Here is a 218655-nt window from a genome sequence, read left to right on the forward strand (position 1 = left end):
CCGCTGCCGTTCGGAAGGTCCGCTTGTCGGCGGGTATCGGTCTCGACCGAACCCCTAGGTCGCGGAGTTGACGTAGAGCTTCACCGCGCCGCCGACGTCGACGAAGTTGCCGCCTGCGCGCATCCAGGCCAGGAAGCCCACCTGGCCCAGCTTGGCGTAGGCGCTGTCGGTGAAGCGGAACATCTGCACGTCCATGACGTCGCGGATCGTGTAGAAACTGAAGTCACCGTAGGCGATGGACTTGGCGTTGGCGGCCATCACCGCGATGTCGTTGTTGATGGTGATCGCATCGCCCAGCAGGCGGTCGGGCGTGGCGCCAACCGGGTTGTCGTAGCCGGGAACGAAGATCGGTCGACCGGCGGTGTCCTTGATCTTGCGGATCACCCGGACCGACAGGTCATTCATCATCCAGCTGCACCGGCCGAGGTCACGATAGGCCACGTCCACCGAATGCTGCAGATCGACCAGGTCGTCATAGATGACCGAGGTGGTCTGGCCGGTGATGCCGGTCTTGCCCGTGGTGGCCGCGGTGATGAGGCCCGTCGGCTGGGCCGTGCCGGTGCCTACGGTGAAGTGGGTGTTGGTGATCCGGCCCAGGCGCGTGACCATCCGGTCGCGGACAAAGGCTTCGACGTCGACGCTGGAATCCTGCAGCAGCTCGAACGGGACCGCGATGATCTTGGAGGAGTATTTGTAAACCGGCAGCGACTTGGTGCCGAACACCGGGTCGGCGGCGGTGGCCGTGGTGTTTTCGGCGATGATCTCGCCCACCTCGGAAGTGCCGTCCGAGGTCGGGAAGTTCATCGGATTGCCCTGGTCGGTCTGGATGACCGAGGCCACCCGGCGCATGCCCCCGAAGAACTTGAGCGCGTCCAGCACCGTCTTGGCCACCTCGGTGGCGACCGTGAAGCCACCCTCGGTGGTGGTGGTGGTCGACATGGTGTTGCGGATGACCGCGTAGTCCTCGGCGCTGAGGCCCTTGTCACCGCCCTTCAGCCACTTGGCGAAGATCCGCGAGGCGTCGGACTTGCCGTCGTGGGCCTGGCGTTCGGCCGCGATGATCACACCTTCGCTCATCGCCTGGTCGGCGACGCGCTTGTTGGCCTCGTTGATGCGACCGATCTGGGCGTCGAGACCGTCGATCTGCGCCATGGTCTGGTCATAGACCGGCTGATCGACGTCAGCGTCCCAGGTGGGCTTGCCCACCAGGTCGTGCAGGGATTTTGCTTTCGCCGCGCGCTGTTCGCGGAGCGCCTGAATGCTGTGCATCCGGTTTTCCTTTGTTCGAGAATAGGCCGGCGGGATGCCGGACGTTGTCTGCGGGCGCGGGCGCCTAGGCAGTGGGGGCGAGCAACCGGGCTGCCAGTTGCCGGCGACGGTGCGCGATGGGGTCGGGCGCCGGGGCCGGCGTCTGCCGGGCGTCCAGCTGGAGGACGATCTGAGCGGCGATGCGCGCCACGTCGGCGTCGGCAAGGCTTGGGTCGAAAGCCGTGTTCGGGGCGTGGCTGTAGGCGCTGAGGTCCCAACGGGCTTCGACCCCAGCTTCCGGCCTAGCAGCGCGTAGATCGGCGGCGATCTCGTCAGCTAGGCCCATGGCAATGGCTTGCGCCGGCGTGAACCAAGTCTCCGCCGCCATCAGGGCCGCGAACTCCTGCGCCGGCCTGCCGGATTTGGCGGCGTAGTCGTCGGCGATCGTCAGGTCGATCTTGGCCAGCAGATCGGCCGTCTGGCGAAAATCACCGGCGTTCCCCAGGCCGATGGTCCAGGCCTGGTGGATCATCAGCATCGAGCCCGGCGCCATGACGCAGCGTGCCGGCGTGACGGCCAGCAGCGAGGCGGCCGAGGCCGCAACCCCATCCACATGGGCGGTGACCTCGCCCGGATACTCGCGCATCGCCTGGGCCATGGCGCGACCGGCGAAGACGTCGCCGCCGGGTGAATTGATCCGCACCGAAACCGGGCCGGTCATGGCGCGAAGCGCGCGGGTGAAGGCCTCTGGCGAGACCCCGCCGAACCACTCGGCGTCGGCGTCGGAGCCGACGATGACGTCGTAGACGAACAGGGAGTTGGCTTCGGCGCGGAACTGGCCGCGCCGGGCGTTGGCCTTAAAGAGGTTGAGCAGGTTCGGACGCATGGGCGACCCCCGTATTGAGCGTGCCGTGAATGGGCGTGCGGCGAAGCCCGAGGCGCTCGCGGGCTTCCTCAGGCGTGATGAAGCCGGGCTCACCGGCGCGGCCGATGGCGGCGCGGAAGCCGTCGATCAGCGACTTGAAGTCGGCCCGTTCAAGGTCAGAGGTATCGAAGGCCACGACCCGACGTGCCGTTCGGAACAGCTTGCGGTTCAGTTCGTGGGTGATCTTGTTGAGGTGGCGGCGAAGGCAGTAGCGGACAAAGCCGATCCCCATGGCCTCGACCCCGGACCCCCAGCTGGTGGTCTTCTCGTTATGACCGATCATGAAGGGCGGGACGCCGTAGATCCGGGCGATCTCCTCGATCTGGAACTGGCGCGTGGCCAGGAGCTGCATGTCGTCGGCCGGCAGGCTGATGGTCTGAACCTTCAAGCCTGAGGTCAGCACCATCGGGCGATGCGCCTGGGCGGTGCCCGCGTGGCGCTCGGTGACCTGGTCGCGCAGCCGCTCCACCGTCTCCGGCGACAGCACCTGGTCGGTTTGAAGGGCGAAGTCGGGGCGGGCGGAATTGGCGAAGAAGCGCGCGGAATAATCCTGGGTGGCCAGCGCGACAGCCCCGGTCATCCGTAGAGCGCCGCGCAGAGGCGACAGGCTGCGCAGGCCATCGAAGCCGAAGCCCGGAATATGCAGCACGTCGTCCTGGTCGAGGATCACTCGATCCCCGCGAAAGGCGCTCAGAACGTTCGGGTCGGGCTCGACCGAGTAGATCAGCCGCACCCCGTCGGTGACCACGGTCACTCGACCCGGATGCAGCGGTTCCATGCCGACCATGGCGCCGGCCGGGTTGCGCAGGATGCGGGCAAAGCCGTCGCCCGGCAGCAGCAGAGACTGGACCAGGAACTCCCAGCCAGACGGCGCGGCCCAGCGGGGCGTCATCTGTTCATTCAGCATCCACCAGATGTCGTCGGAGGGCAGCGGCGCCAGTTCGCCGTCGTCGGCGCGGCTGAAGACGTTGATCGGCAGGGTGGCGATGGCGCCGGCGATCAGGTTCACGCAGGCATAGATCGCCGAGACGGTGAGCACGGTCTGTTCGGTGGGCAGTTGCAGGCCAGAGCCATAGCCCGCCAGGTCATTGAACATCGAGGAGCCGCGCACGATGCTAGGCAGGCTTGCAGATCCGCCGGCGTTGCTGATCGGCTTGGCCTCCGGCGCGGCGGGTCGACGCCCGGTGAGGATGTCCAGGATCGAGCGGCTCACAGCAGGATGATTTCCGGCTCAGCCATGGTCGGCGCTCCCCCCATCGCCGCCCCCACCGCCATGCACAGCGCCACGGCTGCATCGATCTTGTTGGTGGCCCTCTGTTTGGAGAGCCAATAATTGTCCCAGCGGTCGGTCTCGATGACCGCCGACATGATCGCCGAGATCAGCACCGGGCTGCGCTGCAGCCGGATACGACCCTCCAGCATCATCTCTTCGAGTTGGCGCACCGAGCCTGGCATCCAAAGGCCCTGAGGCTCGCGGGTTCCGCTTTCGGCGGCCTGTTTCATGGCCTGCGTGGGCTTGCCGCGCTTGGTGCCGCCCTGCGGATGTTCGACGAACGCCAGATTGAGCCCGACCTCGGCGATGTCTTCTTCGAACCGGCGAAAGGCGTAGCGGTCGTAGGCGACCATCTGGACGTCGTAGTCGCGGTCGTATTCGGCGAGCGCCTGGGCGACGTGCCGGAAATTGATGTTCTCGCCCTGCGGTGCGTGCAGGAAACCGTCGCGCACCCAGACCGGATAGGGCTGCTTGTCGCGTAGCGCCCGGGCCGCCAGCGTGTCGCCCGGCGTCCAGGCCTCGATCCAGGCGTCAAAGCAGGGCTTTCCGTCACGCTCGCCGGTCTTCTGTACGGCGGCCAGCGCGGTGATGTCGCGGTTCTGGCTAAGGTCGAGCCCCAGCCACACTTTGGCGCCCAGCTGCGGGGTGACCTCGCCGAGCAGCGGCTCGAGTGTCGCCCGGGTCATCCAGGCGGTCTCGGCGTCGGTCCAGACGCAGAAGTGAAGCCGCAGGATGCCGTTCAGCTGGCCCGGAATGGACCGGGCTTGGGCCACCACCTCAGTGAGGTATTGCGCCGTGATGGTCACGCCCAGCAGCGGGTTGGCCTTGATCCAGCAGCCTGGGTCATTCAGCGGATCATCGCCGTCGTCCAGTGCGCAGACGTAGGAGAAGCTCGTGTCGTCCAGGACCTCGCCCAGATAGGTGGGGTCGGTCAGGGCGTCGATATTGCCGGCGGCCACCTTGACCGCGTGCTCGTGCTCCTCCCAGGCGACCGAGTTCCGGTCCGAGCCAGAGTTGGTGATCATGAACAGCAGCGGCTCGCGCCGAAACTTAAAGCCCCGCTCCAGCACCTCGATGATCGAGCGGTCCGGCAGCTCGTGGATCTCGTCGGCCAGCACGAAATAGGGCCGCGGGCCCGAGCCGGTCTTGCCCGTATCGCGTGACACCGGCCGGAAGAACGAGCCCGACCCATGGTGGGCGATGTTGAACTCGCGCCCGGGGCCACCGGAGAACTCCAGCCGTTTGGCCAGCGCCGGCGACTGGCGCACCATCTTCACCGCGTCGGAAAAGAGGATGCCGGCCTGTTCGCGCTTGGCGGCTGCGGCATAGATCTGGGCTCCGGCTTCACCCGCGGCGGTCATGCCAAAGAGGCCGATGCCGCCGGCGACCGGTGATTTGCCGTTGCCCTTACCCTGCTCGATATAGGCCCGGCGAAACCGACGCCGTCCGTCGGCACGCTTCCATCCAAACAGCGAGCCAATGATGAAGGCCTGGCTGGGTTCCAGATGGAACGGCTGGCCCTCGAACTGGCCCTCGGAGAGTTTGAGCACCTCTTCGAAGAAGCCGAAGGCGTGGGCCGCAGCGTCGGGATCAAACCAGATGCCGTCTGTGCGTTTCAGGTCGTCCAGATGTCGGCGGCAGGCGTTGCGGACATGGGGCCCGGCGATGATCTCACCGGCGACCACGGCCTTGGCATAGGCGCCGGTGCGATCAGCCGAAGAAGCGGTCGGCGGGGTCGGCGTCTTGCGCGCCCGCCTCGGTTTCAATCCGGGTTCTGGCACTGGGCGTCATCCCGAATTCCGCGGCGTAGCGCATCATGTCTGAGGCGGCCTTGTTGGCGGTGCCCACGAGCGGGTTCTGGATGGCGTTGCCGTTGGAGGTCTTGATCATCAGACCTCCGGTCAGCTGGTCCATCTGCGCCATCTTGGCGATCGCCCGCTCGGCCTGGACCCAGCGGCCATAGGCCTGGGCGTAGGCGGCCAGCGCAGCGCGATCGACCTCGGAGAGAAGGCCGATCCTGTGCAGCCAGCCAGCGACCCGGTTCCATTCCTCCAGGCCGTCGGCGCTCAGGTGCGGCGGCGGATCGGGCAGCGCCGGGGCAATCCTGGCCTCTTTGCGATTAAGCGGCCGCTTGCCGCGGTTGCCCTCGATCAGTTTCAGGTGGGTCGGCTTCGGCTTGGTCCCGGGTTTCATCGGTCATTTCCTGGCCTCGTCCAGCGGCGATCTCGGCAAAGCCGCGCCCATCGCCCTCGAGCGTGGCGGCCTTGCCGGTGAAGTCCTGCCAGCGCTGGACGATGACGTCGGCGTATTTGGGGTCGAGCTCCATCAGCCGGCAGCGCCGGCCCTGCTGCTCGCAGGCGATCAGGGTCGAGCCCGAGCCGCCGAAAAGATCGACCACCAAGGCGCCGCGAGCCGAGGAGTTCAGCAGGGCGCGTTCGATCAGCTGGACCGGCTTGGTGGTGGGGTGAAGATCCGAAACCCGCGGCCGGGCGATGTTCCAGATGTCCGACTGCTTGCGGTCGGGCACATGCATGATGCGCGGGCCGTCCTCGTTCCAGCCGTACCAGAGCGGCTCGTACTGGGTGTGGTAGTCCTTGCGGGAGAGGACCAGCGCGTCCTTCACCCAGATGATGGTCGAGGACCAGTGGAACTTGGCCTCGCGCAGGCCCTTGTCGACGGCGGGCCATTCCTGGGCGCTCATGACGACATAGGCCAGCGCGCCGGGCTTGGTGACGGCGTAGAACGAGGCGCAGAAGCCGGCCACGAACTGGGCCCAGTCGGCGTCGTCCATATGGTCGTTGAGAATCTTTCGGGGCTTGTAGCCCTGGGCGTTGCCGGCTTTGACGGCGCCGTAGTTCACGTTCCAGGGCGGGTCGGTGAACAGAAGGTCCCCGCGCTCGCCGGCCATCAGCTTGTCGACGTCGCTCTGGACGGTGCTGTCGCCGCAGCACAGGCGATGGTCGCCCATCACCCACACGTCGCCCGATACCGACACCGGAACCAGGGGCACATCAGGCACCGTGTCCGGGTCGGTCAGACCCTCGCTGCTCTGCGCCAGAAGTCCGGCCAGCTCGTCGTCGGAAAAGCCGGTCAGGCCCAGGTCAAAGTCGAAGGCCTGCAGATCGGCCAGCTCGACGCGGAGCAGGTCAGCGTCCCAGCCGGCGTTGAGCGCAAGCTTGTTGTCGGCCAGCACATAGGCGCGCTTCTGCGCCTCGCTCCAGCCGGTCGCGACCATCACCGGGATCTCGGCCAGGCCCAGCTTGCGGGCCGCCAGCACCCGACCGTGACCGGCGATCAGGCCGCCGTCCTCGTCGATCAGAACCGGAACCGTCCAGCCCCATTCTCGGATCGAGGCGGCGATCTGGGCGACCTGTTCTTCGCTGTGGGTTCTGGCGTTTCGGGCATAGGGGACGAGGGCCGAGACGCTTCTGCGCTCTACCTGATCGGCGGGCCATTGTGTCATTTGACCCCCGGTCGCTAACTCGCGGTCGTGAAAGGTTTCGATCCCGCGCGGTTTCCCTCGCTAGGCAAGTGAACTTACGAACCCCCCCTGGGGTTCGGTCACCGGCTGGGCCAGCCGTCGAGACTGGTCGAAACCGTCCTGCGAAGCCCGAACTGCTCGGCCGTGCGGTCCTGGTGGCAGTCAGCGCAGAGACAGCGGATGTTGCTGTCCTCGTCGCTGCCACCCTTGGTGAGTGGCACGATGTGGTCGGGTACGGTGGCCTCCCGTATTCGACCGTTCGCAGCACAATCCCGGCAGAGTGGTTCGGTTCGTAGTCGTCTCAGGCGTTGGATGACCGCAGCGCGTCCGCGCAAACGTATCGCCATCATCAGGTCCCGAAACGAACAACGCCCGAAAGCCGATTGGTTCCGGGCGCAGTTCTCAAGTCTCTATTTCGGAAGGTTTACAGGGTTCGTCTACTGTCGTCAATGCGGAAGACACAGAAAGTGCAATAATATCAGTTTGTTAAGCGCCTTGCCTAGCGAGGAAAACTGATCACAAACCGTCGGTTCTGATGTGGAACAGCTTGCGCAGTGCTTCAAGACCCTGGACCAGATTGCCGGTGTCCGCAGGCGGCCAGCCCGATGCGTCCTCGTCGCCGATGACAACGCGGTGCACCAGATCGATGGGCGCACGACCAGCACCGCAGCCGGGCGCGCAAACACAGGACCGGAGCATCAGCTGGACGCTGGCGGCCTGCCTGCGCACCTTCTCGACAAGCTCGGGATCATGCTCCTTGTCCCCTCCACCGAAGATGCCCTCGTTGACCAGCAGGGCCATCACCGAGCGTGGCTGGTCTATGGGCAGCCCCATGATCGCCCGGTAGCGGCCCATGGTGGCGGCATAGACCTGGCCGGCGGAATACTGGTCGGCGGTGATCAGGCCGCGGAAGGCCAGCCGTCCCAGCGCCGAGCCCAGCCGTTCATCACGGGCCTGCCGGGCTGTCACCCCATATTGCCGACGCCGGGCTTCCACCACCGTGGCCAGGACGTCGGCCTGGGTTTCGCCGGTGGAGGGCCTGGCCAGCTTTCCACATGGGTGGCGTTTGCCGGGTTTGCGTTTGCGTCCACGCGCCATGGGGCTACCTCCCGGCCGTGGGTGAGGCGCCGTAGAGCTTTTCGCCGATCTGGCGGATGAACTCCTTCTCGGCCCAGTTCAGCCGCTGGTCGCAAGCCGAGACGGCCAGGAGGCCCATCTCGCGCCAGCCTTCGCGTTTGACCTGCTCGGGGTCGCGACGCTTGCCGCCATAGCCGCGGGGATGCCAGTTCATCGCACACCTCCGCCGGTCTCGATGGCCCAGAGCAGGATGGCGACGGCGTCGGCCTCGTTGTCGTCGGCCGGTGAGAAACCGCGCGCCTGGACCGCGGCGATCACGGCGGCCTTGTCGGCATTGCCGCGGCCGGTGGCGAAGGCCTTGATGGTTCCGACGGGGACGCCCTGGTAGGCGACGCCGTGTTCCTCGCACCAGGCGGTCAGCTGGCCCAAGAGGCCGCCATAGACGTGCGCGGCGTCGGTCCCGACGTGACGCCGGACCTCCTCGAAATAGACCGCGCTGATCGGGCCGGCGTCGACCTGCAGCTGCTCAAGCCAACGCCTGAAGCGCAGATAGCGCATGCCGCCACCGTCGAACCGGGAGGATTTGAGCGACAGGCAGCCGCTGGTGGTGGCGCCCATCGACCGCAGGGCCCAGCCGGTCGTGGTGCCGAGGTCGAGGGCGAGGATGACCCCGCAAGAGGGTATGACGGATATGACGGGTTGCTGGTTATCACCGTTAGAAGCGCGCGCGTATGCGCGTGTAACGCCTATAAGGGGACTACCCGTCATATCCGTCATTGACGGTGAGCCACTGTGCATTTTTCAGAACTCCATCGGGTCGGTTGAGGTCGGCGCCTGGCGTAGTGCCAAGCCTCGGAAACCTCGGGCGGTCATGGTGTTGGCGCGCGCAAACCCCCGCGCTGTCAGGGTTTCGGAGAAGCGCTTGTTGGAGCCGGCATATTCGCCATTGGCCTCGGTCCAGCTCTTCCAGCTGGCGTAGAGTGCGCCCGACGTCTCCTTGCAGTTCGGGCCGAGGGTGCAGCGTTCATCGAGCCACCGGCCGACCGCGTCCTCGGCGTCGAAATACTCCTCGGTCGCAGCCAGCACGGATGCCGGCGGCTGGAGACCGATGCGCTGCCACTCCAGACAGCCCTCAAGCGCCCAGCCCAGGATGCCATCGCGCTCGGCCAGCAAACGGTCAGGCAGGTGCTTGTCGCGCCTGGCGGCCGGGATGGTGACGGTGAACGGGATCATGTGCAGACGACGGCGCATGGCCTCGTCGACGTTGCGGATCGATGGCTTGTGGTTGCCGACCACCAGCAGCTTGAACTGCGGGGTGAACTCGAAGAAGTCCTGGCGCATGAACCGGGCGGTGATCTTGTCGCCGCCGGTGAGCGCCTTGAGCTTGCTCTCGGCCCAGCGACTGCCTTGTTCGGTTTCGATGGCCGTGACCACGCGTGCGCCGCGCAGGCCCGCCATATCGGTCGGGTGGCGATCCCCATGGCTGGCCATGAACATGTCCATCGCCGCCACCGTGGCGTAGTCGCCCATCAAGGCTGTCAGGGTGTTGGCGAAGACCGACTTGCCGTTGGCGCCGGTGCCATAGAGGAAGAACAGCGCGTGCTCGCTGGTCACCCCGGTCAGGCAATAGCCCGCCATGCGCTGCAGATAGAGTTGAAGCTCGCTATCGCCGCCGGTGACCGTGGCCAGGAATTCCCGCCAGACCGGACATTCGCCTTGCGGGGACGCTGCGGTGATCTTGGTCATGTAGGACTGGCGATCATGGGCGCCGCCCTGGGCGGTATGCAGATCCACGACGCCGGCCGGCGTGTTGAGCGCCCAGGGATCGCGGTCCCAGACCTCGGTCGTCTCGGCATGGCGCCGGTCGGCGCGGGCGATGCGCTCGACGGCAGCGATTGTCGAAGCCGATGACAGCCTGGTCTTGAGTTGGATGCTGGGCGCCTTGCGCGCCGCAGCGCGGCAGACCTTGCGCGAGAGGTCATAGGCTTTGAGGGTGTCTTCCCGCACCCAGACTCTGCCGGTCCAGGTCAGCCACTGACCCCAGGCGGCGACATAGCGCCAGTCCTGCGCATGTTGGTGGGTGAAGATCTCGGCCAGGGCGTCCTCGGTCAGCTCGACAGGGGCCGTCTCGTCACCCTCGCTAGTGTTCTGCTGATCGGGCTCAGGGATGGCCCACTTGGCCCGGGCCCCGCGCATGGCCTTGGCCATCTCGCGCGCAGTGTCGTCGACGCTGTGGCCGTTCAGGGTGAGGCCAGCGGCCAGACCGATGATCTCGGCATCGGTGCGGCCCAACGCCACCATGTGGGCGACCAGCCGGACCATGTGGTTGTGCCACTGATCGCCGCGGCGGATTGCGGCGATGAGATCGGCTACCCCAATGCGGCCGGTGTCGATGGCGCGAGCGCCAGGCGCTGAATCGCGGTCAGGTGGATCGCCTCGGGCAACCGGGTCAGGGAAGGCCGAGGCCATCGCCTCGAACGAATAGGGGCCGCGCCTGTCGTCCCCGACGAAGGTGCGCAGGGTGGTCAGCTCGGTGCGGTAGCCACGCCGGGCCTTATGGGGGGCGGGATAGTTGACCGTGCCGGCCAGCCGCATGATCCGGGAGGGATTGATGACGGCGTCGCCGCCCAGGTGCGCGGCGATGGCGCGCTGACGGGCCGTCCAGGCCGGCAGGTTGGCGCAGGGTTCTTCCAGTCGCCAGTAGAAGTGGGGTCGCGACTCCGGCACCGCGCCGGTCATCACCAGCATGGAATAGCGAAGCGGCACGTGGGCGCGGGCGGCGGCGACCGCAGCGGGGTCGTCCAGGTCGGCGAAGTGCCACCAGGCCAGCGCTACGTCGGTGTCTGAGCCATGGCCTGATTGATCGGTGTCGGGTTTGCGAGGATTGACGCCCACATAGACGTTGTGGCCGCGGGCGTTCTGGTCAGCGGCGTAGCTGGCAGCCGCGTCGATCTGGTCCAGACCGAACCAGGCATTTTGATTGATAGCGGCCCGTTTGAGCGCCGGGTCGATCGGCCCGTGACGAATCTCGATCAGCCCGCCCTGCCCATCAGCCAGCACCGGAGCAAACAGCGCCAGGAGATGGGCTGCGATCACCGTGAGGTTTGGCTGAATCAAGGGCTGGACCACGCTCGTCATGCTTTCAGGGCTTTCGTGGAGGGGGCTTGCGCGTGCGCATCAGAACTCGACACCGGCGTGAGCAGGCGCAGGCGCCGGCGGCGGCGCCTGGATCTAGACCTGAACCTGGACGGGGGCTTGGACCGGAGCCTGAATAGGCCGCGGCGCACTTGACCACCGGAAGTTTGCCCTGCGAGGCTTCGGGGGCCGCGAGCCAGGCGTCGTAGAGGTCATTAGCCGGCCTCTACGCGGGCCTTGGGTCGGTAGGTGACCATGAAGGTCCGGACCCGGCCTTCGGTGTCGGGCCACAGCCTGCGGCCGGCGCGAAGCTGGCGGATCAGCTTCCAGTCATTGACGGCCAAGCGCCCGAAGGCGCTCTCGCTCAGCTGGTTGATGCGGACAAAGGCGTCGATCTCGTCGAGGAAGGGGATGTGTACCATGTGTCGAACATTACGGGAACGATCCCCGAGGTCAATGTGTGACACCGTTATCCATGCATATTGCGGGAAGTCTCCCGCAGTGCTATAGCTAGCCTATGACCGACAAGCCCTTGTTCGATCCCGCCCGCCTGCGTGCCCTCCTGGAGGAGGCCACCGGCCCCGACACCAAGTGGTCGGCCAGGTCGCTGTCCCTGGCTTCGACCGGCGGCCGTAGCCCCAATGTGGTGCGCGACATCATGCGCGGCAAAAGCGTCAACCCGACCCTGGACACCATCCTTGGCCTGGCCAGGGCGCTGGGCAAGGACATCTCGGAGTTTGTCCCGTCCGGAGCGTTAGGAGCGTCCACCCCCCGCGCGAGCGTGTCAGATCGGCTGAAGGTGGTGGGCGCAGTCGCCGCCGGCATCTGGCGCGAGCAGACAGACTGGGCCGAGGAGGATACCTACGAGATCGAGGTAGGCCCCAATCCGATCGCCGGCGGGGAGCGGTTCGCCCTGCGCATGGAGGGGTATTCCATGGACCAGATCATCCCGCCCGGATCTGACCTGGAATGTCTGCGGGTGACCTTCGGCGTGGTCACGCCGCAGCCCGGCGACATCGTCATCGTCCAGCGCAACCGTCACGACCTGCAGGAGCTGACCTGCAAGCGCCTCGAGTTTGATGGCCACAACTGGGTGCTCCGCGCCGAATCGACCCGGCCCGAGTTCCAGGACCCCATCGTCATCGGCCGGCCTGACGATGGTCATTTCGGCGATGATGAGACTGCGGTGATCGCGATCGTACTGCGCTCGCACCAGACGCTCTACAAGCGCCGGCGTTGATTGCGGGTAGCTTCCCGCACTAATAGTCCCGCATTTGCATTGACCGGGGACGGGTCCCGCTCTAACTTCACCTGAGATGATCCGGGCGCAGGTCGCCTGTTCATGACACCTCAGGACCCCCACCATGCGCACCGCCGCCGCTGCTGGCTTCAACGCGATTCCGGCCTATCAGCTGACCCGGGCCGAGCGGATCAGCGAGCTGGGACGTATCCTGGCGGTGGGCGCTTTGCGCCTGCGCGACAAGTCCAGTTCTCTATCTGCACACCGTGGAGAGAGTTGTCTCGACTACCGTTCCGACCAGAGCGGTTGTGACGCTCCCATCCACGGGAGATTGCAATGACCGAGACCCTACTGGTGCGCATCGCCGGCCTCAAATCCGCTGCCACCGCCGACCTGAAATCCCAATGGCGCGAGCTCTTTGGCAAGGAGCCGCCACCCTATAACCGCAACTACCTGCAGAGCCGCTTAGCCTACCGTATCCAGGAGCTGAGCCTGGGGGGCCTGAAGCCCCAGACCATCGCCCGGCTCGAGGCCCTGGGTGAGGCGCTGGACGGCGGCAAGCCGGAGAAGCGCAAGATCCCGGCAGCCAGCCGGCTGATCACCGGCACCCAGCTGATCCGCGAGTACCAGGGCGTGCCCCACACCGTGATCGTGCGCGACACCGACTTCGTCTACGAGGGGCGCCCCTACAAATCCCTCTCCGCCATCGCGCGCGCGATCACCGGCACGCGGTGGAACGGGCTGATGTTCTTTGGCCTCAAGCGCAAGGGTGACGCATGAGCCGCGCGCCGATTACGCCGCCTCTCAAGCGCCGGACCCGCTGCGCCGTCTACACCCGCAAGAGCTCCGAAGAGGGGCTGGACATGGAGTTCAACAGCCTCGACGCCCAACGGGAGTCCTGCGAGGCCTACGTGGCCAGCCAGCGGCAGGAAGGCTGGGTGCTGGTCCCGGACTACTATGACGACGGCGGGTTCTCCGGCGGCACGCTGGAGCGGCCGGCGCTGAAGCGGCTCCTGGCCGATATCGAGGCCGGGCTGGTCGACGTGGTGGTGGTCTACAAGATCGACCGCCTGTCGCGATCCCTGATGGACTTCTCCCGGCTGGTGGAGGTGTTCGACCGCCAGAACGTGACGTTCGTCTCCATCACCCAGTCGTTCAACACCACCACCTCGATGGGCCGCCTGACGCTCAACATTCTGCTGTCGTTCGCCCAGTTCGAGCGCGAGGTCACCGGCGAGCGCATCCGCGACAAGATCGCCGCATCGCGCCGCAGGGGCATCTGGATGGGCGGTCACACCCCGATGGGTTACGACGTCAAGGACCGCAAACTGATCATCAATGCAGGCGAAGCGGCCGTGGTGCGCGGCCTGTTCGAGCGGTTCGTGCAGCTGGGCTCGGTCGTCGAGCTGGTCCGCGACGCCACCGCCCACGGGCTCTGCAGCAAGAGCGGCCGGCCGATCGACAAGGGCCTGATCTACAAACTGTTCCGCAACCGGGTCTACCGGGGTGAGGCCGTCCACAAGGGGACCAGCTACCCCGGCGAGCACAAGGCGATCATCGACGAGGCGCTCTGGGACAAGGTCCACTCGATCATTGCGATCAGTCCCCGCACCCGAGCGAAAAACAGCCGCCGCACGACGCCGGCGCTGCTCAAGGGGCTAGTGTTTGGCCCGGACGGCCGGGCCATGTCGCCGTCCCACACCCGCAAGTCTGGGCGGCTCTACCGCTATTACGTCAGCCAGACCGTCATCAACCACGGGGCTGGCTCCAGCTCGATCGCCCGCGTCCCCGCCGGCGAGATCGAGGCCGCGGTGATCGAGCAGGTGCGTCACATGCTGCGCGCGCCGGAGGTGATCGTCGCGGCATGGCGCGAGGGTCATCGCCATGAAGACGACCTGACCGAGCAGGAGATGCGCGAGGCCCTGGTCCAGCTTGATCCCCTCTGGGAGGAGCTGTTCCCCGGTGAGCAGGCCCGCGTGATCCAGCTGCTGGTCGATCGGGTCGACATCCACCCGGACGAGGTGGCGATCCGCCTGCGCAATGACGGGCTCTCATCCCTGGCCGGCGAGCTCGCCAGCATCAGCACAGCCGAAAGGATCGCTGCATGAGCGCCACCGACACCTTCACGATCCGCATCCCCATGCAAATCCGCAAACGCGGTGGCCGCAAGCTGATCCTCGCCCCCGATGGCGGACCACCGATCTGGGCCGCTCCCAGGCCGCGGGTCGACAACACCATGATCAAGGTCATCGCCCGGGCGTTCCGGTGGCGAAAGCTGATCGAGACCGGGGTCCATGCCTCCATTGAGGAGGTTGCCGCAGCAGAGCGGATCAACGCGTCTTATGTGGGCCGCGTGCTGCGGCTGACGTTGCTTGCGCCGGAAATCATCGAGGCGGTCCTTGAAGGACGCCAGCCGGCAGGGATGACCATGGCGGGGCTGCTGACGCCGTTTCCGCTGATATGGGCGGAGCAGCGGGCAATGCTCGAGCCGTCGCGGGCACAGCCGCCAGCGCCTATAGGGTAGCCATGGGTATTCGGCGCTTCATCAGTGGTGTTGTTTTCGGCCTGACCGTTCTCTCAGCCACGTCGAGCCCGGCGGCGGCGCCGATCGTCGGCATAGCCAGTGTCATCGACGGCGACACCATCGAAATCCACGGCGTCCGTATACGTCTCCACGGCGTTGATGCGCCCGAAAGCCGCCAGCTTTGCACTCGTCCGACAGGCGAACGGTGGCGGTGCGGCCAGCAGGCATCCCTGGCCTTGTCGGATCAGATCGGGCGATCGACCGTGTCCTGCGATCCTCGCGACACCGATCGCTACGGGCGGACCGTCGCTGTCTGCAGTTCCCGCGGCGTGGATCTGAATGGCTGGCTGGTCACCCAGGGCTGGGCAGTCGCCTATCTGCGCTATTCGCGGGACTACGTCCGCGCCGGGGACCAGGCACGGGCGGCCAGTCGTGGCGTCTGGTCGGGACAGTTCGACATGCCTTGGGAGTGGCGGGCGGCCCGCCGCTCAGCTGCTACTGGATAGACCTGACACCTGGCGCCAGATGAGCGTCCGCAAGCGGACTCTTCCAAAGGCAGAGATGGGGGGTTTGCGGACATTGGCCGACGGACCACCGCCGCTGAGCCACACCATGCCGTCGCGCACGTCGATCCGTTGTTGACGGCGCAAGGAACCAGCGGTCGGAAACCTTTTCCGTGAGGGGCATCGAACGCCGTGGCCGAGAGCCCACCTTCTCGATGTCCGAGAGGAGTCCGACCGATCAGCGCCATGATTCGTAGCCCGCGCCTTTTTGGTGCAGGGTGAAGATTGACCTGTCCCGAGGCAGCCGCACTGTGGCAACGAAGTCAGCTAGAGCGCTCAATGCCCCCACGTCGTGGGTCGCACGCAAGACTCTCTCTCTGAAGATCGCCGCGTTCGAGTACGTTCCTGAATGAACCGAGCTACGCCGAAGCTCCGTATCTACGCTGAGCGTCTCATCGCTAACGAGATGAGCCAAAATGCGTCCTCCAAATCAAACCCCACGGCGGCCTTTGTCGTCATAGAAAAGTTGGGCCCGCAATTCGGCGCACTTATGGGCGCCGCCGGCTTTCGTGCCCTACTTTCGCGCGCGCTCGTGCTGGCCACCGCGGAGGTCGCTTGGCTCAGCGATCTGAAAGTCAAGGTAGATGGCTTGATCGAGGGACTGAACGAACTTAAGGCCCAAGCGAACCCGGAAGAGATCGCTGACGGCGGGATCGTTCTGCTCGCCCGGCTGCTGGGGCTGCTAGTGACTCTCATTGGCGAAGATTTGACGCTGCATCTGTTGGACAACGGCAACGACTTACAGTTGGCCCCGGAAGGTTGAAATGGCAAAAAAACCTAGCCCCGCGGCTAACCACAAACTGATGAAAAATGCCGCAAGCAAACCGGCAGGGGTCACGATCCGCAAACTGCCGACCGGCGTTCGCGGCCTCGACGACATCCTGGGCGGAGGCATCCCGGAATTTTCGTTCAACGTCATCGCCGGCATGCCCGGTTCCGGCAAGACCACGATGGCGCACCAGATCCTTTTCGCCAACGCGACGGAGGAAAAGCCCGCCCTCTTTTTCACCGTCCTCGGTGAGCCCGCGATCAAAATGTTGCGCTACCAGCAACAATTTTCCTTCTTCGATGGATCCAAGTTGGGCAAGGCCGTCCGCTTCATCAATCTGAGCGATCTGGTGCTGCATGACGATTTGGACGCTGTCCTTGCTGAAATTATCAAGCAGGTCACGGCAATTGGTCCGGGCGTCGTGGTGGTGGATTCTTTTCGCACCGTGATGCGTAAAACGCTGGCCGGTGCCGGCGAAATGGCGATGCAATCGTTCATTCAGCAGCTCACCCAGTTTCTAACTAGCTGGGAAGCCACGACATTTCTGGTGGGCGAGTTTGGCGAGGAGGAAACCCGCGGGAATCCACTGTTCACCATCGCTGACGGCCTCTTCTGGCTTTCGCAGAAGGTGGAAAGAAATTCCGTGGTGCGAAAACTGCAGATCGTGAAAGTTCGCGGGTCGGGTTCGGTGCCGGGATTGCACACCGTCCGCATCAACGACGACGGGTTGCAAGCCTTCTCGCGCACGCTGGGATTCATCCCCAAAAGTGGGAAGCCGGCCAAGCCCCGGCGGCTTTCCATGGGCATTCCTGATCTGGACAAGATGATGGGCGGGGGCGTTCTCGAAGGCGACAGCCTGCTCATCGCCGGGCCTTCGGGGACGGGCAAGACGGCGCTGGCCACCCAATTCATCGCCGCGGGGCTGCGCAATGGCGAACCGGGGATCATGGCGATCTTCGAAGAAAGACCGAAAGGCTACACCGATCGCGCCGACGGCTTTGGTTTGAATTTGAAGACGCCGCTGGAGAAGGGAAAGCTGGAAATCATCTACCTTCGTCCGCTCGACCTCTCGGTGGATGAAACCATGCAGGAGATCCTCGACGCCGTCGAAAGGGTCGGCGCGAAACGTCTGGTGATCGATTCACTGGTCAGTCTTGAGATGGCGCTGGCGCCCGGGTTCCGCGAGGACTTTCGCGAGTCGCTCTATCGGTTGATCGTGGCGCTGACGGGGGCCGGGGTCACGATCCTCAGCACCGTCGAAGTGGAGGATTCGTTTACCGGGTTCTCCTTCAGCCACTACACGATCTCGTTCCTGACCGATGACATTATCAGGATGCGGTATGTGGAAATTGATGGCCAGCTCCGGAAGGTCATGGTCGTGATCAAGATGCGCGGCGGCAATCACAGCAAGGACATCCGCGAATATGTCATCACCGACAAGGGCGTGGTTGTGATCCAGCCGCGATCCACGGATTACGACGGACTGACCACCGGAATTCCCACGCGGACCGGCCCGAGCCCGGCGCAAAAAGCAGAACCCCCTCCGGAGCCGAAGGCTAAGAAATAGAGGAAGCTTGGCCGGAGTAACTCGAGGTCCCCGGGCGATAGTCCGGCTCCGCTCCACATTTGTGGTATAGGTATCAGGAGACGAGCACCTCGTCGGGCTGATGACCTAAATGACTGAAGCCACGCAGCTCCATAAAAATATGGTCGCGATGAACGAGGCTCTGATCCTCAGTTCGCTGCGCCAGCAAGAACTCGTCGGCATCACAGAGGAGTTGAACGCCAAACTCCGGCGCGAAATCACCGAGCGCCAAGCAGCACAGGAAACCCTCCGCGCGAGCGAGGCGAGATTCCGGATGCTCTTCGAGTTCATCGACGAGGGCTTCTGCACCCTCGAAAAGCTCGATACCCGCCCCGGCGAGCCCAGCGACTTCCGCTACCTCTCCGCCAATGCCGGTTTTGAGCGACAAACCGGCGTCGGCGACGTCGTCGGCAAGACCATTCGCGAAGCGTTTCCGGAAGAGCCCGAGGCATGGTTCGACATCTATGACGCGGTCGTGGCGACGGGAGAGCCGATCCGTTTCGAGCGTGATCTGGTATCGCAGGGGCGGACGCTGGAGTTGTTTGCGTTTCGCTTCGAGGACGAAGCCGTCCTGAAAGTCGGTGTGATCTTCCTCGACGTGAGCCTGCGCAAATTTCATGAGGAACAGCAGGAGTTGCTCCTCAAGGAGATGGATCACAGGGTCAAGAATCTGTTCGCCATCGTCGGGGGAATGGTGACGCTGAGCGCCAGGTCGGCGACCACGCCGAAGGAACTGGCCGCGACCGTCCAAGGCCGACTCGGTGCGCTTGCCAGCGCCCACCAGTTGATCAGGCCGGGGCGTTCAGGGGCCCAGGCCACCAAGCGGGAAACCACCTTGGGCGAATTGATCCGAAAGGTTCTGTCGCCTTATGCCGAGCTGGCAGAAACCCGCGACAGCGCACGCACCGAAATCGAGGGGCCGGAGATTGCGGTCGGCGCTGAGGCTGCCACCAACATCGCGCTCTTCGTGCATGAGCTCGCGACGAACGCGGCCAAATACGGCGCCCTCTCGGTCCCTGGCGGGCGCGTCCACATTTCTTGGACAGTCGCGCAGGGCCGCTTCGCCCTGTCGTGGAGAGAAATCGGAGGACCCACCATCACGGCCCCACCCCAGCGGGAAGGGTTCGGCAGCGAATTGGCCCGCAGAAGCGTCAGTGGCCAACTTGCCGGAGACCTCGTTTTCCACTGGAATCCCGACGGGCTGGTGGTCCTTCTTTCAGCGGAAACGGAACGCTTGGCGCTTTGAGGACTTACCAAGGTTCGACATTCCCCAACATCGCGCCGGGGCATCCTCATTGCTGAACCAAGTATCAGTCCTCGTGGTCGAGGATCAGCCGTTCATCGCCTTAGACCTGGCGCTCGCCGTGGGGGACGTCGGCGGCAACGCCGTCGGTCCGGCCGCCAGTTGTAAGGAAGCCCTGGCCTTCCTTGCGACCGGGATCGTGGACGCCGCGATCCTGGACGTAAATCTCGTGGATGGGGACTCTTCGGCCGTAATGGAGGTCCTCGTGGGCCTCAACGTCCCCTTCATAGTCCACACGGCGGTTGATCTCCCGTCCGGCCTGGCAGCGCGTTTTTCAGATCTGGTCGTCCGGATCAAGCCTTGCCCGGCGGCGAGCCTGGTCGCGCAACTTGAGCTTCTACTCGCCGAGCATGCGCTCGCCCGTGCCGTCAGCCGACCGCCGGACTCAAGAGTCTGAATTTACTCTATAGTTGGTTAATGGCTCGCCTGCGGTTCGTTCTGGGTTTGTCTCGAGTGGCGGTGCTTTCGCAAACCTGCCGCGGCGACCGTCTCGAAGCATACTGAAATTACTGAAGTTTTCGTCGCCGTACCAAATCGCCACGGTGCGGAGGTCTGGAGAATATCAGCCCGTTCAGAGAGAAATCCGGCCACTTCCCGGGAAGCGCAGTGCGGAGCCAGTTTAGGGAAACCCTGTAATACAACGGGATTTTCCGGCCTCGCCCAAGGCGCAGAGAGATTTGTGGCGAGAGGCGTTGGCGGAGAGGGTGGGATTCGAACCCACGGTACCGGTAAAGGTACGCCGCATTTCGAGTGCGGTGCTTTCGACCACTCAGCCACCTCTCCGGAGCCGTCTGGAGGCTCCTTGAAAAGGGGCCCGCCGAGCGAGGGCGGAACCTACTCATAGCGCCCCGGCGGCGCAAGCCCGTCCGGCGCCGGAGTTTTCAGTCTTCGAAGGCCAGCACCACGACGCCGTCCGGGTCGGCGTGCAGGACGTCGCCGGGCAGGAAGACCACACCTCCGAAGGCGACGGGCGTATCCACCACCCCGTCGCCGCGCTTGACGCTGCGGATCGGCACCGAGCCGAGGGCCTTGATGCCGATATCCAGGGTTTCGAGGATGGGGGTGTCGCGCACCGCGCCATAGACGACGATCCCGGCCCAGCCGTTCTTCACCCCGCCGGCGGCCAGCATGTCGCCCACCAGGGCCATGGCCAGCGACCCGCCGCCGTCCACCACCAGGACGCAGCCCTCGCCGGGCTCGGCCAGGGTGGCCTTCACCAGGGAATTGTCCTCCCGGCAGCGGACCGTGCGGATGGGGCCGGAGAAGGCCTTGCGGCCGCCGTAGTCGCGGAACTGGACGAGGCAGACCTCGACCTCGTCCTCATGGTCGTCGCAGAGGTCGGCGACGCTTTTCGCGGGCTTCTGGGCGGGATTGTTCATGCGGTCAACGCGACCCCTTTGTAGTCGTCGCGAAGCTCGCGCTTCAGCACCTTGCCGATGTGGCTGCGGGGGAGGCTGTTCACCAGGATCAGATCGGCCAGGCGCTGGGTCTTGCCCAGGCGGCCGTTGACCCAGGCCTTCAGCTCGTCGGCGGTGACCTTGGCGGCGGGCTTGAGCGCGATGAAGGCCACCGGGGTCTCGCCCCAGCGGTCGGAATTGACCCCCACCACGGCGGCCTCCAGCACGTCGGGGTGCTGGATGATCTCGGCCTCCAGGTCAGACGGATAGATGTTGAAACCGCCGGAGATGATCATGTCCTTCTTGCGGTCCATGAGCGTCAGGAAGCCGTCGGCGTCGAACACGCCGACATCGCCGGTGCGGATGTAGCGAAGGCCCTCGGGACTGTGCCACTCGGCCTCCGAGGTCTTGCCCGGCTGGTTGTGGTAGCCGACCATCATGGCGCCCGAGCGGCCCACGACCTCGCCGATCTTGCCCTGCGGCACCTCCTTGAGGTCCTCGTCGATCAGGCGGATGTCGTGGCCGGGGATGGGGCGGCCGACGGTGTGCAGCTTGTCGGGGAATTCGTGGGCCAGCAGCATGCAGGAGCCGCCACCCTCGGTCATGCCGTAGAACTCCACCAGGCCGCCGGGCCAGCGCTTCAGCACGTCGGCCTTCAGGGCCGCGGCGAAGGGGGCGCTGGTGGAGAACTTGGTGACGTAGCTGGTCAGGTCGTAGCTGTCGAAGTCCGGCCGCTCCATCAGGCGGCGGTACTGCACCGGCACCAGCATGGCGTGGGTGGCGCGGTATTGCTGGGACAGTTTCAGGAACTGCTCGGCGTCGAACTTGGGCATCAGCACCACCGTGCCGCCGTTGGAGACGGTGGGCAGGAACGAGACCAGGGTGGTGTTGGAATAGAGCGGCGTGGAGACCATGGTCACCGCGGCCTCGGTATAGGCGCCGCGGCGGATCTGGCCCCAGCGCATGGCGTGCGGCTGGACGATGCCCTTGGGTGTGCCGGTGGTCCCCGACGAATAGATGATGTTGAAGGCCTGGTTGGGGGTGACGGTGACCGGCCTGGGCTTGGAGCCCTCGGGGGCGAGCCACTGCTGCAGCGGGATCCCCGCGTCGGAGCCGTCCAGCGAGACCCGCTGGGCCGTGATCTGATCGGCGACGCCGGCCAGCGCGTCGGACACGCCCTTGTCGAGGAAGAAGACCTTGGCCCCGCAATCCTTGAGCATGACCACCAGGCTCTCGGCCGTGGAGGAGGGCGCGAGCGGCGCGACGGCGGCGCCGGCCTTCAGGATGCCGAAGAAGGTGGCGCCATATTCCACCGAGCTGGTGGCGCAGACAGCGGCGACGCCTTGGTTCTCCACGCCCTCACGCTGCAGGGCCGCGGCCATGCGGTCCATGAAGCTGTCGAGCTGGCCGTAGGTCATGGTGGATTTGGCATCTACCAGGGCGTGCTTGGCCGGGCGTTCCTTGGCCTGCTCGCCGATCACCTCGACCAGCGTCCCGAAATCCTGGCTCAGCACTTGTTCGACGGACATCGACGGCTCCCTACCAAATGTTCAAATTTTATCGCGCCGTCATAGCCACAGGGGGCCGGCTTCGACAATCGAATATGGCGCTTGCCGAAACGATCTTCCGCGAGGGAAACTGATGACCGACCCCGCAGCATAGGCAGGGCGCCTCACCCGAAATTCAATCGGGCCGATTTCATTTGGGACGACACATATTATGGCCGACGAGATGATTTCCCTCGGCGCGAAGCTGAAGGCCTTCGCGCAATCCCAACCCGACGCCCCGGCGGTGACCTGTGGCGACACCACCCTTTCCTATGGCGAATTCCACAAGCTCACCAACCGCGCCGCCCGCGGCCTGCTGGCCTATGGGGTCAAGCACGGCGACCTGGTGACCCTGGGCCTGCCCAACTCCACCGACTTCGCCGTGGCCTGCTGGGCCATGTGGAAGATCGGCGCGACCCCGCAGCCGGTGGCCTTCCGTCTGCCCCAGGCCGAGCTGGAGGCCATCATGGAGCTGGCCAAGACCCCGGTGGTGATCGCCGAGTTTGAGGCCAAGATCGATCGGCCGCTGCTGAAGGTCGCCGACCTGCTGGCCAAGTCCGACGACGACAGCGACCTGCCCGACGCCACCTCGCCGGTCTCCAAGGCCCCCACCTCCGGCGGCTCCACCGGTCGACCCAAGCTGATCCTGGCGGGCCAGCCCGGGGTGACGACGAAGGAGACGCCGGCCGTCGGCGGCTGGCAGCTGACCTCGGCGTCCATCGCCGTCCTGCCGGCGCCGCTCTACCACAACGCCGGCTTCGGCATGATGATGAGCGTGCTGAACCTGGGCGCGCACCTGATCGTCCTGCCGCGCTTTGATCCCGAAGGCACGCTGGCGGAGATCGAGAAGCGCCGCGCCACCTGGATCTACATGGTCCCCACCATGATGAACCGCATCTGGCATCTGCCGGAGGAGGTCCGCACCAAGTACGATCTCTCCTCCCTGAAGACCCTCTGGCACCTGGCGGCGCCCTGCCCGCCCTGGCTGAAGGAGGCCTTCATCCTGTGGCTGGGCGGCGAGGTGATCCAGGAGCTCTATGCCGGCACCGAGGCCCAGGCCTCCACTGTCATCTCCGGGACCGAGTGGCTGGAGCACCGGGGTTCGGTGGGCAAGGTGCGGATGGGCGAGATGGTCGCCTTTGACGACGACGGCAATCCGCTGCCGCCCCGCGAGATCGGCGAGATCTACATGCGCCGGCCCGAAGGCATGGCGCCCAGCTACAAGTACCTGGGCGCGACCGCCAAGGTGCTGCCCGGCGGCTGGGAGAGCCTGGGGGACATCGGCTGGTTCGACGAGGACGGCTATCTCTACCTGGCCGACCGCCGCACCGACATGATCCTGGTGGGGGGCTCCAACGTCTATCCCGCCGAGATCGAGGCGGCCCTGGAGGAGCATGACAGCGTCCAGTCCGTCGCCGTGATCGGCATCCCCGACGACGACCTGGGCGCCAAGATTCACGCCATCGTCCAGACCCGGGGCGTGGGCGACGAGACGGCCCTGCGCGAGCACCTGAAGACCAAGCTCGTCACCTATAAACAGCCGCGCACCTACGAGTTCGTGGACGAGCCCCTGCGCGACGACGCCGGCAAGGTGCGCCGCACGGCGCTCCGCGACGCCCGCATCGCCAAGCTGAAGGAAGGCCAGCCGGCCTGACGCTCTCTCCGCTCCTCCCCCGCCGGGGTCGAGGAGGAGACCGCACTTCCGCTTCCCGGCGCGCCGGGCTAAGCCAACCGCAATTCATTAAGAGACGAATTTCTAGGAAGGGGATCGATGAGTATTAAGGGCAAGGCCTACATCATGGGGGCCTATGAGCACCCCACCCGGGACGCTCCCGACAAGTCGACGCCGCAGCTGCACGCCGAGTGCGCCAAGGGCGCCCTGGCTGACGCGGGTCTGACCAAGGACGATATCGACGGCTACTTCTGCGCCGGCGACGCGCCGGGCTTCGGCGCCATGTCCATGGTCGATTACATGGGCCTGAAGAACGTCCGCCACATGGACTCCACCGAAACCGGCGGCTCATCCTACCTGCTCCACGTCGGTCACGCCGCCCAGGCGATCGCGGCGGGCAAGTGCACCGTGGCGCTGATCACCCTGGCCGGCCGTCCCCGCCAGAACAAGTTCTTCCCCGGCGGCGGTGGTCGCCCCGGCCAGCTGTCTGACGGTCCGCCCGAGGCCGGCTTCGAAAACATCTACGGCGGCTCGACCCACAACACCTACGGCATGTGCGCCATGCGCCACATGTACGAGTACGGCACCACCAGCGAGCAGCTGGCCTGGATCAAGGTGGCCGCCAGCCATCACGCCCAGTGGAACGAGCACGCCTTCCTGAAGGACGTGGTCACCGTCGAGCAGGTGGTGAACTCGCGCATGATCTCCGATCCGCTGCACCTGCTGGACTGCTGCGTCGTCACCGACGGCGGCGGCGCCCTGATCGTCACCAGCCCGGAAGTCGCCAAGAGCCTGAAGCGGCCCCTGGTGAAGGTGATCGGCGCCGGCGAATCCCCCAAGGGTCCGCGCGGCGGCAAGGACCTGGACCTCACCCATTCGGGCGCCCTGTGGTCGGGACCCATCGCCTTCGGCGAGGCTGGCGTCACCCCACAGGACATGAAGTACGCCTCGATCTACGACAGCTTCACCATCACGGTGCTGATGCAGCTTGAGGACCTCGGCTTCTGCAAGAAGGGCGAGGGCGGCAAGTTCGTCTCCGACGGCAACCTGATCTCCGGCGTCGGCAAGCTGCCCTTCAACACCGACGGCGGCGGGCTCTGCAACAACCACCCCACCAACCGCGGCGGCATCACCAAGGTGATCGAGGCGGTGCGCCAGCTGCGCGGCGAGGCCCATCCCAAGGTGCAGGTTCCCAACTGCGACCTCGCGCTCGCCCACGGCACGGGCGGATCGCTGGGCACCCGCCACGGCGCGGGCACCGTCATCATGGAACGGGAGGCGTAAGATGAGCGAAGCCCAAGACAAGCCGGCCGAGGGCCGCAAGATCCCGGCCCCGGCCGTGACCATCGAGAGCAAGCCCTTCTGGGACGCGGCCGAACAGGGCAAGTTCCTGATCAAGCGCTGCAACGCCTGTGGCGAACCCCACTGGTATCCGCGCGCGCTCTGCCCCTTCTGCTTCTCCGACGACACCGTCTGGGAAGAGAGTCCCGGGGAAGGGGTGATCTACACCTACTCCACCATGCACCGCTCGCCGACCGGCCCCTACGCCATCGGCTACGTCACCCTCAACGAGGGCCCGGCGGTGTTGACCAACTTCGTGGACTGCGACCTGACCAAGCTGGCCATCGGCCAGAAGGTGAAGGTGAAGTTCCAGGCCACCGAGGGCGGCCCGCCCGTCCCGGTGTTCTCACCGGTCTAAGCGCGACGACCGGAGGGGTTCGCCCCGCCGGTCAGTCCGCCTTCAGCCCCATCTCGGCGGTCACCTCAGCGGTGTCTTCGCCGAGCCTTGGCGCGTGGCGGCGGATGTTGGACGGCGAGCCTGTGAACCTCACCGGCGGCTTCATGGCGTTGTAGGGCCCCGAATGCGGGTGGTCGTAGCGCTCGAAAAAGCCGACGGCCTTCAGGTGCGGATCGTCGGGCAGATCGTCCAGGCGCGCGGTCTTGACGATGGGGATCGACAGTGGCTTGAGCAGGTCCAGCCACTCCTGGGTGGTCTTGGTCTGGGTGACCTCGCCCACCAGACCGTACAGCTCGCCGATGTGCTTGGCGCGCGTGGCGTAGTCGGAGAAGCGCGCGTCCTTGCCAAAGGTCTCGGCCATGCCCGCCGCGGCGAAGAACTGGTCCCACTGCTTGTCGGTATAGGGCAGTAGGCCGATGTAGCCGTCCTTGGTCTGGTAGGGTTTGCGGTTGGGATTGGCCACCCGCTGATAGGCCCACTGGCCGGTGGGCGGCTCAAAGGTGTGGTCGTAGAGGTGCTCCACCAGGGTGAAGCTGGTGACGCATTCCAGCATCGGCACCTCGATGAACTGACCCTGGCCGGTGCGTTCCTTGTGCAGCAGGCCCGCCGTGATCGCCTGACACATGAACAGGCCCGAGACCTTGTCGGCCACCAGGGTGGGCAGGATGCGCGGGGTGGGATTGCCGTCGGTGCGCGGCAGCAGGTCGGCCAGACCCGAGGCCGACTGGATCAAGTCATCATAGGCCGGCTCCCCGGCATAGGGACCGTCCGAGCCGTAGCCCGAGGCGTGGACATAGACCACGTCGGGCCGCAGGGCCTTCACGTCCTCATAGGCCAGGCCCAGGCGTTTGAGCCCCTCGTAGCGCACCGAGACCGCGAACACGTCGCAGCTCTTGATCAGCGCCTCCAGCAACGGCCGCGAGGCCGGGTCGCGCATGTCCATCAGCACCGAGCGCTTGTTGCGGTTGATGGTCAGGAAGATGGGTCCGAGATCGCGCGGCGTGCCCTCCGGCACGTGGCCGGCCCAGCGCATGATGTCGCCGCCGTCGCCGCGGCCCGAGCCCGGGTCCTCCAGCTTGATGACCTCGGCGCCCTGATCCCCCAGCATCTGGGTGGCGTAGGCGCCGAACACCACGCTGGTCAGGTCCAGGATGCGGATGCCCGCGAGCGGCCCGGTGGCCTTGTCCGCAAGTTGCTTGGTGTCGGTCACGTCGAAGCTCCCCGTCGTTTCTTGGGTCCTGGAAGATCATTGAAGCCGGGGTCGGCGCAAGAGGTCACGCCGGGGCACGGGGTCTGATGAATTGCGCGCTTGCCGTCCGGCGCGGCAACCCGGCTAATTCGGAGCAAGGCCGGATCAACGGGCGTCGAGGACGGACCATGGACTTCGAACTTTCCGAAGAGCACCGGATGCTCAAGGATCTGGCGCAGAAGTTCGTCCGCGACGAGCTGATGCCGCTGGAGCCCCGGGTCCTGGAGCGCGAGGCGCAGGGCAAGGGCGTGGGCCTGACCACGGAGGAGCGCGAGAAGATCGACGTGGTCTCCAAGCGCCTGGGCCTCTGGGGCCTGGACGCGCCGGAGGATGTCGGCGGGTCTGATTTGCCCCAGGTGGCCCTGGTGGCGGTGAACGAGGCCCTGGGCTCGACGGTGACGCCCTACACCCTGCCGCCGGACAGCCCGAACCTGCGGATGCTGATGGCCACGGTGACCGAGCGCCAGCGGGAGGCCTATCTCGCCCCCTATGTGCGCGGCGAAACCATCAGCGCCATCGGCATCTCCGAGCCCGGCGCCGGCGCCGACCCCGCGGGCATGATCACCAAGGCCGTCCGCGACGGCGACGACTGGATCATCGACGGAAGAAAGATCTGGACGAGCCGGGCCGCCGAGGCCGACTTCACCATCGTCATGGCGGTGACCGACAGGGAAAAGGGCGCGCGGGGCGGGATGAGCGCCTTCCTCGTGGACGGCGACAATCCGGGTTTCAAAGTGCTGCGCAAGATCCCGATGATCGGCGGGGCCATGACCTATGAGGTGATCCTGGAGAACTGCCGGGTGCCGGGCTGGAAGCTGCTGGGGACCGAGGGCCAGGGGTTCGCGCCCATGCAGGTGCGGCTGGGGACGCGGCGGATGGAGATGGCCGCCTGGTGCATCGGCCTGGCGCAACGGGCCCTGGACATGATGTGCGCGTACGCGCCGCAGCGGGTGACCTTCGGCCAGCCGCTGTCGGACCGCCAGGCGGTGCAGTGGTGGGCGGCCGACGCGGCCATCAAGATCCACGCCGCCCGGCTGATGACCTATGACTGCGCGGCCAAGCTCGACCAGGGCCGCGACGTGCGCAACGAGATCTCGATGATCAAGGTGTTCGCCACCGAGATGGCCTGGGAGGTGATCGACAACGCCATGCAGTGCTTCGGCGCCATGGGCATGACCAAGGAAATGCCCTTGCAGCTTATGGCCTCGCTGGTACGCAACATGCGGATCTATGACGGCCCCTCCGAAGTCCACCGCATGGTGGTCGCGCGCAACCTGATGGGAACGAGACGATGAGCAGCTACGACCACCTGAAGGTCACCCATGACGGCCACGTGGCGACGGTGGAGATCGACCGGCCGCCCTTCAACCACGTCTCCGTGGAGTTGATGAAGGACCTGGCCGACGCCCTGGAGACCCTCGACGGCGACGGCAAGACCCGGGTGGTGGTGCTGTGCTCGGCGGGCAAGGCCTTCTGCGCCGGCGCCGACCTGGTGGCCAGCGACGGGATCGCGGGTTCGGGCATGGGCGGCATCGGCAGCCTCTATGACCAGGCCGTGCGGCTCTATTCCATCGAGACTCCGATCGTGGTGGCCGTGCAGGGCGCGGCCGTCGGCGCGGGCCTGGGCCTGGCCCTGGTGGGCGACTTCCGGGTGGCGGCGCCCGAGGCGCGGTTCACGGCCAACTTCGTCAAGCTGGGCTTCCATCCGGGCTTTGGCCTGACCCACACCCTACCGCGGCTGATCGGCCAGCATCGCGCCAACCTGATGTTCCTGACCGGACGCCGGGTGAAACCGGAGGACGCCCTGGCCTGGGGCCTGGTGGACGAGATCGCGCCGCTCTCCGACCTGCGCGCCGCAGCCTCGCGCCTGGCCCAGGAGATCGCCGAGAACGCGCCGCTGGCCGTGGTCGCCACCCGCAAGACCCTGCGCGCCGACCTGGCCGCCGCCGTGCGGGCCCAGACGATGCACGAGCACGAGCAGCAGACCCTCCTGCGGGCCACCGACGACTATGCCGAGGGCGTGAAGGCGGTCTCCGAGCGTCGGGTCGGCCATTTCACCGGCCACTAGAGGGATGGCCCACCCGCTGGACCGCCCGGTCTGGAGCACGCTGAGCACCCGCCAGCGGGCCCTGGCCCTGGGCGACGACCGGGCCCTGCGCTTCGAGCCGCGCTACAACGTGTTCGGGGCGTCGGCCGACGGGTCGGCCGAGAACCTCGAGGCCTTGGCCGAGCTGATCCCGGCGGACGGCGCGTTGTGGGTGGTGGAGGCTGAGCCCTTCACGCCGCCGCCGGGCGTGGTGGTCGTGAAGGCCGCCGTCTGCGCCCAGATGGTGGCCGAGGCGCCCAAGCCGGGCGACCCGGACTTCGCCTATGAGGATCTGACGGAGGCGGACGCGCCGGCGATGCTGGCGCTCGCCACCCTCACTGAGCCCGGCCCGTTCTTCGAGGCGACTCACCGGCTGGGCGCCTTTGTCGGGATCAAACAGGACGGGCGGCTGGTGGCCATGGCCGGCGAGCGGATGCGGCCCCAGGGTTTCACCGAGGTCAGCGGGGTCTGCACCCATCCCGACCATCGCGGGCGGGGCTATGCCGGGCGGTTGATGCAGGTGGTGGCCGGGCGCATCGTGGCGCGCGGCGAGACGCCCTTCCTGCATTCCTACGCCAGCAATCTGGGCGCGATCAGCCTGTATGAGTCGCTAGGGTTCGCCATCCGCCGCGAGGTGACCGCGACGGTGCTGGCGAAAGTCTAGATCGCCCTGCGGCTGTCCCAATCGATCTGCTGAGCCGAGATCGGCGCGGCGGCGTGGGTGCGGGAATAGGCGCTGGCGACACTGCCGGCCCCGGCCAGCATATAGGTCGCAAAGCCCACGAAGAACGCGAACGCCGCCAGCCAAACGAAGGGTCGGACCAGGTCGAACGGGTTGGGCTCGGTTCGGGGGAGCGACATGGGGCAGGGTCCCTTGGTCTTCGAATACGCCTGACACGGGAACGACCGATCGCCGCGAAGGTTGCGACGCTCTGTGCACAGACTCTCATGATTCGCGTATGTGGCGAGTGGACGGACTGTCGCATAGGCGACTTAGGTGCGGGCGGCTTGTGGCTGGGGCCCATAGGCTCTAGCTGGCGAGATCTGTTTCAAGGGGCCGCATGACACTCTCCCGCCGCCTGCGCCGCCTGTGGCTCGACGTCCATCTGTGGATCGGGGTCGGCCTGCTGGGGGTCATCATCCCGCTGGGGCTGTCGGGGTCGATCCTGGTCTGGCACGACGCCCTGGACCGGACTTTGCTGGCGAAACGCTACGCGGTCAGCGGCCCCGCCGGCGCCTTGCCGCCCCAGGCCTATGCCGACGCCGCCCAGGCCGCCTTCGGCGACGCCGCCCAGCTGATCCAGATCCGATTGCCCTACAAGGCCGGCGACCCCGTTGTGGCGGTGGGCCGCATCCCCGGTCCGCCCGGCCCGGACGGCCGCCCGCGCAGCCTGAACGCGTGGATCGACCCGCCCACCGGCCGGGTGCTGGACCGGGCCGAGGTGGCGAAAGATTTCAGCATGGCCCTGCACCGGCTGCACGGCACGCTGTTCATCCCCAGCGTCGGCCGCAAGGTGGTGGGCTGGCTGGGTGGGGCGCTGTTGGTCTCCTGCGCCACCGGCCTTTGGCTCTGGTGGCCGCGCCACGGGGCGTTGGGCCAGGCCCTGCACTGGCGGCGGGGGCCCTCGACCCTGTTCAATCTGCATCATCTGGTGGGGTTCTGGATCTGCCTGCCCCTGGCGGTGGTGTCCCTGACCGGGGTCTACATCGCCTTCCCCCAGACCAGCCGCGCCCTGTTCGGCGTTCCCCAACCCCCGGCCGGCCCGCGCGGCGGGCCCAATCGGTCGGCGGCGCCCCTGGCTCATCCCAACCTCACCTTGCCCGACGCCGTCGCCAGCGCCCAGGCCGCCGCACCGGGCGCGAGCCTGGCGGTGATCAACCTTCCCACCCAAGGCGCGGACCCGGCCTGGAAGATCCAGCTGAGCCGGCCCGGGGCAGGGGAGCCGGTCACGGTCGCGGTGAACGATACGACCGGCGCCGCCCAGGCTGAGCGGGCCAGCCCCAGCGCCGCTGGCGGCGGTCCTGATCCGCTGTCGGCTTGGATGCGTCGGGTCCACGACGGCGCCGACATGGGGATCGTCTGGCAGACCCTGCTGGTCCTGGCGGGCCTGGCCCCGACCCTGCTGTGTCTGACCGGCCTGATCATGTGGCTGCGCCGCCGCGCGCGCCGGCGGGCGATCATGCGAGGCGCCACCGCCTAAGGCCGCCGATCCCCCCTTGCCTCCCGCGCCGATGACCGTGAGGCTTAGGCAAAAGGGGAAACGCACATGACCTGGCAGGCCATCGACTATGACACCCGCGGCCACGTGGGGATCGTCACCCTCAACCGCCCCGAGAAACTGAACGCCATCAGCGGCGACCTGCGGGCCGACGTCCACGCCGCCTTCGCCCTGGCCCAGGAGGACGACAACATCCGCGCGGTGATCCTCACCGGGGCCGGCCGCGGCTTCTGTTCCGGCGCCGACCTCACCGGCCAGGTCCCGCCGCCTGAGGCCAGCCAGAACGCCCGCCTCGACGAGATGAGCTGGGTAGGGCGCTGGGCCAAGCTGTTCCACGACTTCGATAAGCCGCTGATCGGCGCCATCAACGGGGTCTGCGCGGGGGCCGGCATGAGCGCGGCCCTCGGTTGCGACGTCCGCATCGGCTCCGAGCACGCCCGCTTCAAGACCACCTTCGTGGAGCGCAGCCTGTCGCCCGATAGCGGCATGAGCTGGCTGCTGCCGCGCATCGTGGGCTACGCAGACGCCGCCGACCTGATCCTGACCAGCCGCATGGTCCTGGCCGACGAGGCCAAGTCCCTGGGCCTGCTCAACCGCCTTGTGGCCCACGATGACCTGCTGGACGCGGCCCTGGCCTATGCGCAGGAGATCACCCGCTGGCCACCGCTGGCGGTGCGCACCGCCAAGAAGGTGCTGCAGACCAACTTCGAAAGCGACCTCGACACCGCCCTGAAATACGAGTCCGTCGGCCTCTCCTTCGCCCGCCGCGCCACCAACGATGTGAAGGAATCGCGGGCTTCGTTCCTGGAGAAGCGCAAAGGCGTCTACACAGGGACCTGACTTGGCGTCATAAGGCCCCCATCACATTCAAGGGGAAACGCCATGGCTCAGGACAGCGCCGCCAAGACCTTCGACTGGGAAGATCCCCTGGACATGAAGTCCCGGCTCTCCGAGGAGGAGACCATGGTCTGGGACGCGGCCCGGTCCTACGCCCGCGAGAAACTGCTGCCCCGGGTGGTCTCGGCCTATGCCGAGGAGCGGTTCGATCGCGAGATCATGACCGAGATGGGGGCGCTCGGCTTCCTCGGCCCGACGCTTCCCGAGGAATACGGCGGCGCCGGCGTGAACCACGTGGCCTATGGCCTGATCGCCCGCGAGATCGAGGCCATCGACTCTGGCTACCGCTCGGCCATGAGCGTGCAGTCGTCCCTGGTCATGTACCCGATCTACGCCTTCGGGTCGGAAGAGCAGAAGCGCAAGTATCTGCCTGGCATGGCCAAGGGCGAGATCATCGGCTGTTTCGGCCTCACCGAGGCTGACGGCGGCTCCGACCCCGCCTCCATGCGCACCGTGGCCCGCAAGGCGCCCGGCGGCTACACCCTGAATGGGTCGAAGATGTGGATCAGCAATTCGCCGATCTGCGACGTCGCCCTGGTCTGGGCCAAGCTGGACGGGGTGATCCGCGGCTTCCTGGTGGACCGCGGCTCGGAAGGCTTCACCACGCCGAAGATCCTCAACAAGCTCAGCCTGCGCGCCTCTATCACCGGCGAGATCGCGCTCGCCGACGTCTTCGTGCCGGAAGACCAGATGCTGCCAGGCGTCTCTGGCCTGCGCGGGCCGTTCTCCTGCCTGAATAAGGCGCGCTACGGCATCTCGTGGGGGGCCATGGGCGCCGCCGAGTTCTGCCTGCACGCCAGCCGCGACTATACCAAGAGCCGCAGCGTGTTCGGCAAGCCGCTGGCCGCCCGCCAGCTGGTGCAGAAGAAGCTGGCCGACATGCAGACCGAGATCGCGCTGGGCTTCGAGGGCTCCCTCGCCCTCGGCCGCCTGCTCGACCAGGGCGCGTGGGTGCCGGAAGCCATCAGCCTGATGAAGCGCAACAACTGCGGTAAGGCGCTGGCCATCGCCCGCGAGGCCCGCGACATCCACGGCGGCAACGGGATTTCCGGCGAGTACCATGTGATGCGGCATGCCGCGAACCTGGAGACCGTCAACACCTATGAAGGCGCCCACGACGTCCACGCCCTGATTCTCGGCCGGGCGATCACCGGCGAGAACGCCTTCTAGCTCCACAAGAAAAAGGCCCAGGGCGGGGATCCGCTCTGGGCCAGTTTGCGTCCGGGGAGGACACCGCCTTCGCGGATCTTAGGACTCCAGCTCCTTGACCTCGCCGGAGCCGGAGACGTTCTTTTCGAGCTTCAGGGGCCGGGTCGTCAGCTCGACCTCGCCCGATCCCGAGACATCCAGCCTGGCGCTGGAGCGCGGCGCGATCGAGGCCTGGGCCGCGCCCGACAGGGTGACCTCGGCGCTATCGGCGTCGAGACCGGCCAGATCGACCTCGCCGGCCCCGGTCATGTCCAGCTTCAGCAGACGGGTCTTGCCGCGGCCGGTGACCTTGGACATGCCGGTGGTGCTGATCTCCAGGCTGTCCTGGTCGTAGCCCTCCAGGGTCAGGCGATCGATGCCGGTCAACTCGAAGCGGGTGACCTTCGGCGCGGTCATGACGATCTTCAGCCGCTGGCCTTCATTGCTCACCGTGTCGGTGAGACGGCCGCCCGACAGGGTGAGCGTATCCAGGGCGCGCTTAGGACCCGTGACGGTCAGCTTGCCGGGACCCTCGGACCCTTGCGTGAAGGTGACGTCGGCGGGGACATCGAGAACCAGGGTGGTGGCGCCGTCCCAGGCGATCTCCTTGGTGGCCGAGGCCCATTCGGGATCGCCCTTGTGGCGGTTGCGCCAGTCGCTGTGACGCTTGCCGTGGTCGTCCCAGCCGATGTTCCAGTCGTGGTTCGACCAGTGGTCCCAGCCTTGGGCTGCAACGTCGCGGCTACCGAGGGCCACGGCGCCGCCCAGGGTGACGACGCAGGTGAGGAAGCCGACCACGGCGATGATGACAAGAAGGCGGATCATGTCAGGGGCCTTCAAACTTGAGGTTCAATGGCCGGCTTCAGCAGCCGGTAGTGGAGGCGCCCGTACCAGACGAGCAGGTTCACGAAGCCGACGGTGACCAGGCACAGCACGGCGCCCAGGGACACCGAGCCCGCCATCAGGCCTATGCCCGCCAGCATGGCCGCGGCCACCCCGCCCGGCGGATCGAGGAACGGACCGGCGGCGAAGACGAAGCCGCCTGAGCCGAACACCGCGATCACCGCCACGAACAGGCCCAGCAGGGTCCCGGCGATGGAGAGCACGATGGGCAGCAGGATCAGCAGGTCGATGGCGCCGAGGCCGAGCACCGCGAACACCGCCGAGGCGGCCGCCGACGGATTGCGCTCGGACTCCCAGCGCTTCAGCCCGGCCTCGGCGCGCAGTTCGCGGGCCAGGCGGCCGGGATCGCCGAGGGCCGCGGCCACTTCGGCGTCGGTGCGGCCGGCGGCCTCGCCCTCGGCGAAGTGGGCCTCATAGTCGGCGACGATGTCGGTGATGGCGTGGGCGGGCAGGCCGCTGAGGCCGGCCTTCAGCCGGGCAAGGAACGCCTGGCGGGTCATTGGGCCTCTCCCAGGATGACGTTGATGGCCTTGGAGAACGAGCCCCAGGCCTGCTTCTGACCGGCGAAGCTGGTCTTCCCAGCCTCGGTCAGGCGATAATATTTGCGCGGCGGGCCCGAGGAGGACTCTACCAGATAGGTGTCCACCAGGCCGTCGGCCTGCATCCGCCGCATCAGCGGATAGATGGTGCCTTCCCCCATATCGATCCCTTCGGCCAACCGGCTGGCGATCTCGTAGGCGTAGTTGTCGCCCCGGGAGAGGAGCGCGAGCACGCACATCTCGAGCACCCCTTTCTTCAGTTGAACTTCCACGGCTTCCACGCGGCCTGCCTCCTAAACCTGCGATCGAACATCGCAAGGTACTGCTTCATACAAGGTAGTGAGCGACGCACGATAGTGAATTCTCTGTAAGCTTCGCAGACGGGCATCGCTGCAACTTTGGCTGGCAAAAACGGTTCTTTCGAACGTTGCGTTTACGCTTCGGGGCTAAGAATTCGCCCCGAACTGGGGGATTTTCCATGCCGGAAGAGCGTGCGACCAACACGCCGACGGAGCACGGGCCGATGATCGAGTGGCTGTTCGCCAACAGCCAGGAACTCATGCTCGTCATCGGTCCTGATGCGCGCTTCAAGCTGGTGAACCCGGCCTGGACGACGGCCACCGGCTGGGCCAGCGACGAGATCGTCGGCAAGTACGCCGCCGAGTTCATCCACCCCGACGACCTCCCCGACTTCGGAAAACTGGCCGAGCGCCTGTTCGAAACCCGCACCGGCCAGAACGTCGCCCGCATGCGCATGAAGGACGGCGCCTATCGCTGGTTCGAGGGCCGCAGCCAGCTCACCGACGACGGCCACATCATCGGCGTCTTGCGCGACGTCACCCGCGAGCGGGAACGCGAGGCGGAACTTGAGGATGCGCGGCGCACCCGCCTGCTGCTATCGGAATCGGCCGGCGTCGGAACCTGGACCTTTGAGCCTCTGACCGGACGCATAGACTGGTCAGACGACATCCGCGCCATCACCGGCTATGGCCCCGAGGAGGTGGTCACCATCGCCGATTTCGAGGCCATCCTGCATCCCGACGAACGGGAGGCGGTCCGCACGGCCTTCAACCGGGGCGTTCTTCAAGGGGAGCCTCAGACCTTTGAACAGCGGATGCGGAACAAGGACGGCCGCTGGTCCACCTGGCGCACCACCTTCCATTGTGTCGCCCGCCGACGGGGCTATTTCGCGCTCAAGGGCATGTCCCAGGACATCACCGAACTGGCCGCGGCCCGCGACGTGGCCCTGGCCGCCGAGCGCCAGATTCGCCAGCTCATCGAGGACGCCCCCTTCGCGGTGGCCATGTTCGACCGCGACCTGCGCTACCTGATGATCTCCAACCGCTGGCGGCACGCCTTCAGCCTGGTCCACCGCGACCATGTGGGCCTGCGGCTGGAGGACGTCTTCCCCACGATCCCCAAGAAGTTCCTGGCCGCCCAGCGCCGGGCGCTGAAGGGTGAGGTGGTCTCCAGCAAGGAAGACCGCTTCACCGACAGTCAGGGTGGCAAGCACTGGGTGCGCTGGGAGGCGAGGCCCTGGATGAACGCCGCCGGCGAGATCGGCGGCATGCTGGTCTATGTGGACGATATCTCGGCGGTGGCCAGCGCACGGCGCGAGGCCCAGACCAATGCCAGGCGCCTGAAGGTGGCGCTGAGCGCCGCCGACGCCGGGGTCTACGAGATCGACCACGTCAATAAGACCTTCTGGGCCAGCCCGGAGTTCAAGAAGCTGATCGGCCGCTCCTCGCGCAGCTACCGCGACGCCCTGAAGCTGAACTTCCCCAAGTTCCACGCCGACGACATGGCCGGCGTCCGCCAGGCCTTCCTCGACATCAACGGCGAGACGCGCAAGTCCGGCGAGGCCTTCGAGGCCCGCATCATGACCCCGTCGGGCGAGGCCCGCTGGATGCGGGTCTTCCACCACCTGAAGCGCGACTCCAAGGGCCGCTGGCTCAAGGGTGTCGGCCTGGTGCATGACTTCGACCAGCGCAAGCGTCAGGAACTGGCCCTCATCGAGGCCCAGGAGGCCGCCCAGGCCGGCGCCGAGGCCAAGGCCGCCTTCCTGGCCAATATGAGCCATGAGATCCGCACGCCCATGAACGGGGTGATGGGGGTCCTGCACCTGTTGAAGACCGAGAGCCTCACCGAAGATGGCCGGGCCATGCTGGAGGAGGCGCTCTCCTGCGGCCAGATGCTGGCCGAGCTGCTCAACGACGTCATCGACTTCTCCAAGATCGAGGCCGGCGCCCTGGTGCTTGCCGAGGAGTCCATCGATCCCGCCGCCCTGGTCCAGGGGGTCACCCGCCTGCTGCGGCCCCAGGCCGAGGCCAAGGGGCTGGAGCTGAAGCTGGAGGGCATGGCCGACATCGGCTGGGTCCGCACCGATCCGGTCCGCCTGCGCCAGGCCCTATTCAACCTGGTGGGCAATGCGGTGAAGTTCACGCTGGAGGGACAGGTCACGGTCCGCGCCGCCCTGCATGAGACCAGCGCCGGCCGCGTGCTGCGCTTCGAGATCGCTGACACCGGTGTCGGCATTCCGGCGGACGCTCAGGCGCGCATCTTCCAACGCTTCGACCAGGGCGACGCCTCCACCACCCGCAAGTTCGGGGGGTCGGGCCTAGGCCTGGCCATCACCCAGAAGCTCGCCGAGATGATGGGCGGCGCCGTGGGCTTCACCTCCGTCGAGGGCCAGGGTTCGGTCTTCTGGCTGGAGGTCTGCGCCCCCAGCGCGCAGGCCGTGGTCGCGGTCGTCGACACCGGAGAGCCGGTGCTGGAAGGGCTGCGCATCCTGGTGGTGGAGGACAATTCCACCAATCGCATGATCGCCACCAAGCTGCTGGAGAACCTGGGCGCCAGCGTCGAGACCGCCGCCGACGGCCTGCTGGGCGTCGAGGCCGCGGCCCGCGGCGGCTTTGATCTGATCCTGATGGACGTCCAGATGCCCGGCATCGACGGTCTGGAGGCCTGCCGCCGCATCCGCGCCCTGGGCGGCGTGGTGGCCGCGACTCCCATCGTTGCGCTCACCGCCAACGTGCTGTCCCACCAGCACCAGTCCTATCTGGAAGCCGGCATGGACGGCGTGGTCGGCAAGCCGATCTCGCCCACCGCCCTCCTCACCGAGATCGCGCGACTGAGCGGGCCTTCCGCCGAGCTTGAGGCAGAGGCGGTAGCCTAGATTAAATCCGCTCATCCCGGCGAAGGCCGGGACCCAGATTCATCTCCGGCGCCCCGACCTGATCTACCCGTCCATTTGCGTTCCGCCCCGGAGCCTGGCGGGCTTCACCTGTGTCCCGGCCTTCGCCGGGATGAGCCGGTAGAGGTGGTTGCCCTTCCACCCCCGCCCAAGCCAATGCTAGACCTTGCCCCACAAAGAGCTCGGGGGAGAGACGCGTGGCTGAAGCGGTAGAACCGGCGAAGGAAGCTTCGCTGCGGACGGTGGTGGCGGCCTCGGCGGCGGGGACCACCTTCGAGTGGTACGACTTCTTCGTCTTCGGCAGCCTGACCCAGGTCATCTCCAAGACCTTCTTCTCGGGCCTCCCCGAGACCGCCGGCTACATCGCCGCGCTCGCCCTGTTCGGCGCGGGCTTCGCCTTCCGACCCCTGGGCGCGCTCGTCTTCGGCCGCATCGGCGACCGGGTGGGTCGCAAGGGCGCCTTCCTGTTCACCGTCGTGCTGATGGGCGGGGCCACCGTGGCCATCGGCCTGCTGCCCTCCTACGCCCAGGCGGGCCTCCTGGCCCCGGCCCTGCTGGTGCTGATGCGTATCCTGCAGGGCTTCGCGCTCGGCGGGGAATACGGCGGCGCGGCCATCTATGTGGCCGAGCACGCGCCTCCGGGCGCGCGGGGCCGCTCCACCAGCTGGGTGCAGACCTCGGCCGCCTTCGGCCTGTTCGCCGCCCTGCTGGTGATCCTGGCCACCCGCATCGTGGTGGGCCGCGTCGCCGGACCCGAGGCCTTCGACGCCTGGGGCTGGCGCATCCCGTTCCTGTTCTCGGCAGGCCTGCTGGCGGTCTCCATCTTCATGCGCCTGAAGCTTTCGGAGAGCCCGGCCTTCGCCAAGATGAAAGAAGAGGGCGAGATCGCCAAGGCCCCCTTCACCGAGGCCTTCGGCACCTGGAAGAACCTGAAGATCGTGCTGCTGGCCCTGGTGGCCATCATGTTCGCCCAGGGCGCCGTCTGGTACACGGCCTTCTTCTACACCCAGACCTTCATGGACAAATTCCTGAAGGTCCCGGCCGAGACCATCAACCTGCTGATGATGGCCGCCACCGCGGTCAGCGCCATCTTCTACGTCGTCTTCGGCTGGCTGTCGGACAAGGTGGGCCGCAAGCCGGTGATGCTGTTTGGCATGACCCTGATGCTGATCGCCTACTTCCCCGGCTTCCACATGCTGGCCAAGACCGCCAACCCGGCGCTCGCCGAAGCCGAGGCCCGCACCCCCATCGTGGTGGTGGCCGACCCCGCCGAATGCTCCCTGCAGTTCGACCCCGTGGGCAAGGCCGCCTTCACCTCCTCCTGCGACATCGCCAAGAGCACGCTGGCCAATGCGGGGGTCTCCTACAACAACGAGAAGGGCGCTCCCGGCGCCAAGGCCCAGGTGAAGATCGGCGAGACCGTCATCGAATCGGGCTCCATCGCCGGCCTGAGCAAGGACGCCGCCAAGGCCGCGAAGACGGAAATCGAAGGCCGCATCAAGGGCGGGCTTACCGCCGCCGGCTATCCCGCCAAGGCGGATCCCGCGCGGATGAACCTGCCCGGCGTGTTCGGGGTGCTGATGGTCTTCGTCATCGCCGCCACCGCCCTGTTTGGGCCCATCGCCGCGACCCTGGTGGAGCTATTCCCCACCCGCATCCGCTATACCGCCATGTCCCTGCCCTACCATATCGGCACCGGCTGGGTCGGGGGCTTCGTGCCCTTCACCGCCTTCGCCATCGTGGCGGCGGTGGGCAACATCTATTCGGGCCTCTGGTATCCCTTCGCCTTCACGGCGATCTCGGTGGTCACCTGCCTGCTGTTCCTGCCCGAGACCAACAAGCGGTCCCTGCACGACTAGAGCGGGATGAGGAAAACTGGGAACCGGTTTTCCGCCCGCATCCCGCTCCAACCGGGAATGAGCCCGTCAGGCGGTCAGCACGCTGACCGCCTGAGCGAACTCCGGCGATTTCATTCCGGCCAGCGCCTGCGCCAACCGCGCCTTGCCGTAGGCGACCTGGCCTTCCCAGCCGTCCAGGAGGAAGGTCCCGGCGCCGATGCCCTGGTGGATCTCGGCGAGCGACGGCCCCTCCAGCCCGCCGGACGCCTGTTCCCCAGGCCGCATACGCGCCACGGCGGTCAGCATGATCAGGCCGTAGAATAGGTGGTTCACCTGCCGCATCACGGCGTGCCGCGCCCGCTGCCGGGCGTCCGGCGCCTGGCCGAAATAGGTGCGCAGCAGCAGGTCTTCCTGCGCCGTATCGTGGGTGATGAAGTTGGCCAGGGTCGCCAGGTCCACGTGACGGTCGGCCAGGAACGAACTTTCCCAATCGATGAACCACAGGCGGCGCCCATCATAGAGGATGTTGCGCGGGTTCAGGTCGTTGTGGCTGGAAACCAGGTCCGCCGGATCGGTGCGATAGACCGCCCGCACCGCGCCGTAGCGGTCCAGCAGTTCCGAAATCGCCTCAGGCGCCAGCAGGCCGGTCGCCTGGAACCCGGCCCACACCGCGTCCATGCCGTCCATATAGTCCACCAGCGGCGGGAAGGCCGGCGCCTGGTGCAGGGCGCGGATGGCTTGGGCGGCCTCGACGATCAGGTCCTCCCGCGTGCCCGCATAGTCCAGCGCCCAGGACTGCTCAGGGATGAACTCCATGATCGCCACCCCGGTGGTCGGATCGGCGTAGCGGACGCGGGGCGCCAGGCAGGCTTTCGCGGCGATGGCCATGCACCGATACCAGCGATCAGGGTCCTTGAAGCTGTCCCGCTGTGTCTCGACCCGCAGCAGATAGGCGATGGCGCCTACCCGGATCCGATAGGTCAGGGCGCCGGAGAGCCCGCCGCTGATGGTGGCGATGCTGTCCATCTCCGCCGTGCCGAAGGTCGCCAGCAGGGCGCGCTCGACGTCGGGGCGTTTGGCGTGGGGAATGGGCATGGGGCAGCTCCAGGTAAGCCCCATCTTTTACCCGGATATAATACGAAGTCAATATTACCCGGATAAATACCTAGAGCGCGCCCCGCGACGTCCGCGTCGCCAGCCTTCCCACCAGGTCGGAGACCAGCACCGCGCCCACGGCGATGGCCGCGGCCACCAAGCACAGCATTCCGGCCCGGGCTTCGTCCCCAGGCGACTGGGTGGCGCCATAGATGGCGGCCGGCAGGGTCAGGGTCTCGCCGGGGATGGCGGCGACAAAGGTGATGGTCGCGCCGAACTCGCCGAGCGCCTTGGCGAACCCTAGGATCGCGCCCGCCGCCACGCCCGGCAGGGCCAGGGGCAGGGTGATGCGGAAGAACCGCACCAGGGGCGGGGCGCCCAGCGTGCGGGCCACCTCGTCGACCTCCTTGTCCAGGGCCTCGATGGCCAGCCGCATGGGCCGCACCATCAGCGGGAAGGCCATGATCCCGGCAGCCAGGGCTGCGCCTGTCCAGTCGAAGGCGAAGACGATCCCCACCTTCTCCAGAGCTTCGCCGATCAGGCCCCGGCGTCCAAACAGCAGCAGCAGGCCATAGCCCGTCGCCACCGGCGGCAGCACCAGCGGCAGGGTCACCAGCACGTCCAGCAGCACCCGGACCGCGAAACGGCCCCGCGCCTGGGCCAGCGCCGTGGCCAGGGCAAGCGGAAGGCCAAGGGCGGTGGCGGCCAGGGCCACCTTCAGGGACAGCTGGATCGCCGCCCAGTCGTCAGGGGTCAGCGCCATCACGAGGCGGACGCCAGGACCTCGACGGACACCCCCGCGGCGGCCAGAAACCGGACCTCTTCCGCAGGCGGCGCCTGGACCACCACCCGGACCACCCGGCGGCCGGAACGGGCCAGGTCGATCATCGCCTCAGGGGTGGCCTCATCCGGCGTCATCCGCTCGGCGTCGCGCCGCGCCATCGCCAGGATGTCGGGGTCGGCCCCCGGATCGGCGGCGATCACGTCGGCAGCGGCGAGCGCCCGGCTGGCGCGCAGGGTTAGCAGGTCAGCAGGCCCGCGCCCGGCCACGAACTGCACCTTGCCCGCCGCCTTTGGGCCCTGGGCGATGGCGGCCCGAAACAGGCTCTGGGCCTTCTCCATGTCGCCGCCCTGGGCGGCCTCGGCGACCGCGCCCGACAGGGTTTCGCGCAGGAAGGCGCGCCGGGCGTGCAGCTCGGGAAACCTGGCGCGCACATCGTCCTGGAAATTCCGGAACAGGGCCGCGACCCGGCCCGTGCCCTCCGGCACCCGCTGCTCAATGTCGTTGCGCAGCATGGTGGCCAGCATGGGCGAGGCGCCGCCAGTGCCGATGGCCGCCACCACCTCGCCACGGTCGATCACCGCGGGCGTGGTGAAGTCGCATAGCTCGGGACGGTCGGTGACATTGACGAGGGTGCGGGCGGCGCGGGCCGCCGCCGCCGCGCCCTTGGCGAAGGCCTCGTCCTCGCCGTCGATGAACACCAGCAGGGCGCCGGAATAGCTGCCGGTCAGGAAGGCGTCAGGGCCCTCCACCCGCACCAGCGTCGCCGGCGACGAGGCCAGCAGGCGCAGCTTGTTCAGCGCGCCCTCACCGGAGCCGGCCACGACGATCCTGGCGCCGGCCAGCGGGAAATAGGCGGGAAAGGCGTCCACCCTAGCCGGTTCTGCAGTTCCGGTAGGGCCCTGCCGCTGCGCCGTCGAGGTCGGCGCTCGACCCCTTGGTGGTGAGCGTCACGCCGCCGGCCGAGAAGATCGGGTCGCCATGCTTCTTCTTCACCTGGCGCAGGGTGGTGGTCTGACCGCCGGCGGTGACCCGCACGATCCGGCCGTCCAGGGCGTAGGAGGCCACGAACCGCTTCCCGGCCCCGCAGGCATAGGTCATGGGCGCGTCACTGGCGTCCTCCGGCGCGACGGTGGCGCAGCCCGCCAGGATCAAACCGGCGGCCAGCGCGATCCAGGGGGCCAGTCTCATTTCAGCCCCCTCAGATAGGCCACCACCGCGGCGCGGTCAGCGGGGGCGGCGACGCCGCTGGGCATCTTCGTCCCGGGCGCGAACTTGGCGGGCGCGGTAAGGTAGGCGTCGAGATTGGCGTCGGTCCAGGTGGCGCCGGCCTTGGCGGTCAGGCCGGCGGAATATTTGAAGTCGCCCAGGCTGGCGATCTTGCGGCCGGCTACTCCGGCCAGGCTGGGCCCCATGGGCGAGCTCTTGGCGGCATGGCAGGTCTTGCACTGGAACTGGAAGGTCTTGGCGCCATCGGCGGCCAGGGCGGGAGACCCCGTCAGCAGCCCGGCGATGGCGAGAATGGCGAGAACACGGCGTGTCATGAAACCCCTCCGGAGACGTCGTCGATCTACCTAGCGCGTCGCGGCCCCGCCCGCCACGACGGCGACATTTACCGCGGCGACTAAACGACGTTAAGATGCGGCTTGGATCTCATTCGGGGACGGGACAGACCCATGGCCATGACACTCGACGTGAACGGCAAGCCATTGGCGGTGAAGGCCGCGCCTGACACGCCCCTGCTGTGGGTGCTGCGCGACGAGCTGGGCCTGACGGGTTCGAAGTTCGGCTGCGGCGTGGCCCAATGCGGCGCCTGCACGGTGCTGGCCGATGGCCAGCCGATCCGCTCCTGCTCCATGCCCATCGAGGGTCTGGCCGGGGTGAAGATCACCACCATCGAGAGCCTGGGCGGGAACTCACCCCTGCAGCAGGCCTGGGTGAAGCACGACGTGCCGCAATGCGGCTATTGCCAGTCGGGGCAGTTGATGAGCGCCACGGCCCTGCTGGCCGCCAAGCCGAACCCCAGCGACGCCGACATCGACGCGGCCATGGACGGCAACATCTGCCGCTGCGGGACCTATCAGCGGATCCGCGCGGCCATCAAGGACGCCGCGGGCATGGCGGTCGCCGCCCCCGTCCCGGCCACCGTCGCGGCGCCCGCCGCCCCGGCCAAGAGCTAGGAGCCGCGCACCATGAACAAGATCCTTTCCCCCCGCGAAACCTCCGGCGCCACCCGGCGCGATCTCGTGGTCGGCGCGACCCTGGTGGGCGGCGCCCTGCTGGTGGGCTGCTCTCCCGGCGACCTGCTCAGCGTCGGCGCCAAGGAAGATTTCGGCGCCTTCGGGCCCTTCATCAAGATCGGCGCCGACGGCGCGGTGACGGTGATCTCCAAGCACATCGAGTTCGGCCAGGGCAACCACGCGGGCCTGGCGGCCATCGTCGCCGAGGAACTGGACGCCGACTGGTCCAAGGTAACGGTCGAGCAGGCGCCCGCCATCGCCAAGGTCTACGCCAATACCGGCATGGGCGTGCAGGGCACCGGCGGCTCCTCGGCCATCTCCAATTCCTGGAACCAGCTGCGCCAGGCCGGCGCCGGCGCCAAGGCGATGTTCGTCGAGGCCGCCGCCAACAAATGGAACGCGCCCGCCGGCGAGATCACCGTCAAGGACAGCGTGGTCAGCCACGCCAAGACCGGCAAGTCGGCCACCTTCGCGCAGCTCCTGCCCGAGGCCGGCAAGGTCACCCCGCCCAAGGCGCCGGTGCTGAAGGATCCCAAGACCTTCACCCTGATCGGCACCGACCGCGTGCGCCGCAAGGACGCCCAGGCCAAGAGCGACGGCACCGCCCGCTTCACCCAGGACGTCCACCTGCCCGACATGCTGACCGCCATGGTGGCGCATGCCCCGCGCTATGGCGCCAAGGTGGCCAGCTTCGACGCCGCCGACGCCAAGAAGGTGCCGGGCGTCGTGGAGGTCTACCAGATCCCCACCGGCGTCGCGGTCGTCGCCGACAACACCTGGGCCGCCCGCAAGGGGCGCGAGGCCCTGAAGGTGACCTGGGACGAAAGCGGCGCCGAGAAGGCCAGCTCCGAGACCATGGCCGCGAACTATCGCCAGTGGGCGGCCGGCAAGGGCAAGCTGCCGGAGAAGACCGAGTGGGCCGCCTTCGAGACCAAGGGCGACGCCGCCAAGAAGGTCCAGGGCACGATCTTCGAGACCACCTACGACTTCCCCTATCTCGCCCATGCGGCCATGGAGCCGATGAACTGCGTGGCCCAGGTCGGGGTCGGCAAGGCCAAGCTGACCTTCGGCTCGCAGATCCCCACGGTGGACCAGCTCAACACCGCCAAGATCGTCGGCATGCTGCCGGGCGCGGTGGAGATTGAGACCCTGTTCGCCGGCGGCTCCTTCGGCCGTCGCGCCAACTTCCAGTCGGACTACGTCGCCGAGTGTGTCGAGATCGCCAAGAAGGTCGGCAAGATGCGGCCGGTGAAGCTGGTCTGGACCCGCGAGGACGACATGGCGGCGGGCTATTTCCGCCCCCTGACCCACCACGCCCTGAAGATCACCCTGGACAAGGATGGCTATCCGGTCGCCTGGCGCCACCGCGTGGTGACCCAGACCCTGATGAAGGGTTCGCCGATCCCGTCCAAGGGCATCGACGAGACCACGGTCGAGGGCGCCAAGGGTTCGCCCTATCTGAAGGCCACCCCGGTGGTGGACGCCCAGGTGCTGATGCCCGATGTGGGCGTGCCGGTGCTGTGGTGGCGTTCGGTGGGGGCGACCCACACCGCCTTCGTCATGGAGCACACCATCGACCAGCTGGCCCGCAAGGCCGGCAAGGACCCGGTGGCCTATCGCCGGACCCTCTATGAGAAGGCCGGGGCCACCCGCCATCTGGCGGTGCTGAACCTCGCCGCCGAGAAGGCCGGATGGGACAAGCCCGCAACCGCCGGCTGGTCGCGCGGCGTCGCCGTGCACGAGAGCTTCGGCACCCTCGTCGCTCAGGTGGCCGAGGTGAAGCTGGTGGATGGCCAGCCCAAGGTCGGCCGCGTGGTCACCGCCGTCGACTGCGGCACGGCCATCTCCCCCGACCAGATCGCCGCGCAGATGGAAGGCGGCATCTGCTATGGCCTGTCGGCGGCGCTGTTCGGCAAGGTGACCCTGAAGGACGGGGTGGTCGAGCAGACCAACTTCGACACCTACCGGGTGCTGCGCAACTCCGAAGCCCCGACGGTGGAGACCTATATCGTCCCCTCCGGCAACGCGCCTTCCGGCACCGGCGAACCCGGCACCCCGGTCATCGCCCCCGCCGTCGCCAACGCCCTGCTGGCCCTCAACGGCCAGGCGACGACGAGCCTGCCCTTCGTGAAGGCCTAGCCGCCGATCAGGTCGTCCAGATCACGGGCGCCGTGGAGGATTCTCAGGATCTCCACGGCGTCTGGCTCGACCCGATAAAAGATTAGATAGTCACCGACGGCCCAGGCTCTGACACCGGGCAAGAGATCCTCTCGCAACGGCGCCATCTCGGGAAACTCGGCCAGCCGGCCTTCCGCCGCCTCAAGTTTCAGAATCACCCGCTCGGCGGCGGCCGGACTGTCTGCCGCGATGTAAATCCAGATATCGACAAGGTCGGCTTCCGCGCGACGCGTTCGCCGGACTTCCCAGCTCAAGAGAACTTTCTCTCTGCGAGAATGCGCCGCCCTTCGGCTGAAATTTCCTCCACGGTACGTCTTCCGGGCGCAATGCCGCTATCGATGCCTTCTTGGATAAGCTTCCGCAGTTCCGATAACTTGGCGGCACGGCGCTCGCGCTTGTCGGTCCAATCCCTCAGTGCTTCGCGGATCACCTCGCTGGAGGACGCGTAGTCGCCCGTCCGAACGGCGACCCGAACCTGCTCGGCCAGTTCACCCGTCAGAGCGATAGACAGCTTTTCGACCTTGGACATGGCAAATCTCCTTGGCGAAGAAATACTACTTCTTCGCACCAACGTCGAGATCGGACGGCTTGTCGACATCGAACAACACGCCGTCGTCGGGGGCCTGAACCAGCACGAGCTCGTCGCCCAAGCCCTGCAGCACGGCCCGCGCGCCGGCGTCGCCCTGGAGGGTGAGTAGTTGCGGAATCAGGGCCGCACCGATCACCGCCGGGTGGCCGCGCTTGCCGCCGAACGACGCCGCGGCGGCCGGCGCGCCGTCACGCACGGCCTGGGCCAAGGGCGCCAGCACCGAGACCGGGATGCGCGGCATATCGCCCAGGAAGACGAACACGCCTTGCGTATCCGCCGGCAGGGCGGCGGCGCCATGGCGCAAGGAGGCGCCCATGCCCTCGGCGTGGTCCACGGCATGGACGATCCTCAGGCGCTCGTAGCAGCCGGCCTGCCGCGCATAGGCCGTCACCGCCGCGCCGACCCGGCTGGGGTCGGAGCCGGTCACCACGGTCACGCCGCGCACCGGGGCCGCGAAGGCCGCGCGCAGGGCGCCGTCCAGCAGAACCCCCTCGCCATAGGGGGCCAGCAGCTTGCCGCCGCCGAACCGCGTTCCGGCGCCCGCCGCCAGGACGATCGCCTCGAATCCGCCCACCCCTGTCACGCGCCGTGGTTCCCCTCTATGTTAGGCTCCGCATGACGCCCTATGACGACGCCCCTTCGCAAGTGACTTCGCGCCCGGCCCTGATCGACGGGTTCGGTCGGACCGTGACCTATCTGCGGGTCTCGGTCACCGACCGCTGCGACCTGCGCTGCGTCTACTGCATGGCCGAGCACATGACCTTCCTGCCCAAGGCGGAGGTCCTGACCCTCGAGGAGCTCGACCGTCTCGCCACCGGCTTCATCAAGCTCGGCGTCCGCAAGCTGCGCATCACCGGCGGCGAGCCCCTGGTGCGCAAGGGCGTCATGGGGCTGATCGAGAACCTGTCGCGGCACCTGAAATCGGGCGCCCTGGACGAGCTGACCCTGACCACCAACGGCACCCGCCTGACCGAGTTCGCCAGCGACCTGGCGAAGTTCGGCGTCCGCCGGATCAATGTCTCCATGGACACCCTCAAGCCCGACCTGTTCCGCAAGCTGACCCGGGGCGGGGACCTGGCCAAGGTCATCGCCGGGATCGACTCGGCGCTCGCCGCCGGGATCGCTGTGAAGGTCAACGCCGTGGCGCTGAAGGACGACAACGCCGCCGAGCTTCCTGACCTGATCGCCTGGGCCCACGCCCGTGGCGCCGACATGACCCTGATCGAGGCCATGCCGCTGGGGGAAATCGAGGTGGACCGCACCGATCAGTTCCTGTCGCTGAAGGACGTGCGCCGGGAGCTGGAAAGCTTCTGGACCCTCACCGACTCAGACCACGTCACCGGCGGCCCGGCCCGCTACGTCACCGTCGAGGAAACCGGCGGCCGCCTGGGCTTCATCACCCCGCTCAGCCACAATTTCTGCGAGGCCTGCAACCGCGTGCGGCTGACCTGCACCGGCACCCTGCACACCTGCCTGGGGCGAGAAGACGCCAGCGACCTGCGCGCGGTGATCCGTGGCGGCGCCGACGAGGCGGGCCTGGAGGACGCCATCCGCCTGGCCGTGGACGCCAAGCCGGAGGGCCACGACTTCCAGATCGTCCGAGCCTCCGCCCCCGCCGTCGCCCGGCACATGTCCACCACGGGGGGCTAGAGCATGTCAGGCGCAAGTGGAAACCGGTTCGCCGCCCGGACATGCTCTAGATTCAAAGAGATCGGCCCTCTTCATCCGATCAGGTTGATTCAACCTGATCCGGAGAGGGTCTAGCGTGGCCAAGGTCCTGCTGTTCGGACGCCTGAGCGATATCGCCGGCTGGCGTGAGCGCACCCTGGATCCCCTGCCGGCGTCGCTGGCCGCCCTGCGCGCCCAGCTCTGCGCGGAGGACGAGGGTCTGGCCGAGGCGCTGTCGGCCCCCGGCGTCCAGGTGGCGCTCGACCAAGCCATCGTGCGCGGCGACGCGGCCCTCACCGCCCGCTCCGAGGTGGCCTTTCTGCCGGCCATGAGCGGCGGATGATCGCGCTGACCGACCAGCCTTTCGACCCCGGCGCCCTGCTGACCGCATTCTGCAAGAACCGCAGCGAGACCGGCGCCGTGGCCACCTTCACCGGCCTGGCCCGCGCCGAACAGGGCGCCACCACCACCCTGGAGCTGGAGGCCTATCCGGGCTTCACGGAGGCCGAGATCGGCCGTATCGCCGACGGCGCCCGCGAGCGGTTCAAGCTGGACGACTTTTCCATCACCCATCGCGTCGGGAAGATCGTGCCCGGCGAGGCCATCGTCTTCGTGGCCACGGCGGCGGGCCATCGCCGGGCGGCCTTCGAGGCCTGCGATTTCCTGATGGACTACTTGAAGAGCCGGGCCCCCTTCTGGAAGAAGGAGACCGGTCCCGACGGCCAGGCCCGCTGGATCGAGCCTAAGGCCCAGGACCACGCCGACATCGCCCGCTGGGAGGAACCCACCCCATGAACGCCCCTGTCCTGGTCCCCGGCGGCCGCATCGACGAGAAGCTGCAGATCGTCCCGGTGCGTATCGCGGTCCTGACCGTCTCTGACACCCGCGACGAGGAGAGCGACACCTCCGGCCATGTGCTGGCCGAGCGCATCACCGGCGCCGGCCACGAGCTGGCGGCCAAGGAGATCGTCAAGGACGACGTCGACCAGATCCGGATGCAGATAAAGGCCTGGGTCGCCTCGGGGACCGTGGACGCGATCATCACCACCGGCGGCACCGGCATCACCGGCCGCGACGTGACGCCCGAAGCCGTCGAGCCGCTGTTCGACAAGAAGATCGACGGCTTCTCGGTGGTCTTTCACCTGGTGAGCTACCAGTCGGTGGGCCTGTCGACCCTGCAGAGCCGCGCCACCGCCGGCCTGATCGGCGGGGTCTTCGTCTTCTGCCTGCCCGGCTCCAACGGGGCGGTGAAGGACGGCTGGGACAAGGTCATCTCCGCCCAGCTCGACAGCCGCCATGGCCCCTGCAACATGGTCGAGCTGATGCCGCGCCTGCTCGAGAAATGAGCCGCCTGACCCACATCGACGAGACTGGCCGCGCCAATATGGTCGACGTCTCGGCCAAGGCGGTGACGGCCCGCGAGGCCATCGCCGAGGGGTTCGTGCGGATGTCGCCCGAGACCCTGGCCCTGGCGCTGTCCGGCGACGCCAAGAAGGGCGATGTGCGCGCCACGGCCGAGATCGCCGGCATCATGGCGGCCAAGAAGACGTCGGACCTGATCCCGCTCTGCCATCCCCTGGCGCTCTCCAAGGTCGAGGTCCGCGTCGAGCCCGGCAAAGGCGGCCTGGCGGTCACCGCCCGGGTCCGCACCACCGGCCAGACCGGGGTGGAGATGGAGGCGCTCACCGCCGTCTCCGTCGCCTGCCTCACCGTCTATGACATGCTGAAGGCCGCCGATAAGGCCATGACCATCGAGGCCGTGCGCCTGAGGTCGAAGACCGGCGGCAAGTCCGGCGACTGGAAGCGCCCGTGAAGCTGATGACCGTCGAGGCGGCGCGCGCCGCCATGGTGGGCGAGGCGACCGCCCTGCCGGCCGAGAGCGTCCCGCTACAGACCGCCAACGGCCGCGTGCTGGCCGAAGATGTCGCCGCCGTCCGCGCCCAGCCCCCCTTCACCAACTCCGCCATGGACGGCTGGGCCGTCCGCGCCACCGATACGCCGGGCGCCTTGACCGTCGTCGGTGAGAGCGCGGCGGGCCATGGCTACGAGGGTGTGCTGTCCGCTGGCCAGGCGACCCGCATCTTCACCGGCGCGGCCCTGCCCGACGGCGCCGACAGTGTGGTGATCCAGGAGAACGCGACGCGGGACGGTGACCAGGTTACGGTCCCCGCCGCGGCGCCCGGCGACAATATCCGTGAGGCGGGCAAGGACTTCCGGGCCGGTGACATCCTGCTGACCCACGGGACCCGCATCGACCCCTGGCGGCTGTCGCTGGCCGCCTCCGCTGGCCGCGCCGAAGTCTCGGTTCACCGCAAACCCCGCATCGCCATCCTGTCCACCGGCGAGGAAATCGTCGAGGCGCCCGCCACGCCGGGGCCGTTTCAGATCTACGACTCTGGCGCGCCGGCGCTGAAGGTGATGTGCGAGGCCTGGGGCGCGGAGGCCAGCAAGCTGAGCGGCATCCGCGACCAGCTCGATGCGGTGATCGCAGCCATGCGCGGCGCCGACGCCGACCTGATCGTCACGGTGGGCGGCGCCTCGGTGGGCGACCACGACCTGGTGCGCAGCGCCGCCGAGTCCCTGGGGATCGCGTACCGCGTCGAGAGCGTGGCGGTGCGGCCGGGCAAACCGACCTTCTTCGGCGTCCTGGCCGACGGCCGCCGGCTGCTAGGCCTGCCGGGCAACCCGGCCTCGGCCTTCGTCTGCGCCGAGCTGTTCCTCAAGCCGCTGATCGCCGCCTGGACCGGCGCGCCCCCCGCCCCCCGCATGGCCACGGCCCGCCTGGCAGAGCCGCTGTCGGCCAACGGCGCCCGCGAGCACTGGATGCGCGCCAAGCTGACCTACGCCGACGGCGGCCTAGTCGCCCAGCCCTACCGCGACCAGGACTCGTCCCTGGTCACGGTGTTCGCCGCCGCCGACGCCCTGCTCAAGCGCCCGATGAGCGCCCCTGCCTCGGCGGCAGGCGACCTCGTCGAGGTGCTGCTGCTGGACCGGGCGGGGTGAGAGGCTAGAGGATGAACTGTGAGCTTCCCGCAGGCGGGCCATAGGTCGTGAACCTCAGCGCAGCGTCAGCAACACTGTCGCCGTTGACATCGAATTGGACCACGTAGCCCCCCCAGGTGGCGTCCCATAGCTGGATGGCCTCACCGGCGTGACCCGTGAAGCCTGCCCCAGCCGCCAGGAGCTGGAAGGCCTGGTTTCCAGCAAGCGTCGTGTCGGCGTCGATGGCCGAGACGTCGATGATCGGATGCCACTCGGCACCATAGATCACGTCGGCCTGATCGCCATTGCCGAGTTCCGCCAGCGTCCTGAACACGAAGTGGTCGGCGCCCCCAAAGCTCAGCAGCGTGTTGGTCGCGTCGCTGGCGTAAATGGTGTCGGCACCTTCGGTCCCATATACATCTTCCACCGAAGACAGGGTCAGGGTGTGGCCAGCGCCGATTTGCTGCGACCCGGTTGCCGCGAGATCAAGGGTCACCCCGGCCCCGAGATTGGGGCCGCCGCCGAAGAAGACAAGGGCGTCCTTCCCCTCACCTCCCACGAACAGAATGTTCGATGAGCTCTGGTCGCCGATGGTGATGTAGTCGTCGCCTGCGCCGCCCTCCAGAGTGTCCGCGCCGCCGGCTCCCGCATCGAGGTGGTCGCGACCACCGCCCCCCACGAGATAGTTGCTGCCGCCATCCCCGGTGATGTCGTCGTCGAAGTCCGTTCCGCGCACATTTTCGATCGACGACAACAGGTCGTAGGTCCCGCCCGACCCGGAGATTGCATATGCGGTGGTGAGGTTGACATAGATGGCCTCTACGCCGCCCTGGTAGGTGACCGTGTCCAGGCCGGCGCCGCCATCCAGCAGGTTTCGGCCCAGGCCGGAGGCGAGCAGGTCGTCGCCGTCACCGCCGAAAATCGTGTCGTTGTCGCCACCGCCAGACAGGAAGTTGTTCGAGGCGTCGCCGGTGATGTTGTCCGAATAGGCGCTGCCGATGACGTTCTCGATCGAGATCAGGCTATCGTGGCCGTGACCTTCGGCGGTCTGGGTCGCCAGAGACACAGTTACACCGCCGACAACGCCGTCATCGAAACTGACGGTGTCGATGCCGGCGCCGCCTGCGATGTTGTCGTCGCCCGCGCCGGCGAGGATGAGATCGTTCCCGGCGTCGCCATCGACATAGTCCGCGCCCCCACCGGCCACGATCGTGTCCGCGCCCGCCCCGCCGAACAGGTAGTTGTCCACGTCGTTGCCGACGATGCTGTCGGCGTCGCCGCTGCCGTAGACGCTCTCGATCGAGATCAGGTTGTCATGGCCGTGGCCGTCGGCGGTCTGGGTAAGGAGCGAGACCACGACGCCGCCGGCGACGCCGTCGTCGAAGCTGACCGTGTCGTCGTTCGCGCCGCCGTCGATGGTGTCGTCACCCGCGCCGCCGGCCAGGAAGTCGTCGCCGGCACGACCGACGAGACTGTCATTACCCGAGCCGCCGAAGATGTAGTTGGCGCCGGAGGTCCCGCTGAGGGTGTCGGCATAGGCCGAGCCGTGGACGTATTCGATGGAGACCAGCTGGTCGGTCCCGGCGCCCAGGGTGTTCTGAGCGGTGGTCAGGGCCAGGTCGACCTTCACGGCGGAGCTGGCGTTCTCGTAGCCGGCCCAGTCATTGCCCGTGCCGCCGTCGATCCGGTCATTGCCGAGGTCGCCCATCAGGTAGTCGTCGTTGGCGCCGCCCGAGAGGGTGTCATTGCCGTCACCGCCGGTCAGGACGTCTTCGCCGCCGAGACCGGAGAGCGAGTCGTCGCCGCCCAGGCCGTACAAAGTGTCGGCGCCCGCGCCGCCCGTGAGCTTGTCCTTGCCGGACCCACCGTTGAGAAACATCGACCCCTCCCACACCGGCCTGACCGCCGAGTGCCGCAACCTAGGGGTGGAGCGCAGGGCGCCAATCGCGCGCAACCTGGGGGCGTCAGGTTAAGCTTAAGGCGCCCCTCGGAGAGGGCGTTTCCGTTAAGACTTAAGGGATTCCACCTCGTCCCAGGTCAGGGTCCGCCCCGGATAGGCCACCGCCGCGAAGGGCCAGTCGGTCTGCAACCAGGATTTGAGGACCTGATAGAGGGGTTGGTCGAGATGGGGGTGGCTGCTGCGGGCCCAACAGAAGGCCTCGGCGTCGTAGCCGGTCAGGTCCGTGGGATTGATGTAGACGCAGCCCAGGCAGATCGACTTGTCGTAGGACATCACCGTGTAGGCGAACGACCGGCGGACCTTGAACTCCTTGTGGTGCCAGCCGAGGTCGATGAGGTCGTCCTCGAAGCTCAGTCCCTCCGGCCAACGGGTCTGGCGCGAAAAGATGCTCTGCAGCTGCGCCACGCTGGTCATCACCGCGTCGTAGTCCTTCACCACGTCGGTGATCAGCAGGGGCCGCAGGACGAAGTCCGGGGTCTCCAGACGCAGCGGCACGACGAAGTCAGGCGGGACGAGGTGTTTCATACGCTCTGCATGCGGTTCGACGACGGATGCGCCAAGAGGTCCGATCCGTGATCGACCGTCTACGACGAAAGGCGCCTCGAAATCAGGCGTCGGCCTTGTCGCGCTTGGACACCGGCTCGCGCGGCGTCTCCGGCGTGCGCGCATGGCGCAGGGCCATGATCTCGCCGATCACCGAGACGGCGACCTCCCAGGGCGCCTTGCCGCCGATGTCGAGGCCGATGGGAGCGTGGACGCGCAGCAGGACACTCTCGGGCACGCCCGCCGCACGCAGGGGCGCCAGGCGCTCGGGCAGGCGCTTGCGCGCGCCCAGCAGGCCGACATAACCCGCCTGGGACGGCAGGGCGGCGGCCAGCGCCGTGCGGTCGGTCTCAAGATTGTGGGTGGCGATGGCGATGGCGGTCCAGGCGTCGGTCCCGATGGCGGCCAGGGCCATCGCCGGCTCGGAGCGCAGATAGGCGACGCCCGTGATGGGCGGTCCCGCCTCCGGGCCCTTGGGACGGACGAGCGTGGCCTCAAATCCGCTCTGGGCGCCCAGTTGGACGATGGCGAGCGCCGTGGGGTCGGAGCCGAACACCACCAGACGCGGGGTCGGGTCGTAGGGACGGGCGATGGCGCCCTCCCAGGCGGTTTCGGTTCCGGGCTCCACGCAGAGCCGCTTGACCCCGTCGCTGATCCAGACGGCGGGCCGCCGCTCGGCCTGGGCGGCCAGCAGTTCAGCCAGCGCCGGATCGCCGGCCGGAACCCGCTCCAGGAAGATTTCGATGCGCGCGCCGCACAGCAGCTGGATGTCCGGCCAGGGGCTGCCCTCGCCATAGACCAGGCGCCGGGGCGCTCCGTCCTCAAGGCAGGAGGCGGCATGGTCGGCGATATCGCTTTCCACACAGCCGCCTGAAAAATAACCAGAGACGATCGCCTCGGCGAACACCATCTGGGTTCCCACCGGCCGCGGGCCTCCGCCCTCCACCGCCACCAGGGTGGCGAGCGCAAGCGGTTGATTTCGTTGCGCGGCTTCCCGCAAAGCGGGGCGCACATCCTCGGCCATGCCGAACAATGGCCACTCGGGCAGGGGTTCTCTCATCCCGGTCAGCTTAACCCCCGTGAAAGGTTCCAGACACCGCTTCTTTAGGCCTTGCCCCGTAAATGGTGACTCTTAAGTCTCGCAACCAGCGTTGTTCATGACGTCTCCGCTTTCCAAGCTCGGTCTCGGTTCCGCCCAGTTCGCCCTCGAACAGGCGAGTCTGCGTGGCCGCCCGCCTCAGGCCGAGGTGCGCGATATCCTGGACATCGCCGCGCGCACCGGACTGGCCTGTTTCGACGTCGCCGGCTGGTCTCCCCAGGTGGAGAGCGTGCTGGGGGACATCATGCCCCGGCCCAACCCCTTCAAGGTCTCGATCTCCACGGTCCGCCCCGATCGCGGCCCCGACTTCGTGGAGGCCGAGGTCCACGCGTCCCTGCGCCGCCTGGGCGTGGACCATGTCGACGCCATCCTGGTGCCCTCGGCCACAGACCTGTTCGGCCCCCACGGCCTGGCCCTCTGGGACCGGCTGAAGGCGCTGAAGGACCAGGGCGTGACCCGCAAGATCGGCGTCTCAGTCTTCGCCTCCGACGATCCGCTGGGCGTGGCCCGCCGGTTCCGTCCTGACATCATCCAGGCCCCGGCCTCCCTGCTCGACCAGCGCCTGCTGATCGACGGGACGCTTGCGGCCCTCACCGGCATCGGCATCGAGGTGCACCTGCGCTCGATCTTCCTGTCGGGCTTGCTGTTCCTGCCCGCCGACCGGGCCCCCAACCACCTGAAGGAAGCCGCCAGCCGGATTTCCCGGGCCCGCCGGCTGATCGCCGAGGGCCGGTCCGATCCGCTGCAGGCGGCCCTTGGCTTCGCCCTGTCCCGTCCCGAAGCTGCCGCCGTCCTGGTGGGCGTCACCACCGCGGCCGAGCTGAACGCGGTGATCGCCGCGGCTTCCAGCCCGCCGCCCGACCTCGACTGGGACGACATGGCGATCGACGATCCGGTCGCCCTCGACCCCCGCGCCTGGGCCGCCGCTTAGAGAGCAGCCCCCGCGCAAGGCTCAAAAGGAGCCCGCGCCCCATGATCCTCGCAATCCTTCAAGCCCGGATGACCTCGCCCCGACTGCCCGGCAAGGCCATGGCGCCCCTGCGCGGCGAGCCGATGATTCTGCGCCAGGTGGAGCGCATCCGTCAGGCCCGCTGCCTGTCCAAGCTGATCGTCGCCACCAGCGACGAGGCGGTGGACGATCCGATGGCCAGCTTCCTGGTCGCCCGAGGCCAGACCGTGTTCCGCGGCGCCTCGGAGAACCTCACCCGCCGGTTCATGCGCTGCGTCGAAGCCGCCGGCCCCGTCAGCCATGTGGTGCGCATCAAGGGCGACTCACCCTTCGTCGACCCCGGCGTCATCGACGAGACCATCCGCCTGGCGCTCGCCACCGGCGTGGCCTACGCGTCGAACCGCGTGCAACGGACCTTTCCCATGGGGCTGGAGGTCGAGGTGGTCACCGCCCAGGCGCTCACCCGCACCGCCGCCGAGGCCGATGAGGCCACCGCCGCCGGAACCTCGCCGCTCGCCCAGATTCGTAGCCAACCTGAACGCTACCCCCAGGCCCATTGCATGGCGCGGCGCGACTGGTCGGCCCTCGACTGGCGGGTGAAGACCCCCGCCGATCTGGCCTTCGCCAACGGCGTTTACGGCGCTCTCCACGCCGACGACCCGGCCTTCGGGCTGGAGGATGTGCTGGGGGTTCTGCAAGGCCGCCAGGACCTGGCCCGCTGGGCGGCGTGATCTAATTCCGCCGCCCGCGACGCGGTGAGGCTCCAAAGCGAACCACAAACCTCACGAACAAGGCGGCGTCGCCCCTCGAGTGTCATCCCGGTCTCTGCGCAAGCAGAAGGCCGGGGTGAGCGGATGATTTTCAATCATCATCCATGTCGCCGAGCATCTCGGCCTTGGTGGCTTCCCACATGGCGCGGCCCTCGTTGAGGGAGGCCTTGATGGTGGCCACGTCGACGGGGGAATAGGCCTCCTGGTGCACGCCGAGCGCCACCAGATAGGCGGTGACGAAGTCTCGGTAGTCGACCCAGGTCTTGCCGGCCAGCTCCATCGGCCAGGCCAGCAGACTCTCATCGGCGCCCTGCCACCCCTCGGTCAGCCGGGTGGCGGCCACCTCGTAGGGAAAGGGATCGCCCAGGGTCTCGAGGCCGAAATTGGTGACGATCCACTGGCGGCCGCGCCAGATGATCTCACTGGCGCGATCGCCGATTTCTTCTTTCAACATGGCAGGGAGATGAGCCCTTTGCGCGGCGCCCGCAAGGCTTAGGGCTTGCGGGGCGACCCGGTCTGGACGATGAGGCGCCCATGAACGCACTGCGCATCTGGACCGACGGCGTCTGCACCGACAGCCGGGGCTTTGGCGGCTGGGCCTATGTCCGGCTCTGGGCCGGCGAGGCCCGGGGTGTGGCCGGTGGCGAGCGCCAGGCGACGACGCCGCGCATGGAGCTGACCGCCGTGCTCCGGGCGCTCACCGATCTCACCGATGTCCCCGTGCCCACCCCGATCACCCTGCACTCCGACAGCACCGTCCTGATGGGCGGGGCGGGCCAGTTGGCGGCCTGGCGGACCAGCAGCTGGATCGACGCCAAGGGCGAGCCGGTGGCCGAGCGGGACCTCTGGGAGCAGATCGCCGCCGTCACCCTGGTTCGGCCTGTCACCTTCGTGCGGGTGAGCGCGACACCGTCCGACAAGCGTCCCGAGGGTTTCGTCGCCGCCTGGTCGGATTTCGCGCGCGACAAGTGCAAGGCCGCCGGCGCCTTCACCTGGGCGATCCCCAGGCCCAATATGGCGAAATTCCCAGCCTCCTGACGCAGCCATTGCCGAGCTTGCGCGTTTAGGGCGCTTGAGGGGGAGCTTGAGCTTGTTGGTCAGTCGTTGGCGCCGCGCATGAGTGCGCGTGATCTTCCCGGAACCGAGTGGCCCAGGGGCGGCGGCGAGACCGGCGCCCTGATCCGCGCGTTCGACTGGAGCGCCACCAGCCTGGGCGCCATTTCCGGCTGGCCCCAGAGCCTGAAGACCGCCACCGACATCCTGCTGCAGTCCCCGGTCCCCATCGTCATGCTGTGGGGCGTCGACGGGGTGATGATCTACAACGACGCCTATTCGGTGTTCGCTGGCGGACGCCATCCGGCCCTGCTGGGCTCCCGCGTGCTGGAGGGCTGGCCCGAGGTGGCCGAGTTCAACGCCAACGTCATGAAGGTGGGCCTGGCCGGCGGCACGCTCGCCTACCGCAAGACCAGCCTGGTCCTGCACCGCCACGGCGCGCCGGAGGAGGTGTTCCTCGATCTCGACTACAGCCCGGTGCTGGACGAAAGCGGCGCGCCCGCCGGGGTGCTGGCCATCGTCTTCGACATCACCGAGCGGGTGCGGGCCGACGAGCGGCTGCAGATCGCCCAGCGCGCCGGCCGGGTGGGCGCCTTTGAATGGTATCCGGAAACCGGCCGCCTCGACGTCTCCGACGAATACCGCCGCATCTGGGGTTTCGGCCCCGACGTGGAAGTCAACCAGGACCTGCTCGTCAGCCTGGTGGAGGTCCAGGATCGGGGCGTGACCGGACCCGCGCGCCTGGCCAGCGGCGGCAATCCGCTGGAATACGCGGAGTACCGGATCACCCGGCCTGACACCGGCGAAGTCCGCTGGCTGGGGCGACGCGGCGAGGTGCTCCCCGCCGAGGAAAACGCGCCGCCGCGCTATATCGGCGTCAGCTTCGATATCACCGACATGAAGGCCGCCGAGGCTGCCCTGCGCGACAGCGATGAGCGGTTCCGCACCCTCACAGAGACCATGCCGGGCTTCGCCTGGAGCGCCCACCCCACCGGCGCCCTCGACTACGCGACCCAGCAATGGCTGAGCTATTCGGGTCTCAGTCTGGAGCAGACGGTGGCCGACGGCTGGCTGAACGCCATCCATCCCGAAGATCTGGAGCGGGTGGCGGGCGTCTGGACCGCCTGCGTGGCCTCCGGCGATCCCTACAATATCGAGTTCCGCCTGCGCCGGCATGACGGGACCTATCGCTGGTTCCTGGTGCGCGGCCTGCCGGTGCGCGACGAGGCCGGCGCCATCAGCCGCTGGGTCGGGGCCGCAGCCGAGGTCGAGGAGATCGTCGAGGCCCGCGAGGTCCAGGCCAGCCACCAGCAGGCCCTGGAGGAGGAGGTCGAGACCCGCACCCGCGAGCGCGACCGCATCTGGAACGTCAGCCGAGACCTGCTTCTGGTCACCGACAATTCGGGTGTCGTGCTGAGCGCCAACCCCGCCTGGACCGCCAGCCTGGGCTGGTCGGAGGCTGACCTCGCCGGTCGCACGACCGAGTGGCTGCAGCATCCCGACGACCGCGCCCGCAGTCAGGCTGAGACCGCGACCATCGCCGAGGGCCAGCCGACGCAGCGGTTCGAGAACCGTTTCCAACACAAGGCCGGCGACTATCGCTGGCTGTCCTGGACCGCGGTTTCCGATGAGGGCCTGATCTACTGCGTCGCCCGCGACGTCACCGCCGACAAGGAGGGGGAGGCCCGTCTGCGGGAGGCCGAGGACGCCCTGCGTCAGGCCCAGAAGATGGAGGCGGTGGGCCAGCTCACCGGCGGCATCGCCCATGACTTCAACAACCTGCTCACCGGCATCATCGGCTCCCTGGACCTGATCCAGCGACGCATCGACGACGGCCGCTTCGCCGACATCAACCGGTTCATGGACGCGGCCACCACCTCGGCCGGCCGCGCCGCGGCCCTGACCCACCGCCTGCTGGCCTTCGCACGCCGCCAGTCGCTGGACCCCAAGGCGGTGGACGTCAACAGCCTGGTGGACTCCATGGGCGACCTGCTGCGCCGCACCCTGGGGGAACAGGTGGAGCTGGCCATCGCGCTGGCGCCCGACGCCTGGCCGGCCTTTGGCGATGCGGGCCAGCTGGAGAACGCGGTCCTCAACCTGGCCATCAACGCCCGCGACGCCATGCCCTCCGGCGGCAAGCTGACCATCGAGACCGCCAACACCCACCTGGATATCGGCTACGCCTCTCGCCATGAGGACCTGAAGCCCGGCGACTATACGGTGCTGTCGGTCAGCGACACCGGTGTTGGCATGACCGCCGAGGTGATCGCCAAGGCCTTCGACCCCTTTTTCACCACCAAGCCCATCGGCCAGGGCACGGGCCTGGGTCTGTCGATGATCTACGGCTTCGCCCGGCAGTCCGGCGGCCATGCCCGAATCTATAGCGAGGTCGGCCAGGGCTCCACTGTGCGGCTCTACCTGCCGCGCTTCATCGGCGAGGCGCAGGTCGATGATGAGAACCAGCTCCGCCCTGATTTGCCACGCGGCGCAGGGGAAACCGTCCTGGTGGTGGAGGACGATGCGGCGGTCCGGCTGCTGGTGGTGGAGGTGCTGTCAGAGCTCGGCTACGCGGCCATCGAGGCCCATGACGGCCAGGCCGCCCTGCCGATCCTGCAGTCGAACCAGCGGATCGACCTGCTGGTCTCTGATGTCGGGCTGCCGGGGCTGAACGGCCGCCAGGTGGCCGAGATCGGCCGCCAGCACCGGCCGGACCTCAAGGTGCTGTTCGTCACCGGCTATGCCGAGAACGCCGCCATCCGCTCGGGCTTCCTCGACGCCGAGATGGAGATGATCACCAAGCCCTTCGCCCTGGACCAGCTCGCCGCCAAGATCCGCGAGATGATCGAGCGCTGAGGCGTCTCAGTCTCTATCGCGTCTGGGAGCCCGGATCGGTGAAGAAGAACAGGGCCAGGGCCATGGCCGCCGCCGCATCGCGGTCGGGTGAGCCCTGGACCGGCAGATAGACCGTCCCCTTGAAGGGTGTGCGGACCATGCCCCCCACCTCCTGGTCGTCCTTCAGGATCACGTAGGACGGGGTGGCGCCGCCGCCTAGCGGCATGGACCCGGGCATCTTCCGGGTCTTGGCCCGCAGGGTGACGCCGCCATAGCGGATCTCGGCGGCCCGCTGCGGCTGATAGAGTTTGTCCAGGAACTTGCCGTCGCTCAGCACCAGGGCGAAGGAGGCGTCCGAGGGCCCGCCCACGAAGTTGCAGACATAGGCCAGGTCGTTGCGCTTGAAGTCGATCCAGCCCATGCCCAGACGGTTCTGGCCGCCCTCGCAGGTCACGGTCATCGGGGCCTTCAGGCGCGGCGAGGTGATGGTGAAGTTGGTCTTGGCGTAGTCGCTGGAGAACATGCCCAGCGCCCGGGTCTGCGAGTTCATCGCCTTGACCTGCCCGGAGTACTCCCCGAGCTGGTAGCCGTAGCCCAGCAGCAGACCCTTCACGCGCTTGGGCTGCAGGCTGAGTTTCTCGGTATTGGCCATGTCCTGGCCCAGGGCGGCGGGCGCCGCGCCCACCAGGAGCGCCGCCGCCAGAATGCTTGAAACCACCGTCTTCATGGTCGCCACTCCCCGTTGTGGAGCGCCACCCTAGGACAACGGGCTTGGCCTTGGAAGACTCAGGGCGGGGAGACGAGGACCTGGTCGGTATAGGTCTCCACCACCAGGCTGAAGGGACGGCCATTGGGGGTGGAGAGGACGGCCCGGTGCCGCAGCACCTCCGGGGGTATAATTACCGCGCCGGGTTGAGTCATGGTCCCGTCGCCGAGCAACACTTCCGACGACAGGGTCCGGCGGTGGAACTTCAACGGCCGCACCACCACGCCGAACGGAGTCTGGGTCTGTTCAAGAGCGGTGTTCATGGCAGCAGTCAGACGGCCGGGCACGTACCAGTTGTCGGCTTCCGACAGCACCTTGTCGCCGCAGAGCAACTCGACCCGGCGATAGGCCACCCGGGTTTGCGCGAAGACCCCCAGGGCCCGGCGTTCGGCCTTGCCCGCCGCCTTGTCTGCACCCCGAATCCGCCGCGCCACGATCTTGGCCCCGCCGCCGGGCCCGTGGCTGTCGCACCAGAGCTGGAGGGTGGCCGTGGCGCTGTCGCGGCTGAGCAGGTCGGTGTTGAGCCTCTCAACCTGGGCCATCACCGACGTGGAGCCGCCGGAGGCGCCGGAAATCTCGCGCGCCGTGGCGGGGGTGGCGAGGAGCAGGACGGCGATCAGCAGAACACGCATGATCCTCGTCTCGCATTCTCAAGCCCGTGCCGTCCAGCTAGCTTGCGGCCCATGGCCAAGACCAGTCCCGCGACCCTGGCGCTCGGCAAGGCCGGCGTCGTCTTCACCCTGCACACCTATGACTATGACCCCGACGCCGGTCGTGTCGGTCTGCAGGCCGCGCAGAGCCTGGGGGCCGATCCGGCCCGGGTGCTGAAGACCCTGATGGCCCAGGTGGACGGCAGGCCGGTCTGCGCGGTGCTGGCGTCGGACCAGGAGGTGGCCATGAAGAAGCTGGCCGCCGTGTTCGGCGGCAAGGCCGCGGCGATGATGAAACCGGCCGACGCCGAGCGGATGACCGGCTACCGGGTCGGCGGGGTCAGCCCGTTTGGCCAGAAGCGGCTGGTCCCCACGGTGGTGGACGAGGCGGCGCTGCTGCAGGACCAGGTCTTCGTCAATGGCGGCCAGCGGGGCCTGCAGGCGCAGATGGCTCCGGCGGATCTGGTGGCCGCGCTGGACGCCAAGGTGGCCGAGATCACTTAGCGAAGGGGCGCTGGACTTCGCTCCGCGCCGTGTAAGCTGCTCCTCCCGGTCCCTCCCCCCAAAAGGCCCGAATGTCCGCCGCCCAGTCCAAGGCCAACGTCTCCCTGGTGATCGAGACGATGTACGCCATCGCCGCCGATCCCGAGCGTTGGGAAGAGGTGATCGAGGCCCTGGACGTGCCGGCCCAGGACGACGAGGCGCCGCAGGGCACAGAGGGCGTCACTAGCCTGGTCCGGGCCGCGACTGGTGGAGGCGACCGGGCTGATGTCGGGGTGATCGTGGTCTCGGGCGCCGGCGGGGCGGTGGCCTGCAACCCGGCCGGTGAGAGCCTGTTCCAGCACCGGCTGGGGCGGATCGAGGCGCGCGGCCTGTCGTTCCTCAATCCCTCCAACCACGAGGCCCTGACCCAGGCCCGCAAGCGCCTGCGCGAGACCCGCGGCCGCCAGGTGATCGTCAAGTTCCTCGACGAGTCGGATGAGGGCCCGCACTTCGCCTATGTGACCCCGGCCGCCGCCCTCCCGCCGGGCCTGGCCGCCACCCTGCCGCAGCCCTCGCCGCGCGGGGAGGGGGATATCGCCATCGTCTTCCCGGCGCTGGAGACCACCGACCGTCTGTGGGCCAGCGTTCGCGAGAGCTTCGGCCTGACGGCGGCCGAGACCCGGCTGGCCGCCCGGCTGAAGGATGGGCTGAGCCTCAAGGAGGCCGCCGATGATATGGCCGTCAGCCTCAACACCGTGCGCAACCAGCTGCGCGCCATCTTCGAGAAGATGGGCCTGAACCGGCAGAGCGAGCTGGTCCGGGCGCTCACCCAGCTCGGCGCGCTGGCCCAGGCCTTCGAAGACCCGGCCGGCGGGGCGCGGCGGTTCTCGCCGACCATCATCGCCACCGAGCGCGCGGCCGCCGAGACCGCCCCGCCGGTGCAGCTGTTCAAGCTGGCCGATGGCCGCCGCCTGGCCTGGCGCGACTATGGCGACCCCGGCGGGCGGCCGGTGCTGGTGATCACCCAGGACCTCGCCTCCAGCCTGTTGCCGCGTGGGACCAATGCGCTCGCCCGCGACATGGGCCTGCGGATGATCGCCACCGAGCGGGCGGGCGCCGGGCGGTCCGATCCGCATCCGGACTTCACCTTCGCCAATGTCGCCGCCGACTCCGTGGCCCTGATCCGGCACTTAGGCATCGACGGCCTGCAGATCACCACCAACACCGACGGGGCGGCCTACGCCTTGGAGGCGGCGATGCAGCTGGGGGACTCGGTCAGCCGCATCCTGCTGGCCTCGGGCCGGCCGCCGGGATTGCAGGCCGAGCGGGAGCGCGACCAGGGCCATACGCTGACCCTGTTCTGGCGGCGCATCTACCGGAACCCCTGGCTGTCGGACATGATCTTCGAGATGATGCAGCTCAGCCTCAGCCGGGCGCAGTTCGAGCGCTACGCCAAGGCGGCGGCCTCGGCGCCGGGGGACGGCGCCTATCTGAAATCCCACCCCGAACTGCTGGACTTCATCATCGACTATACGCGGGAGTCGGTCGCCGTGACCGCCCGCGGCGCCGCCGAGGCGATCCGCTGCGCCGCCCGGTCGGTAGCCCCCGACCTCTCCGATCTGGCGGCGCCCATCACCCTTTGGCACGGCGACGAAGATCCGATGAACGGAGTGGAGGAGGTCCAGGCCTGGCTGGGAGACCACGTGGAAACGACCCGCATCTTCCCCGGCATCGGCCGCTTCCTGGCGCACAAGCACTGGGCCGAGGCCATGGCCTGGCTGGCGCGGGGCTAGACCCTGGGCTTGAGCGTGAGCTGGACCAGGCCGAACAACAGCGGGATCAGGACCCACGCGAACTGAGCCGGCCGTAGGCCGCCAAGCTGCAAGGCGATCAGGCCTGCACCGAAGGCGAGGCCGGGCGTCGCCGCCCGTGCCACGCGATACAGCCTCTGGCGGGGGCTCATCCCGCCCGTCAGCCGTCCGCCGCCGCGCGATATGACCAGGACAAGGGCGACGTTGGCCACCGAGGCGGCGATCAGCACCCAACTGTAGAGCGACCAGGCCAAGGCGCCGAACCGCGCCTCGGCCAGCATCGCGGTGACGAAGGGCAGCAGGCAGATGGGGAAGAGGAAGGCCAGGTTCGCGAAGGCCGCTGGCCAGTCGAACTGGCGCAGCGGCCGCAGGGTGTTCATCTGGGCGGCCCAGAAGATTGAGATCACCACGAAGGTCATGGCGAAGGCGACGAAGTTGGGGGTCATGGCCATCAGGCCCGCCCTCAGTTCGGCGGCCGTGTGGGCCTCGGGCGGCCGCAGTTCCAGCACGAGGATCGTCAGGACGATGGCGAACACCGCGTCGGAGAAGAACAGCAGCCGTTCCAGCAAGGGCTGATCTTGGGACTCGACCTTGACCGCCGGCTTGGTGGCCGTCCTGTGCGCGGCCTTCGCCGCCGCCCGTCGTGAAGTCGCCATGTCCGCCCCCGTTCCGGAAAACAGTGGTAGCTCGCCGCCCGCGCGAGTGTCGAGAGCGGCCAAGCGCACCGCCCAGCTCCTGGGGTCACGACAGAGCGGTTTGACAGGTAATATTACACATGTAATCTCAACCTCGGCGAAACCGTCGGGGAGGTCGAGCGATGGGACAGGATCTGGTTTCGGTCTTTGCGGATGCGGCCCTGCCGCAGAAGGTGGTGCTGGTCGTCCTGATCCTTGCGATCCTCGCGGCGCTGCTCCTCGCGGCGACCCGGCGCGGCGGCGGATCGCGATTCATCTCCGACCTGCGCGTCGCCGGCCCCGCTGTGGGGCTGCTGGTGGCGGCGCTGAACGGGTTCCACATGGCCCAGACGATCCTGCGGCTCCCGTCCTCACCAACCGCCAGGGATCTCGCGCCGGCGCTTATGGAGATGGCCGTCCTCGTAGGCCTCGGCGCCTTGGCCGGACTGGTGGCTGTGGCCCTGAGGCGCGCGCCTCGCTAGGCTCTCCCGAAATTGGGAGACGTTCATGTCCAGGTCCATCGCGGCGTTGCTGTCGCTTGCGCTGCTGTCGCTCACCGCCGCCGCCGCGCCGCCGGAGACCAAGTTCTCGCCGGAGATCGCCCACTTCGCAGAGCTGGATGCGGCCACCCCGCCCAAGCCCTGCGGCTTCCTGTTCATCGGCTCCTCCAGCGTGCGGTTCTGGAAGACGCTCGACCAGGACATGGCGCCCTACCCGGTGATCAACCGGGGCTTCGGCGGCTCGCAGATCGCCGATGTGACCCTCTATTTCGACCAGGTGGTGGCACCCTATCATCCGCGCGCGATCTTCTTTTACGCTGGCGACAATGACATCAACGCCGGTCGCACGCCGGCCCAGGCCACGGCCGACTTCCAGGCCTTCCTGGACCTGAAGGACAAGCGGCTGGGCAAGACCAAGGTCTATTTCATCGCCCTGAAGCCCTCGAAGCTGCGCTGGGACCAGTTCGGCAAGCAAGGCGAGGCCAACGCCGCCATCAAGTCCCTCGCCGCCAAGCGCGTCGACCTCGACTATGTCGACGTGGTCCCGACCATGCTGGAAGGCGGTGTCCCCAAGGACATCTTCGTCGGCGACGGCCTGCACATGACGCCCGCCGGCTACGTGCTGTGGACCCAGGTCGTCCGCCCGGTGGTGGAGCACGAGGCCAAGACGGGGCGCGCCTGCAAGGGGTAGCGCAGAGAGGGACTAGGCGCCGGGCGTCATGGGGTTATCGTCGTTCACATGACCGCCCGACAGAGGCGGCGCGGAGGAGGCCCCCGATGAAGTTCACCTGGTTCAACCTGATGCCGTGGCCCTATCTGCCGGACGATTTCCGGGAGAAGAACCGATCCGTCTGGGTCGATATCGACCAGAAGCTGTTCGATCCCGCGCGTAGCCATGAGGTCTACAACACCTATATGGACCTGCTGGAATACGCCGACACCCTGGGGTTCGACGGCGTCGGCGTGAACGAGCACCACCAGAACGGCTACGGCATCATGCCCAGCCCCAACATCATCGCCGCGGGCCTGGCGCGCCGCACCAAGGACGCGGCCATCGTTGTCCTGGGCAACTCCATCGCGCTCTACAATCCGCCGATCCGCGTGGCCGAGGAGTTCGCCATGCTGGACTGCATCTCCGGCGGGCGTCTGGTGGCGGGGTTCCCGGTGGGGACCTCGATGGACACCAACTACTGCTACGGCCAGATCCCGTCGCTGACGCGCGAGAAGTACCAGGAGGCCCATGACCTGATCATCAAGGCCTGGACCACGCGCGAGCCCTTCGCCTGGAACGGCCGCTACAACAAGCTGCGACACGTCAACATCTGGCCGCGCCCGATTCAGGACGCGCCCCACCCGCCGGTCCATATCCCCGGCGGCGGCTCGGTGGAGACCTACGACTTCTGCATCGACAACACCTACTCGTACTCCTACCTCAGCTTCTCCGGCTATCTGCGCGCCCAGGCCCTGATGGACGGCTACTGGCGCCGCATCGACGAGCGCGGGGTGGACAAGAGCCCCTACCGCGCCGGCTTTGCGCAGACCATTCTGGTGGCGGATACGGATGAAGAGGCCGAGCGGCTCTATTCCGAGCACGTCAGCTACTTCTACAATCGCTGCCTGCACGTCTATCCGGGCTTCGCCGACGCGCCGGGCTACCGGACCATCAAGACCATCCAGACCGGCGCCCTGTCCCAGTACGCCCCGCCGCGCGGCGGCTACACCCAGCTGACCTGGAAGGAACTGACCGAGCAGGGCCACGTGATCGCCGGCAGCCCTGAGACCGTCCGTCAGCGGATGGAGGAGCTGATCAAGGGGCTCAACGTCGGCAACATCTTCTGCCTGATGCACGTGGGGAACATGCCCGCCGACAAGTGCATGTATTCCACCAAGCTGTTCGCCGAGAAGGTGATGCCCAAGCTGCGCAACATGTTCCCCGACTGGGACGACGACAACCGCTTCTGGACCAGCCCACTGGCCAAGCGCGTCACCTCGGGCAGTCTGCCGAAGGAGGCGCCCACCAGCGCCGAACTCGCCAAGACCTACGCGTGAACGGAGGGGCGATCATGGAACTCAAGACTGTCCAAACCCAGCACGTCCCGGTCCGATACCTGGAGGGCGGCTCAGGCCCCGACCTCGTCTTCCTGCATGGCGCGGGGGGCGTCACCGCCGAGGATCCGTTCCTGGGCGCCTTGGCCGCCAAGCACCACGTCTACGCCCCGCTGATCCCCGGCTATGGCGACAGCGAGGAGTGCGGCGAGATTCGCGACATGCTGGACTTCACCCAGCACACCTGGGACGTCGTCGAGGCGCTGGGGCTCAAGGATCCGATCCTCGTCGGTCACTCCATGGGCGGCATGATCGCCGCCGAGATGGCTGCGGCCCAGCCCAACGATGTCACCCGCCTGGCGCTGATCTGCCCCGCCGGCCTTTGGAACGACGACCATCCCGCGGCTGACATGTTCTCCCTGATGCCCTACGAGATGCCGCAGTATCTGTTCCACGATGCGGCGGCCGGGGCGGCGATCCTGACGGCGGGGCGCAATGTCGAGGACCCCAACTTCCTGCAGACCTATCTGGTGACCAACGCCCGCCAACTGGGCATGGCCGGCCGCATCCTGTTCCCGATCCCCGAGCGGGGAATCTCGCAGCGCATGTACCGGATCAAGGCCAAGACCGTCGTGGTCTGGGGCGACTCTGACCGCATGATCCCGCCCTTCTACGCCCACGGATTCAAGAAGGGCATCAAGGGTGCGGAACTGGTCTCCATTCCCGAGGCCGGCCACATGGTGATCGTGGAGAAGACCGCCCAGGTGGTCGAGGCGATCGGGCGGCTGGGCTGAGCGCTGGCAAGTTCGGAGGGGGAAGGCGCGTGAGACATCTGCTGCCGCTGGCCGGCATCTTGCTGCTTGCCGCCTGCGCCAAGCCGGCCGGGCCGCCCACCGACTATGCCAGCCTTAAGCCCGCCGATGCGCGCCTGGCCACCCTCTATGACGGCTCCTGCAAGGCCTGCCACACCAACCCGGCGGCGGGCGCCCCGCTCACCCACGACCCCCGCGCCTGGGCGCCGCGCTGGCATCAGGGTCAGGACGTGCTGCTGGATCACGTGGTCCAGGGCTACCGCGCCATGCCGGCCGGAGGCCAGTGCGCCGCCTGCACGCCCGACGACTTCAGGGCCCTGATCGCCTTCATCGCCGGCCACGAGGGAGACAAACCATGATCAGCCGCCGCAAGGCTCTGGTGGCGGGCGCCGCTGGTGTCGTGGTGGCGGGTGGCGGTGGTGTCGCCCTGGCCGTCCGCGAGAAGCCCGAGCCCGTCTCCCCCGCCAGCGTCGATCCGCAGGGCAAGCTGCTCTGGCGCAACTGGTCTGGGATCGAGAGCGCCTACCCGGCGGTGCGCAGCGCACCGAAGTCCGAGGCCGAAGTCGCCCAGGTCCTCAAGACCACAGCCGCCCCAATTCGTCCGGTCGGCGCCGGCCACTCCTTCACCGGTCTGGTGCCCACCTCCGGCACGCTGATGACCCTGGACCAGGTGGCCGGGATCGACCGCTGGGAGGGTGACGAGGCCGTGGTCTGGACGGGCACGCGCCTGGGGGCGCTCGGCCCCGCCCTGGCGGCCAAGGGCCGGGCCATGCCCAACCTGCCCGACATCAACAAGCAGTCCCTGGGCGGCGCCATCGGCACCGGCACCCACGGCACGGGAACCGGCTTCAAGGCCATCCACGGCGACATCACCGCCCTGCGGCTGGCCACGGTCGGCGGCGAGGTGCTCGAGTGCGACGCGGGCCGCAACGCCGACGTCTTCAATGCGGCCCGCGTGTCGCTGGGCGCGCTCGGCGTCATCACCCAGGTGCGGCTGAAGACCTCGGCCAATACCCGCCTGCACCGCCACGTCTGGATCGAGCCGCTGGCCGAGACGATCGCAAGGTGCGAGGCGCGCTGGGCCAAGCATCGCAACTACGAGTTCTACGCCGTCCCGTTCACAGACCTGGCGGCCAACATCACCCACGACGAGACCAACCTGCCGGCTACCCCGCGCACGGCGTCGAGCGACGACGCCTTCCTCGGAGCGCTGAAGCAACTTCGCAACCTGCTGGGGTTCTCCACCCCGCTGCGCAAGGCCGCAGCCAAGGCGCTCTTGGGCGCCACCAAGCCGGAGGAGGCCATCGACGAAGGATGGAAGCTGCTCTCCACCGAGCGGCCCGTCCGCTTCAACGAGATGGAGTTCCATCTGCCGCCGGAGAACCAGATGGCGGCGTTGAAGGACGTCGTCGCGGCGATCGAGACGTACCGCAAGGACGTCTTCTTTCCCATCGAACTGCGCCGCATCGCCGCCGACGACGCCTGGCTGTCGCCCTTCAATCGGGGGCCGCGCGGCTCGGTGGCCGTCCACTGCTACTATAAGGACGACTATAGGTTCCTGTTCGAGCTGATCCAGCCGATCTTCCTGGCCCACGGTGGCCGGCCCCACTGGGGCAAGCTGCACAGCCTCAAGGCGGCGCAGCTTTCCAAACTCTATCCGGACTGGGACGCCTTCCAGACCGTGCGGCGCCGCCTGGACCCGAAGGGGAAGATGCTGAACCCCTACCTGCGGGAGCTGTTCGGGGCCTGACAACCCCGCTCATCCCGGCGAAGGCCGGGACCCAGTTAAATCTGCGGCTTTCACGATTTTTGGCGCAAATCCGCGCCCTATGACCTGGGTCCCGGCCTTCGCCGAGATGAGCGGATTTGGGAACGCTAGGCCTTCACCAACGCTCCGTCCCCGCTCAGCGCCAGCTTGTGGAACCGCTCGCCCATCAGCCGGTAGCCCTCGGTATTGGGATGCAGGTCGTCAGGCAACAGGGCTAAGTCGGCGGGGCCGAACAACTCCAGACCGTCGAGATAGCGGATGGCGGTGTCGCCGGTCTTGATCCGGGCGGCCACCACGGTATGCAGAAGTTGGCGCATCCGCTGCAGGCTGGGCCCGTCGCCGGCGGTCTCGCGGGGCGGCGACCAGATCGGCGAAACGATCAGCAGCGGCGTGGTGGGATGCTTCTCGCGGATGATCGAGATCATGGCGTGGGCGTTGTCGAGGAAGTTGCGCTCTTTCAACTGGCCGTCGGTGTGGACGTTGATCCCCAGCTTCAGGACGATGGCGTCGGCCCGCTGGTCGCGGATGATCCGCGCCGCCTGGCCGCTGAGCAGGCAGGAGCCGGCCCAGCCCAGGTTGAGGTGATCGAGGTTGGCCAGCCGGCTGGCCACGGCGGGCCAGTTGGCGGTGGCGCCCTCGGCCTCCATGCCGTGGCTGATGGAGCTGCCGTGGAACAGCACGCGAGGCCGGCCGTCCGGGACCGCCTTGAGCGTCGCGCCGTCGTCCAGCTCCAGGCCGGTGATCGCCACGGTAGCCGCCTGGGGCAGGTAGAGCTCGATGGTCTTCTCGCCGTCCGGCAGACTGTCGAAGCTGATCGTCAGGGCCGCGTCCCCGGTCAGGCCGCCCTGGGGGTTCATCTCCGCGCCGCCCTCGCCCCAGCCGCGCGCGACGAGATGGCCGTCCACATAGAGATCGTAGGCGCCGCGCCGCTCGCCGTCATTGGGCAGGGCCAGCAGGTGCTGGGTGGCGGTCAGCTTCACGGTGGTGCTGTCGGTGGAGAACCGCAGGCGACACCCCGTCGCGCAGGATCCCACCCACTGGGTGAAGGCGTCATAGAAGGGCAGCTCCGCCACCGGCAGCCGCATCGGCTGGATCGAACCCGGACGCCGCCGGATATCGATCTGGCCGTCCAGCAAGGTTTCGATCTTTTCGAGGGGGACGGCTTGCATGGAGCGCTCCTGATTGTTGGCGCCATCTTGCTGGCGCGGGCCTGCGGAGCCAACGAAAAAGGGCCGCCCTCGCGGACAGCCCTTCGTCGAACTTGGTTGTCGTCGAGCTCTTAGAAGATTTCAAAGAGCCCTTCGGCGCCCGGTCTCTTAGAAGATTTCAAAGAGCCCTGCGGCGCCCATGCCGCCGCCGACGCACATGGTGACGACGCCGTACTTGTAACCGCGGCGCTTGCCCTCATGCAGGATGTGGCCGGTCGCGCGCGCGCCGGTCATGCCGTAGGGGTGGCCGATGGAGATGGCGCCGCCGCTGATGTTGTACTTGGCGGGGTCGATGCCGAGCTTGTCGCGGCAATAGACGACCTGGCTGCCGAACGCTTCGTTCAGCTCCCACATGTCGATGTCGTCGATGGTCAGGCCGTTACGTTCCAGCAGCTTGGGGATCGCGAAGACCGGGCCGATGCCCATTTCTTCCGGGCCGCAGCCGGCCACGGCCATGCCACGATAGGCGCCCAGCGGGGTCAGGCCGAGACGCTCGGCTTCTTTCCGTTCCATGAGCACCACGGCGGCGGCGCCGTCGGAGAGCTGCGACGCGTTGCCGGCGGTGACGAACTTGCCCTCTTTCACGATCTGGCCGCCCTTGAAGACGGGGCTGAGCTTCTGCAGGTCGGCCAGGGTGGTCTGCGGGCGGTTGCCCTCGTCCTGGGTCAGGCGGACTTCCTTTTCGGAGAACTCACCGGTCTCCTTGTTCTGAACCATCATCGTCGAGGTCAGCGGCGCGATCTCGGCGTCGAACCGGCCGTCGGCCTGGGCCTGGGCGGTGCGCTGCTGCGACTGATAGGCGTACTCGTCCTGCGCTTCGCGCGAGATGTTGTAGCGCTCGGCGACGATCTCGGCGGTCTCGATCATCGAGGTGTGGATTTCCGGAACGTGCTCGTTCAGCCAGGCGTCGCTGGTGCGGTAGCGGTTCATCTTGTCGTTCTGAACCAGGCTGATGCTTTCCAGCCCGCCGCCGATGGCGACAGTGGCGCCGTCGTTGAGGATGTACTTGGCGGCCGTGGCGATGCCCATCAGGCCCGAGGAGCACTGGCGGTCCAGGGTCATGCCCGAGACGGTGTTGGGAAGGCCGGCGCGCAGGGCGGCCTGGCGGGCGATGTTGTTGCCGGTGGAGCCCTGCTGGAGGGCCGCGCCCATCACCACGTCGTCGACGGTGGCCGGGTCGATGCCGGCGCGCTTGACGGCTTCGGCGATCACGTGGCCGCCCAGTTCGGCGCCAGAGGTGTTGTTGAACGCGCCGCGATAGGCCTTGCCGATCGGGGTGCGGGCGGTGGAGACGATGACGGCTTCACGCATGAATTTTGAGTCCTTGGTTTGTAGGCAGTTCAAATAAGGCCCTGGGCGGTGGGGCACAACACCCCGCCCGCCGAGGTATTTACAGGTCGGAGAACTTCTTGCCCTCGGCCACCAGCTTTTCCAGCAGCGGCGAGGGCTTGAAGGCGTCGCCCATGGTGGCCTGGAATTCCTGCATCTTGGCCAGCACCTTGGCCGGGCCGACCTGGTCGCCGTACCACATCGGGCCGCCGCGATAGACCGGCCAGCCGTAGCCGTTCTGCCAGACCACATCGATGTCCGAAGACCGGATGGCCTTCTTCTCTTCGAGGATCTTCACGCCCTCGTTGATCATCGGGAAGATGCAGCGTTCCAGGATTTCCTCGTCGCTGATCTTGCGCGGGTTGGCGCCCGACTTGACGATGAAATCGTGGATCACCTTCTCGGTGAAGGGGCTCGGCTTGGCGACGCGATTCTCGTCGTAGTCGTAGTAGCCGGCGCCGGTCTTCTGGCCACGGCGGTCGGCTTCGCAGAGCACGTCGCGGATGCTCTCGCCGTGGGACTTCTCCTTCACCCAGCCGATGTCCAGGCCGGCCAGATCGCTCATGGCGAAGGGGCCCATGGGGAAGCCGAAGTCGAACAGAACCCGGTCGATGTCCCAGGGCATGGCCCCTTCCATCACCAGCTTCTGGGCTTCGCGCTGGCGCTGGCCCAGGATGCGGTTGCCGACGAAGCCGGGGCAGACGCCGACCAGGACGGCGGTCTTGCCGATCTGCTTGGCCAGCTTCATCGAGGTGGCGATGACGCTGTCGGAGGTATGGTCGGCGCGGACGATCTCCAGCAGCTTCATGACATTGGCCGGCGAGAAGAAGTGCAGGCCGATGACGCTCTCGGGACGCTTGGTCACCGAGGCGATCTCGTCGATGTTCAGGCCCGAGGTGTTGGTGGCCAGGATCGCGCCGGGTTTGCAGATGGCGTCCAACTTGGCGAAGATGTCCTTCTTGATGTCCATCCGCTCGAACACCGCCTCGATCACCAGGTCGACGTCGCCGAACGAGTCTTCCATCGACAGCGAGCCGGTGATGAGCGCGCAGCGCTCCTCGACCTGGGCGGCCGTGATGCCGCCGCGCGAGGCGGTGCGCTCATAGTTCTTGCGGATGATGCCGAGACCCTTGTCCAGGGGTTCCTGCTTCTGCTCGACGATCACCACCGCGATGCCGGCGTTGGCGAAGTTCATGGCGATGCCGCCGCCCATGGTGCCGGCGCCGATCACGCCGACCTTCTTGATGGGGATCAGCGGGGTGTCGTCGGCGATGCCGGGGATCTTCTGAGCCTGGCGCTCGGCGAAGAAGGTGTAGCGCTGGGCGGCCGACTGGCTGCCGCTCATCAGTTCCAGGAATAGCTTGCGCTCCACGGCCAGCCCCTCCTCGAAGGGCAGGTTCACCGCCGCCTCGATGGTCTGGATGTTGTATTCCGGGGCCAGGAAGCCGCGGAACTTGCGCGCATTGGCCTTGCGGAAATCGGCGAAGATCTCGGGCTTGCCGCGGGCGGCCTCGACCTTGGTGTTCTGGTCGCGGATCTTGGTGAGGGGGCGGTTCTCGGCGACCACCTTGCGGGCGAAGGCGATGGCGCCTTCACGAAGCTTGCCTTCCTCCACCAGTTCGTCGGTCAGGCCGCCGGCCAGGGCCTCCTTGGCGGGCACGTGGCGGCCGGTTGTCATCATTTCCAGGGCGCGCTCGGGACCCACCACGCGGGGCAGGCGCTGGGTGCCGCCGGCGCCCGGCAGCAGGCCGAGGTTCACTTCGGGAAGGCCAAACTTGGCTGACGGGACCGCCACGCGGTAGTGCGCGCAGAGCGCGACCTCCAGGCCGCCCCCCAGCACGGTGCCGTGGATCGCGGCCACCACCGGCTTGGGCGAGCCCTCCATCATGTCCTGCACGTCGGGCAGGCCGGGGCCGGCCATGGCGCCGCCGAACTCGGTGATGTCGGCGCCGGCGATGAAGGTGCGGCCCTCGCAGATCAGCACGATGGACTTGGCGGCCGGATCGGCGATGGCGGCCTTGAAGCCTTCGAACAGGCCTTCGCGCACCGCGGCCGACAGGGCGTTCACCGGCGGCGAGTTCAGGGTGAGGACGGCGACGTCGCCGTCCAGCGTGAGGTCGGTCACGGCGTTGATGGCGGTCATGGGCGCATCCTCGATCTGGCGTTTCAAGACCGCCTCTAGGCTGGGCGGTTAGGGATTCAAACGGTTGTTACAGGCCCGTCGCGTGGCGCGCGAGTCAAATGTGCGTAGGGTTTTCGCGGCGGAAACCTCGGTTTAAGACCAAGCCTCAACGCTCAAAAAGGGAAGCGCCCGATGGCTCTGGATCTGTTCTCACTGAAGGGCCGCGTGGCTCTCGTCACCGGCGGTTCGCGCGGTATCGGCAAGATGATCGCCGCCGGCTTCATCGAGCAGGGGGCCAAGGTCTATATCTCCTCGCGCAAGCCCGGCGCCTGCGACGAGACCGCCGCGGAGCTGGGCCCCAACTGCATCTCCCTGCCGCAGGACGTTTCCACGGTGGAGGGCTGCCAGGCGCTGGCCAAGCGGTTCGCCGAGCATGAGAGCAAGCTCGACATCCTGGTGAACAACGCCGGGGCAGCCTGGGGCGCGCCCTTCGATGAGTTCCCGGAGAGCGGCTGGGACAAGGTGATGAATCTGAACCTGAAGTCGCCCTTCTTCCTGACCCAGGCCCTGCACGGCGCGCTGAAGGCCGCCGCCAGCCACGAACAGCCGGCCAAGGTGATCAACATCTGCTCGATCGACGGCATCCGCCTCAATCCGCAGGAGACCTATTCCTACCATGCGTCGAAGTCGGGCCTGATCTACCTGACCCGCCGGATGGCCGCGACGCTGATCGAGGACTCCATCAACGTCACCGGCATCGCGCCCGGCGCCTTTGCGTCCGAGATGAACCGGGTGGCCCGCGATGAGGGCGACATTATCGCCAAGCGCATCCCCTCGCGTCGCATCGGCCGCGACGAGGACATGGCCGCGGCCGCCATCTACCTGGCAAGCCGCGCCGGCGACTACGTCGTGGGCGAGACCATCGCCGTGGACGGCGGCGTGGCGCTCGCCACCCTCGGCGGGCTGTAAGAAAGCAGGCCGTTCCTCGCCTAGAGCCTGATCCGCTGAGGTGGAATCGCTTCGCGATTCCGCCGATGCGGTGAATCAGGCTCCAGATTTAAGCGAGAGCATGATTCACGCTTCAGCCGGGACCGCGACGCGGTCCCGTCTAAAACGATCATGCTCTAGGCGGGGAACGGCCTCGTCCCTGCCGTTTTTGCGCTAAGACTGGAGCCCCCAGTCGCAGCAACGGCGCGCCTTGACCGATCCTGAGATTCTTCCCCTGGCCGCCGACAAGGCGACGCGGCGCACCTGGCGCACCGTCCTGGTGCTCACGGCGCTGGTCGTCCTGCTGGTCATGTCGCTGCTCTATGCCGGGCGCCGGGTTATCGCCCGCGAGGCCCTGACGGGATGGCTGCGTTCGCAGGGTGTCGAGTCGGAGGTCACCTTCTCCACCTTCGGACCCGGCGGCTTCACTGGGACCCTGCGGATCGGGCCCGCCACAAAACCTGACCTCATCGCCCAGGTCGCCGAGGTGCGCTACGGCCTCACCGGCTGGTGGGCCGGCAAGCCCTTCGGCGCCACCGTGACCTCGGTGCGGCTGGTGCGGCCGGTGATCAAGGGGCGCTGGACGGACGGCCGCCTGAGCCTTGGCGAACTCGACCCGCTGATCGCGAGCCTGCGCAAGCGGCCGCCGCGCTCCGACGCCCGCCAGCCCAGGATCGTGGTGGAGGACGCTCGGCTGCGGCTGGACACCGACTATGGGCCTCTGCTGGCCCGCGCCAGCGCCCAACTGGACAACGGCCGTCTGCTGCGGCTGGACGCCACCTTCGCCCCGGCCGAACTAAAGGCCGCCGACCGCTCCGCGCGCCTGGGCCCCGGCGAACTGCATCTGGTGACCGTGGGCGACCAGGTGGCCTCGGCCCTGGACACCACGGTCCGCGAGCTGAAGCTGGGACAGATCGCGGTCCAGGAGGCAAGGATCCGGCTGACCGCGCGGACCGCCTATCCGGACCTCAAGCAGAAGCGCGGCGACGGCGCCCTGACCCAGGTTCTGAAGATCGACGCCCGCTCCGCGGCCTATGGGACCAACCGCCTGCAGGACGCCAGCCTGGAGGCCACCTTCAACGGCCAGTCCGCCGGCTGGATCGACACCCTGGCGGTCACCGGCGACGGGACCGCCGTGCTGGGCGCGGCCCGCGCCGACCTCGCCGGCGCCCGGGTTCGCGGCCTGCGGATGACCGCCAAGGTCGGCGGCCTGAACTGGACGCGGCGCGGCGGCGACCGGGTGGCGGCGAGCCTGGCCACCCGGGTCAGCGCCGAGGCCCTGACGACGGACAAGCTCGTCCTGACCCGGCTCACCGGCGCCCTGTGGGGCTCAGCGGTGCTGGCGGCCAAGGGCGGCGACCTGGCCCTGGCCGGGACCGTGGCGACGAACGGCGACTGGTCGGGCCTCGGCGCGGCCACGGCCGGCGACGCCCCGGAGATCGCAGCCCTCAAGCGCGCCGCTCGCAGCTTTGACGCGCAGACGCGGGGGCTCTCCGTCACGGCGGGGGAGGGCGGGCTGAAGCTGGCCCTGACCTCTGCCCTCACCGTGCGCCCCATCGCCGGAGGCCTGGCGACGATTCAGGCCCAGGGCTCTGCGCCTATCTACGCCAATGGCGGCGGCGCCCTGCATCTGGCGGTCAGCGGCGGCGGTCTGCCCCAGGCCGACCTTGCCGTGGACCGCTACCGGTTCAATGCGGGCGGCCTCACGGCTCAGACCCGCATCAAGGTCAAGACCGGCATAGGTCCCGTGCGCGACGGCGCGATCGCCGCCGACGGCCAGTTGCGGGTGGCCAATGGGGCGATCGCCTTCACCGCCAGCCATTGCGCCCCGGTCTCCGGCCGCCTCGAACTGGGCGCCAACAGCGTGGAGGCCGTCGAGACCCAGCTCTGCCCCACGGGCGCGCCGCTGTTCACCCTGGCCAAGGGCGACTGGCATATTCGTGCCGACGCCAAGGCGCTGTCGGCCAAGGTCCCGTTCCTGCAGGCGGCGATCAGTCAGGGCGCGGGCCGCCTCGACCTGGGCGCTATCAAGGGCCGCCTGGCCGGGACCCTGGCGCTCACCAGCGGCACGGTGGCCGACACCGGCGCCGACCTGCGCTTCAACCCCGTCCAGGCCACCGCGCAGGCCCGGGTGAGCGGCGATGTGTGGAGGGCTGACATCACCGTCGCCGACCCCGCCGGCCGCGCGCTCGGCAAGGGCGATCTCAGCCACGATGGTGCGACCGGGATGGGCGCGCTCACCTTCGACACCGGTGTCCTGAGCTTCGCCGAGAACGGCCTGCAGCCCGCGGCCCTCTCACCCCGGGCCGCCCTGGTGGGATCGCCGGCTGTCGGCAAGGCGCGCTTCGGCGGCCAAGTGGCCTGGACCAAGGCCGGCTCTACCAGCGGCGGCGTGCTGGAGGTTCCCAGCCTCGACTTCACCAGTCCCGCAGGCAAGGTCCAGGGCCTGGCCGGGACGGTGACGTTCACGAGCCTCGCGCCCCTCACCACCGCTCCCGGCCAGACCCTGACCGCCAAGCGCATTGAGGCCCTGGCCGGCCTGACCGACAGCCGGGTGACCTTCGGGATCGCCGACGAGGCGGTGAACGTCGCGGGCCTTGAGATGGCGCTCGGCGGCGGCCAGGTGCATCTGGCGCCCTTCAGCCTGCCCTTCGCCAGCGGCCAGTCCTGGAAGGGCGTGGTCAGTTTCGAGGACGTCCAGCTCTCGGACCTGGTGGAGGCCTCGCCCTTCGCCGATCGCATGGACCTGACGGCCAAGGCCAGCGGGACCATCCCCTTCACGGTCACGCCGGACGGGGTGCGGATCGCGGCTGGCGAACTGCACGCCACGGGACCGGGCCGCCTCTCCATCCGTCGCGACGCCCTGACCGGCGTGGCCGCCGACGGCGCGGTCGTCGCGCCCACCCTGGGAGCCAAGACCCCGCCGCCCACCACCGACACCTTTACCGACTTCGCCTACCAGGCCATGGAGAACCTGGCCTTCCAGAGCCTGGACGCCACCATCAACAGCCTGCCCCGGGGCCGGCTCGGCATGCTGTTCCACATCAAGGGCGAGAACGCCCCGCCGACCCACCAGGAGATCTGGCTGACCCCGCAGGAGATCATCACCCGCAGCTTCCTCACCAAGAAGCTGCCCCTGCCGTCGGGCACCAAGGTCGACCTGACCCTGGACTCGTCGCTCAACCTCGATCAACTGCTGGGCGACTTCGCCGAATACCAGAAACTTCGCGGTTCAGACGCCGTTCAGCCGAACCCTGCGAAACCCAAACCATGAGGTCCGCCCAATGAAGCCCGCCAGATCCCTCGCCGCCGTTGCGGTCGCCGTCGCCGGCTTTGGTTTCGGCGCCTGTGCGACCGTGCATGTCGATGTGAAGCCGATCACCATCTACGCCAAGCTCGACGCCGACGTCCGCCTGCGGCTGGACGACGACGTCAAGGCGCTGATCAAGCAGAACCCGGACCTGTTCTAAGGGGCCATGACCATGAACTTGCAGAAATTCCTGATCCCCGTCGCCGCCATCGTCGGCACGCTCGTCGCCGGGTCGGCGCTGGCGTCCACCGCCAAGGTGACGGTCGACGCCGCCAAGGCCGCCGGTGTGGTGGGTGAGCAGAACGACGGCTATCTGGGCTTCGTGAAGGGCGCGGGCGACCCGGCCGTGGAGGCCGCCGTCGCCGAGATCAACGCCGGCCGCGCCCAGCTCTACCGCGGTGTCGCCGCAAAGAACGGGGTCACGCCGGAAGCCGCGGGCGCGGCGACCTACAAGAGCGTGGTCCAGCTCAAGCTTCAGCCCGGCGAGTACTATCAGACCTCTGACGGAGCCTGGGTCCGGAAGTAGCAGCTCCCTCTTCCCAACCACGCGTTGCGCGGGGTGACGTTTAGGGAAACTTGTCGCTTTGCGCAGCGATGGACGCTCCGATAGACAGGGACGTTCGCGGAGTGGCCAGGATCGGCCCCGCGAAGGTCGGAGGGGAGATGGCTGAACGAAACGTCGCCCGGTCGACGGACCGCTTCGAGAAGAAGCGCGACGCCATCCTCGACGCCTCGACGGTCATCCTCAACACCCAGGGGGTGAAGGGCCTGACCCTCGGCGTCGCCGCCGCGGCCGTGGGGCTCTCCACCACCAGCGTCACCTATTATTTCAAGCGCAAGGACGACCTGGCCGCCGCCTGCCTGATGCGTGGGATCGACTGGCTGACCCAGGCCGCTGAGACGGCCTTGGCGGAGAAGACCCCCACCGAGCGCCTGCGCAAGCTGCTGGAGCTCTATCTGGAGCGGGTCCGCCAGGGGGCCATCGGGGCTGCGCCGCCCCTGCCGGTGTTGTCGGACATCCGGGCGCTGAACAATCCGCGCCGCGCCGAGGTGTTCGACGCCTTCATGAAGCTGTTCCGCAAGGTGCGGAACCTGTTCGACACCCCGGAGCTGGCCTGGCTGGGCCGGGGCCGCCGCACGGCGCGCACCCATATGCTGCTGGAGCAGCTGTTCTGGGCCGGCGCCTGGCTGCCCAAGTACGACGCCGAGGACTATGACCGCATCTGCGACCGCATGTTCGACATCCTCACGGGCGGCCTGGCCGTGGCGGGCGCGGAGTGGGCCCCGGCCCCCGCGCCGCTCGCTGAACTGGCGGCGCCCCAAAGCGGCGAGCTGGGGCTGGAGACCTTCCTGCTGGCGGCCACGCGGCTGATCAACAGCCGGGGCTACAAGGGCGCCTCGGTGGACAAGATCTCCGCCGAGCTGAACGTCACCAAGGGCAGCTTCTACCACCACCACGACGCCAAGGATGACCTGGTGGTGGCCTGTTTCGACCGTACCTTCGAGGTGATGCGCCGGGTGCAGCGCCTGGCCATGGGCCTGCCGGGCGACCAGTGGTCCAAGCTCTCCAGCGCAGCGGCCGCGCTCGCCGAATATCAGCTCTCCGAATACGGCCCGCTGCTGCGCACCTCGGCGCTCTCGGCCCTGCCAGAGGCCATGCGCGATGAGCAGGTGGCCCACTCCAATCGGGTCTCCGACCGCTTCGCCTCGATGATCTCCGACGGCATCGCCGAGGGGTCGATCCGGCCGGTTGATCCTTTCATCGCCGCCCAGATGCTCAACGCCACCCTAAACGCCGGGGCCGAGCTGGCCTTCTGGGTGCCGGGCGTAACCCAGAAGGCCGCCCCCTCGGTCTTCGCCCGGCCGATGCTGATGGGTATCTTTGCTCGCTAGCTGAGCGTGATAGCCGGAAGTGGCTGCCGGTTCCGGCGCCCGTCACGCGACAAACAAAGACTCTAGAGCCTGATCCGTTGAGGTGGAATCGCTTCGCGATTCCGCCGATGTGGTGAATCAGGCTCCAGATTTAAGCGAGAGCATGATTCACGCTTCAGCCGGGACCGCGACGCGGTTCCGTCTAAAACGATCAGGCTCTAGGACAGCTTGCCGGTTTGCGACGCCGGCTCGCCCTCGTTCACCAGGTCTGCCGCCGCCGCCAGCTGGCGCAGGGATTCGGCGTGGCTCTCGCGGGTGATGCGATAGCCGCTCATGAAGGTCACGCAGAGGCCGTAGAGCACGATCAGCACCGGCACATAGATCATCCCCAGCCGGGCGATGACCGCGGGGTCGACCTCGCCGGGCTTGGCGCCCTGCGGGAAGGCCGCAGCCTTCAGCAGCATGGCCGAGGTGAAGATGCCGATGCCGGTCACCGCCTTGGCCACGAAGGCCGAGGCGGCGAAGAACAGGCCCTCGGACCGGCGGCCGGTCTTGAGTTCGCTATCCTCCACCACGTCGGCGATCATCGAGGAGGTCAGGATGTTGGCGGTGATGGTGGCGCCGGTGGAGACCACGTTCTGCAGGAAGATGATCGGGAAGAGCAGGGCGCTGCCGTTCTCGGGGAACAGACCCATCAGCCTCAGGACGATCGGGGTGCAGCCTACCGCGACGCCGATCAGCAGCAGGGTCATGGCCGAGCGCTTCTTGCCGAACTTCTGCGAGAACATCGGCGCCGCGGCGAAGGCGAACAGGGCCGCCGTCAGGCTGGCGAAGGTGAAGAGCGCGATCTGGGCTGAGCTGAACTCCCAGAAGAAGGTCGTGAAATAGAGGCTGATGGAGAGCGTCAGGCCGCCGGCCATGGCCCCGAACAGGTTGGCCACCAGGATGCGCAGGAACGAGCGGTGGGACAGGGTGCCCACCATTTCGCGCGCCAGGGTCGGCAGGTTGAGCTTGCGGTGCGGGGCCTCGCGCAGGAACGGGATCTGGCCGTGGGTGCCCACCGCCGAGATCAGTATGGCGCCGAGCATCAGCAGGGCCGCGGCGACGCCGTAGTGGGCGTAGCCCTCGACATTCAGCTGGCCGACCTTGTGCGCGGCGTCGGGCGTCAGGAAGACCTTCAGGGCGGCGAAGTACATCACCAGGCCGCCGATCCAGCCGAACAGGAAGCGGTAGCTGAGCAGCTTGGTGCGCTCGTCGTAGCCGGTGGTCAGCTCGGCGGCCAAGGCCGAGGAGGGGATCTCGTAGCAGGTGATGAAGCTGCGGATCAGGATCGCCGTGCCGATCAGATAGAAGAACAGGCCCTGGTGATCCAGCGACTTGGGTGGGCTCCAGAGCAGCAGGTAGGAGACCGCCACCGGGATGGCGGCGGCGTACATGAAGGGATGCCGGCGACCCCACTTTGAGCGGAAGTTGTCCGAGGCCTGGCCGACGATGGGGTCCAGGAAGGCGTCGACGAACAGGGCGACCATGATCGCCAGGCCCACCGTCTCGGCTGGAAGGCCCATGACCTGATTGTAGAAGATCAGCAGGAAGTAGGAGAAGCCGTTGTCCTTCACCCCAAAGGCGACGGACCCGAAGCCGTAGAACAGCTTGGTGGGCAGGCTCAACTGGCGGCCGGTTTGAGCTTCTGGTATGACTTGCGTCACTGTGTTTCCCCCGGCTTTCGTTTTCTTTTGCAAACCTAGCCCGCTTTCCGCGCGCCGTCTTGGCCGTCAGCCGCCGCCGGCGCCGTCGACGACCGGATGGGCGTCCTCGATACGGGCCCGCTCAGCCAGGGCGGCGGCTTCCTGCAGGGTGGCGACGTTGGAAGCGTGCAGGTCCTCGTCGATCTTGTAGGGCAGCAGGACGGCGATGGAGAGCAGGCTCATGCCGGTGTTGATCGGCAGGAAGATCAGCGCCAGACGACGCATGATCTCCGGATCCACCGTGCCGGCCGCCGCATGGGTGGGGAAGGCCACCACGGTCAGCAGCACACCCGACAGGAAGACCCCGATACCGCCGGTGAACTTCGGCAGCAAGCCATTGGCGGCCAGCAGCAGGCCCTCCGAGCGCACGCCGGTCTTCACCGCGGCGTCCTCCACCACGTCGGCGATCATCGAGGAGATGATGATGAAGCCGGAGATGGCGAGCGTGGTGGCGATGAAATAGTCCACCAGCAGCAGGGTCAGGACCATGCCGGTGTCGGTGGGCGCCAGGTTCAGCAACTTCAGGGACAGTGGCACGGCCGAGGTGAAGACCGAGACCGTGAACAGGCCGATCATCGCCCGCTTCTTGCCCCAGATCCGCGCGGCGGGGCCGGCCACCATCACGCCGGACACCGAGGCCAGGACGCCGGCCATGGAGATGTAGGAGATCGAGGCGGCGCTGACCCCCCAGAGTTCGATGTAGAAATACTGGCTGAGCGCGCCCGACAGGCCGCCGGCGACGCCGGAGCAGAGGCCCGAGATCATCACCACGACGAGGGACCGGTTGCTGATGGTGCCGAGGATCTCCTTGGCCACCTGGCTGAGCGGGACCTTACGGACCGGTGGCTGGTAGAGGTCCTTGATGTGCCGGTGGGTGCCGAACGCCGAGACCAGGATGGAGACCGCCATCACACAGGCCGCCAGGATGCCGAAGTCGGCGTAGCCTTGCTTGTTGAGGATGCCGCCCGCCGCCGGCGACAGGAAGACCTGGTACAGAACCACGTTCATTCCCAGCCCCCCCACGACCCCGAAGAAGAAGCGGTAGCTGAACAGGCTGGTACGCTGGTGGTAGTCGCTGGTCAGCTCGGGGGCGAGGGCCGAGGAGGGGATCTCGTAGAGGCTGACGCACAGGCGCAGCAGCACCAGCATGCCGATCACGAAGATCCCCGTCGTGGTGACGGGCCAGGTGGAGGGCGAATTCCAGAAGGCGATGCAGGCCACCGCGATCAAAGGCGCCGAGGCGTACATCAGCGGATGGCGCCGGCCCCACTTGGTGCGCAGCTTGTCGGACCACTGGCCGATGGCCGGATCGATCACCGCGTCCAGCATCAGGGTCAGCATGATCGCCGTCCCCACCCAGATGGCGGGCAGGCCGATGACCCGGTTCAGATAGGGCTGCAGCAGAGTGGCCGAGAGACCCAGGACCGAGACGCCGACGGCGATTGAGCCGACCCCATAGGAGAGCTTGGTGGAGACGCTGAGTTTCGGCGGGGCTGGTGGCTGCGATGGGTCTTGCGACAAGGGCGACTCGTGAGCTGAGGGCGCGGGTCCTGCCGCAAGGGAATCCAACGGGCTTGGCTGTCTGACTCTAGCTTCCTGGGGCGATCCGACCCTCGGCTCCGGACTGGGCGGCCAGGACGGCGGCGTCCTTGAGTTTCTCCAGGTTGGACTCATGGACCGCCTTGTCGATCTTGAAGGCGAACAGGCAGAGGATGGCGACTCCAAACATCAGGGCCGCAGTCGGCAGGTAGATCATGGCCAGCTCCCGGAGGATCGCCGGATCGACTTCCCCGCGCTTGGCGTTTGTCGGGAAGTTCACGAAAGCCAGCAGGCTGCCGGAGATCAGCACCCCCATCCCCGAGACGATCTTCTTGAACAGGTTGTCGGCCGAGAACAGCAGGCCCTCGGAGCGGCGACCCGTCTTGACCTCCGAGTCCTCCACCACGTCGGCGATCATCGAGGATAGCAGCACCCCGGTGATGGTCGCCATGGTGGTGCTGAACAACGTCTCGATCGTCAGGAAGCGGAACATGTTTTCCGACCCCGGGGCGGGCGCCAGGTGCATCAAGGACAGGGTCAACGGCATCACGCTGGTGGTCAGGGCGCCGATGAACATCGCGATGGCGGCGTGTTTCTTACCGAGCCAGGCGCCGGCGCGGGGCGCGAGCGCCACACCGGCAAGACTGGCGACAACGCCGACCGCGGTCAGGATCGAGAGCTGCGTCTGGCTAAGGAGGAAGAAGTAGAGAGCGAAATAGATATCCAGGGCGTTCTTCAGCCCAAAGGCGATGGCGATGAACATCCCGGCCACCGTAGCCACCAGGAAAGAGTGGTTGTTGAGGGTGCTGGCGACCTCCCGCGCCATCTGCCCAAGCGCGATTTTGCGGACCGGGGGCTGCCGCAGATAGGGGATCTGTTTGAAGGTCCCGGTGGTGGAGATCAGGATGACGAAGAAGATGACGGTGGAGGCGAACAGCGAATAGCCGAAATAGCCGGCGCGTTCGGTGATGCCGCCGCTGCCGTCGGGGTTCTCCTTCATGAACACCTGGTAGACCAGCAGGGTCATGCCCAGTCCGCCGAACACGCCGAACATCCCGCGCAGGGCGATCAGGGTCGTGCGCCCGTTGTAGTCCTCGGACAGTTCAGGGGCGAGGGCGGAGGACGGCAGTTCGAAGAAGGTGTCGAACAGCCGGATCACCAGCAGGCAGGCCAGCATATAGGCGAACAGCTCCCCCTGACTCCAGCCCGAGGGGGGGTTCCAGATGAGGAAGAAGGCCAGGCTCACCGGCAGGGCGGCGGCATACATGAAGGGGTGGCGGCGGCCCCAGGGCGATCGGAAATTGTCGGAGATCTGGCCCACCAGCGGGTCGCAGAATGCGTCGAAGATCAGGGCGATGAAGATGGCTGTGGAGACCATCTGGGGCGGCAGGCCCACCACCTGATTGTAGAAGATCAGCAGGAAGGTCGAGAGTCCCCGCGCCTTGATGGCGTTGGCCACGGAACCAAGGCCGTAAAGTAGCTTTGTGCTCAATCCGACCGGGGGCCGCGCCCCCCCCGGAAGGCCCTGCGCCTTAGGCGCAGCAGAGCCGAGATCCACCATGTTCCCCCCCGCCGCTGGCGACGCCGCGGCCTGTTATCACCTTGTTGGAATGAACCGTGCGGGAGGCCCGCCATGCCGTCAACGGCTTTGATCTTTCAGGTCCGACACAATGTAAGCCTTTACCCGCCAAGGGGTTGACGGGAATCTTCCCGCCGCTTGTGCGACGTCTGCAGCCCCGTCGGCGGCCCGTCAGTCTTCGAAGAACGGGTTTGCGCCCACGCGGGGCGCGGGTCATGCTTCGCGGCGGGGATCGCTGATCCGGCCCTTGGGGAAGAGCACATGGACCGCCTTAAAAACAAGATCGCCGTCATCACCGGCGGCTGCTCCGGCATCGGCCTGGGGACGGTGGAGCTGTTCGTGCGCGAGGGCGCCAAGGTCATGGTGGGCGACATCAACGACGCGGCGGGCGCGGCGTTGACAGCCCGGTTCGAGGGACAGGTCGCCTACCGTCACTGCGACGTGATGCAGGAGAGCCAGATCGAGGGCCTTATGGCCGCCTGCGCCGAGACCTTCGGCGGCCTGGATATCCTGTTCAACAACGCCGGAGCCGGGGGCTCGCCCGCGCGGCTGGAGGACATGACCGGCGAGGCCTGGGACCTCAGCCAGAACCTGCTGTTGCGCTCGGTGGCGCTGGGCATGCGCTACGCCCTGCCGCACATGAAGGCCCGCGGCGGCGGGGCCATCGTCAACACCGCCTCCATCGCCGGCACCCAGGCCGGGGCCGGGCCCATCGCCTATTCGGTGGCCAAGGCCGGCGTCATCCACCTGACCAAGGTGGCTGCCGCCGAACTGGCCCGCGACGGGGTGCGGGTCAACGCCATCTGTCCCGGTCTGATCCTCACCAACATCTTCACCCCCAGCAGCGTGATCCCGGCCGGCATGGCCACCATGATCAAGCAGGGCATGGCCCAGACCGCCCCGGACGCCCAGCCCATCGCCAAGCCGGGCCTGCCGGAGGACATCGCCAACGCCGCCCTGTTCTTCGCCAGCGATGAGAGCGCCTTCGTCACAGGTGTCAGCATGTTGGTGGACGGCGGCATGCACGTCGGGCCGCGCAACGCCTGGGACCCGGCCCTGCGCGCGGAGCGAATGGCCCAGATGGAGGCCCGCCGCGCGGCGTTCGAGGCCGCCGAGGCCGAGGACGCTCAGCAGGGGTAGCTATGCATCCTCCTCTCCCACAAGTGGGAGAGGAGGTGACGCGGCTACGCCGTCAGCATCACCTTGCCGACGTGGGCCCCGCCTTCGAGGTGGGCGTGGGCCTTGCCGGCCTCGGCGAGCGGGAAAACAGCGTCGATCTGTGGCTTGAGCTTGCCGGCCTCGACCCAGGGCCAGACGGTGGCCTCGACGGCCGCCGCCAGCCGGGCCTTTTCGTCGGAGCTGCGGGGCCGCAGGGTGGAGCCGGTGACGGTGGCCCGCTTCATCATCAACTTGCCGATGGGCAGGGGGACCTCGCCGCCGCCCAGGCTGGCGATAAACACGATGCGGCCGCCGGTCTTCAGCGCGTCCAGGCCCTTGGCGAAATAGTCGCCGCCGACCATGTCGAGGATGACGTCGACGCCGCCCTCGCGCTTGGCGACCTCGGCGAAGTCTTCAGCTGTGGTGTCCACCACCACGTCGGCGCCCAGAGCCTTGGCCTGGGCGGCCTTGTCCGCGCCGCGGGCCGTGGCGATCACCTTGGCGCCGGCGGCCTTGGCCATCTGGATCGCCGTGGTGCCGATGCCCGAGGTCGCGCCATGCACCATGAAGGTCTCGCCGGCCTTAAGACTTCCGTGCTCGAACACATTGGCGAAGACGGTGAACACCGTTTCCGGCAGGGCCGCGGCCTCCAGCAGGGACAGGCCCTTGGGGATGGGCAGGGCGTGGCGGGCGTCGGCCACCGCATATTCGGCATAGCCGCCGCCGCCCAGCAGGGCGGTGACCTGGTCGCCGGCCTGCCAGCGGCCCGCGCCGGTGACCACCTCGCCGGAGACCTCCAGGCCCATGGTGTCGGGAGAGCCGGGCGGAGGCGGATAGAAGCCCATGCGCTGAATCAGGTCGGGGCGGTTGACCCCGGCGTGGGCCACCTTGATCAGGATCTGTCCGGGACCGGCCTCCGGGCGGGGAATCTGCACCGCCTTCATGTCGGCCGCGGAGCCCTTGCCGCCCTCGACAGCGATCGCGGTCATGTCCGTCTGGCTCATCTCTGGCCTCCCTGGTCTTGCGTACGGGTGTCGTTGGGGGTTCAGATAGGCGCAGAAACAGAACCGGCAAAGGGAGGTTCTCCATGGAGGAACCCGCAGAGGTTCGGATCGGCCGTGGCCAACGGCTGACGGAAGCGGTCCGCGAGGACCTGGAGCTCTACGGCGTCGCCGAGCTCGAGGAGCGTATCGAGATGCTGCAGGCTGAGATCGCCCGCTGCCAGGCGCAGATTGAGAAGAAGAAGGCGGGCCGGCAAGCCGCCGATGCTCTGTTCGGATCGCCTCCCGATTAGGGGGCGGTTAGGGCCTGGTTAGGCATAAGGGAGCGTATCTGTCGCACACGGGGCGGGTTTGGCACGGCGGTTGCAGCAGCTAGGACCAAACGGCGCATCTGGGCGCGGACGAATTTAAGTCGGGGACTTTGTGGTCATGAGCGATGGAAACCTGCCGGCGGCAGCCTGGCGCGCGGACGTCATCCAGGATTTCGCGCGTTCCGAGCTGTTCGACCGCACCTTCCAGGAGGGCATGGACCTCGTCGAGGAGACCGCCGGCTATCTGGACGGCTCCGGGCGTCAGGAATCCAAGCTGCTCTCCCGCAACGCGGCGCTGGCCTATGCCGCCGAGAGCATGCGGCTCACCACCCGGCTGATGCAGGTGGCCTCCTGGCTGCTGGTGCAGCGGGCCGTGCGTGAGGGCGATATGCCCCCGGAAGGCGCCTGCGACGAACGCTATCGCCTAGGGGCCGAGGATGTCTGCCGTCCGGGCCACGACACCGCCGAGGACCTGCCCAGCGGCCTGCTGCTGCTGCTGGACCGCTCCGAGCGCCTCTATGAGCGGGTGCGCCACCTGGACCGCCGCATGTACATCGAAGACACCGACGTCGAGACGCCGAACCCGGTGCAGTCCCAATTCGACCGCCTGCGGACCGCCTTCGGGGGCTAACACCCGAGGCGGCGACGCCAGACATTCAGACAGCAAAAAACGCCGCGTGATCCACGCGGCGTTTTTCTTGGTCGCAATGCGCGCGGCCCGAAGGCCGCAGGCGACTACTTGCGGGTGAAGGCGCCGAACTTGGCGTTGAAGCGCGAGACGCGGCCGCCACGGTCCAGCAGCTGCTGATTGCCGCCGGTCCAGGCCGGGTGCGTCTTCGGATCGATGTCCAGATTGAGGGTCGCGCCCTCTTTCCCGTAGGTGGAGCGCGTCTGGTAGGTGGTGCCGTCGACCATCACCACATTGATGAAGTGGTAGTCGGGGTGGGTGTCTTGTTTCATCGCGCGGGCATCCGACGTAAAGGAGCGGCCATAGAATAATCGCTCCGCCGAGACCGGCGGATCGAACCGAGCCGCGCCTATACAGGAAAAGGCGGGGCGAGAGCAAGGGCGCGGGTTTTCATGAGTGATTTTGGGTCTGAGCCGGCTGTCGAGGGCCGACCGACCGTGGGTGCGTCTCTCGCCCAGGATATCTCCGACGCCGCCGCGCAGCGCGCCAAGAGCCGCAACATCAAGCCGCTGGCCGCGCTGACACCTTTCCTGAAGGCCCACCTTGGCGATGTCGGCCTGGCCGGGGTGTTCCTGGTCACGGCGGCCGCCTCCACCTTGGGACTGTCGGGCGCCGTCCGCCTGCTGGTGGACCACCTGACCAAGGCCCGCACCAACGCCGCATCCGTGGACCAGTGGTTCTGGCTGCTGGGGGTGGTGGCCGTGGCCTTGGCCGTCTCCTCGGCCCTGCGCTACTTCTTCGTCACCAAGCTGGGGGAGCGGATCGTGGCGGATCTGCGCAAGGCGACCTACGCCCATATCCTCACCCTCGACCCCGCCTTCTTCCTGCATATGCGCACCGGCGAGGTGCTGTCGCGCCTGACCACCGACATCCAGATCGTCGAGAGCCTGATCGGGACCTCGATCTCGGTGGCCCTGCGCAATGTGCTGATGCTGATCGGCGCCCTGATCCTGATGGTCGTCGTCAGTCCGCACCTGACCGGCATGGTGGTGGTGCTGATCCCGGTGGTTCTGGCGCCGCTGTTCCTGTTCGGACGCAAGGTGCGCCAGCTGACCGCCTCCACCCAGGACCAGTTCGCCCAGGCCGTCGGCCATGCCGGCGAGACCCTGGACGCGCTGGAGACCGTCCAGGCCTTCGGGCGCGAGGCCGCCGGGGCCAAGGTGTTCGGCGGGGCCGTGGAGGCTTCCTTCCAGACCTCGCTGCGCCGCATGACGGCGCGGGCGGGCATGATCGCCGCCGTGATCACCCTGGTGTTCGGTGGGGTGGTGGGGATTTTCTGGTTCGGCGTCCATGCGGGCCTGCGGGGCGAGATGAGCTGGGGCGCGCTCTTCCAGTTCGCCTTCCTGTCGGTTATGGCGGCGGGCTCGGTGGGGGCGCTCGGCGAGACCTGGGGCGACGTCCAGAAGGCCGCGGGCGCCATGGAGCGGATCACCGACCTGTTGGCCGCCCGGCCGGGGATCGCCGCGCCTGCCGTGCCCAAGCACCTGCCGGCGCCGGCGCGCGGCGAGATCGAGTTCTCCAACATTACGTTCGCCTATCCCGGCCGCGCCGACCTCCCGGCCCTTCAGGGCTTCGACCTCCGGGTGGCCCCCGGTGAGCGGGTGGCCCTGGTGGGTCCCTCCGGCGCGGGGAAGAGCACCGTCTTCCGCCTGCTGCTGCGCTTCTATGATCCCCAGTTCGGCTCGGTGAAGGTGGACGGCGTCGACGTCCGCGAGGCTGATCCCGCCGAGGTCCGCGCCCGCATGGCCCTGGTGGCCCAGGACTCGCCGCTGTTCTCCGGCTCGGCCCTGGAGAACATCCGCTTCGGCAATGCGACCGCCGATCTGGACACGGTCCGCGCCGCGGCCCGTGCGGCCCAGGCGCAGGACTTCCTCGACGCCCTGCCCCAGGGTTTCGACACCCCACTCGGGGAACGGGCCCGCAGCCTGTCGGGCGGTCAGCGGCAGCGTCTGGCCATTGCGCGGGCCCTGATCCGCGAAACCCCCATCCTGCTGCTGGACGAGGCCACCAGCGCGCTCGACGCCGAGAACGAGCGCCTGGTCCAGAAGGCCCTGGAAGAGGCCATGGTGGGCCACACGACGCTGGTCATCGCCCACCGCCTGGCCACGGTGCTGAAGGCCGACCGCATCATCGTCATGGACAAGGGCCGTGTGGTCGAACAGGGCAGCCACCACGAGCTGATCAGCAAGAGCGGCCTCTATGCGCGCCTGGCGTCCCTGCAGTTCGGGGACGCGGCGGCCTAGCCCCGCGCCTTCACAGCCAACCCCGGGAAGTCGCTGAACAGGCCGTCGATGCCGGTGGCGAACAGGGCCTTGTAGACGGCCTCGACGTCGCCGTGGGCGGCGGGGTCGGTTCCGCGCCACAGCTTTTCCGGCAGGAAGCGGTTCTCGGCGCGCACGGTCCAGGGGTGGACCGCCAGGCCCGCGGCATGGGCGTCGGCCACCAGGCTGGTGGCGGGGCCAAGGGCGCCCTCGACGGTGGGGATCACCAGCGACCAGTCGGGGCCCACGCCGTCGGCATAGGTCGCCATCTCCTTGAGGCCCGCCGCCGTCACCAGCGCCTTGGCGTCGCCCCCCACCAGCCGCACGCGGCGCGCCGAGGACAGCTTGGCGAAGGTCTTCAGCGGTGCGGTCTCGAAGCACTGGACGAAGACCGGGGCGCTGCGGCTGTTCAGGCCGTTGGCCTTCAGAGCGTCGGCCAGGCGCGGCTCGATGACCAGGCCCAGGCCCGCCAGATAGGTCGGGTGCTTCATCTCGGGATAGACGCCGATGGTTCGGCCCACCCGCTTGGATTCCGATTTCGCCAGGTCCATCACTTCCTGGAAGGTGGCGATGGCCTCGCGGCCGTCGAAGGCGGCGCTGATGGGACGCAGGGCCGGGAGGCGCTCGCGGGCCCGCAGGGTCTTCAGTTCGGCCAGGGTGAAGTCCTCGGCGAACCAGCCCTCCACGCCCTCGCCGTCGACGACCTTGGTGGCCTTGCGCGCGGCGAACTCAGGCCGCGACGCCACGTCGGTGGTCCCGGCGATCTCATTCTCGTGGCGGACCACCAGCACGCCGTCCTTGGTGAGCACCAGGTCGGGTTCGATGAAGTCGGCCCCCTCGTCCACCGCCAGGCGATAGGCCGCAGGCGTGTGCTCGGGCCGCTCGCCGCTGGCGCCGCGATGGGCGATGATCAGGGGGCGTTTGGCGCCGGCCGCCCACACAGGGGTGGCGGAAAGCGCGGCGGCGGCGGCGGCGAACGTCCGGCGAGTCAGGGTCATGACTCCGATCTAACCGGCGCCTGTGACGGTTACGTCAAGCCGCCGCGCGAAGCCGCTGCTGGATCAGCGGATGCAGTTCCAGGTTCGAGGCGCAGATGCTGCCGGCGGTCAGCATGTCCTCGCCGCCGTCGGCGGTGGTCACCTTGCCGCCGGCTTCGCTCACCAGCAACAGGCCCGCCGCCAGGTCCCAGGGCTTCAGGTCGCGCTCCCAGTAGCCGTCGAAGCGGCCCGCCGCCACGAAGGCCAGGTCCAGGGCCGCCGCGCCGAACCGGCGCACACCGGCCACCCGCTGGCTGATCTGGTGCAGTTCCTTCAGGAAGGTGGCGTGCTGGCCGTGGCCCAGGAAGGGGATGCCGGTGGCCAGAACGCTCTCGTTGAGGTGCTGGCGGGCGGCGACGCGCAGGCGCTTGTCGTTGACGAAGCAGCCCTTGCCCTTTTCGGCCCAGAACAGCTCGTTGGTGATGGGGTTGTAGGTCACCGCCGCCACGATCGCGCCCTCGCGCTGCAGGGCGATGTTGATGGCGAAGTGGGGGATGGCATGCAGGAAGTTGGTGGTGCCGTCCAGCGGGTCGACGATCCAGGTGTGGGTCTTGTCGGTGCCCTCGATCAGGCCGCGTTCCTCGCCGAGGAAGCTGTATCCGGGGCGGGCCTTGGACAGCATCTCGAAGATGGTCTGCTCGGCCTTGAGGTCGGCGGCGGAGACGAAGTCGGCGGCCCCCTTCTTGGAGACCTGCAGCTCCAGCAGTTCGCCGAAGTCGCGGTTGAGGCCACGGGCCGCCTTGCGGGCGGCGTCGGACATGACCTTCAGGAGGGCGGTTTGGGTGGACATCAGTCGGCCCTGCGCAGGTATTCGCCGGTCTCGGTGGAGACCAGGACGCGTTCGCCGGCCTCCATATAGGGCGGGATCAGGATGCGCATGCCGTTGTCCGCCTTGGCCGGCTTATAGGAGGAGGACGCCGTCTGGTTCTTCACCACGGCGTCGGCCTCGACGATGACGAGCACCACATGCTCAGGCAGGGCGATGCTGATGGGGCGCTCCTCGAACAGCTGCAGCTTCACGACCATGCCGTCCTGCAGGAAACGGACCTGGTCGTCGCCAACGAAGTCCTTGGCCAGCTCGATCTGCTCGTAGGTCTCCTGGTCCATGAAGACCAGCATGTCGCCCTGTTCGTAGAGGAAGGAATACTCCTTCTGATCGAGGTGGATCTGCTCGACCGTGTCGGAGGTCCGGAAGCGCTCGTTGAGCTTGCGGCCGTCCTCGATGTTCTTCAGCTCGCACTGGGCGAAGGCGCCGCCCTTGCCGGGCTTGACGTGCACGACCTTCACGGCCACCCACAGTCCCCCGTCATGCTGCAGGATATTTCCCGGCTTGATCGAGACGGCGTTGATTTTGGACATGGGGTTCTTTGCGAAATTTGAGGCGCGGAACCTAGTGGGAGCGGGGCTTTAAGGCAAGGAAAGGCCTCAAACCCGCTCCGCCAGTCCGAGGGCGATCTGGTCGTTGATCGCCTTTACGGCGGCGGCCGCGCCTTCCGGGTGGGCCCAGACCCCGGCCGAGACCGCCAGGAAGTCGGCGCCGGCGGCGGCCAGGCTGCGCGCGGTCTCCGCTGTGATGCCGCCGATGGCGACGCAAGGGACCTCCATCACCTCCTGCCAGATCGACAGGATCTCGGGCTCGGCGCGGGTGGCTGCGTCCTTGGTGGTGGTGGGGAAGAAGGCGCCGAAGGCCACATAGTCGGCCCCGGCCTCGGCGGCCTCCATGGCCAGGTGGCGGCTGTCGTGACAGGTCACCCCGATCATGGCGTCGAGGCCCATGATCTTGCGCGCCTGCGCCATGGGCATGTCGTCCTGGCCCACATGTACCCCGTCGCACTTCAGCTTGGCGGCCAGCACCGGATCGTCGTTGAGGATCACCGCCGCGCCCCGCGACTGGATGATGGGCGACAGGGCATCCACCGCCGCGGCGATGATGTCTTCCGGCTGGTCCTTCAGCCGGATCTGCACCGCGGCCACGTCCCCGGCGTCCATGGCGGCGGCCAAGATCCGCCCAAAGGCGGCCAGGTCGTCGATGCGGGGCGGGGTGATCAGGTAGAGGCGGCAGGACGGGGTCATGGCCCGCTTTTAGCCCATCCGTCGCTGGGGTCTAATAGCTCGGCAGCAGGGCCTTCATCCCATAGGCGACGATCGCCACGACGAGCGTGCTGGCCAACGCGATGCCCGCGAACCAAGCCAAGCGCTTCCAGACCGGGGCCAGCGGCGCGTCGGGTTCGGGCGGGGGTTCAATGATAGCCGGCATCGGCGGTGACCTTGCCGCGGAAGATCCAGTAGACCCAGATCGAATAGGCCAGGATCGCCGGCAGCACGAAGGCGGTCACCCACAGCATGAAGCCCAGCGCGTTCTCGGCGTTGGCCGCCTGGCGGAAGGTCATCCCGTAGGGGACGATGTTGGGGAAGAAGCCGGCTGCGAGGCCTGCGTAGCCCGACAGGAAGACCAGCAGCGCCCCGGCGAAAGGCAAGCCGTGCGCCTTCCGCATCAGGCCTGCGGCCACAATGGCCAGGCCCGCCAGGCCCAGCAGCGGGATGGGGCTGAGCGGCAGGAAGGTCGAGAGATCGAAGGCCTGCCCGGTGAAGCCCCAGCGCACGGCGATCTTCGGGTGCACGAGCAGGGTCGCCAGGCTGACCGCCGCCAGTAGGGCGGCCACCACAGGCCCGGCGATCCAGGCCCAGCGGCGGGCCTTGCCGTGCAGTTCGGTCTCGGTCCGCCAGACCAGCCAGGTGGCGCCCAGAAGCGCGTAACCGGCCACGATCCCGGCCGCCACCAGCACCGTATAGGGCGTCAACCAGTCCCAGGGCCCGCCGGCGAAGGCGTTATTCTTCATGGTCACGCCCTGGATGAAGCCCCCCAGCACGAACCCCTGGGCCACCGCCGCGGTGATCGAACCGCCGGCGAAGGCCGCCGTCCAGAAGGCGCGGCCCCGCACCCGTCCCCGGGCCCTGAACTCAAAGGCCACGCCCCGCATCACCAGGCCCAGCAGCATCAGCATGATCGGGCCATAGAGGGCGGGCAGGACCACTGCATAGGCCTTGGGGAAGGCGGCGAACAGGCCGCCGCCGCCCATGACCAGCCAGGTCTCGTTGCCGTCCCAGATGGGGGCGATCGAGTCGACCATCACGTCGCGCTCGGCCTCGCTGGCGAAGGGGAACAGGATGCCGACCCCCAGGTCGAAGCCGTCCAGCATCACGTAGAGCAGCACCGCCGTGGCGATGATTCCGGCCCAGATCAGCGGCAGGTCGAGGGTCATCCTGGGTCCTCCGGCATGGCGGCCAGGGCCGAGCCCGGGGCGCGGTCGTCGTCCACCGGCTCAAGCGATCCAGCCAACGGCCCTTCGCCCATCAGCCGCAGGATGTAGAGCACGCCGACGCTGAAGATGATGGCGTAGACGGTCAGGAAGCCCAGCAGGGACAGCGACACCTGCCCGGCCTGAAGCGGCGAGGCGGCGTCTGCGGTGCGCAGGACGCCGTAGATCACCCAGGGCTGGCGGCCCACCTCGGCCACCATCCAGCCGGCGATCACCGCCACGAAGCCGGCCGGGCCCATGGCGACGGCGGCCCTCAGATAGAGCCGTGATCGCTCGGGCGCGGACTTCCAGGTGAGCCAGGCGCCCCAGAACCCCAGACCGATCATGGCCACGCCAAGGCCCACCATCACCCGGAAGGCCCAGAAGACCAGGGCGACGGGCGGACGGTCACGGGGTTCGAAGGATTTCAGGCCCCGAATCTCAGCCTTAGTGCTGCCGCCGGTGATCAAGCTGCCCAGCTTGGGCACGGAGATTTCCCATCGATTGCCGGCGATCTCGCGGTCGGGCCAGGCGGCGATGTGGAAGGGCTGTTCGGCCCGGGTATCCCAGAAGGCCTCGATGGCCGCCAGCTTGGCCGGCTGCAGCTGCCCCACGCTCTTGCCCGAGATGTCGCCCACCAGCAGCTGAAGCGGGGCGACGATGGCGAACATGCCGATGGCCATCCGCAGGCTCATCTTCGATTCCGGCTCCTCGGCGTCCTTCAGCAGCCGCCAGGCCGAGGCCGCCCCGATCACCAAAGCGGTGGTGAGATAGGCCGCCAGCGTCATGTGGGCGAAGCGGGCGGGGAAGCTGGGGGAGAACACCACCTTGAACCAGTCCACCGCGATCAGGTCGCCATTGGGCAGGGTCGTGAACCCGGTCGGGTGTTGCATCCAGCTGTTGGCCGAAACGATCCAGAAAGCCGAAATCAGGGTACCGATGGCCACAAGAACGGTGGCGGTGAAGTGCAGGGTGGGTCCCACCTTCTTCCAGCCGAACAGCATGATGCCGAGGAAGCTGGCCTCCAGGAAGAAGGCTGTCAGCACCTCGAAGGCCAGCAGCGGACCGATCACCGGGGCGGCGACGGCCGAGAAGACGCTCCAGTTGGCGCCGATCTCGTAGCTCAGCACCACGCCGGTCACGACGCCCATGCCGAAGGAGATGGCGAAGATCTTCAGCCAGAACAGGTAGAGGGTCTTGAACACCTCGTTCTTGGTGACCAGCCACATCCCCTCCAGCACCGCCAGATAGCTGGCCAGCCCAATGGTGAAGCTTGGGAAGATGATGTGGAATGCGATCGTGAAGGCGAACTGCAGCCGCGACAGCAAGAGAGCGTCGACGTCCATGGCGTTCGGGACCTCTTCAGTCTCCGATCACTTGGGTTGATCGGGGTGGCACTCTCATCCCACGGAACGTGTGACGCCAAGCGCTGGTATGAGCGACAAACCGTCGCGGTCCTACAGGCGACTTGGCCGACTTGTTGCTAATGAGTTGCAACGGCGTTCTCATTTGCTACATATGACTCGTAGGTCGGAGGGAAGTCCCCTTGTACGTCTGTAACTGTAACGGCATCCGTGAGCGCGACGTCCGCGCCGCGATAGACGGCGGCGCCCAGCGTCCGGCCGAAATCTTCCGTGCCTGCGGGTCCAAGCCCCAGTGCGCGCGCTGCGTCTGCGACATGAAGAAGATGGTCGAGGAGCAGGGCGAGGCCCTGCGCTACGCGGCCGAATAGCCCGTTTTCAGCCCCGCGAATGCGAGGCTGAATCACTTGCAAACATAGACTTTGACAGCTTCCGCCCGGGGCGTGAGGTTGCGCGCCGGAACGGTGAAGGACGGAGGCTCACATGCAGGGCGACAAGGCGATCATCCAACTGCTCAACGCGGTCCTGACCAATGAGCTGACGGCGGTGAACCAGTACTTCCTGCATGCGCGGATGTACCAGAACTGGGGTCTCGCGAAGCTGGGCGAGATCACCTACCAAGAATCGATCGGCGAGATGAAGCACGCCGACAAGCTGATCAAGCGCATCCTGTTCCTGGACGGCCTGCCCAACCTGCAGGACCTGCACAAGCTGCGGATCGGCGAGACGGCGCCGGAATGCATGACGTCGGACCTCGCCGTCGAGGTGGGCGGCCGCGCCGACCAGATCCGCGGCATCAAGCTGTGCGAGGAGTCCGCCGACTACGTCACCCGCCAGATCCTGCGCGAGATCCTCACCGACACGGAGGAACACATCGACTTCCTGGAAACCCAGCTCAGCCTGGTCCGTCAGCTGGGCGAGCAGAACTACCTGCAGAGCGCCATGGGCGAGATGTCCGGCGGCGAGGGCCACTGACACTCTCGGCCCGGCTCCACGGATCGGCCAAGCCGCGCGGGATCGACTCCCGTCCAATAGGAGCTAGGCTTCCAGCCTGAAGCTTCGGGGGGAGGGCGGCATGTCTCAAGACAAGACGCGCGGCGGCAACGGCATGGTGATCGCCGGCGCCTCTGTGGGCACGGTCTTCGAATGGTACGACTTTTATCTGTACGGCTCGCTGGCGGGCTTTATCACCCAGCACTTCTTCTCCGGGGTGAACGAGACCACGGGCTATATCTTCGCCCTGCTGGCCTTCGCCGCGGGGTTCGCGGTGCGCCCCTTCGGGGCCCTGGTGTTCGGTCGCCTGGGCGATCTCTGGGGCCGCAAGAACACCTTCCTGGTCACCATGCTGCTGATGGGGCTTTCGACCTTCGCGGTCGGCCTGTTGCCCGGCTATGACCAGATTGGCGTCGCCGCCCCCGTAGCCCTGATCGTCATGCGCCTGATCCAGGGCCTGGCGCTCGGCGGCGAGTACGGCGGCGCGGCCACCTACGTCGCCGAACATGCGCCTCCCGGCAAGCGCGGCCTCTATACCAGCTGGATCCAGACCACCGCGACGCTCGGCCTGTTCCTCAGCCTTGTGGTCATCCTGGTGGTGCGCACGATGCTGGGGGAGGAGGTCTTCAAGGCCTGGGCCTGGCGTATCCCCTTCCTGGTCTCGGCCCTGCTGCTGGTCGCCTCCCTGTGGATCCGCCTGCGGCTGAACGAGAGCCCGGTCTTCCAGAAGATGGTCGACGAGGGGACCACGTCGAAGAAGCCGCTCACCGAGGCCTTTGGCCAGTGGAGCAACCTGAAGCTGGTGCTGCTGGCGCTCGGCGGCCTCACCGCCGGCCAGGCGGTGGTCTGGTACACCGGCCAGTTCTACGCCCTGTTCTTCCTGGAGAAGATGCTGAAGCTGGACGGGGCGCTGGCCAACACCCTGGTGGCCATCGCCCTGATCCTGGGTGTGCCCTTCTTCGTGGTGTTCGGCTGGCTGTCGGACAAGGTCGGCCGCAAGCCGATCATCCTGCTGGGCTGCCTGCTGGCGGCGCTCACCTATTTCCCGATCTTCAAGGCGATCACCGCGCAAGCCAACCCGGCGCTCGCCGCCGCGACCGCCACCAACCCGGTGACCGTGATCGCCGATCCCGCCGACTGCGCCTTCCAGTTCGACCCCGTGGGCAAGAAAGCCTTCACCTCCTCCTGCGACGTGGCCAAGGGGGCGCTGGCGACGGCGGGCGTGACCTACACCAATCAGGCGGCTCCCGCCGGGACCCTGGCCGTCGTGAAGATCGGCGCCGTCGAGGTGTCCGGCATGGACGGGACCAAGCTTGCCAAGGCCGACTTCGCCGCCGCCAAGACCGCCTGGACCAAGGCGCTGGGCGCGGACCTCGCCAAGGCCGGCTATCCGGCCAAGGCCGACTCAGCCCTGGTCCACAAGCCCGCCGTGGTGGGCTTGCTGTTCCTGCTGATGTTCTACGTGACCATGGTCTATGGGCCCATCGCCGCGGCCCTGGTGGAGATGTTCCCGGCGCGGATCCGCTACACCTCGATGTCGCTGCCCTATCACATCGGCAACGGCTGGTTCGGCGGCTTCCTGCCCACCACCGCCTTCGCCATGGTCGCGGCCACCGGCAATATCTATTACGGCCTCTGGTACCCTATCGTCATCGCCGCGGTGACCGTGGTGGTGGGCGTGTTCTTCGTGAAGGAAATGCGCGGCGCCAATATCGATGCGTGACTACGAAAAGGCCGCCGCTCAGCTGAGCGGCGGCCTCGTCGTGACGACTGATCGGACGGTCTATTCGGCGGCTTGGCGCGTGACGCCGAGCTTCGGGGCCAGTTCGCCGGAGGCGTAGCGCTTGGCCATGTCCGAGAGCGGGATCGCCTTGATGCTGGAGGCGTGGCCGGCCGTGCCAAACTCCTCGAAGCGCTGGACGCAGACCTTGCGCATGGCTTCCTTGGCGGGCTTCAGGTAGCCGCGCGGGTCGAACTCGCCGGGCTTCTCGACGAACACCTTGCGGATCGCCGCGGTGATGGCCATCCGGTTGTCGGTGTCGATGTTGATCTTGCGCACGCCATGCTTGATGCCGCGCTGGATCTCTTCCACCGGCACGCCCCAGGTCTGGGGCATCTCGCCGCCGTACTGGTTGATCAGGTCCTGCAGATCCTGCGGCACCGACGAGGAGCCGTGCATCACCAGGTGGGTGTTGGGCAGGCGGCGGTGGATTTCCTCGATCACGCCCATGGCCAGGACGTCGCCGTCCGGCTTGCGGGTGAACTTGTAGGCGCCGTGGCTGGTGCCCATGGCGATGGCCAGGGCGTCGACCTCGGTGGCCTTCACGAACGCGACGGCCTGGTCCGGATCGGTCAGCAGCTGGTCATGGCCCAGCTTGCCCTCGAAGCCGTGGCCGTCTTCCTTCTCGCCCATGCCGGTCTCAAGGCTGCCCAGCACGCCGAGCTCGCCCTCGACCGAGGCGCCGACCCAGTGGGCCATGTCCACCACGTTGCGGGTGACCTTGACGTTGTAGTCGTAGTCGGCGGGCGACTTGCCGTCGGCCATCAGCGAGCCGTCCATCATCACCGAGGTGAAGCCGTACTGGATCGCCGTGGCGCAGGTGGCCTCGTTGTTCCCGTGGTCCTGGTGCATGCAGATCGGGATGTGCGGGTACAGTTCCGCCATGGCGTCGATCAGGTGCTTGAGCACGATGTCGTTGGCATAGGAGCGGGCGCCGCGCGACGCCTGCATGATCACCGGCGAGTCGGTGGCCTCCGCGGCCTCCATGATCGCCAGGGCCTGTTCCATATTGTTGATATTGAACGCGGGCACGCCGTAGCCTTGCTCGGCCGCGTGATCCAGCAGTTGTCTCAGTGTGACCCGGGCCATGTGTCCCCGTGCTCCCTCAAAATCGTCAGTCTAGTTGGCGAGAGCCGCCACGCCGGGCAGTTCCTTGCCTTCCATCCATTCAAGAAACGCGCCGCCCGCGGTCGACACGAAAGTAAAATCGTCCGCGCAGCCGGCGACATTCAGAGCCGCGACTGTATCACCACCACCGGCCACCGCCACAAGCTTGCCGCTCTTGGCCAAGGCGGCGGCGTGACGGGCCGCGCTCACCGTGCCCTTGTCGAAGGGCGGTATCTCGAAGACCCCCAGGGGGCCGTTCCAGATCAGGGTCTTGGAGTTGTCCATGGCCCGGCACAGCCGTTCAACAGTCTCGGGCCCGGCGTCCAGGATGCGTTCGTGCTCGTCCACCTCGCCCAGGCCGCGCACCCGGGCCGCGGCGCCGGGGGCCAGGGTCTCGGCGACCACGATGTCCAGCGGCAGGAAGAGCTTGCAGTTGTTCTGCCCGGCCAGACGGATGATGTCGCGCGCGGTCTCGGCTAGGTCTTTCTCGCAATAGGACAGACCCACATCGTGGCCTTGCGCGTAGAGGAAGGTGTTGGCCATGCCGCCACCGATCGCCAGCTTGTCCAGCCGGGTGACCAGGTTGCGCAGCAGATCCAGCTTGCTGGAGACCTTGGAGCCGCCGACGATGCCCATGACCGGCCGCTCGGGATGGCCGAGCGCCTTGTCCAGGGCGGTGAGCTCCAGCCGCATCTGCTCGCCCGCATAGGCCGGCAGCAGGTGGGCCAGGGCCGCCGTGGAGGCGTGCGCCCGGTGGGCGGCGGAGAAGGCGTCGTTCACATAGAGATCGCCGTTAGCGGCCAGCGCCTTGGCGAACTCCGGGTCGTTGGCTTCCTCGCCCGCATGAAAGCGGACGTTTTCCAGCAGCAGGACGTCGCCGTCCTTCATGGCCGCGATGGCCGAGGCCGCCGCCGGGCCCACGCAGTCGGGACCGAAGGCGACGGGCGCTCCCAGCACCTTGGCGAGCGCCGGCGCGATGGGCTCCAGGCTCATGGCCGGGACCACCTTGCCCTTGGGCCGGTCGAAGTGGGCCAGCAGGATCACCTTTGCCCCGCCGGCCCGCAGCGTCTCGATCGTCGGGACCGCGGCGCGCAGGCGGGTGTTGTCCGACACCTCGCCCTCGTGCATCGGCACATTGAAGTCCACACGAACCAGGGCGCGTCGGCCCTTCAGGTCGGCGTCGTCGAGGGTTCGGAATGCCACGGTCTGATCCCTAGATCAGCTTCGCCATGGCGAGCGCGGTGTCGCTCATGCGGGTCGAGAAGCCCCACTCGTTGTCGTACCAGCTCAGCACGCGGCAGAGCCCGCCGTCGACGATCTGGGTCTGGGGCAGGGCCACCGTCGAAGACGCTGGGGCGTGGTTGAAGTCGATGGAGACCAGCGGGTCCTTGGTCACCGCCAGCACGCCCTTGAGCGCGCCGTTCGCGGCGGCTTCGAAGGCGGCGTTGATGGCCTCGACCGTGGTGGTGCGGGTGGGCACGAAGGTCAGGTCCACCACCGAGACGTTGGGGGTCGGCACGCGGATCGAGGAGCCGTCCAGCTTGCCCTTCAGGGCCGGGATCACCAGGCCCAGAGCCTTGGCGGCGCCGGTCGAGGTGGGGATCATCGACATGGCCGCGGCCCGCGCGCGGTACAGGTCGGAGTGCATCGTATCCAGGGTCGGCTGGTCGCCGGTGTAGGAGTGGATGGTGGTCATGTAGCCACGCTCGATGCCGCACAGCTCCTGCAGCACGTGGGCGACCGGCGCCAGGCAGTTGGTGGTGCAGGACGCGTTGGAGACCACCAGGTCGGCGGCGGTCAGGGTGTCGTGGTTGACGCCATAGACGATGGTCTTGTCGGCGTCGGTGCAGGGGGCCGAGACCAGGACGCGCTTGGCGCCGGCGGTCAGGTGGGCGGCGGCTTTTTCCTTGGTGGTGAAGATGCCGGTGCACTCGAACGCGATGTCGACGTTCAGGGCGGCGTGCGGCAGGTCCTTGGGATCACGGATCGCCGTGACCTTGATCTTGCCCAGGCCGACGTCGATCCAGTCCTCGCCGGTGGTCACCACACCGGGGAAGCGGCCGTGCACGCTGTCGTAGCGCAGCAGGTGGGCGTTGGTCTCGACAGGACCCAGGTCATTGATCGCCACGACCTCGATGTCCGTGCGGCCATGTTCGACGATCGAGCGCAGGATGTTCCTGCCGATGCGGCCGAACCCATTGATGGCGACGCGGACGGTCATGGAGATCTCCTCTAGAGCTGAGCTTATACTTGGATTTGGGGGCGGTTTTTCGGGCTGGAGGGCGCTAAGTCAACCCCTGGACCGATCAAGTCTTGCCGCAAAGTGTGTCGACCCGCTGATTCCGCGACGTCATCGCCCGGTCTTTGGCCGAAAGCTTGGCAATACGGCCTAATAATATGACTTTATAGCCGGAAGCCTCAGCCGAGGACGATCGAGACCCGATCGGCGGCGAGCTTGGCGTTGGCGCGCGCCAGGTCGGTATCGGCGGCCCGCGCCAGGGCCACGCCCATGCGGCGGCGCTCGAAGGCCTCGGGCTTGCCAAACAGCCTCAGATCCGCGCCGGGAACCTCCAGGGCGTGGGCCACGCCCTCGAAGGCCACCCCCTTGGCCTTGACCCCGCCATAGATCACCGCGCTGGCGCCCGGCTCGCGCAGGGTGACATCGACGGGCAGGCCGAGGATGGCGCGGGCATGCAGGGCGAACTCGCTCTGCACCTGGGTGGCCAGCGTCACCAGGCCGGTGTCGTGGGGCCGGGGGCTGACCTCGGAGAACCACACCTCGTCGCCCCTCACGAACAGCTCGACCCCGAACAGGCCCAGGCCGCCGAGTGATCCCGTCACGGTGGCGGCGATGTCGCGGGCGCGGTCCAGGGCGGCAGGGCTCATCGCCTGGGGCTGCCAGCTCTCCACATAGTCGCCCTTCACCTGCCGGTGTCCGATAGGGTCGCAGAAGGCGGTCTCGATGGTTCCTTCGGGGCCACGGTAGCGGACGGTGAGCTGGGTGATCTCGAAGTCGAAGTCCACGCGGCCCTCGACGATCACCCGGGGCTGCTCCACCCGGCCGCCCTCCAGGGCGTATTTCCAGGCCGCCGCGATCTGGTCGGGGCGCTCGACATAGGACTGGCCCTTGCCCGACGAGCTCATCACCGGCTTGACGAAGCAGGGGAAGCCCGTGACGCCCTCAGCCGCGGCGGCCAGCTCGACCTCCGTCGAGGCGAAGGCGTAGGCGCTGGTGGGCAGGCCAAGCTCCTCGGCGGCCAGCCGGCGGATGCCTTCGCGGTTCATGGTCAGCTGGGCGGCGCGCGCCGTGGGAATGACGGTGGCCAATCCTTCAGCCTCGATCCGCACCAGTTCGTCGGTGGCGATGGCCTCGATCTCCGGCACGATCAGGTGCGGACGCTCCAGCTCGACGAGCGCGCGCAGAGCCGCCGCATCGGTCATGGCGATCACGTGGGACCGGTGCGCCACCTGCATGGCCGGCGCATCGGCGTAGCGGTCCACCCCGATCACCTCGCAGCCTAGCCGCTGCAGCTCGATCGCCACCTCCTTGCCCAGTTCCCCGCAGCCGAGCAGCATCACCTTGACGGCGGAGGGCGAAAGCGGCGTGCCGAGGCGCATGGTGATGATCCCTAGAGCTTGGACTTCGCCGCCGCCGCGACGGCCTCGGCGGTGATGCCGAATTCCTTGTAGAGGCGGTCGGCCGGGGCGCTGGCGCCGAAGCCCTGCATGCCGACGAACACCCCGTCCTCGCCGATGAACCGCTCCCAGCCGAAGCTGGCGGCGGCCTCGACGGCGACGCGGACGGTGGTCTTGGCCAAGACGCTCTCGCGATAGGCGGCGGGCTGGGCGGCGAACAGTTCCCAGCAGGGGGTGGAGACCACGCGGGTGGCGATCCCCTCGGCCTGCAGCAACTCACGCGCCGCCATGGCCACGCCGACCTCGGTGCCGGAGGAGAAGATCGTCACCTGGGCCGCGCCGTCGGCGGCCGCCAGCTCATAGGCGCCCTTGGCCGACAGGTTCTCGGACGACGCCACGGTGCGCGCCGCCGGGGTCTTCTGCCGCGACAGGGCCATCAGGGACGGGCCGTCCTTGCGGGCGACAGCGAGTTTCCAGCACTCGGCGGTCTCCACCAGATCTGCGGGGCGGAACACGTTCAGGCCCGGCATGGCGCGCAGGGCGGCCAGGTGCTCGATCGGCTGGTGGGTGGGACCATCCTCGCCGACCCCGATCGAGTCGTGGGTCATCACGTGGATCACCCGGGCGCCCATGATCGCCCCCAGACGGATCGCCGGGCGGCTGTAGTCGGAGAACACCATGAAGGTGCCGGCATAGGGGATGACCCCGCCGTGCAGGGCCATGCCGTTCATCGCCGCGGCCATGCCGAACTCGCGGATGCCGAAATTGATGTAGCGGCCCTCATAGGCGGGCGCGTCGAAGGCCAGTGTGCCCTTCACCAGGGTGTTGTTGGAGCCGGTGAGGTCGGCCGAGCCGCCCACCATCTCCGGGATGTTGGGGAAGAGCGCGGTGAGCGCCGCGCCGGAGTGCTGGCGGGTGGCCGCGCCCGGCTTGGTCTGAACCGCCTCGGCGATCAGGGCGTCGATCTTTTCGAAGGCGTCGGCGGGCAGGTCCCCCTTCACCGCGCGGGTGAAGTCGTCGCGGTAGTTGGAGGCGGCCAGCGTCTGTTCCCACTTGCGGCGCTGTTTGCCGCCGCGGCGGCCGGCGGCGCGCCAGGGCTTGTAGACGTCCTCGGGCACCACGAAGGGCTCGTGGGCCCAGCCCAGCTTCTCGCGGGTGGCGGCCACCTCGGCCTTGCCCAGCGCATTGCCGTGGGTGGCGTGGCTGCCCTCCAGGGTGCCCGCGCCCTTGCCGATCTTGGTGGCGCAGGCGATCAGGCTGGGCTTGTCCTGCTTGATCGCCCAGGCCATGGCCCGGCGGATCTGGCCCATGTCGTGGCCGTCGATGGACTTCACCGCCCAGCCGGCGGCCTTGAAGCGGGCCACCTGGTCAGTGGCGTCCGACAAGGAGACGTCGCCGTCGATGGTGATGGAATTGTTGTCCCACAGCACGGTCAGCTTCGCGAGCTTCAGGCGGCCGGCGATGCCGATGGCCTCATGGCTGACGCCCTCCATGAGGTCTCCGTCGCCGCATTCGACCCAGGTGCGGTGATCCACCAGGTCCTCGCCGAAGCGCGCGGCCATGCGGCGCTCGGCGATGGCCATGCCGACAGCGGTGGCCAGGCCCTGGCCCAGGGGTCCGGTGGTGGTCTCGACGCCAGGCGTGTGGCCCACTTCCGGGTGGCCCGGGGTCTTGGAGCCCCACTGGCGCAGGTTGCGCAGCTCGTCCATGCTGACCGCCTTGAAGCCCGACAGGTGCAGGAGGCTGTAGAGCAGCATCGATCCGTGCCCGCCCGACAGCACGAAACGGTCGCGGTCGGCCCAGTCGGGCTTGGTGGCGTCGTACTTCAGGAACTTGGTCCAGAGCACCGTGGCCACGTCGGCCATGCCCATGGGCATGCCGGGGTGACCGTTGGAGGCCTGTTCGACGGCGTCCATGGAAAGGACGCGGATCGCGTCGGCCATGGTCTGGAGCGGTGCGGGCATGGAGCTTCCGGTGAGTCTGAACGGGAATTGCGGGCGGGGTCGCACGCACGCAACATCGGGTCAAGGAACGTGACGGGTTCCGGCGTGAGCCTACCCCGGTCTATAGATTAACAGTCACACCTTCGGAGCGTCGAATGAACCGGGAGTCTGCGGGCGATAGCGCCCTCGACCAGGCCGCCAAGCGGCTGGATCGCGCGGTCGCCCAGCTGGAACAGCGCTTGGCCGCGCGCGCGCCGCAGGCCGGCGAGGAGCCGGGCGGCCTGTTCGACCAGGACCGGGCCAAGCTCGCCGACGAACTGGACAAGGCCCGCGCCCGTGAGCGCGCCCTGGAGGACGCCGGGGCCGAGGCGTCTGCGGCCTTGGGCCGCGCCATCGCCGAGATCCAGGCGGCGCTGGCCGACCACGACGGACCCATCCCCGCCGAAGAAAACGAAGAGGTCTAGGCCATGGCCCAGATGATCATCGAGGTGAACGGCCGCCCCTATACCGTCGGCTGCGAGGACGGCCAGGAACAGCACCTGATCGAACTGGCCCGCATCTTCGACCGCCAGGTCCGCCAGGTCTCCCAGGACATGGGCCAGCTGGGCGACACCCGCCTCTTCCTGATGGGCGCCCTGCTGCTGGCCGACGAGCTCTCCGACGCCAAGGCGAGACTGGGCGCGGTCCAGGCCGAACTCGCCCGCATGCAGTCGGATCAGGCCCGCATCGAGGTCCGCGCGACGCTCGCCCTCGACAACGCCGCCAAGCGCATCGAGAAGCTGGCGGCGGAGTAACGGCGCCGCTCATCCCACTTTTTGGTCGTCATGGCCGGGACAAGCCCGGGGATGACGATTGCTAGTTTTCTACCGCCGCCCGAACAGACGCTCGATGTCGGCCAGTTTCAGTTCCACATAGGTGGGCCGCCCGTGGTTGCACTGGCCCGAGTGGGGGGTGGCCTCCATCTGGCGGAGCAGGGCGTTCATCTCGGGCGCCGACAGCCGCCGTCCCGCCCGCACCGAGCCATGGCAGGCCATGGTGGAGCAGACCTCCTCCAGCCGTTCCTTGAGGGCTAGGGCCTGGCCGTTCTCCGACAGATCGTCGGCGATGTCGCGCACCAGGCCGGCGACATCGGTCTCCCCCAGCAGGGCCGGGGTCTCGCGCACCAGCACCGCACCGGGACCGAAGGCCTCGACGGAGAGGCCGAGCGCCAGCAGCTCGTCAGCCTTGGCGATCACGCGCTCGGCCTCGGCGGGATCCAGCTCCACCACCTCGGGCAGCAGCAGGGCCTGGCGGGACACCCCGCCGCCCGCCATCTCCACCTTCATCCGTTCATAGACCAGCCGCTCATGGGCGGCGTGCTGGTCGACGATCACCACGCCGTCGCGGGTCTGGGCGACGATATAGGTCTCGTGCACCTGGGCCCGGGCGGCGCCCAGCGGGAAGTCGACGGGATCGAACACCACCGAAGCGGCGGGCGCCTCGTGCAGGCCGGGGCCGGGGGTGTAGCTGCTGGGCTCGTATTGCGTTTCTGACCGGGCGGAGACCTCTGTCAGGCCGGGGATCGCCTGGGCGGCGGCCTGCGCCCAGCCGCCCATTTGCCAGGCCGAGAAGCCCTGGGCCGAGGGTTGCGGGACGTAGCCGGGCCGGAAGCCGCTCAGCGCCTCGCTGGCCACCGAGGTCGAGGCCCTGTGCCCGGCGCCGGCCAGCACGTGGCGCAGGCCCGAGACGATCAGGCCGCGCACCATGGCGGGGTCGCGGAACCGCACCTCGGCCTTGGCGGGATGGACGTTGACGTCCACCTGGCTGGGATCGAGCTCCAGATAGAGCGCCACCAGCGGATGGCGGTCGCGGGCCAGGAAGTCGGCATAGGCGCCGCGCAGGGCGCCCTGCAGCAGGCGGTCGCGTACCGGGCGGCCGTTGACGAACAGGTACTGGTGGGCCGAGTTGCCGCGATTGTAGGTGGGCAGGCCGGCGAACCCCGACAGCCGGATATTGTCGCGCTCCTGGTCGATGGCCAGCGCATTGTCCTGGAACTCACGCCCCATGATCGAGGCCAGCCGAGCCAGGCGGCCGTCGGGCCCGCGGCTCTCGGCGGGCAGGCGCAGGGTGCGGCGGCCATCCAGGTCGAGCGCGAAGCTGACCGCCTCATGGGCCATGGCCTGGCGCTTGATCTCCTCGGCGATGGCCATGGCCTCCGAGCGCTCGGACTTCATGAATTTCAGCCGCGCCGGGGTGGCGTAGAACAGGTCGCGCACCTCCACCCGCGCGCCGTGCGGGCCCGGGAAGCCGGATGGCGAGACCGCCCCCATGGCGCCGCCCTCGACGAGGATGGAGTGGGCGTCGGTCTCGCCCCTCGCCCGCGAGGAGATCGACAGTCTCGCCACCGAGCCGATGGAGGGCAGGGCCTCGCCCCGGAAGCCCAGGGTGTGGATGTGCAGCAGGTCATAGTCCCCGGCATCGTCGGGGCTGAGCTTGGAGGTGGCGTGGCGCTCGACGGCCAGCGGCAGCTGGTCGGCCGCCAGCCCATTGCCGTCGTCGGCCACCAGGATTCGCGTCAGGCCGCCACCGTCGGCCTGGACCTCGACGCTCGTGGCGCCGGCGTCCAGGGCGTTCTCCACCAGTTCCTTGACCGCGCTGGCAGGCCGCTCCACCACCTCGCCGGCGGCGATGCGGTTCACGGTCTCGGGCGGCAGGCGGCGGATGGTCATGGTGAAGCCTAGATCCTCAAGCCCGATATATAGGGCGATTCCAGGGAGACGCCGCAGATGAGGTTCGCACGCGCGCTGGCACTCGCGGCCGTCCTGCTGGCCGCGCCCGCCACGGCCCAGACCCCCGACCCCGATGCGGTCCTGGTGGAGGAGCTGGTGGTGACCGCCCGGCTGCCGGGCCCGGCCTGGTGGCGGGTCTCCGACGCCGACAGCGTGGTCTATGTCCTGGGCGCGCCCTCGGTCATGCCCAAGTCCCTGGCCTGGGACCAGAGCGTGCTGACCCGGCGGCTGGAGGGCGCAAACCGGGTGATCCTGCCCTTCAACCAGGTGAGCGTCAGCCTGCTCACCGCGCCCGGCGCCGCCATCAACCTGCTGCGCCTGAGGTCGAAAACGCCCTACGAGGCCACCCTGGCGCCGGCGCTCAAGGCCCGGTTCGTGGCGGTGCGCACCCGCAGCGGCAAGCCGCCTGAGCGCTACGCGACGAAGAACGGCCTCGCCGCCGGCCTGATCCTGGTGGACGACTACCGCCAGGCCAGCCAGCTCACCGCCGCCGACCCGGCCAAGACCATCCGCCGCCTGGCCAAGGCGCGGAAGATCAAGACCGAGGAGAAGAGCTACGACGTGGGCGGCTTGCTGGGCCAGGTGGTCCGCACGCCGCCGGCCGCGCAGCTGGCCTGCCTGGACGACGCCCTGGATGAGGCCGAGGCCGGCCCCTCAGCCGCCCGCCGCGCCGCCCAGGCCTGGGCCGACGGCGATGTGCGCGGCGCGCTGGCCGCCGAGCGCGGCTTCGAGAAGTGCCTGGCCTCGGCCCCGGGCGCGCTGGCCCTCGACCGCCGCTTCAAGGCCGATCAGGCCGCGGCCATCGCCAAGGCGCTCAAGACCCCTGGCCACGCCATCGTCGTGGTCCCCCTGCGCCCGCTGCTGGCCCAGGGCGGTGTGCTGGATCAGCTGCAATCGCAGGGGTTCGAGGTGAAGACGCCTGGAGAAGACTAGGCTGCTTGATCTCGCTCAACGCCAGGCAGGCCCTTGCGCGTCAGCCTGCGGGCAAACCGCGCCTGGGAGATAACGTGTGGCCGATTCAAGACACATCGCCGGTCTGGCAGGGCCCACCCTGGTGGCCATGACCACTTCAGAAGCCCTCAACCTGGACATCTGGGCCGGGGTCAGCCCCACCCTGGTCTATCTGAACGGCTTGATGCTGTTCGTTGCCGGCGTGGCGATCATACGCACCCACAATGTCTGGACGCGCGGCTGGCCGGTGCTCGTGACCCTGCTGGGCTGGGGAGCCCTGACCGTCGGGTTGTTACGCATGTTCGCACCGCGCGCGCCGCAGCTTGCGCCGAGCGGATCGACCTACGCGGTCATCGGGTTGTTGTTCCTGGTGGGCGGCGTCCTGACCTTCCAGGGCTACCGCCGACCGGGGCCTAGAGACCGGGCAGCTTGATCCGGGTGCTCCGCTCACGCGCGATGATCACCGGCTTGTCGCCGGTGACTTCGCGGATCTTGGCGGCTTCGGAGGCTGGGTCGATCGGCGCGGCGACATTGTCGCCGGCCGCCGCGGTCGCCGCGGCGTTGGCCTTGCCGTCCTTCCAGAACATCACCTTGTCGGCGAAGCTCTTTTCCTTGTGGGCCAGATCGCCGCCCTCGTCGTCGACGACGTAGCGGATCAGCGGGTCGGCCTTGTCGGCGCCGGCCTTGGCCACCAGCATCTTCTCGCCGTCGGAGCGGGCCTCGGCGTCGCGGCGGCCCAGCAGGGCGGTGCGCGCGGCGCTCTCGGGCTGCAGTTCCTGCGGACGGGGTTCACCCGGGGCCGGCGGACGCAGCGAATAGTCGGGCGGCACCACCAGGGGGGCCTTGGAGACCACGCGGAACTCGTCGGGAGTCACCTTGGTCATGCCCAGCGCCTTGCGGGACGAGGCGCAGCCGGTGAGACCCACCATCCCGATCAGGGCGGTCGCGACGATCACTCGGTTCAAGCTCATGAACTTATAGGCTCCGATTGGCCGCCCCCGGCCGGAATGGGATAGTCAGATACCGTAAACGGCGAGCAGCGCCAACGCGCTTTCAGGCCGCAGCTTCCTTGCGGGTGGAATCGAGCAAAAGGAAGACCACGCCGATGGTGATGGCCGAGTCGGCCACGTTGAACACCCAGGGGAAGAAGCCCAGGCGCTGGAAGTCGAGGAAATCCACCACCGCCCCGAAGCGGATGCGGTCGATGGCGTTGCCGATGGCCCCGCCCATCACCAGGCCCAGGCCCAGGGCCATGGGCCGGCGGATCGCCGTCCGCGCCCAGCCGGCCAACAGGATGGCCACCACCAGCGAGAAGCCGGTGAGCGCCCAGCGCACGATGTCATGGTCGGCCCGGAACAGGCCAAAGCTGACCCCCTGGTTCCAGACCAGGGTCAGGCTGAAGGGCCCGGCGACCGGCACGCTTGAGCCCGCCTGGGTTCCCAGCAGGCCGAGGACGGCATGCTTGGAGATCTGGTCGATGACGATGACGGCGAGCGCCAGCAGATAGGCGCTCCAGCCATATTTGGAGATGGCTTTCATGATCAGGCCCTTTCAGCGTCCCAGGCGGCGACGGCCTCGGCGTCCCGCAGCGATAGTTCCGGATAGCGGGGATCAGAGCCCACCTCAGGCAGGATGCGCCACGAGCGGGCGCACTTCTTGCCGTCGGCCTTGATCGGTTCAACCGCCACGCCTGGGGTCTCGGCCAGGCGGAACGCGCTGGCGGGACCTTCGCCCGCGACCAGCGTCGCCTGGCTGGTGCGGAACAGCTCGGCCGCGTCCAGGCCCTTGAAGGCGGCCAGCAGCTCGGGATCGGCGATGTGAACCACGGGGGCGGCTTCCAGCGCCGCGCCCATCCGCTTCTCGCGGCGTTCCACTTCCAGGGCCCCGGTGACCACCGAGGTCACAGACTGGATTTTAGCCCAGCGTTCGGCTTCTGCGGGATTGGCCCAGGCGGCCGGGGTTTCCGGGAACACCCGCAGACAGTTGGAGGGGGCGTCCGGGAACCGGGTCGTCCAGGCCTCTTCCATGGTGAAGGGGATCAGGGGCGACAGCCACACCGTCAGCCGCTCGAACACCGCGTCCATCACCGTGCGCGCGGCCCGGCGGCGCAGCGCGGACGGCTGGTCGCAATACAGCGCGTCGCGGCGGATATCGAAGAACAGCTGCGACAGCTCCACCTGGCAGAACTCGGTGATCGGCCGGCTGACGTCCTGGAACAGGTAGCCGTCGTAGGCGGCTCGCACCTGGCCATCCAGCTCGTGCAGCCGGTGCAGGATGAAGCGCTCCAGCGGCGGCATGTCCTCCAGCGCCACCCGCTCGCTCGCCTCGAAGCCGGCCAGGGCGCCCAGCAGGTAGCGGACGGTGTTGCGCAGCTTGCGATAGGCGTCGGTGGTGGTGGCCAGGATGGTCTTGCCGATCCGGCTGTCGTCGGAATAGTCGATCATCGAAGCCCACAGCCGGATGATCTCGGCCCCGGACTCGCGGATCACCACCTCGGGGTCGACGGTGTTGCCCTTGGACTTGCTCATCTTCTCGCCGTTCTCGTCCATGGTGAACCCATGGGTGAGGATGGCGTCGTAGGGCGCGCGGCCCCGCGTGCCGGAGCTTTCCAGCAGCGAGGACTGGAACCAGCCGCGGTGCTGATCGGAGCCCTCGAGATAGAGGTCGGCGGGCCAGCGGGTGTGCGCGCGGTTCTCCAGGGTGAAGGCGTGGGTCGAGCCAGAGTCGAACCAGACGTCGAGGATGTCCTCGACCTTTTCGAAGCGCTCGGGATCGTGCTCGCCCAGGAAGTCGCTCACCGGCCGGGTGAACCAGGCGTCGGCGCCCTCGGCGGCGATCAGGTCGACGATGCGCTTGTTGAGGTCGGCGTCCACCAGCGGCTGGTTCGTTTCCTTGTCGACGAACATGGCGAGCGGCGCGCCCCAGGCGCGCTGGCGGCTGATCAGCCAGTCGGGACGGCTCTCCACCATGGCGCGGATGCGGTTCTTGCCGCCGGCCGGATAGAAGGTGGTGGCTTCGATGGCGTTCAGCGCGGTCTCGCGCAGGGTCTTGCCGTCGTGGACCTTGTCCTCGATGGGCTCGTCCATGCGGATGAACCACTGCGGGGTGTTGCGGTAGATCACCGGCGCCTTGGAGCGCCAGGAGTGCGGATAGGAGTGCTCCACCCGGCCGCGGGCCAGCAGGCGTCCGGCCTCGATCAGCTTTTCCTGCACCGCGCCGTTGGCGGGACCGAACTTGCCGACCTTCTTGCCCTCGGTCTCCAGCACCTTGAGGCCGGCGAACAGGGCCACGTGGTCGTAATAGGCGCCGTCCGGATCGACGGTCTCGGGGATCTCCCGATGGCCGTGGGCCAGCCAGACCAGGTAGTCGTCGGCGCCATGGCCCGGCGCGGTATGGACAAAGCCGGTGCCGGCGTCGTCGGTCACGTGGTCGCCGTCCAGCAGCGGCACGGCGAACTGATAGTAGCTATCCAACCCGGCCAGCGGATGCTCGGCGGTCACGCCCTGCGGGTCGAAGGTCTCGATCCGGCGGGTCTTGGCGATCTTGGCGGTCTTGAAGACATCATCGGCCAGCTTGTCGGCCACGATCAGCTTGTCGCCGGCCTTGGCCCAGGGCTCGAACTCCAGCCCCTCTTCCATGGCTTCCACCAGGTAGACGCCATAGGCGATGTCGTTGTTGTAGCTGATCGCCCGGTTGGCCGGGATGGTCCAGGGCGTGGTCGTCCAGATGACGATGCTGGCCCCGCGGGCGGCCTCGCTGCCCTCGACGACGGGGAACTTCACCCAGATGGTGGGCGAGTTGACGTCGGCATATTCCACCTCGGCGTCGGCCAGGGCGGTGCGCTCGACGGGGCTCCACATCACCGGCTTGGAGCCACGATAGAGCTGGCCCGAGGTGACGAACTTGTGGAACTCCGCGACAATGGCCGCCTCGGACGAATAGTCCATGGTGGCGTAGCGGTTTTCCCAGTCGCCGACGACGCCCAGGCGCTTGAAGCCCTCGCGCTGCACGTCGATCCACTTGGCGGCGTATTCGCGGCAGCGTTCGCGGAACTCGGCCTTGGAGACCTCGTCCTTGCGGCGGCCCTGGCCGCGCAGCTCTTCCTCGATCTTCCACTCGATGGGCAGGCCGTGGCAGTCCCAGCCGGGCACGTAGTCAACGTCGAAGCCCATCGCGAAACGCGAGCGGACCACGAAGTCCTTCAGGGTCTTCTGCAGGGCGTGCCCGATGTGGATCGCGCCATTGGCGTAGGGCGGGCCGTCGTGCAGTACGAACAGGGGCGCGCCGGCCGCCTGCCGTTCGGCGCGGATGGTGTTGTAGAGATCGAGCTTGGCCCAGCGGGCCAGAATCTCGGGCTCCTTGACCGGCAGGCCCGCCCGCATCGGGAACGGGGTGTCGGGGAGGAAGACGGTTTCGCGATAGTCGCGCGCGGGCTTGTCAGCGTCGTCGGCCATGGGGCTTTCCAGCGGAGTTCGGAACGAGTGTGCGGGTGATCCCGGCGCGCGCTGGAGCTTCGTCCGGCGGCGTCACGCCGGGCGGGTAATTCGCGACAATGTCCGAACCAAGGTCATAGCGGGCGGAGATAGCAGAGGCCCGCGCGTGGGGCGAGCCCTTTGCGCTCTACAGCTCCGGCAGCAGCAGGGTGCGGGCCCGCGCCGCGTCGGCGTGGATCTGGGCGACCATGGGGTCGAGGCCGTCGAACTTGGCCTCGTCGCGCAAGAAGGCCACCAGGTCGGTCTCGATCACCTGGTCGTAGATGTCCTCGTCGAAGTCGAACAGCCAGACCTCCAGGCGCGGCGCGATCTCCCCGTCGATGGTGGGGTTCACGCCGATATTGGCGACGCCGGCGATCTCGCGGCCGTCGGGCAGGCGGGTTCGGGTGGCGTAGACGCCGAAGCGGGGCAGCACATAGTCCCTCAGGTCCACATTGGCGGTGGGGAAGCCCAGGGTGCGGCCCAGCTGGCGGCCATGCTCCACCATGCCCTCGATGGCGAAGGGCCGGCCCAGGACCCGCGCGGCGATCTCGGGATGGCCGTCCCGCAGGGCTTCACGCACGGCGGTGGAGGAGAACTTTGCGTTCCCCTCGCCCACGGCCTCGGCCACCGAGACGCCGAATCCCAGCTCGACGCCGTAGCGGGCCATAGACTCGGGGCTGCCGGTGCGACCCTTGCCGAAGGAGATGTCGAAGCCCACGGCCACGTCGCGGACGCCCAGGCCCTCGTGCAGCACCTCAACAGCGAACTCGCGGTCGGCCATCTCCGCGAGCCCGGGGTTGAACGGCAGGACGTAAAAGATGTCGACGCCGAGATCGGCCAGCGCCCTGGCCTGCTGGTCGGGCTGCATCAGCCGGAAGGAGGGCGCCTCGGGCTGGAAGATGCGGCGCGGATGCGGCTCGAAGCTGACCACCCCCAGCGGCGCCTTGAGCTCGCCGGCGGCCTTGGCGGCCAGCGCGATCACCTGCTGGTGGCCGCGGTGCACGCCGTCGAAATTGCCGAGCGCCACGGCCGCGCCACGGTCGCTGTCGGCCAGGCCCTTCCAGTCGTGAACAATACGCATGGAGGTCAGGCGCCCTTCCGCGGGACCATGATCACCGCCTCGCCGTCCACCACGGTCTTGCCGTCCACCTGGCAGACGGTGGCCAGCGTCGCGTGGCCGCGCTTGTCGTCCAGGGCCTGGACCGTCACCCGCGTCACCACGGGATCGCCGAGCTTCACCGGCCGGCGGAAGCGCATGGACTGCGAGAGATAGATGGCGCCGGGGCCCGGCAGCTTGGTGCCGATCACCGCGGAAATGTAGGCGCCCGACAGCATGCCGTGGGCGATGCGGGTCTGGAAAGTGGTCGTCCTCGCATAGGCCTCGTCCAGGTGGACGGGGTTGGTGTCGCCGGAAACGGCGGCGAAGGCCTCCACGTCATTGGCGGTGACGACCTTGGTGGTCTCGGCGCTCTGGCCGACACTCAGATCTTCGAAGAACAGTCCCTGCACGCGCGCATCCCCTGGCCGTTGCGCTTCTTAGCGGCCTTGCGCCCACAAGCGAAGCCCTGGACGAGATCGGACCTGACGGCCAAGCTGGCAAGGACTGATCGGGAGACCCGCGATGAAATACTTGGCCCTCGCCCTGGCGCTGGCCGCCTGCTCGCCCCAGGCGCCAAAAGCTCCTGCGACTCCCGCTGTCGCGGCTGCGAAGGCGCCTGCGGCCGCGTCGCTCGGAACCATCCCCGAGACGACCGTCATGACCTTCGTCGGGAGCCTGCCCTGCGCCGACTGTCCCGGCATCCGCACCGAGCTGACCCTGACCCGCGACGCGCCCTATTCCGGAGACGGCAAGTACAGTCTGGTGGAGACCTATATCGACCGCGGCCCGCCGATCACCACCACGGGCATCTGGGGCACCCTGCGCGGCGACGCCTCCGACGAGGACGCCACCGTCTACGAGCTCAACCCGGAAAAGGCGGAAGGCGAACGTCGCCACTTCCGCCGCGAGGGCGATATGGCGCTGAAGGTTCTCGGCGGCGACATGAAACCCTTGCCGGACGCCCTGCCCAGCACGCTGAAGCGGGTGAAGTAGGGGCCGCTACCAGACCAGGTCCGCGATCGCGTAGGTGGCCGCCAGGCCGTCGGCGGCCAGCAGGTCCTCCACCGCTTTCGCGTTCAGGCCATCCGCGCCGATGGTCTCGGCCCCGTGGATGCCGCTGGCGACAAACAGCACGTCCAGGCCCTGGTCGTTGGCGCCCTTCACGTCGGTGGGCAAACCATCGCCGATGCAGAGCACCCGGCTCCGATCCACCGGCCGCCCCAGCAGCCGTTCGGCCTCCACCAGGCACAGTTCGTAGATCGGGGCATAGGGCTTGCCGGCCATCAGCACCTTGCCCCCCAGCTGGGCGTAGAGCTGGGCCAGCGCCCCGCCGCAATAGATCAGCCGGTCACCCCTCTGCACGACGATGTCGGGATTGGCGCAGGTCATCACCAGGCCGCGCTTGGCGCAGGCCTCGAAGCGTTCCTGATAATCGCCGGGCCCCTCCACCTCGTCGTCATAGGGACCGGTCACCGAGATGAAGGCGGCCTTGTCATAGTCGGCATAGTCCAGGCCCAGCCCCTCATAGAGCGGGGCGTCGCGGTCGGGGCCGACCCGCCACGCGGGGCCGGGGGCCAGCTCGCTCAGCAGCACCCGGGTGGCGTCGCCCGACGTGACGAAGGCCTGCCAGGCGGCGCGTTGCACCCCCAGCTCGTCGAGCTGCGGAATCACCGAGTGGGAGGGCCGGGGTGAGTTGGAGATCAGCACCACCGGCTTGGTCTCACCCCATTGGGCCAGGGCCCCGCAGGCGGCGGGGAAGCTCTCCCGGCCATTGTGGATCACTCCCCAGACGTCGGAGAGGATCACGTCATAGCGGTCGGCGAGGTCGGAGAGTCCGGAGATCAGCGCGGTCATGCGCCGGGCGGTACCGGCCCCCGCTCAGTTGGTCAATGCCGGCCGCCGGCGCGCCGGCGCATGTTGGTGCGCAGGAATTCAGCGGGGGGATCGGTCTCGGCCAGGATGGCGTCCTTGATCGGGCGCGGCTCCCCGAACAGGTGGCCCTGGCCGTAGGCGATGTCGAGCTCGAGGATGTCGACGATCTGGCGCTCTTCCTCGACCTTCTCGGCGATGATCTCGACGCCGTAACGGCGGGTGAGGCTGGCGAAGTCCTGCGCCGCCAGGTCGGGCATCGACTTCAGCACCAGGCCCTCGTCGGTATCCACCAGCTGGCCCAGCAGGAACTGGGCGCCGATCTTCAGGAACTTCACGTCCGAGCGGGCCAGGTCCTGGAAGTCGAGATCCAGGTCCACGACCTTGTCCAGGCTGAACCGGAAGCCGAGGTCGGCCAGCTTGCCCATGTTGCGGGCCTCCACCGCGCCGCGCGCGTCAAAGGCGGCCTGGCCCAGTTCGAAGATTAGGGCGCCGGCCAGGTCGCGGTTGGCGGCCAGGAGGTCGAGGAACTGCGGGAAGAAGCTCTCGTCGGCCAGGCTGGAGGTGGAGATGTTGCAGAAGATGCCGATCTTCTTGTCGGTCTTCGCCAGCCTGCGCACGATCTGCACGCAGCGGAACAGCAGCAGGTTGTCGATGGAGGTGACCAGGCCCTCGGGCTCGGCCACGGCCAGGTATTCGGCGGGCATCATCACCCGGCCGGTCTCGTCGCGCAGGCGCGAGAAGCTTTCGTAGAACACCGTCCGGCGCTGCGGCAGGCCCACGACCGGCTGCAGGTAGAGATCGACGCGGTTCTCGGCCAGCGCCTCGCGGATGGTCTCCAGCAGGGCGGCCGACTGACGGTGCTGCGGGGCGTGGCGGGCGCTGAGCGGCGGCGCCTGGACCATGCGTTCTTCCAGCCGCTGGCCCATCCGCTGGACCAGGTCCTCCAGCATGTGGACCTCGCCCGTCAGTTCCTCGGAGCGGCGGGCGGCGTCATCGGTGACGGTCTCGACGACCTGAACAACACGGGCGTCCATGCGCTCCATCTGGTCGATCAGGATGCGCTGGGCTTCGCGGATGTTCTCCAGCTCCCGGCGCAGGGCGGCGTTCTCCAGGCTGTGCATGATCAGGCCGTGGAAGGTGTAGCAAAGGGCGAATCCGGCGGCGAGCATGGAGAGGCCAGCCGCCCAGCCTCCCCCGTTACGCCACATGAGGAGGGCGAAGATCAGAGCAACACAGAGATAGGCGCCCGAAAGCAGCGCCAATGTGAGCCGTCGCATGGTCCCGCCCGAGCCTTTTCCCGTCAAACCTACGTTCGACGGGACAAAAAAGGCTCGCCCCAAGAGTTAGAGCGCGTCGGACGGGTTAACCGGACCCCACTTAACCCTGACGCGCTCTGCCGAATCGCTTTCGAGTATCCGATGCGCCGCCGGTGCAAGTCGAACAGATTAACGATTGCGCGAGCGCCCAGCGCTAATTGGACGCGGCGACCCGGCCCAGGACCATGTCGGCCGCCTTCTCAGCGATCATGATGGTGGGCGCATTGGTGTTGCCCGAGACCAGGCGCGGCATCACCGAGGCGTCGACGACCCGCAGGCCGTCCACGCCGCGCACGCGCAGCTGGGCGTCCACCACCGCCATGGGGCCATAGCCCATCTGGCAGGTCCCCACCGGGTGATAGATGGTCGAGCCGGCCATGCGGGCATAGCCGAGCAGGGCCTCGTCATTGTTGAAGTCCGGGCCCGGCAGCATCTCGTGGTCGATATAGGGGGCCAGAGCCGGCTGGGCGGCGATCTTGCGCGCCCACTTCAGCCCGGCCACCGCCACCTCCTGGTCCAGGGGATCGGAGAGGTAGTTGGGCGCGATGGCGGGATAGACGGTGGGGTCGCCCGACTTGATGTGGATCGTGCCGCGGCTCTCGGGCCGCACCTGGCAGGGCGCGATGGTCAGGCCCGGGGCGCCGTCCAGCTCCATCTTGCCGCTCATCGCCTTTTCCAGGTTCTGGGAGGCCGGCAGGATGTGGAACTGGATGTCCGGCCCTGAGAGATCGGGCCGAGACTTGCAGAAAGCCGCGACGTGCGCGGCCGACAGGGTCAGAAGCCCCTTGCGCTGGAAGGCGTATTTCAGGATTTCGCCCAGGAAGCGCGGGCCCTTGGTCAGTTCGTTGACCGAGATCGTGCCGGGTTTCAGCCGGTAGGTGACCCCCATCACATAGTGGTCCTGCAGGTTCTCGCCGACACCGGGGAGGTCGGCGATCACCTCGATCCCGTGGTCGCGCAGCAGTTCGCCGGGACCGACCCCCGACAGCTGCAGCAGTTGCGGCGAGTTGATCGCCCCGCCGGCCAGGATCACCTCGCGCCGGGCCTTGGCGATCTTGCGCACGCCATCCTGGAGATACTCGACCCCGACGGCCTTCTTGCCCTCGAAGATCACCTTGGTGGTGAGGGCGCGGGTCTCGACCTTCAGGTTCGCGCGGCCCATGGCCGGGTGCAGATAGGCCACCGCAGCGGAGTGGCGCTGCCCGTTCTTGACGGTCAGCTGGTAGTAGCTGACCCCCTCCTGGTTCTCGCCGTTGACGTCCTCATTGCGCGGGATGCCGGCTTCGACACAGGCCTCCACCACGGCGTCGGACACCGCGTGCTTGGTGGTGACGTCGGAGACGTTGAGCGGCCCGCCCACGGCGTGGTGTTCGTTGGCTCCGCGTTCCTGGTGCTGCGAGCGCTTGAAATAGGGGGCGACGTCGTCCCAGCCCCAGCCTTCGCAGCCCAGCTGGCGCCAGCCATCATAATCGGCCTGCTGGCCCCGGATGTAGAGCAGGCCGTTGATGGAGGACGAGCCCCCCAGGACCTTGCCGCGCGGCCAAGTGTGCACCCGCCCGCCGGTGCCCGGATCGGGCTCGGTGGGATAGAGCCAGTTGACCTTCGGATCCTTCAGCGTCTGGGCGTAGCCCACCGGCACGTGAATCATCACGTTGGACATGAACTGGCTGGGTTCCCTGGTGGGCCGGTCGTCGCCGCCGGCCTCCAGCAGCAGCACGGTGTTGCCGGCGTCCGCACTCAGGCGGTTGGCCAGCACGCACCCGGCCGAGCCCGCGCCGACGATGATGTAGTCCGCGGTGGGGGTGTCGGACATCGGGGCGCTCCTGCCTGATTGGTTTCAGGCCCCGTTGTGTCGATTCGAAGCGCCGCCGTAAACAGGAGCCAGTGATCAAATGCGCCCTTCTCCCCTTGCGGGAGAAGGTGGCCGGTCAGCGACCGGTCGGATGAGGGGTCGTGATCCGCTCACCCCTTGATCGTCATGGCCGGGCTTGTCCCGGCCACCCATGATCTCCGTGGTGCATCAATACTCCACGACGCCGGCCGCGTCCTCTGCGGCCAGGCGGAGATCATGGGTCCCCGGGACAAGCCCGGGGATGACGGATGATTATTTGTACAGGTTTTTCGACCCCTCATCCGACCCTGCTCCGCAGGGCCACCTTCTCCCGCAAGGGGAGAAGGAAACCAGAGAGCGGCTCTACCGCGTCGGGACCGGCACGTCGCCGCGGTAGTCGTAGAAGCCGCGGTCGGTCTTGCGGCCGAGCCAGCCGGCCTCGACGTATTTCACCAGCAGCGGGCAGGGGCGGTACTTGGAGTCGGCCAGGCCCTCGTACAGGACGTTCATGATCGACAGCACCGTATCCAGACCGATGAAGTCGCCCAGTTCCAGCGGGCCCATCGGGTGGTTGGCGCCCAGCTTCAGGGCGGTATCGATGGCGTCTACCGTGCCGACGCCCTCATACAGGGTGTAGATCGCCTCGTTGATCATCGGCACCAGCACGCGGTTGACGATGAAGGCCGGGAAGTCCTCGGCGTTGGCGGTGGTCTTGCCCAGCGACTTGGCGAAGTTGACGGCGGTTTCGTAGGTGGGCGCGTCGGTGGCGATGCCGCGGATGATCTCCACGAGGTTCATCAGCGGCACGGGGTTCATGAAGTGCAGGCCGATGAACCGGCCGGGCCGGTCCGACGCCGCGCCCAGGCGGGTGATGGAGATGGACGAAGTGTTCGACGCCAAAAGGGTGTCGGGGCCGAGGTGCGGGGTGAGCGCCTTGAAGATCGACTTCTTGACCTCCTCGTTCTCGGTGGCCGCCTCGATCGCGAGGTCGGCGCCGCCGATGGTCTGGAGCTCCGGGGCGGACTTGATGCGGGCGATGCCGGCGTCCATCGCGTCTTGGGTGATGATGCCGCGCGACACCTGGCGGGTCATGTTCTTGCGGATCTGGGCCAGGCCCGTCTCGATGCGCTCGGCGCTCACATCGTGCAGCAGCACGTCATAGCCGCCCAGGGCGACCACGTGGGCGATGCCCGAACCCATCTGACCAGCGCCGATAACGCCGACCGACTTGATATCCACCATGCCGACTAAGCCTCGATCATGCGGGGCGCTATCCCCTCCGCTTGTGACGGGTTTCTAACATGCCGATGTGCGGCGCCGCCAAGGTTTTTGCTGCGGCGCAGCGCGAGCAGGGCGTCCGACTGTGGCCGTTACGTCGCGATTTGGCCTAACGAAAAGGGGCGGCCCCTCGCGGAGCCGCCCCTCAATCATTCAGCGATGTCGGCTGCCGGTTACTTCCCGGCGGCGGTCAGCGCGTCCATCAGTTCCGGCACGGCGGTCTTGTAGTCCGCCACCAGGCCGAAATCGGCGACCTGGAAGATCGGGGCGTCGGCGTCCTTGTTGATCGCGACGATGATCTTGGAGTCCTTCATGCCGGCGAGGTGCTGGATGGCGCCGGAGATGCCGATGGCGACATACAGTTCCGGAGCCACGACCTTGCCGGTCTGACCGACCTGGTAGTCGTTGGGGGCGTAGCCCGCATCGACGGCCGCGCGGGAGGCGCCGATGGCGGCCCCGAGCTTGTCGGCCAGAGGGTCGATGACCCGCTGGAATTCCTCGGCAGAGCCCATGGCACGACCGCCGGAGACGACGATCTTGGCGCCGGCGAGTTCGGGACGGGCCGACTTCACCAGTTGCTGGTCGATGAACTTGGTCTTGGGCGCGCCGTCGCCGGCGCCGATGCTCTCGACCGAGGCCGAGCCGCCTTCACCGGCCGCCGTGAAGGCGGTGGCGCGGACGGTGATCACCTTCTTGGCGTCGGAAGACTGAACGGTCTCCAGCGCGTTGCCGGCATAGATCGGCCGCACGAAGGTGGAGCCGTCGACGACTTCGACGATTTCCGAGATCTGGGCGACGTCCAGCTTGGCCGCGATGCGGGGGCTGATGTTCTTGCCCTGCGAGGTGGCCGGCGTAAGGACGGCGTCGTAGCCGCTCATCAGGGGAACCACGACCGCGGTGACGGCCTCTGCCAGGCCCTGGCCCAGCGAGTCGCTTTCGGCCAGCAGCACCTTGCGGACGCCGGCGATCTTGCCGGCGGCCTCGGCGACGGCCTTTGCGCCGGACCCGGCCACCAGGATATCGACATCGGACGACAGCGCGAGCGCCGCAGTCACGGTCTTGTGGGTGCTGTCCTTCAGGGACGCATTGTCATGATCGGCGATAACGAGAACGGCCATTAGAGCACCCCGGCGGTCTTGAGGTTGGTGACCAGGTCGGCGGCGCTTTCCACCTTGATGCCGCCGCCGCGCTTCGGCGGTTCGGTGACCTTAATGACCTTGAGGCGCGGGGCGGTGTCGACGCCGAGCGAGGCGGCGTCCTTCACGTCCAGCGGCTTCTTCTTGGCCTTCATGATGTTGGGCAGCGAGGCGTAGCGCGGCTCATTGAGACGCAGGTCGGCGGTGATGATCGCCGGCAGGGTCACGTCGAGGGTCTGGATGCCGCCGTCGACTTCACGGCCCACCTTGGCGTCGCCCGCGTTCAGCTCGATGGAGTTGGCGAAGGTCGCCTGCGGCCAGTCGAGCAGGGCCGCCAGCATCTGGCCGGTGGCGTTGTTGTCGCCGTCGATGGCCTGCTTGCCCATGATCACCACGTCGGGGCTCTCTTCGCCAATGATGGCGGCGAGCAGCTTGGCGACGGCCAGGGGCTCAGGATCCTGGTCGGTCTGGATCAGGATCGCGCGGTCGGCGCCCATGGCCAGAGCCGTGCGCAGGGTTTCCTGCGCCTGGATCGGACCGATGGACACGGCCACCACTTCCGTGGCGACGCCCTTTTCCTTCTGGCGAACGGCCTCTTCGACCGCGATCTCGCAGAAGGGGTTCATGGACATCTTCACATTGGCAAGGTCCACACCGGATTGGTCAGACTTGACCCGGGCCTTGACGTTGTAGTCGATCACCCGCTTTACGGGGACGAGCACCTTCATGGCTTCGCTAACGCCTCAAATTGCTAAAAATTGAACGGTTGGGGCATAACGGTTCCGACGCGCAATGCAAGCCGAGGCCCGCCACACAGCGCCGCAATTTTGACGGGGCGGCCCGATAGGCCGTCCTAAACCCCTGCCAAGACGAAGATCATGAACCGAACGATCAAACGCCTGATGCTGATTTTCGTGAGCGCCTTCGCCCTCTCGGTGGTGGCGGTGGTGGTCTATCAGGTGGGCTGGGTGATCCCGGGCCAGGCCTGCGAGAGCAAGGGAGACTGGTGGGACTGGCGCGGCCGGACCTGCGCCCACCCGGTGCTGATCTCCGACATCACCGGCCGGGTGATCAACAACGACGACCAACGCAAGGCTGCCAGGGAAAACGCCGCCAACGCCAAGGCGGCCGCCGTCAAATAATCCGCTCATCCCGGCGAAGGCCGGGACCCAGATACATCAGTGGCTTTCAGGATTCCTGGCCCAGGTCGTGACCTACGACCTGGATCCCGGCCGTCGCCGGGACGAGCGGAGAGGTTAACGCGTTGCGCCGGAGACCCAGAGCACGTCGGCGCGGCCCTGGTCATTGGCGTGGCGCGCGGCGACGAACAGCAGGTCCGACAGCCGGTTGAGATAGCGGAAGGCGGGGCCTGAGACCTCCTCCCCAGATTCCATCAGCGACACGGCGATCCGCTCGGCTCGCCGGGCCACCGTGCGCGCCTGGTGCAGCGCCGCCGCCGCCGGAGTCCCGCCCGGCAGGACGAAGGAGGTCAGGGGCGACAGATGGTCATTGAGCGCGTCGATCTCGCTCTCGATGCGCGCCACCTGGCTGTCGAGGATGCGCAGCTTCTGGCCTGGCGCCTCATCAGGCGCGGCGGGCGTCGAAAGGTCGGCGCCAAGGTCGAACAGCTCGTTCTGCAGGCGCGCCAGGATCGCGTCGAGCTCGCCGACCGTATGCAGGCGGGCCAGGCCGATACAGGCGTTGGTCTCGTCCACCGCCCCATAGGTCTCCACCCGCAGCGAGGCCTTGCTGACCGTGGCGCCGGTGGCCAGCCGGGTCGAACCCTTGTCGCCGGTGCGGGTGTAGATCTTGTTGAGGGTGACCACGGCTAGCCCCGGTGCCGCCACCAGACGGCGGTGACCAGCAGGGCCACGGCGATCGCCTGCAGCAGCACCCGCAGGCGCATCAGCTTGTTCGAATAGGACCGGCCGAAGTCGCCGCCCTTGAACAGGGCATAGAGGCCGATGAAGAGGGTGATCACCACCGACAGCAGGGCCAGCGGGATGAGGATGTCGAATGCGCGTTCCATCGCCGCAATCTAGGTCGGCTCGCGCGTCAAAACCACCCGGCGAATCACGGCCTGAAACGTGGTTACACGAGCGCGCTCACTGATTGAGGATATGTCGCCGAGTCGGATTTCCGACCTGCAACGATGCGATTTCCCCTAAGACGGGCGCGTGCGACGCTGCGTCACACCGTGTCGCCGCAACCTATGAGCTAGATGCAGCGTCAGTACCCGTATCGCGGAACGAGTTAGCTGAACTTGATCAAAATCGACCCTTTCGTTTGGACGCGCCGCGGCGAACGGGTTAGAGAACAAAGAAATGCCGTGTGGCCCAATCGGGCCCATGGCTTGGGCGCCTCCCCGCGTCCGGATTCTGAAGTTGTAGTGCGAGCTGATGCCGATCGGCGCGGCGTGGTTTCAAGCGGGTTCACCCCCGTGCGGGCCCGCGGCGGTCTGCGTGGTCAGTTCGAACAGTTTGCGTACGGTTTGAACAACACGCGAAGGCGGCCCTCCCCCGGCTGAACGCACATCATGAAACACGACACCGTCCCCCTCCACGGCGCCCAGGAAGCGGAAATCCGCGTCCCCACCCGACGCGCCCTGGCCAAGCAGCAGACCCGCGCCAAGGTGCTGGCCGCTGCGCGCCGCCTGTTCTCGGAAGAGGGCTATGAAGGCGCCACCATCCGCGACATCGCCGCCGCGGCGGGCATGTCCACCGGGGCGGTGTTCGCCAACTTCGCCGACAAGTCGGACCTGTTCCGCGAGATCATGCTGGTCGATATGGCCAGTCTGGCCGAGGTGATGCGCGAAGCCGCCCATCGCGGCCGCACCGTCGACGATTGCCTGCTGAAGGCCTTCTGCGCCGGCTACGCCTTCTACAAGAGCCAGCTGCCGCTGGCCCGGGCGGCCTTCTCGATCTCCTGGACCCCGGACCAGGGGCCTGAGCTTCGCAACATGGCCCCGGTCCTGGCCCTGCACGATCTGATCACCGAGCAGCTGCTGGCCGGTGTCGAACGCGGCGAACTCAGCCAGGAGGCGGAGGTCAAGCTGCGCACCCAGATGCTGTTCGACTGCTATCTCGCCAACTACCCCGAGGCGATCTTCCTGGGCTGGAGCATCGATGCGCTGCAGGCCAAGGCGAAGGACCAGATCCGCGTAATTCTGGCCGGCGCCCGCCGGGGTTGACCCAGTTCGGGTGCGACGTACTGTCGCACCCGGTTGAGGGAAGCGTCACGGCGCGGGGTTTCACCCTAACCATGGGTCAAGCCGCGCGTTTACGACGTGGTCTCGAGGGGGAAACCATTTGAGCGTCAGACAGTCTCAGAAGGAGGCCACGCGGAAACGTGTGCTCGACTCGGCACGCGATCTCTTCGAGACGCGCGGCTACGAAGAGACCACCGTCCGCGAGATCGCCCGTGTCGCCGAGGTCTCGGTGGGCAGCGTCTTCACCACCTTCTCCTCCAAAGGCGACATCCTCAGCCAGGTCATGGCTGACCGGCTGGACGCCCTCTATGCCGAGCTCGACCGCGTGGTGCCCCATCTGCGCGGCTCCACCGCCGACCGGCTGCGGTCGATGTTCGCGATCCACTACGCCTTCGAGACCCGCCGCACGAAGCTGTTCCTGGCCCATATCGCGGCGGCCTATGACTGGACCCTGGAGCCGGCGTCGCGGCCCTTCGGCCGCAATCCGCACCTCAAGCAGGTGGTCAGGGACTGCCTGTCCGAGGGAGTCAGCCGCGGCGATGTCGATCCGTCCGTCGATCTGGACATCGCCGTCGACACCCTGATGGCCTCCTATGCCTGGACCTACCGGCTGGCGGCCTGGAACGACAGCGACGCTGAGGCGATGAGCGCGGTCTTCGACAAGCACATCGGCTTGATCTGCCAGGGCTTCGCCCCGCGGCCGTGAACCCCGGCTAGTTGGCCCCTTCCAGCAGCCGCCGGGCGATCACCTGGGCCTGGATCTCGCCGGCCCCCTCGAAGATGTTGAGGATGCGGGCGTCAGCCAGCAGGCGGCTCACCGGCTGCTCCACCGCAAACCCCGTCCCGCCGTGGATCTGCACCGCATTGTCGGCCGCCGCCCAGGCGACGCGGGCGGCCACCAATTTCGCCATGCCGGCCTCCAGATCGCAGCGCCGCCCCTCGTCCTTGGCCCGGGCGGCGAACCAGGCCAGCCGCCGGGCGCCCAGCAGCTCGGCCGCCATCATGGCCAGCTTGTTGGCTACCCGCGGGAAGTCGGAAATCGGCTGCCCGAACTGCTTGCGGGCGAGCGCGTAGTCCAGGGCGATGTCGAGGGCGGCTTGCCCGACCCCGATGGCGCGGGCGGCGGTCTGGATGCGGGCGCTCTCGAAGGTGGCCATCAACTGCGAGAAGCCCTGGCCCTCCACACCCCCCAGCAGGTTGGCGTGCGGAACCGCAAAGCCGTCGAAGGCCAGCTCGTATTCCTTCATGCCGCGGTAGCCGATCACCCCGATCTCGCCGCCGCTCATGCCCGGCGCCGGGAAGGGCTCGGCAGAGGTGCCGCGCGGCTTTTCCGCCAGCAGCATGGAGAGGCCCCGATGGTCCTTCGACGTGGGGTTGGTGCGCACCAGCAGGGTCATCAGGTCGGCGCGCGCCGCGTGGGTGATCCAGGTCTTGGCGCCGCTGACGCGCCAGGTGTCGCCGTCCCGCACGGCCCGCGTGCGCAGCGACCCCAGGTCCGACCCCGACTCCGGCTCGGTGAAGACCGCCGTGGGGATGATCGCGCCAGAGGCGATGCCGGGCAGCAGGCGGGCCTTCTGATCCTCGGTTCCGTGGGCCAGCAGCAGTTCGGCGGCGATCTCTGAGCGGGTGCCCAGCGATCCGGCCCCGATCCAGCCCCGCGACAGGGCTTCGGACACCACGCACATGGCGATCTTGCCCAGGCCCGAACCGCCGAACGCCTCCGGCGCCGTCAGTCCGAACACGCCCAGGTCCGCCAGCTCGCCCAGCAGCTCGATGGGGATCAGTTCGTCCCGCAGGTGCCAGCCGTGGGCGAAGGGACTGATTTTCTCACGTGCAAACGCCTGGAACTGGTCGCGAACCATCTCCAGCGTGGCGTCCAGGCCGCTGGCCTCCAGGGACGGCCGGCCCCGCGCCGTCTCCAGAAGTTCCACGATCCGGCTCTTCACCGCCTGGCCGGCGCCCGGCCGCAGGCGGTCGATCACCGGCCGCAGCCGGTCGTCCAGCAGGCCGAGGTCGGTCAGGCGGAACATCTCGCCCTGGTTCATGGGAATGCCGCCCGCCAGCTGGCTCAGATATTCGAAGGCCAGCAGCTGGGCGGGCAGGGCCTCGGCCTCGCCGAAGGAGGCCCCCAGGTCGCGGGCCCAGGCCTGCGTCTGGCGCAGGGTCTGCGCATAGGCCGCCGCCCAGGCCAGACCGTGGGCCACGTGCTGCTCGCGGTCCAGGGCGCCCCGGTCCAGCCTCCCGTCGCGGGTCACGCGGGCGGAGACGGCCGCCTTGGCCTCATTGACGACCGCCTCGGCGGCGTCGGCGGAATCGGTCAGCAGGTCGGTGAGGTCGGGCAGGATCAATGCGCTCATCGGGTGACTATAGGCGCCGGCCGCTGGGTGAGCCTATACGTCGTAAAAGCATTTCAGGAGCGCACCATGATCGTCGTCCACCACCTCAACGACTCGCGCTCGCAGCGCATCCTCTGGCTGCTGGAGGAGCTGAAGCTTCCCTACGAGATCAAGCACTACGCCCGCGACGCCACCACTCGCCTGGCCCCGGCCGAGCTGAAGGCCGTCCATCCGCTCGGCAAGTCCCCGGTGATCACCGACGGCGACATGACCGTCATCGAGAGCGGCGCGATCATCGACTACATCATCCGCCGCCACGCCGGCGGACGGCTGCAGCCCGATCCCTCGACCCCCGCCTACGACTATTACCAGCAGTGGATGCACTATTCCGAGGGGTCGGCCATGCTGCCCCTGATGCTGTTTATGTATGTCGGCCGCCTGGGCGAGGCCGGCGCGCCGCTGCACCCGCGCCTGGAGAGCGAGATCGCCAACCACCTGGGCTATGTCGATCAAGCCCTGGCCGGCAAGGACTGGATCATGGGCTCGGAGTTCTCCGGCGCCGACGTCCAGATGAGCTTCGTCGGCGAGGTCACCGGCGCCTTCGGACGCCTGGCCACCTATCCCAACATCGCCGCCTGGCTGGAACGCTTCCAGTCGCGGGAAGCCTACAAGACGGCCCTCGAAAAGGGCGGCCCCTACAACATGGGCCCCCGCGCCAAGGCGTAGCTAGCTCGGATAGTCGAGTTCTCCATCCAGGAAGTCGAAGACCGCCGCCTTGGTCAGCGCGTGGGGGATGGCGGAGAAGTGGTCGCAGCCGGGGACGGTGATGCCGTGGGCGTGGGGGAAGACAGCCGCCAGCTCGGCGGGGTCGCCGGCCCCGGTGTCGCCCTGGCCCGCCACCACCAGCACTGGCATGGGCAGCATCGACATGGCGTCGCGGTCGAAGGCCGGGTTCTGGGCGCCGGTCATGGCGGCCAGCGCCTGGCGGTCCTCCCCCTGCTCATCGGCGAAGTGGCGAAAGCTCTTCAGCATCGGCTCCTTGATGCTCTCCGGGTCCTCGGCCAGCATGGCTTCGGCCATCGGATTGCCGCCGGGCAGGGCGCGCTCGCCGATCAGGGTCCCGCCGACGCCGCCCAGCATCAGGTTCGAGATGCGCTCGGGCGCCTTCAACGCCGTGGCCAGGGCGGTGCGCGAGCCCATGGAATAGCCGAAGAGGTCCACCCGGTTCAGTCCCAGGTGATCCAGCAGGGCGATGACGTCGCCGGCCATCTTGTCGCGCGTATAGGCCTGCGCCTCGTGCGGCTTGGCGCTTTCGCCATGGCCGCGCTGGTCGAGCGCGATGCACCGGATGCGGCGGCGGTCAAAGGCCGTGTACCAGCCGGTGCGCTTCCAGCCTTCATTCCGGTTGGACGAGAACCCATGGACCAGGAGGATGGTCCGCTCACCGCCACCGGGCGGGACATTGTCGTCATAGGCCAGGGTCAGGCCGTCGGAGGTGAAGGTCGGCATGGAGCGTTTCCGTGTTCAGCGCGGCTCTGCGGCCGTGTCGTCTTCATCTTGGCCTAGGGAGCCTGCCCGATCCACTCCCAGTGCCAGGGCTCGAAGGGATAGTTCACGAAGCCGAACTTGCCTGCATTGGCCAGCAGCCAGCGATAGGTGGGGGTATTGGTCATGAACAGGCGGTTGGGATCGGCGCTGGAGTCCGGCTTGAACCCGGGCGCCTCCCCCACATAGAGGTCCAGCGCCAGACCCGTGCGGTGCGGCGAGCAGGTGGCCCGTACGACGCCGTCGCAATTGCCGTCCGTCACGCATCGCGCCGCATCGGCGTCCGGATCGCGGAAGCCGGAGAAGAGGGTCAGGTTCCGACTGTCGGCGGCGATGGCTGGCACGCGCTTGGCCGCGGCGGCCATCCGCCGATAGGCGTCCAGGGCGCCCGGCCGCAGGGGGATGGTCTTGCCGCCATAGCTCTCGGCCGGGGCGGCGATGGTCAGGGTCGTGGGATCGGGGGCCGGTGGACAGAACCCGTGCTGATTGACCATCACGAAGGGCCGGCGTTCCTGCCAGACTCCCTTGAAGATATTGAAGGTGTCGGCGTCCATCTCGCCGGTGCCCTTCAGGCGGAAGCGCTTCTGGAATCCGGCCAGCAGCTGCGAGAACCGTGAGGTGTCGGGCGCGCAGAGCGTCCCCAGCTCTCGCTGGATCAACGGCGCATAGGTCTCCCAGCCGATCTCGTCACGCCGGAAAGGCGCCCAGGCCAGGCTTCTCAGGGACGAGGCGTTGATCCGCGCCGGGGCCTCAAAGGCCGCCACCGTGCAGGCCGAGGACGAGGTCTGGGCGCACGCCGCCGCGCCGCCCAGCGTCATCAGTCCAGCCAGGATTGCGCCCGCCGCCCGCCGGAACCGCCGCCAGCTTGAGGGCTTCCTCGTCATGACGCCCATTTTGCGCGGCTTAAGGCGAAGGTCCACTGATGAACTGGTCTGCATCGATCCTTGTCCTCACCGTTGCGCTCGCCGCCTGTTCCGAGCCGCCTCCGGGCGGAAAAGCGGCGCCGGCTCCCGCAGCCAACGCGCAAGCCGCGCCGGCGCTGCAAGATATCGCCACCCAGCCGCTCGCCGTCCCCGCGCTCGTCACCGGGTCGGCGTCCGAACAGGGCAAGGCCATCGACGCGGCCGTCCTGCCCGCCGCCACCGTGAAGGAGGTCGCGGCCCTCAAGCCCGCCCTGGTCCGCGCCCAGGTGCTGCTGGACCGCGCCCACTTCTCGCCCGGAGTCATTGACGGCGCCAAGGGCGAGAACCTGCGCCAGGCGCTGGCCGCCTTCCAGACCGCCAAGAACCTCACAGCCTCGGGTGAGCTGGACGAGGCGACCTGGACCGCGCTCACCGCCGGAGCCACGCCGGTCACCCAGGACTATGTCGTCACCGCCGACGACGTGAAGGGCCCCTTCGTCGCCATCCCCGCCAAGAGCGAGGACCAGGCCAAGCTCGACCACCTGGGCTATGCCTCGGCCTCGGAGATGTTCGCCGAGCGCTTCCATATGGACGAGAAGCTGCTGAAGGCCCTGAACCCGGACGCCGATTTCGCCGTCGCGGGGACCACCATCGTCGTTGTGGCGCCCGGCGCCGACAAGCTGGACGCCGCCGTCACCCGCATAGAGGTCGACAAGGCCGAGCGCGAGGTACGCGCCTACGGCGAGGGCAATGTGCTGCTGGCGGTCTATCCGGCCTCGGTGGGCTCCACCGAGCGCCCTGCGCCGTCGGGGGAGTGGGCGGTGAATACCGTCGCCCCCAACCCCACCTGGATCTACGACCCCAAGCGCCTGACCTTCGGCGACGGCAAGAAGGGCAAGTTCACCATCGCGGCGGGCCCCAACAACCCGGTGGGTTCGATGTGGATCGACCTCACCAAGGACACCTACGGCATCCACGGCGGCCCCGATCCGAACCATATCGGCAAGACCGCCAGCCACGGCTGCGTTCGCCTGACCAACTGGGACGCCAACGAATTGGGCGCCGCCGTCAAAAAGGGCGCGGTGGTGGTGTTTGTCGGTTCTGAAACCAAGGCGGGCAAAACCGCAGCCTGATCAACAAGCTGCAGCCATTTTAACCGCTCAGTCAGAAACCAGGGTTACTCAAAGGGTACCCATAATGGGTGTGACGAAGAGTCTCGGAGCGGAAATGTCAGGGCAAGCGGCGAAGACCGTGATCGCGACGATGAACCGGATCGACCGGGCGACGAAGCGCACCCTGCGGGAACGCGAGCGCAAGGAGCGCCCGGCCGCCCGCGCCAAGAAGCCCGACACCACCGCGGCCAACGCGGCCAAGTACGAAAAGCTGGTCGAGAATCTCACTCGCGCCCACTGCATCAAATATGTCCGCAAGGACTGGACGACGATCGCCTCATTGGGGCTCGTGGAGCCCGCGCCGCGCACCCACACCAAGGAACAGATCGCCCGCAAGAAGCTGGCCCGCTACGAGCCGGGCCTGATTGACGCCCTGTTTGGTTTGGGCGCGGATCGGCGCCGGGCCCTGGCCGAGGCGGTGCTGTCAGCCGCCAAGGAGGACGCCGACCTCTACAATCGCGGCAAGCGCGCCGCCGAGGCGCACAATCTCGACGTCAACCTGGCCTCCAGTGTGCTGGCCATGGACCTCGGCGCCATCGAGCAGACCCTGCGGATCAATCTCGACCTGGAGGCCATCACCCCGGCCCTGGAAGGCTTCGCCATCACCATGCCGGCGACCGGTCGGATCATCGTCTATCTGGACGCGCTCGAGCTGGACGCCATTCCCGACGAGGCGATCATCGCCGTCGACAACGAGCGGGCGGGCTACGCGGCCCTGCCGTTCTCCAACATTCAGGAGATGCACATCTCCAACGTCTGCTCCATCTCCCTGCGCATCGGGACCGAGGTGCTCTCGGTGGTGGGCGGCGAGGCTGTCGAGGTGGTGACCCGCGTGCACCTGCCCGGCCGCACGGGCGAGTACGAACAGCATCCGGTCCTCTATGTCCGCCTGCCCCACGCGGCCTTGTCGCGCATGGACCTGACCCGTCTGGAGCCGGTTTCCTGCATCACCGCCCTGGGCGGCCGCCTGGACTGGGACGGCTCGCGCGGCTTCGCCCCTATCCGCATCGACGACCTGCGCCTCACCGACCCCACCGCCGCCGAGGCCTCACGCAAGGTGGCTTGATTTGGGTCCTTCTCCCCTTGCGGGGTCGAGAGCGGCGCTTCGCCAAATCGTTGGCGAAACGCATAGCCGGGCTTGAGTAGCCCGGCTCGCTCTCGACCCCGCAAGGGGAGAAGGATCAGAGCGTGGGCGCCGGCGCGGGCGCTGACTCGTCCGCCGGTTCGTCGGGCTCATTTGACACAGCGGGATCGGGCGCGGGCGCTGGCGCCGCTGTGGGCGTCGGCTCGGGCGGCGGGGGCAGGGGCGCAGGTACGGGTTCCGGAGCCGGTGGCGGGCTCGGTGCGGGTGCGGGCTCCGGCGCAGGTAGGGCCGGCGGAGGTTCAGGCACGGGCGGTGGCGGCGGCGGGGGTGTCGGCTCGGGCGTCGGCGCTGGCGGTACGGGCGCGGGCTCAGGCGCCGGAGGAACGGGCGGTGGCGCAGGAGGCGCAGGCGGCGGCGCGGGCGCGGCCAACGTCGGATCGGGCTTCAGCACCAGCACCGCGATCCAGGCGATGGGCCGGCCGGTGGTGATTGGTCCGCCGGCGAGCGCCCGCTCGGTCTTGGTGACCGTATCGCCGACATTGCCGCCGATGGAGTGGACCACGTGCTTGGGCGCCAGGGCCACCTGGCTGACGATGTCGCAGTGGCTCTCGTAGGCATATGCGCCTTTGCTGGCCGAGGCGTTCTCCACCCCGGCCAGCACCTGCGGGAAGGACCGCACCGGGCTGGCGTTGCGCGAATAGCAGATCACATCGCCGACCCGCGGGGCGATCCAGCTGGGGTCGCAGGGCAGGTAGGCGTAGGCGCTGCGGCGGTAGCCATAGGCGTCGACGGCGGCCTGGATGTAGCCGGCGTGGGCGGCGGCCGTGCGGAACTGGTCGTTGGTCAGCCCCGCCCGCTTCATCACCGAGGAGACGAACACCGCCGACCAGGGCAGGGATGAGGTGGACGACCGCTTGATCGCGCCCGCGATGGCCCGCGCCGAGGGGGTGCCGACCCCGAACTTGGCGGTGGCGGCGTCGATATTGGACTTGCTGTTGGCCTTCAGGATCTGCGGGGCGCCGCCGCTGATCACCACTTCATACGGGAAGGTCAGCATGTTGTCGTAGCCGGTGAAGGCCCAGAACTGCCAAACGGCGTCCCAGGACAGCGAACCGGCCAGGGCGCCGTCCCCCTGCTTCTCGATCACCGCGTCGGCGGCGGTCTCCTTGACCCGGCCATAGCCGAACTTGGCCCACTGGTCGGTGGCCACCCGGGCGATCTCGGTCCCGATCGGCGGTGGTGCGCGGGTGGCGGCCGAGAGGCAGGCGGCCTTGAGCTCGGTGCGGTCGATGACGTAGCCCGCCGCGTGGGCGGGCGGGGGCGCGGCCACCACGCCGGTGGCCAGCGCGCCGGCGATCAGCAGGGCCCTCATGGCTGGCCTCCCGGGCAACCGGGCAGGAAGACCACATCGCAGGGCGGAGAATAGGCCTCCTCGGTCAGGCCGACGTCTGAGGCCTTCAGTCGGCTGTTCTTGACCCAGGAGGTGCGCTCGGTGTCGTCCAGGCCCTCCTGGCCCAGGGCATCGACGAAATAGACCGCGTCGCGGCCGATCTGGTAGCTGCGCGCGCCCGGCGAGGAGAAGGGCGTCACATTGGCGATCAGCCGGCGGGCCTGCCAGTTGGTCATCTGGCCGGCGCGCACCGTGGCCGCCAGGTCGGCGATCTGCGCTTCGGTCAGGGGCGGATAGTCCAGCGACCGGTCCAGGAAATAGGCGAAGTCCATCCTGGTGGGCGTGAGACCCGCTCGCGCATAGAGGTCGTAGTGGCGGGCGATGCGGCGGCCCAGATAGCCGTTCGGCCCCAGGAAATAGCCGTCATAGCCGGCGCGGATCTCCGGGTGACCCGCCAGCTTGGCGAAGATGATGCGGAAGTTCTCGCGGCGCTCGGAATCGTCGAACACCGGCTTGAGGATGGCCGCGGCGACCGCGCACCAGCTGGGATCGGACTGAGCGATCAGCTGGTCAAGCAGCGGGCCTTCCTCGGCGAAGGCTTCGCGCACCATCGGCCCTGTTGTGGGGTTGGCGGCCAGGACGGCCAGCACCCGCTGGAAGGTGCAGCCATGGCCCGCCGTGGCCTTGTAAGGCCCCCAGCTGAAGATCGAGTCCGGGTCGGCGCTGGTGAAACCCGAGCCCCGGTCCCAGTCCCAGAGCGTGCGGTCATAGTCCGGCGTCAGGGGCGCGGCGCCAAAGGCGATCACCTTGGCCCGGTCCAGGGGCGAGGGCAGGGGCTGACGACCCATGATCTTGGTCCACAGCTTCTCGTCGGCGGCCCCGACAGGTGTGGTCTTCTCGAACCAGCGTTTGTGGCAGCTCCGCAGAGCGGCGAACGCGTCGGCCGAGGCCTTGTCCAGCCGGTTGGGCGACATCTGCAGTGGGGCGGCGACGGCGGGGTCGACCTTCTTGCACCTCTCCAGCTCGCTGGCGACGGCGGTGGAAAGCGGACTGATGAAGCCCCAGTTCGAATCCGTCAGCCGCCAGGTGCGGGCCTGGGCGCTGAGGTTCACATAGGCCGGGGCACGGATCAGCACGCCGGCGGCGGCCGGCAGGGCGCAGGCCAGCCAGACGCTCAGTCCGATGATCAGATGTCTGGAACGGCGCCACGCCATCTCACGCACCCCCTAAGGTAGAGCGTCGCGCGCGAACCCGGTTACGTCAACGCTTCAGCTTCGCCATTTCAGGACGGCGGCCTCGACGGGATTGCGGAATGGACGGCCCTCCTTGCGGCTGGCGGTCCATTCGCGCTTGAGCTGCTGGTACCACTTGGCCTGGCGGTCGGCGTCGTCGATCCACAGTAGCGAGGGGTCGTAGCGCAGGCCCTCGTTCTGCAGGTTCACCATGTCGCCGTCCTGGCGCAGGAAGATCCGCGCGCCCCAGGCCACGAAGGGCTTGAGGAAGACGAAGGCCGGATGGTCGGACCAGACGATCTGGGTGATCTTGGTCTGGGTTTCGTTCACAGGCGTCAGGCAGGTGAGCGACAACACCTGACGCTTGCCGACGGTGACGTGCTCCCAACGCAGGCCGGGGATGCGGAAGGTGATCTCGGTCAGCGGCTCGCCGCCCAGAATGGCGTAGGCGCGGCTGTTCTTCGAGGGCTCGTGGCGGACCATCGCGAAGCCGGCCTCGCGAGGCTCGAATTTCTTGGCCTTGTCGTGCTGGCTCTTGGCCGAACGCCACCACCACTGCTGGTGCACATAGGGCCCGTGGGCCGGGTCCATCAGCCCCACCACCGCGTGGTCGATATGGGCGTCGAACACCATGCGGTCGACGAGCTTGGGCGCGCCGCCGACCACGCCGTCGAAGACCGGCGGCAGTTCGCTGGGCTCGCCGTCGAAGCGGGGATCTGAACTCACCCAGACGAAGACCAGGCCCTGGCTCTCGGCGGCCGGGTAGTGGCGCACCCGGACGCGGGAGGTATCCATCGCCTGCTCGGCCACCAGGGAGGGGATGGCGGTGCAGGCCCCGTCCGCTCCGAACCGCCAGCCGTGATAGGGGCAGGCCACCACCTCGCGGCCGTCGGCTTCCGTGGTGAGAACCCCCGCCGACAGCGGCGCGGCGCGGTGCGGACAGATGTCGCGCATCGCATGCACCACGCCCTTGCGGTCGCGATAGATCAGGACCGGTTCGCCCAGCAGTTCGTAGCGTTGCAGCTTGCCCGGCTTCAGGTCGCTGGAGAGCGCCGCGAAATACCAGATATCGCCCAGGAACCCGCGCCCGAACTTGGCGTCGCCGGCAGCGGGGGCTTTCGCGGTCTTGGTGTCACCGTCGGCCATGGGGTCCTTGTAGCGCTTCAGGGCCGCCGGATGAAGGCCACGCCGTACGGACCTAGCTCGGCCCGTCCGGCCGCCGCCTTGGCCTGGATCAAACCGGGCAGGCCGACCGGTTCGCCTACCAGCCCGGCCTGCGCGAAGACGGCGGGCTCAGGGCCCATGTTGAACAGGCAGAGCACCTGCTCAGCCCCTTCCGTCCGCGTGAAAGCCAGCACCTGGCCTTCCGCCGGCAGCATCTCGATCTCGCCCCGGGTCAAAGCAGGCGAGGCCTTGCGCAGGGCGATCAAGGCCTTGGAGAAGGCGAGGATGGAGTTGCGGTCCGCCGCCTGGGCCGCCACGGTCAGGTCGCGGTGCTCGGGCGCGGACGGCAGCCAGGGCTTGGCGCTGGAGAAGCCGAGGTTCTCGCCGGGCGCCCAGGGCATCGGCGTGCGCGAGCCGTCCCGGCCCTTGGAGATCGGCCAATAGAGGTCGCCCACAGGGTCGCGGATCTCGATCCGCGTCAGACTCTGGGCCTGCGGCAAACCCAGCTCCTCGCCCTGGTAGAGCAGGGTGGTGCCCTTCAGGCTGAGCAGCAGGGCCAGCATCAGCCGTGCGATGGCCTCGCCGCCCCCGAACCGGGTGGCGGTGCGCATGATGTCGTGGTTGCAGAACGAGATGCAGGGCCAGTGCCCCGGATGCCGCGCCAGGGTCTCGAAATGGTCGCGGAAGATTTGGGGGTTCAGCTTGCGGGCGTGCAGCAGCACGAAGGTATAGGCCGAGTGCAGCCCGTCCTCCGGCGTACAATAGGCGCCGCAGCGCTCCTCCTCCTCAGAGAACTCCCCGAACACGAAGCGGTCGCTGTGGCCGTCCACGCGGGTGCGGATCTCGTCCAGCAGGGGGATGTTTTCCGGCAGGTTGCTATCGTTCAGGTGGACCTGCATCTCGCTGGCGTGGGCCCAGTGGTGGCGGGTCCGCTGGGCCGCAGGCACCGCCGGGTTGTCGGTCAGGGCGTCGTCGTGCAGGAAGGTGCCGGCCACATCCAGGCGGAAGCCGTCGATCCCCTTGGCCAGCCAGAAGTCCAGCACGCTGATGGCGGCCTCCTTGGCGTCGGGATTGCGCCAGTTCAGCTTGGGCTGCTGCCTGAGGAACTTGTGGTGATAGTGCTGCCGGCGCGCCGGCTGGTAGGCCCAGGCCGGGCCGCCGAACACCGACAGCCAGTTGTTGGGCGCCGTGCCGTCGTCGGCCGGTTCGGCCCAGACGTACCAGCTCGCCTTCTCCCCATCGGGCCCGCCGTCGCGGCTGGCCGCGAACCAGGCGTGCTCGTCGGAGGTGTGGGACAGCACCTCGTCCAGCATCACCTTCAGGCCGCGCCCGTGGGCGGCGTCGATGAGGGCCTCCAGGTCGGCCATCGAGCCGTAGTCGGGATGCACGCCCTCGAAGTCGGAGACGTCATAGCCCCAGTCGCGGTTGGGCGAGGGGTGGACCGGGGAGAGCCAGATGGCGTCGACGCCCAGGTCCTTGATGTAGTCCAGCTTGGCCGCGACGCCCTTAAGGTCGCCATGTCCGTCGCCATCGCTATCGAAGAAGCTCCGCACATAGATGTGGTAGACGACCGCGCCCTTCCACCAGGGCGCGGCCGACATCTTAGGCCTCGTCCGCGCGGCTGATGATGCGCGAGACGATGCCGTATTCCTTGGCCTTCTCCGCGCCCATCCAGAAGTTCCGGATCGTGTCCTTGACCACCTTGTCGTAGGGCTGGCCGGTCTCGCGCGCGATCATGCGGTTGACCCGCTCGCGCATCTTCACGATCTCCTCGGCCTCGATCTCGATGTCCGAGGCCTGGCCGCGCACCCCGCCCGAGGGCTGGTGCAGCAGGAAGCGGGTGTTGGGCAGGCACAGCCGGTTTTCCTTGGGCGCGCCCAGATAGATGTGGGCGCCGGCGCTGGCGACCCAGCCGGTGCCGATCATCTTCACCTTGGGACCGCAGAAGGTGATCATGTCGTGGATGGTGTCGCCGCTCTCGACGTGGCCGCCGGGGGAATTGACGATCACCCGGATGTCGGCGTCGCTGTCGTTGGACAGGGCCAGCAGCTGGGCGGTCACCCGCTCGGCCAGCCGCATGTCGATCTCACCGAAGATCAGCACGGTGCGGGATTTGTAGAGCCCGTTCTGCACCGGGCCCGCCGTCATCGGCATGTCGGGCTTGCGGGCGCCGTCTTCGCCCTCTTCGTCGTCGTCCAACCGCCAATTGCGCATTCGAAAGTCTCCAGGTCTCAAGTTGGACGGAACGTGCGTTGCGCCGCAGCGGATCGCAAGGTGTGCAGGGTTAAGATCGGCTGTTTTATTGGGGCAAACGGCTGGACGCGTCGTCGCGCCTACCGCGCCGTCGTGGCGATCAGCCGGGCGTAGAACTGTACGCACTGCTCCAGGTTGGCCAGCGACAGGTGCTCGTTGGTGCCGTGGATCATGGTGGTGTCGGCCAGGGAGAAGGTCACCGGCTGGAAGCGGTAGACGTCCTGGGACACCCCGGCCAGGTAGCGGCTGTCGGTCCCGGCGGTCACCAGGCCCGGCGCGACGGGCGCCTTGGCGAGATCCCCCGCCACCGCGGCGATGGTCTTCCAGCCCAGCGAGGTCGTGGACGAGACCGGCGACGGCTCGTCCGGCGTCTTCGCCCAGGTGAGGTCCACGGGCAGGTCGCCGACCGCCGCCTTGGCCTTGGCCATCACCCCCGCCGAAGTGTCGCCCGGCGCGATGCGGTAGTTGATCCAGGCCGTGGCGTCCTGCGGCAGGACGTTCTCCTTGGGGCTGCCCTTCAGCATGGTCGGCGCGATGGTAGTGTGCAGCAGGGCCGCGCCTGCAGGGGTCGCCGCGGCCTGTTTCACGATCAGGGGCGAGAACAGCCAGCTGTTGGCCACCGCCATGCGGATCGGCAGGGGACCGCTGGGCGCCAGGCTGGTGAGCATGGCGGCGCCCGGGCCGGCGAACCTCATCGCGAAGGGCTGCTCGGCGATGGCGGTCACCGCCTTGGCCAGCGTCACCACCCCGCCACCGTCCGCGGGCGGCGCCGAGGAGTGGCCGCCCGGCGCGCGGGCCGTCACCTTCAGGGTGCCGTAGCCCTTCTCGGCCACCCCGATCAGCGCCACCGGTCCGCCGGTGATGGGATTGTCGGAGATCACTGCCTGGCCCTCGTCCAGCACGAACTGCGCGCGAATCCCCTTGGCCTTCATCCAGGCCGCCGCGGCCCGCGCGCCCTCGCCGCGCACCTCCTCGTCGTGGCTGGAGACGATCATCACCGTGCGGCGGGGCACAAAGCCCTGCTTGGCCAGGATCTCGGCGCCCTCGAACAGGGTCACCAGCGAGCCCTTGTCGTCCACCGCGCCCCGGCCCCAGACCGCGCCGTCGGCGATCTCGCCGCCAAAGGGCGGATGCTTCCAGTCGGCCTCTGTGCCCGGCGTCACCGGCACCACGTCCTGGTGGGCCATCAGCACGATGGGGGCCAGGGACGGATCGGACCCCTTCCAGGTGTAGATCAGGGTGTGGCCATCCACGACTTCGCGGCCCATGGCGGCGTGGGCGGCGGGATAGGTGGCCTGCAGCCAGGCGTGCAGCCGGTCCCATTCCGCCAACTGGTTGTCGGCCTTGTCCTGGTGGCTGACCGTCTGAATCTGAATGGCCTGCGATAGGTGCAGAGCGGCTGACGCCCGGTCCACCTTCACCGCCGGCGCCAGCTTGATGGTCCCCAGGTCAGCCGCCGCCGGCGCTTTGAAGGTCGCGGTCCGCACCGCCACCACAGCCACCAGCAGGACCACGGCCCCGCCCAAGCCCAGGCCGATCTTCGCCAACCTTTTCATCATCCCGCCCCCAAGTGATCCCTGAGCCTAGGCTGTTCTCGCAAGGCGTGGAAAGGGCTGTGCTAGGCTATTGCCGCGCGCTTCGAGGAAACCATGACCAAGCTTCGCCGTTAGTCACCCCATGGCCTACCGCGCGCCCCGCCACCCCCACATCGAGAAACACGCCCGCCACCAGACCCTGCTGGCCCGCATCGTCGGCCTGTTCCTGATCTGGGCGATCGTCGGCGTCATGGCCCTGCTGGCCGAGCGCACCATCCCCGCCCAGCACCTGCCGTGGAAGACGCTCAGCGTCATCGACCCCATCGGCGTGGCCACCAAGGCCAAGGCTGCCCGCACCGGCGAAGACCCCGCCGCCTGCCGCGCGGTTCTTACCCAGGGCGGCATGACCTTCAAGGAGGTGCAGGAGGTCTCCGCCGACGGCATGTGCCAGGTGCGCGACGCGGTCCGTTTCACCGGCGGCATGGCCCCGCTGAAGCCCAGCGACGTCTCCATGACCTGCAAGGAGGCGCTCGCCGTCTCCATCTGGGAGCGCCAGGTGGTGCAGCCCGCCGCCTTCGAGGTGCTGGGGGAGGCCGTTGTGGCCATCGACAACTACGGCTCCTACGCCTGCCGCCGCATCTATGGCCAGGCCGAGGGCCCGATCAGCGAGCACGCCAGCGCCAACGCCCTCGATGTGGCGGGCTTCAAGCTGGCCAATGGCGAGACCGTCAGCGTGCTGAGGGACTGGAACGATCCGGGTCCGAAGGGGCGGTTCCTGCACCGCGTCCGCGACGACGGCTGCCGCGTCTTCATCACCGTGCTGTCCCCCGACTACAACGCCGCCCACGCCAACCATCTGCATCTGGACATGGGCGGCGGGGCGCTCTGCCGCTAGTTTTCCGCCCGCGGAACAAACGCAGAATTAACACAAAATTCACCATGGTTAACAGATGGAACCGAGCGTGAACGAACCGAGTCCGAATCGGAGTCGTTGAGCCCGCGCCCTCTCCCCCCGGCGGGCCTTCCGCCGCCCAGCGCGCGTGTTTCGACTCTACATCGCCGGCCAAGGGACTAACGTCCTCCCAGAACCGCCACCTAGAGCGGTCAGGGAGGATGCCTGTGAGTGAGACCCATGGGGTGGCGGCCGTGGCCGATCCGCCAGTGATCGCGAGCGTGGGGGGCGACGCGCCGCTGACCCGGGGCGGGATCGCCTGGTCGGTGTTCGAGGGGGCGCGGAACCCCTATGTGGTGCTGATCACCATCTATGTCTTCATGCCCTATGTGTCGTCGACCATGGTGGGGGACCCGGTCCGTGGGCAGCAGATCATCTCGTCCTGGAGCCAGTATGCCGGCTGGATCGTGATGGCCACGGCGCCGTTCCTGGGCGCCTCCATCGATAAGCTGGGGCGGCGCAAAGGCTGGCTGGCCCTGGTGGTGATGACCATGGTCCCAGCGATCTTCGCCATGTGGTGGGGCAAGCCGGACGGGTCGGGCCTGTCGGTCACCGCGATCATGGCGCTGTCGCTGCTGATCGGGGTGCTGTTTTCCTATTCCGAGGTGCTGCACAACTCGTTGCTGGTCCGGGCGGCCGGGTTGGAGAGTGCGCACAAGGCCTCGGGGTTAGCCCTGGCGCTCGGCAACCTGGGCTCGGTGAGCGCGCTGATCTTCTGCGCCTGGGCGTTCGCCTTGCCGGGCCATGTCGCCTGGTCCTTCGTGCCGGCCAAGCCGCTGTTCGGCCTCGACATCGTCATGCACGAGCACGAGCGGATCGTCGCGCCCATCGCCGCGGTGATGTTCGCCATCGGCGCCATCCCGCTCTTCCTGTTTACGCCCGACGCCCCGCACAGCCAGGTCCCCGCCCTGAAGGCGTTTTCCAGCGGAGCGTCCGAGCTCTGGCGGATGATCAAGGCGATGAAGGGCTACCGGGAGGCGGCGATCTATCTGGCCTCGCGGATGTTCTACTACGACGGCATGACCGCGCTGCTGATCTACTTCGGCATCTATTCGGCCGGGGTGATGAAGTGGGGGGCGCTGGAACTGCTGATGCTGGGGATCATCCTCAGCGTGCTGGCGGTGATCGGCGGCTTTGTGGGGCGCTGGCTCGACGCCGGCGTCGGCCCAAAGCGGGCGGTGCAGATCGAGATCGGCATGGCGCTGGCCGGCATCATCGCCCTGCTGGGGATGACGCCGGAGAAGATCCTCTATCTCTGGAGCTATGATCCCACGACCCACGCGCGGCTTTGGGAGGGGATGTTCGGGACCTGGCCGGAGGTGGTCTACATCCTGATCGGCTTCTCCAACGCCATCTTCGTCACCGCGCAATATGCGTCCAGCCGCACCCTGCTGACGCGGCTGACGCCGCCGGAGCAGACCGGCACCTTCTTCGGGGTCTATGCGCTGTCGGGCACGGCGACGGTGTGGCTGGGGTCGTTCCTGGTGAACCTGGGGACCCAGGTGTTCAAGACCCAGCAGGGGGGCTTCGCGGCCATCGCACTGCTGTTGCTGGTGGGCTTCGTGGGGCTGCTGTTCGTGAAGGGCGGGGATCGGCGGGTGGTGTAGGTTTCGACGGCCCCCTCACCCTACCCTCTCCCCCGCCTAGGGGGAGAGGAAGTGGTGGCTGGAGATTCGCCGATGATTTTCTCCTCTCCCCGCTGGGGGAGAGGGTAGGGTGAGGGGGTCGCTCCGCCGCGGGGCGCTCGAAATTCCAGAAGCGAGGGCGCCAAGCTCACCGACTCCTTTCCTTCGATCCTCCAGGCGGGTAAGGCCCGCCCCATGCGCGTCGCAGCCCAGCTTCGGACGTCCTGGCGCGAGCCGCTCCAGGTCCTGTCGGCCTTCGCGGGCGAGCCGTGGGCCGTGGGCTTTCTCTCGGGCGGCCGGGGGCCTCGGGCCCGTTGGTCCTATCTGGCGCGGCGGCCCGACGCGGTCCTCACCCTAGGCGCGGACGATCGGCGCGATCCCTTCAAGATGCTGGCCGAGATGCTGGGTCCGCCCGGTGAGACCGCCCGCGACGGGCCGCCGTTCCAGGGTGGGCTCGCGGGGCTGGCGTCCTATGAGCTGGGCGACCGGGTCGAGGTCCTGGGCCTAGCCCGCAGTTCCGACTGGCCCGACCTGGCCGTGGGGCTCTATTCCAGCGTCCTGGCCTTCGACCACCAGGAGCGCCAGGTGATCGCCGTCGGGCGCGGCTATGACGAGGCCGACAGCGAGCAGGCGGCCTTCGAGGCGATGAGCTGGCTGCAGGACCTGGCGCGGCCTGCGATGCGGGGGCCGCTGACGCAGGGGCTGACGGCGTCGGACGCTCCGGCCTACGAGGCCGCCGTCGCGCAGGTGGTGGCCCGCATCCATGCCGGGGAAATCTTCCAGGCCAATATCGCCCGGAGCTGGACCGGACGGCTGACGCCGGGCGCGACCCCCTTCGACCTGCTGGCCCGGCTGGCGGGGCAGAGCGCGGCGCCCTTCGCGGCCTACCAGCGGCTGGCGGGTCGGGCGGTGGTGAGCAATTCCCCCGAACGCTTTCTCCAGGTGGACGCGGCCGGCGACGCCGAGACCCGGCCGATCAAGGGCACAAGACCCCGAGGCGTGGACGCGCGAGCCGACGCAGCCCTATCTGCGGAACTGGCCGGCAGTCTGAAGGACCGGGCCGAGAACCTGATGATCGTGGACCTGATGCGTAACGACCTGGCGCGGGTCTGCGCGCCCGGCAGCGTCAAGGTCCCCGAGCTGTTTTCGGTGGAGAGCTTCACCAATGTCCATCATCTGGTCTCCACGGTGCGCGGGCGGCTGGCGGCGGGGAATAGCGCCATCGACCTCTTGAAGGCCGCTTTCCCGCCGGGCTCGATTACGGGTGCGCCCAAGGTTCAGGCCATGAAACTCATCGCCCAACTTGAGAGCCCGCGCGGACCCTATTGCGGTTCGCTGTTCTGGGCCGGCGCCGACGGGGCCTTCGATTCCAGCGTGCTGATCCGAACCGCCGCCTGCGTGCAGGACGAGGCCGGCTGGCGCATCGAGGCCCGCGCCGGGGCCGGTATCGTCGCCGACAGCGATCCCCGCGCCGAACGGATCGAGACCGAAGACAAGATCGCCGCCTTGCTGCGGGCGCTGGAGGGTGCGCCATGACCCCGCTGGACACCATCCCGCTGGACGACCGGGGCCTGCTGCTGGGGGACGGGCTGTTCGAGACCGTGCTCGCGCGGTCGGGCGAGCTGGTGGCGCTGGCGGCGCATCTGGATCGGATGGTGGCGGGCTGTGTGGTGCTGGGCCTGCCGGCGCCGGATCGTGGCGAGGCCGAGCGGCTGATGCGCCGCGCCCTGGTCGAGGCGGGCCTGGAGACCGCGCGAGCCGCCGTGCGACTGACCTACACCGCCGGCTCGGGCGGGCGCGGGCTGGATCGGCCTGCCGAGGCGGCGCCCCGACTGTTTTGCACGGCGGCGGCCTCGAGCGTTCCGGCGACGCCGGCGCGGCTGATGATCAGTTCGGTTCGGCGCAACGAGGGGTCGCCCGCCTCGCGGCTGAAGACCCTGTCCTATCTCGACAATGTGCTGGCGCGGCGGGAGGCCAGCCTGGCCGGCGCCGACGAGGCGGTGATGCTGAACGGGGCCGGACAGGTCGCCTGCGCGGCGGCGGCCAACCTGTTCTGGGTGCGCGGCGGCGAGGTGTTCACGCCGGCCCTGACCTGCGGAGTGCTGGACGGGATCGTGCGGCGCCAGGTGATGACGGCGGTGTCGGTGAGCGAGGTCGCGGTGGGCGTGGAGGCCCTGGCCGGCGCCGAGGCGATCTTCCTCACCAACAGCCTGATCGGCGTGCGCGAGGTGGCGAGCCTGGACGGGCGGTCGCTGGCGGGGTCCGCGCGGGTGGCGGAGATCGCCGCGCTGATCGGCTAGCTCGTGCTCCAGGTCACCTGGGCGGTCTTGCGGGGCTTGAGGTAGTATTTCTGAGTAAAGGTAAGCGCGTTGGGCAGGGCCTTCTTGGTGGTGGAGTTGTAGATGTAGCTGCTCTCCGAGAGGATCACGCTCTCGTTGTTGGCGATCAGGTTGGCCGGCACGCTGGCGATGGTGGTGATCGGGGTCATGGAGCCAGAGGTCTTCGACCAGACCACCGTCAGGTTGCCGCCGGCGTCCTTGCGGATGCTGGACACGCGCATGGACAGGCCGCTGGTGGGGAAGGGGGCGATGATGGCCTTTCCCACATTGAAGACGTCGGTCATCTCGGTGGTGTTGATGCTGGTGTCCTGGGCCACCAGGTCGCCGATGGCCGAGGCCACGTGGCTGGCCCGGCGGTCGGCCATCATGCCCTGGGTCAGCTCGGCCAGGCCGTAGTACATGAAGATCATCACCGGGGCGACGAAGGCGAACTCCACCGCCGCGGCTCCGCGGCGGTCCTTGATCAGATGTCTCAGGTGCATTTCGCGCCCACCGGGGTGGCTGTGGAATAGGGTTCGTTGCGGAAGGTGGCGACCGTGGAGATCAGCCGCTTGTTGGAGCTGGTCCCCATGTTCACCAGCGCCTTGTCGAGCAGCGGGGTGAAGACGTCCCACTCGTAATAGGTGCGCACCAGGACGATGTCGCCGGGCGCGCCGGTGGAGAAGCAGGTGGCCGCCGCCGCCGCGGGGGTCCAGGCGGTTCCTGCGGTCGCGCTGTTGCTGCTGGCGGTGTTGAAGTCGGCGAAGGTCTGCACCGCCACGGTGAGCTTGGTCAGGCAGGGGGTGGCCAGCCAGGCCATGCGGTTGCAGACCAGCGTCTTGAAGTCACCCTTGGCGCTGGACCCGCTGGTCTGGAAGCCGCCGGTGCGGATCTGGCGCGCGGCGTTGTCGGTGGCGTTCTGCAGGGTCACCGAGACCATGAACACCAGGCCCAGCTCGATGATGCCGAACATCATCACGCAGAAGGGCAGGGCGATGATGGCGAACTCGATCGCCGTGGTCCCGCGCCGGGCGGCGGCGAACCGCAGCAGCAGGTTCTGAAAGCGAAGGGCGCGGCGGCTCATGACATCCTCAGAGGTCTTCGAGCACCATCATAGCCAAGTCTGCTGAATCGGAGGTTTAGACCGCCGCGATCGGTGCGGGCGGCCTACTGGCCGGCGGGGGTAGCCGCGCGGCGGGCCTCGGCGGCGCGGGCGGCGTAGGCGGCGAACGGCCCGGCATAGCGGGCGTATTCGCTGTCGAGCTCGCCGGGCATGGGGGTGCGCTCGCACCGGGGCGTGCAGGCGTAGTTGGAGACATTGGCCGTCTGGGCCCCGGCGCTGGGGCCGCGATAGAGCGAGACGCGGTTCACGTCGGGGGCGCTGACGACGATCTGGCTGTTGGCGATGGTGCGGCCGCGGCTGTCGATGACCATCAGATTGGTGACGCCGTAGCTGCGCCCCTGGATCACCGCGGTGCGGCTGTCGACGACGTTGATGTCGGCGATGGCCGGGTTGCCGACCATCACGTCACGGGCTCCGGCTGGCAGGCTGATGCGGACGCCCTGGTCGATCACCGCCGAAATCGTCGCCGCGCCGGCGGCGGAAACCTGGGCCGCGAGGGCCAGGACGGCGAGGGCGGCGGCGAGAAGCGGGCGGCGCATGCTGGGGGTCTCAAAAAAATCCGTCCCTGAACCTCGCCCCGAATGGTCAAGAAAGGTTGAAGAAAAGACCGACTCACGCGCGCGCGAGAATCATTATGCAAAAACCCCGATTCTGGCCCGAATCCGGGTCCATGGTTAACCGGTCTTCACAGTAAACGAAAGTAAACCATAGAAAGTTCTTCTCGAATACTTCCGTGTTTACTCGACATTAAGTGCGCCCTGCGAAATTGATCCTGCAATTCGGGGCGAGCAGGTCGGTGACTTGGTCCCTCACTCACCAACTGGTTCGCTACACACCCAAGGAGAACACCATGTCCAAGTTCGTCACGCGCTTCCTGAAGGATGAATCCGGCGCCACGGCCATCGAGTATGGCCTGATCGCGGCTCTCATCGCCGTCGTGCTCATCACCGCGATGAACACCCTGCAGGGCAAGATCGCCGGCACCTTCACCAAGATCGGCACGGCGATGCCGCAATAGGCGGCTAGCTCCGAAACATTGCGGGGGCCGCGGTGCGAAAGCGCCGCGGCCCTTTCGCTGTCTGAAACCTCCCGTTCACCCAAAGGCGGCAGGATGGTTTCGAACCCCGCCAGATGGTCCTCCGCCGATGCCCCTGCTCCAGGCCGCCCTGCTCTCGATCTTCCCCGCCCTGGTCATCGTGGGCGGCCTGCGCGACGCCACCAGCTACACGATCCCCAACTGGATCTCAGGCGTGCTGATCCTGGCCTTCTTCCCGACCGCCTTCGCCATGGGGCTGCCGCTGCAGGCGATCGGCGCCCAGGCAGGCATCGGGGCCATCGCCCTGGTCATGGGCATGGTGATGTTTTCCCTGGGTTGGATTGGCGGCGGTGACGCCAAGCTGTTCGCCGCGGCAGGCCTCTGGCTCGGCTGGCCGGCCTTCGCCACCTATCTGCTGGTCACCGGCGTGGCCGGCGGGGCGCTGGCCATGGGCCTGCTCGGCCTGCGCTCGATGTGGGTGCGGCCTTATGTCTTGAACGGTCCGGCCTGGTTCGGCCGCCTGGCAACGCCGGGCGAGAATGTCCCTTACGGCGTGGCGATCGCGGTGGGCGCGCTGGCGGCCTTCCCGGCCACGGCGCTGATGGCGGCGTTCCCGGGACTGTCCTGACGGACTTCCTTTAGCCCGCGTTAACCATGCGGGGCCCAAAAGCGATGCGCCGGCAGAAGGTCGGAATTTCGAATCGTGTGCGCCCGCGCGGATCGCAGGGCCGCCGTCAGTCACCCCGGTCTCCCTCGCGGGAGCCTCGAGTAGTCGTTCATGGGCGCCGTCCGCATCGCCATCTTCGCCGTCGCCGCCATCGTCGCCATCGTGCTGGCGTTCTTCGTGCGCGGCATGGTGGCTCCGAAGAAGGTCCCGGCCCCCGTGGTCGTGGCCGCCGCCCCCGCCAGGCCCATGGCGAATGTGCTGGTGGCCAGCCGTGACCTGCCGGTCGGCGCGCGCCTGTCGGCCACCGACATGAGCTGGCAGCCCTGGCCGATCGAGGCCCTGAACCCCAATTTCGTGACCGACGGCGCGGCCCCGGCCCCCGCCGCCGACACCGCCGCCAAGCAGGTGGCCCAAAAGGCCGCCCAGACCACCACCGCGATGATGTCCCAGGGCCCGATGGCCGCCTTTGACGGCGCCATCGTCAAGGAGCCGATGCTCAATGGCGAACCGGTCATCGCGCGTAAGGTCGTGCGCGGGGGGCAGAGCGGCTACATGGCCGTGGTCCTGCTGCCGGGCATGCGCGCCATGAGCGTGCCGATCAACGCCGAGACCGCCGCCGGCGGCTTCATCCTGCCAGGCGACCGGGTGGATGTGCTGCAGAGCAAACAGGCCGCCGACGGCCGCACGTGGGTCTCCGAGACCCTGATGCGCAACCTGCGCGTCCTGGCCATCGACCAGAAGACCGATCCCGAGAAGGACGCCCGCACCATCGTCGGCGCCGTGGCCGTGCTGGAAGTCCCGGCGGCCGACGCCGAGGTGCTTTCGCGCGGCAAGGCTCAGGGCGAGATGCAGCTGGCCCTGCGTTCGTACGCCGATCTTGGGGGCGCGGCCTCGAGGGGCGTCGCCGCCAAGCGTGGCGGCCAGGGCCTGCGCGTCTACCGCGGCGGATCGGCCAGCGAGGTGCTTGTGCGATGAACCTGCGCCATCTCCTCACCGCGCTCACCCTGGCGGCAGCCAGCCTGGCCGGCGCCGCCCACGCCCAGAATAGCTACACCACCGGCTCGGCCATCGTCCGCGTCGACCTGTCGGCCACGGGCGGGGCGGTGCAGTCCCTGTCGGTCCCTATGGGCAAGTCGGCCATCGTCGAGCTGCCGATGGACGCCCGCGACGTGCTGGTGACCAGTCCCGGCGTCGCCGAGGCGGTGCTGCGCACGCCGCGCCGGATCTTCATCCTGGGGGTCAAGCAGGGCCAGACCGACGCGGTGTTCTTCGACGGAACGGGCCGCCGCATCCTGTCCCTGGACATCCGGGTCGACCAGGACACCTCGGCCATCGCCCAGACTATCAACCGCATCCTGCCCGGCGCCCGGGTCCAGGTGGACGGCATCAACGCCAGCATCATCCTGTCGGGCCAGGTGGCCAATGTCGGGGACGCCGACAAGGCGGTGCAGATCGCCCGGGCCTCGGTGGAGAAGCCCGAGCAGGTGCTGAACATGCTGAGCATCGCCGGCAAGGACCAGGTGATGCTGAAGGTCCGCATCGTGGAGATGCAGCGCAACGTCATCAAACAGCTGGGTTTCAACCTCTCGGCCGTGCTGAACCAGCTGGGCGAGCCCCAGTACCTGCTCGGCACCGCGGCCAGCTTCGCGGTCAATGGCGCCCTGCTGGGCGGGATATCCGCGGGCTACAAGGCTGACACCACCAAGACCCCGGTGATCAGCCGCAGCGTACCGGTGGCCACCCAGGTCTACGACTCCGCCACCGGGACCTATCACACCGAGTACGCCCGCCAGAATTTCGACTTCGTCGATCGCAACGACCCGCTTTCGGTGAACAAGACCACGGCGGGCGACCCCGGCCTCAACTCGGGCGAGGCGACCCTGAAGGCCTTTGAGCGGGTCGGCCTGATCCGCATGCTGGCCGAGCCGAATCTGACCGCGGTCTCCGGCGAGTCGGCCAAGTTCCTGGCCGGCGGCGAGTTTCCGGTGCCCGTCGCCCAGGACAAGGACGGCAAGATCACCGTCGAGTTCAAGCCCTTCGGCGTGGGCCTGGGCTTCACCCCCAACGTCCTGTCCCAGGGCCGCATCGCCCTGAAGATCTCCACCGAGGTGTCTGAACTGACCAGCACCGGGTCCTTCACCGTCAGCAGCGCCGTCACCAACACCAGCCTGAGCATTCCGGCGCTGAGCGTGCGCCGGGCCGAGACCACCGTGGAGCTGCCTTCCGGGGGTTCGATGATGATCGCGGGCCTGCTGCAGGAAAAGACCAAGCAGAACCTCGACGGCCTGCCCGGCATGACCACCCTGCCTGTGCTGGGCGCCCTGTTCCGCAGCCGCGACTACCTCAGCGGCGAGACCGAGCTGGTGGTGATCGTCACCCCCTACATCGTCACCCCCACCAGCCCCGACCGCCTGCAGACCCCGGTGGACGGCTTGCGGATCGCCAGCGACGCCTCGACCCTGCTGATGGGCGAGCTGACCAAGGCCTACAAGGCCAACCCGCAGGCCCAGGCGGGCCGCGCCTATCAGGGGCCGTACGGCTACGTGATCGAATGAGTACTGTTGTGAAAACTTCGCTGGTCCTGGCGGCCCTGGCCCTGAGCGCCTGCGCCACCGCCAACGTCCCCGACCGGATCGCCGACGCCCGCACCCCCACCGAGCACTTCCAGGCCGGCGCCGTGGCCCAGCCCGAGGAGCTGGCCCTCGCGGTCCACGCCCAGGGCCTGTCGGCCAACCAGGCCGCCGCGCTCGCCGACTTCATCGACACCTGGCGCCAGGCGCAGGGCGGCCAGATCACGGTCCAGACCCCGGCCGCCGGCGCCGACGCCGGCTCGGCTTACCGCGCCGGAGAGGCGGCTCGCGGCTTCCTGCTGTCCCAGGGTGTGCCCGCCAGCCTGATCGTCATGGCCGGATACGACGCCGCCGCCGAGGCCGGCGCCCCGGTCCGGATCGCCTATACCAGCTACCAGGCGGTGGTTCCGCGCTGCGGCATGGAATGGACCAACATCTCCCACTCGGCAAAGAATGAGGTGCAGCCCAACTTCGGCTGCGCGATCACCGCCAATATGGCCGCCCAGGTCGCCAATCCGGCCGATCTCGTGCGGCCTCGCGATCTGGGCCCCTCCGACGCCCAGCGCCGTCTCGTCACCCTGGACAAGTATCGCAAGGGCGAAGTCACCTCCTCGGCCGAGGACACCCAGGCCAAGGGCTCCGTCTCATCGGTGGCCAAGTGATGGGGGCCACATGCCGATGACCCCCAATTCGGGCCAGGATCCCTTCGAGCTGGAGTTCGAGGCCGACGACGAGTTCACCTCGCCGTCGAGCGACGCCTGGCGCGAGACGCCTATGGCGCCCGCCGGCGCAGATCCGTTCGCCGACTTCCCGCCGGCTCGCGACTCAGACACCCGAGACTTCGGGGCCAGCGATCCGCTGTCCGACGACCTGGACCAGCCCGAGCCGCCGCGCGCCCAGGCGCCCAATCCCGTACACGAGATGATCGCGGTGGCCGAAGCCGCCCTGGGCGAACACACCCTGCCGCGCATCACCATCCACGTCTTCTGCGTCCAGCCCGAGACCGCCGACCTGGTGGAACGCGCCGCCGGCGACCGCCGCATGGAACGCGCCGCCGTGGTGGTGCGCATGGGCGGCCTGGTGGGCGCCTTCGAGACCTATCAGAACCAACCCACCCCCTCCCTGGTGATGGTGGAGAGCCTGGACCCGGCGCCGCAGCTGATCGCCCAGCTCGACCAGCTGGCCGAGGTCTGCGATCCCGGCACCAAGGTGGTGGTGATCGGGGCGTCCAACGACATCGCCCTCTATCGCGAGCTGATGCGTCGCGGGGTCAGCGAGTACCTCGTGCCGCCGCTCAATCCGCTGCAGGTGGTCCGCACGGTCACCAGCCTCTATGCCGACCCGTCGGCGCCCTTCGTCGGCCGGCAGATCGCCTTCTGCGGCGCCAAGGGCGGTTCGGGCGCGTCGACCGTGGCCCACAACGTCGCCTATTCGATCAGCGAGCGGCTGCACACCGGCGCGGTCCTCGTCGACCTGGATCTCGCCTTCGGCACCGCCGGCCTCGACTTCAATCAGGACCCCCTGCAGGGGGTCGCCGACGCGCTGAGCCAGCCCGACCGCCTGGACCCGGTGCTGATGGACCGGATGATGGCGCGCTGCACCGAGCGGCTGTCGCTGTTCGCCGCGCCCGCCACCCTGGACAACGACTACGACATCGGCGCCGAGGCCTATGACGAGGTCACCCAGAAGATCCGCTCGGCGGCGCCCTTCGTGGTGCTGGACCTGCCCCACCTGTGGACGGCCTGGACGCGCAAGATCCTGCTGTCCTCCGACGACCTGGTGATCGTGGCGACCCCGGACCTGGCGTCCCTGCGCAACGCCAAGAACATGATCGACCTGGTGCGCCGCGCCCGGCCCAACGACGCTCCGCCGCGCCTAGTGCTGAACCAGGTCGGGGTGCCCGGCCGTCCCGAGATTCCTGTGAAGGACTTCGGCGAAGCGCTCGGCCTGACGCCGTCGCTGAGCCTGCCCTTCGATCCCAAGCTGTTTGGCCAGGCGGCCAACAACGGCCAGATGCTGTGCGAGGTGGCGCCCCGGTCCCGCTCCGCGGAGGGCATCGACTACCTGGCCCAGCAGATCGCCCGCCGCGATCCGCCTCCTGTCCAGAAGACCTCCCTGTTCGGCGGCCTGTTCAAGCGGAAGTAGATGTTCGGCAAGCGTCCCACCGACGGCGATGCGTCCGCGGCCCGCAAGGCGGCGCCCCCGGCGGCCGTCGAGGGCGTGGCCATCGCCACGCGTCCGCAGCGGATCGAGCCCTCGAGCGCCGGGTCCGGACTCTCCCTCGATCCGGTCAAGGGCGCCCCGGAAACCCAGCGGGCCGGCGGCCAGGCCGCAGCCGGCCCCAAGGCGACGCTGGCCTTCGAACAGCTGCGCGCGGCCCAGGGGCCGGCCCCCACCACCCAGGTGGTGCGCGAGCAGACCGACTATTACCACGCCACCAAGACCACCATCTTCAACGCGCTGATCAACACCATCGACCTGGCCCAGCTCGCCCAGCTGGACGTCAAACAGGCCGGGGAGGAGATCCGCGACATCGTCGCCGAGCTGGTGGCGATCAAGAACGTCTCCATGTCGGTGGCCGAGCAGGACATGCTCGTCCAGGACATCATCAACGATGTCCTGGGCTACGGACCGCTGGAGCCTCTGCTGGCCCGCGACGACATCGCCGACATCATGGTCAACGGCGCCGGCCGGGTGTTCATCGAAGTCGCGGGCAAGGTGCAGCTGACCAATGTCCGGTTCCGCGACAACGCCCAGCTGATGAACATCTGTCAGCGGATCGTCAGCCAGGTCGGCCGCCGGGTCGATGAGAGTTCGCCGATCTGCGACGCCCGCCTGCCCGACGGCTCCCGGGTCAACGTCATCGCCCCGCCCCTGTCCCTGGACGGGCCGACCCTGACGATCCGGAAGTTCAAGAAAGATAAGCTGACCATGAAGAACCTGGTGGACTACGCGTCCATCAGCCCCGAGGGGGCCCGGGTTCTGGGCGTGATCGGCGCCTGCCGCTGCAACCTGATCATCTCGGGCGGCACCGGCTCGGGCAAGACCACCCTTCTCAATACCCTGACCGCCTTCATCGACCCCACCGAGCGGGTGGTGACCTGCGAGGACGCCGCCGAACTGCAGCTGCAGCAGCCCCACGTGGTGCGGCTGGAAACCCGGCCTCCCAACCTGGAGGGCCAGGGCCAGATCACCATGCGCGACCTGGTGAAGAACTGCCTGCGAATGCGGCCTGAGCGGATCATCGTCGGCGAAGTCCGCGGACCAGAGGCCTTCGACCTGTTGCAGGCGATGAACACCGGCCACGACGGCTCCATGGGCACCCTGCACGCCAACTCGCCGCGCGAAGCCATCAGCCGGGTGGAATCGATGATCACCATGGGCGGCTACGGCCTGCCCTCGCGCACCATCCGCGAGATGATCGTGGGGTCCGTGGACGTCATCATCCAGGCCGCGCGTCTGCGCGACGGCTCGCGCCGCATCACCCACATCACCGAGGTGGTGGGGCTGGAAGGCGACGTGATCATCACCCAGGACCTGTTCGTCTACGAGATCACCGGCGAGGACGCCGACGGCAATGTGGTGGGCCGCCACCGCTCCACCGGCATCGCCCGCCCCCGGTTCTGGGACCGCGCCCGCTACTACGGCCTGGAGCGCGAGCTGGCCGAAGCTCTCGACGCCTCGGAATAGGTCATGGCCGCGACTATCATCACCGTCATGGCCGCTCTGCTGGGCTTCCTGGTCATCGCGGGCCTGGGCCTGGCGTTGTCGGGGCCGAGCAGCGGTCAGGCCCGTACGCTGAAGCGCGCCCAGGCCATCGTCGGCGGCGGCGCGCCCACCGCCCGCGGCGGACGCCGGCCGGCCGTCAACGCCCAGGACACCCGGCGCCGTCAGATCCTCAAGACCCTGCGCGAGCAAGAAAAGCAGCAGAAGAAGGCGACCCTGACCGTCGCCGCCAAGCTGCAGCAGGCCGGCCTCCCCGACAATGTGCGCGGATTCTGGATCATCTGCGGCATTGTCGGCCTGGTGGTCATGGCCGTGGTGATGCTGCTGGGCCAGAAGCCGCTGATCGGCCTGGGGCTCGGCTTCGGCGCCGGCTTCGGCCTGCCGCGTTGGGTGCTCGGGTTCCTCGGCGGCCGCCGCACCAAGAAGTTCACCGAGGCCTTTCCCGACGGCATGGACATCATCACGCGGGGCATCCGCTCGGGCCTGCCCGTGCATGACAGCCTGCGCGTCATCGCCCAGGAGACCGCCGAGCCCCTGGCCGGCGAGTTCAAGCGCCTGGTGGAGGCCATCGGCATGGGTATCTCCGTCGATCAGGCCCTGGACAAGATGTACGCCCGCATGCCGACGCCCGAGGTGCGGTTCTTCTCTATCGTCCTGGCCATCCAGGCCAAGACCGGGGGTAACCTGGCCGAGGCCCTGGGCAACCTCTCCACCGTGATCCGGGCGCGCAAGCTGATGCGCGAAAAGATCAAGGCGATGTCGGGCGAGGCCGTGGCCTCGGCGATCATCATCGGCTCCCTGCCGCCCGGCGTCGTTGGCCTGATCAGCGTCACCGCCCCGGCCTATATGGCGCCGATGTTCAGCGATCCGCGCGGGCACATCATGTTCATGGTGGGCGGGTTCTGGATGAGCCTGGGCATCTTCGTGATGCGCAAGATGATCAACTTCCGGATCTAGGGGCGCGTGAGATGAACCTGCTCAAGACCCTGACCGATCCGGACAACCTGCTGGCCCTGTTCGTGGCCATCGTGTGCTTCGCCACCATCGTCACCATCGCCACGCCGATGATCACCCGCTCGACCCTGGAGACCCGGCTGAAGTCGGTGTCCAGCCGGCGCGAGGAGCTGCGGCGCAAGTCGCGCGAGGCCCTGGCGGTGAAGAGCAATGGCGGCGGCACTCTGCGCCACGCCGACGAGGGGCTCTACAAGAAGGTCGTCGACCGCCTGCAGCTCTCGCGGCTGCTGGAGGATCCCAAGGTGGTGGAAAAGCTCGCCCAGGCCGGGTTCCGGGGGCCGCGGCCGGTCTCCACCTTCTACTTCTTCCGCTTCATCCTGCCCTTCGCCTTCGCGGTGACGACGGCGCTCTATCTGTTCCTGGTCAACGATTTCGGCATGCCGGCGATGAACCGGGTGGTCGTCTGCTTCGTGGGCCTGACGCTGGGCTACTACGCCCCCAACATCTACATCTCCAATGTCGCCCAGAAGCGCCGCGAGAGCATCGTCGGCGCCTTTCCCGACTCCCTCGACCTGCTGCTGATCTGCGTGGAATCGGGGATGTCCATCGAGGCGGCGATTCAGAAGGTCAGCCAGGAAATCGGCGGCACCTCCATTGAGCTGGCTGAGGAGTTGACCCTGCTGACCGCGGAGATCTCCTACCTGCCCGAACGGCGGATGGCCTATGAGGGCCTGGCCATGCGGACCAACCACCCGGGCATCCGCTCGGTGACCACGGCCATGATCCAGGCCGAGCGCTACGGCACGCCGCTGGGCTCGGCGCTGCGGGTGATGGCCAAGGAAAACCGCGACATGCGCCTGGCCCACGCCGAGAAGAAGGCCGCTCAGCTGCCGGCCAAGCTGACCGTGCCGATGATCCTGTTCTTTCTGCCGGTGCTGTTCATCGTCATCCTCGGGCCCGCCGTGATCAAGGTCCAGGACATGGTGGCCCAGAACCACTAGATCGCCTCCGGCCGTCAGGCGCCGGACGTTTACCCGTCCTTGAGGCGTCTTGCCGCAGGGTGAAGCCATGGCGCGTCCCGAGAACCTTAAGCCCCTCACCACCCTGCGGATCTTCGCCGCGGCCTGGGTGGTGCTCTATCACTACTGGCCGTCGCTGATGGCCGGCGCTCGACCCGGCGCGGTGGAGAAGGGCTATCTCGGCGTCGAACTGTTCTTCGTGCTCTCGGGCTTCATCCTGTCCCACGTCTATCTGCAGAGCTGGGGCGAGAAGCGGTTTTCCTATGGGAGCTTCCTGTGGGCGCGGCTGGCGCGGATCTATCCGGTCCATATCGCCGTACTGGCGGGCCTGGCCCTGCTCATCGCGGCGGCCTCGGCCGCGGGCTTCCAGGCCGGCGACGAGGTCGTGGTCTGGAGCTCTCTGCCCGCCCATCTGTTGCTGCTGCAGGCCTGGGGCCTGGGGCAGGGCGGGGGCTGGAACCATCCCTCCTGGTCGATCTCGGCCGAATGGTTTGCCTATCTGGCCTTCCCGGCCTTCGCGATGGTGTTCTGGCCGCTCCGCCAGAAGCCCTGGATCGCCACGGGGCTCGCGGCCCTGGTGGTGGTGGTCCTGAACCTGGCTTTCCCGCTGTTCGCCGGTCATCCGCTGACGGAGGCGACCACGGCCTGGGGTGCGCTGCGGATCGTGCCGTGCTTTGGCCTGGGCTGCGCCGTCTACCTGCTGTGGCGCAACGGCGCGGTGACCTCGCCGGTGGGGGCCAAGGCGCTGTCGGCCGCCGTGCTGGCCGCCATCGCCGTCGGCGCGGCCGTTGAAATTCCCGACCTCTTTATGGTGCTGTTGTTCGGCGGCCTGATCCTGGCCCTGGCCAGCCTCGCCAGCACCGGCTCCAACCTGATGGGCTCCAAGCTCGGCGTCTATCTCGGCGAGGTCAGCTTCGCCGTCTACATGGTCTGCATCCCCTGGGAGCTGGCCTTCACCAAGCTGGCCCGCGCCGCTCTGAACCTGCCCGAGGGTCTGCTGCCCTGGCCGGTATGGGCTGTAATGTTCGCGGGCGTGATCCCGGCGGCCATGGTGGTCCACCACCTGGTGGAGCGCCCGGCGCGCAACGCCATGCGGGCCTGGGAGGCCTCGGGCTTCCGGATCGGCGCTCAGCGCCCTGAGGTCGCCGCCTAACTACTGCGCCGTACGGACGGAATCCCACGAGCGCGGCGGACCGGCGGGACCCGGCGCGGCAGCGCGCAGGAAGGCCATGTTGTTGGCCACGGCCTCCGGCGGCAGATCCTGGCGCACCAGCTTCTCGGCCTCGTCGAAGCGTCCCTTGAGACCCAGCACCAGGGCCAGGTTCTGGCGCACCGCCATGGGGGCGCCGGGCTTGGCGGCGGCCGAGCGCAGCAGGGCCTCGGCTCGGGGCGCGTCGCCGTGGCTGGCGTAGAACAAGGCCAGATTGCACAGGACGACGGGATTTTCCGGCGCGAGGCTGGCGGCCAGGCTGTGGGCGGCCAGCGCCTCCTCCGGGCGGCTGGCCTGGTCATAGGCGACCCCCAGCAGGGACGGTGCGCGCCAGTCGCGGGGCGCCAGCTCCTGGGCCTGGCGGGCGGGTTCGATGGCGTAGAAGCCCTGGCCGCGGGCGACCTGGGCGCGGGCGACCTCCAACAGGGCCTCGACGTTCTTCGGCGCGGTGACCAGCACCCGCTGGGCGGCTTGGGCCGCGTCGTCGTACTTGCCCATGGCGCGTAGGGCCTGGGCCAGGCCGACGCCGGCCTCGGCGTCGCGGGGGTCGATATCGGCCTCCCGGCCCCAGAAGGCGGCGCGGGCCAGGGGATCGAGGCGGGCGGCCAGGCTGCGCTCCTCGGCCGTGGCGCGGCGCAGGCCCTCCGGCGCGGCGGGCGTGGCGGCGGCGGGCGTGGCGACAGGCGCGGGCTTGGCCGCCTTGGCCGACGCGGGGACGGCGCAGGCGAGGCTGAGGGTCAGGGCGGTTGCGGCGAGCGCCGACATGCGACACATGAACGGGACGGGCTCCGGGATGATCTCGACACCATCCCAGAGCCCCTTAAAGGAAGCGTTAAGCATAAAGCGGGCGCCTCGCCCCGCGTCAGGGCCGATCTATGACCGAAGTGATCCTCGCCACCTCCGACCGCGCGGTCGTTCCCGTTCACGCCCTCTATGACGGCGACCTGGCGGGGTTCCTGGAGGGCCGTCCCGCCTTCGTGAAGGCCTTCGCCGAGACCGCCGAGTTCAAGGCCAAGGCGGGCCAGGTCCTGGTCCTGCCCAACACCGAAGGCGGGATCGACCGGGTGCTGTTTGGCCTGGGGTCCAGCCTCGCCGACTTCATGGTGTTCCGCGGCCTGCCGGCCAAGCTGCCCAATGGGGACTACAGGCTGGCCGTGGCGCCGGTGGGGATCAGCGCCGACCAGGTGGCGCTGGCCTTCGCCTTGGGCAGCTACAAATTCGACCGCTACAAGCAGAAGAAGGTAGGAGACCGGCCGCGCCTGGTGGTGGACGGCGTCGATATCGCCGAGGTCAATTCGATCGCCCATGCCTGCGCGCTGGCCCGCGACATGGTCAATACGCCCGCCAATGACCTGGGGCCGCTGCAACTGGAGACCATCGCCCGCGAAATCGCCGAGCAGCATGGGGCCTCCATCACCGTGATCACCGGCGACGGTTTGCTGGAGGCCAACTATCCCTCGGTCCACGCCGTGGGCCGCGCGGCGGTGGAGGCCCGAGCGCCGCGCATGATCGAGATCACCTGGGGCGAGGCCGGCAATCCCCTGGTGGCCCTGGTGGGCAAGGGCGTGGTGTTCGACACCGGCGGCCTGGACATCAAGCCCTCGGCCGGTATGCGGCAGATGAAGAAGGACATGGGCGGGGCCGCCGCCGTCCTGGGCCTTGGCCGGATGATCATGGCCGCCAAACTGCCGGTGCGGCTGGCGATCCTGGTGCCGGCGGTGGAGAACGCCATCAGCGGTGACGCCATGCGGCCGGGCGACATCCTCGACAGTCGCAAGGGCCTGACCATCGAGGTGGGAAACACCGACGCCGAGGGCCGCCTGATCCTGGCCGACGCGCTCACCCGCGCCGCCGAGCTGCAGCCGGCTCTGACCCTGGACCTGGCCACCCTGACCGGCGCGGCGCGCGCGGCCCTGGGACCACAGCTGCCGCCCTTCTATACCGACGACGACGAACTGGCCGGGCAGATCGAAACGGCCATGGGGGAGGTCTCCGACCCGATGTGGCGGATGCCCCTGTGGAAGGGCTATGTCGATGCGCTGGACAGCGACATCGCCGACATCAAGAACGATCCCGACGGCTGGGCCCAGGCGGGCTCGGTGACGGCGGCGCTGTTCCTGCAGCGGTTCGCGCCCACCGGACCCTGGGCGCACTTCGACATCTTCGCCTGGAACCCGCGGGGGCGTCCGGGCTGGACGGCCGGCGCCGAGGCCCAGGCCATCCGGGCGCTGTACCAGATGATCCGGACGCGGTTTGCGTGAGCCTCGATCCCCGCAACACCCTGGCCCGCCCCGACCTCGCCGCCCGGTCCCTTGAGGGGCTGACGGCGGCGCGCGCCTATGGCGACCCGGTGGCCATGACGGCGGTGGTCGCCGCCGCCCCCTTACGCGCCGCCCTGGACCCCGAGGCCGAGCAGGTGGACCAGGTGCTGTTCGGAGAGACCTTTCAGGTTCTCGGGGAGCAGGACGGCTTCTGCTGGGGCCAGGCAAGCCGGGACGGCTATGTGGGCCATGTGGCCAAGGTCGATCTGGCGCCGCTGGCGCCCACCCCCACCCATCGGGTCTTGGCGCTGCGCACCTACGCCTTCACGGCGGCCAGCATCAAGAGCCGGGCGCTGGGGCCCTATTCGCTGGGGTCGCTGATCACTGTCGAGGCGCGCGAGGGGCGGTTCGTGAAGGCCGTGAACGCGGGCTGGTTGGTCGAGGCGCACCTGTCGCCCATCGGGGTGTTCGAGACCGACTATGTCGCCGTCGCCGAGCGATATCTGGGCGCGCCCTATCTGTGGGGCGGCCGGGAGAGCCTGGGCCTGGACTGCTCGGGTCTGGTGCAACAGGCGCTGCTGGCCTGTGGCCGGGCCTGTCCGCGCGACACCGATCAGCAGGCGCTCATCGGCCAGGCCGTGCAGGCCGACGCGCTCCAGAGAGGCGACCTGGTGTTTTGGCGCGGCCACGTGGCGATCCTGCTGGACGGTGAGACCATCCTGCACGCCAACGCCCACCACATGGCCACGGCCATCGAGCCGCTCGCCGAGGCCGTGGCGCGTATCGGGGCCACCAGTTCGGGGCAGCCGACCGGGTATCGGCGGCTGTAGCGTCGGCCCCTCCACCGCTCATCCCGGCGACCATTCTTCGGCGGCGCGAAGCAGCCAAGGCCCGACCCAGATACATCTGCCGAATTCCGGATTCTTGGGTCAGGCGATGACCTACGACCTGGGTCCCGGCCTTCGCCGGGATGACCGGAGAGCACATACGAAAAGACCCCCCGCGATGCGGAGGGTCCTCTTGTCCGTCTCGCCCCCGGAGGGGTGAGGCAGGTGTCTTATTTGACTGCGGTCGGGGCCGCGGCGGCGCCCGTGGTCGGGGCCTGGCCGGCGGGGCCGCCGGCGGTGGCCGGAGGCGTGGCCGTCGAGCCGGTCGCGGTGGGGGCCGTGGCCGAAGCAGCAGCGCCGGCGGCCGGAGCCGCAGGCGCAGCGGCGGCCGGGTTCGGAGCCGGGAACGCGATGGTGGCGCCCTTGGTGTGCAGGTAGGCCAGCACATTGATACGGTCTTCGGCCTTCTTCAGACCGACGAAGCCCATCTTGGTGCCCGGCATATCCTTGGCCGGATTGGTGATGAAGGCCGACAGGCGCTCGAAGTCCCAGACCGGGTTCTTCGCGCCGTATTCCACCATGGCGGCGGAATAGGCGAAGCCGGCGTGGGCGCCGGGCTTGCGGCCGACGATGCCCCACTGGTTCGGGCCGGTGCCATTGGCGCCGCCGTTGTCGATGGTGTGGCAGGACTTGCACTTGGCGAAGACAGCCTCGCCGGCGGCGACGTCGGCCGTCGGCAGGACGGTGCCCCAGTCGATGGGGGCCTCGGCGACGGGACCGCCAGCGGCCTCTTCGGCCACTTCGATGGTGTAACCGGGCTTCTCAGCCTTTTCGGTCGCAAACACACCGGAGGAAAGTTCGCGGAGGCCGACAATGGCCAGACCCGTCGCCAGCACGGCGCCGGCGACTTTGTTGAACGTAAGGTCGCTCATCGTCTTGAAATCGGCCCTCTAATCGGCCGGTCCGAAGACCGGCGGAAGCGCGGGAATCCCCGCCCCTTATTGCGCCCGCGTCTCTTACACGCTACCGGCGCTGGCGCAACCGGCCAGTTGGTCGCCCCCCAGATCACGTCCGTGATCTGGGCATTTTTGGAGGGTAGGCGGAATGCGAGCGGAAAACCGGTTCCCACTTTTCCTCATTCCGTCCGATACATGAACCCCATCGTCCTTATCCCCGCGCGTCTTGCGGCCACGCGCCTCCCAAATAAGCCCCTCGCGGATATCGAAGGTCTGCCGATGATTGTGCGGGTTCTGCGCCAGGCGCAGGCCGCGAACCTCGGTCCGGTGGCGGTCGCCGCCGGTGATTCGGAGATCGTCGACGTGGTCCTGGCCGCCGGCGGCCGCGCGGTGCTCACCGATCCCGACCTGCCCTCCGGCTCCGACCGGCTGGTGGCGGCCCTGGCGGAACTGGACCCGGGCGGCGCCCACGACGTGGTGATCAACCTGCAGGGGGACATGCCTTTCGTGGCGCCCGCCGACATCGCCGCCTGCGCGGGCCTGCTGCGCGACCAGCCCGGCTGCGACATCGCCACCATCGTCGAGCGCGAGGCCTCGCCAGAGGTCCGCACCAATCCCGACATGGTCAAGGCGGTCCTGGCCATGCAGGCCGACGGCAAGTCGGGCCGGGCGCTCTATTTCACCCGCTCGACCCTCTATGGGGACGGGCCGGTCTGGCATCATCACGGCATCTACGCCTATCGCCGCGCGGCGCTCGAGACCTTCACGGCGGCCAAGCCGTCGCCGCTGGAGCTTCGCGAGAAGCTGGAACAGCTGCGGGCGATGGAACTGGGACTCACCATCTGGGCGACGGTGGTCGACTCCGCGCCGATCTCGGTGGACAACCCCGCCGATCTTGAGCGGGCGCGCGCCTTTGCTCGTCAAATCGGGGGCCGTTCATGAGCAAGGGGCGGATCGCCTTCCAGGGGGAACTGGGCGCCAATAGCCACGAGGCCTGTCTGGCCGCCTACCCGGACATGACGCCGGTGGCCCACCCGACCTTCGAGGAGGCCTTCGAGGCCATCAAGTCGGGCGACTGTCAGCTGGGCATGATCCCGGTGGAGAACTCCATCGCCGGCCGCGTCGCCGACGTGCACCACCTGCTGCCCAATTCGGGCCTGAAGATCATTGGCGAGCGGTTCAAGCCGATCCACTTCCAGATGATGGTCAATCGCGGCGTGAAGCTGGAGGAGGTCAAGACCGTCGCCTCCATGCCCATCGCGCTCGCCCAGTGCCGCAAGACCATCCGGCGGCTGAAGCTGAAGACCGAGCAGGTCGGCGACACCGCGCTGTCGGCCAAGCTGCTGGCCGAGCATCCCGATCCCACCCGGGCGGCGATCGCGCCCGCCCTGGCGGCGGACCTCTATGGTCTCGAAATCGTGGCCCGCGATATCGAGGACACCCACAACAACACCACCCGCTTCCTGGTGATGACGGCCGAGACGGCGCCGCCGGCTCCGCCCTTCACCAGCCCCTGCGTCACCAGCTTCGTGTTCCGGGTGCGCAACATGCCCGCGGCCCTCTACAAGGCCATGGGCGGGTTCGCGACCAATGGCGTCAACATGACCAAGCTGGAGAGCTACATGGAGAACGGCGCCTTCACGGCGACCTTCTTCTACTCGGAGGTCGACGGTCGCCCCGAGGACCGCAATCTGGCGCTGGCCTTCGAGGAGCTGCAGTTCTTCTCCGAGCAGTTCGAGATCCTCGGCGTCTATCCGGCCGACGCCTTCCGGAGCCACATCTGATGCGCACCATCGAGATGGACGGCGCGGCCTATGCCAGCATCAAGGCCTTCTGCGAGGACCTGAAGACCGAGATCCGCGCCCTGCCCGGGCACGGCGCCAGCATCGAGGCCTTCGTGGATTCGATGATCTGGGCCAACGGCATGAGCGAGCTGGCCCCGCCCTACATGATCCGGGTGCGCGGCCTGCACGGCGGCCCGCTGGCGGAGTTCGTCAAGGACCTCTCCAATGCGCTGGGCCAGGCCCGCATGGAGGTCCGCAACCGCCGCGCCGAGGACGTCGAGGTCATCCTGTCGCTGCGGCGGTAGGCGGCCCAACTCCTCTCCCACTAGTGGGAGAGGAGGAGACGCTCCTAGGCCGCGGCGGCGATCAGGGCGTCGTCGATCTCGCGGGCGCGGGCGGCGGCGGGGCGGGCGGCCATGCGGTCGGCATAGGCCGTGAAGACCGGACGCGCCTCGATAGAGCCGAACTGCAGACCCCAGCCGAGATGGGCGCCGACATAGAGATCGGCGGCGGTGAAGCTGTCGCCCACCAGATATTCGCGGCCGGTCAGCGCCTTTTCCAGGGTGTCCATGACGTCGCCGAAGTCGCCCCAGCCGGCCATCATCTTGCGATCCGGCGGCACCTCGAAGCCCAGGCTCTTGACGGTGACGGCGGCCTCCAGCGGACCGGCGGCGTAGAACAGCCAGCGGTAATAGTCGCCGCGCAGCTTGCTTCCCACCGGCGGGGCGAGGCCCGTCTGCGGGAAGGCGTCGGCCAGGTAGGCGCAGATCGCCGCGCACTCGGTGACCACGGTGTCGCCGTGGACGATGGCGGGCACCTTGCCCATGGGGTTCACCGCCAAATAGGCCGGGTCCTTGATGGTCGCCCATTCGAGGATGTGGGTCTCGTAGGGCTGGCCCACCTCCTCCAGCATCCAGCGGATGATCCGGCCCCGCGACATGGGGTTGGTGTAGAAAACGAGTTGGTCCGACATGGCTGTTCCTCCGTGTTGGAGAGACCCTAGCCATGCCCTGCTGACAGCAGCGTGTCAGCAGCCTTCAATTCCTCCCCCAGCGCGAAGCGCGGTTCGGGGGAGGTGGATCGGCGAAAGCCGAGACGGAGGGGGTTGGGCCCTCGCCTTAGCATCCATGTGCGTTGTCCGGCCCTAGCCCCCTCCGTCACGCGCCTGGCGCGCGCGCCACCTCCCCCGAACCGGCCTGCGGCCTGGTGGAGGAATGGGGCCTAGCTCTCCGCCCAGGCCTTGATGAGCTGGTGGGCGATGGCCATCGGGCCGGGCGCGAAGGTGTTGGGCAGCTTGCCGGCCAGCAGGGTGCGGGCCTCCTCCTTGGTGAACCAGCGGACCTCGGAGAGCTCGGTCTGGTCGGGGGCGGCGTCATCGTCCTCCACCTGGGCGATCAGGCCGATCATCAGGGACGACGGATAGGGCCAGGGCTGGGTGGAGTGGTAGACGACGGAAGACGTCTTCAGGCCCGCCTCCTCGTGCAGCTCGCGGGCGCAGGCCTCCTCGATGGTCTCGCCGGGCTCCAGGAAGCCGGCCAGGGAGGAGAACATCCCCGCCGGCCAGATCTCCTGGCGGCCCAGCATGCAGCGCTCGCCGTGGACGGCCAGCATGATCACCACCGGATCGGTGCGCGGGAAGTGCTCGGCCTTGCAGGCGGGGCAGGCGCGCTTCCAGCCGCCCTCGGCCACCATCGAGGGTTCGCCGCAGTTGGCGCAATGCTTGTGGCGGCGGCGCCATTCGAACATCTGCTTGGCCGTCGCCAGGATTGCGGCGTCGGTGTGGGGCAGGCGCGTGGCCAGCGCCCGCAGGTCCTCGAACCGGCCCAGGCCCTGTAGCGGCCCGTCGGCGGGGTCGGCGCCGCCGTCCAGGTCGATCGCGAAGACCGATGTCTCCTTCCAGAGGCCCATGAACAGCAGGGTCTCGGCCCCGCCGGCCAGGTCGGCCACCATCTTGGCCGGCAGGTAGGCGATCTGCACCCCGCCGTCCTTGCTGGTCTCCACCAAGGGCTTGCCGTTCCAGATGGCGATCCCGAGGGAGTCATCGGACTTCAGCTGTTCGTTGAGCCAGGCGTCGTCCTTACGGCGCTCGCTGGCGCGGTTCAGGGGGTTACCGGCGAAGGTGTTCTGGAAAAAAGAAAGGGCCATGAAAACCCTCATAGCGTCGCCCAAGCTTGCGCGCGAGCCTCAAGGTCGCGATATAGGGGGTGGAGATCGGGCGACGGGCGGACGCCTCGCCAACCCGGTCAGGTCCGGAAGGAAGCAGCCGCAACGAGTTTCGCTCCGGGTCGTCGTTCGGTCTCCACCCACACTATCTCTGAAAGCGCCAACGGCGCGGGGCGCATGGCCGACGAAGATCTCTCGCCCGATGCTGAACTCCCGGAGCGGGACCCCGACACCGCCGACATGTTCGGCGCGCCGGTCCCGCAGGCGCCGGTCGCCGAGGCCTCGGCCGCCTACACTGTCATCGCCCGCAAGTACCGGCCCCGCACCTTCGACGACCTCTATGGCCAGGAAGCCATGGTGCGGACGCTGAAGAACGCCTTTTCCACCGGCCGGATCGCCCACGCCTTCATGCTGACCGGGGTGCGCGGGGTGGGCAAGACCACCACCGCCCGCCTGCTGGCGCGTGCGCTGAACTACGAGACCGACGCCATCCACGAGCCGACCCTGGATCTCCGCGAGGAGGGGCGACACTGCAAGGCGATCATCGAAGGCCGGCACATGGACGTGCTGGAGCTCGACGCCGCCAGTCGCACCAAGGTCGAGGACATGCGCGAGCTGCTGGACGGGGTGCGCTACGCCCCCGTCGAGGCGCGCTACAAGGTCTACATCATCGACGAAGTGCACATGCTCTCCACCTCGTCCTTCAACGCGCTGTTGAAGACCCTGGAAGAGCCGCCGCCGCACGTGAAGTTCATCTTCGCCACCACCGAGATCCGCAAGGTGCCGGTGACCATCCTGTCGCGTTGTCAAAGGTTCGACCTGCGCCGGGTGGAGCCCGACGTGATCGTCAAGAACCTGGAGATGATCACGCAGGCCGAAGGGGTCCGCGTCGACGCCGAGGGCCTGCTGCTGATTGCGCGCGCCGCTGAGGGTTCGGTGCGCGACGCCCAGTCGATGCTGGACCAGGCCATCGTCCAGGGGGAGCCCGGCCAGACGGTGCCGGCCGCCCTGATCCGCGACATGCTGGGCCTGGCCGACCGCGCCCAGACCATCACCCTGTTTGAACAGACCATGCGCGGCGAGCCCGGGCCCGCCATCGAGACCTTCCGCACCCTCTACGGCTACGGCGCCGATCCGGGCCAGGTGATGCTCGATCTGCTGGAGCACGCCCACTCGGCGTCGGTGGCCAAGGCCATCGGGGCGCATGCCCTGATCATGCCGAAGGAACAGGCCGGGCGGTTGGCGGCCATCGGGGCCTCGGTCTCGGCGGGCACCCTGTCGCGCCTGTGGCAGATGCTGCTGCGGGCCTATGACGAGGTGCGCCGCTCGCCTGACCCCGCCGCGGCCGTGGACATGGCCTTGATCCGCCTGGCCTATGCCGCCGACCTGCCGGGGCCGGAGGAGGCCTTGAGGCGCATCCAGACCGGCGATCCGGTGGGTGGCGCGCCGGGGCCTTCGGGCGGCGGCGGTGGCGGGGCGAGCCATGGCGGCGGCGGAAGCGTCACGGCCCAGGCCCGCGTGCTCGCGCCCGAGCCGGTGGCCGAAGGGCCGCCGGTGCTGCAGTCCTTCGCCGACGTCATCGCCCTGATCGAGAAGAAGCGCGACATTGCGCTGCGCCTGGACGTCGAGCGCTATGTGCGCCCCGTCAGCTTCCGGCCCGGCGCCATCGAGTTCGAGCCGGCCCCCGGCGCGCCGGCCAACCTCGCCCAGCGCCTGATCGGACGCCTGCGGGAATGGACGGGCCAACCCTGGCTGATCGCGGCTCAGGGCGGCGGCGGGGCCGAGAGCCAATGGGAACGCCAGAAGCGCGAGGAGCGCGACATCCGCGCCGAGATCGAGCAGGACCCCTTCATCCTCTCGGTGATGAGGAGCTTCCCGGGCGCCGAGATCGTCAGCATCCGCAACCTGCCGACCCCCGAAGCCTCGCCGGCCGACGCGCCGCCGGAAGACGACGAGGATTAATTCAGTGAGGACTCGATGAAGGATTTGGGCGGCCTGATGAAACAGGCCCAGGCCATGCAGCAGAAGCTGGCCGAGGCGCAGGAACGCCTGGCGCAGCTGGTCATCGAAGGCACCTCGGGTGGCGGGATGGTCAAGATCACGCTGAAGGGCACGGGCGAACTGGCGTCGGTGGAGCTGGACGAGAGCCTGCTGGCGCCCGGCGAGGGCGAGGTGATCTCCGACCTGATTGTCGCCGCCCACGCCGACGCCAAGCGCAAGCTGGACGAACAGCAGGGCCAGCTGATGCGCGAGGCGGCCGGTCCCCTGGCGGGCATGGGCCTGCCCGGCATGCCGAAGTTCTAGGGCGGGTTGAGGAAGAGTGGGAACCGGTTTTCCGCCCGCAGCCCGCCCAACTTTAAAGCTTGAGTTCCAGCCGGGTGACCTGGTTGGTGAGGTCCATCAGCTCCTGGGTCGCCGTCCCGATCTCGATGAAGCCGTGGCGAATCCAGAAGCGCAGCGCCGCAGGGTTCTGGTCCTGGACGATCAGGCGGAGCGCGCGGCCCTCCTGACTTAGGATCCAGGACTTCAGGGCCGCCAGGATGCGGCTTCCCAGCCCCTGACCTCGCGCTTCGGGCGCTGTCAGCAGCAGGCCAAGATACCAGACGTGGCGCTCGGGGAAGTCCCGCAGCAGCTCCACCGTGGCGGTCAGGCCCTGGTCGGTCCAGGCGCCGATGACGAACTTGTCCCGCAGCGGATGCTCGGGTGGGGCGTCGATCAGCAGGGCCTGGGCGGCGTAGGGGCCCGGCGGATGGCCGGTCACCAGGATCTCGAAGTCCTCGCAGCGCTCCAGCAGGACCTGGAGCTCCTCCACCGCCGAGCCGGAGATCAGGGCCAGCTGCGCGCCCTCGACGACGGGCAGATCGGGCGTGGTCATGGCGCGGGCTCCCCTCGACATCTACATAGGACCAATCGACGACTCGTCGCCGATTGTATCTTTTACTGAGAACGGGATTCGGGCGGAAAGCCGGTTCCCACTTTTCCTAGTCCCGTTCTAGCAGGAGCCAGTTTGGCCGCCTCCGCCGGACCTGAAATCGAGCGCCTGATCGCGCTGCTGTCGAAGCTGCCGGGCCTGGGCCCGCGCTCGGCGCGGCGCGCGGCCCTGGCCTTGCTCAAGCGGCGGGAGCAACTGCTGCAGCCCCTGGCCGAGGCCCTGGCCGTGGCGGCCGAGCGGGTGAAGACCTGCAGCCTCTGCGGCTCCCTGGACACCCAGGACCCCTGCGCCATCTGCGACGACCGTTCCCGCGACACGACCCTGGTCTGCGTGGTGGAGGAGGTGGGCGCGCTGTGGGCCATGGAGCGGGCCAGCGCCTTCCGCGGCCGCTACCACGTGCTGGGGGGCCTGCTCTCGGCCCTCGACGGCGTCGGGCCCGAGGCCCTGCGGGTCAATTCCCTGGTGACGCGGGCCATGGACGAGGGGGTGACCGAGGTGATCCTGGCCCTGCCGGCCACGGTGGACGGCCAGACCACGGCCCACTACCTCGCCGAACGGCTCTCCAACGCCCACGTCTCGGTGACCATGCTGGCGCGCGGCGTGCCGGTGGGGGGCGAGTTGGACTGGCTCGACGACGGGACCATCGCCCAGGCGATGCGGGCGCGACGGCCGGCCTAGAGCATGATCGTTTTAGACGGAACCGCGGAGCGGTCCCGGCTGAAGCGTGAATCATGCTCTCGCTTATATCTGGAGCCTGATTCACCGCATCGGCGGAATCGCGAAGCGATTCCACCTCAACGGATCAGGCTCTAGGGACGCTTGGCCACCCACACCAGGCCTGACCAAGTGTGGCCGCCATGGGTGCTGGTGAAGTCGCGGGCCTCGTCGCGCTCAAGGCCCAGTTTGCGCATCACCGCCTGGGAGCGGTGGTTGGTGGCCTCGGTGTAGCTGAGCACTTCCTTGAAGCCGCAGCGTTCGAAGCCGTCCGCGAGGCTGGCGCGAGCCGCCTCCGTCGCGATCCCAGACCCCCAGGCGCGGCGGACTAGCCGCCAGCCCACCTCCACATTGGGGGCGCGGGGATGCCAGTCGTCGATGGGCATGATCCCGACATAGCCTAGGAAGTCGCCCGCGTGATCGATCACCACCCAACGGCTGAAGCCCAGCCGGTCGTAGGCGTCGCGGTAGCGGGCCATCTTGCGGGCGGCGGCGTCGCGATCCACCGGCCCGCCCGCGTCGGCCTGGACTTCCGGGTCGGCCAGCATGTCGGCGAAGGCGTCGAGGTCCTCGTCGCGCCAGGGCCGCAGGATCGTCCGTTGCGTGGTGATCATGGCGTTCCCCCTCTGCCTTGGGGAATCTGGTAGCACGGCGGCAGGCCAAGGAACGAGGCGCCCATGTACGGAATCCTTTGCGCGACACCGGAGGAACTGGCGGCCCTGCAGGCGCGGCTGTCGGTGACCTCGCAGCCGGTGGTCTACGGCCCGACCCAGGTCTGGATCGGGACCCATGACGGCGCCGAGTTCGCCCTGGCCCTGGCCGGCATGGGCAAGGTCAATGCGGCGGCGGCGGCCACGCTGCTGCTGTCGGTGTTTCACGCCGACACCCTGATCTTCGCCGGCGTGGCGGGCGGATTGAACCCGGCGCTCGGGGTGGGGTCGGTGCTGCTCGCGCAGCGGCTGGACATCCACGACTACGGCCATGTCTTCGAGGGCGCCTTCACCCCCACGCGGTCCGGCGAGATGCCCATCGGGGCGCCACGGCTGACGGCCCTGACCCCGGTGGCGCCGGCGATCGCGGCCAACCTCGCCAGACTGCGGGACGCGGTGGCGGGCGAGCTTGGCCATCCCATCGCGCTGGGCGGCGTCATCACCGCCGACTACTTCCTCAACTGCGCGGTGACGCGAGACCAGCTGCACGCCGCCTTCGCCGCCGACGCCATCGACATGGAATCCGGCGCCGTGGACCAGGTGGCCCTGGCCTGGGGCCGGCCGCTCTATGTGATCCGCACCCTGTCGGACCTGGCCGGGGCGGAGAGCCATATGAGCTATCTGGAGATGGCCCAGATGGCGGCGGACAACTCGGCCCTGTGCGTCCCCGCCCTGCTGGCGATCCTCACCGACTCCGGCTAAAGAACGGAGCATGAACTCGCTCCTGATCTTCCTCGTGGTCGCCCTCGTGGCCGCCGCCATCGGCTTCACCTGGGCCTTGATGGAGCGCGGACGCGCCAACCGGGCCGAGGCGCGGGCCTGGGAGCTGCAGGATTCAGCTTCGCGCCTGAGGCTCATCGAGGAGCAGGGCGGGCGCAACGCCGCGCTGATCCAGGCCGAGGCGGTGACCGCCATCGCCGACCAGGTGCTCAAGCGCGCGGACGAGACCTTCAAGGGCCGCGAGGAGTTGGCCCAGGCGCGCCTGGAGGCCCAGCTCAAGCCGGTCGCCGAAACCCTGGCCAAGTTCCAGGAACAGGTGGTGGCCGTCGAGAAGACCCGCGCCGAGGAGACCGGCGGCCTGAAGGCCCAGATCAGCCAGCTGCTGCTGGCCTCCACCGCCACCCAGGAAGAGGCCCGCAAGCTGTCGGCCGCCCTGCGCCGGGGGGCCGGGGTTCAGGGCCGTTGGGGCGAGCAGACCCTGCGCAACGTCCTGGAGGCCGCGGGCCTGCACAACCGCTACGACTTCGACGAACAGACCTCCACCGACACCGACGAGGGCCGTCGTCGGCCCGACGTCACCGTGCGCCTGCCGGGCGGAGCGGTGTTCGTCATCGACGCTAAGTGCTCGCTGAACGCCTTCCTCGACGCCCAGGACGCCACCGACGACGCGATCCGCGAGGCCTGCTACGTGCGTCACGCTCAGAGCGTGCGGGCCCATATGATCGGCCTGTCGGGCAAGACCTACTGGGACCAGTTCAACCAGGGCTCGCCCGACTTCGTGGCCATGTTCATCCCCGGCGACAGCTTCCTGGCCGCGGCCCTGGACCGGATGCCGGAACTGATGACCGAGGCCATGGACAAGCGGGTGCTGGTGGTGACGCCCACCACGCTCTTCGCCCTGTGCAAGGCCGTGGTCTACGGCTGGCGCGTGGAGGAGCAGGCGGCCAACGCCCAGGAGATCTCCAAGCTGGGGCGCGAGCTCTACAAGCGCCTGTCGGTGATGGGCGGCCACGCCGCCTCGGTGGGCAAGGCGCTAGAGGCCGCCGTCGGCCGCTACAATTCCTTCGTCGGCTCCCTGGAGACCCAGGTCATGACCCAGGCAAGGCGCTTCGAGGACCTGCAGGTGGACCACGAAGGCAAGGAATTGCCCGAACTCGGCCCCGTCGAGACCGGCGTCCGGCCCCTGACCAAGTTGGCCGTGGATACGGCGGATGAGGGCCACCCAGCCTCAGCCGCCGTCTTGACGCTCAAAGGCGGCTGACCTACCTGAAAACCATGGCTCTTCGCGAAATCCTCGTCGTCCCCGACCCCGTGCTGAAACAGGTCTCTACCCCCGTCGAGACGGTGGATGACGACCTGCGCGTCCTGATGGACGACATGCTGGAGACGATGTACGCCGCGCCCGGCATCGGCTTGGCCGCGATCCAGGTGGGCGTGGCCAAGCAGGTGATCGTCATGGACCTGGCGGCCCCCGACACCCCACCCGAGCCGCGCTACTTCGTGAACCCGGAAATCCTCTGGGCGTCCGACGACACCGCCCCCTACGAAGAGGGCTGCCTGTCGGTTCCGGATATCTATGACGAGGTGGAGCGCCCGGCCCGGGTCAAGCTGAAGTACCTGAACTACCAGGGCGAGGAAGTCATCGAGGACGCCGAGGGCCTGTACGCCGTCTGCATCCAGCACGAGATGGACCACCTGAAGGGCGTGCTCTTCATCGACTACCTCTCGCGCCTGAAGCGCGACCGGGCGGTCGCCAAGGTGAAGAAGCAGGTCCGGGCCGCCTAAAGACCTTCGTGAGGGGTCCGCCCGCGCGGGAGGGGACATCGGCCATGGACGTGACCGGCTGCCCCGACCAGACCCCCCCCGGGGTCTGATCCCGATCTCACCCGATAATCCTTTTCAGGGCCGCGGTTCGATCAGTCGCCATACGCGGGCCGGTAAGCGCTCCGGACCTGGGGGCTGGATACCAAGGGAGCCGAAGGGGTGTGATGGCGTTTTCTGGTACGGTCCCCAATCTGAGGTTTTATTTGCGGCGCCTATGACCGACTCGTCGCCGCCCGGCCACAACCGGCCCTTCCCCTACAACAGGCTCCAGGCGTTTCTCGCCCGGCCTGGGCTGGACGACGCCATGCGCAGTTCCGTGCGGGGTGCGGTGGCCTATTATGACGCGGCCCCGGCCCTGCACCGCGACGTCAAGGATGTCAGCCGTTTCCTGCTGGGGGTGCTGGCCCTCTATCTGGACGCGACGGGCGGCCTCACCCACCGACGGTTGCGGGAGCTTTCCGGCAAGAGCGGCATCCTCAGCGCCGGGACGGCGACGGCGGTGCTGCTGCGCCTCCAGCTGATCGGCTACGTGACCCGCACCGACGCCGCCAATGGCCACAGTCGGCCCTACAAACCGACGCCGGCCATGGAAGCGGCGTTCCGGGGTCGGATGCGCATTGAGTTCGAGGCCCTGACCCACCTCACCGACGAGACCGCCGAAATGCTGGCGCGGTTCGACGAGCCGGCGGTGTTCTCGATGCTGATGGCGATGATGGGGCGCCAGTCGATGCAGGCGGCTGGATCGCCGAACCCGGACATCGAGGCCTTCAACCAGCTGGCCGTGCGGTCCGCCGGCCTGCTGATCCTGTTTGACGTGATGCACCAGGCCGACACGGGCGGCGCCTTCCCGCCCGTGGGGCAGGTGGAGCTGTCGGTGGCCGCCATCGCCCGCCACTACGATGTGTCACGCAGCCACGTGCTCTCGGTGCTGCGCGATATCGAGGCGGCCGGCTGGATCGAGAAGGGCCCGCGAGACGGGGTTTGGATCCTGCTGCCCGCCCTGCAGGCCGACATCCGCATCTTCTACGGCATCACCTATCTGGGCCTGATCCGCGCCACCGAGATGGCGTTCGAGCGGCTGGAGGCGAAGAAGGCGGGCTGACGCCCTATTTCTTCGCGTCGGCGGCGGCCTTGTCGATCTTGGCGTCGGCGGTGGCGGCGGCGTCGCTGGCCTTGTCGCCGGCCTTTTCCGCGCCGGCCTTCAGTTCTGTGCCTGCGGTGGACAGGGCGTCCTTGGCCACGGCGCCGGCTTCCACCGCGCCTTCCTTGATGTCGTTGCCGACAGCCTTGATCTCGGGACTGGTGGCGACATCCTTGGTGGCTTCACCGATCTTGATGGCGGCGGCCTTGGCGTTTTCGCCGGCGTCGGACTGTTCGGACTTGGAGCAGGCCGCCACGGACAGGGCGGCGACGGCGAGGGAAACGATGAGGGCGGTGCGCATGGACATATCTCCGGGTGAAGCGAGCGGGTAACGGCCACGCTTGCTTGCGGTTCCCTATTGGCCGCCACGCCGCTAAACGAGGCGCCATGCGCCTGGCCTTCCTTGGAACTCCCGACTTCGCGGTCGCCTGCCTGTCCGCCCTGGTGGCGGCGGGCCACGAGATCGCGGCGGTCTATTCGCAGCCGCCCGCGCCGCGTGGCCGTGGCCAGGCGCTGAAGCCCTCGCCCGCCCACGCCTTCGCGATTGAACACGGCATCCCTGTGCGGACACCGGCGTCCATGCGAGATCCGGCCGAGATCGCAGCCTTCGTGGGCCTCAAGCTGGACGCCGCCGTGGTGGTGGCCTTCGGCCAGATCCTGCCGGGCGCGGTGCTGGACGCGCCCCGGCTGGGGTCCTTCAACCTGCACGCTTCGCTCTTGCCGCGCTGGCGCGGGGCCGCGCCGATCCAGCGGGCGATCATGGCCGGCGACCGGATGACCGGGGTCGAGGTGATGCGGATGACTGAAGGCCTGGACGAGGGGCCGGTGTTGGCCTCGGAGACCCTGCGTATCGACGCCCTGGAAACCGCCGGGACCCTGCACGACCGGCTGGCGGCGGTGGGCGCCGACCTGCTGGTGCGCACCATGGCGGCGGTGGCGCGCGGCGATGCGGTGGCCAAGCCCCAGGCCGAAGAGGGCCTGACCTACGCCAAGAAGATCCGTCCCAAGGAAGCGCGGCTGCGCTGGGGGAAGCCCGCCGCCGAGCTCGACCGCAAGATCCGCGGCCTGTCGCCCTTCCCCGGCGCCTGGTTCGAACTGCCCACGGACAAGGGGCCGGTGCGGGTGAAGGCCCTGCTGTCCCAGGTGGAGGAGGCCTCCGGCGCCCCGGGCCAGGTGCTGGACGACAAGCTGCTGATCGCCTGTGGCGAGGGGGCCGTGCGTTTGCTTCGCGTGCAGCGGGAGGGAAAGGGGCCTCAGGACGCCGAAGTGTTCCTGCGCGGCTTCCCGGTGGCGGCGGGGACGGTCGTTCTCTGATGCCCCGCTACCGCATGACCATCGAGTACGATGGCCGACCTTACAAGGGCTTCCAGGCTCAGGCGGAGCTGGCGACGGTGCAAGGGTCGTTGGAGCGGGCGATCCACGCCTTCTGCGGCGAGGCGGTGCGGGTCAATGCGGCCGGCCGCACCGACACCGGTGTCCATGCTCTGGGCCAGGTGATCCATATCGACCTCGAGAAGGACTGGCGGCCCGAGGTGGTGCGCAACGCCATCAACGCCCACCTGGTCCCCGAGCCCATCGCCATCCTGGACTGCGAGATCGCGGTCGGCGACTGGCACGCCCGGTTCTCGGCGACGGAGCGGCGCTACCTCTACCGCATCCTCAACCGCGAGAGCCCGCCGGCCCTGGACCGCGGCCGGGTCTGGCATGTGAGGAAGCCGCTGGACGCCGACGCCATGCACGCCGCGGCCCAGACCCTGATCGGCCACCACGACTTCACCACCTTCCGCGACCTCGCCTGCCAGGCCAAGTCGCCGATGAAGACCATGGACGTCGCCCAGGTCCGCCGCGAGGGCGACGAGGTGGTGCTGGCGTTCGCCTCCCGCTCCTTCCTGCACCGCCAGGTCCGCTCCATGACCGGCACCATCGCCGAGGTCGGCGTCGGGCGCTGGGCGGTGGAGGATGTGCGCGCGGCTCTGGAGGCTCGCGATCGCACCGCCTGCGGGCCGGTGGCGCCCTCGGATGGGCTCTACCTCACAGGCGTGAGCTACGCGGCCTTGAACGCCTCGAAGTAGCGTTCGATCAGGCGCTCGTAGACCGCCTGCAGCTGATGGATTTCCGAGACCGGGGCGCGTTCGTCGACGGCGTGCATGGTCTTGCCCACCAGCCCCAGCTCCACCACCGGGCACAGGGCGCGGATGAAGCGGGCGTCGGACGTGCCGCCGGTGGTGGAGAGCTCGGGGCCCTTGCCGGTGATGTCGGCGACGGCGGCGGCCACCACGTCGGTAAAGGGGCCGGGCTCTGTGAGGAAGGCCTCGCCGCTGATGGACGGGGTCACCACGATATTGCCCTGGAAGCCGGCCAGGGCCTCACGGGCCTCCTGCGCGATCCAGTCGGCCAGGGCCTGGCCGGTGTGGTTGGGGTTGAAGCGGATGTTCAGCCGTCCGCGCGCCGTGGCGGGGATGACGTTGGTGGTCTGGTTGCCCACGTCCACCGTGGTGACCTCCAGGTTCGAGGGCTGGAAGCCCAGGAAACCGGTGTCCAGTTCGTGCTCGCTCAGGCGGTGCAGCAGGGCGATCAGCACGGGTACAGGATTGGCGGCGCGGTGCGGATAGGCCACGTGGCCCTGGACGCCCTCCACGACGATCTCGACATTGATCGAGCCGCGGCGGCCGATCTTGATCATGTCCCCGAAGGTCTCGGCGCTGGAGGGCTCGCCCACCACGCAGTGGTCGATGATCTCGCCTTCGGCCTGTAGGGCCTGGACAACCATCTTGGTGCCGTGGGTGGCGATCCCCTCCTCGTCCCCGGTGATCAGGAAGGACAGCGAGCCCTTCACCTGGCCCGACGCGATGGCCTTGGCCGACGCCGCGGCGAAGGCGGCCACGCCACTTTTCATGTCCACCGAGCCCCGGCCGATCAGCACGCCGTCGATGATCGCCGCGGCGAAGGCCTCGGAACTCCAGGCGGCGGCGTCTCCCACCGGCACCACATCGGTGTGGCCGGCGAAGCAGAGGTTGGGCTGGGCGGTCCCGTAGCGGGCGTAGAGGTTCTCGATCTCGCCGAACCTCATGCGACGGCAGGCAAAGCCCAGGCCCTCCAGGGTCTGTTGGACGATATCCATGGCGCCGGCGTCGGCCGGGGTCACCGAGGGGCGGCGGATCAGGTCCTGGGTCAGGGCGACGGCGTCGAGCATGTCAGTCGCGCAGCAGTTCGTTGATCGAGGTCTTGGAGCGGGTGCGCTCGTCCACCGTCTTGACGATGACCGCGCAGTTGATGGACGGCAGGGCGGGGTCTACCGGATTGGGCATGGAGCCCGGCATGATCACCGAATAGGCCGGCACCTCGCCTTGGAAGACCTCGCCGGTCTTGCGGTCGACGATGCGGGTGGTCGAGGTGATGAAGGTGCCCATGGACAGCACGCTGCCCTTGCGCACGATCACGCCCTCGGCGACCTCGGAGCGGGCGCCGATGAAGCAGTCGTCCTCGATGATGGTGGGGTTGGCCTGCAGGGGCTCCAGCACCCCGCCGATGCCCGCGCCGCCCGAGAGGTGGACGTTCTTGCCGATCTGGGCGCAGGAGCCGACCGTGGCCCAGGTGTCCACCATGGTGCCCTCGTCGACATAGGCGCCGATGTTGACGAAGGAGGGGGTCAGGATCGCCCCCTTTGCGATGAAGGCGCCGCGGCGGACGATGCAGCCTGGGACCGCGCGGAAGCCGGCGGCTTCGAAGCGGGCGGCGTCCCAGCCGGTGAACTTCAGCGGGATCTTGTCCCAGTAGGGGTGCGGGGCGCCCTCGTCGATCAGCTGGTTGGGGCTGAGGCGGAAGGACAGCAGGATCGCCTGCTTGGCCCACTGGTGGGTGGTCCAGACGCCATCGTCGCCGCGGGTGGCGACGCGCAGGGTCCCGGAGTCGAGCTGGTTCAGGGTTTCTTCGACGGCCTCGCGGACCTCGCCTTGCGTGCCGGTGTTGACGCCGTCGCGGGCGTCCCAGGCGGCTTCGATCACGGACTTCAGGTCTTGGGACATCAGGCGGCTTCCTTGAGACGCGCGCCTGACAGGAACGGCGCAAGCTTGGTGGTGCGATAGGTGACGAAGGGGGCGGTGGAGGCCTCCGCGCGCGCGCCCACCAGGACCGTGGTCATGTCCAGGTCGAAGGCCGGCTTCAGGTTGCGCTCGGAGTCCTCGAAGAAGGCGGTGGTCGCGGGCGTCAGGCCGTGGGCGTCGATCATCCGCTCGAACCCCAGCGGATCGGGCTTCGGCGTGAAGCCGAAGGAATGGATGTGGAAGACGTCGTCGAACAGGTGGTCGAGCCCGAGGTGAGCCAGGACCCGTTCGGCATGCTTGTCGTCGGCGTTGGTGAAGATCAGACGCCGTCCCGGCAGGCGCTCCAGGGCCGCCAACAGATCGGCGTCATGGGCCAGCAGGTCCAGGGACAGGTCATGGAACAGGGCGTGGAAATCGGCCGGATCGACCCCATGGTTCAGCATCAGGCCGCGAAGGGTCAGGCCGTGCTCGGCCAGGTACTTCTTCTGCAGGACGAACGCCTCGTCGCGCGGCAGGCCGGTGACCTTGGCCACGAAGTCGGTCATCCGCCCCTCGACCTGGCCCATGAAGCCCGACTCCTCCGGGTAGAGGGTGTTGTCGAGATCAAACAGCCAGGTGTCGATGTGGGTCAGGTCGGCGCTCATCGGGTGATCAGGGTGCCGGCCCCGTGCTCGGTGAACAGTTCCACCAGCATGGCGTGGGGACGGCGGCCGTCCAGGATGACCACGGCTTCGACGCCCGATTCCACCGCGGCGATGGCGGTCTCCAGCTTGGGGATCATGCCGCCCGAGGCGACGCCGGTGGCGATGGCGTCGCGGGCTTGCGCGATGCTCATCTCGCGGATCAGCTCGCCGTCGGCGCCCAGGACGCCGGTGACGTCGGTGAGCAACAGCATGCGCTTGGCCTTCAGCGCTCCGGCCAGGGCGCCGGCCACGGTGTCGGCGTTGATGTTGAAGGTCTGGCCTTCTGCGGAAACGCCGATCGGGGCGATCACCGGGATGTAGTCGTGGTCGGCGGAGATCAGGCCCTGGATCAGCTGAGGGTCGATACGGGTAGGTTCACCGACATAGCCAAGGTCGATGGACTGCTCAATCTGGCTGCCAGGATCGATCTTGGTGCGCTCGACCTTGCGGACGGTGATCAGTCTGGCGTCCTTGCCCGACAGGCCCACGCCGCGCACGTCGGCCTCGGCGCCAGCGAGCGTGATCCAGTTGGCGATCTCCTTGTTGATGGCGCCCGACAGCACCATCTCGGCGACCTCCATGGTGGCCTCGTCGGTTACCCGCAGGCCGTCGATGAAGGTCGATTTCACCCCGGCCTTCTCCAGCATGCGGGAGATCTGCGGGCCGCCGCCATGCACCACGACGGGGTGCAGGCCCAGGAGCTTCAGCAAGACGGCGTCGGCGGCGAAAAGGCGGGCGACGGACTCCTCGCCCATGGCATGGCCGCCGTATTTGATCACCACGGTCTCGCGGTCGTAGCGCTGGATGTAGGGCAGGGCCTCGGCCAGGGTCTTCGCGGTGGCCCAGCCTTGCTCTTCGGGGGTCTCGGTCACGGCGCTACGCGCTCCATCAACTTGGAGGGGGTCGATTAGCGGACGGGAGCCCCCCTGTCACCTCAGGCGAATAGCGCGCTCACCGACTCGCCGTTGTGGATCCGGCGGATGGCCTCGGCCAGGGCCGGCGCCACCGACAGCACCTTCAGGCCCGAGGCGCGGTCGTTCTCCGAGATCGGGGCGGTATTGGTGGTGACCAGCTCGTCCACCCCGGCCTCCGCCAGGATGCGGCGAGCCGCGTCATTGGCGAACAGGCCGTGGGTGCAGGCCACCCGGATGGAGCGGACCTTTTCGCGGCGCAGGTGGGCGATCAGTTCGATGACGGTCGTGCCCTTGGCGATCTCGTCGTCCAGCACGATGACGTCCCTGCCGGTGACCTCGCCGATGATGGCGCTGATCTCCACCCGGTCGCCGGAGAACCGCTGCTTGGCGGCCGCGGCCACCCCGGCCCCCAGCAGGCGAGCGAAGGCCGCGGCCTCCTTGGCGTTGCCCAGGTCGGGAGAGACCACGACGGTGTTGGTGTGGTCCTGCGCGGCGAAGTGGCGAGCCAGCTCCTGCAGGGCGTGCAGGTGGTCCACCGGCATGGAGAAGAAGCCGTGCACCTGGGGCGAGTGCAGGGTCATGGTCAGCACCCGCTGGGCGCCGGCGGTGGCCAGCAGGTCGGCCACCAGCTTGCCGCCGATGGAGATGCGCGGCGCGTCCTTCTTGTCGGAGCGGGCATAGGCGTAGTGGGGGATGACCGCGGTGATCCGCGCGGCCGAGGCGCCGCGGGCGGCGTCCAGCATCAGCAGCAGCTCCATCAGATGCTCCTGGACGGGCGCGACGATGGGCTGGATCAGGAAGACGTCGCGCTCGCGGCAGTTAGCTTCCAGCTGGACTTCCAGGCAGTCGTTGGCGAAGCGGGTCAGGCGCGAGGGCGAGAGCGGCACCTCCAGGTGCTTGCAGATCTCGCGGGCCAAGTCGGGGTGCGCGCTGCCGCTGAAGATGGCGATATCACCCACGACTCATCTCCCTGGCTTGCGCGGGTCCTATAGCCGAGGCGCTCGCCTCGCGGACAGATTTTCGGCAGGGCGTCGCGAAGAAGACGCATTCCTCGACGGCGCACGCCGTCGTGATAGCGTCACCATTCGATCCATCCCCCGAGGACCTCCCCATGCGCCTGACCGCCCTGTTCGCCTGCGCCGCCGTCCTGTTCGCCACCGGCGCCCAGGCCAAGACCGTGGCGGTGAGCGCCGAGCGCCTGGTGGACGTGGCCAGCGGCAAGGTCACCGACAAGCCCCTGGTGATCATCACCGACGGCCGCATCACCGCCGTGGGCAGGCAGGGGGACGCGACGCCGGCCGGCGCGGAGACGATCGCCCTGCCCGGCGTGACCCTGCTGCCCGGCCTGATCGACATGCACACTCACATCACCTCGTCGCCGCTCTATGGCGGCTACAACTACCTCGAAAAGTCCGACGCCTATTGGGCGGTGCTCTCCACCAGGAACGCCAAGGACACGCTGGCCGCCGGCTTCACGACGATCCGCAATGTGGGCTCGGACTTCTATGACGATGTCGGCCTGCGCGAGGCGATCGACGACGGCGTGGTGGTGGGGCCGCGGATCATCACCGCCACCTATGCCATCGGCGCCACCGGCGGCCACTGCGACTCCACCTTCTTCCCGCCGTCCATGGCGCAGCAGGGCCCCGCCGTGATCGACAGCCCCGACGAGGGCCGCCGCATGGTGCGCAAGCTGAAGAAGTACGGCGCCCAGGTGATCAAGATCTGCGCGACCGGCGGGGTCTTCTCCCACGGCGACGAGCCCGGCGCCCAGCAGCTGACGCTGGAAGAGATCAAGGCCATCGTCGACGAGGCCCACATGGCCGATCTGAAGGTCGCCGCCCACGCCCACGGCGCGCCAGGGATCAAGGCCGCCATCCTGGCCGGCGTCGACACCATCGAGCACGCCAGCCTGGTGGACGACGAGGGCATCAAGCTGGCCGTGCAGAAGGGGACCTACTTCGGCATGGACATCTACAATACCGACTACACCCAGGCCGAGGGCAAGAAGAACGGCGTGCTGGAGGATAACCTGCGCAAGGACCGAGACATCGGCGAGATCCAGCGGCTGAACTACGGCAAGGCCCTGAAGGCCGGGGTGAAGATGATCTATTCCACCGACGCTGGGGTCTATCCGCACGGCGATAACGCCAAGCAATTCGCGGTGATGGTGCGTTATGGCGCGACCCCGCTGCAGGCCATCCAGTCGGCCACGGTCACCGCTGCCCAGGCCCTGGGCAAGGCGGGCGATGTCGGCCAGGTGAAGGTCGGCGCCTATGGCGACCTGGTGGGCGTCACCGGCGACCCGCTGAAGGACGTTACGATCCTGGAGCATCCCACCTTCGTGATGAAGGGCGGGGAGGTCATCAAGGCGCCCTAAGGCTTGGAGAGCTCCACCTCGGGAAGGACTGTGGCGAAGTGGGACTCGACAGCCTCGTAGCACTCGCACGAAGCCTTCTCGAGGCCGGAGCGGTCTAGGATCTCGACGCGGCCGCGGTGGGTCTTCAGCAGGCCGCGGGAGGCGAGGTGCGCGGTGACCGCCGAGACTGTGGTCCGCTGGACGCCCAGCATCTCGGCGAGCGATTCCTGGGTCAGGTGGATGATCTGGTCGCCGGCCCGGTCATGGGTGGACAACAGCCAGCGGCAGCAGCGCTCCTCCACGGTGTGCAGCGCGTTGCAGGCCACGCCCTGCATCATCTGGGCGAGAAGGGCGTCGGAATAGCGGGCGAACAGGTCGCCGAACCGGGCCGAGCCCAGCTTGGCGGCTTCCAGATGGCTGGTGGAGATGGCCAGGGCCGAACCGGCCACCTGGACCACGGCGCGGCCGAAGGCGGGCTTGTGGCCCTCGCTGACGATCCCCCCGATGGCGCCTTCTCGGCCGATGGTGGCGGCCTCCACCTCACGCCCGTCACGGGTGACGATCAGCAGGGAGGCCATCGTCTGGCGGCAGGGGAAATAGGTGGTGGTGACGTCGTCGCCCGGCTCGAACAGCACCTTGCCGCGCGGCAGGGCGACGGTATCCAGATGCGGCGCCAGCACCTCGAAGTCGCGCAAAGACAGAGCCGCCAGTAGGCGGTTGGCCATGCGGGGATGCGGCTCATCGAGCCTTGCCGTCTCACGCGGCGAAGGGATGATCTTGTTCATATGAAAACTCCCCAGCTTCCGACCTTGAATGAACGCGGCCAGCGTCGAATGGCTCCGCTTGTTGGATAGCCGACAAATGGCGCCTCAGATCGAACGGGCCACGACCTCCTTCATGATCTCCGAGGTGCCGCCGTAGATCCGCTGCACCCGGGCGTCGCGCCAGAGGCGGGCGATGGGGTACTCGTTCATGTAGCCGGCCCCGCCGTGCAGCTGCAGGGCCGCGTCGCAGACCTCCCATTGCAGCTCGGTGTGGAACAGCTTGGCCGCCGAGGCCTCGGCGGCGGTAAGCTCGCCCTTCAGGTGGCGGGCCATGCACCAGTCCAGGTGCGCCCAGCCGGCCTGCAGCTTGGCTTTCAGGGCGCCCAGGGTGAAGCGGGTGTTCTGGAAGTCGAAGATCGCCTGCTTGAAGGCCTTGCGCTCCTTGGTGAACTTCACCGCCTCGTCGAAGGCGCGCTGGGCGCCGGCCTGGCCGGCGATGGCGATCTGCAGCCGTTCCTGCGGCAGCTGGTTCATCAGATAGGCGAAGCCGCGCCCTTCCTCGCCCAGGCAGTTGGTGATGGGGATGCGGACGTCCTCGAAGAACAGCTCGGAGGTGTCGGCGGAGTTCTGGCCGATCTTGTCGAGGTTGCGGCCGCGCTTGAAGCCGGCGCGGTCGGTCTCCACCAGCACCAGGGAGATGCCCTTGGACCCGGCGGTGGGATCGGTCTTGGCCACGACGAACACCAGGTCGGCGTTCTGGCCGTTGGTGATGTAGGTCTTGGAGCCGGAGACCACATAGTGATTGCCGTCGCGGATCGCGGTGGTGCGGATGCCCTGCAGATCCGATCCGGCCCCGGGCTCGGTCATGGCGATGGCGGTGATCACCTCGCCGGAGACCATGCCGGGCAGCCACTTCTGCTTCTGCTCTTCCGAGCCGTAGTTGATCAGGTAGTCGACGACGATGTCGGACTGCAGGGTGATCCCGGCGGTGGAGCCGGCATAGGACAGCTCCTCGCCGATCACGGCGTTGTAGCGGTAGTCGAGGGCCAGGCCGCCGTACTCGGTGGGAACCTGCGGGCAGAGGATGCCCGCCTCGCCGCAGGCCAGCCAGAAAGCGCGGTCGATGACGCCTTCCTCCTCCCAGCGGTCGAGGTGCGGGATCAGGTGGACCGCGTAGAACTTCCGGACCTGGTCGCGGAACAGCTCGAGGTCTTCGTCATAGATGGCGCGGGTGGCGGTCTCGAGCATGTCCTGGGGTCCTCTTTGCGGGGCTCCCAGCGATCTAGCGCCCTCACGTCGCGGGAGGCTAGCCCTCGGCGTCCGCTTCCGGGGTGCGGGGCAGGAGCTCGCAGGTGGCGGCGATCTCGGCGCGCAGTTCGGGGATGCCGTTCCCCTTCTCCGAGGAGGTGGCCAGCACCCGGGGGAAGGCGGCGGGGCGCTTGATGATGGCGGCCTGGGTCTTGGCCACCAGGGCCTCGACCTCGGCGGGCTTCATCTTGTCGGCCTTGGTGAGGATGATCTGATAGGAGACGGCGGCCTTGTCGAAGGCGTCCATCGGCTCGGTGTCCACGTCCTTCAGGCCGTGGCGGGCGTCGATCAGCAGGTAGGCGCGCTTCAGGTTGACCCGGCCCCGCAGGTAGTCGCGGCCGAGGTTCTGGAACTTCTTGGTGGTGATCTTGGAGGCCCGGGCCCAGCCGTAGCCCGGCAGGTCGACGAGCCGGATAGCCTCATCGAGGACGAAGAAGTTCACCTCGCGGGTGCGGCCGGGCTCGTTGGAGGCCCGCGCCAGCTTCTTGTGACCCACCAGGGCGTTGATCAGCGAAGACTTGCCGACGTTGGAACGGCCGGCGAAGGCCACCTCGGGCATGTCGGCCGGCGGCAGGCCGTCCACCGACACCGCGCCCATCAGGAACGTGGCCTGGCGCGCGAAGAGGATGCGCGCGGCCTCGATCTCGGCCTCGTCGAAGGTCCCCTCGGTCTTCACTCTTGCAGCCTGGGCTTGCCGGTGATCTTGGCGATCAGGCTGTCGATGGGGTTATCCACCTTGAAGCGCCGCATGATGATGTACTGCTGGATGATCGTCAGGACGTTGGACCAGGTCCAGTAGATCAGCAGGCCCACGGCGAAGGGGGCCATGATGAACGTGAAGATGATCGGCATGAACTGGAAGATCTTCTGCTGGACGGGGTCGCCGGCCGGCGGGTTCATCGACGTGGTCAGCCACATGGTCACGCCGTAGCAGAGCGCCAGGATGCCGATGTGCAGGGAGCCGTCCAGCAGGGTCCCGATCATCGGCGCGGTGGCCGGGTGCCAGGGGATCAGGCCAAACAGGTTCCAGACCGTCGAGGGGTCGCGGGCCGAGAGGTCCTGGATCCAGCCGAAGAAGGGCGCGTGCCGCATCTCGATGGTGACGGTCAGCACCTTGTACAGCGCATAGAAGACCGGAATCTGCAGCAGCATGGGCAGGCAGCCGGTGACCGGATTGATCTTCTCTTTCTGATAGAGCGCCATCAGCTCGGTCTGCTGCTTGGTGGCGTCGTCCTTGTATTTCGCGCGCAGCGCCTCGATCTGGGGCTGCACCTTCTTCATCTTGGTGATCGACTCGTAGCTCTTGTTGGCCAGCGGGAAGAACACGATCTTCACGGCCACGGTGAGCAGCAGGATGGCGATGCCGAAGTTGCCGACGTGGCTGTGGATGAACTCCAGGAACTGGAACAGCGGCCGGGTGAAGAACCAGAACATGCCCCAGTCGACCGCCTGGTCGAAGCGCGGCACGCCGAGCGTCGTCTCATAGGCCTTGAGGACCGGCACGGTCTTGGCGCCACCGAAGAAGCGCTGGGTCTCGGTGATCTGGCGGCCGGGGGCGATGACCCGGGCGGCGCCCACATAGTTGGCCTCGAAGATCTCCACGCCGCCGCTCTTGGTGACGCGGAACTGGCTCTGGACAGCTTCCTTCTGGGCGGGGATCAGGGCCGCCAGCCAGTACTTGTCGGTGATGCCGGCCCAGCCGCCGGTGGTCGGCGTCGTGGTCCCGCCGTCCTTCGCCCACTTCTTGAACTTGATCAGCCGCAGCTCGTTTCCCAGCCAGCCGACCGCGCCCTCGTGGACGATGGAGTTCTTGCCCATATCGGACGGCAGGCCCTGGCGCTGGACCGAGCCGTAGGGGGCCAGGGTCACGGCGGCCGCGCCGGTGTTGGCCACGGTGTCGGCCAGGGTGAACATGAAGCGGTCGTCCACCGAGATGACCCGGGTGAAGGTCAGGCCCGCGCCGTTGGTGGTCTGCAGGGTGATGGGCGCGCCGGGAGCCAGGGTCGCGCCTGCCGTCTGGGTCCAGACGGTGGCGGCGGTGGGCAGGCCCGCCACATTGGCGCCGGCCCAGCCGAACTCGGCGAACTGGGCGTGCTGGGCGCCTTCGGGGCGCAGCAACTCGACGGGCGGGGAGTTCTTGGCCACCGTCTCGCGGTATTGCTTCAAATAGAGGTCGTCCAGGCGGGCGCCGCGCAGGGAAACCGAGCCGGACAGGGCGGGCGTCTCGATGCGGACCCGGGGGCTGGCGGCGGCGGCCTGCTGGCGCGAGACCAGAGCTTCGGCGGCGGTCGGCGGCGCCTTGGTGAGCTGCTGGGCCTGCATCTGGGCGGTGGCGGCGGGCGGGTTGCGGGCGAGCTCCGCCTCACGGGCCTTGTTGCGCGGACCCATGACCAGGAACTGGTAGGCCAGCAGCAGCATCATCGCCGAGACCACGAAGATGATCGTGTTGCGGTTCGAGTTGTCTTGCATTGGGGGCGCGCGCTCAGACGGAAGGGGGAGGAGCGCGATCGGGCGCGCGGGTATCGCTACGGGTGTCGCTATCGTCGCCGAGGCTTATCAGCGCGCTTTTCACATCGTCAAGCAAACGCGCCCAGGGGCGCGTGGGCGCACCACCTCGGGCGATGAACACATAGTCGAAACCGGGCTTGCCGAGCGTGGGCACGAGGGCGCGGGCGGCCTCGCGCAGACGGCGCTTGGCGCGGTTGCGCACGACGGCCCCGCCGACCTTGCGGGTGGCGGTGAAACCCACGCGCACAAGGAGTCTGTCGTCGGCGCGATGACGGGCCTGGAGCACCACGGCGCCACGGGCGCAAGAAGGCGCCTTGGCCGCGGCCAGGAAATCGGGCCGGATCTTAAGATGTTCGATGGGAAAGACGGGGTCCGTCATGCGGACACCCCAAGACCCTGGTATTAGGCGGTCAGGCGCTTACGGCCCTTGGCGCGCCGACGGGCGATCACCTTCTGGCCGTTCTTGGTGGCCATGCGCGAACGCCAGCCGTGCCGGCGTGCGCGCACGAGACGGGAGGGCTGGAAAGTGCGTTTCACGGGACTGGCTCCGGGTCGAAATCGAGGCGCGGGGAATAAGGGCTAGGGCAGGGGATGTCAACCGTTACCGGTCAAAGGTTTAGAGTCGATCACGTGGTGATCCGCACGCCAGGGCGCGACGCGCTGGTGAAGAAGGTCGCCGCCTTGTCGGGGCGGCCGGTGCTGGATGGCTATCGCCCCGGGGGCGAAGTCACGTCCCGCGGCGTGCGCTTCGCAAACGGGCCGTTCCTGGACGTCTTCGGGGAGGACGCCGGGGCGCCGGCCTTGATCCTCCAGGGGCCCATCGCGGCGATGGAAGCCCTGGCGGCGGCCCGGGACTGGGCGTACCGGAGCCATCGTCGTGAAGCGATCAGCAACCCGGACGACGACCAGCCCTGGTCGATGCTGATGTTTCGCCGGGGTCAAGGCCTGCTGACCCAGATCTCCCTGATCGAATACGCCAAGGATCCCGGCCCCTGGGCCCTGCCGGCCTTCGCCGGGCCGCTCTATCCGCCGAACACGCCGCCCGACCAGGGCGTGCGGCTGCGCCGCGTTTGGCTGGGGGCGCTAGATACCGGCCGGGCGGCGGCCGACCTGATGGCCCTGGGATTCACGGCGGCGGGGCCGGTTCAGTCGGACTTCGCACCCCACGCCGGCACCCTTTTCCGGGGACCGCGTGCAGACCTGGTGCTGTTCACCGGTCGCGACGGCGTGGCGCGACTGGACGTTGACGGATCCGCGCCTCAGCGCGTGGAGCTGACGCCAGACCTGGCCCTGGTCTGCGGTGAGGCCTGACGTCTAAGGCTTGGTCGCGCGATGGGCGCCGAAACCGGCGGCCACTTTCGGCTGTCGCGCTCCGGGTAGCAGCTCTGGCCGGTACTCGAAGTGCATGGTGTCGAAATGTCGCCACCGGCCGCCCCAGATGAAGCCGTGGCGCTCGAAGACCGCGACGATCTGCGGCGGGATGCGGTTGGCCCAGACGGCGCCCTCGCCGCCCTTCCACAGCCAGTAGTCCGACTGGGCCGTGGAGATGTCGATGGCCGCGCCATAGGCGTGCATGCTGCGCCGGGCGGTCCCGGCCACGGGGCGGCAATTATAGGCGCCGGCCGTGGGGACGAGGTACTTGATCATTTCCGGCGGCAGCGTCTGCAGGTCGGCCACCACCGCCTCCAGGGCCTTGTCGACGCCGTTGATTGTGGTGACGTTGACGCTGCCGCCCTGGGCCGAGATCGGCATCCAGAGGACCTTGCGCATGTGGGCCTGGAAGGCGCGGCTGGAACAGTCGCCGTACATCTTCAGGAACAGGGGCTCGTAGCGGGCGCGGCCCGGGTCGTCCGTGGGCGCGGTCTTCTGGGGCCTGCGCCGATAGGGCTGGGCGAACATGTCGGCTATGTCGGCCTGGTCGAGCGCGCGCTCGGTGGTCTTGCTCGGCCCGCCCTCGGAGACCGGAAAGCGCGTCCCGTCGGTCATGATGAGCTGGCCGTCCCGAACGCCCCAGACCTGATCCGGATAGGCGCTGGCCAGGGCCCCCGGCCCCGGCGCCAGCCGCGCGCTCAGGGTCGCGCAGCCGCTCAGCAGCAGCGCGGCGCTGATCGCCAGTCCCGCCCCCCAGCGGTTCATGGCGTCAGGCGAGGGTCAGGATCACGGGACCCCGGGAGGTAGCCACCAGGGTGTGTTCGTACTGCACCGTGGGCTGGCGGCCCGGCGGGCGCAGGGTCCAGCCGTCGTCCAGCTCCTCTACCCAGTCGGCGCCGAGGGACAGGAAGGGCTCGATGGTGAAGACCAGGCCCTCGCTGATGCGGCGCGGGTCGCCGGGTTCGTACCAGGTGGGGATGTCGCCGGGCTCGTCGTGCAAGGATCGGCCCACCCCGTGCGAGGCCAGGTTGCGCACCAGGCTGTAGCCGTTCTTGCGGGCGAATCCCTCGATGGAGCGGCCGATCTCGTTGAGTTTGCCGCCGGGCTTCACCGAGCGGATGCCGGTCCACATGGCGCGGCGGCCGTCGCGGCACAGGCGCTCGATCTTGGGCGCGGTGGGCGGCACCGCGAAGCTGGCGCCGGTGTCGCCGAAGAAGCCGTCGATCTCGGCGGAGACATCGATATTCACCAGGTCGCCGGCCTTGATCACCGTATCGCCGGGAATGCCGTGAGCGCAGTCGGGCCCCACCGAGATGCAGGTGGCGCCGGGGAAATCGTAGGTGACCTCCGGGGCCGATCGGGCGCCCTCGCGCTCCAGCAAGGCCCGTCCCAGCTGGTCCAGCTCACGGGTGGTGATACCGGGCTCCAGGGACGCACCCATGGCTGTCAGCGTGCGCGCCACAAGGCTGCCCGCCGCCCGGAGTTTCTCAAGTTCGTCTTCGCTGCCGATGGTCATGGGGGGAAGATGGCGCCGAATGCGCGCCGGCCCAAGGGGCTGTGCGCGTCCCTAGAGGTCCGGCCTCACGATGGTCTTGCCGACGACCTTGCGGTTGGCGAGGCTCTCGAAGGCGGCGCGCCATTCCGACAGCGGGTATTCGTGGTCGACCCGGGGATGCATCTTGCCTTCGTTGGCGAGCGCCCAGATGGCGGCGGCGTTCTCGCGGCCCTTCTCGGGGAACTGGCGGCCGTACTCGCCGGCCCGCACGCCCATCACCGAGAAGCCCTTGATCAGGGCCATGTTGACCGGCAGCACCGGCAGGCGGCCGGAGGTGAAGCCGATGGAGAGGATGCGGCCGTTGAAGGCGATGCAGCGGACGCTCTCGTCGAAGACGTCGCCGCCCACGGGGTCATAGATCACGTCGGCTCCGCGGCCGCCGGTGATCTCCTTGACGCGCTCCCGGAAGCCGCCGGTGACATTCACCACGGCGTCGGGAGCGTATTCCTTCTCGATAATGGCCAGCTTCTCGTCGGAGGCCGAGGCGGCGATCACCTTGCAGCCAAGATGCTTGGCCATATCGACGGCGGCCAGGCCCACACCGCCGGCCGCCCCATGCACCAGCACCCACTCGCCGGCCTCCACCTGGGCGCGGCGCACCAGGGAGACATAGGCTGTGAGATAGGCGGTGGCGTAGCCGGCGGCCTGGCTGAAGGAAAGGTTGGCGGGCTTGGGCCGCAGGGCCGCGGCCGGCGTCACGGCATATTCGGAGAAGCCGCCGATCCGGGCCCCGCCCACCACGGCGTCGCCGATCTGGAACTGGGTGACCCCTTCGCCCAGGGCCTCGACCTCGCCGGCGATCTCCATGCCGGGGATGAAGGGCAGGGCCGGCTTGTGCTGGTATTCGCCCTTGGTCTGCAGCAGGTCGGGGAAGTTGACCGCGGCGGCCTTGACCTTGATCCGCACCTCACCGGGCCGGGGCTCTGGCGTCTCGATCTCCTTCAGGACGCAGCCGCCGTAGTCAGCGGCCAGTTCCTCGACGACGAGGGCTTTCATCAGTGAATTCGTCCTTCCAGGCCTTCACGCACCAGGCCCGCGATCTCGCGACAGGCGACGTCGGCGCAGGGGACCGCGCCGGTGAAGGCGGTGAAGCCATGGGCCAGGCTGTCATAGCAGCGGTAGGCGGTGGGGACGCCGGCGTCCTTCAGGCGTTTGGCATAGGCTTCGCCCTGATCCACCAGCGGGTCAAAGCCGGCGGTTATCACCACGGCCGGCGCAAGGCCTGAGAGGTTGGCCGTGCGAACCGGCGACAGGCGCGGATCGGCGGGATCGGCCTCGGGGCCCATATAGTGACCCATGAACCAGTCCATGGTGGCGCGGCTCAGCGGGAAGCTCTCGGCATAGGTGGTCATGGAGGCCGTTTCGCTGGCCACGTCGGTGCAGGGATAGATCAGCAGCTGCAGGTCGGGCTGGGCCTCGGCGGCGCGCTTCAGCTCCTGGGCGACGATGGCGGCGAAGTTGCCCCCCATGGAGTCACCGCCGATGCAGGCGCGGCCGGCCGGCGCCCCGAAGCGGGCGGCGTTGTCGCGGCCCCAGCGATAGGCCGCCAGGACATCCTCCAGCCCGGCCGGGAAACGGTGCTCGGGCGCCAGTCGGTAGTCCACCGACAGCACCGGGCAGTGGGCGATCTTGGCGAGGATGCCGCAGAAAGCGTCGCAGGTCTCCAGGTCGCCGATCACCCCACCGCCGAAGTGGGCGAAGACCATCAGCGGCGCGGCCGGGTTTTGGCCCTCGGGCCGGTAGAGGCGGGCGGGGATGGTGTGGGCGCCGTTCGGAATGCTGAGGGGCTCGGTGCGCACGCCGGGTTCGGGCGGACCGCTGAGCGCCACCAGCCCCTGGGCGCTGGCCCGGCGGGCTTCCTCGGGGCTGAGCGTGGTCATGGCGGGGCCACGGGACGCGCCGGCGGCCAGGAACTGCAGGCGGGGATCGAGGGTGCGTCCGCCGCGATAGACCACCCCGCCGCCCGACAGCAGCCGCAGCAGGGAGGAGGGCAGGGACAACAGGGTGCGGACCAGGTACCGCTGGGTGGAGGCGCTCGGCACGGGTCTAGACCCCGGTCTTGGGCAGGCCCTTCACGCCCCCCTGGATCAGGGCGACCACGAAATCGGCGGCCCCCTTGATGTCGATGGGTCGGCGGGCGACCATCTTCTCGCCGACCTCGCGGGCGATGGCGATGCAGGCGGCGGCCAGGTAGTCGGGGTCGGCGCCGGGGGTTCCGCCCCGGGCGATCTCCTCGACGATGGCTTCGCGAACCTCGTTGAACACAGCGGCCATCTCCGGGGTCTCGCCATGCACGTGGGGGTGGGGCTCGTCCGGCGGACGCCGGGCCAGCCAGCTCTTGTGCTCGTCGGCCAGGAAGCCGAAATAGGCCTCGATGGCGGCGCGGACGAAGCTCTCCCAGTCGGCCGACTGGGCCCGCTGGGCCTTCAGCAGCGGCGTAAAGCGCCGGGCGCCCTCGTCGGAGAGGGCGACATAGACCTCCTCCTTGGAGCGGTAGTAGTTGTAGAAGGTGCCTGCCGCCAGACCGGTGCGGCGAATGATGTCGCGCACCGTGCAGGCCTCATAGCCCAGCTCTCCGAACACTTCGCGGGCAGCGTCCAGTATGGCCTGACGGTTCTGGACCTTGGTCTGCTCGCGCTTGCCGACCGGGAGATAAGCGACCTGGGACATCTCTTCCTGATTCAAAACGTGACGGGTGTCATACTAGACACTCGAAAGGCCGATCGCCAACCGCTGCGCGTTGCGAGCCACTAGGATGCCTTGGCTGCGCCCCAGGTGAGGATCGCGGTGGCGCCGCCATTGGCTTCGGGCAGGGCCTGGACGCGCATCGTGCGGTCGCCGTCCATGGCCGAGAACACCTTCGATCCGCCCTGGTCGAGATCCATGCCGGTCTTCAGGCCGGCGGCGGTGGCCTTGCCCTTGTAGAGCGCCACCACGGCGTCCGGCGCATCGGAGCTGGTGAAGCCCACGGCGCCGCCGATCTTGCCCGGGGCCGCTTCGCCCTGGGTGCACAGCGTGATCTTGGCCCCTGGATAGAGCGGCGCATATTCGGGCAGGCCCGCACACGGGATCGGCGCGGCGGCGGTCTTGGTCCCGGCGGCAAGCTTGGGACCGCAGGCGGTAAGCGCCAGCAGAGCGGCGGCGGCGATCAGCAGTTTCATGGTGGGCTCCGTTAAGCGCCCAGGATGTCAGCCGCCGCCAGCGCCCGCAACGCCCGGCGCATCGCAGGCCGCCCGGCACTGGCCCCAGGTAGGGGCGCAGTCGTCGCTGCCGTCACCGGCCAGGCAGAAGTAATAGGACTGGGCGCAGGACAGCCGGCATTGCCCTGCGTCACCCGCGATGGGGATGTCGGAGAGCGACCGCAGCGGGATGGAGCTCTGGGCCAGGGTCGCCGCCGCGGCGGCGGCCACGGAACCTGCCGGCACGCCGGGAGAGTCAGCCGACTGCAGTCCTCGCAGGGCGGGCGCGGCGGGGGGCGGTGGCGTGATCACCTTGATCGGCGCCTTCTGCGCGCTGGCCGGGCTGACCAGGGCCAGGCTCAGGACGAGAAGGGCGAGGACGCGGCGCATGGCCCATCCTCGCCCACGGCCCTTAAGACCCGGTTAACCATGTTCTCAATTCCGCCACCTCACACCGTCCGCGCGGCGCGGTCCTTGGCGTTGGTCGCCTGGATGGACTCCTTGGCCTGGCTCCACTGGTCGTCAGTCCAGGCGCGCAGACCCGAGAAATTGCCCCCCGAAGCCTGCCAGGCGGCGCCGTCGATGGCGATGGTCTGGCCGTTCACATAGGCCGAGAGCGGGTGCAGCAGGTAGACCGCCAGGTTGGCCAGTTCCCGCATCTCGCCGACCCGGCCCATGGGGTTGCCGGTGCGGCTGGCTTCGCCGTCGTTGCGCTGCTCGCCGGGATTGAGCCGGGCGCTCATCCCCTCGGTGGGGAAGGGACCGGGCGCGATGTTGTTGAAGCGGATGCCGTAGGGTCCCCACTCCACGGCCAGCGACTGACTCATGGTGGCCAGACCCGCCTTGGACATGGCCGACGGCACGGTGAAGGGGCCGCCGTTCCAGATCCAGGTGGTGAGGATGGAGACCACCGAGGCCTTCTTGCCTTCCTCGATCCAGCGCTTGCCGGCGTCCAGGGTCACGAAGAACGAGCCCCTGAAGACGATGTTGGCGATGGCGTCAAAACCGCGCGGCGAGAGGTCCTGGGTGCGGCTGATGAAATTTCCGGCGGCGTTGTTGACCAGGCCGGTGAGCGCCCCGCCGTCGGACCAGATCTTGTCCATCATCTCGGTGATGGCCTCGGGCACGCGGATGTCGCACGCGATGCCCACCACCTTGCCGCCGTGGGCGTCCATCAGGTCCTTGGCCGTGGCCTCCACGATCCCGCCACGGCGGCCGCAGATATAGACCTGCGCGCCCAGGATCAGGCAGGCCTCGGCCATCACCTTGCCCAGGCCGGTGCCGCCGCCGGTGATCAGAATCCGCTCGCCCTTCATCAGGCCGGGACGGAACATCAGGTCGTCTTGGGTCAGTTCGGCCATGGCCGCGCTCCTCCTTATTGTTGAGAGAAGTGCGCGCCGCTGACGCCGGGTCGGTCAAACGAAAAGGGGGACCGCCTTGCAGCGATCCCCCTTCGACGTCCCCGTAGAACTCTGGGTGCTTTTAGAACTCTTCCCAGCTGTCGTCCTCAGCCTGGGGCCGATGGGCGAGCGCGGTGTTTCCGCGGCTGGCGGGAGCTTGGTGTTGCGTGACCTGCGGCCGGTGGGCCGGGGCGTGGCGAGCCGGCGCGGCGGGAGCCGCGCGGCCGGTGGCGCGGGCGGCCTGGGGCGCGCCCGAGACCCGGAAGCGGCCCACCAGTCGGGCCAGTTCCTCGGCCTCGTCGGCCAGCACACGGCTGGCGGCGGTGGACTCTTCCACCATGGCCGCGTTTTGCTGGGTCACCTGGTCCATCTGGTTGACGGCGGTGTTCACCTGGCCGAGGCCGAGCGCTTCTTCCTTGGCCGAGGCGGCGATCTCGCCGACCACGTTGGAGATCTCGCCGACCTGACGAACGATCCGTTCCAGGGCCTTGCCGGTCTCATCCACCAGACCCACGCCCTCGGCGACCTGTTGGGTCGAGGCCGAGATGAGCGCCTTGATCTCCTTGGCGGCTTCGGCGGAGCGCTGGGCCAGGGCGCGGACTTCGGAGGCGACGACGGCGAAGCCCTTGCCGGACTCCCCGGCGCGGGCGGCTTCGACGCCGGCGTTCAGGGCCAGCAGGTTGGTCTGGAAGGCGATTTCGTCGACCACGCCGATGATCTGGCTGATCTTGTTGGAGCCTTCCTGGATCTTGTTCATGGCCACGACGGCCTTGCGCACGATCTCGCCGGACTGTTCGGCGTCGGTCTTGGCCGAGGCGGTTGCCTCGCGCCCGTGGGTGGCGCCTTCGGAGGTCTTGTTGACGGTGGCGGTGATCTCGTCGAGGGCCGCGGCGGTCTCTTCCAGGGTCGCGGCCTGGTGCTCGGTGCGGCGCGACAGGTCGTCGGCCGAGTGGCTGATCTCGCCCGCGCCGGACTGGATGGAAGCGGTGGCGCCGGCGATGGCGGTCATGGCCTCTTCCAGCTTGGCCACGGCGGCGTTGAAGTCGTCGCGAAGCTTGCGGTAGTCGCCGGGGAACTCGGTGTCGACGCGGTAGGTCAGGTCGCCGGCGGCGAGCGCATCGAGGGCGCGGGCCAGGTTGGTGACCACATTGGCCTGTTCCTCGGCGATGGCCGCGGCGGCTTCGGCGTTCTGACGGCGGGCGGCTTCCGAGGAGGCCTCGGAGGCTTCGCTCTCCTGACGCAGTTTTTCCAGGTGGAGCTGGTTGTCGCGGAAGACGGTCAGGGAGGAGACGATGGCGCCCAGCTCGTCCTTACGGGCCAGGGCGTCCAGATTGATGCTGTTGTCGCCGCGCGAGAGGGCCTCGGTGGCGCCGGCGATCTTCTTGACGTCGCGGCGCAGGGTCAGGGTCAGGCTCAGCGCCAGGGCGCCGGCGATCAGCAGGGTGGCGAGCGCGCCCACCAGGGTGGTGGTCTGGGCGGTCTTGGCGCGGGCGGCGCTGGCGGCGGCGCTGGTGTCGGTGACCTTCTGGCCTGCGTCCACGATCCTGTGGAGGGTGCCGCTCATCTTCGAGTACTCCTCCTCGAAGGGCGCGGCGAAGCCGGCGGCGGTGCCGAAGTCGGCGCCGATCATGGCGCAGATCACGTCGAGGGCGTCGCGGGTGTTCTTCAGGGCCTTGATCAGGTCGTCATAGGACTTCTTCTGATCGGCGGGCGCGGTCTTGCGGGCGGTCTCGACTTCCTTGGTGATGGAGTCGATCTCAGCCAGCATCGCCTGGGAGTCGCCCTCGATCTTCTCGACCTCGATGGAGGCGGCCTGGTGGGTCAGCAGGAAATAGAGTTGGCCGTGAACGGCGGTGATCCGTTCAGAGACCTTCTGCATGCGCAGGCTGTTGGGCATGTCCACCTGGACCACCTGCCGCAACTCGGCCGACTGGACGCGTTGCAGGATGATGGCGCCGGTGGCCAGGCAGGCCAGCATGACGAGAGCGAAAGCGGGCGCGAAGCCGATCTTGATGATCAGCGGCGTATCCACGAGCCTGAAGCGCTTCACAATATATTCCCCCCGTAAACACGGTTAGCGACTCGGTCACCATGCCTCCAGGTTGCTAACCAAACGTCACCGAAGTGGGGTTAGTCACGATTTCTGACCTCCGCGACATATACAGAGACTCCGAAAATGTGAATCAAGTATTCACGATTTATTAACCATGATTATGGCGCGCCGCATCAGACTCTCTTAACCCCGGTAGTTCATCCTGAGATTGTCCAAATCTAGAAAGGAGTGGGGCATGAAAAATATCATCAAGATCTTGGGCGGTTGCGCCCTGGCTCTGGCGGTCGCCGGTTCGGCGTCTGCTGGGAGCTTTGAGGACAGCATGGGCCGTTGCCTGACGAAGAACGCTAACACGCGGGACGCGGCGATGGTCATGCTGGAGTGCACCGCTGACGCCGGCAAGCTCTCGGGCTGCAAGGTGCTCGAGGACAGCAAGCCGAACAAGGGCTTCGACAAGGCCGCGCTCTGCGTCGCCGAAGCGTTGCCGATGGGCTCGAAGACCGGCACCGTGAAGGTTCCGATGCGCTTCCCGGGCGGCGGCTAGACCGCCGCTCCAAGAATTCTCATTCTTGCAAATTCGCGCCTCCGGCCCTCGGGCCGGGGGCGTTTTGTATTTCAGCTCTATTTATTGACCCGGGAGATCAGCTCCATCGCGGCGGCCGGAGCGCGCACCTTGCCCTCGTGGATGAAGTAGCTGAACACGTCGACCGGCTGTTCGGCCGGGGCGGTGCGGTCCACCGGCGTCAGGTCGTCGGGGCAGCGGCCTTGCGCATATTCCGTGAACCGCCTGGCCCACTTGTCGAGCCCCTCGGGCGCGTAGCCGGTGGGGATGTCATCGGAGCCGTCGATCAGGCGCGCATAGACGAAGTCGGCGGTGACGTCGGGGATCATCGGATAGCGGTCGTTCTCCGAGACGCAGATCGCCACGTTGCGGTTGCGGCACATCCTCACGAAGGCCACGTCCACGAAGCTCGGGTTGCGCACCTCCACCACGTGCCGCAGCTTCAGACCTTCTTGGGTCTTGGGCAGCAGGTCGAGGAAGGCCTCGAAGTCGGCGGGCTCGAATTTCTTGGTGGGCATGAACTGCCAGAGGATCGGGCCTAGCCGGTCCCCCAGTTCGACGATCCCCTGGTTCAGGAACTTGCTGATCGAGTCCGCCGACTGGGCCAGGATCTTGCGGTTGGTGCAGAACCGCGAGGCCTTCAGGGAAAACACGAAGCCCTCGGGCGTCGCGGCCTTCCACTTGGCGAAGGTCTCGGGCTTCTGCGACGAATAGTAGGTGGAATTGATCTCGATGGAGGTCAGGTGGCGGCTGGCATAGGCGAGCTCGTCGGCCTGCTTGAGGCCCTCAGGATAGAAGACTCCGCGCCAGGGCTCGAAGGTGAAGCCCCCGATTCCGGCCCGGATGTAACCTGCCTGCGCCATGCCGCCCGACCCCGCTATTTCCGCGCCGCGGCGGTCTTGTCCCGCTCGGCCTTGAATTCAGACCCGGCCTTCCACTCCGGCCACTCGCGGGAATTGGCGAGCTTGGTCCCCAGCACCAGCAGCATGTCGGCGTTCTGAGCCGCGCCGGAAAGGTCCCAGTCGGGAGAATATTCGTCCGCCGGCTGGTGGTATTTGTCGGTGGTGTAGGCTTTCTGCAGGGCCTCGCCGCGGGCCTTGCCGCCGGTCACCAGGTCCTGGCCCCCGCCGAAGGAGATGGCCGGCACGCCGCGCTTGGCGAAGGAGAAGTGGTCGGAGCGGAAGAAGCTGCCGGCGCCCGGACGCGGGTCGGGGCTGTAGGTCATGTGATAGCCCTTGGCGACCTCGATCAGGTCGTCCTGAAGGGTCAGGGGCGCGTCGCCCGAGGTGCCGAAGTCCCGCGACGGACCGTTGGTGGCCGCCCCGTCCATGTTGATATCGGCCACGGTGGTGGCCAGCGGATAAAGCGGGTTGGCGGCGTAGTATTCCGAACCCAGCAGGCCCTTTTCCTCGGCGGTGACGGAAAGGAACAGCATGGAGCGCTCGGTGCGCGGCTGGGCCGCAGCCGCCCGCGCCATCTCGATCAGCACCGAGGTGCCCGAGGCGTTGTCCAGGGCGCCGTTATAGATGCGGTCGCCCTTGGCGTCGGGCAGGCCGACCCCCAGGTGGTCCCAGTGGGCGGTGTAGATCACCTTCTCCTGGGGATGCTTGGTCCCCGCCAGGATGCCCGCCACGTTCTTCGATACGATCTTCTTGGCCACCACGTCGATGTCGGTGGAGAAGGTGACGCCCTTCAGGTCCACCGGCTTGAAGTCGCGGGTTTGAGCCAGCTTCTTCAGGGCCTCGAAGTCGAGGCCAGAGGCCTTGAACAGCGCCACGGTGGGATCGCGCTGGATCCAGGCCTCGATAGGGGCGTGGGCCTTGGTGGGGTCGGCGCGGATGATGTCGAAGACGGTGTTGGTGTTGGAGTTCTTGACGGTGTTCCAGCCGTAGGAGGCCGGGCCGGTCTCGTGGATGACGATGAAGCCCACGGCGCCTTGGCGCGCGGCCTCCTCGTACTTGTAGGTCCAGCGGCCGTAATAGGTCATGGCCTTGCCGCCGAAGTCGCCCTCGCCGGTCTCGAAGTCGGGGTCGTTGACCAGCACCAGGGCGATCTTGCCCTTCAGGTCATAACCCTTGAAGTCGTCCCAATTGCGCTCGGGCGCCTTGACACCGTAGCCGATGAAGACGACGGGCGCGTCCTTGACCGTGACGTGGTCGACGCCGGTCTGCGGGGCGCGGATGGCGATCTGGTCGCCCTGGGTCCAGGTCTGGACCTGGCCGCCCACGGTGACGCTGACCTTGATGGGGTCCTTGTTGTCGAACTGGGCCAGCGGCACGTCCTGGGTCCAGGCGCGGCTGCCGTCCTTCTGCAGGTCGCCGCCGGGCTTCAGGCCGACGGCCTTGAACTGCTCGGTCAGGTACTTGACGGTCTTGACCTCGCCGGCGGTGGCCGGGCCGCGGCCCTCGAAGTCATCGGAGGCCAGGATTTTCACGTGCTCAGCGATCTTGGCGGGGCTGACGCCGGCCTGGGCGGGAAGGCTGAGGGCCAAAACAGCCCACGCAGAAGCGCCGGCCAGGAGGAATTGTTTCATGAATACACTCGGGCAAGGACCAATTTGCCCGGGACCCTAGCGAGGCCGATGCGGCGGCGCTAGAGGATCGCGCCGGAAACCGAGGTTATGGTTAAGTCATTCAAGCTTGAACGAGTTTGTCGAAAAAGGTGTGACAGATGCGCCCCACTCGCTATGGCGAAGCCCCTTTGTATCGCCTCTGCAATTTTGGGGACGGCTTGCTATGATCAAGGAAGCTTCAGCTAACCGCGTCGCGCCTCCCCAAAGCCGATACACTCGGCGGCGATTCGCGGTCTGACAACGACAGAGATCATGCGCCCCGCCACATTCGTAGCCGGACTGGCCTGTCTCACGCTTGCCGCGTGCGCTTCCGCGCGCAAGCCCGAGATCGCCGTACCGACCGCCTTCGAGGCGCCCCCGTCCGCCCCTGCGACCATTGACGCCACGGCGCTTGACCGCTGGTGGACCCAGTTCAACGATCCGGTGCTCACCGCCCTGATCGAGGACGCCCTGGTCCGCGCGCCGGACGCCCGCTCGGCCGCCGCGCGGCTGACGGAGGCGCGCGCCACCTCGTCCAACGCCCTGATCGCCTTCCTGCCCCAGGGCGCCGCCTCAGGCACGACACGGGAAACCCACACCACCCAGACCTCGGGCACGGTGGTCAATATCCCGGGCTTCTCCACCAACGGTGAGAGCACCTCTTCCAGCGCCACTTTCAATGTGAGCTGGGAGGCCGATCTGTTCGGCCGCATCTTCGCGGTGGCCAAGGCCGCGAAGGGCGACACCAACCAGGCGCAGGCCAGCTATGAGGGCGCGCGCGCCAGCCTGGCGGCCAACATCGCCGACACCTATTTCCTGGCCCGCGGCCAGGCCATCCAGCTTGAGGATGCGCGCGAAACCGCCCGCATCCAGCGCGGCCTGCAGCAGGTCGCCAACCTCCGGGCCGAGCGCGGTCTGGGGTCCGCCTCGGAAGCCGACCGCGTGGCCGGAGACCTGGCCCAGGCCGAGGGAAACGCCGCCAGCCTCGAGGCCGAGCTGAAGGCCACCCGTCGCACCCTGCTGGTGCTGGTGGGCCGGGGCGTCGATCCCCTGGCCAGCATCCCCACACCGGCCAGTGTCGGTGAGATTCCGCCCGTGCCCGCCACGGTGCCTGGCGAACTGCTGGCCCGACGCCCCGACGTGCGCCAGGCCGAGGCCGCCGTGCGTTCGGCGGCCGGCCGCCTGACCTACGCCCAGCTGGCCTTCTTCCCGACCTTCACCCTGACGCCGGGTATCGGCCTCTCGCGGTCCGAGCAGCCGGGCTACCAGTCCACCACCCGCAACTGGTCGATCGGGGCCGGGCTCACCCAGCCGATCCTGTCGATCCCCAAGCTGCTGCAGGACCTGAAGGCCCAGAACGCCCGCACCGAACAGGCGGTGATCGCCTATGAAAAGGCCGTGCAGACCGCCTATGGCGAGGCCGACAGCGCGCTCACCCGCCTGGACTCCGACCGCCGCCGCGTCGGTCTGCTGGCCGATGGTGAGCTCCGCGCCGAGCGGGCCTATGAGGCCAGCCGCGTCCGCTACGCCGCCGGTCTTGATGATCTCTCCACCGCGTTGGGGGCCGAACAGTCCTGGCGCTCGACGCGATCGGCGCTGACCAGCGCGCAGGTTCAAGCCCTGCGCCGCGCCGTCCAGACCTACAAGGCGCTCGGAGGCGGCTGGCCCGCCACCCCCGTGCTCGCCAAGCAAGAGGCACGCTAGACGTGACGAGAACCGCCACCGCCCTCATCCTCGCCCTGGTCGCGACCCTGGCCCTTGCCGGTTGCGGCAAGAAGCCCGTGACCAAGGAGACCGACAGCCAGCGCGCCCGCGCTGTGCGCGTGGTCAAGGTCGAGCCTCGCCAGATCATCGGCTCGCTCACCGCCTCAGGCGTCCTGACGCCGCGCGAAGAAGCCGCCGTCCTGCCCGAGGTCACCGGATACCGGGTGGCCCGGGTGCTGGTGGACGCCGGGCAATATGTCCGCGCAGGCCAGACCCTGGTCCAGCTCGACGGCGCGCTGATCGCCGCCCAGGTGGAGCAGCAGGGGGCGCTCGCCGCCCAGAGCGCCATCCAGGCCGAACAGGCCGAAGCCCAGGCGGCCCGCGTGAAGGGCCTCGACGGCCAGGGCGTGCTCTCGCAGGAACAGCTCGATCAGCGCCGGTTCCAGGCCCGCGCCGCGCGGGCCACCGCCAACGCGCAGGCCGCCGCCTACAAGGACGCCCGCACGCGGGCCAGCAAGCTGGCGGTCACCGCCCCGGTCTCGGGCCTGGTGCTGGAGCGCAATGTGCGCCCGGGTGACCTTTCCGCCGGCGGCGCGACCCCGTGGTTCCGGCTGGCCCAGGGCGGCGAGGTCGAACTGCTGGCCGAACTTTCCGAGGAAGACCTCGCCCGGGTCCGGCCCGGCCAACGCGCCAGCGTCGTGCTGTCCACCGGGACCAGCGCCGAGGGCTATGTGCGGCTGGTCTCACCCCAGGTGAACGCCCAGACCAAGCTCGGCACGGTGCGCATCCACCTGCCCGTCCGCTCCGACATCCGCTCCGGCGGCTATGGCCGCGCCCTGTTCGCCGATGTGGTGGGCGAGAGCCTGGCCGTGCCGGAAACCGCCGTCCGCTACGACGCCGACGGCGCCAGCGTGATGGTGGTGGGCGCCGACAACCGCGTGAAGCGGGTGAGCGTCCAGACCGGGTCACGCGGCTCGGGCCTGGTGTCCCTGATCAAGGGTCCGCCGGCCGGCTCCCGCGTGGTGCTGAACGCCGCGGCCTTCCTGCTGGACGGTGACATGGTGCGTCCGAGCGAGGGCCCGGTTCCCATGGCCAAACCCGTGAGCGCGAAAAAATGACCCACGCGCCGCAAGATCACGACGACGGCCGCGGGTTCCAGATCTCGTCCTGGGCGATCCGCAACCCGGTCCCGGTGGTGGTGCTGTTCATCGCGCTCGTCCTGGCCGGGATGATTTCCTACGGCGGGCTGCCGGTGAAGCAGTTCCCCAACGTTCAGTTCCCGATGGTGAACATCACCGTGACCCAGTCGGGCGCGGCGCCGGGCGAGATCGAGACCCAGATCACCCGGCCGGTGGAGGACGCGCTGGCCGGCATCTCCAACGTCAAGAACATCTACTCGACCGTGACGCTGGGGGTCTCCACCACCAATGTCGAGTTCGAGCTGGGTGAGGACCTGCAGAAGAAGACCGACGAGGTCCGCTCGCGCATGGACCAGACCCGGGCGGTACTGCCCCGCGAGATCGACGAGCCGACGGTCACCCGGGTGGAGCTGGATAGCCAGCCGATCCTGACCTACGCCGTGGCCGCCCCGGCCATGTCGGACGCCGAGCTTTCCTGGTTCATCGACGACACCATCGCCCGCGAGCTCCAGACCGAGAAGGGGGTCTCCCAGATTTCCCGCGTCGGCGGGGTGAACCGCGAGATCAACATCCTCATCGACCCTGACCGGATGGCGGCCCGCGGTCTGACCGCGCCCCAGATCAACACCGCCCTGCGCGGCTTCGACATCGACGCGCCCGGCGGCCGGGTGGCGATCGGCGGCCGCGAACAGACCCTGCGGGTGCTTGGCGCGGTCAATACGCTCAACGCCCTGCGCGACCTGACCATCCCCACAGGCGGCGGACGCTATGTGAAGTTGACCGACGTGGCCGAGGTCGGCGACGGCTCCAGCGAGGTGCGCGGCTTCGCGCGTCTGAACGGCGCGGCGGTGGTCGGCTTCCAGGTGATGAAGACCCGCGACTCCAGCGACGTCGGCGTCGACGACGCGGTGATCAAGGCCATCGCCAAGCTGGAGCAGGCCCACCCGGGGGTGAAGTTCACCCGAATCTTCTCCTCCGTCGACGAGACCCGCGCCAGCTTCCGCGCCACGCAGCACGTGCTGCTGGAAGGCATGTTGCTGGCGGCCATCGTGGTGTTCGTGTTCCTGCGCGACTGGCGCTCGACGATGATCACCGCCTTCGCCATGCCGATCTCGCTGATCCCGACCTTTTTCTTCATGAAGCTGTTCGGGTTCTCGCTGAACGTCGTGACCCTGCTGGCCCTGACCCTGGTGGTGGGCATCCTTGTCGATGACGCCATCGTGGAGATCGAGAACATCGAGAAACGGGTGGCCCAGGGCATGCGGCCCTTCAAGGCCGCCCTGCAGGGCGCCGACGCCATCGGCCTGGCGGTGGTGGCCACCACCATGGCCATCGTCGTGGTGTTCATGCCGGTCAGCTTCATGAAGGGCATGGCCGGCCAGTTCTTCCGGGAATTCGGCCTGACGGTCTGCGTGGCTGTGCTGTTCTCCCTTGTGGTGGCCAGACTTCTGACGCCGCTGATGGCCGCCTATCTGCTGAAGCCCACCAGCCACCCGGTGGAGCGCAAGCCCTTCGAGGGCTTTTACCGCAACGCCCTGGAATGGTCCCTCGACCACCGGATCGTCGCCTGCATCCTGGGCGGCGTGGTGTTCGTGGGCTCGCTGTTCCTGGTGCCCATGCTGCCGCAAGGCTTCCAGCCGGCCGGCGATCCCGACTACATCTATGTCGACCTGCAAGGCCCCCCCGGTGCGAGCGCCGCGGCCATGGAGGACGTCGCCCTGCGCGTCAGCCACGTGTTCATGGGCCGACCCGGCGTGCGGGCCGTCTTCGCCCAGGTGGGCTCCACCGCCAGTTCCGGAGGTCCCGGCTTCGGCGGGGCCGGCGGCGGCAGCGACCTGCGCAACGGCACGGTCACCGTCCTGCTGGACGAGCACCGCACCATCAGCGGCGACGAACTGAAGGCCCAGACCCGCCAGGCCCTGCGCGAGGTGCCCGACGCCCGCATCACCTTCCTGAACTTCCAGGGGTCGGCGGGCCTGCAGGCCATCCTCGCCTCCAACGACCCAGCCGCCCTGACGGCCGCGTCGCTGGAGCTGGAAAAGCAGATGCGGACCATCGACATCATCGCCGATCCGCACGCCTCGGCCCCGCCGATCGGCCCGGAACTGGTGATCCGCCCCCGCGCCGACGAGGCCGCGCGCCTTGGCGTATCGGTGGACACCATCGCCCAGGTGGCCCGCGTCGCCACGGTGGGCGACATCGACGCCAATGTCGCCAAGCTGACCGCCGGCGAGCGCCGCATTCCGATCCGCATCCGCATGCCCGCCGACGCCCGCGCCGATCTGGAGCGGATCAAGGCCCTTCGCATCCCCACCGTCACCGGGGGCTCCACGACGCTGGACGCCGTGGCCGATGTCAGCTTCCAGGCGGGTCCCGCCAAGATCGACCGCCTCAACCGCAAGCGTCAGCTGACCATCCAGGCCGAGCTGAACGGCGCGGAGCTCGGGGACGCCTACAAGCGGGTCCGCGCCCTGCCGATCATGAAGCACCTGCCGCCGGGCGTGGCTCCGGCCGAGACCGGTCAGCTGGAGGCCCAGCAGGAGCTGTTCGGCTCCTTCGGCCTGGCCCTCTTCGCCGGTGTGGCGATGATCTACGGCGTTCTGGTCCTGTTGTTCCGCAGCTTCTTCAAGCCGGCGGTGATCCTGACGGCCCTGCCGCTGTCCTTCGCGGGCGCCTTCCTGGGGTTGTTGATCTTCAACCTCTCGCTCTCGATCCCTTCGCTGATCGGCTTCCTGATGCTGATGGGCCTGGCGGCGAAGAACTCCATCCTGCTGGTGGAGTACGCCATCGAGCGAGAGCGAGAGGGCATCCCGCAGCGCGACGCCATCCTGGAAGCCTGCCGAGAGCGGGCCCGGCCCATCGTCATGACCACCATGGCCATGGCCGCGGGCATGCTTCCTACCGCCTTCGCCCTGGAAAAGGGTGCGGAGTTCCGTCAGCCGATGGCCGTGGCCGTGATCGGCGGCCTGATCACCTCGACCCTGCTGTCGCTGGTGCTGGTGCCGGTGGTCTACGAGCTGGTGGATGACTTCGAGATGTGGCTGCGGCCGCGCCTGGCCAAGCTGGTGACCCCCCGCGACGCCCCAGCGGTCGCCGCGCCCGAGGACCGGCTCTAGAGCACGATGCGATCAGACGGAATCGTCTGATCGTTGAATCGTGTCCTAAATTCAAGTGTTTAGAGCCTGTTTCAGGCTTCGAGAGAAGCCATCAGGCTCTACGCGGCGAGGACGCCCTGGAGCGCGCTCACTAGGACGCGGGTGTCGACGGGCTTGGGCACGCAGTTGTCCATGCCGGCCGACAGGTATCCCCGGGTTTCCTCGGGCTGCACGCTGGCTGTGACGGCGATGATCGGGGTCTTGTCGCGTCCGAGCTCAATCTCGCGCCGGCGGATGCTTGAGGTGGCGGTCACGCCGTCCATCTCGGGCATGTGGATGTCCATCAGGATGGCGTCCCAGGCCTTGGCCTCCCAGGCGGCCACCGCCTCGACCCCGTTGACGACGCATTCGGCGGCAAGGCCCAGCTGCTCCAGCAGGGCGCAGAGCACCAGCCGGTTGGTGGCGTTGTCGTCCACCACCAGGATGCGCAGCTTGTCGTCCATGGGCGCGGCGTCCTGCGCCTCGGCCGGCGCCGCGCAGGCGGGCATGGGAACCTGAAGGGTGAAGGTCGAGCCCACCCCCAGCTCGCTGGTGAAGCTGATGGATCCCCCCATCAGTTCCGACAATTCCTTGCAGATCGCCAGGCCCAGGCCCGCGCCTCCGAAGCGTCGGGTCGAGGACCCATCGGCCTGGACGAAGCGGTCGAACATCGCGGCCTGCTGGTGGGAGGCCACGCCGATCCCGGTGTCGTTGACCTCCAGCACAATCTGATCGCCGCGCAGGGCGAAGGCGGCGCGGACCTCTCCAGCCTGCGTGAACTTCAGTCCATTGGAGATCAGGTTGCCGGCGATCTGCCGCAACCGCGCGGCGTCGCCGATCCTCCAGCCCTGGATGGCGGGTTCCACGGTCAAGGCGAAGGCCAGGCCCTTGTCGGCGGCTATGGCGCCGTAGATCGCGGCCAGATCGCCGGTCAGGCGGTCCAGGTCGAAGGGCTCGGGCAGAACCTCCAGGCTACCGGCCTCGATCCGGGAGATGTCTAGGACGTCGTTGACCACGCTGACGAGGGCCCGGCCCGACGCGCCGATCGTGGCCAGGTGTTCTTTCTGCGCCGGGGTCAGATCGGTCCGGCCCATGACGTCCACCAGCCCGAGCACGCCATTGAGCGGGGTGCGAAGCTCATGGGCCATGGTGGCCAGGAATTCCGACTTGGCGTGGTTGGCCGCCTGGGCCTGCAGCGACAGGGCCTGGGCCTCCTCCCGGCGCAGCTCCGCCTCGGCCTCCAGCAGCTGCTTTTCCACGGCGGCGTCGCGGAAGGTGACCACCGCCTTGGCCATCAGACCAACCTCGTCGCGCCGTTCGACAGCCGGGATCGAGACCGAAAGGTCGCCGCCGGCCAGGCGTTTCATCACCTCGGTCAGCCGCACAATGGGATTGGCCATGCTGCGCCGGAGCGCCAGGCCCATGACCGCGGCGCTGAGAGCCGCGAACAGCACGCCCAGGGTCAAGGCCGTACCCATGGCGCGCATCGCCTCGGTCTTGCGCTCACCGCTGGTCTCCACCGCCCGTTGGCTTTGCGCCTGGATGTATTCCAGGGCCCGTTCGGCTGGCGCGATCAGGTCGTCGGCGGGGCTGGCCGGACCGACCATCTCGGCGGCCAGGGACCTGGTGCCTCGGACGCCTGCCAGCTCCAGGGCGCGAACGACCGCCCATTCGTTCCAGATGTCATAGGCCGCTTGCGCCTGGTCAATTTGCCCCAGCAGCATGGGGTCACCGGCGGCCAGCCGCTCCAGTTCGGTCATGCGCGCCTGGAACAGGGGCCGGTGGTCGTCGGCGATACGCCGGGCATAGAAGGGGTCACCGGAAATGATGTAGCCGCGCAGCGAGTCTTCCTGACGGGTCAGGACAAAGAGGGCGCTGCTGGCGGTGGCCGCGACCTTGTGGGCGTGATTGTCGGCGGCGTCCGCCTGCTGGACCACGCGGAGATTGATCGCCAGGACCGCGCCCATGGCGGCGATGGCCGACAGCACGACAGCGAAAGCCAGGGTGAGCTTCCAGGTCGCCGGCAGGTTGTTCAGGCGGGCGGCCGGTGTCAGCCCTTCGGCGCCTGGGCGCTCTGAATTGCGTTCGGCCACGAAGATCCCCGTCCGGGCGTAGGTAGAGCCTGCGTCAAACGGCGATCTTTCCCCTTGGCGGTCAATTCGGGGTTAAGGCGAAGCTTAACGCCGGGAGACAAAGCGCCGCACCGTTCCGGGGGCAAGGACGCCGCTAGCCGCCGGCCAGGATCTCGGCGAACAGGGCCGGATCAACATTGCCCCCGGAGAGCACCAGGCCGGTCGTGCCGTCGCCCCAACTCCTGACCTTACCGGCCAGCAGCGCGGCGAGACCCACGCAGCCGCCCGGCTCCACCACCAGCTTCAGGGTGGCGAAGGCGTAGCGCAGGGCGTCGGAGACCTCGGCGTCGCTGACCACGGCGATGTCCGCGACGTTCCGCTGCAGGATCGGGAAAGTGAGTTCGCCTGGCGCCGGTGTTTCCAAGGCGTCGCAGAGCGAGCGGGTGGTGGGGGTGAGCGTCTGACGCGCCCCTGCCTTCAGCGAGCGCAGAGTGTCGTCGAAACCCTCTGGCTCGACCCCCACCAGGGCGGTGCTCGGTGACAGCGCCTTCACAGCCGTTGAGAGCCCGGCCATGAGGCCCCCGCCGCCGACGGGCGAGACCACCACGTCGAGTGTGACGCCTCGAGCCTTGGCCTGGCTCACCAGCTCCAGGCCGACCGTGCCCTGGCCGGCGATGATGTCCAGGTCGTCGAAGGCTGGAACCACGACGGAACCCCGCTGCGACGCGATCTCTGCGGCGATGGCCACCCGATCCTCGGTCAGCCGGTCATAGAGCCGGATTTCCGCGCCATAGCCCCGCGTGGCCTCCACCTTCACGGCGGGCGCGTCAGCCGGCATGACGATCAGGGCGGGGATGCCCAGCAGTCTGGCCGCCAGCGCCACGCCCTGGGCGTGGTTGCCAGACGAGAAGGCCACGACACGGGCTCTGCGCTCCTCAGCGTCGAGCTGGACCAGGCGGTTATAGGCGCCCCGGAACTTGAAGGCCCCAACCCGCTGCAGGGTCTCGGGCTTGATCAGCACCCGGCGGCCCAGGCGATCGTTCAGCGCCGGGCTCTCGATCAGCGGCGTCTCGATCGCATGGCCCTTGATCCGCGCCGCGGCGGCCTCGATGTCGGCCAGGGTCACGCTCATTTGGCGAACACCATGGCGTCATCGGCGAAGGCCTTGAACTCCAGCGCATTGCCGGACGGGTCGAGGAAGAACAGGGTCGCCTGTTCGCCGGGCTCGCCCTTGAAGCGGATCTGCGGTTCGATGACGAAGGTCGTGTTCGCGGCCTTCAGCTTGGCGGCCATCTCCTCCCACTGCGGCAGGGTCAGGATCGCCCCGAAGTGGCGCACCGGCACGTCCTCGCCGTCCACGGCGCTGGTGGACTGGTGGCCCCCCTCGTCCGGAGACAGGTGGGCGACGATCTGGTGGCCGTAAAAGTCGAAGTCGATCCAGTCGGGACTGGACCGGCCCTCCGGACAGCCCAGCAGGCCGCCGTAGAAGGCGCGGGCCTCCTCGAGGTCGCGGACGGGGAAGGCGAGGTGGAAGCGGGGCAGGGTCATGTTCGCCTCATAGACCCAAGCCGGCGGCCTGGCGAAGCGCCGATTTCGCCAGCCGCGCCTTGACGGCGGGGGCGCCTGGATGCTCTACACCCGACGAACACGACCCTGGCGCCCGCGAGGCCCGGTCGCGGTTCCTAAAATCGGTCAAGTCCACCCGCCGAGTTGCCTGTCGAAGGGCGTGGTTGGATCCCCTCGGCGGGCTGGGAGACCGTATTCCATGGGTAATGTCACAGTCATCGGCGGCCAGTGGGGCGACGAAGGTAAGGGCAAGGTCATCGACTGGCTGGCCAACCGCGCCGACGTCGTGGTTCGCTTCCAGGGCGGCAATAACGCCGGCCACACCATCGTGGTGGGCAATTCCACCTACAAGCTGTCCCTGCTGCCCTCGGGCGTGGTGCAGGGCAAGCTGTCGATCATCGGCAACGGCGTGGTGGTGGACCCCTGGTCCCTGCTGGACGAGATCGAGCGCGCCAAGGGCCAGGGCCTGAAGGTCAACCCCGACATCCTGGTGCTGGCCGATAACGCGACCCTCATCCTGCCCCTGCACCGCGACCTGGACCAGGCCCGCGAGGCCCGCGCCGGGGCCGGCAAGATCGGCACCACAGGCCGGGGCATTGGCCCGGCCTATGAGGACAAGGTCGGCCGCCGCGCCATCCGCTTCGCCGACCTGGCCGATCCCGCCGCGCTGGAGACCAAGATCGAGCGCCTGCTTGCCCACCACGGCGCCCTGCGTAAGGGCCTGGACCTGCCGGAGGTCACGCCCGCCGAGATTCTGGCCCTGCTGCTCGAGGTCGCGCCCAAGGTCATGCCCTATGTGAAGCCCGCCTGGCGGGTGCTGGGCCAGGCGATCAAGGACGGCCAGCGCGTGCTGTTCGAAGGCGCTCAGGCCACCCTGCTGGACGTCGACCACGGCACCTATCCCTTCGTCACCTCGTCCAACACCGTGGCCGGCCAGGCTGCGGCGGGCGCCGGCGTCGGCCCCCACGCCGGCGGCTACGTCCTGGGGATCGTCAAGGCCTACACCACCCGGGTCGGCGAGGGACCGTTCCCCACCGAGCTGCACGACGAGACCGGCCGTCTGCTCGGCGAGCGGGGCCACGAGTTCGGCACCGTCACCGGCCGCCCGCGCCGCTGCGGCTGGTTCGACGCGGCCCTGGTGCGCCAGTCCATCGCGGTCGGCGGCATCCAGGGGATCGTGCTGACCAAGCTCGACATCCTGGACGGCTTCAAGACCCTGAAGGTCTGCACCCACTACAAGCTGCGCGGCCAGGACATCGACTACCTGCCCGCCGGCCTGCGCGACCAGGCGGCTCTGGAGCCGGTCTATGAAGAGCTCGAGGGCTGGAGCGAAAGCACCGCCGGCGCGCGCACCTGGAAAGACCTCCCTGCCAACGCCGTGAAGTATGTGCGCCGCATCGAGGAACTGATCGGGGCGCCTGCCGCCATGGTCTCCACCAGCCCGCAGCGAGACGACACCATCATGATGCGCGATCCCTTCCAGGACTGACGAAGCGGGTCCTTCGCCGCGGCGGATCGCCGCGGCGATCCGGGGACTCCGTCAAGGCGTTCTTTACCCACGCGGCCCATATTGGGGGAAGTTTCCAGGAGTCCTCCGGCCTCGTGTTCAACGAAGAATACAAGCTGATTCAGCGCATGGTCCCCATGCTGCAGAGAGTGCTGATCGTTGATCCGGCGCCGGCCAGCGCACGTCTGCTGGCCGACCTGATGCGCAATATCTCAGCAGGCCATCTCTGGAACGCGCCGAGTAACCGCAAGGGCCTGGAGACCGCCGAGCAGGTCAATCCGCAGCTGATCTTCGTCGAGCTCACCGGCGCCAATGTCGATGGGGTGGACTTCACCCGCCGGGTGCGCCGAAGCGAGATGAACTGCCGTCAGGCGCCCATCATCATGGTCACCGCGACGGCCACGGCCGCCGCCATCCTCGGCGCCCGCGACGCCGGGGTGCATGAATTCCTGCGCAAGCCTTACACCGCCAAGGACCTGCTGCGCCGCCTGGAGGCCGTCACCCTGCGGCCCCGCGACTGGGTGGAGGCGGTGGACTATATCGGCCCCGACCGCCGCCGGTTCAATTCGGGCGACTATACCGGCAAGCTCAAGCGCCGCTCAGATATCAAGACCACCCCGGACGCCGCCCGTATCACCCAGGCGCTGAAGATCCTGAAGTCCGCGGTCTCGGCGGCGGCCAGCGATCCGAAGCAGGCCCTGCGCTCGATGCAGGCGCAGGGCGCCGACCTGCAGAAGGCCGCCGTGGCGGTGGGTGATTTGAAGCTGGTGACCACCGTAGCCGACTTCCAGCGCTACCTGGCCGCCGCCGCCGACCGTGGCGTGCTGATCCCCGAGGAAGTCGCCCGCAAGGCCGCTCCGCTGCTGGCCTTGCTGCCGGCTGAGGAGCTCAGCCGTAAACCGTCCGACCGTGCGGTGGTCTCGATCTAGGCTCAGCAAAAAGCCCTCCCCGTTTCCGGGAAGGGCTCGTTTGGCTCAGCTGGTTCCGATCAGGCGTTGACCAGGTTCCGTTCCTGCGCGGCGGTCCGCATCGACTTCTGCAGTTTTTCGAAGGCGCGTACCTCGATCTGGCGCACCCGCTCGCGGCTGACGCCGTATTCGGAGGCCAGCTCCTCCAGGGTCGAGGGATCGTCCTTCAGGCGCCGCTCGGTCAGGATGTGACGCTCGCGGTCGGAGAGCTCGGTCATCGCTTCCTCCAGCAGACCCATGCGCTGGGTCCGTTCCTGGTTCTCGGCGACCTGGGTCTCCTGGCTGACGGAGGTCTCATCCTCCAGCCAGTCCTGCCACTCGCTGTCGCCGTCCACGCGCAACGGCGCGTTCAGCGAGGCGTCGGGGCCCGACAGCCGGCGGTTCATCGAGATGACTTCCTCGTTCAGCACCCCAAGCTTGGTGGCGATGATGGCCACCTGGTCCGGGTGCAGATCGCCGTCCTGGAAGGCGCTGATCTGGCTCTTGGCCTTGCGCAGGTTGAAGAACAGCTTCTTCTGCGCCGCCGTGGTGCCCATCTTCACGAGGCTCCAGGATCGCAGGATGTACTCCTGGATCGAGGCGCGGATCCACCACATGGCGTAGGTGGCCAGGCGGAAACCCTTGTCGGGCTCGAACTTCTTCACCGCCTGCATCAGGCCGACATTGCCCTCGGAGATCACTTCCCCGATCGGCAGGCCGTAGCCGCGATAGCCCATGGCGATCTTGGCCACCAGGCGCAGGTGGGAGGTCACCATGCGGTGGGCGGCCTCCGGGTCTTCATGTTCCTTCCAGCGCTTGGCCAGCATGAATTCCTCATCCTTGGCCAACATCGGAAATTTCCGGATCTCGGTGAGATACCGGCTCAGGCCGCCATCGGGCGACATCACGGACAGCGCGTTCGTGGCCATGGATTTCAATCCCCTATTTCCCGGACATCTGGGTCGCCGCGCTTAGACCGCGCGCGTCCGTCCGCCCCCTCAACCAACTAGATAGGTATTGGGTTTCGTGTGCGGAAGGGCGCTGGGAGGACGACCTTTAAGTCCGACTGCTCAACTCAGGTATTTCTATTCCCCAGCGGTGGCGCCTTCAAGGCGCCGGGTCCGCAAGCTTTCTCACAGGGCTGAGAGCAAAGCTTCCAGCTGCGCCATATCCGGGGGCAGGGGGCTCTCGAAGCGCAGGGTTTCGCCGGTCACCGGATGGACGAAGCCCAGCACGGCGGCATGAAGGGCCTGGCGGGTCAGGCCGGCCTGCGCCATCGCGTCCCTTACCGCCGGAGTCGGCGGGCCCGAGCCATAGACCGGGTCGCCCAGGCAGGGGCTGCCCTTGGACGCCAGGTGCACGCGGATCTGGTGGGTGCGGCCGGTCTCCAGGGTGCATTCCAGCCGGGCGGCCTGGGGTTTCTTCTGCTGACCGAACACCGTCCGGGTCGAATAGTGGGTGATGGCCTCGCGGCCGCCCGACTTCAGCACCGCCATCTTCTTGCGGTCGGTGGAGGAGCGGCCGATCTGGGTGACGATGGTGGCCTTGGGCGGCGTCGGCGCGCCACGCACCAGGGCCACATAGATCCGGTCGATGTCGTGGGCCGCGAACAGGGCCGAGAGCCCCTGGTGAGCGGCGTCGGTCTTGGCCACCACCACGACGCCGGAGGTTTCCTTGTCGATACGGTGGACGATGCCCGGCCGCGCCACCCCGCCGATGCCCGACAGCGAGTCGCCGCAGTGATGCAGCAGGGCGTTGACCAGCGTGCCGCTGGGCGTGCCGGGCGCCGGATGGACGGCCATCCCCGGCGGCTTGTCCACCACGATCAGGTAGGCGTCCTCATAGAGCACGGTGAGCGCGATCGCCTGCGCCTGCGGCTCGGCGGCCTCCGGCGGCGGGATCAGCAGTTCATACTCACCGGCCTGGGCCTTGGCCGAGGTGTCGGTGAGCACCTTGCCTTCGCGGGTGACCTGTCCCGCCGCCATCAGCGCCTGGATGCGGGCCCGCGACAGATCCGGCAGGTGTTCGGCCAGGGTCTTGTCCAGCCGCCCGCCGGCCTGCTCGGCCGTCAGGGTCAGGGCGAGGATGTCGCCAACCAGAACCTCTTCGTCGTCGGCAGTGTTCATACGGCCACCCGGCCCATGACTACAGTCCGCTCTTGTCGCTCGCCTCTTCCTCGTGGCCGGTGATCGAGCCCTTGGTGAAGAGGAATTCCTTCAGCTGCTCGGCGAACTGATCGTCGTTGCGGCGGATCCACTCCAGAGCCATCGAGGCATGCTCGATCTCCTCATGGGCGTTGTGCAGCAGGATGGCCTTCAGGTCGGGGTCGTCGCAGTCGTCGGCGCGCTGCCGGTACCAGTCCACCGCCTCCAGCTCCTCGATGAGCGAGGTGATGGCGTAGTGCATGTTCAGGGTCTTCCTGGACAGCTTCTCGCGCGGGACGTGAAGGCCTTCGCTGGACATCTCATGCTCCTGTCGTAACTCCCTGCTCTATGGCATGCGACATCGAGATCGCGAGCAGGAAAGATCATGAGCATCAATAGACGTTCGGCCCTTGCGTTCCTTGGGCTTGGTATCGCCGCGCCGGCCTTCGCCCAGGCGCCCACCCGCTATGCCGGGACCGTGGCCTTCAAGCACGGCGTCGCCTCGGGCGATCCCCTGGCTGACCGCGTCATGCTCTGGACCCGCATCACGCCCGCCGAAGCCGGCGCCGGCGAGATCGCCTATCGCTGGCGCATCACCCCCACCGACAAGCCCGGCCTGTTCCGGCGGGTGAAGACCCTGACCGGCGAGGGCGTCACCAGTGCGGCGCGCGACTTCACCGTGAAGGTGGATGTCGGTGGCCTAAAGCCGGGCGCCCACTATACCTACGAATTCGAGGCCAATGGCGTGGTCTCGCCGCCCGGCTGGACCCGCACCCTGCCGGTGGGCAAGACCACCGACGTCGTCCTGGCGGTCGCCTCCTGCTCGCTGCATCCCAACGGCTACTTCCACGCCTATAGCGCCATCGTCTCCCTGCCGCGCGTCGACGCCGTGCTGCACCTGGGGGACTACATCTACGAGTACGGCGGCCCCGGCTCCTACGGCATGGACAGCAAGGTCGCCTGGCACAGGGCCCACGAGCCCAACCACGAGATCCTCAGCCTGGCCGACTACCGGACCCGCCACGCCCAGTACAAGTCCGACGTCCAGCTGCAGGCCGCCCACGCCAAGGCCGCCTGGATCGTGGTCTGGGACGACCACGAGACCGCCAATGACAGCTTCATGTCCGGCGCCGAGAATCATACCCCCATCGACGAGGGCCCGTGGAACGAGCGCAAGGCCCGGGCCATCAAGGCCTATTACGAGTGGATGCCGATCCGCGAGCCGGCGGATGGCGGCTTCGCCATCAACCGCACCTTCCACTTCGGCGACCTGGCCAGCCTGATGATGCTGGAGACCCGTCTGACGGCCCGAGACAAGCAGCTCACCTACGACCAGGACCTCAACGGCATGGATGGCAAGCCCGACCTGCCGGCCTTCCGCAAGAAACTCGCCGACCCCTATCGCCGGATGATGGGGGAAGAGCAGGAGGGCTGGCTGGCGGGCGAGCTGAAGGCCTCGGTGGCTTCTGGCCGCACCTGGCAGGTGCTGGGCAACGAGGTGGTGATGGCCCGCCTGGGCATTCCCAGCGCCCGCAAGGAGATGGGAGAGGCCGCCTACGCCAGGGCGCTCGCCGCCTCGTCCGAACCCGCCAGGAAGCGCATCACGCGGCTGGAGGAGTTCTCCAAGCTGGGCCTGCCCTATGGCCTGGATATGTGGGACGGCTATCCGGTGGACCGCGAGCGGGTCTATGCGGCGGTCAAGGCCGCCCAGGCCCGGGCCATCGTGCTGTCGGGCGACAGCCATGCGTTCTGGGTCAACGAGCTGTTCGATGAGGCGGGCGCGCGCGCCGGGGTGGAATTCGGCACGACAGGCATCACCAGCCCCGGCGCCGGTGACGTTCTGACCGCCTTCCCGATCGGGGAGGTTTTCGCGAGCGCCAACAAGGAGGTCGTGTTCAGCGACCAGGCCGCGAAGGGGTTCGTGCTGCTGACCCTGACCCCCACCGAAGCCAAGGGCGAGCTTATGGCGGTCTCCAACATCACCGAACCCACCTTCGAAACCCGGGTGGTGAAGACCTTCAAGGTGACGCCGGAACCGGGTGGGCTGTCGGCGCCGGTCGCCGTCTAGCGGCGGTCCAGCGCCAGACGCAACCCGAAGGCGACGAAGACGCCGCCGGTCGCTCGGTCCAGCCAGCGCACCACGGCGGCGCGCTTCAACACGCGTGCGATCGGCTGGGTGGCGGCGATCAGCAGCCCCAGCCAGACGACGCCCAGCAGGACGTGAATGGTGGTCAGCAACAGCATGAAGGGCGCGGCCGGCACGCCGGCCGGCAGGAACTGCGGCAGGAACGACACGTAGAACACCCCCATCTTCGGGTTCAGCATGTTCGACAGGAAGCCCCGTCGCATCCAGGCGGTGTCGCCGCCCTTCATGGCCGGCGCGTCAGCGACTTCGAAGCTGTCGCGGGGTCGCAGGATCAGACCGATCCCCAGCCAGACCAGATAGGCCGCCCCGGCCCACTTCAGGATGTTGAAGGCGATGGCCGAGGCCTGCAGCACGGCGCCGAGGCCAAAGGCCACCAGCCCGCCCCAGGCGAAGCAGCCGGCCAGGATCCCCACCATGGCCAGCAGCGCCCGCTTGGGCCCCTCGACAGCGGCGGTGCGCAGGATGAGCGCGGTGTCCAGGCCCGGCGTCAGGGTCAGCAGACCTGCCGCGACGGTGAACGCCAGCAGGGCCTGGAGGATGGTCACGGCAGCCGTTCCTTCAGCTTGCCGTTCTCCACCACCCGGTAGAAGCAGGTACGGAAGCCGGTATGGCAGGCCCCGCCGTCGCCCTCGGGCGTCACCTTCAAGAGGATGGCGTCCTGGTCGCAGTCGATCCGGACCTCCTCCACCAGCTGGATCTGGCCGCTGGTGGCGCCCTTGTGCCAGAGCTCGTTGCGCGACCGGCTAAAATAGTGCGCCTCGCCGGTGGCGAGCGTCCGCTCCAGGGCCTCGGCGTTCATATAGGCCAGCATCAGCACCTCGCCGGTCTCGGCATGGGTGGCGATGGCCGGGATCAGGCCGGCGGCGTCGAACCGTGGCGCGAGCAGGTCGCCGCGTTCGAGGATTTCTTTGGTGGTCGCGGTGGGGAAACTAGGTTTGGCCATGGGGGCATATGGCGCCGATCAGGTCCGTCGCGCTAGCTTCGCCGCATGAGTCTGAAGGACTGGATCAAGGGCCGGGTGGCCGCGATGGACCTGGCCGTCCGTCCCTGGGCGGCCCGCTCAAGGCTCAACGCCTTCGCCTACGAGTTCCTGCTGTTCGGGCTGAAGCAGGCCTGGGCCTGCCTCTATGGGGGCGCGATGGTGGCTCTGCTGATTGGCAGCCATTTCTGGTGGCCGGCCGACGCGGCCCTGTCCCGCTACGATTTCCTGGTGGTCGCGGCGGTCGCCCTGCAGGTCCTGCTGCTGGCGACCAAGCTGGAACGCTGGGACGAGGCCGTGGTGATCGCGGTGTTCCACGTGGTCGGCACGATCATGGAGATCTTCAAGACCAGCCATGGCTCGTGGATCTATCTCGAGCCATCCGTCCTGCGGATTGCGGGCGTGCCGCTGTTCTCGGGCTTCATGTACGCCGCCATCGGCAGCTACATCGCCCGCGCCTGGCGGCTGTTCGAGATCCGGTTCCGGAACTACCCACCGCTGTGGGGGCCGTGGCTGCTGGCGATCCTGAGCTACGCCAACTTCTTCACCCACCACTATACGGTGGATATCCGCTGGGGCCTGTTCGTCCTGTCGGTGGTGCTGTTCGGCGGAAGAAGCTTCCAGTTCACCCCGGACCTGAAGCCGCGGTCCATGCCCATGCTGCTGGGCTTCTTCCTGGTGGCGGTCTTCATCTGGTTCGCCGAGAACATCGGCACCTTCACCGCGACCTGGACCTATCCGCAGCAGGCCGCGCAATGGCGCCCCGTCGGCCTGGCGAAACTGGGGTCGTGGTATCTGCTGATGATGCTGAGCTTTGTCTTGGTCACCCTCGTCCACCGGCCGCGGCCGGTGGAGAGCGATGAGCCGCGGGAGACCCTGTTGGACTAGCGGTTGACGAAGTCCAGGAACCGCTGACGCAGGGTCGGATCGGTCTTGAAGACGCCGGTGAACTGGGTGGTGATCGTCGTGACGTGCCGGTGGTGCACGCCCCGGGTGGTCATGCACTGGTGGGCGGCGTCGATCAGGACGGCGACGCCGGCGGGGCGCAGGCTGTCGGTGATGGCGTCGGCGATCTGCTGGGTCATGGTCTCTTGAGTCTGCAGCCGGCGGGCGAAGATTTCGACCACCTTGGCCAGCTTGGAGATGCCGACGACGCGATTGGTAGGCATATAGGCCACGTAGGCCTTGCCCAGGAACGGCGCCATGTGGTGCTCGCAGTGGCTCTCCACCTCGATCTCGCGCAGCATGACGATGTCGTCATAGCCCTGCACGTCTTCGAAGGTGCGGGAGAGTTCCTTGGCCGGATCGAGGCCGTAGCCTTCGAACCATTCGCCATAGGCGTCCACCACCCGCTTGGGAGTGTCGATCACGCCTTCGCGCCGCGGGTCGTCGCCGGCCCAGGCGATGAGGGTGCGGACAGCCTCCATCGCCTCTTCGCGCGTCGGGCGTTTCACGGCTTCAAGATCAACGCCGGGAGTTCCGACGAGGGTTCGGTCGCGAGTAACAGCGTCCATGTGAGATCGGTTCTTTCCAGGGCTGAGTTGCGCCGGGACGAAGGTCCCGGAAAGACGCGTGGCCACCCTTATACGTAAGGCGAAGCTTTCCGGTTGCGAGACCGTGGCTTCCCTGACGCCCCGTCTGTATATGGGGCGCAAGCCTTTCCCGGCAACTGTTACGCAGCGTCAGACCTTATGACTTTGAACCTTTACGACACCATGGCCCGCACAAAGCGGCCCTTCACGCCCCGCGATCCGAAGCGGGTGACGATGTATGTGTGCGGTCCGACGGTCTATAATTACGCCCATATCGGCAATGCGCGGCCCGTCGTGGCCTTCGATGTTCTGTTCCGCCTGCTGCGCCACACCTATGGCGCCGACGCGGTGATCTATGCGGCCAACGTCACCGACGTGGACGACAAGATCAACAAGAAGGCGGCTGAAGAGGGCGTCGACATCTCGGTCATCACCGACCGCTATCTTGAGATCTACAACGCCGACATGTCGGTGCTGGGCGCCCTGCGCCCCACCCACCAGCCGCGCGCCACCCAGACCATGGACGCCATCATCGCCATGATCGGCCGCCTGGTGGCCAACAAGGCCGCCTACGCCGCCGAGGGCCACGTGCTCTTCAACACCCAGTCCTATGCCGACTACGGCAAGCTGTCGGGCCACCCGATGGAGGACA

The 218655-nt window shown here is 68.1% G+C and carries 221 protein-coding genes, 1 tRNA gene and 1 other RNA gene (1 of these 223 only partly in view); 104 read left to right on the forward strand and 119 right to left on the reverse strand.

All coding sequences use genetic code 11. The annotated features are described in order from the left end of the window. Nucleotides 1-54: 54 nt before the first annotated feature. The 12 genes from JKL49_RS18780 to JKL49_RS18835 all read right to left on the reverse strand — a co-directional run bounded on the left by JKL49_RS18780 (nt 55) and on the right by JKL49_RS18835 (nt 11561). A complete protein-coding gene (locus JKL49_RS18780) occupies nt 55-1269 on the reverse strand; it encodes a phage major capsid protein (RefSeq protein ID WP_215342911.1) in 1215 nt (404 codons plus the stop codon). Nucleotides 1270-1333: 64 nt separating this feature from the next. Next, nucleotides 1334-2134, reverse strand: coding sequence for a head maturation protease, ClpP-related (locus JKL49_RS18785; protein WP_215342913.1), 801 nt, complete (start codon nt 2132-2134; stop codon nt 1334-1336). Continuing rightward, on the reverse strand, nt 2106-3386 hold the full coding sequence (locus JKL49_RS18790; protein ID WP_215342916.1) for a phage portal protein: 1281 nt from the start codon (nt 3384-3386) through the stop codon (nt 2106-2108). Before JKL49_RS18790 ends, JKL49_RS18785 begins: the two co-directional genes overlap by 29 nt. Next, nucleotides 3383-5212, reverse strand: coding sequence for a terminase large subunit (locus JKL49_RS18795; RefSeq protein ID WP_215342917.1), 1830 nt, complete (start codon nt 5210-5212; stop codon nt 3383-3385). The genes JKL49_RS18790 and JKL49_RS18795 overlap by 4 nt, the downstream gene beginning before the upstream one ends. Continuing rightward, a complete protein-coding gene (locus tag JKL49_RS18800) occupies nt 5157-5639 on the reverse strand; it encodes a phage terminase small subunit P27 family (protein WP_215342919.1) in 483 nt (160 codons plus the stop codon). The genes JKL49_RS18795 and JKL49_RS18800 overlap by 56 nt, the downstream gene beginning before the upstream one ends. Further along, nucleotides 5566-6909, reverse strand: coding sequence for a site-specific DNA-methyltransferase (locus tag JKL49_RS18805; RefSeq protein ID WP_215342920.1), 1344 nt, complete (start codon nt 6907-6909; stop codon nt 5566-5568). The genes JKL49_RS18800 and JKL49_RS18805 overlap by 74 nt, the downstream gene beginning before the upstream one ends. Before the next feature lie 98 nt (nt 6910-7007). Next, a complete protein-coding gene (locus JKL49_RS21430; protein WP_215342921.1) occupies nt 7008-7277 on the reverse strand; it encodes an HNH endonuclease in 270 nt (89 codons plus the stop codon). A 166-nt stretch (nt 7278-7443) separates the two neighbouring features. Continuing rightward, nucleotides 7444-8025 (reverse strand): hypothetical protein, encoded by a 582-nt coding sequence (locus tag JKL49_RS18815; RefSeq protein ID WP_215342922.1) that lies wholly within the window; start codon nt 8023-8025, stop codon nt 7444-7446. A gap of 4 nt (nt 8026-8029) precedes the next feature. Further along, nucleotides 8030-8218, reverse strand: coding sequence for a hypothetical protein (locus JKL49_RS18820; RefSeq protein ID WP_215342924.1), 189 nt, complete (start codon nt 8216-8218; stop codon nt 8030-8032). Next, the gene (locus JKL49_RS18825; RefSeq protein ID WP_215342926.1) at nt 8215-8622 is read right to left on the reverse strand and encodes a RuvC family protein; all 408 of its coding nucleotides are present in this window, start codon (nt 8620-8622) and stop codon (nt 8215-8217) included. Before JKL49_RS18825 ends, JKL49_RS18820 begins: the two co-directional genes overlap by 4 nt. Before the next feature lie 183 nt (nt 8623-8805). Further along, a complete protein-coding gene (locus JKL49_RS18830; protein ID WP_215342929.1) occupies nt 8806-11142 on the reverse strand; it encodes a phage/plasmid primase, P4 family in 2337 nt (778 codons plus the stop codon). A gap of 212 nt (nt 11143-11354) precedes the next feature. Then, nucleotides 11355-11561 carry a hypothetical protein gene (locus tag JKL49_RS18835; protein WP_215342931.1) on the reverse strand — a complete coding sequence of 69 codons (207 nt, stop codon included), beginning with the start codon at nt 11559-11561 and terminating at the stop codon, nt 11355-11357. Between the two features lie 95 nt (nt 11562-11656). Between JKL49_RS18835 and JKL49_RS18840 the strand changes: the two genes are divergently transcribed. The 10 genes from JKL49_RS18840 to JKL49_RS18885 all read left to right on the forward strand — a co-directional run bounded on the left by JKL49_RS18840 (nt 11657) and on the right by JKL49_RS18885 (nt 19520). Continuing rightward, complete coding sequence (locus tag JKL49_RS18840) at nt 11657-12379, forward strand: helix-turn-helix domain-containing protein (RefSeq protein ID WP_215342933.1); 723 nt, start codon at nt 11657-11659, stop codon at nt 12377-12379. A gap of 124 nt (nt 12380-12503) precedes the next feature. Beyond that, nucleotides 12504-12719, forward strand: a complete 216-nt coding sequence (locus tag JKL49_RS18845; protein ID WP_215342935.1) for a hypothetical protein — start codon at nt 12504-12506, stop codon at nt 12717-12719. Next, nucleotides 12716-13159, forward strand: a complete 444-nt coding sequence (locus JKL49_RS18850; protein ID WP_215342937.1) for a DUF2924 domain-containing protein — start codon at nt 12716-12718, stop codon at nt 13157-13159. Before JKL49_RS18845 ends, JKL49_RS18850 begins: the two co-directional genes overlap by 4 nt. After that, nucleotides 13156-14487 (forward strand): recombinase family protein, encoded by a 1332-nt coding sequence (locus JKL49_RS18855; protein ID WP_215342939.1) that lies wholly within the window; start codon nt 13156-13158, stop codon nt 14485-14487. The genes JKL49_RS18850 and JKL49_RS18855 overlap by 4 nt, the downstream gene beginning before the upstream one ends. After that, nucleotides 14484-14903, forward strand: a complete 420-nt coding sequence (locus tag JKL49_RS18860; protein WP_215342940.1) for a hypothetical protein — start codon at nt 14484-14486, stop codon at nt 14901-14903. Before JKL49_RS18855 ends, JKL49_RS18860 begins: the two co-directional genes overlap by 4 nt. A gap of 2 nt (nt 14904-14905) precedes the next feature. Further along, nucleotides 14906-15409: a thermonuclease family protein gene (locus JKL49_RS18865; protein ID WP_215342942.1), complete on the forward strand. Its 504-nt coding sequence runs from the start codon at nt 14906-14908 to the stop codon at nt 15407-15409. A 463-nt stretch (nt 15410-15872) separates the two neighbouring features. Beyond that, nucleotides 15873-16229 carry a hypothetical protein gene (locus JKL49_RS18870; RefSeq protein ID WP_215342944.1) on the forward strand — a complete coding sequence of 119 codons (357 nt, stop codon included), beginning with the start codon at nt 15873-15875 and terminating at the stop codon, nt 16227-16229. Nucleotide 16230: 1 nt separating this feature from the next. After that, the gene (locus tag JKL49_RS18875; protein ID WP_215342946.1) at nt 16231-17802 is read left to right on the forward strand and encodes a DUF7125 family protein; all 1572 of its coding nucleotides are present in this window, start codon (nt 16231-16233) and stop codon (nt 17800-17802) included. A gap of 109 nt (nt 17803-17911) precedes the next feature. Beyond that, nucleotides 17912-19066 (forward strand): sensor histidine kinase, encoded by a 1155-nt coding sequence (locus tag JKL49_RS18880; protein ID WP_215342948.1) that lies wholly within the window; start codon nt 17912-17914, stop codon nt 19064-19066. Between the two features lie 49 nt (nt 19067-19115). After that, entirely contained in the window at nt 19116-19520 is a 405-nt protein-coding gene (locus JKL49_RS18885; RefSeq protein ID WP_215342950.1) for a response regulator, read from the forward strand. Nucleotides 19521-19816: 296 nt separating this feature from the next. Here the strand turns inward: JKL49_RS18885 and JKL49_RS18890 are convergent. The 3 genes from JKL49_RS18890 to JKL49_RS18900 all read right to left on the reverse strand — a co-directional run bounded on the left by JKL49_RS18890 (nt 19817) and on the right by JKL49_RS18900 (nt 22049). Next, nucleotides 19817-19906, reverse strand: a tRNA-Ser gene (locus tag JKL49_RS18890). Between the two features lie 98 nt (nt 19907-20004). Further along, nucleotides 20005-20502 (reverse strand): ribonuclease E activity regulator RraA, encoded by a 498-nt coding sequence (rraA, locus tag JKL49_RS18895; RefSeq protein ID WP_215342952.1) that lies wholly within the window; start codon nt 20500-20502, stop codon nt 20005-20007. Continuing rightward, nucleotides 20499-22049 carry a class I adenylate-forming enzyme family protein gene (locus JKL49_RS18900; RefSeq protein WP_215342954.1) on the reverse strand — a complete coding sequence of 517 codons (1551 nt, stop codon included), beginning with the start codon at nt 22047-22049 and terminating at the stop codon, nt 20499-20501. Before JKL49_RS18900 ends, rraA begins: the two co-directional genes overlap by 4 nt. A gap of 190 nt (nt 22050-22239) precedes the next feature. Here JKL49_RS18900 and JKL49_RS18905 point away from each other — a divergent pair, with 190 nt between their 5' ends. The 3 genes from JKL49_RS18905 (at nt 22240) to JKL49_RS18915 (ending at nt 25438) form a co-directional block, all read left to right on the forward strand. After that, nucleotides 22240-23721: an AMP-binding protein gene (locus tag JKL49_RS18905; protein ID WP_215342956.1), complete on the forward strand. Its 1482-nt coding sequence runs from the start codon at nt 22240-22242 to the stop codon at nt 23719-23721. Between the two features lie 117 nt (nt 23722-23838). Further along, nucleotides 23839-25023 (forward strand): thiolase domain-containing protein, encoded by a 1185-nt coding sequence (locus tag JKL49_RS18910; protein WP_215342958.1) that lies wholly within the window; start codon nt 23839-23841, stop codon nt 25021-25023. Between the two features lies 1 nt (nt 25024). Next, nucleotides 25025-25438 carry a Zn-ribbon domain-containing OB-fold protein gene (locus JKL49_RS18915; protein ID WP_215342960.1) on the forward strand — a complete coding sequence of 138 codons (414 nt, stop codon included), beginning with the start codon at nt 25025-25027 and terminating at the stop codon, nt 25436-25438. A 31-nt stretch (nt 25439-25469) separates the two neighbouring features. Here the strand turns inward: JKL49_RS18915 and JKL49_RS18920 are convergent, their stop codons facing one another. After that, nucleotides 25470-26687: a CaiB/BaiF CoA transferase family protein gene (locus JKL49_RS18920; RefSeq protein WP_215342962.1), complete on the reverse strand. Its 1218-nt coding sequence runs from the start codon at nt 26685-26687 to the stop codon at nt 25470-25472. A gap of 167 nt (nt 26688-26854) precedes the next feature. Between JKL49_RS18920 and JKL49_RS18925 the strand changes: the two genes are divergently transcribed. The 3 genes from JKL49_RS18925 to JKL49_RS18935 are packed head-to-tail and all read left to right on the forward strand — an operon-like array spanning nt 26855 to nt 29476. Then, the gene (locus JKL49_RS18925; protein ID WP_215342964.1) at nt 26855-28021 is read left to right on the forward strand and encodes an acyl-CoA dehydrogenase family protein; all 1167 of its coding nucleotides are present in this window, start codon (nt 26855-26857) and stop codon (nt 28019-28021) included. After that, on the forward strand, nt 28018-28794 hold the full coding sequence (locus tag JKL49_RS18930) for an enoyl-CoA hydratase/isomerase family protein (protein WP_215342966.1): 777 nt from the start codon (nt 28018-28020) through the stop codon (nt 28792-28794). Before JKL49_RS18925 ends, JKL49_RS18930 begins: the two co-directional genes overlap by 4 nt. Nucleotides 28795-28798: 4 nt before the next feature. Continuing rightward, nucleotides 28799-29476, forward strand: coding sequence for a GNAT family N-acetyltransferase (locus JKL49_RS18935; protein ID WP_215342968.1), 678 nt, complete (start codon nt 28799-28801; stop codon nt 29474-29476). Here the strand turns inward: JKL49_RS18935 and JKL49_RS18940 are convergent. Then, nucleotides 29473-29673 (reverse strand): hypothetical protein, encoded by a 201-nt coding sequence (locus JKL49_RS18940; RefSeq protein ID WP_215342971.1) that lies wholly within the window; start codon nt 29671-29673, stop codon nt 29473-29475. The genes JKL49_RS18935 and JKL49_RS18940 overlap by 4 nt on opposite strands. Before the next feature lie 200 nt (nt 29674-29873). Between JKL49_RS18940 and JKL49_RS18945 the strand changes: the two genes are divergently transcribed. The 3 genes from JKL49_RS18945 (at nt 29874) to JKL49_RS18955 (ending at nt 33098) form a co-directional block, all read left to right on the forward strand. Next, nucleotides 29874-31013, forward strand: a complete 1140-nt coding sequence (locus JKL49_RS18945; protein WP_215342973.1) for a PepSY-associated TM helix domain-containing protein — start codon at nt 29874-29876, stop codon at nt 31011-31013. A gap of 66 nt (nt 31014-31079) precedes the next feature. Then, nucleotides 31080-31871 carry an enoyl-CoA hydratase/isomerase family protein gene (locus tag JKL49_RS18950; RefSeq protein WP_215342975.1) on the forward strand — a complete coding sequence of 264 codons (792 nt, stop codon included), beginning with the start codon at nt 31080-31082 and terminating at the stop codon, nt 31869-31871. Between the two features lie 42 nt (nt 31872-31913). Continuing rightward, complete coding sequence (locus JKL49_RS18955) at nt 31914-33098, forward strand: acyl-CoA dehydrogenase (protein ID WP_215342977.1); 1185 nt, start codon at nt 31914-31916, stop codon at nt 33096-33098. Between the two features lie 78 nt (nt 33099-33176). On the opposite strand, the gene JKL49_RS18960 is transcribed toward JKL49_RS18955, so the two are convergent. Genes JKL49_RS18960 through JKL49_RS18970 form a run of 3 tightly spaced genes read right to left on the reverse strand, consistent with a single transcriptional unit; the run spans nt 33177 to nt 34797 of the window. Beyond that, nucleotides 33177-33941 (reverse strand): GIN domain-containing protein, encoded by a 765-nt coding sequence (locus tag JKL49_RS18960; RefSeq protein WP_215342979.1) that lies wholly within the window; start codon nt 33939-33941, stop codon nt 33177-33179. A gap of 11 nt (nt 33942-33952) precedes the next feature. Further along, nucleotides 33953-34519, reverse strand: a complete 567-nt coding sequence (locus JKL49_RS18965; protein ID WP_215342981.1) for a DUF1700 domain-containing protein — start codon at nt 34517-34519, stop codon at nt 33953-33955. Then, complete coding sequence (locus JKL49_RS18970) at nt 34516-34797, reverse strand: PadR family transcriptional regulator (RefSeq protein ID WP_215343222.1); 282 nt, start codon at nt 34795-34797, stop codon at nt 34516-34518. The genes JKL49_RS18965 and JKL49_RS18970 overlap by 4 nt, the downstream gene beginning before the upstream one ends. A gap of 239 nt (nt 34798-35036) precedes the next feature. Between JKL49_RS18970 and JKL49_RS18975 the strand changes: the two genes are divergently transcribed. After that, nucleotides 35037-37733, forward strand: coding sequence for a PAS domain-containing hybrid sensor histidine kinase/response regulator (locus JKL49_RS18975; protein WP_215342983.1), 2697 nt, complete (start codon nt 35037-35039; stop codon nt 37731-37733). 215 nt (nt 37734-37948) lie between these two features. Then, on the forward strand, nt 37949-39610 hold the full coding sequence (locus JKL49_RS18980) for an MFS transporter (RefSeq protein WP_347340423.1): 1662 nt from the start codon (nt 37949-37951) through the stop codon (nt 39608-39610). Between the two features lie 66 nt (nt 39611-39676). On the opposite strand, the gene JKL49_RS18985 is transcribed toward JKL49_RS18980, so the two are convergent. From JKL49_RS18985 to JKL49_RS19005, 5 genes are all read right to left on the reverse strand, one after another. After that, nucleotides 39677-40684 carry a phosphotransferase gene (locus JKL49_RS18985; RefSeq protein WP_215342985.1) on the reverse strand — a complete coding sequence of 336 codons (1008 nt, stop codon included), beginning with the start codon at nt 40682-40684 and terminating at the stop codon, nt 39677-39679. Between the two features lie 70 nt (nt 40685-40754). Beyond that, a complete protein-coding gene (modB, locus tag JKL49_RS18990) occupies nt 40755-41447 on the reverse strand; it encodes a molybdate ABC transporter permease subunit (RefSeq protein ID WP_215342987.1) in 693 nt (230 codons plus the stop codon). Next, nucleotides 41447-42337 carry a precorrin-2 dehydrogenase/sirohydrochlorin ferrochelatase family protein gene (locus JKL49_RS18995; RefSeq protein WP_215342989.1) on the reverse strand — a complete coding sequence of 297 codons (891 nt, stop codon included), beginning with the start codon at nt 42335-42337 and terminating at the stop codon, nt 41447-41449. The genes modB and JKL49_RS18995 overlap by 1 nt, the downstream gene beginning before the upstream one ends. Nucleotide 42338: 1 nt before the next feature. Then, nucleotides 42339-42656, reverse strand: coding sequence for an MliC family protein (locus JKL49_RS19000; protein WP_215342991.1), 318 nt, complete (start codon nt 42654-42656; stop codon nt 42339-42341). Then, nucleotides 42653-43009, reverse strand: a complete 357-nt coding sequence (locus tag JKL49_RS19005; protein ID WP_215342993.1) for a c-type cytochrome — start codon at nt 43007-43009, stop codon at nt 42653-42655. Before JKL49_RS19005 ends, JKL49_RS19000 begins: the two co-directional genes overlap by 4 nt. Before the next feature lie 132 nt (nt 43010-43141). Here JKL49_RS19005 and JKL49_RS19010 point away from each other — a divergent pair, with 132 nt between their 5' ends. Next, a complete protein-coding gene (locus tag JKL49_RS19010) occupies nt 43142-43645 on the forward strand; it encodes a (2Fe-2S)-binding protein (RefSeq protein WP_215342995.1) in 504 nt (167 codons plus the stop codon). A 12-nt stretch (nt 43646-43657) separates the two neighbouring features. Further along, nucleotides 43658-45844: a xanthine dehydrogenase family protein molybdopterin-binding subunit gene (locus JKL49_RS19015; RefSeq protein WP_215342997.1), complete on the forward strand. Its 2187-nt coding sequence runs from the start codon at nt 43658-43660 to the stop codon at nt 45842-45844. Here JKL49_RS19015 and JKL49_RS19020 read toward each other — a convergent pair. From JKL49_RS19020 to JKL49_RS19030, 3 genes are read right to left on the reverse strand one after another with little or no spacing between them, the layout of a single operon-like run. After that, nucleotides 45841-46137: a type II toxin-antitoxin system RelE/ParE family toxin gene (locus tag JKL49_RS19020; protein ID WP_215342999.1), complete on the reverse strand. Its 297-nt coding sequence runs from the start codon at nt 46135-46137 to the stop codon at nt 45841-45843. The two genes, JKL49_RS19015 and JKL49_RS19020, sit on opposite strands and share 4 nt — an antisense overlap. Beyond that, nucleotides 46134-46412: a type II toxin-antitoxin system ParD family antitoxin gene (locus JKL49_RS19025; RefSeq protein WP_215343001.1), complete on the reverse strand. Its 279-nt coding sequence runs from the start codon at nt 46410-46412 to the stop codon at nt 46134-46136. Before JKL49_RS19025 ends, JKL49_RS19020 begins: the two co-directional genes overlap by 4 nt. Nucleotides 46413-46437: 25 nt before the next feature. Then, nucleotides 46438-47055: a nucleotidyltransferase family protein gene (locus tag JKL49_RS19030; protein ID WP_215343003.1), complete on the reverse strand. Its 618-nt coding sequence runs from the start codon at nt 47053-47055 to the stop codon at nt 46438-46440. Between the two features lie 32 nt (nt 47056-47087). Between JKL49_RS19030 and moaA the strand changes: the two genes are divergently transcribed. From moaA to JKL49_RS19060, 6 genes are all read left to right on the forward strand, one after another. Beyond that, nucleotides 47088-48122 (forward strand): GTP 3',8-cyclase MoaA, encoded by a 1035-nt coding sequence (gene moaA / locus JKL49_RS19035; RefSeq protein ID WP_215343005.1) that lies wholly within the window; start codon nt 47088-47090, stop codon nt 48120-48122. 115 nt (nt 48123-48237) lie between these two features. After that, a complete protein-coding gene (locus tag JKL49_RS19040; RefSeq protein ID WP_215343007.1) occupies nt 48238-48483 on the forward strand; it encodes a MoaD/ThiS family protein in 246 nt (81 codons plus the stop codon). Beyond that, on the forward strand, nt 48480-48935 hold the full coding sequence (locus JKL49_RS19045; protein WP_215343009.1) for a molybdenum cofactor biosynthesis protein MoaE: 456 nt from the start codon (nt 48480-48482) through the stop codon (nt 48933-48935). The genes JKL49_RS19040 and JKL49_RS19045 overlap by 4 nt, the downstream gene beginning before the upstream one ends. Then, a complete protein-coding gene (gene moaB, locus JKL49_RS19050; RefSeq protein WP_215343011.1) occupies nt 48932-49486 on the forward strand; it encodes a molybdenum cofactor biosynthesis protein B in 555 nt (184 codons plus the stop codon). The genes JKL49_RS19045 and moaB overlap by 4 nt, the downstream gene beginning before the upstream one ends. Then, the gene (moaC, locus tag JKL49_RS19055; protein ID WP_215343013.1) at nt 49483-49953 is read left to right on the forward strand and encodes a cyclic pyranopterin monophosphate synthase MoaC; all 471 of its coding nucleotides are present in this window, start codon (nt 49483-49485) and stop codon (nt 49951-49953) included. Before moaB ends, moaC begins: the two co-directional genes overlap by 4 nt. A gap of 5 nt (nt 49954-49958) precedes the next feature. Then, the gene (locus tag JKL49_RS19060) at nt 49959-51143 is read left to right on the forward strand and encodes a molybdopterin molybdotransferase MoeA (protein ID WP_215343224.1); all 1185 of its coding nucleotides are present in this window, start codon (nt 49959-49961) and stop codon (nt 51141-51143) included. A 4-nt stretch (nt 51144-51147) separates the two neighbouring features. On the opposite strand, the gene JKL49_RS19065 is transcribed toward JKL49_RS19060, so the two are convergent. From JKL49_RS19065 to JKL49_RS19075, 3 genes are all read right to left on the reverse strand, one after another. Then, on the reverse strand, nt 51148-53001 hold the full coding sequence (locus JKL49_RS19065; protein ID WP_215343015.1) for a calcium-binding protein: 1854 nt from the start codon (nt 52999-53001) through the stop codon (nt 51148-51150). A 126-nt stretch (nt 53002-53127) separates the two neighbouring features. Beyond that, the gene (locus JKL49_RS19070) at nt 53128-53607 is read right to left on the reverse strand and encodes a hypothetical protein (RefSeq protein ID WP_215343017.1); all 480 of its coding nucleotides are present in this window, start codon (nt 53605-53607) and stop codon (nt 53128-53130) included. Between the two features lie 82 nt (nt 53608-53689). Then, nucleotides 53690-54685 carry an XdhC family protein gene (locus JKL49_RS19075; protein ID WP_215343019.1) on the reverse strand — a complete coding sequence of 332 codons (996 nt, stop codon included), beginning with the start codon at nt 54683-54685 and terminating at the stop codon, nt 53690-53692. Nucleotides 54686-54782: 97 nt separating this feature from the next. Between JKL49_RS19075 and JKL49_RS19080 the strand changes: the two genes are divergently transcribed. Together JKL49_RS19080 and JKL49_RS19085 are read left to right on the forward strand one after the other, a co-directional pair. Then, nucleotides 54783-55655, forward strand: coding sequence for a bifunctional regulator KidO (locus JKL49_RS19080; protein ID WP_215343021.1), 873 nt, complete (start codon nt 54783-54785; stop codon nt 55653-55655). A gap of 41 nt (nt 55656-55696) precedes the next feature. Further along, nucleotides 55697-56404 (forward strand): cytidylyltransferase domain-containing protein, encoded by a 708-nt coding sequence (locus JKL49_RS19085; RefSeq protein ID WP_215343023.1) that lies wholly within the window; start codon nt 55697-55699, stop codon nt 56402-56404. 130 nt (nt 56405-56534) lie between these two features. Here JKL49_RS19085 and JKL49_RS19090 read toward each other — a convergent pair whose 3' ends face one another. Beyond that, nucleotides 56535-56897, reverse strand: coding sequence for a hypothetical protein (locus JKL49_RS19090; protein WP_215343025.1), 363 nt, complete (start codon nt 56895-56897; stop codon nt 56535-56537). An 80-nt stretch (nt 56898-56977) separates the two neighbouring features. Here JKL49_RS19090 and JKL49_RS19095 point away from each other — a divergent pair, with 80 nt between their 5' ends. Both JKL49_RS19095 and JKL49_RS19100 read left to right on the forward strand, forming a co-directional pair. Then, the gene (locus tag JKL49_RS19095; RefSeq protein ID WP_215343026.1) at nt 56978-57481 is read left to right on the forward strand and encodes an RNase H family protein; all 504 of its coding nucleotides are present in this window, start codon (nt 56978-56980) and stop codon (nt 57479-57481) included. A 78-nt stretch (nt 57482-57559) separates the two neighbouring features. Next, complete coding sequence (locus JKL49_RS19100; RefSeq protein ID WP_215343027.1) at nt 57560-60349, forward strand: hybrid sensor histidine kinase/response regulator; 2790 nt, start codon at nt 57560-57562, stop codon at nt 60347-60349. A 13-nt stretch (nt 60350-60362) separates the two neighbouring features. Here the strand turns inward: JKL49_RS19100 and JKL49_RS19105 are convergent, their stop codons facing one another. Both JKL49_RS19105 and JKL49_RS19110 read right to left on the reverse strand, forming a co-directional pair. Further along, nucleotides 60363-61055 (reverse strand): hypothetical protein, encoded by a 693-nt coding sequence (locus tag JKL49_RS19105; protein ID WP_215343028.1) that lies wholly within the window; start codon nt 61053-61055, stop codon nt 60363-60365. Nucleotides 61056-61114: 59 nt separating this feature from the next. Continuing rightward, the gene (locus JKL49_RS19110) at nt 61115-61726 is read right to left on the reverse strand and encodes a hypothetical protein (protein ID WP_215343029.1); all 612 of its coding nucleotides are present in this window, start codon (nt 61724-61726) and stop codon (nt 61115-61117) included. Between the two features lie 51 nt (nt 61727-61777). Between JKL49_RS19110 and ybaK the strand changes: the two genes are divergently transcribed. Both ybaK and JKL49_RS19120 read left to right on the forward strand, forming a co-directional pair. Next, complete coding sequence (gene ybaK / locus JKL49_RS19115; protein WP_215343030.1) at nt 61778-62248, forward strand: Cys-tRNA(Pro) deacylase; 471 nt, start codon at nt 61778-61780, stop codon at nt 62246-62248. 71 nt (nt 62249-62319) lie between these two features. After that, the gene (locus tag JKL49_RS19120; RefSeq protein ID WP_215343031.1) at nt 62320-64020 is read left to right on the forward strand and encodes a LuxR C-terminal-related transcriptional regulator; all 1701 of its coding nucleotides are present in this window, start codon (nt 62320-62322) and stop codon (nt 64018-64020) included. On the opposite strand, the gene JKL49_RS19125 is transcribed toward JKL49_RS19120, so the two are convergent. After that, complete coding sequence (locus JKL49_RS19125; RefSeq protein WP_215343032.1) at nt 64017-64694, reverse strand: TMEM175 family protein; 678 nt, start codon at nt 64692-64694, stop codon at nt 64017-64019. The genes JKL49_RS19120 and JKL49_RS19125 overlap by 4 nt on opposite strands. 161 nt (nt 64695-64855) lie before the next feature. On the opposite strand from JKL49_RS19125, the gene JKL49_RS19130 reads away from it, so the two are divergent. The 6 genes from JKL49_RS19130 (at nt 64856) to JKL49_RS19155 (ending at nt 69820) form a co-directional block, all read left to right on the forward strand. Further along, a complete protein-coding gene (locus tag JKL49_RS19130) occupies nt 64856-65194 on the forward strand; it encodes a hypothetical protein (RefSeq protein WP_215343033.1) in 339 nt (112 codons plus the stop codon). Between the two features lie 25 nt (nt 65195-65219). Then, nucleotides 65220-65903, forward strand: a complete 684-nt coding sequence (locus JKL49_RS19135) for a GDSL-type esterase/lipase family protein (RefSeq protein ID WP_215343034.1) — start codon at nt 65220-65222, stop codon at nt 65901-65903. Nucleotides 65904-65989: 86 nt separating this feature from the next. Further along, nucleotides 65990-67261 carry an LLM class flavin-dependent oxidoreductase gene (locus JKL49_RS19140; protein ID WP_215343035.1) on the forward strand — a complete coding sequence of 424 codons (1272 nt, stop codon included), beginning with the start codon at nt 65990-65992 and terminating at the stop codon, nt 67259-67261. Between the two features lie 14 nt (nt 67262-67275). Beyond that, entirely contained in the window at nt 67276-68052 is a 777-nt protein-coding gene (locus tag JKL49_RS19145; RefSeq protein WP_215343036.1) for an alpha/beta fold hydrolase, read from the forward strand. A 29-nt stretch (nt 68053-68081) separates the two neighbouring features. Further along, nucleotides 68082-68429 carry a c-type cytochrome gene (locus tag JKL49_RS19150; protein WP_215343037.1) on the forward strand — a complete coding sequence of 116 codons (348 nt, stop codon included), beginning with the start codon at nt 68082-68084 and terminating at the stop codon, nt 68427-68429. Further along, entirely contained in the window at nt 68426-69820 is a 1395-nt protein-coding gene (locus JKL49_RS19155) for a D-arabinono-1,4-lactone oxidase (RefSeq protein WP_215343038.1), read from the forward strand. Before JKL49_RS19150 ends, JKL49_RS19155 begins: the two co-directional genes overlap by 4 nt. Nucleotides 69821-69945: 125 nt before the next feature. Here JKL49_RS19155 and JKL49_RS19160 read toward each other — a convergent pair whose 3' ends face one another. The 3 genes from JKL49_RS19160 to JKL49_RS19170 all read right to left on the reverse strand — a co-directional run bounded on the left by JKL49_RS19160 (nt 69946) and on the right by JKL49_RS19170 (nt 74518). Continuing rightward, entirely contained in the window at nt 69946-71007 is a 1062-nt protein-coding gene (locus tag JKL49_RS19160) for a GDSL-type esterase/lipase family protein (protein WP_215343039.1), read from the reverse strand. A 147-nt stretch (nt 71008-71154) separates the two neighbouring features. Beyond that, complete coding sequence (locus JKL49_RS19165) at nt 71155-72357, reverse strand: acetyl-CoA C-acyltransferase (protein WP_215343040.1); 1203 nt, start codon at nt 72355-72357, stop codon at nt 71155-71157. 79 nt (nt 72358-72436) lie between these two features. Continuing rightward, nucleotides 72437-74518 carry a 3-hydroxyacyl-CoA dehydrogenase NAD-binding domain-containing protein gene (locus JKL49_RS19170; RefSeq protein WP_215343225.1) on the reverse strand — a complete coding sequence of 694 codons (2082 nt, stop codon included), beginning with the start codon at nt 74516-74518 and terminating at the stop codon, nt 72437-72439. Between the two features lie 171 nt (nt 74519-74689). Between JKL49_RS19170 and JKL49_RS19175 the strand changes: the two genes are divergently transcribed. The 5 genes from JKL49_RS19175 (at nt 74690) to JKL49_RS19195 (ending at nt 80687) form a co-directional block, all read left to right on the forward strand. Further along, complete coding sequence (locus JKL49_RS19175; RefSeq protein WP_215343041.1) at nt 74690-75466, forward strand: SDR family oxidoreductase; 777 nt, start codon at nt 74690-74692, stop codon at nt 75464-75466. Between the two features lie 229 nt (nt 75467-75695). Beyond that, nucleotides 75696-78758 (forward strand): intermembrane phospholipid transport protein YdbH family protein, encoded by a 3063-nt coding sequence (locus tag JKL49_RS19180; RefSeq protein WP_215343042.1) that lies wholly within the window; start codon nt 75696-75698, stop codon nt 78756-78758. Nucleotides 78759-78768: 10 nt separating this feature from the next. Next, nucleotides 78769-78954, forward strand: coding sequence for a YnbE family lipoprotein (locus tag JKL49_RS19185; RefSeq protein ID WP_215343043.1), 186 nt, complete (start codon nt 78769-78771; stop codon nt 78952-78954). Nucleotides 78955-78966: 12 nt separating this feature from the next. Continuing rightward, nucleotides 78967-79320: a YdbL family probable chaperone protein gene (locus tag JKL49_RS19190; RefSeq protein WP_215343044.1), complete on the forward strand. Its 354-nt coding sequence runs from the start codon at nt 78967-78969 to the stop codon at nt 79318-79320. 137 nt (nt 79321-79457) lie between these two features. Beyond that, complete coding sequence (locus JKL49_RS19195) at nt 79458-80687, forward strand: TetR/AcrR family transcriptional regulator (protein WP_215343045.1); 1230 nt, start codon at nt 79458-79460, stop codon at nt 80685-80687. A gap of 197 nt (nt 80688-80884) precedes the next feature. On the opposite strand, the gene JKL49_RS19200 is transcribed toward JKL49_RS19195, so the two are convergent. The 3 genes from JKL49_RS19200 to JKL49_RS19210 all read right to left on the reverse strand — a co-directional run bounded on the left by JKL49_RS19200 (nt 80885) and on the right by JKL49_RS19210 (nt 85511). Next, entirely contained in the window at nt 80885-82372 is a 1488-nt protein-coding gene (locus JKL49_RS19200; RefSeq protein WP_215343046.1) for an MFS transporter, read from the reverse strand. A gap of 66 nt (nt 82373-82438) precedes the next feature. After that, a complete protein-coding gene (locus JKL49_RS19205) occupies nt 82439-83932 on the reverse strand; it encodes an MFS transporter (protein ID WP_215343047.1) in 1494 nt (497 codons plus the stop codon). A 67-nt stretch (nt 83933-83999) separates the two neighbouring features. Beyond that, nucleotides 84000-85511, reverse strand: a complete 1512-nt coding sequence (locus tag JKL49_RS19210; RefSeq protein ID WP_249778351.1) for an MFS transporter — start codon at nt 85509-85511, stop codon at nt 84000-84002. Between the two features lie 279 nt (nt 85512-85790). Between JKL49_RS19210 and JKL49_RS19215 the strand changes: the two genes are divergently transcribed. After that, nucleotides 85791-86669 carry an SDR family NAD(P)-dependent oxidoreductase gene (locus tag JKL49_RS19215; protein WP_215343049.1) on the forward strand — a complete coding sequence of 293 codons (879 nt, stop codon included), beginning with the start codon at nt 85791-85793 and terminating at the stop codon, nt 86667-86669. 44 nt (nt 86670-86713) lie between these two features. Here the strand turns inward: JKL49_RS19215 and JKL49_RS19220 are convergent, their stop codons facing one another. Beyond that, nucleotides 86714-87691 (reverse strand): NAD(P)H-quinone oxidoreductase, encoded by a 978-nt coding sequence (locus JKL49_RS19220; RefSeq protein ID WP_215343050.1) that lies wholly within the window; start codon nt 87689-87691, stop codon nt 86714-86716. Between the two features lie 83 nt (nt 87692-87774). Here JKL49_RS19220 and JKL49_RS19225 point away from each other — a divergent pair, with 83 nt between their 5' ends. Both JKL49_RS19225 and rcdA read left to right on the forward strand, forming a co-directional pair. Beyond that, nucleotides 87775-87981 carry a DUF1192 domain-containing protein gene (locus JKL49_RS19225; RefSeq protein ID WP_215343051.1) on the forward strand — a complete coding sequence of 69 codons (207 nt, stop codon included), beginning with the start codon at nt 87775-87777 and terminating at the stop codon, nt 87979-87981. Nucleotides 87982-88117: 136 nt separating this feature from the next. Then, on the forward strand, nt 88118-88630 hold the full coding sequence (rcdA, locus tag JKL49_RS19230) for a protease adaptor protein RcdA (RefSeq protein WP_215343052.1): 513 nt from the start codon (nt 88118-88120) through the stop codon (nt 88628-88630). Between the two features lie 104 nt (nt 88631-88734). Here rcdA and rpmE read toward each other — a convergent pair whose 3' ends face one another. Next, entirely contained in the window at nt 88735-88959 is a 225-nt protein-coding gene (gene rpmE / locus JKL49_RS19235) for a 50S ribosomal protein L31 (protein ID WP_215343053.1), read from the reverse strand. A gap of 120 nt (nt 88960-89079) precedes the next feature. On the opposite strand from rpmE, the gene JKL49_RS19240 reads away from it, so the two are divergent. Further along, nucleotides 89080-90930, forward strand: a complete 1851-nt coding sequence (locus JKL49_RS19240; protein WP_215343054.1) for an ABC transporter transmembrane domain-containing protein — start codon at nt 89080-89082, stop codon at nt 90928-90930. Here the strand turns inward: JKL49_RS19240 and JKL49_RS19245 are convergent. From JKL49_RS19245 to JKL49_RS19275, 7 genes are all read right to left on the reverse strand, one after another. After that, a complete protein-coding gene (locus JKL49_RS19245) occupies nt 90927-91946 on the reverse strand; it encodes a glycerophosphodiester phosphodiesterase (RefSeq protein WP_215343055.1) in 1020 nt (339 codons plus the stop codon). The genes JKL49_RS19240 and JKL49_RS19245 overlap by 4 nt on opposite strands. A gap of 34 nt (nt 91947-91980) precedes the next feature. Continuing rightward, nucleotides 91981-92775 carry an inositol monophosphatase family protein gene (locus JKL49_RS19250; protein WP_215343056.1) on the reverse strand — a complete coding sequence of 265 codons (795 nt, stop codon included), beginning with the start codon at nt 92773-92775 and terminating at the stop codon, nt 91981-91983. Then, nucleotides 92775-93344, reverse strand: a complete 570-nt coding sequence (gene efp, locus JKL49_RS19255; protein WP_215343057.1) for an elongation factor P — start codon at nt 93342-93344, stop codon at nt 92775-92777. The genes JKL49_RS19250 and efp overlap by 1 nt, the downstream gene beginning before the upstream one ends. 66 nt (nt 93345-93410) lie before the next feature. Then, entirely contained in the window at nt 93411-94058 is a 648-nt protein-coding gene (gene thiE, locus JKL49_RS19260) for a thiamine phosphate synthase (protein ID WP_215343058.1), read from the reverse strand. 31 nt (nt 94059-94089) lie between these two features. Next, nucleotides 94090-94242, reverse strand: coding sequence for a hypothetical protein (locus tag JKL49_RS19265; RefSeq protein ID WP_215343059.1), 153 nt, complete (start codon nt 94240-94242; stop codon nt 94090-94092). Continuing rightward, entirely contained in the window at nt 94226-95248 is a 1023-nt protein-coding gene (cydB, locus tag JKL49_RS19270) for a cytochrome d ubiquinol oxidase subunit II (protein ID WP_215343060.1), read from the reverse strand. Before cydB ends, JKL49_RS19265 begins: the two co-directional genes overlap by 17 nt. Continuing rightward, entirely contained in the window at nt 95245-96630 is a 1386-nt protein-coding gene (locus JKL49_RS19275) for a cytochrome ubiquinol oxidase subunit I (RefSeq protein WP_215343061.1), read from the reverse strand. Before JKL49_RS19275 ends, cydB begins: the two co-directional genes overlap by 4 nt. Nucleotides 96631-96830: 200 nt before the next feature. On the opposite strand from JKL49_RS19275, the gene JKL49_RS19280 reads away from it, so the two are divergent. From JKL49_RS19280 to JKL49_RS19290, 3 genes are all read left to right on the forward strand, one after another. After that, a complete protein-coding gene (locus JKL49_RS19280; protein ID WP_215343062.1) occupies nt 96831-97016 on the forward strand; it encodes a (2Fe-2S)-binding protein in 186 nt (61 codons plus the stop codon). Between the two features lie 112 nt (nt 97017-97128). After that, complete coding sequence (gene bfr, locus JKL49_RS19285; protein ID WP_215343063.1) at nt 97129-97620, forward strand: bacterioferritin; 492 nt, start codon at nt 97129-97131, stop codon at nt 97618-97620. 100 nt (nt 97621-97720) lie between these two features. Continuing rightward, nucleotides 97721-99361, forward strand: coding sequence for an MFS transporter (locus JKL49_RS19290; RefSeq protein WP_215343064.1), 1641 nt, complete (start codon nt 97721-97723; stop codon nt 99359-99361). 60 nt (nt 99362-99421) lie between these two features. Here JKL49_RS19290 and fba read toward each other — a convergent pair whose 3' ends face one another. The 5 genes from fba to tkt form a co-directional block, all read right to left on the reverse strand. After that, nucleotides 99422-100507 carry a class II fructose-bisphosphate aldolase gene (fba, locus tag JKL49_RS19295; RefSeq protein WP_215343065.1) on the reverse strand — a complete coding sequence of 362 codons (1086 nt, stop codon included), beginning with the start codon at nt 100505-100507 and terminating at the stop codon, nt 99422-99424. 30 nt (nt 100508-100537) lie between these two features. After that, nucleotides 100538-101728 (reverse strand): phosphoglycerate kinase, encoded by a 1191-nt coding sequence (locus tag JKL49_RS19300; protein WP_215343066.1) that lies wholly within the window; start codon nt 101726-101728, stop codon nt 100538-100540. A gap of 10 nt (nt 101729-101738) precedes the next feature. After that, on the reverse strand, nt 101739-102746 hold the full coding sequence (gene gap, locus JKL49_RS19305) for a type I glyceraldehyde-3-phosphate dehydrogenase (protein WP_215343067.1): 1008 nt from the start codon (nt 102744-102746) through the stop codon (nt 101739-101741). A 197-nt stretch (nt 102747-102943) separates the two neighbouring features. Next, nucleotides 102944-104143 (reverse strand): formate-dependent phosphoribosylglycinamide formyltransferase, encoded by a 1200-nt coding sequence (purT, locus tag JKL49_RS19310; RefSeq protein ID WP_215906625.1) that lies wholly within the window; start codon nt 104141-104143, stop codon nt 102944-102946. 11 nt (nt 104144-104154) lie between these two features. Then, complete coding sequence (gene tkt / locus JKL49_RS19315; protein ID WP_249778352.1) at nt 104155-106125, reverse strand: transketolase; 1971 nt, start codon at nt 106123-106125, stop codon at nt 104155-104157. A 26-nt stretch (nt 106126-106151) separates the two neighbouring features. On the opposite strand from tkt, the gene JKL49_RS19320 reads away from it, so the two are divergent. Both JKL49_RS19320 and JKL49_RS19325 read left to right on the forward strand, forming a co-directional pair. Next, nucleotides 106152-106568: a DUF4164 family protein gene (locus JKL49_RS19320; RefSeq protein ID WP_488225850.1), complete on the forward strand. Its 417-nt coding sequence runs from the start codon at nt 106152-106154 to the stop codon at nt 106566-106568. A 3-nt stretch (nt 106569-106571) separates the two neighbouring features. Further along, nucleotides 106572-106898 (forward strand): cell division protein ZapA, encoded by a 327-nt coding sequence (locus JKL49_RS19325; RefSeq protein ID WP_215343069.1) that lies wholly within the window; start codon nt 106572-106574, stop codon nt 106896-106898. 69 nt (nt 106899-106967) lie between these two features. On the opposite strand, the gene mutL is transcribed toward JKL49_RS19325, so the two are convergent. Further along, on the reverse strand, nt 106968-108812 hold the full coding sequence (gene mutL / locus JKL49_RS19330; RefSeq protein WP_215343070.1) for a DNA mismatch repair endonuclease MutL: 1845 nt from the start codon (nt 108810-108812) through the stop codon (nt 106968-106970). Between the two features lie 57 nt (nt 108813-108869). Between mutL and JKL49_RS19335 the strand changes: the two genes are divergently transcribed. Together JKL49_RS19335 and JKL49_RS19340 are read left to right on the forward strand one after the other, a co-directional pair. Then, on the forward strand, nt 108870-109805 hold the full coding sequence (locus tag JKL49_RS19335; protein WP_215343071.1) for a TraB/GumN family protein: 936 nt from the start codon (nt 108870-108872) through the stop codon (nt 109803-109805). 76 nt (nt 109806-109881) lie between these two features. Next, nucleotides 109882-110256 (forward strand): hypothetical protein, encoded by a 375-nt coding sequence (locus JKL49_RS19340; protein WP_215343072.1) that lies wholly within the window; start codon nt 109882-109884, stop codon nt 110254-110256. Here JKL49_RS19340 and JKL49_RS19345 read toward each other — a convergent pair. From JKL49_RS19345 to JKL49_RS19365, 5 genes are all read right to left on the reverse strand, one after another. Then, nucleotides 110237-110794, reverse strand: a complete 558-nt coding sequence (locus JKL49_RS19345) for a DUF3035 domain-containing protein (RefSeq protein WP_215343073.1) — start codon at nt 110792-110794, stop codon at nt 110237-110239. The two genes, JKL49_RS19340 and JKL49_RS19345, sit on opposite strands and share 20 nt — an antisense overlap. A gap of 82 nt (nt 110795-110876) precedes the next feature. Next, the gene (lspA, locus tag JKL49_RS19350) at nt 110877-111362 is read right to left on the reverse strand and encodes a signal peptidase II (RefSeq protein ID WP_215343074.1); all 486 of its coding nucleotides are present in this window, start codon (nt 111360-111362) and stop codon (nt 110877-110879) included. 2 nt (nt 111363-111364) lie between these two features. Next, nucleotides 111365-114277, reverse strand: coding sequence for an isoleucine--tRNA ligase (ileS, locus tag JKL49_RS19355; protein ID WP_215343075.1), 2913 nt, complete (start codon nt 114275-114277; stop codon nt 111365-111367). A gap of 166 nt (nt 114278-114443) precedes the next feature. Continuing rightward, nucleotides 114444-115379 carry a bifunctional riboflavin kinase/FAD synthetase gene (locus tag JKL49_RS19360; protein WP_215343076.1) on the reverse strand — a complete coding sequence of 312 codons (936 nt, stop codon included), beginning with the start codon at nt 115377-115379 and terminating at the stop codon, nt 114444-114446. 5 nt (nt 115380-115384) lie between these two features. Beyond that, nucleotides 115385-115807: a MaoC family dehydratase gene (locus JKL49_RS19365; protein WP_215343077.1), complete on the reverse strand. Its 423-nt coding sequence runs from the start codon at nt 115805-115807 to the stop codon at nt 115385-115387. Between the two features lie 112 nt (nt 115808-115919). Here JKL49_RS19365 and JKL49_RS19370 point away from each other — a divergent pair, with 112 nt between their 5' ends. Then, on the forward strand, nt 115920-116390 hold the full coding sequence (locus tag JKL49_RS19370; RefSeq protein ID WP_215343078.1) for a copper resistance protein NlpE N-terminal domain-containing protein: 471 nt from the start codon (nt 115920-115922) through the stop codon (nt 116388-116390). Nucleotides 116391-116396: 6 nt separating this feature from the next. Here the strand turns inward: JKL49_RS19370 and JKL49_RS19375 are convergent, their stop codons facing one another. The 6 genes from JKL49_RS19375 to JKL49_RS19400 all read right to left on the reverse strand — a co-directional run bounded on the left by JKL49_RS19375 (nt 116397) and on the right by JKL49_RS19400 (nt 123558). Continuing rightward, nucleotides 116397-117251, reverse strand: a complete 855-nt coding sequence (locus JKL49_RS19375) for a TIGR01459 family HAD-type hydrolase (protein WP_215343079.1) — start codon at nt 117249-117251, stop codon at nt 116397-116399. Between the two features lie 32 nt (nt 117252-117283). After that, complete coding sequence (tipF, locus tag JKL49_RS19380; RefSeq protein ID WP_215343080.1) at nt 117284-118546, reverse strand: flagella assembly cyclic-di-GMP phosphodiesterase TipF; 1263 nt, start codon at nt 118544-118546, stop codon at nt 117284-117286. Nucleotides 118547-118739: 193 nt separating this feature from the next. Further along, nucleotides 118740-120398, reverse strand: coding sequence for a GMC family oxidoreductase (locus tag JKL49_RS19385; RefSeq protein ID WP_215343081.1), 1659 nt, complete (start codon nt 120396-120398; stop codon nt 118740-118742). Nucleotides 120399-120779: 381 nt separating this feature from the next. Then, nucleotides 120780-121658, reverse strand: a complete 879-nt coding sequence (locus tag JKL49_RS19390; RefSeq protein WP_215343082.1) for a 3-hydroxybutyryl-CoA dehydrogenase — start codon at nt 121656-121658, stop codon at nt 120780-120782. A gap of 209 nt (nt 121659-121867) precedes the next feature. After that, nucleotides 121868-122812 carry an electron transfer flavoprotein subunit alpha/FixB family protein gene (locus tag JKL49_RS19395; protein WP_215343083.1) on the reverse strand — a complete coding sequence of 315 codons (945 nt, stop codon included), beginning with the start codon at nt 122810-122812 and terminating at the stop codon, nt 121868-121870. Beyond that, the gene (locus tag JKL49_RS19400; protein ID WP_215343084.1) at nt 122812-123558 is read right to left on the reverse strand and encodes an electron transfer flavoprotein subunit beta/FixA family protein; all 747 of its coding nucleotides are present in this window, start codon (nt 123556-123558) and stop codon (nt 122812-122814) included. The genes JKL49_RS19395 and JKL49_RS19400 overlap by 1 nt, the downstream gene beginning before the upstream one ends. A gap of 150 nt (nt 123559-123708) precedes the next feature. Here JKL49_RS19400 and JKL49_RS19405 point away from each other — a divergent pair, with 150 nt between their 5' ends. Beyond that, complete coding sequence (locus tag JKL49_RS19405) at nt 123709-123972, forward strand: hypothetical protein (protein ID WP_215343085.1); 264 nt, start codon at nt 123709-123711, stop codon at nt 123970-123972. 114 nt (nt 123973-124086) lie between these two features. On the opposite strand, the gene JKL49_RS19410 is transcribed toward JKL49_RS19405, so the two are convergent. Together JKL49_RS19410 and JKL49_RS19415 are read right to left on the reverse strand one after the other, a co-directional pair. After that, nucleotides 124087-124656: a cob(I)yrinic acid a,c-diamide adenosyltransferase gene (locus JKL49_RS19410; RefSeq protein ID WP_215343086.1), complete on the reverse strand. Its 570-nt coding sequence runs from the start codon at nt 124654-124656 to the stop codon at nt 124087-124089. Between the two features lie 2 nt (nt 124657-124658). Further along, nucleotides 124659-124859 carry a twin transmembrane helix small protein gene (locus JKL49_RS19415; protein WP_215343087.1) on the reverse strand — a complete coding sequence of 67 codons (201 nt, stop codon included), beginning with the start codon at nt 124857-124859 and terminating at the stop codon, nt 124659-124661. Nucleotides 124860-125366: 507 nt separating this feature from the next. On the opposite strand from JKL49_RS19415, the gene JKL49_RS19420 reads away from it, so the two are divergent. Next, nucleotides 125367-126020 (forward strand): TetR/AcrR family transcriptional regulator, encoded by a 654-nt coding sequence (locus tag JKL49_RS19420; RefSeq protein ID WP_215343088.1) that lies wholly within the window; start codon nt 125367-125369, stop codon nt 126018-126020. Between the two features lie 118 nt (nt 126021-126138). Further along, nucleotides 126139-126744, forward strand: coding sequence for a TetR/AcrR family transcriptional regulator (locus JKL49_RS19425; protein WP_215343089.1), 606 nt, complete (start codon nt 126139-126141; stop codon nt 126742-126744). Nucleotides 126745-126751: 7 nt separating this feature from the next. Here the strand turns inward: JKL49_RS19425 and JKL49_RS19430 are convergent, their stop codons facing one another. Further along, complete coding sequence (locus JKL49_RS19430) at nt 126752-128395, reverse strand: acyl-CoA dehydrogenase family protein (RefSeq protein ID WP_215343090.1); 1644 nt, start codon at nt 128393-128395, stop codon at nt 126752-126754. A 66-nt stretch (nt 128396-128461) separates the two neighbouring features. Between JKL49_RS19430 and JKL49_RS19435 the strand changes: the two genes are divergently transcribed. Further along, nucleotides 128462-129100: a glutathione S-transferase family protein gene (locus tag JKL49_RS19435; protein WP_215343091.1), complete on the forward strand. Its 639-nt coding sequence runs from the start codon at nt 128462-128464 to the stop codon at nt 129098-129100. Here JKL49_RS19435 and JKL49_RS19440 read toward each other — a convergent pair whose 3' ends face one another. Continuing rightward, the gene (locus tag JKL49_RS19440; RefSeq protein WP_215343092.1) at nt 129101-129883 is read right to left on the reverse strand and encodes an alpha/beta fold hydrolase; all 783 of its coding nucleotides are present in this window, start codon (nt 129881-129883) and stop codon (nt 129101-129103) included. 53 nt (nt 129884-129936) lie between these two features. After that, complete coding sequence (locus tag JKL49_RS19445; protein WP_215343093.1) at nt 129937-130803, reverse strand: D-alanyl-D-alanine carboxypeptidase family protein; 867 nt, start codon at nt 130801-130803, stop codon at nt 129937-129939. Nucleotides 130804-130841: 38 nt separating this feature from the next. Between JKL49_RS19445 and JKL49_RS19450 the strand changes: the two genes are divergently transcribed. Further along, the gene (locus JKL49_RS19450) at nt 130842-131954 is read left to right on the forward strand and encodes a L,D-transpeptidase family protein (protein WP_215343094.1); all 1113 of its coding nucleotides are present in this window, start codon (nt 130842-130844) and stop codon (nt 131952-131954) included. A 94-nt stretch (nt 131955-132048) separates the two neighbouring features. Beyond that, on the forward strand, nt 132049-133059 hold the full coding sequence (locus JKL49_RS19455) for a hypothetical protein (RefSeq protein ID WP_215343095.1): 1011 nt from the start codon (nt 132049-132051) through the stop codon (nt 133057-133059). Nucleotides 133060-133174: 115 nt separating this feature from the next. On the opposite strand, the gene JKL49_RS19460 is transcribed toward JKL49_RS19455, so the two are convergent. The 6 genes from JKL49_RS19460 to JKL49_RS19485 all read right to left on the reverse strand — a co-directional run bounded on the left by JKL49_RS19460 (nt 133175) and on the right by JKL49_RS19485 (nt 140672). Then, nucleotides 133175-134449 (reverse strand): DUF2272 domain-containing protein, encoded by a 1275-nt coding sequence (locus tag JKL49_RS19460; RefSeq protein ID WP_215343096.1) that lies wholly within the window; start codon nt 134447-134449, stop codon nt 133175-133177. Next, complete coding sequence (locus JKL49_RS19465; protein WP_215343097.1) at nt 134446-135681, reverse strand: hypothetical protein; 1236 nt, start codon at nt 135679-135681, stop codon at nt 134446-134448. Before JKL49_RS19465 ends, JKL49_RS19460 begins: the two co-directional genes overlap by 4 nt. 54 nt (nt 135682-135735) lie before the next feature. Then, complete coding sequence (locus JKL49_RS19470; RefSeq protein ID WP_215343098.1) at nt 135736-136845, reverse strand: aromatic ring-hydroxylating oxygenase subunit alpha; 1110 nt, start codon at nt 136843-136845, stop codon at nt 135736-135738. A 17-nt stretch (nt 136846-136862) separates the two neighbouring features. Next, nucleotides 136863-138464: an alpha-amylase family glycosyl hydrolase gene (locus tag JKL49_RS19475; RefSeq protein ID WP_215343099.1), complete on the reverse strand. Its 1602-nt coding sequence runs from the start codon at nt 138462-138464 to the stop codon at nt 136863-136865. Between the two features lies 1 nt (nt 138465). Continuing rightward, the gene (locus tag JKL49_RS19480) at nt 138466-139077 is read right to left on the reverse strand and encodes an ATP-dependent Clp protease proteolytic subunit (RefSeq protein WP_215343100.1); all 612 of its coding nucleotides are present in this window, start codon (nt 139075-139077) and stop codon (nt 138466-138468) included. Between the two features lie 119 nt (nt 139078-139196). Continuing rightward, on the reverse strand, nt 139197-140672 hold the full coding sequence (locus JKL49_RS19485; protein ID WP_215343101.1) for a M20 family peptidase: 1476 nt from the start codon (nt 140670-140672) through the stop codon (nt 139197-139199). 121 nt (nt 140673-140793) lie between these two features. Here JKL49_RS19485 and JKL49_RS19490 point away from each other — a divergent pair, with 121 nt between their 5' ends. The 4 genes from JKL49_RS19490 (at nt 140794) to JKL49_RS19505 (ending at nt 145528) form a co-directional block, all read left to right on the forward strand. Next, nucleotides 140794-141546 (forward strand): extensin-like domain-containing protein, encoded by a 753-nt coding sequence (locus JKL49_RS19490; RefSeq protein WP_215343102.1) that lies wholly within the window; start codon nt 140794-140796, stop codon nt 141544-141546. Between the two features lie 224 nt (nt 141547-141770). Then, complete coding sequence (locus tag JKL49_RS19495; protein WP_347340424.1) at nt 141771-143210, forward strand: MFS transporter; 1440 nt, start codon at nt 141771-141773, stop codon at nt 143208-143210. Nucleotides 143211-143423: 213 nt separating this feature from the next. Continuing rightward, entirely contained in the window at nt 143424-144764 is a 1341-nt protein-coding gene (locus JKL49_RS19500; protein WP_215343104.1) for an anthranilate synthase component I family protein, read from the forward strand. Then, complete coding sequence (locus tag JKL49_RS19505) at nt 144761-145528, forward strand: aminotransferase class IV (protein WP_215343105.1); 768 nt, start codon at nt 144761-144763, stop codon at nt 145526-145528. Before JKL49_RS19500 ends, JKL49_RS19505 begins: the two co-directional genes overlap by 4 nt. On the opposite strand, the gene JKL49_RS19510 is transcribed toward JKL49_RS19505, so the two are convergent. From JKL49_RS19510 to JKL49_RS21280, 3 genes are all read right to left on the reverse strand, one after another. Beyond that, nucleotides 145525-146049, reverse strand: a complete 525-nt coding sequence (locus JKL49_RS19510; RefSeq protein ID WP_215343106.1) for a TadE/TadG family type IV pilus assembly protein — start codon at nt 146047-146049, stop codon at nt 145525-145527. The genes JKL49_RS19505 and JKL49_RS19510 overlap by 4 nt on opposite strands. After that, complete coding sequence (locus tag JKL49_RS19515; RefSeq protein WP_215343107.1) at nt 146040-146630, reverse strand: TadE/TadG family type IV pilus assembly protein; 591 nt, start codon at nt 146628-146630, stop codon at nt 146040-146042. The genes JKL49_RS19510 and JKL49_RS19515 overlap by 10 nt, the downstream gene beginning before the upstream one ends. 83 nt (nt 146631-146713) lie before the next feature. Then, a complete protein-coding gene (locus JKL49_RS21280; protein WP_215343108.1) occupies nt 146714-147208 on the reverse strand; it encodes a pilus assembly protein N-terminal domain-containing protein in 495 nt (164 codons plus the stop codon). 311 nt (nt 147209-147519) lie between these two features. Here JKL49_RS21280 and JKL49_RS19525 point away from each other — a divergent pair, with 311 nt between their 5' ends. The 10 genes from JKL49_RS19525 to JKL49_RS19570 all read left to right on the forward strand — a co-directional run bounded on the left by JKL49_RS19525 (nt 147520) and on the right by JKL49_RS19570 (nt 157794). Further along, on the forward strand, nt 147520-147687 hold the full coding sequence (locus JKL49_RS19525) for a Flp family type IVb pilin (protein ID WP_215343109.1): 168 nt from the start codon (nt 147520-147522) through the stop codon (nt 147685-147687). Nucleotides 147688-147814: 127 nt separating this feature from the next. Next, nucleotides 147815-148333 (forward strand): A24 family peptidase, encoded by a 519-nt coding sequence (locus JKL49_RS19530; protein ID WP_215343110.1) that lies wholly within the window; start codon nt 147815-147817, stop codon nt 148331-148333. A gap of 150 nt (nt 148334-148483) precedes the next feature. Beyond that, entirely contained in the window at nt 148484-149347 is an 864-nt protein-coding gene (cpaB, locus tag JKL49_RS19535; protein WP_215343111.1) for a Flp pilus assembly protein CpaB, read from the forward strand. After that, the gene (locus tag JKL49_RS19540; protein WP_215343112.1) at nt 149344-150927 is read left to right on the forward strand and encodes a type II and III secretion system protein family protein; all 1584 of its coding nucleotides are present in this window, start codon (nt 149344-149346) and stop codon (nt 150925-150927) included. The genes cpaB and JKL49_RS19540 overlap by 4 nt, the downstream gene beginning before the upstream one ends. An 8-nt stretch (nt 150928-150935) precedes the next feature. Next, the gene (locus JKL49_RS19545) at nt 150936-151604 is read left to right on the forward strand and encodes a CpaD family pilus assembly lipoprotein (RefSeq protein ID WP_215343113.1); all 669 of its coding nucleotides are present in this window, start codon (nt 150936-150938) and stop codon (nt 151602-151604) included. Between the two features lie 16 nt (nt 151605-151620). Continuing rightward, nucleotides 151621-153087 (forward strand): CpaE/TadZ family protein, encoded by a 1467-nt coding sequence (locus tag JKL49_RS19550; RefSeq protein WP_215343228.1) that lies wholly within the window; start codon nt 151621-151623, stop codon nt 153085-153087. Continuing rightward, complete coding sequence (locus tag JKL49_RS19555; protein WP_215343114.1) at nt 153088-154632, forward strand: TadA family conjugal transfer-associated ATPase; 1545 nt, start codon at nt 153088-153090, stop codon at nt 154630-154632. 15 nt (nt 154633-154647) lie between these two features. Continuing rightward, entirely contained in the window at nt 154648-155625 is a 978-nt protein-coding gene (locus JKL49_RS19560; protein ID WP_215343229.1) for a type II secretion system F family protein, read from the forward strand. 11 nt (nt 155626-155636) lie between these two features. Continuing rightward, nucleotides 155637-156623 (forward strand): type II secretion system F family protein, encoded by a 987-nt coding sequence (locus JKL49_RS19565; protein ID WP_215343115.1) that lies wholly within the window; start codon nt 155637-155639, stop codon nt 156621-156623. 67 nt (nt 156624-156690) lie between these two features. Continuing rightward, nucleotides 156691-157794, forward strand: a complete 1104-nt coding sequence (locus tag JKL49_RS19570; protein WP_215343116.1) for an acyltransferase family protein — start codon at nt 156691-156693, stop codon at nt 157792-157794. Here the strand turns inward: JKL49_RS19570 and JKL49_RS19575 are convergent, their stop codons facing one another. Continuing rightward, a complete protein-coding gene (locus tag JKL49_RS19575; RefSeq protein WP_347340425.1) occupies nt 157795-158691 on the reverse strand; it encodes a tetratricopeptide repeat protein in 897 nt (298 codons plus the stop codon). 35 nt (nt 158692-158726) lie between these two features. On the opposite strand from JKL49_RS19575, the gene JKL49_RS19580 reads away from it, so the two are divergent. Together JKL49_RS19580 and JKL49_RS19585 are read left to right on the forward strand one after the other, a co-directional pair. After that, complete coding sequence (locus JKL49_RS19580) at nt 158727-160112, forward strand: leucyl aminopeptidase family protein (protein ID WP_215343117.1); 1386 nt, start codon at nt 158727-158729, stop codon at nt 160110-160112. After that, nucleotides 160109-160942: a C40 family peptidase gene (locus JKL49_RS19585; RefSeq protein ID WP_215343118.1), complete on the forward strand. Its 834-nt coding sequence runs from the start codon at nt 160109-160111 to the stop codon at nt 160940-160942. Before JKL49_RS19580 ends, JKL49_RS19585 begins: the two co-directional genes overlap by 4 nt. 227 nt (nt 160943-161169) lie before the next feature. Here the strand turns inward: JKL49_RS19585 and JKL49_RS19590 are convergent, their stop codons facing one another. Further along, nucleotides 161170-161871 (reverse strand): c-type cytochrome, encoded by a 702-nt coding sequence (locus tag JKL49_RS19590; protein ID WP_215343119.1) that lies wholly within the window; start codon nt 161869-161871, stop codon nt 161170-161172. A gap of 219 nt (nt 161872-162090) precedes the next feature. Here JKL49_RS19590 and JKL49_RS19595 point away from each other — a divergent pair, with 219 nt between their 5' ends. From JKL49_RS19595 to JKL49_RS19605, 3 genes are read left to right on the forward strand one after another with little or no spacing between them, the layout of a single operon-like run. Continuing rightward, nucleotides 162091-162837 (forward strand): 3-deoxy-manno-octulosonate cytidylyltransferase, encoded by a 747-nt coding sequence (locus JKL49_RS19595; RefSeq protein WP_215343120.1) that lies wholly within the window; start codon nt 162091-162093, stop codon nt 162835-162837. After that, the gene (locus JKL49_RS19600; protein ID WP_215343121.1) at nt 162834-163679 is read left to right on the forward strand and encodes a prephenate dehydratase; all 846 of its coding nucleotides are present in this window, start codon (nt 162834-162836) and stop codon (nt 163677-163679) included. The genes JKL49_RS19595 and JKL49_RS19600 overlap by 4 nt, the downstream gene beginning before the upstream one ends. Next, nucleotides 163679-163984 (forward strand): hypothetical protein, encoded by a 306-nt coding sequence (locus JKL49_RS19605; RefSeq protein WP_215343122.1) that lies wholly within the window; start codon nt 163679-163681, stop codon nt 163982-163984. The genes JKL49_RS19600 and JKL49_RS19605 overlap by 1 nt, the downstream gene beginning before the upstream one ends. A 44-nt stretch (nt 163985-164028) precedes the next feature. On the opposite strand, the gene JKL49_RS19610 is transcribed toward JKL49_RS19605, so the two are convergent. Together JKL49_RS19610 and nudC are read right to left on the reverse strand one after the other, a co-directional pair. Continuing rightward, nucleotides 164029-164652 carry a glutathione S-transferase family protein gene (locus JKL49_RS19610; RefSeq protein WP_215343123.1) on the reverse strand — a complete coding sequence of 208 codons (624 nt, stop codon included), beginning with the start codon at nt 164650-164652 and terminating at the stop codon, nt 164029-164031. Nucleotides 164653-164900: 248 nt separating this feature from the next. Further along, the gene (gene nudC, locus JKL49_RS19615) at nt 164901-165824 is read right to left on the reverse strand and encodes an NAD(+) diphosphatase (protein WP_215343124.1); all 924 of its coding nucleotides are present in this window, start codon (nt 165822-165824) and stop codon (nt 164901-164903) included. 62 nt (nt 165825-165886) lie between these two features. Here nudC and ffs point away from each other — a divergent pair. The 3 genes from ffs to JKL49_RS19630 all read left to right on the forward strand — a co-directional run bounded on the left by ffs (nt 165887) and on the right by JKL49_RS19630 (nt 168146). Continuing rightward, an RNA gene (ffs, locus tag JKL49_RS19620) (signal recognition particle sRNA small type) lies at nt 165887-165982 on the forward strand. A 37-nt stretch (nt 165983-166019) separates the two neighbouring features. Further along, nucleotides 166020-167804, forward strand: coding sequence for a DNA polymerase III subunit gamma/tau (locus JKL49_RS19625; protein ID WP_215343125.1), 1785 nt, complete (start codon nt 166020-166022; stop codon nt 167802-167804). Nucleotides 167805-167819: 15 nt separating this feature from the next. Then, nucleotides 167820-168146 carry a YbaB/EbfC family nucleoid-associated protein gene (locus tag JKL49_RS19630; RefSeq protein WP_215343126.1) on the forward strand — a complete coding sequence of 109 codons (327 nt, stop codon included), beginning with the start codon at nt 167820-167822 and terminating at the stop codon, nt 168144-168146. Between the two features lie 52 nt (nt 168147-168198). On the opposite strand, the gene JKL49_RS19635 is transcribed toward JKL49_RS19630, so the two are convergent. After that, nucleotides 168199-168717: a GNAT family N-acetyltransferase gene (locus JKL49_RS19635; protein WP_215343127.1), complete on the reverse strand. Its 519-nt coding sequence runs from the start codon at nt 168715-168717 to the stop codon at nt 168199-168201. Between the two features lie 132 nt (nt 168718-168849). On the opposite strand from JKL49_RS19635, the gene recR reads away from it, so the two are divergent. Continuing rightward, nucleotides 168850-169452, forward strand: a complete 603-nt coding sequence (gene recR / locus JKL49_RS19640) for a recombination mediator RecR (protein WP_215343128.1) — start codon at nt 168850-168852, stop codon at nt 169450-169452. Between the two features lie 131 nt (nt 169453-169583). Here recR and JKL49_RS19645 read toward each other — a convergent pair whose 3' ends face one another. Further along, entirely contained in the window at nt 169584-170102 is a 519-nt protein-coding gene (locus JKL49_RS19645) for a GNAT family N-acetyltransferase (protein ID WP_215343129.1), read from the reverse strand. A gap of 63 nt (nt 170103-170165) precedes the next feature. Between JKL49_RS19645 and mtnN the strand changes: the two genes are divergently transcribed. The 4 genes from mtnN (at nt 170166) to JKL49_RS19665 (ending at nt 173844) form a co-directional block, all read left to right on the forward strand. Continuing rightward, on the forward strand, nt 170166-170900 hold the full coding sequence (gene mtnN / locus JKL49_RS19650; protein WP_215343130.1) for a 5'-methylthioadenosine/S-adenosylhomocysteine nucleosidase: 735 nt from the start codon (nt 170166-170168) through the stop codon (nt 170898-170900). 10 nt (nt 170901-170910) lie between these two features. Then, a complete protein-coding gene (locus JKL49_RS19655) occupies nt 170911-172179 on the forward strand; it encodes a DNA recombination protein RmuC (RefSeq protein ID WP_215343131.1) in 1269 nt (422 codons plus the stop codon). 14 nt (nt 172180-172193) lie between these two features. Beyond that, nucleotides 172194-172703, forward strand: coding sequence for a peptide deformylase (gene def / locus JKL49_RS19660; RefSeq protein ID WP_215343132.1), 510 nt, complete (start codon nt 172194-172196; stop codon nt 172701-172703). A gap of 253 nt (nt 172704-172956) precedes the next feature. Continuing rightward, nucleotides 172957-173844 (forward strand): hypothetical protein, encoded by an 888-nt coding sequence (locus tag JKL49_RS19665; protein ID WP_215343133.1) that lies wholly within the window; start codon nt 172957-172959, stop codon nt 173842-173844. A gap of 4 nt (nt 173845-173848) precedes the next feature. Here the strand turns inward: JKL49_RS19665 and JKL49_RS19670 are convergent, their stop codons facing one another. Next, nucleotides 173849-174184, reverse strand: a complete 336-nt coding sequence (locus tag JKL49_RS19670) for a hypothetical protein (RefSeq protein WP_215343134.1) — start codon at nt 174182-174184, stop codon at nt 173849-173851. Nucleotides 174185-174270: 86 nt separating this feature from the next. On the opposite strand from JKL49_RS19670, the gene fmt reads away from it, so the two are divergent. Both fmt and truA read left to right on the forward strand, forming a co-directional pair. Beyond that, on the forward strand, nt 174271-175197 hold the full coding sequence (gene fmt / locus JKL49_RS19675; protein WP_215343135.1) for a methionyl-tRNA formyltransferase: 927 nt from the start codon (nt 174271-174273) through the stop codon (nt 175195-175197). Further along, a complete protein-coding gene (truA, locus tag JKL49_RS19680; RefSeq protein WP_215343136.1) occupies nt 175197-175955 on the forward strand; it encodes a tRNA pseudouridine(38-40) synthase TruA in 759 nt (252 codons plus the stop codon). The genes fmt and truA overlap by 1 nt, the downstream gene beginning before the upstream one ends. Here truA and dapE read toward each other — a convergent pair. From dapE to JKL49_RS19705, 5 genes are all read right to left on the reverse strand, one after another. Then, entirely contained in the window at nt 175928-177076 is a 1149-nt protein-coding gene (gene dapE, locus JKL49_RS19685; protein WP_215343137.1) for a succinyl-diaminopimelate desuccinylase, read from the reverse strand. The genes truA and dapE overlap by 28 nt on opposite strands. A 1-nt stretch (nt 177077) precedes the next feature. Then, nucleotides 177078-177908: a 2,3,4,5-tetrahydropyridine-2,6-dicarboxylate N-succinyltransferase gene (gene dapD, locus JKL49_RS19690; RefSeq protein ID WP_215343138.1), complete on the reverse strand. Its 831-nt coding sequence runs from the start codon at nt 177906-177908 to the stop codon at nt 177078-177080. Then, nucleotides 177908-178570 carry a pyrimidine 5'-nucleotidase gene (locus JKL49_RS19695; protein WP_215343139.1) on the reverse strand — a complete coding sequence of 221 codons (663 nt, stop codon included), beginning with the start codon at nt 178568-178570 and terminating at the stop codon, nt 177908-177910. The genes dapD and JKL49_RS19695 overlap by 1 nt, the downstream gene beginning before the upstream one ends. After that, nucleotides 178567-179481 (reverse strand): acetylglutamate kinase, encoded by a 915-nt coding sequence (argB, locus tag JKL49_RS19700; RefSeq protein WP_215343140.1) that lies wholly within the window; start codon nt 179479-179481, stop codon nt 178567-178569. Before argB ends, JKL49_RS19695 begins: the two co-directional genes overlap by 4 nt. A gap of 62 nt (nt 179482-179543) precedes the next feature. Next, nucleotides 179544-180482 (reverse strand): ribose-phosphate diphosphokinase, encoded by a 939-nt coding sequence (locus JKL49_RS19705; RefSeq protein WP_215343141.1) that lies wholly within the window; start codon nt 180480-180482, stop codon nt 179544-179546. 152 nt (nt 180483-180634) lie between these two features. On the opposite strand from JKL49_RS19705, the gene JKL49_RS19710 reads away from it, so the two are divergent. Continuing rightward, nucleotides 180635-181903 carry a Xaa-Pro dipeptidase gene (locus JKL49_RS19710; protein WP_215343142.1) on the forward strand — a complete coding sequence of 423 codons (1269 nt, stop codon included), beginning with the start codon at nt 180635-180637 and terminating at the stop codon, nt 181901-181903. On the opposite strand, the gene JKL49_RS19715 is transcribed toward JKL49_RS19710, so the two are convergent. The 6 genes from JKL49_RS19715 to rpmH all read right to left on the reverse strand — a co-directional run bounded on the left by JKL49_RS19715 (nt 181900) and on the right by rpmH (nt 186999). Further along, nucleotides 181900-182667: a Crp/Fnr family transcriptional regulator gene (locus JKL49_RS19715; protein WP_249778354.1), complete on the reverse strand. Its 768-nt coding sequence runs from the start codon at nt 182665-182667 to the stop codon at nt 181900-181902. The genes JKL49_RS19710 and JKL49_RS19715 overlap by 4 nt on opposite strands. Before the next feature lie 84 nt (nt 182668-182751). Then, nucleotides 182752-183894, reverse strand: a complete 1143-nt coding sequence (locus tag JKL49_RS19720) for an acyl-CoA dehydrogenase family protein (protein WP_215343143.1) — start codon at nt 183892-183894, stop codon at nt 182752-182754. A 58-nt stretch (nt 183895-183952) separates the two neighbouring features. Beyond that, a complete protein-coding gene (yihA, locus tag JKL49_RS19725; RefSeq protein ID WP_347340426.1) occupies nt 183953-184630 on the reverse strand; it encodes a ribosome biogenesis GTP-binding protein YihA/YsxC in 678 nt (225 codons plus the stop codon). Continuing rightward, a complete protein-coding gene (gene yidC, locus JKL49_RS19730) occupies nt 184627-186423 on the reverse strand; it encodes a membrane protein insertase YidC (RefSeq protein WP_215343144.1) in 1797 nt (598 codons plus the stop codon). Before yidC ends, yihA begins: the two co-directional genes overlap by 4 nt. A 13-nt stretch (nt 186424-186436) precedes the next feature. After that, nucleotides 186437-186841 carry a ribonuclease P protein component gene (gene rnpA / locus JKL49_RS19735; protein WP_215343145.1) on the reverse strand — a complete coding sequence of 135 codons (405 nt, stop codon included), beginning with the start codon at nt 186839-186841 and terminating at the stop codon, nt 186437-186439. Nucleotides 186842-186864: 23 nt separating this feature from the next. Beyond that, nucleotides 186865-186999: a 50S ribosomal protein L34 gene (gene rpmH / locus JKL49_RS19740; RefSeq protein ID WP_215343146.1), complete on the reverse strand. Its 135-nt coding sequence runs from the start codon at nt 186997-186999 to the stop codon at nt 186865-186867. Nucleotides 187000-187095: 96 nt separating this feature from the next. On the opposite strand from rpmH, the gene JKL49_RS19745 reads away from it, so the two are divergent. Next, nucleotides 187096-187773 carry a hypothetical protein gene (locus JKL49_RS19745; protein WP_215343147.1) on the forward strand — a complete coding sequence of 226 codons (678 nt, stop codon included), beginning with the start codon at nt 187096-187098 and terminating at the stop codon, nt 187771-187773. A 3-nt stretch (nt 187774-187776) separates the two neighbouring features. Here JKL49_RS19745 and JKL49_RS19750 read toward each other — a convergent pair whose 3' ends face one another. From JKL49_RS19750 to JKL49_RS21285, 9 genes are all read right to left on the reverse strand, one after another. Next, on the reverse strand, nt 187777-188598 hold the full coding sequence (locus JKL49_RS19750; RefSeq protein WP_215343148.1) for a M15 family metallopeptidase: 822 nt from the start codon (nt 188596-188598) through the stop codon (nt 187777-187779). A 4-nt stretch (nt 188599-188602) separates the two neighbouring features. Then, complete coding sequence (map, locus tag JKL49_RS19755) at nt 188603-189349, reverse strand: type I methionyl aminopeptidase (protein WP_215343149.1); 747 nt, start codon at nt 189347-189349, stop codon at nt 188603-188605. Between the two features lie 51 nt (nt 189350-189400). Further along, on the reverse strand, nt 189401-190384 hold the full coding sequence (locus tag JKL49_RS19760) for an NADPH:quinone oxidoreductase family protein (protein WP_215343150.1): 984 nt from the start codon (nt 190382-190384) through the stop codon (nt 189401-189403). Next, the gene (locus JKL49_RS19765) at nt 190384-191430 is read right to left on the reverse strand and encodes an alpha/beta hydrolase (RefSeq protein WP_215343151.1); all 1047 of its coding nucleotides are present in this window, start codon (nt 191428-191430) and stop codon (nt 190384-190386) included. The genes JKL49_RS19760 and JKL49_RS19765 overlap by 1 nt, the downstream gene beginning before the upstream one ends. Nucleotides 191431-191434: 4 nt before the next feature. Continuing rightward, nucleotides 191435-192058: a TetR/AcrR family transcriptional regulator gene (locus tag JKL49_RS19770; protein WP_215343152.1), complete on the reverse strand. Its 624-nt coding sequence runs from the start codon at nt 192056-192058 to the stop codon at nt 191435-191437. Between the two features lie 80 nt (nt 192059-192138). Next, nucleotides 192139-192549, reverse strand: a complete 411-nt coding sequence (locus JKL49_RS19775; protein ID WP_215343153.1) for a hypothetical protein — start codon at nt 192547-192549, stop codon at nt 192139-192141. Between the two features lie 27 nt (nt 192550-192576). Continuing rightward, the gene (locus tag JKL49_RS19780; protein WP_215343154.1) at nt 192577-192957 is read right to left on the reverse strand and encodes a hypothetical protein; all 381 of its coding nucleotides are present in this window, start codon (nt 192955-192957) and stop codon (nt 192577-192579) included. Nucleotides 192958-193016: 59 nt separating this feature from the next. Next, nucleotides 193017-193928, reverse strand: coding sequence for an SDR family oxidoreductase (locus JKL49_RS19785; protein WP_215343155.1), 912 nt, complete (start codon nt 193926-193928; stop codon nt 193017-193019). Nucleotides 193929-194049: 121 nt separating this feature from the next. Further along, entirely contained in the window at nt 194050-196017 is a 1968-nt protein-coding gene (locus JKL49_RS21285) for a methyl-accepting chemotaxis protein (protein WP_347340427.1), read from the reverse strand. 238 nt (nt 196018-196255) lie between these two features. Here JKL49_RS21285 and JKL49_RS19795 point away from each other — a divergent pair, with 238 nt between their 5' ends. Then, a complete protein-coding gene (locus JKL49_RS19795) occupies nt 196256-196564 on the forward strand; it encodes an energy transducer TonB family protein (protein ID WP_215343156.1) in 309 nt (102 codons plus the stop codon). A 77-nt stretch (nt 196565-196641) separates the two neighbouring features. Here the strand turns inward: JKL49_RS19795 and JKL49_RS19800 are convergent, their stop codons facing one another. After that, nucleotides 196642-197445: a DUF72 domain-containing protein gene (locus JKL49_RS19800; protein WP_215343157.1), complete on the reverse strand. Its 804-nt coding sequence runs from the start codon at nt 197443-197445 to the stop codon at nt 196642-196644. Between the two features lie 14 nt (nt 197446-197459). Then, nucleotides 197460-199115 (reverse strand): M28 family metallopeptidase, encoded by a 1656-nt coding sequence (locus JKL49_RS19805; protein ID WP_215343158.1) that lies wholly within the window; start codon nt 199113-199115, stop codon nt 197460-197462. A 291-nt stretch (nt 199116-199406) separates the two neighbouring features. Between JKL49_RS19805 and JKL49_RS19810 the strand changes: the two genes are divergently transcribed. The 3 genes from JKL49_RS19810 to JKL49_RS19820 are packed head-to-tail and all read left to right on the forward strand — an operon-like array spanning nt 199407 to nt 205092. Continuing rightward, nucleotides 199407-200837 carry an efflux transporter outer membrane subunit gene (locus JKL49_RS19810; protein ID WP_215343159.1) on the forward strand — a complete coding sequence of 477 codons (1431 nt, stop codon included), beginning with the start codon at nt 199407-199409 and terminating at the stop codon, nt 200835-200837. A gap of 2 nt (nt 200838-200839) precedes the next feature. After that, nucleotides 200840-201955, forward strand: a complete 1116-nt coding sequence (locus tag JKL49_RS19815; protein ID WP_215343160.1) for an efflux RND transporter periplasmic adaptor subunit — start codon at nt 200840-200842, stop codon at nt 201953-201955. After that, a complete protein-coding gene (locus JKL49_RS19820; protein ID WP_215343161.1) occupies nt 201952-205092 on the forward strand; it encodes an efflux RND transporter permease subunit in 3141 nt (1046 codons plus the stop codon). Before JKL49_RS19815 ends, JKL49_RS19820 begins: the two co-directional genes overlap by 4 nt. 98 nt (nt 205093-205190) lie before the next feature. Here the strand turns inward: JKL49_RS19820 and JKL49_RS19825 are convergent, their stop codons facing one another. The 3 genes from JKL49_RS19825 to JKL49_RS19835 form a co-directional block, all read right to left on the reverse strand. Further along, on the reverse strand, nt 205191-207203 hold the full coding sequence (locus tag JKL49_RS19825) for an ATP-binding protein (protein ID WP_215343162.1): 2013 nt from the start codon (nt 207201-207203) through the stop codon (nt 205191-205193). 133 nt (nt 207204-207336) lie between these two features. After that, nucleotides 207337-208314: a threonine ammonia-lyase gene (locus tag JKL49_RS19830; protein ID WP_215343163.1), complete on the reverse strand. Its 978-nt coding sequence runs from the start codon at nt 208312-208314 to the stop codon at nt 207337-207339. Beyond that, a complete protein-coding gene (locus tag JKL49_RS19835) occupies nt 208311-208730 on the reverse strand; it encodes a VOC family protein (protein ID WP_215343164.1) in 420 nt (139 codons plus the stop codon). Before JKL49_RS19835 ends, JKL49_RS19830 begins: the two co-directional genes overlap by 4 nt. Nucleotides 208731-208947: 217 nt before the next feature. On the opposite strand from JKL49_RS19835, the gene JKL49_RS19840 reads away from it, so the two are divergent. After that, nucleotides 208948-210237 (forward strand): adenylosuccinate synthase, encoded by a 1290-nt coding sequence (locus JKL49_RS19840; RefSeq protein WP_215343165.1) that lies wholly within the window; start codon nt 208948-208950, stop codon nt 210235-210237. 113 nt (nt 210238-210350) lie between these two features. Continuing rightward, nucleotides 210351-211184: a response regulator gene (locus tag JKL49_RS19845; protein ID WP_347340428.1), complete on the forward strand. Its 834-nt coding sequence runs from the start codon at nt 210351-210353 to the stop codon at nt 211182-211184. Nucleotides 211185-211243: 59 nt separating this feature from the next. On the opposite strand, the gene rpoH is transcribed toward JKL49_RS19845, so the two are convergent. From rpoH to JKL49_RS19860, 3 genes are all read right to left on the reverse strand, one after another. Then, entirely contained in the window at nt 211244-212140 is an 897-nt protein-coding gene (gene rpoH, locus JKL49_RS19850; RefSeq protein WP_215343166.1) for an RNA polymerase sigma factor RpoH, read from the reverse strand. 195 nt (nt 212141-212335) lie between these two features. Next, the gene (locus tag JKL49_RS19855; RefSeq protein ID WP_215343167.1) at nt 212336-213328 is read right to left on the reverse strand and encodes an RluA family pseudouridine synthase; all 993 of its coding nucleotides are present in this window, start codon (nt 213326-213328) and stop codon (nt 212336-212338) included. A 19-nt stretch (nt 213329-213347) separates the two neighbouring features. Next, nucleotides 213348-213665: a ferritin family protein gene (locus JKL49_RS19860; RefSeq protein WP_215343168.1), complete on the reverse strand. Its 318-nt coding sequence runs from the start codon at nt 213663-213665 to the stop codon at nt 213348-213350. A gap of 66 nt (nt 213666-213731) precedes the next feature. On the opposite strand from JKL49_RS19860, the gene JKL49_RS19865 reads away from it, so the two are divergent. Next, complete coding sequence (locus tag JKL49_RS19865) at nt 213732-215414, forward strand: alkaline phosphatase D family protein (RefSeq protein WP_215343169.1); 1683 nt, start codon at nt 213732-213734, stop codon at nt 215412-215414. On the opposite strand, the gene JKL49_RS19870 is transcribed toward JKL49_RS19865, so the two are convergent. Then, nucleotides 215411-216037 (reverse strand): LysE family translocator, encoded by a 627-nt coding sequence (locus JKL49_RS19870; RefSeq protein WP_215343170.1) that lies wholly within the window; start codon nt 216035-216037, stop codon nt 215411-215413. The two genes, JKL49_RS19865 and JKL49_RS19870, sit on opposite strands and share 4 nt — an antisense overlap. Further along, nucleotides 216034-216435, reverse strand: coding sequence for a phosphoribosyl-AMP cyclohydrolase (gene hisI, locus JKL49_RS19875; RefSeq protein ID WP_215343171.1), 402 nt, complete (start codon nt 216433-216435; stop codon nt 216034-216036). Before hisI ends, JKL49_RS19870 begins: the two co-directional genes overlap by 4 nt. Nucleotides 216436-216480: 45 nt before the next feature. On the opposite strand from hisI, the gene JKL49_RS19880 reads away from it, so the two are divergent. Then, complete coding sequence (locus JKL49_RS19880; RefSeq protein WP_215343172.1) at nt 216481-217359, forward strand: DUF817 domain-containing protein; 879 nt, start codon at nt 216481-216483, stop codon at nt 217357-217359. Here JKL49_RS19880 and folE read toward each other — a convergent pair. Next, a complete protein-coding gene (folE, locus tag JKL49_RS19885) occupies nt 217356-217985 on the reverse strand; it encodes a GTP cyclohydrolase I FolE (protein ID WP_215343173.1) in 630 nt (209 codons plus the stop codon). The genes JKL49_RS19880 and folE overlap by 4 nt on opposite strands. 177 nt (nt 217986-218162) lie before the next feature. Between folE and cysS the strand changes: the two genes are divergently transcribed. Beyond that, nucleotides 218163-218655, forward strand: the start of a protein-coding gene (cysS, locus tag JKL49_RS19890; RefSeq protein WP_215343174.1) for a cysteine--tRNA ligase. Its footprint extends 908 nt past the window's final position; the window shows 493 of its 1401 coding nt (coding positions 1-493); its start codon is at nt 218163-218165; its stop codon lies beyond the right edge, outside the window.

Source organism: Phenylobacterium glaciei, from assembly GCF_016772415.1.
Taxonomy (GTDB): domain Bacteria; phylum Pseudomonadota; class Alphaproteobacteria; order Caulobacterales; family Caulobacteraceae; genus Phenylobacterium; species Phenylobacterium glaciei.

What these genes read in the sequence shown, in the direction of transcription:
- JKL49_RS19335 (WP_215343071.1), top strand. Translation starts at nt 108,870, where the DNA reads ATGAGGTTCGCACGCGCGCTGGCACTCGCGGCCGTCCTGCTGGCCGCG.
- JKL49_RS19820 (WP_215343161.1), top strand. Translation starts at nt 201,952, where the DNA reads ATGACCCACGCGCCGCAAGATCACGACGACGGCCGCGGGTTCCAGATC.
- dapE (WP_215343137.1), bottom strand. Translation starts at nt 177,076, where the DNA reads ATGCTCGACGCCGTCGCCCTGACCCAGGACCTGATCCGCCGCCCCTCG.
- JKL49_RS19210 (WP_249778351.1), bottom strand. Translation starts at nt 85,511, where the DNA reads ATGGTGGATCTCGGCTCTGCTGCGCCTAAGGCGCAGGGCCTTCCGGGG.
- rnpA (WP_215343145.1), bottom strand. Translation starts at nt 186,841, where the DNA reads ATGACGGACCCCGTCTTTCCCATCGAACATCTTAAGATCCGGCCCGAT.
- JKL49_RS19275 (WP_215343061.1), bottom strand. Translation starts at nt 96,630, where the DNA reads ATGGACGTCGACGCTCTCTTGCTGTCGCGGCTGCAGTTCGCCTTCACG.
- JKL49_RS19470 (WP_215343098.1), bottom strand. Translation starts at nt 136,845, where the DNA reads ATGGCCGACGGTGACACCAAGACCGCGAAAGCCCCCGCTGCCGGCGAC.
- modB (WP_215342987.1), bottom strand. Translation starts at nt 41,447, where the DNA reads ATGGCGCTGACCCCTGACGACTGGGCGGCGATCCAGCTGTCCCTGAAG.
- yidC (WP_215343144.1), bottom strand. Translation starts at nt 186,423, where the DNA reads ATGCAAGACAACTCGAACCGCAACACGATCATCTTCGTGGTCTCGGCG.
- JKL49_RS19575 (WP_347340425.1), bottom strand. Translation starts at nt 158,691, where the DNA reads ATGCTTAACGCTTCCTTTAAGGGGCTCTGGGATGGTGTCGAGATCATC.
- JKL49_RS18815 (WP_215342922.1), bottom strand. Translation starts at nt 8,025, where the DNA reads ATGGCGCGTGGACGCAAACGCAAACCCGGCAAACGCCACCCATGTGGA.
- JKL49_RS18930 (WP_215342966.1), top strand. Translation starts at nt 28,018, where the DNA reads ATGAGCAGCTACGACCACCTGAAGGTCACCCATGACGGCCACGTGGCG.
- mutL (WP_215343070.1), bottom strand. Translation starts at nt 108,812, where the DNA reads ATGACCATCCGCCGCCTGCCGCCCGAGACCGTGAACCGCATCGCCGCC.
- JKL49_RS19860 (WP_215343168.1), bottom strand. Translation starts at nt 213,665, where the DNA reads ATGTCCAGCGAAGGCCTTCACGTCCCGCGCGAGAAGCTGTCCAGGAAG.
- JKL49_RS19800 (WP_215343157.1), bottom strand. Translation starts at nt 197,445, where the DNA reads ATGGCGCAGGCAGGTTACATCCGGGCCGGAATCGGGGGCTTCACCTTC.
- JKL49_RS19505 (WP_215343105.1), top strand. Translation starts at nt 144,761, where the DNA reads ATGACCCCGCTGGACACCATCCCGCTGGACGACCGGGGCCTGCTGCTG.
- JKL49_RS18785 (WP_215342913.1), bottom strand. Translation starts at nt 2,134, where the DNA reads ATGCGTCCGAACCTGCTCAACCTCTTTAAGGCCAACGCCCGGCGCGGC.
- JKL49_RS19155 (WP_215343038.1), top strand. Translation starts at nt 68,426, where the DNA reads ATGATCAGCCGCCGCAAGGCTCTGGTGGCGGGCGCCGCTGGTGTCGTG.
- JKL49_RS19510 (WP_215343106.1), bottom strand. Translation starts at nt 146,049, where the DNA reads ATGCACCTGAGACATCTGATCAAGGACCGCCGCGGAGCCGCGGCGGTG.
- JKL49_RS19455 (WP_215343095.1), top strand. Translation starts at nt 132,049, where the DNA reads ATGTCAGGGCAAGCGGCGAAGACCGTGATCGCGACGATGAACCGGATC.
- JKL49_RS19125 (WP_215343032.1), bottom strand. Translation starts at nt 64,694, where the DNA reads ATGGCGACTTCACGACGGGCGGCGGCGAAGGCCGCGCACAGGACGGCC.
- JKL49_RS19290 (WP_215343064.1), top strand. Translation starts at nt 97,721, where the DNA reads ATGTCTCAAGACAAGACGCGCGGCGGCAACGGCATGGTGATCGCCGGC.
- JKL49_RS18875 (WP_215342946.1), top strand. Translation starts at nt 16,231, where the DNA reads ATGGCAAAAAAACCTAGCCCCGCGGCTAACCACAAACTGATGAAAAAT.
- JKL49_RS19080 (WP_215343021.1), top strand. Translation starts at nt 54,783, where the DNA reads ATGACGTCTCCGCTTTCCAAGCTCGGTCTCGGTTCCGCCCAGTTCGCC.
- fmt (WP_215343135.1), top strand. Translation starts at nt 174,271, where the DNA reads ATGCGCCTGGCCTTCCTTGGAACTCCCGACTTCGCGGTCGCCTGCCTG.
- JKL49_RS19835 (WP_215343164.1), bottom strand. Translation starts at nt 208,730, where the DNA reads ATGACCCTGCCCCGCTTCCACCTCGCCTTCCCCGTCCGCGACCTCGAG.
- JKL49_RS19100 (WP_215343027.1), top strand. Translation starts at nt 57,560, where the DNA reads ATGAGTGCGCGTGATCTTCCCGGAACCGAGTGGCCCAGGGGCGGCGGC.
- thiE (WP_215343058.1), bottom strand. Translation starts at nt 94,058, where the DNA reads ATGACCCCGTCCTGCCGCCTCTACCTGATCACCCCGCCCCGCATCGAC.
- ybaK (WP_215343030.1), top strand. Translation starts at nt 61,778, where the DNA reads ATGGCCAAGACCAGTCCCGCGACCCTGGCGCTCGGCAAGGCCGGCGTC.
- JKL49_RS18945 (WP_215342973.1), top strand. Translation starts at nt 29,874, where the DNA reads ATGACACTCTCCCGCCGCCTGCGCCGCCTGTGGCTCGACGTCCATCTG.
- JKL49_RS19720 (WP_215343143.1), bottom strand. Translation starts at nt 183,894, where the DNA reads ATGCTCGAGACCGCCACCCGCGCCATCTATGACGAAGACCTCGAGCTG.
- JKL49_RS19780 (WP_215343154.1), bottom strand. Translation starts at nt 192,957, where the DNA reads ATGCGCCGCGTCCTCGCCCTTCTCGTCCTGAGCCTGGCCCTGGTCAGC.
- JKL49_RS19795 (WP_215343156.1), top strand. Translation starts at nt 196,256, where the DNA reads ATGAAAAATATCATCAAGATCTTGGGCGGTTGCGCCCTGGCTCTGGCG.
- JKL49_RS19830 (WP_215343163.1), bottom strand. Translation starts at nt 208,314, where the DNA reads ATGAGCGTGACCCTGGCCGACATCGAGGCCGCCGCGGCGCGGATCAAG.
- JKL49_RS19750 (WP_215343148.1), bottom strand. Translation starts at nt 188,598, where the DNA reads ATGAACCGCTGGGGGGCGGGACTGGCGATCAGCGCCGCGCTGCTGCTG.
- JKL49_RS19655 (WP_215343131.1), top strand. Translation starts at nt 170,911, where the DNA reads ATGAACTCGCTCCTGATCTTCCTCGTGGTCGCCCTCGTGGCCGCCGCC.
- JKL49_RS19375 (WP_215343079.1), bottom strand. Translation starts at nt 117,251, where the DNA reads ATGACCGCGCTGATCTCCGGACTCTCCGACCTCGCCGACCGCTATGAC.
- JKL49_RS19595 (WP_215343120.1), top strand. Translation starts at nt 162,091, where the DNA reads ATGAACCCCATCGTCCTTATCCCCGCGCGTCTTGCGGCCACGCGCCTC.
- JKL49_RS19550 (WP_215343228.1), top strand. Translation starts at nt 151,621, where the DNA reads ATGACCCCCAATTCGGGCCAGGATCCCTTCGAGCTGGAGTTCGAGGCC.
- JKL49_RS19370 (WP_215343078.1), top strand. Translation starts at nt 115,920, where the DNA reads ATGAAATACTTGGCCCTCGCCCTGGCGCTGGCCGCCTGCTCGCCCCAG.
- JKL49_RS19070 (WP_215343017.1), bottom strand. Translation starts at nt 53,607, where the DNA reads ATGAAACACCTCGTCCCGCCTGACTTCGTCGTGCCGCTGCGTCTGGAG.
- JKL49_RS19010 (WP_215342995.1), top strand. Translation starts at nt 43,142, where the DNA reads ATGGCCATGACACTCGACGTGAACGGCAAGCCATTGGCGGTGAAGGCC.
- JKL49_RS18805 (WP_215342920.1), bottom strand. Translation starts at nt 6,909, where the DNA reads ATGACACAATGGCCCGCCGATCAGGTAGAGCGCAGAAGCGTCTCGGCC.
- JKL49_RS18830 (WP_215342929.1), bottom strand. Translation starts at nt 11,142, where the DNA reads ATGACGAGCGTGGTCCAGCCCTTGATTCAGCCAAACCTCACGGTGATC.
- JKL49_RS19880 (WP_215343172.1), top strand. Translation starts at nt 216,481, where the DNA reads ATGAGTCTGAAGGACTGGATCAAGGGCCGGGTGGCCGCGATGGACCTG.
- JKL49_RS19625 (WP_215343125.1), top strand. Translation starts at nt 166,020, where the DNA reads ATGGCCGACGAAGATCTCTCGCCCGATGCTGAACTCCCGGAGCGGGAC.
- JKL49_RS19170 (WP_215343225.1), bottom strand. Translation starts at nt 74,518, where the DNA reads ATGACCGCCATCAACGCCGTGACCGACCTCACGCTGGACGGCGACGTC.
- JKL49_RS18780 (WP_215342911.1), bottom strand. Translation starts at nt 1,269, where the DNA reads ATGCACAGCATTCAGGCGCTCCGCGAACAGCGCGCGGCGAAAGCAAAA.
- JKL49_RS18840 (WP_215342933.1), top strand. Translation starts at nt 11,657, where the DNA reads ATGACCGACAAGCCCTTGTTCGATCCCGCCCGCCTGCGTGCCCTCCTG.
- JKL49_RS19160 (WP_215343039.1), bottom strand. Translation starts at nt 71,007, where the DNA reads ATGCAAGCCGTCCCCCTCGAAAAGATCGAAACCTTGCTGGACGGCCAG.
- JKL49_RS19000 (WP_215342991.1), bottom strand. Translation starts at nt 42,656, where the DNA reads ATGAGACTGGCCCCCTGGATCGCGCTGGCCGCCGGTTTGATCCTGGCG.
- efp (WP_215343057.1), bottom strand. Translation starts at nt 93,344, where the DNA reads ATGTCCAAAATCAACGCCGTCTCGATCAAGCCGGGAAATATCCTGCAG.
- JKL49_RS18940 (WP_215342971.1), bottom strand. Translation starts at nt 29,673, where the DNA reads ATGTCGCTCCCCCGAACCGAGCCCAACCCGTTCGACCTGGTCCGACCC.
- JKL49_RS19095 (WP_215343026.1), top strand. Translation starts at nt 56,978, where the DNA reads ATGAACGCACTGCGCATCTGGACCGACGGCGTCTGCACCGACAGCCGG.
- JKL49_RS21280 (WP_215343108.1), bottom strand. Translation starts at nt 147,208, where the DNA reads ATGCGCCGCCCGCTTCTCGCCGCCGCCCTCGCCGTCCTGGCCCTCGCG.
- purT (WP_215906625.1), bottom strand. Translation starts at nt 104,143, where the DNA reads ATGCGCCTCGGCACGCCGCTTTCGCCCTCCGCCGTCAAGGTGATGCTG.
- JKL49_RS19670 (WP_215343134.1), bottom strand. Translation starts at nt 174,184, where the DNA reads ATGCGCACCGCCCTCATCGTTTCCCTCGCCGTCGCCGCCCTGTCCGTG.
- JKL49_RS19245 (WP_215343055.1), bottom strand. Translation starts at nt 91,946, where the DNA reads ATGACCCTGACTCGCCGGACGTTCGCCGCCGCCGCCGCCGCGCTTTCC.
- JKL49_RS19475 (WP_215343099.1), bottom strand. Translation starts at nt 138,464, where the DNA reads ATGTCGGCCGCGCCCTGGTGGAAGGGCGCGGTCGTCTACCACATCTAT.
- JKL49_RS19045 (WP_215343009.1), top strand. Translation starts at nt 48,480, where the DNA reads ATGATCGCGCTGACCGACCAGCCTTTCGACCCCGGCGCCCTGCTGACC.
- JKL49_RS18975 (WP_215342983.1), top strand. Translation starts at nt 35,037, where the DNA reads ATGCCGGAAGAGCGTGCGACCAACACGCCGACGGAGCACGGGCCGATG.
- JKL49_RS19240 (WP_215343054.1), top strand. Translation starts at nt 89,080, where the DNA reads ATGAGTGATTTTGGGTCTGAGCCGGCTGTCGAGGGCCGACCGACCGTG.
- JKL49_RS19250 (WP_215343056.1), bottom strand. Translation starts at nt 92,775, where the DNA reads ATGTCCACCCAAACCGCCCTCCTGAAGGTCATGTCCGACGCCGCCCGC.
- JKL49_RS19665 (WP_215343133.1), top strand. Translation starts at nt 172,957, where the DNA reads ATGACCGACTCGTCGCCGCCCGGCCACAACCGGCCCTTCCCCTACAAC.
- JKL49_RS18955 (WP_215342977.1), top strand. Translation starts at nt 31,914, where the DNA reads ATGGCTCAGGACAGCGCCGCCAAGACCTTCGACTGGGAAGATCCCCTG.
- JKL49_RS18880 (WP_215342948.1), top strand. Translation starts at nt 17,912, where the DNA reads ATGACTGAAGCCACGCAGCTCCATAAAAATATGGTCGCGATGAACGAG.
- JKL49_RS19215 (WP_215343049.1), top strand. Translation starts at nt 85,791, where the DNA reads ATGGACCGCCTTAAAAACAAGATCGCCGTCATCACCGGCGGCTGCTCC.
- JKL49_RS18820 (WP_215342924.1), bottom strand. Translation starts at nt 8,218, where the DNA reads ATGAACTGGCATCCCCGCGGCTATGGCGGCAAGCGTCGCGACCCCGAG.
- rcdA (WP_215343052.1), top strand. Translation starts at nt 88,118, where the DNA reads ATGAGCGATGGAAACCTGCCGGCGGCAGCCTGGCGCGCGGACGTCATC.
- JKL49_RS19540 (WP_215343112.1), top strand. Translation starts at nt 149,344, where the DNA reads ATGAACCTGCGCCATCTCCTCACCGCGCTCACCCTGGCGGCAGCCAGC.
- gap (WP_215343067.1), bottom strand. Translation starts at nt 102,746, where the DNA reads ATGACCGTCCGCGTCGCCATCAATGGGTTCGGCCGCATCGGCAGGAAC.
- JKL49_RS18855 (WP_215342939.1), top strand. Translation starts at nt 13,156, where the DNA reads ATGAGCCGCGCGCCGATTACGCCGCCTCTCAAGCGCCGGACCCGCTGC.
- JKL49_RS18800 (WP_215342919.1), bottom strand. Translation starts at nt 5,639, where the DNA reads ATGAAACCCGGGACCAAGCCGAAGCCGACCCACCTGAAACTGATCGAG.
- JKL49_RS19465 (WP_215343097.1), bottom strand. Translation starts at nt 135,681, where the DNA reads ATGGCGTGGCGCCGTTCCAGACATCTGATCATCGGACTGAGCGTCTGG.
- cpaB (WP_215343111.1), top strand. Translation starts at nt 148,484, where the DNA reads ATGGGCGCCGTCCGCATCGCCATCTTCGCCGTCGCCGCCATCGTCGCC.
- JKL49_RS19405 (WP_215343085.1), top strand. Translation starts at nt 123,709, where the DNA reads ATGAACCGAACGATCAAACGCCTGATGCTGATTTTCGTGAGCGCCTTC.
- JKL49_RS18900 (WP_215342954.1), bottom strand. Translation starts at nt 22,049, where the DNA reads ATGTCCGTCGAACAAGTGCTGAGCCAGGATTTCGGGACGCTGGTCGAG.
- JKL49_RS18965 (WP_215342981.1), bottom strand. Translation starts at nt 34,519, where the DNA reads ATGACCCGCCAGGCGTTCCTTGCCCGGCTGAAGGCCGGCCTCAGCGGC.
- truA (WP_215343136.1), top strand. Translation starts at nt 175,197, where the DNA reads ATGCCCCGCTACCGCATGACCATCGAGTACGATGGCCGACCTTACAAG.
- JKL49_RS19140 (WP_215343035.1), top strand. Translation starts at nt 65,990, where the DNA reads ATGAAGTTCACCTGGTTCAACCTGATGCCGTGGCCCTATCTGCCGGAC.
- JKL49_RS19605 (WP_215343122.1), top strand. Translation starts at nt 163,679, where the DNA reads ATGCGCACCATCGAGATGGACGGCGCGGCCTATGCCAGCATCAAGGCC.
- nudC (WP_215343124.1), bottom strand. Translation starts at nt 165,824, where the DNA reads ATGGCCCTTTCTTTTTTCCAGAACACCTTCGCCGGTAACCCCCTGAAC.
- JKL49_RS19635 (WP_215343127.1), bottom strand. Translation starts at nt 168,717, where the DNA reads ATGACCACGCCCGATCTGCCCGTCGTCGAGGGCGCGCAGCTGGCCCTG.
- JKL49_RS18925 (WP_215342964.1), top strand. Translation starts at nt 26,855, where the DNA reads ATGGACTTCGAACTTTCCGAAGAGCACCGGATGCTCAAGGATCTGGCG.
- JKL49_RS19770 (WP_215343152.1), bottom strand. Translation starts at nt 192,058, where the DNA reads ATGTCCCAGGTCGCTTATCTCCCGGTCGGCAAGCGCGAGCAGACCAAG.
- cydB (WP_215343060.1), bottom strand. Translation starts at nt 95,248, where the DNA reads ATGACCCTCGACCTGCCGCTGATCTGGGCCGGAATCATCGCCACGGCG.
- JKL49_RS19590 (WP_215343119.1), bottom strand. Translation starts at nt 161,871, where the DNA reads ATGAGCGACCTTACGTTCAACAAAGTCGCCGGCGCCGTGCTGGCGACG.
- JKL49_RS19060 (WP_215343224.1), top strand. Translation starts at nt 49,959, where the DNA reads ATGACCGTCGAGGCGGCGCGCGCCGCCATGGTGGGCGAGGCGACCGCC.
- moaB (WP_215343011.1), top strand. Translation starts at nt 48,932, where the DNA reads ATGAACGCCCCTGTCCTGGTCCCCGGCGGCCGCATCGACGAGAAGCTG.
- JKL49_RS19480 (WP_215343100.1), bottom strand. Translation starts at nt 139,077, where the DNA reads ATGCGCAATTGGCGGTTGGACGACGACGAAGAGGGCGAAGACGGCGCC.
- JKL49_RS19175 (WP_215343041.1), top strand. Translation starts at nt 74,690, where the DNA reads ATGGCTCTGGATCTGTTCTCACTGAAGGGCCGCGTGGCTCTCGTCACC.
- JKL49_RS19865 (WP_215343169.1), top strand. Translation starts at nt 213,732, where the DNA reads ATGAGCATCAATAGACGTTCGGCCCTTGCGTTCCTTGGGCTTGGTATC.
- JKL49_RS19805 (WP_215343158.1), bottom strand. Translation starts at nt 199,115, where the DNA reads ATGAAACAATTCCTCCTGGCCGGCGCTTCTGCGTGGGCTGTTTTGGCC.
- JKL49_RS19075 (WP_215343019.1), bottom strand. Translation starts at nt 54,685, where the DNA reads ATGAGAGAACCCCTGCCCGAGTGGCCATTGTTCGGCATGGCCGAGGAT.
- JKL49_RS18870 (WP_215342944.1), top strand. Translation starts at nt 15,873, where the DNA reads ATGAGCCAAAATGCGTCCTCCAAATCAAACCCCACGGCGGCCTTTGTC.
- JKL49_RS19710 (WP_215343142.1), top strand. Translation starts at nt 180,635, where the DNA reads ATGCGCCTGACCGCCCTGTTCGCCTGCGCCGCCGTCCTGTTCGCCACC.
- JKL49_RS19500 (WP_215343104.1), top strand. Translation starts at nt 143,424, where the DNA reads ATGCGCGTCGCAGCCCAGCTTCGGACGTCCTGGCGCGAGCCGCTCCAG.
- JKL49_RS18935 (WP_215342968.1), top strand. Translation starts at nt 28,799, where the DNA reads ATGGCCCACCCGCTGGACCGCCCGGTCTGGAGCACGCTGAGCACCCGC.
- JKL49_RS19440 (WP_215343092.1), bottom strand. Translation starts at nt 129,883, where the DNA reads ATGCCGACCTTCACCTCCGACGGCCTGACCCTGGCCTATGACGACAAT.
- JKL49_RS19460 (WP_215343096.1), bottom strand. Translation starts at nt 134,449, where the DNA reads ATGAGGGCCCTGCTGATCGCCGGCGCGCTGGCCACCGGCGTGGTGGCC.
- JKL49_RS19190 (WP_215343044.1), top strand. Translation starts at nt 78,967, where the DNA reads ATGAACTTGCAGAAATTCCTGATCCCCGTCGCCGCCATCGTCGGCACG.
- JKL49_RS19385 (WP_215343081.1), bottom strand. Translation starts at nt 120,398, where the DNA reads ATGTCCGACACCCCCACCGCGGACTACATCATCGTCGGCGCGGGCTCG.
- JKL49_RS19785 (WP_215343155.1), bottom strand. Translation starts at nt 193,928, where the DNA reads ATGGCCGAACTGACCCAAGACGACCTGATGTTCCGTCCCGGCCTGATG.
- JKL49_RS18915 (WP_215342960.1), top strand. Translation starts at nt 25,025, where the DNA reads ATGAGCGAAGCCCAAGACAAGCCGGCCGAGGGCCGCAAGATCCCGGCC.
- JKL49_RS19225 (WP_215343051.1), top strand. Translation starts at nt 87,775, where the DNA reads ATGGAGGAACCCGCAGAGGTTCGGATCGGCCGTGGCCAACGGCTGACG.
- JKL49_RS19165 (WP_215343040.1), bottom strand. Translation starts at nt 72,357, where the DNA reads ATGCGTGAAGCCGTCATCGTCTCCACCGCCCGCACCCCGATCGGCAAG.
- JKL49_RS18860 (WP_215342940.1), top strand. Translation starts at nt 14,484, where the DNA reads ATGAGCGCCACCGACACCTTCACGATCCGCATCCCCATGCAAATCCGC.
- JKL49_RS19085 (WP_215343023.1), top strand. Translation starts at nt 55,697, where the DNA reads ATGATCCTCGCAATCCTTCAAGCCCGGATGACCTCGCCCCGACTGCCC.
- JKL49_RS19695 (WP_215343139.1), bottom strand. Translation starts at nt 178,570, where the DNA reads ATGAGCGCCGACCTGACCCACATCGACACCTGGCTGTTTGATCTCGAC.
- JKL49_RS19490 (WP_215343102.1), top strand. Translation starts at nt 140,794, where the DNA reads ATGGCCTACCGCGCGCCCCGCCACCCCCACATCGAGAAACACGCCCGC.
- JKL49_RS19630 (WP_215343126.1), top strand. Translation starts at nt 167,820, where the DNA reads ATGAAGGATTTGGGCGGCCTGATGAAACAGGCCCAGGCCATGCAGCAG.
- moaA (WP_215343005.1), top strand. Translation starts at nt 47,088, where the DNA reads ATGACGCCCTATGACGACGCCCCTTCGCAAGTGACTTCGCGCCCGGCC.
- tkt (WP_249778352.1), bottom strand. Translation starts at nt 106,125, where the DNA reads ATGCCCGCACCGCTCCAGACCATGGCCGACGCGATCCGCGTCCTTTCC.
- JKL49_RS19130 (WP_215343033.1), top strand. Translation starts at nt 64,856, where the DNA reads ATGGGACAGGATCTGGTTTCGGTCTTTGCGGATGCGGCCCTGCCGCAG.
- def (WP_215343132.1), top strand. Translation starts at nt 172,194, where the DNA reads ATGGCTCTTCGCGAAATCCTCGTCGTCCCCGACCCCGTGCTGAAACAG.
- hisI (WP_215343171.1), bottom strand. Translation starts at nt 216,435, where the DNA reads ATGGCCAAACCTAGTTTCCCCACCGCGACCACCAAAGAAATCCTCGAA.
- JKL49_RS19390 (WP_215343082.1), bottom strand. Translation starts at nt 121,658, where the DNA reads ATGGTGGATATCAAGTCGGTCGGCGTTATCGGCGCTGGTCAGATGGGT.
- JKL49_RS19195 (WP_215343045.1), top strand. Translation starts at nt 79,458, where the DNA reads ATGGCTGAACGAAACGTCGCCCGGTCGACGGACCGCTTCGAGAAGAAG.
- JKL49_RS18865 (WP_215342942.1), top strand. Translation starts at nt 14,906, where the DNA reads ATGGGTATTCGGCGCTTCATCAGTGGTGTTGTTTTCGGCCTGACCGTT.
- JKL49_RS19090 (WP_215343025.1), bottom strand. Translation starts at nt 56,897, where the DNA reads ATGTTGAAAGAAGAAATCGGCGATCGCGCCAGTGAGATCATCTGGCGC.
- JKL49_RS18850 (WP_215342937.1), top strand. Translation starts at nt 12,716, where the DNA reads ATGACCGAGACCCTACTGGTGCGCATCGCCGGCCTCAAATCCGCTGCC.
- JKL49_RS19840 (WP_215343165.1), top strand. Translation starts at nt 208,948, where the DNA reads ATGGGTAATGTCACAGTCATCGGCGGCCAGTGGGGCGACGAAGGTAAG.
- JKL49_RS19530 (WP_215343110.1), top strand. Translation starts at nt 147,815, where the DNA reads ATGCCCCTGCTCCAGGCCGCCCTGCTCTCGATCTTCCCCGCCCTGGTC.
- mtnN (WP_215343130.1), top strand. Translation starts at nt 170,166, where the DNA reads ATGTACGGAATCCTTTGCGCGACACCGGAGGAACTGGCGGCCCTGCAG.
- JKL49_RS19445 (WP_215343093.1), bottom strand. Translation starts at nt 130,803, where the DNA reads ATGACGAGGAAGCCCTCAAGCTGGCGGCGGTTCCGGCGGGCGGCGGGC.
- JKL49_RS19120 (WP_215343031.1), top strand. Translation starts at nt 62,320, where the DNA reads ATGTCCGCCGCCCAGTCCAAGGCCAACGTCTCCCTGGTGATCGAGACG.
- rraA (WP_215342952.1), bottom strand. Translation starts at nt 20,502, where the DNA reads ATGAACAATCCCGCCCAGAAGCCCGCGAAAAGCGTCGCCGACCTCTGC.
- JKL49_RS19105 (WP_215343028.1), bottom strand. Translation starts at nt 61,055, where the DNA reads ATGAAGACGGTGGTTTCAAGCATTCTGGCGGCGGCGCTCCTGGTGGGC.
- fba (WP_215343065.1), bottom strand. Translation starts at nt 100,507, where the DNA reads ATGGCCCGGGTCACACTGAGACAACTGCTGGATCACGCGGCCGAGCAA.
- JKL49_RS19015 (WP_215342997.1), top strand. Translation starts at nt 43,658, where the DNA reads ATGAACAAGATCCTTTCCCCCCGCGAAACCTCCGGCGCCACCCGGCGC.
- JKL49_RS19345 (WP_215343073.1), bottom strand. Translation starts at nt 110,794, where the DNA reads ATGAGCTTGAACCGAGTGATCGTCGCGACCGCCCTGATCGGGATGGTG.
- JKL49_RS19430 (WP_215343090.1), bottom strand. Translation starts at nt 128,395, where the DNA reads ATGAGCGCATTGATCCTGCCCGACCTCACCGACCTGCTGACCGATTCC.
- JKL49_RS18835 (WP_215342931.1), bottom strand. Translation starts at nt 11,561, where the DNA reads ATGGTACACATCCCCTTCCTCGACGAGATCGACGCCTTTGTCCGCATC.
- JKL49_RS19810 (WP_215343159.1), top strand. Translation starts at nt 199,407, where the DNA reads ATGCGCCCCGCCACATTCGTAGCCGGACTGGCCTGTCTCACGCTTGCC.
- JKL49_RS18950 (WP_215342975.1), top strand. Translation starts at nt 31,080, where the DNA reads ATGACCTGGCAGGCCATCGACTATGACACCCGCGGCCACGTGGGGATC.
- lspA (WP_215343074.1), bottom strand. Translation starts at nt 111,362, where the DNA reads ATGAAAGCCATCTCCAAATATGGCTGGAGCGCCTATCTGCTGGCGCTC.
- JKL49_RS19760 (WP_215343150.1), bottom strand. Translation starts at nt 190,384, where the DNA reads ATGAAAGCCCTCGTCGTCGAGGAACTGGCCGCTGACTACGGCGGCTGC.
- JKL49_RS19775 (WP_215343153.1), bottom strand. Translation starts at nt 192,549, where the DNA reads ATGAAACTGCTGATCGCCGCCGCCGCTCTGCTGGCGCTTACCGCCTGC.
- JKL49_RS19645 (WP_215343129.1), bottom strand. Translation starts at nt 170,102, where the DNA reads ATGATCACCACGCAACGGACGATCCTGCGGCCCTGGCGCGACGAGGAC.
- tipF (WP_215343080.1), bottom strand. Translation starts at nt 118,546, where the DNA reads ATGCGACGGCTCACATTGGCGCTGCTTTCGGGCGCCTATCTCTGTGTT.
- JKL49_RS19610 (WP_215343123.1), bottom strand. Translation starts at nt 164,652, where the DNA reads ATGTCGGACCAACTCGTTTTCTACACCAACCCCATGTCGCGGGGCCGG.
- JKL49_RS19420 (WP_215343088.1), top strand. Translation starts at nt 125,367, where the DNA reads ATGAAACACGACACCGTCCCCCTCCACGGCGCCCAGGAAGCGGAAATC.
- JKL49_RS19485 (WP_215343101.1), bottom strand. Translation starts at nt 140,672, where the DNA reads ATGAAAAGGTTGGCGAAGATCGGCCTGGGCTTGGGCGGGGCCGTGGTC.
- JKL49_RS19555 (WP_215343114.1), top strand. Translation starts at nt 153,088, where the DNA reads ATGTTCGGCAAGCGTCCCACCGACGGCGATGCGTCCGCGGCCCGCAAG.
- JKL49_RS19415 (WP_215343087.1), bottom strand. Translation starts at nt 124,859, where the DNA reads ATGGAACGCGCATTCGACATCCTCATCCCGCTGGCCCTGCTGTCGGTG.
- JKL49_RS19515 (WP_215343107.1), bottom strand. Translation starts at nt 146,630, where the DNA reads ATGAGCCGCCGCGCCCTTCGCTTTCAGAACCTGCTGCTGCGGTTCGCC.
- ileS (WP_215343075.1), bottom strand. Translation starts at nt 114,277, where the DNA reads ATGGCCGACGACGCTGACAAGCCCGCGCGCGACTATCGCGAAACCGTC.
- map (WP_215343149.1), bottom strand. Translation starts at nt 189,349, where the DNA reads ATGACCATCGGCAGCGAAGACGAACTTGAGAAACTCCGGGCGGCGGGC.
- bfr (WP_215343063.1), top strand. Translation starts at nt 97,129, where the DNA reads ATGCAGGGCGACAAGGCGATCATCCAACTGCTCAACGCGGTCCTGACC.
- JKL49_RS18985 (WP_215342985.1), bottom strand. Translation starts at nt 40,684, where the DNA reads ATGCCCATTCCCCACGCCAAACGCCCCGACGTCGAGCGCGCCCTGCTG.
- JKL49_RS19600 (WP_215343121.1), top strand. Translation starts at nt 162,834, where the DNA reads ATGAGCAAGGGGCGGATCGCCTTCCAGGGGGAACTGGGCGCCAATAGC.
- JKL49_RS19185 (WP_215343043.1), top strand. Translation starts at nt 78,769, where the DNA reads ATGAAGCCCGCCAGATCCCTCGCCGCCGTTGCGGTCGCCGTCGCCGGC.
- JKL49_RS19025 (WP_215343001.1), bottom strand. Translation starts at nt 46,412, where the DNA reads ATGTCCAAGGTCGAAAAGCTGTCTATCGCTCTGACGGGTGAACTGGCC.
- JKL49_RS19325 (WP_215343069.1), top strand. Translation starts at nt 106,572, where the DNA reads ATGGCCCAGATGATCATCGAGGTGAACGGCCGCCCCTATACCGTCGGC.
- JKL49_RS19570 (WP_215343116.1), top strand. Translation starts at nt 156,691, where the DNA reads ATGGCGCGTCCCGAGAACCTTAAGCCCCTCACCACCCTGCGGATCTTC.
- folE (WP_215343173.1), bottom strand. Translation starts at nt 217,985, where the DNA reads ATGGACGCTGTTACTCGCGACCGAACCCTCGTCGGAACTCCCGGCGTT.
- JKL49_RS19265 (WP_215343059.1), bottom strand. Translation starts at nt 94,242, where the DNA reads ATGCCGGCTATCATTGAACCCCCGCCCGAACCCGACGCGCCGCTGGCC.
- JKL49_RS18905 (WP_215342956.1), top strand. Translation starts at nt 22,240, where the DNA reads ATGGCCGACGAGATGATTTCCCTCGGCGCGAAGCTGAAGGCCTTCGCG.
- JKL49_RS19220 (WP_215343050.1), bottom strand. Translation starts at nt 87,691, where the DNA reads ATGAGCCAGACGGACATGACCGCGATCGCTGTCGAGGGCGGCAAGGGC.
- dapD (WP_215343138.1), bottom strand. Translation starts at nt 177,908, where the DNA reads ATGTCCCAAGACCTGAAGTCCGTGATCGAAGCCGCCTGGGACGCCCGC.
- JKL49_RS19435 (WP_215343091.1), top strand. Translation starts at nt 128,462, where the DNA reads ATGATCGTCGTCCACCACCTCAACGACTCGCGCTCGCAGCGCATCCTC.
- moaC (WP_215343013.1), top strand. Translation starts at nt 49,483, where the DNA reads ATGAGCCGCCTGACCCACATCGACGAGACTGGCCGCGCCAATATGGTC.
- JKL49_RS21430 (WP_215342921.1), bottom strand. Translation starts at nt 7,277, where the DNA reads ATGATGGCGATACGTTTGCGCGGACGCGCTGCGGTCATCCAACGCCTG.
- JKL49_RS18845 (WP_215342935.1), top strand. Translation starts at nt 12,504, where the DNA reads ATGCGCACCGCCGCCGCTGCTGGCTTCAACGCGATTCCGGCCTATCAG.
- JKL49_RS19715 (WP_249778354.1), bottom strand. Translation starts at nt 182,667, where the DNA reads ATGAACAAGATCATCCCTTCGCCGCGTGAGACGGCAAGGCTCGATGAG.
- JKL49_RS19395 (WP_215343083.1), bottom strand. Translation starts at nt 122,812, where the DNA reads ATGGCCGTTCTCGTTATCGCCGATCATGACAATGCGTCCCTGAAGGAC.
- JKL49_RS18960 (WP_215342979.1), bottom strand. Translation starts at nt 33,941, where the DNA reads ATGATCCGCCTTCTTGTCATCATCGCCGTGGTCGGCTTCCTCACCTGC.
- JKL49_RS19110 (WP_215343029.1), bottom strand. Translation starts at nt 61,726, where the DNA reads ATGCGTGTTCTGCTGATCGCCGTCCTGCTCCTCGCCACCCCCGCCACG.
- JKL49_RS19580 (WP_215343117.1), top strand. Translation starts at nt 158,727, where the DNA reads ATGACCGAAGTGATCCTCGCCACCTCCGACCGCGCGGTCGTTCCCGTT.
- JKL49_RS19065 (WP_215343015.1), bottom strand. Translation starts at nt 53,001, where the DNA reads ATGTTTCTCAACGGTGGGTCCGGCAAGGACAAGCTCACGGGCGGCGCG.
- JKL49_RS19145 (WP_215343036.1), top strand. Translation starts at nt 67,276, where the DNA reads ATGGAACTCAAGACTGTCCAAACCCAGCACGTCCCGGTCCGATACCTG.
- rpmE (WP_215343053.1), bottom strand. Translation starts at nt 88,959, where the DNA reads ATGAAACAAGACACCCACCCCGACTACCACTTCATCAATGTGGTGATG.
- JKL49_RS19855 (WP_215343167.1), bottom strand. Translation starts at nt 213,328, where the DNA reads ATGAACACTGCCGACGACGAAGAGGTTCTGGTTGGCGACATCCTCGCC.
- JKL49_RS18970 (WP_215343222.1), bottom strand. Translation starts at nt 34,797, where the DNA reads ATGTGCGTGCTCGCGCTCCTCTCCCGGGGCGACAACTACGCCTACGAG.
- JKL49_RS19400 (WP_215343084.1), bottom strand. Translation starts at nt 123,558, where the DNA reads ATGAAGGTGCTCGTCCCCGTAAAGCGGGTGATCGACTACAACGTCAAG.
- JKL49_RS19005 (WP_215342993.1), bottom strand. Translation starts at nt 43,009, where the DNA reads ATGACACGCCGTGTTCTCGCCATTCTCGCCATCGCCGGGCTGCTGACG.
- JKL49_RS19135 (WP_215343034.1), top strand. Translation starts at nt 65,220, where the DNA reads ATGTCCAGGTCCATCGCGGCGTTGCTGTCGCTTGCGCTGCTGTCGCTC.
- JKL49_RS19525 (WP_215343109.1), top strand. Translation starts at nt 147,520, where the DNA reads ATGTCCAAGTTCGTCACGCGCTTCCTGAAGGATGAATCCGGCGCCACG.
- JKL49_RS19450 (WP_215343094.1), top strand. Translation starts at nt 130,842, where the DNA reads ATGAACTGGTCTGCATCGATCCTTGTCCTCACCGTTGCGCTCGCCGCC.
- JKL49_RS19565 (WP_215343115.1), top strand. Translation starts at nt 155,637, where the DNA reads ATGAACCTGCTCAAGACCCTGACCGATCCGGACAACCTGCTGGCCCTG.
- JKL49_RS18910 (WP_215342958.1), top strand. Translation starts at nt 23,839, where the DNA reads ATGAGTATTAAGGGCAAGGCCTACATCATGGGGGCCTATGAGCACCCC.
- JKL49_RS18825 (WP_215342926.1), bottom strand. Translation starts at nt 8,622, where the DNA reads ATGGGCGCCACCACCAGCGGCTGCCTGTCGCTCAAATCCTCCCGGTTC.
- JKL49_RS19360 (WP_215343076.1), bottom strand. Translation starts at nt 115,379, where the DNA reads ATGCGTATTGTTCACGACTGGAAGGGCCTGGCCGACAGCGACCGTGGC.